A 230,686-nucleotide genomic window follows, 5' to 3' on the forward strand; every position below is an offset into this window, starting at 1 on the left:
CTGCTGCGCCGGTTGCCTGGCGGGGGGCCAGTTCAAAGATCGCAGTTGGGTGTTCGTGGAAGTCTTTGCCTTCGGTGGTGGAGACGAGGGTGAGGCCAGCCTGGCGGGCGGCGATTTCCATGGAGTCGGTCAGGGCGGTCTTTAGGGTGGTCATGGGTTCCTGTCGTGACGGGTGTCCGTCTATGTGTGGATCTGCTCTTATATTTTAGCTGGTGGGATGCTAATGTGGTGAACCTGAAGTTCGTATCAGAATTAAGCTAGATCCTTTCAGCCATAAGGAGTTGAAAAGCAGATCCTTCGCTTCGCTCAGGATGAGAAAAATTATGTGGCAAATTTCTGACTCAGGACACTAGTTTTCCGAGGGCATCTCGGCGTGATCGATGACTAGAACCTGAACCGGGCCCTTGGTGGATTCGAGTTTTAGTCCGAGTTGCTCCTGGATCGCGGTGAAGATCGAAATACTTGAGTCCTGCGCGCTGCCGTCGGGAGCTGTGGAGGTATCGTGAGTCCAATTGAGCGAGACATCATACTTGCCCGCGATTCCAGTCTTGTCGATCACCTCGCGTCCCAGGTCACGAGCCGCTTCCGATGTCAGGGCCTGAGTCAGTTGCGCGAGGGTCACGGCGGTTGCGGTGAACTTCATACTTGAACCGTTACCATTCGTGGATGTGCCGCTATTGCCTGAGGTGTCCTTCGTCGGTTGGAGTTTGGCGCCGTTCTTCGTGGCGACGAGCGCGTAGACGGGCAGCTCGCGTGTCTCCCAGTGGACCCTCAACTGAAAGCGGTCGGCGAGAAACTGCTGGAACATGGCTCTGGTCTGGAGGCGATTTTGCTCGTGATCCAGCTTTTGCAGGCGGTCGGTGACGGTCTCGTCGGTTTTGGCTTGGATGTCGAACCTGGCCGAATCGAGCCATTTGGGTCCGCCCAGTATGCGCGACGGAGGGATGTCATAGGCCTCGTACTGCATGAGACCTTTCAAGGAAACGTTGGTCGCCGTGAAGAGCCCTTTGTCTGTATCGGAGTTTGAGTTCCCGCTGCCGGAATGATTCGGCTTGATGGCCGCTACTTCGAAGACCGGAGTGGCGGAGGATGGCGTAGTGGCGGATGGAGCGGCGGCCGGAGCGGGCTGAGATGCGGAGCTTTGTGCAAGAGACGCCGTGGCCAGCGATACGGCCAGAAGAGGAGTGAGCCCAAGGAGAAAGGGCCGTTTTTGCGTGGGGCGCGTGCTCATCCAAAACCATGCTATCGCTCTTGTGCGCAGTTGTCTTCCCCGATGACTGGATTGCGGAAATCATGAACCAGCACGCCGGGGCATCAGCCCCGGCGTGCTGGTTCATGATTTCGGAGAGCGGTTCTAGTGGGTGAACTCCACGGAGACTGCTGTGCGTGGGGTGTCGGGGCGGCCGTTTTCCGGGCGGGTGCCGTTTTCTTCCAGGCGGCCGAAGATCATTTTGCCGCTGGCTGTCTGGAGGACGGAGGTCACGGTGATTTCTACGGAGCGGCCGATTACGCGGCGGGCGTGGTCGACGACGACCATTGTGCCGTCATCGAGGTAGCCGACGCCCTGGTTGTACTCCTTGCCCTCTTTGAGGATGAGGATGTTCATCTTTTCGCCGGGCAGGACTACGGGTTTGAGGGCGTTGGCGAGGTCGTTGACGTTGAGGACTTCTACGCGGTGGAGCTGGGCGACCTTGTTGAGATTGAAGTCGTTGGTGACGACTTTGGCGTCCCATTTTTTGGCCAGTTCGAGAAGCTTCAGGTCGACCTCTTTGATGGACGGGAAGTCATCGGGAACGATCTGAATCTGCAGATTGGTGTTGGACTGCATGCGTTGGAGCATGTCGAGGCCGCGGCGGCCGCGCTGGCGTTTGGAGCTGTCGGTGGAGTCGGCTACGACCTGGAGTTCGCGCAGGACGAACTCGGGGATGACGTAGATGCCGTCCATGAATCCGGTCTCGGCTACGTCGGCGATGCGGCCGTCGATGATGACGGAGGTATCGAGGACTTTGAAGCTCTTCTTGGTGATTTTTTCGCCGGTGAAGACGGTGCCGAGGGCGGTGGGGCTGAGCAGTTCTCCTTTGCTGGTGCCGACTAACAAGCCGACATAGGTCATGAGCAGGAGAACGAAAACCTGGATGGCTGCGGAGGTGGGTCCGGCGGGCAGGGCTGAGCGAAGGACGAGGCAGAAGAGCGAGGCTCCGAAGATGCCGAGGACGCTGCCTGCCACGGCTCCGATGAGCCGGCGCAGGTTGAGTGCGCGGACACGAAGCTCAAAAACGATGACCGCGGCTGACGCCACGGCACCACAACCAGCCGCGAGAGGGCTGGAGACTCCGAAGGGTTGTAGAAAATAGCAAACGACCGCGATCAGAGTGACGAAGAGAACCCGCAACAAAATGAGATCCATAGTAATGCAGCTCCTGCCGGGGAGGGAGAAAAGCCCTGGCAATCACAAAGTGGGAGTATGCATACGGGAATAGATGGTCGTCAAGAACGGAAGTTGTAGATTTTGGAAATTCCTTTTGGAAGGGTAAACATGGTCTGAAGTGGGAAGGGTTTCTTTTTTGTTTTGGGATGGGTTGCGGATGGATGGGAAGGAAGAAGCAGATTCCCTTCGGGAATGACAGACAGAAAGGCAAGGGCAACTGCAAAGGCAGCAGCAACTGCAAAGGCAAGGACAGCAACTGCAAGGGCAGCAACGGATGTGAAGGGGATTTTTAATTCCCATCCTTCGTGGGTTTGCGAAGGATGGGAATCTTGGGCTGGATTTATTTCTGGCTGTACTTCTGGGCTGGTACTTCTGGGTTAGTACTTCTGTACTGTGGTGTCGATTTCGTCGGCCCAGGCCAGGATGCCGCCGGCTACGTTGCTGACTTTCTGGAAGCCGTTGGCTTGGAGGAATTCTGCGATCTTCTGGCTGCGGGCTCCGGAGCGGCAGTGGACGAAGATTTCCTGCTGGGGGTTGAGCTCGTTCAGGCGATTGGGAACGTCGTTCTGAGGGATGAGCTTGCCGCCGATCTGGGCGATCTGGAATTCGTAGGGCTCGCGTACGTCGAGGAGAAGGAAGTTGTCGTTGCGGGCCTCTTTGCCGTCGAGGCGGGCTTTGAGTTCTTTGACTGAGATTTGAGGGATGCCGTTTTTCACTGTAGCCGCCTGTGCTGGTTCGGGTGCGATTCCGCAGAACTGGTTGTAGTCGATGAGGGCTGTGACCGTCGGGTTGGTGCCGCAGACGGGGCAGTCGGGATTTTTGCGTAGCTTGAGCTCGCGGAAGCGCATGGTGAGCGCATCGACGAGAAGCAGACGGCCGATGAGCGGCTCGCCTTTGCCGAGGATGAGCTTGATGACTTCGGTGGCCTGGATGGTGCCGATCATGCCGGGGAGGATGCCGAGGACGCCGCCTTCGGCGCAGCTTGGGACGAGGCCGGGTGGTGGTGGCTCCGGATAGAGGCAGCGGTAGCAGGGGCCATCTTTGGTGGCGAAGACGCTGGCCTGGCCTTCGAAGCGGAATATGCTGCCGTAGGCATTGGGTTTGTTGAGCAGGACGCAGGCGTCGTTGACCAGGTAGCGGGTCTGGAAGTTGTCTGTGCCGTCGGCGATGATGTCGTACTGGGCGAAGATTTCGAGGGCGTTGGCGCTGGTGAGCATGGTGTCGTGCTTGACGACGTTGAGCGCGGGATTGAGCGCGTTCAGCTTTTCCTGGGCGGAATCGACCTTTTTGCGGCCAACGTCTTTGGTGCTGTGGATGATCTGGCGCTGGAGGTTGCTGTAGTCCACGACATCGAAATCAATTACACCGAGGGTTCCGATACCGGCTGCGGCGAGATAGAGAGCGAGCGGCGAGCCGAGGCCTCCGGTGCCGACGCAGAGCACTTTGGCGGCTTTGAGACGCTGCTGGCCTTCCATGCCGACCTCGGGAAGGATGAGGTGGCGGGAGTAGCGGCCCAGTTCGTCGTTGGTTAGCTCGGGTAAGGGTTCGGCGGTGGCGGTGGTCATGTCTGGTTCCTTTGGATGATTCGGATGATCCGATTTGGCTTTAGATGCCGGTGGGTCCGGGGAAATCTTCAATATTCATTTTAGAGGTAATTGTGGGATAGCGGATTTCCTTCGGGAATTACGGGGAGAAGGGCAAGGGCAAACTGCTAACAGCAGATTCCCTGCGGGAATGACAGACAGAACTGCAAGAGCAACGGCAAAGGCAAACGCAAGGGCAAGGGCAAGGGCAGAGGCGACGGCTGGGGGTGGCGGTGGTTAGGGATGTGGCTTTGTTTGTTTGAGGTGGGTTTGCAGGAAGGACTGGATTGTGGGTTCGTCTTCGAAGGTGATGCGGAGGGGTGTGGTTTGGAGGGGGAGTGCGAAGTTCGGATTGGGTAGGCGGATCTGGTCTTTTTCTGTGGTGATGAGGGCTGTGGCTTTGGATGTTTTGGCCAGGTCGTTCAGGTGCTGCAGGTCTTGCGGGGTGTAGCTGTGGTGGTCGCTGAAGGCGTGGCGGGCGGCGAGCTGGAGGCCGGATTGTTCCAATCCCCGGAAGAACTGGCTGGGGCGGGCTATGCCGCAGAAGGCTACTACTGGGCCAGCGATTTTGGGGACTTGCATTTCGCGGCGGTAGCGCCAGATGGGTTGTGTCAGTTGCAGGGCGCGGAGGCGGGTTGCGGCTGGTTCATCTGCTGAATCAATCGCGAATATGTTGGCTCGCTTGAGGGCGGAGCGGCTTTCTCGGAGATTGCCTGCGGGGAGAAGTGAGTCGGCGAGGTCTTCGGAGTTGATGAGGACGATGTCTATGTCGCGGGCCAGTTGACGGTGCTGGAAGCCGTCGTCGAGGAGATGAAGCTTACTCTGGGGTGTTGCGGCTTCGGCTAGTTGGCCTGCTTCGAAGCGTTTGGCGGCGACGTAAACGGGAAGGTCGGTCTGGCGGGCTATGAGAAGCGGTTCGTCGCCGAATTGGGCGGCGCTGCCGTTGGGGTTTACGCGCTCTGCATGTGCGGTGTTGCGACCGTAGCCGCGTGACAGTATGTCCCCCGGGATGCCTTGCCGGTGCAGCAGTTGGGCGAGGGCTATGACGAAGGGAGTCTTGCCGGTGCCTCCTGCGGAGATGTTTCCGATGCTGATGACGGGCGCGGTTAGATGGTTTATTTTTTCCCAGCCTTGGCGCAGTGCCAGTGAGCGCAGGGCTGTGCCTGCTGCGTAGAGCGGGACTAGAGGCAAGGCCCAGGGTCTTTTCACCGGGGGCCTCGGGCGTGCTGGATTTTGTTCAGTATCTGGTGGATTGCGGCTACGGTGCGGGCTGTGGCGCCGGACTGGGTTTCGAAGACGTGGTGGGCTTGTTTGCCCATTGCGGAGGCTTCTGCCGGGTTTGTGAGAAGGCTGATGAGCGTGGTGGCTAGAGTGGATTTGTCGGCTATCGTCAGGGCTTGCCGGGTACGCAGTTGATCGACGATGCCGCGGAAGTTGGCGTAGTGCGGGCCCATGACGATGGGGATGCTGAACTGGGCGGGTTCGAGTGGATTGTGGCCGCCTGCCTCTACGAGGCTACCTCCTACAAAGGCGATGGTGGCCAGGGAGTAGACGGAGGCTAGTTCGCCTATGGAATCGAGCAGGATGATTTCGCCGGGGGCTAGTTTTTCTGGGGCTAATTTTTTTGGGGATTGCCCGATGTCGATTGCACTGCGGCGACGCCAGGGAAAGCTGGTTTGCTGCAGCAGGCTTGCTACTTGCGGGAAGCGTTCGGGATGGCGCGGGGCGAGGATGAGGGCTAATTCTACGCCGGGTGTGGTGTTTCCGGTTTTGGCTTGTAGCTGCGTCCAGGCGGCGAGGAGGATTTCTTCTTCGCCATCGAGGGTGCTTCCGGCGACGATCAGGCGGTGGTTGCCGGAGAGTGTGCGAAGCAGGGTTGTGGCTGCTGATTCTTGAGTGGAGCGGATATCGAATTTGAGGTTGCCGCTGACGGATACGCGGTCTGGCTGGCAGCCGATGGCGCGGAGGCGGTCGGCATCGATTGCTGTCTGCGCGAGTACGGCGGTGAGTTTGCTTAGGAACGGTCGCCAGAGTGCGCGCAGGCGTCGATAGCGGGGCCAGGAGCGGTCTGAGATGCGTGCGTTGACTACTACGACGGGAATTGCTCGATGGAAGCAGGCGGAGAGCAGGTTGGGCCAGAATTCAGTCTCGGCGAGGATCAGCATTCGGGGCTTGAGTTCATCGAGATAGGCGTTGACGGCCCAGGGGAGATCGAGCGGGCAGTAGAAGACTCGGGATGCGCCGAAGCGTTCGCGGGCGAGGGCCTGGCCGGTGCGGGTGGTGGTGGAGAGGACGAGTCGATAGGTGGGAAGTTCGGATTCCAGTTCGGAGATGAGGCGGCTTACGGCGAGGACTTCGCCGACGGAGACGGCGTGCAGCCAGAGGACGGGCTGGCTAGAGGGCTGGATAACGGGTTTGCTGCCTGTCGCGTCCAATATCCGCCTGGGAACTTTACCGAGGCGCTCGCGCAATCCTTCGCGGTATTTGTGCGTGGTCGTCATCTTCCATATCCACCAGGGCGCGCTTAGGATCAGCCCGAGCAGCAGGAGTATGTTGTAGAGGAAAAGAATCATGCATCCTTTAAAGTTGGCACGGCTGAATTCGTATGGCGATTTCGATAGCGCTGCGCTGGAGGATCGCGATTCTGGTTCCGGGCGCGGTGTTCGTTCGATTGTAGGAACGAGTACCCCCCAAATGATACAGTCGTGCCAAATGCGCCTCGGAATTTTGCTATTGAAACGAGTGCTGGCGAGCTGCTTTATCGCGGCAGGTCTGGCTGGTGTTTCGGCGCTGGCACTCGATCATCTTCCGCCGAAGGTGCAGCCGGCGACGGAGTTTGCTGCTGTTGAGATTCATGCCGACGAGAAGCTGGCTATTGCCGCAGAGCCGTACGATACCAAGGAGAAGATGATTCTCTTTCGCGTGGATTATGTTTCTCACGGGGTGTTGCCGGTGCGCTTGATTGTGACCAACAACAGCGACCGGCCTATCTCTTTACGCGATGCGCGGATTATTTATGTGACGGCGACGGGCGATCGCATCCAGGCTGCGGAGCCGGAGGATGTTGAGCGGCTGATGACGATGCGGGAGAAGCAGGGCGGGAAGATTCCTATGCCGGGGCCGATACCGGCTATTCACCTGAAGCCCAAGGCGAGCGATAAGGCGATTGAGCAGGATTTCAATACGTTTGAATTTCAAGCGCTGGTGGTGGAGCCGCATACGACGCGGGCGGGATTTCTCTTCTACGATGTCAGCGGTCTCGATCATCCGCTGAAGGGCGCGTTGCTGAATCTGCACACGATCAAGAATGCGGATGGGCAGGAGCTGTTTTATTTTGAGATTCCGTTCGATAAATATTTGAAGAGCAAGTCTCCGCAGATGAATTGAAGTGCCTGACCAATCAGCTGGACGGCTAACCTCCGAGTCGATCTTTCGTTTTTGTTCATCCAACATTGGAAGGCGATACAGGAGGGATTATGGATCTGCAACTCAAGGGGAAGACTGCACTGGTAACTGGCGGCAGCGCCGGGATAGGTTTGGCAATCGTTGAATTGCTGGCAAAAGAGGGTGTGACGGTTTTTGTGCCTGGCAGAAGTCAGAAGAAGCTGGATGAGGCTTTTGCGAAGAGTGAGTTCCCTGTTCACAAGATTGTTGCCGATCCGGGCACGGCTGAGGGTGCGGATGCGGTGATTGCGCAGGTGCCGGAGATCGATATTCTGGTGAACAACCTGGGCATCTATGAGGCGAAATCTTTTGCCGAAATTACCGATGCGGATTGGCTAAAGATCTTCGAGGTGAATGTGTTGAGCGGGGTGCGGCTCTCTCGTCATTATTTTCCGCAGATGTTGAAGAGAAACAGTGGGCGGGTGATTTTTATCTCCAGTGAATCGGCGGTGATGACGCCTGCGGAGATGATTCATTACGGGATGACGAAGTCTTCGCAACTGGCGATTTCTCGCGGATTGGCGGAGCTTACCAAGGGCACTGCGGTGACGGTGAACACGGTGCTGCCGGGGCCGACGCGTTCGGAGGGGATTGTTGGATTTTTGCAGCAGATTGCTTCAACGCCGAATCCTACTGCGGAGCAGGCGGAGAAGGAATTCTTTGAAAAGCATCGGTCGAATTCGTTATTGCAGCGGTTGATTGAGGCGGATGAGATTGCCAGCCTGGTTGCTTACCTGGCGAGTCCGTTGTCTTCTGCTACCAATGGCGCAGCGCTGCGGGCTGAGGGTGGGTTGCTTCGCTCGATTGTGTAATGCGAAATGCAATCCCGGGACTAGACAGCTAGAGTCCGGTTACGACTACGGAATACAGGCTCAGTGCGGCATCGCCCTGGGCTAGTGTGCGGATGCGAGTAAGGTTTCCGTACTGCTCTGCCAAGGGCTGCTTTTTGCGATGCTCGGCGATGACGATCGCGTCTGCGGCCAGGAGGTGGGCGCCGTCGCCGCCGAGCAGGTTGAGCGTGTTCGAGTATTCGTCGGCTTTATCGTAGGGCGGGTCGAGGAAGATGGCGTTGTAGGTGCGTGTTTCGCGCTTGAGAAATGCCGCGACGCTGCGCTTTTCGACGGAGAAGCCGGTGCGGATGTTGAGGGTGTCGAGGTTTTTTTTCAAGATGGCGAGCGCGGGTGGGCCGGACTCAACGAAAGTTACGTGCGTGGCACCGCGGCTTAGGGCTTCAATCCCTACGGCGCCGGAGCCTGCGTAGAGATCGAGGAAGGCTTTGCTTTGTACGTGATCGGTCGCGCCCTGGGTGAGGATGTTAAACAGGGTTTCGCGGAGGCGGTCGGCTGTGGGGCGCGTGTCCTGTCCGACGGGGGCGGCAAGGGGGCGGGATCGGAGATTTCCGGCTATTACTCGCATACGTTCTGTTTTAACGTTAGCTGATTTTGGTGGGTGGGGGAGTCTATGGGGGTTGAAGGACGGAGATGCACATTCGAAGAACGTTATGGCGCGATCGGAGATTTTGATACCGAACAGTCAGAACTTTCCATATGCTCGATAAGTGAATTGGCGATTTTGCATAAAATGCTTGCTTGAAGTACTGTCAGCGAACATGCTTTCGGTGAGTCGTCGCGTCAGTAGAGCTCATCGGCGGGAATCTTCATTTGCGCCAAGTCGATGGCAAGTGCCAACCCGAGTTCTCTGACAGCCTGTTTGGAGGAGGATTTAGAGTCTGGCGACCATCTAGCCGCAACGTGATACTTGCCTCCGCGCACGGCTTCGATAACCCAATCGGAACCATCGGTTCCCGTTTGGTCTCCCGCCATGTAGCTTGGAAATTGCCAGAATTTCACCTTTTCAACTTTGGTCAGAAACTCATCAACCTGCATGGTAGTGAGTGTCCGCGACGTGTTCTCGATGAGCACATGGTCCTTTTGTTGAAAGCCAGCTCTCCCACTTCCAATTTTCGTTGTAAGGACTCCGGTGTCATCTGCCTGTATATCGAGACGCACCATGACGGGTTGGTTGAATGATCTCAGCCAAAGAAATCTGTACGAGTGCGATGCGGGCTTTTGAGATAGTTCGAGGAAAGAAGCTTCATCTAGAAGTTTCAGCTCCCAGGTGTAGTAATCAGCCTGGAGCTTGTCGTTGCGGATCTTCTGATCAAAAGACCGCTGTGGGAAATATGAATTCTGGGCCATCGAGGGCACAGAGAAAAGTACGAACAGTGCGAGCGCGATGAAATGGCAATTTAAGCGCATGGTTATTTAGACACCGGAGAACCTCCTTTCCGCTGCCTTGAGTCGAGGAGCAGCGCAGGTGCGGCTTTGGTCGTAATTTAATTGAGGAGCGCGTGCTTTAGCAGGAGTTGGTTTGTCTGGCTGTTTATTGGTGGATTGATGCGTGTTTTCGAGGTCGGCGTTTGGTTTGGGTTGGTTTAGGGGATTGTTCTTCTAGTGAAGGGTGGGTGAAGCAGATTCCCTTCGGGAATGACAGACAGAAGGGCAAGCGCTAAGGCGAGGCAACGGCAAGAGCTAAAGACAGAAGCAGATTCCCTTCGGGAATGACAGCTAGAAAAGCAAGGGCAACAGCAAGGGCAAGGGCAACTGCAACGGCTGGGGCTATGGCTATCTGTCCGTGGCTTATTTGGGGTTTATTTGATTTCTATTTAATGATGATTTGGTGCTTTGATTGATTTTTGGGTATGGCTGGCTGGTTTAGATTGCTGTCTTGATTGAGAATCAGGTGGCACCCTCTACAATCGATGTGTATGCGTGGCTGGTCAATCCCGTTAGGCCGGTGGATGGGCGTCGAATTTCGCATCCACACTTTTTTTGTGCTGCTTGCTGTGATCTGCGTTCTGTTTGCTAACGCGGTGAACCTGGGTGCGGCGGCTGGTCTTGGGCTGTGGCTGCTGATTTTTGGGGCGGTGGCGGTGCGGGAGACTGCGCGTCTTGTTGTGGCCGCGTGGCTGGGGCTGCGGTTGCGGACGGTGCTGCTGCTGCCGATTGGCGGGCTGTTTGCTTATGCCACTCCGGAGAGCCAGGAGGCTGCTATCGGGTCGGCGCAGTATCCGCTGGCGATTGCGGGGCCGCTTGCCAACATTCTGACTGCGCTGGTGCTGGCGGCGATTGCTACGGGGACTTCGGGTAGCTTTCCGTTGATGGGGATGCCGTTTGTGACTCCTGCGGCGCTGCTACGGAGCATGATCTGGCTGCAGGCGTTTTTAGGAGTGCTGCATTTTCTGCCGGCGTATCCGCTGGATGCGGGGCGGTTGTTGCGGAGTGGTTTGAGCGGCCTGCATGGCAAGGCTCCGGCGGCGCGGGCGTTGACCGGGCTGGGGCAACTGGTGGCGCTTTGCACGATTTTTGGCGGATTTTTTCTACACGATCCGATCTTGCCTGCTGCGGGATTTTTCATCTTTATCGGGGCGCAGCTTGAGGACCAGGGCGTGTTCTTTCAATCCGTGGTGGATACGGTGCAGATGCGCGAGGTGATGCTGACGGACTTTGCCACGCTGTCGCCTTCAGATACGCTGGCGGATGCGCTCATTCGCTGTGTGCATTCGTTGCAGGAGGACTTTCCTGTGGTGCGCGGATCGCAGTTGGTGGGCATTGTGAATCGGCAACGAATTGTGGAGACGCTGCGTGCCGATGGGAATGGTTATATCCAGGGCGTGATGTCGCGGAGTTTTCAGGTGGCCAAGCCGGAGGATACGCTGGGCGCGATTATTCGCCGTATTACTGCGGGGCGGGGGTTGACGCTGATCCCGGTGGCCGAGGGCGAAAAGATTGTGGGCATGGTGAGTGTGCAGAATTTGATGACTTCCATGTCGCTGCTTGCGGAGCAGCGCAAGATTGAACGAAACGAGATGTGAGCTGGATCTCGGCAGTGTCTCGGTATGAAATCTACTGGCGGCTGAGGCCGCGCCCTTTTTAAAAACGAAAGTCTCTCATCAGCATGGTTGATTTGCCTGTTCCTGAAAACGAGGAGTTTGATGAGGAACTGCCCTCGCATGGGGGGGCGGAGCGACCGCTTGCGCCGGGGCTTTACCTGGTGGGCACTCCGATAGGCAATCTGGAAGACATTACGTTGCGTGCGATTCGCGTATTGAAGTCTGCGGATCGCATTGCCTGTGAGGATACGCGGCAGACGCAAAAGCTGCTGAACCACTTTGGCATTGCGACGCCGACGGTGAGCCTGCATCTGCATAACGAGCGGGAGCGGGCTGGGGAGCTTGTTGCGGAGTTGAAGGCGGGGCGGCGGATTGCGTTGGTTTCGGATGCGGGGATGCCGGGGATCAGCGACCCGGGCGGCTACTTTACGCATGCGGCGATTGAGGCGGGGGTTACGGTATATCCCATTCCGGGGGCGAATGCGGCGGTGAGTGCGCTGGTGGCTTCGGGGCTGTCTACGGCGGCTTTTCAGTTTCTCGGGTTTTTGCCGGAGAAGGCTGGGGCGCGGCGCACGGTGCTGGAGGGATTGGCCAAGGCGGTGAGTTCGGAGTCGCAGAGTACGTTAATTTTTTACGAGGCTCCGCATCGCATTCTGGAGACGCTGGCGGATCTGGAATCCGTGTGGGGGCCGGGCCTGCGGGTGGTGGTGGCGCGCGAGGTCACCAAGTTGCATGAGGAGTTTTTGCGTGGCGGTGTGGCCGAGGTAAAGGCGAATCTTGCGGCTCGGGATCGAGTTCGCGGAGAGATTACTTTGCTGGTGGATGCGGTGCCGCTTACGGAAACGCAGCAGGATGGGAGCCTGAGCCTGCTGAACCGGTTGCAGCAGTTGGAGTCGAGTGAGGGGCTGAGCGAGAAGGACGCGCTGAAGCGGATTGCTCGCGAGATGGGACAGGGAAAGAGCGATCTCTATCGCGAATTGCAGCGGGAGCGGGCGAAGGCCCAGGGGCCGGGCGCGGCGAAGAAGCGCGGTTCTTAAGAGATTCCTGCGGATGTTGTGATTGCTTTGGCTGCGGCGAGTTCGGCAATCAGTTCGGAGAGTTGTTCGTGGCGGCGGGTGCTGAAGTCGAGAAAGCGAATTCCGATGGTGTTCTGATCGAGAACGGTCTGGCTTACGCCGCCGAGCCGCAGCGGAAGGCCATTCAGGAAAAACTCCAGCTCGATGCGGATGAAGATTCCGAGATCGAAGCGGGTATCCAATTGCAGACGGCAGCCGCTGAGGCTTAGATCGAGGATCTGTCCGGGGAGGATGGTTCCGGTCTTGACGAGGATGAGGTTTACGCCGGTTTCGATGGCGTGGCGGGAATGGGAACGGCGATCTTTGGCTGGAGCTGCTTTTGAAGCTGTTCCAGGGTCTGATGAATTAGTGGCCATTCCCGCTTCCCTATTCGTTTCGGGGTTAGTGCCCCTCGGTTAGCTCCCAGGGACGTGCCGGGGCAGGTTGCAGGGCTTCGCGGCCTTTGACCCGGTCGTACTGGTAGACGTCGCTGGTGGTTCCCAGGGCTTCGTTGTAGAGGCTGATGCCGCCTGAAACCTGGGTTAGTTCTTCGGTAAACCGGTGAATTGCTGCGAGTTGCGGCGCGGTTGCGGGCAGCTCGTATTTGCTGGTTTTCAGAAATTTCTGGTAGCCGCGATCGAGCAGACGTGCGATTTCACCGGCGACGAAGGCACCTGGACGCTCGTGGTAGGCGACTACTGTTCCGGCGGTGTCGATGGCCGAACCGCGCAGGGCAGCCGGGCTGTTGTTGGGCACGAGGATTGCGGCGCAGCCATATTTTGCGACGCGGAAGCCGCCGGTTACTCCGGGAGCGGTTGCCACTTCAAAGCCGTGCGCCTTCAGTGCATCCTGAATCTGCCCTACGGTGAGAGTTTTCGCTTTACCTGCCATGTCGAACGATCCAGTCCCCGATAGCCTGTCCGCTGATGGAATTGCGCACTGGTTTCAGGTGTTGAAATAGGTATCGGCAATACTGCCGATATCTTCAACTCTCGCACACCGTGTTCGGCAATCGCAATGTTGGGGGTGGTTGGGGGTTTTTCTTGGGGGTGGGGTGAAGCAGATTCCCTTCGGGAATGACAGCCAGAACTGCAAAGGCAAGGGCAACTGCAACGGCAAGGGCTACGGCCTTTGGGCGGAAGAAATTGTGGATTGGGTTCAATGGTGACGGATCTGGAGAGATAATTCTGCTAAGTGAAGTCAAACGAAGCGGAGAGAATTCATGGAAAAGTTCTCAACCTTCCTTGAACGCTACAAGGCCTCGCAGGCGCTGATTGCGGAACTTATGTTTCTGAAGGGGCGCACCCATATTGTGTGGGTGCACGGCGTCTCTTATTTTGGCGGGCTGCTTTTTCTGGGCATGACGGTGATGGATATCGACCGGCATCGCCACCAGTACACGGGGTGGCGGGAGATTGCGTGGCTGCTGGGCTCGCTGGCCGTGTATTGCGGTATTGGGTATCTCTATGGCATTTGGCGATGGCGACAGCTTAAGCGGCAGGTGGGCGAGCGCTGACTGGTCCGGGCGAGTGGGATGGCCGGTGGATGCCGATCGCGATGCGTGTGAGGTGCGCGGCTGTGAAGGGATTTAGCTAAAGGGTTTGGCTGGCAAAATTTAGCCAAAGGGTTTGGCCAACAGGGTTTAGCTGCCGGGCATTTGGGGCTGTGAGAAAATTGGACTTTGCGAAGACAGGTACAGTTCCGATTGCTGGTGGTGCGGCTGGGGGCCATGGGGGATATTCTCCATGCACTGCCGGCGATTACGGCGCTGCGCATGGCTCATCCTGCGTGGAAGATTGGCTGGGCTGTTGAGCCGAAGTGGCGAGGGCTGCTGGAGGCGGAGGTTGAAGCTGCGCCAATCGCTGCGGGCTATGCCGGTTCTGGTGGAGAGATCGCTGTTGCCTCGACAGGCTTTTCCAAGGGTAGCGTGGTGGAGATTGCGGGGAGCGGTTTGCGGCCCATGCTGGTGGAGCGTCCGCATCCGCTGCTGCCGATTCAGGGGCGCAGGTGGGAGCAGCCGGTTGTCGACAAACTGCATTTCGTTCCTGCCAAGGCGTGGGGACGCAAGCCGCTGAGTGGAGAGACGCTGGCGGGTATTCGAGCGCTGCGGGCGGAGCTAAGGGCTGAGAAGTACGATGCGGTGCTGGATCTGCAGGGGGCGATTCGATCTTCTGTGGTGTCGCGGCTGGCCGGCTGCGGGCGGGTGATTGGTAGTTCAAAGCCGTGGGAGTGGCCGGCGCGGTTTTTGTATAGCGAGCCGGTCGAAACCAGGGGCGAGCATGTGATTGAGCAGGGTGTGGAACTGGCGAGTGCGGTGGCGGGTGATCTGCTGCAGCCGATGCAGCCGTGGCTGCCGGTCAGTGAGGATGCCGAGACCTGGTGCGACACGGTTCTGGACGGTATGCCGGAAGGCAAAGAGATTGTTTTGATTCATCCGGGTGCGGGGTGGGGTGCGAAGCGCTGGCCTGCGGACAGGTATGGCGTGGTGGCTGCGGCGCTGGCGGATCGTGGGGCGATTGTGCTGATTCATGCTGCGCCGGGCGAGGAAGCGCTGGCTGAGGCGGCGGTGAGTGCTTCGGATGACAGTGCTTTTGTGGTGAGGCCGACGTTGGAACAGTTGATTGCGTTGACGCGGCGGATTTCGCTGGCGGTTGGCGGCGATACCGGGCCGGTACACCTGGCGTGTGCGCTGGGCAAGCCGGTCGTGGGCATTTATGGGCCGACGGATCCGGCGCGGAATGGGCCGTATGGGAAGCGGGTGCGGGTGTTGCGAAATCCTGAGAGCAGACGCGATCATCGGCGTGGTTCAGAGCCGGAAGCGGGATTATTGACGATTCAGCCAGCTCTGGTGATTACGGCGGCGCTTGATTTGCTGGGGCCGGAACGGACGGAGCGGGGATGATGGAGACTGGTTCCCTTACCTTTATGGAATCTTTTATGGCCCGATGGCAGAAGATTGCGCGGCGGATTCGTGTGCCGCTGGGATTTGTGGCGGCTGGCGTTTATATCTGGCAGCTTTACCGGCATGGGGTTGAGCTGCGGTGGATTGCGTGGAGCCTGGCGCTGGTGCTGCCGGGGCTGTGGCTGCGCAGCTATGCGTCGGGGTATGTGAAGAAGAACAGCGAGCTGACGATTACGGGGCCGTATGCTCATACGCGGAATCCGCTCTACCTGGGCTCGATGCTGATGGCGGCGGGGTTTGCCGTGGCGCTGATGAGCTGGCCCTTCGCGGCGGTGCTGGTGGTGGGATTCACGTTGATTTATGTGCCGGTGATTGCTTCGGAAGAGGCTTTTCTCAACCGGACGTTTGAGCAGTTCGAGTGGTATTGCGCTCGGGTTCCGCGATTGATTCCGAGGATTACGCCTGCGAGGTCGCCGGTGCCGACTCCGGGTGAGGCGGGGCAATTTTCTTTCGCGCTGTACCGCAAGCATCGCGAGTACAATTCAGCGATAGGGGCTGCTTTGCTGTACCTGAGCCTGTTCCTTGGGATGTATCTGCATTCACGACATTAAAACGAGATGGTGCGGCAGTGTTGTCGATGCAACTCCCTTATGAGCGGGATTCGTCTAAAAGACTGGACACTTAAAGCTGGACAATGCGTCCTGGCAGGACGGTAGAGCCGGGCGGGGTCTGGACACATCCGCGGCGTTGAGCGTTGCATACGTTGGGCGTCGCATTTAGTCGTTGCAATACAGGAGCTGGCCCTGATTCCGAATTTTCGTACTACTTTTCTTTTGCTATTGGCTGGCCTGTCGCTGGCTACGGTTGCCGTTGGGCAGCAGATTCCTCCTTTACCGGTACCCCGCCCGGGGTTTAGTTTTCCGGCCAAGCAGACTTTGACATATACGGTGGACTGGCGGGTGTTTACGGCTGGGACGGCGGTTATTCATTTTGAGTCGGATGGGACGAATGAGCACCTGTCGGCGAATGCGGACACGATTGGGGCGATCAACCTGTTGTTTCATGTGAGCGACAAGTTTCAATCGACGTTTGATCGCGAGAAGGGCTGCACTTCGGAGTTTGACAAGCAGACGGTGGAGGGACGGCGGCAGATTTCGTCGACGCTGAAACTGGACTATCAGCAGGGCAAGTCAGTGATGGATGAGAAGAACCTGGTGAATGGGCAGGCAAAGCATCTGGAGTCCGGGATACCGGGATGTCTGACGGATCTGCTGACCGGGGTGTTTTATGCTTCGTCGCAACCGATGGAGGTGGGCAAGAGCTTCCAGATGCCGGTCGTGGATCCGCTGAAGACGGTGGTGGTGACGATGAAGGTCGAGGCCAGGGAAGAGGTCAAGACTGCTGCCGGGACGTTCAAGACGGTGAAGGTGGAGCCGACGGCTGAGGCGGGTATTGTGAAGAATCGCGGAAATATCTGGATCTGGTATACGGACGACGAGCGGCATTTGCCGGTGCAGATGCGGGCGCGGTTGTTCTGGGGGACGATTACTTTTCGGTTGGCTAGTGTGGAGAATAAATAGTTTTTTTTGGTGTCCCTGGCGGCGAAGGGGATTCTCTTTTCGGGGTTGATAGATAGAGGGGGAAGGGATAACAGCAGATTCCCTTCGGGAATGACAGCCAGAAAAGCAAGGGCAAATGCAAGGGCAAGGGCAACTGCAACGGCAAATGCTAACAGCAGATTCCCTTCGGGAATGACAGCCAGAAAAGCAACAGCAACTGCAACGGCAAGGGCAAGGGCAAAGCAAGGGCAACGGTAACCTAGGGTTTGTTGCTCTGGAGCTGATGTTTTGTTTGGGTTATTGCATGCGGTAGCGTTCGCGCATGGTGCGTTGCAGGCGGGACCAGTAGATGAGGTCGAAGGCTAGTTCTTTGCCGGGGAACATGGCCAGGGCTGCGCGGCGGGCGTTGGCGACCATGGCGGAGGCTTGTTCGACGGGCAGGTTGCGATCCTGTTGGATTACCTGGATGACCATGTTCATCATGAGCTGGAGACGCCGGATGCGGCGGGACTCTTCGGCTTTTTCTTCGGGGGTCTGGAGTGATTCGGGCTTATACGTGGGCTGATTTTCCGTTTGGGCGGCTAGCTGGCTCATGCTTGTGGATGCCTCCGTTTCGATGCAAATGCTGGTGCGGATGCCTGCCTGATTCTGTGGATGGTACACCCGATTCCAAATGGAAATCACGGAATTTTTGCAGGTAGACCAGAGCTGGTTACCTGGTTTGGCACATGGGCTGGGGAGTGATGGAGTCGCTTCCGGGGTTGCCGTCCAATTCAAAGCAGGTGGTGCCGTCGATGTCGGTGCGGTAGGTGCGGATGTGCGCGGACTGGAGTTCGGCGAGGATTTCGGGACGGGGATGGTTGAAGCGATTGTGGCGTCCGCAGGAGATGACGGCCCAGGCTGGGGCTACCTGGGCGAGAAATGCCGGATGGGTGGACGTGATGCTGCCGTGGTGGCCGACTTTGAGGAGGATGCTTTGCAGGCCTGATTCTTGTGCGGCTTGTTCCTGCATGGAGCTTTCTTGCAAGGCTCTTTCCTGCATGGCTCTTTCTTCGGGCTCTTCGGCATCTCCGGCGAGGAGGATGCTGTTGGATCGATAGGTGGCTTTCAGGACGAGCGAGTCGTTGTTGCCGGGTTGGGTTTTGGGCTGGTAGCTGCGTCCGGGGGCCAGAACGCGGAAGCTTGCCTGGCCGAGGGGGATGTTGTCTCCGGCGCGGAAGGAGCGGACTTGTGTGCCTGCGGCAAGGGCTTGCCGCAGCAGGGCGGTGTAGGCGGGGATGGGTGGGTTGCTGCCGACCCAGAGTTCGCGGGGACGGAAGTTGCGCAGGATGGCGGGCAGACCGCCCATGTGGTCCTGGTGGGCGTGGGTGAGGGCTACGGCGTCGAGGCGGCGGATGCCACGGGACCAGAGAGTTGCGGAGACTACGTCTTCTCCAATGTCGAAATTTGCCTGGGCGGTGGTGGGGAGAAAGCCGATGCCTCCGGCGTCGACGAGGAGGGTTTTGCCGTCGGGGGTGATGAGAAGGAGAGAATCGCCCTGGCCTACGTCGATGGCTTGGAAGAGGAGCGCGTTCGCGGGGTGGTCGATGGGGCGTGGGTAGAGCGTGGCGACGGCGGCAAGGAGGATCGCGGCCAGGGCGAGACTGCGCTGGCGTGTGCTGCCGCGGGCGAGTTGCAGGGACAGGACGAAGAGCGCGACGGCCAGGGCGATCTGCAGGGAGGTGGGTTGAGGGATGCGAAGATCGCCGAGAGTGAGTGCTCCCAGTGTGCGGACGATAGCCACGCTTAGATGGAGGATAACCGCGCAGATTACTGCCGGGATGAGGGCTGCGGCGGGCCAGATGGCTACGAGCGTCAGGACCAGCAGAAGCAGCATGGCGGCGGGGACGAGCAGGCCGAGCAGGGGCAGGATGAGCAGGTTGACGGGCAGGGCGTAGAGAGTGATGCGGTGGAAGTAAATGGCCATCGGCAGAGACAGGGCCAGTTCGACGATGCAGGTGATGAAGATGAGTTCGGCGAGCTGGATGGCGATGCGAATGAGCCAGGGAAAAAACCGGCGTGCGATCGGGCGGGAGATGGCTTGTTCGAGACGGCGGGTGAGGATGCGCAGGGTTACGCGGAATTGCGCGATTTGGGGTGGCAGGCTGGGGTCGATAGAGATGAGCGGGAGGTCGTGCGTGGCTTCGCGATAGGGCCGGAGGGTGCGGTCGAGCAGCGGTAGAGCGATGCCTGCGATGGCTGTTACGGAGAGCAGGGTCATTTGCAGGCTGGCGTCGAAGAGGCTGCGTGGGCTGACGGCAAGCAGGCAGAGGGTGGCGAATCCGATGACGTTAAGCGGGCTGCGGGTGCGATAGAAAAGGCGGCCGATGAGGTAGAGGGTGATCATCCAGAAACCGCGCTGGGCGGGCAGCGCGAACCCGGTAAAGAGGGCGTAGGCGAGCGTGAGGCCGATGGTGAGTGCGGTGGTGGGGAGTGGTGGGATTCGGAGGCGACGGGCGAGGGCGAAGACGAAGGCCGAGAGTATGGCCAAGTGCAGGCCGGAGACGACGACGAGATGGAAGGAGCCGGTGCGTTCGAAGCCGATGCGGAGGGTGCGGGTGAGGTAGGTGCGGTCCCCGGCGATGAGGGCGGCGAGCATGGCGGCGTCTTCTGGCGTGACGCGCAGGGTCCGAGGTAGCGCGTGGGTGAGGGCTGGGAGCGATGCGAGGCGGGTGCTGGCGGATTGCTGCAGGCTGTTGAGTTGGCAGGCGATGGAGGTTGCAGATGCGTGGTTGAGGATGGTGAGGCGTGGTTGGTTGCCGTCCTGTTTGCTGGAGTCAAGGGAACTGGTGGCGGCGATGCTTTGGGATTGGAGATAGTCGGTCTGGCTCCATACGCCGGGGTCGTGGTAGGTGTCTGGCGAGAGCATGCGGACGACTGCCTGGAGATGGTCGCCGCAGCTGATGGGGGTTGAGGAGTCGGGATTGGCATGGGGCCAATGGATTGTCAGGCGGAGTTTGGCGGTTTGAGATTTGGGGATTGCGGTGAGGATGTCGGCCTGGTCGGTGACTGTTTCGGCGGAGGTTAGTTCAAGGTCTACCTGCTGGAGTTGATGGGGGGATGAGATTGCGGGTACGTCTTGAGTTTCGGGTTCATTTTGGGCTTCGGGGGCGGTCTGGGCTTCGGGGATGTCTTCGGCTTCTGGTGCGGCGTTGCGTAGCGGACCGGCGGCGGTGACGGTGCCTTCCACTGTGCGCAAGAGGCCGTTGTTGAGGGCGGTGATGGTTGGCGAGGGAGCGGGTTGGCGTTCGGATTCGGCGGACCATGTGCCGAGAGTGATCCAGATGAGGGCGATTGGGAGCCAGCTCAGGCGGGGTGCTTTGAAGATTGCGCAGCCTGCTATGAGGGTGAGCGGAGCTAGTCCGGCGAGGAGAATGCCGGGGCGCAGGTATTGAAAGCGGGCGATGAGGATGCCTGCGATGAAGAGCAACGCGGCATAGAAGAGCGGGATGAGGATGGCGGGGTTGTAGGGCAGAGCGGGATTCCAGCGCGAAGTGGCGTGGCGTTGTTTGGAGGCGGGAGAAAGGGCTGGGGTGGACAGGGGTTTCTCCTTGCTCGGGGCTCGGGCGCGGGCCGGGTGCTTGCCGGGCGTGATTCGGGGCACGCGGGAATGTGGCGCTGCGAGAGCGGCGTTTCTGAAAATTGAGCTGGATAGCTGGGAGCAAGCGTAGCAGATCGGGCAGGGTGAGGAATGCGGATCGGCGGGATTATTTGCGGCGGAGCCGGGCTACCGTTTCGAGGTGAAATGTTTGGGGAAACATGTCTACCAGGGTGAGGCTGTGGAGCGTGTAGCGCTCCTGCGTGAGGGCGCGGAGGTCACGGGCGAGGGTGGATGGGTCGCAGGAGACATAGACCATTTCGGGGGCGTGGATGGCGTTGAGGAGGGTGGTGACTTCTTCGCCGAGGCCTGCGCGGGGTGGGTCGAGGACGATGAGGTCGGGGCGGGGTTCGCGGTTTTCGCGATTGAGGTGGAGGTAGTCGAGCGTGGTGCTGTTGATGGCGTGGCTGGTGGTGTTGGCGAGATTTTGCTGGAGCGCGGGATAGGCGGATGGGGCTATTTCTACGGCGTGTACTTCGGCGAAGGATTGGGTGAGGTGGCGGCTGAAGAGACCTGCTCCGGCGTAGAGATCCCAGGCGGATTTTCCCGCTAGATTGCCGGTTACGAGGGTGGTGAAGTCGTCCAGAATATAGCGGTTGATCTGAAAGAACGATCCGTGAGGTACCTGGTAGTTGAAGCCGGCGGTGGCGTAGGTGAGCGAGGGAGTGCCGATGGCGGCGAGGGTTTTGGGGTTGAGTGCGCCTTCGGATTGCTGTATGCGGATGCTGGTGGTCTCGGGTGGAAGTGCGGACAGGAGAGCGGATAGCCATGAAGTCGGATCGATGGTCGATGTGGCGGCGGTGAAGAGGGTCAGCAGGAGTTCGGATTCATTTTGGTTCGTGAATAGTTCCATCTCCCGTATTGGTACTGCGTTCGCATTTTCAGCTAAAAACTTGCCCGTGATTTTCGCCGCGCGGAGCAATATGGGGGAAGCAACCGAGCATTCGCTGATGGGAACGATGTCGTGGGAGCGTCGGCTGCGATAGCCGAAGCTGCCGTCGGGCAGGATGGCCAGGCGGATGCGGTTGCGATAGGCCCACGGGATGGCGGTGAGGGTGGCGATTTCCTGCGATGTGGAGACTCCGGCGCGGTGGAGGGTTTCGCGGAGGATTTGTTCTTTCAGCGCTAATTGGGTGGGGTAGTTGGCGTGCTGGTAGTGGCATCCGCCGCATGATCCGAAGTATGGGCATGGGGGGGGGATGCGACTGGGCGATGGGGTGAGGACCTCGTCCAGTTCGGCTTTGATGTAGTTGCGCTTCTCTTCGATTGGATGGGCGTTGACGATTTCGCCGGGGAGGGTGAGAGGGATGAAGACTGATTTTCCTGCTTTGCCGTCTTTGCCTGCGAGGTGAGCCAGGCAGTCGCCGCCGTAGATTGGCTTTTCGAGTGCGAGGGGTTGCGTGAAGGGCGGATTCACGCTTGCCTCATGTAGAAGAGGCTGAGGCGTGGGAGGCTGTAGTGCTCCAATAGGCGCTTGTGCACGAACTGCTGCTCGATCTGGCGGAGCTGGACGGCGGACATGCGGGCGCGGTAGGCGGCGAGTTCGCGGGCTGCTTCTGCCTTGAGGCGAATCAGGAGGTCTTCGGGCACGCAGGTGGTGAGTGAGGCAAAGAGCTTTTCTTCGAGGACAGTGAGCTGGCGTTCGAGGTCTTCGAGATTGGGTAGCTGGACGAGGATTTCATCGGCAATGGTTTGAAGGCGGAAAGCGAGTGATTCGCAGGCTTCGGGGGCGATGGTGGCAGCGCTCAGGGCCTGGGCGGCGGTGCGGAGATGGTCGGCGATACGCTGGGATTCGAAGCCGGGGTCGGGTTCCGATTTTGCGGCAGGCGCGATGCCGATGGCGGCTTCTTTTTGCTGCTCAGCGGCTTCCATGATGGCCTGGGCGCACCAGGCGAGGCCGTTGACCTGGCGGACGCGACGGGAGCTGGTGCGCTGGCGGGCGTCGTATTTGTCGAAGGCTTCGTCGATGCCGCGGAGGACGATTTCGAGGGGGATTCCGGCTTCGCGCCAGGTCTCGATGAGCGCCCAGTCGAGGGTGCTGAGCAGCAGTAGCGATCCGCGGCGGCGCTGGAAGTGTTCTTCGATTTCGGTGAAGTAGTTGAAGTAGTTCTGATACCGTGTCATGAAATCGGCTTACTTTTTCCCGTGCTTGCTGGGGCGGGCGGGTTTACCGGACTTGTCGGGTTCGATCTGGTTGCGTTCGAAGACGATGCGGAGACCGTCGAGGGTGAGCATGTCGTCGATCTCGGAGATATAGCGGGAGTCTGCGGCGATGAGCGAGGCGAGTCCTCCGGTGGCGACGATTTTGAGTGTGCTTTTGCTGCTGCGTGTGCGTAGGGCTGATTTTTGGGAGGCTGCCTCGGAGTTTTGCGCCATCTCGGCGATCATGCGTTCGAGGATGCCGTCGACGAGGCCGATGTAGCCGTAGTAAAGGCCGCTCTGGATGTGGGTGACGGTGGTGGTGCCGATGACTTTGGCCGGGCGCTTGATGTCGACGCGGCCAAGGCGTGCGGCACGGGAGAACAGGGCGTCGGCGCTGATGCCGAGTCCGGGGGAGATGATGCCGCCGAGGTATTCGCCTTTGGCGGAGATGACGTCGAAGGTGGTGGCGGTGCCAAAGTCCACGACGATGAGGGGAGAGCCCTCTTTTTGAGCCGTTGCCCCGCCGTATTTTTCGTAGGCGGCTATGGCGTTGACAAGTCGGTCCGCGCCTAGTTCGGCGGGGTTATCTACGAGGACGGGCATGCCGGTCTTGATGCCGGGTTCGACGAAGAGCGGCTTGACGTGGAAGTAGCTTTCGCAGACCCGGAGCAGCGTGCTCTCAACGGGCGGTACGACCGAGGAAATAATGATGTGCTTGACCTGGCTGGTGGCGAGGCCGTGGAGATTGAAGAGGTTGACGAAGAGAACTCCGTACTCGTCGGCAGTCTGGGTACGGTGCGTGGAGACACGCCAGTGGGCTACGAGGCTTTCGGGGCCGTTGCCAGAATCGAGACGGTAGAGGCCTAGGACGGTGTTGGTGTTGCCTACGTCGAGTGCGAGGAGCATACGAGAAGCAGGTTAACAGATTGCTGGCTCGGACATCGCTGGACGTTCGTGCAATTGGGTCGGAGGAGAGCCGGTTGCTATTCGGGATTTGCGCCCCGTTGGGTGCATCGATCAGCGAGATCCCATCGAATCGAATCACCCTGTTTATAAATGGCATCATTGAGGCGGCCAAGTTGTGTGCGAGACTTGGTGTCTCCGATACTAACGATATGACGACTTCTGAGCGATGGATCAAGGCGATTGAAGAGGCATGTGCTGAACCGGACATGTCCTATTCCAACCAATTGATTACGAGGTTGCATTACTTGCTCTCTGAAGCGTTGGCTGACCGCCTCGGCCGCGCAGGAGGGCCGAACTTCCATTCATGGGCTGTTTGGGGCTCGCGGAAGGCAGGTGCGACTATTCGACAGGAGGATTTAGAGAGTGCAATCACTAATGCGACATTGACAGCGGGTGCAGTGGGCAGTGTGGTGGGTGTTTTAACAGCAGTGATTGCTGGCAATAGCGAGATTGTCTACCACGAACATATTCGGCTTGAGCCTTATATTCATGGTGCTATGCCGTTTATCGTACGACGCTGCGTGACCCAGAGAATGATGGCGTACGAAATCGGTGAGCAGTCTCTGGCTGTCGGAGACGACCTTCCAGGTGCCCCGGCGACCGCGGCAAGAAACTGGGCAAATATCGAGGAACGCATGCCTTACGTCTTTGCCTTGTTCCGGAAGTTTCACACTGCCCCGGAGGTTTTCTCGATGCCCTGCCGCGAGATGGAAATCATGGGGCTGGACAAGTCGGTGCACTTTTCAGACTGAAGATCATGGATCATGTCTGGCCGATTTTGTGGCGGAGCTGAGGAACTTCTTTTCGTGGAAATTGGGATTTAGTTTGCTGCTGCGCGGATGCCGCCGGTGGTGATGGTGATCAGGCCTGTTGCAGTGCGGACTTTCAGGAAGCCTTGTGGGTCCAGGCCGGCGGTGATGCCGGTGCAGGGTTGGGGGCCGTGAACTTCTACGCGGCGGTTGTTGACCCAGGTGCTGATGGCCTCTATGCGGCTGGGGATTTGCGACAGGGCTGTGTGGCGGTTTTGGGAGTGGAAGATTTTCAGTTCTGTATCGAGGGATTGGAGGATGGCTATCAGGAGTTGCTGACGGCTGGTGATGCGGCCTGTTTCGAGGTCAAGCGAGGTGGGTTCGGTGGAGAAGGCTTGTCCAGCGAGGCTGAGGGGGAATTGCTGCTGGTGGAGATTGATGCCGATGCCGATGACTACGCCTGTTACTTTGCCTGAATCGGTCTGGGCTTCGACGAGGATGCCGCCGGTTTTGCGGGGGCCGATGAGGAGGTCGTTGGGCCAGCGGAGGTCGGCGGTGAGGCCGGTGGCTTCAGTGATGGCGCTGTGAGCGGCGAGGCCAGCTAAAAGAGGTATCCAGACTAGTTCGGGGGCGGTTATTGCGGGTCGGAGAAGGACGCTTAAGTAGAGGCCCTGGCTCAGGGCAGAGTGCCATTGATGATCGCTGCGGCCGCGGCCCGCGGTTTGTTCATCGGCAATGTAGAAGCTGCCGTGCGGGGCGGCTTGTTTGATCTGAGCTAATGCGTGGGTGTTGGTGGATTCGATGGTGGCGAGGTGATGCATCTTGCCGCTGAAGGGGGTTCCGACGAGGGCGGTGTTGATCGTGTTGGGGTTTAGTTGGTCGGTTGGCATGGTTGGGTTCGGGCGGAGGGAGGTTTCCTTTGGATGGCTGATGGAAGGGCAAGGGCTAACAGCAGATTCCCTTCGGGAATGACAGCCAGAAAGGCAACTGCAAAGGCAAGGGCGACTGCAACAACTGTAAGGGCAACGGCAACTGTGGGTACGGCTGGTTAGCGTTTTTCTGCGGTGATGCGCATGCTGATGTCGGCGGCTTTGGCGGAGTGGGTTAGTGCTCCGACGGAGATGAAGTCTACGCCGGCGAGGGCGTAGGCGCGGATGTTTTCCAGGACGATGCCGCCGGAGGCCTCGGTGGGGATCCAGCTACCGGGTTTGTCGTTGGGCTTGTTGTTAGACTTGTCGCCGGATTTGTCGTTACTGGTGCTGGAGGCTTCGCGTTCTGCTACGAATTGCTTGATTCGTGAGACGGCGTCTTTTACTTCTTCGGGGGTCATGTTGTCGAGGAGCAGGGCTTCGGCGCCGTATTTCAGGGCGTCTTCGAGTTCCCTGGTGGAGCGGACTTCGATCTGGACGCGCATGCCGGGTTTGCGGTCGGCGAGGGCGCGGGTGAGGACTTGCTGGACTCCGCCGCCGAGGGAAATGTGGTTGTTTTTGATGAGGATTCCGTCGGAGAGGTCGAGGCGGTGATTGGTGCCTCCGCCGCAGAGGACGGCGTATTTATCCAATGCCCGTAGACCGGGGACGGTCTTGCGAGTGTCGAGAACGTGGGCCTTGGTACCCTGCAATTCGTCGGCGTATCGGCGCGTCAGGGTGGCGATGCCGCTGAGGTGCTGCATGAGGTTGAGGATGACTCGTTCGCAGCTCAGGAGGGCTCGGGCGTTGTGGCGAATGACGGCGAGGGATTGGCCGTCGCGGACGCGGACCCCGTCGAAGATCTCGGGGTGGCTGACTACTTCATAGCGGGTTTGCGCGGGCTGGCGCGGGTCGAGCTTGGCGAAGATTTCAAAGATGCGCGGGACGCAGCCGAGGCCTGCGACGATCATGTCCTGACGAGCGAGGATGGTGGCGGTGGCGCGCAGGTCGGGGTCGATGGTGAGGTTGGTGGTGGCGTCGCTGGCGGCTTTGTCTTCGATGAGCGCCTGTTCTAGCAGGGCTTCGATGCGGCGATTTTTCCAGTCCATGTTTGGAAACCTCTTCAGTCAGCTTTCAGCTTCTTGCTTTCAGCCCCTAGCTTATTGGTGGTGGACTTCGGTTTGCTTCATTGTGCAGGTAGTGCTTCGAGTGCTGCCTGGGCTTTGGTTAGTAGCTGGCGATTTTCGGATTCCTGCTTTTTGAGGCCTTCGACGATGTTGGCTGGGGCTTTGGCGAGGAAGGCTTCGTTGCCTAGCTGACGTTCTGCGGAGGCCAGGCCTTTTTCCAGTTTGGCGATTTCTTTGGTCAGGCGTTCGCGTTCTGCCGGGATGTCGATTTCGCGTTCGTAGATGACGCTTAGATCGAAGTGCGGAGTTGAGCGTTTGCCTGTGCTGTCGGGGATTTCTGAGACGAAGCTGAGTTCGCTCACCCTGGCCAGGCGCTCTACGATTGTGCTGTTCGCTGCGAAGGTTTGGTGCGTTCTGTCATCGGCGCGGATGAGGACAGGCGTACTGATCTTTTCTTCAACGCCGACCTCTTTGCGCAGGGCGCGTATTTCGACGATCAGGCTTTGAATCAGAACCATCTGAGAAATTGCGTCCTCGTTTTGAGCGCTGCCGATAGCTGTGGGATAGCTCGTCAAAGCGATGGACGTTGTTGGCGGATTTTCGTCGTAGATGGCGTGCCAAATCTCTTCTGTGAGGAAGGGCATGAAGGGCGATAGCAGGCGCAGGGATGCTTCGAAGACGCTTAGCAGTGTTGTCAGCGCGGATTTGGTTGCGGCTTTATCTGCTGTCTCGCTGAAGTCGAGACGGAGCTTGACGATTTCGAGATACCAGTCGCAGAAGCTACCCCAGAAGAATTGATAGATGGTGTTGGCTGCGTCGTCGTAGCGGTAGTTCGCTAGAGAGGCGTTTACTTCTGCTGCGGTCTTGTGGAGCTCGGCTACGATCCAGCGGGCTTCGAGTGGGGCGTCGTTGGCAGCGGTGGGCATGGAGCCGAGGGCTGCAGGATCGACGGTGATGCCGATCTCTGCGGCTCGGTCTACGTTCATGAAGAGGAAGCGGGCGGCGTTCCAGATCTTGTTGGCGAAGGCGCGGTAGCCTTCTGTTCTGGCTATGTTGAAGGCGATGTCGGTGCCGGGAGACGCCATCGAAGCGAGTGTGAAACGTACGGCATCTGTGCCGTATTGCTTGACGATTTCGATGGGGTCGATGACGTTGCCCTTGGTTTTGGACATCTTTTCGCGGTTGGCGTCGCGGACGAGGGCGTGGATGTAGACGTCTTTGAAGGGGACGCTACGAGCGAGGGTGCGTTCGCTGCCGTCGGCTTCGGGAACGTCTTTTGCGAACCAGCAGCCGAGCATGATCATGCGGGCTACCCAGAAGAAAAGGATGTCGAAGCCGGTGACTAACAGGCTGGTGGGATAGAAGGTCTGGAAGTCGATGCTGGGCTGGTTGTTTTTGAAGGGCCAGCCGAAGACTGAGATTGGGAGCAGTCCAGATGAGAACCAGGTGTCGAGGACGTCGGTTTCCTGGGTTAGTTCGGATTGGCCGCAGTGGGAACAGGCGGATGGGTCGGGCTGGCCGGATTTGGGAACGGTGATCTTGTGACAGGCGGCGCAGTGCCAGGCGGGGATGCGATGGCCCCACCAGAGCTGGCGGCTGATGCACCAGTCGTGGATGTTGGTCATCCAGTTGAGATAGGTCTTTTTGTACTGCTCGGGTGTGAACTTGACGTGGCCTTGCTCGACTACTTCGATAGCTCGGTCGGCGAGGGGTTGGATCTTGATGAACCACTGTGTGGAGAGACGCGGCTCGATGACGTCTTTGCTGCGGTCGCAACGGCCTATGGAGAGCTTGTGGTCGTGGATGGTTCCGAGGAGGCCTTCGGCGGCGAGGTCGTCGATGATGCGTTTGCGGGCTTCGTAGCGGTCGAGACCGGCGTATGCTCCGCCCTGCGCGTTGATGTGCGCGGTGTCGTCCATGATGTTGATGGACGGCAGCTGATGGCGCTGGCCCATGGCGAAGTCGTTGGGGTCGTGGGCGGGGGTGATCTTGACGGCTCCGGTGCCGAAGTCGCGGCTGACCCACTCGTCGAGGACGATGGGGATTTCGCGGCCTACCAACGGCAGCAAGAGCTTTTTACCGTGGAGGTGCAGGTAGCGCTCGTCCTCCGGGTGAATGGCTACGGCTACGTCGCCGAGCATGGTTTCGGGGCGGGTGGTGGCGACTGTTAAGTATTCTCCCTGGCTGCCGACGATGGGGTAGCGGATCTCCCAGAGTTTTCCCAGCGTTTCTTCGTGGACTACTTCGAGATCGCTGACGGCGGTCTGGCAGCCGGGGCACCAGTTGACGACGTAGGCTCCGCGATAGATGAGGTCTTGTTCGTAGAGGCGGACGAAGGCTTCGCGGACGGCTACGGAGAGATTTTCGTCCATGGTGAAGTATTCGCGCTGCCAGTCCACGGAGGCGCCGAGGCGCTTCATCTGGTCGAGGATGGCTCCGCCGTAGAGTTTTTTCCAGTCCCAGACGCGGGTCAGGAAGGCTTCGCGGCCCAGGGCTGTTCTTGAGGTGCCTTCGCTGGCGACTTGCTTTTCGACCATCATTTGCGTTGCGATACCGGCGTGGTCGGTGCCGGGAACCCAGAGGGTCGGGTCGCCCTTCATGCGGTGCCAGCGGGTGAGGATGTCCATCTCCGTCTGGTTGAGCATGTGGCCCATGTGGAGGCGGCCGGTTACGTTGGGCGGCGGCAGCAGGATGGTAAAGGGGGACCTATCGTCCAGGGAGCCGCCTTCGGCGCTGTCCGAGCCGGTAGTGGCTGGGGCCGGTTGGGCGAAGAGGTTTTCTTTGACCCAGTATTCGGCCCATTTATCTTCAATGGCGGTTGGGTCGTAGGCTTTGGGAAGGTCGTGTGGCATGGGTTCCGATTCAGGCCAGGGACGTCACTGACCCAACTTGTCAGAGTAACTGTTTGGCGGGGTGGGATCAAACTACTCTTGCGTTTTGGTGGGGGATTGGGTGGGGGTAATTGTGCTTTTTCTGGGGGTGGGAAGCAGATTCGCTTTGGGAATGACAGCCAGAAGGGCAAGGGATAAGGCAACGGCAAGTGCAACGGCTAACAGCAGATTCCCTTCGGGAATGACAGCCAGAAGGGCAAGTGCAACTACAACGGCGACTGCAACGGCAAGGGCAACTGCAATGGCTAAGGGCGAGAACGGCGTTCGGGGCTTCGGTTGGAACGTTATAGCGGTTGGAGGGCTGCTTTAAGGGTTTGCTGGTGAGGGTGTGGTGTTTGGGTTGAGCAGGGTTTGGATGTCGGTGACCAGGAGCTTGACTGAGTCGGTGAAGGCGGTGTCGCGGTTCTTCTTGCGGAATTTGAAGTCTACCTGCTCGACGAAGCCCCAGAGGGTGATGTGTGTCCTGGCATCGGCGACGCCGATGCGGATTTGGGGGACGGTGTTTGGCGGGTCTACGAAGCGGACGGCGAAGACGACATCGGCGTCGTTGGGATCGGCGACGAGTTCGTAGCGATTCCAGGCCTTCATGGCGGAGTAGAACTCTCCGTAAGCGCGCTCCGGGCCTCCGCTGTAAGCGTCGGGAAAGGCGGTGACGTCGCCGAGTTCGTAGGAGATGAAGGCTTTTTTGCCGTTGAGCAGCGGGGTCGGGATGGGAGCCTGGACGTTGTTAACTCCGGCGACGGCGGAGCTCTTCTTCGGCGTGGTGAACCGGATGGCCTGGGCCTGGGCGGTGAGACCGGCGATGAGCAAGAGGCTGGCGAGGAATTTCGAGAAGTGGGTAGGCATGTTTCTCTCCTGAACCGGAAACGGATGGGACCGCAAAGACTGTGGCCAGAAAGACTGTGGCCAGAGAGACTGGGACCGTAGAGACTGGCCGCGAACGGCTGTGTTGCTGGGCTATAGACGTGCCGGATCTTTGCTGGGACGCAGAGATGTTGTTCTGCACCCCATGTCTCGGAATCCAGACATGGGGTGCTCGGTGTTTTTAGTGGAAACGGCGGGGAATTATTTAGCTATAGTTACCAGCTTTTCTGCTGGGATGGATTTGGTTTCTGTGCTGTCCAAGTGCAGGTGGTCCTGGATCATGTTGGGTGGCAGGCGGCGAATCCACTGGTTGAGGGAGAAGTCGGCGTAGTAGCTGCTCTTGAAGAGTTCGAGGAAGATGAGGTCTTCGGTGCCGGTGTTTTCGATGTAATGGCCGGCTACGGCGGGGATGAAGCCTACGTCGTTGGCGTTGAAGGTCATAGTGCGGGCTTTGCCTGCGGAGGCGAAGACGGTCATGCGGCCGCTGCCTTGAATGTAGTACTGCCATTCGGAGGCCTGGGGGTGCCAGTGGAGTTCGCGAACGGCTCCGGGCTTGAGGGTGACGAGGGCGGAGGCGATGTTTTTGGAGGCTGGAAAGACGGAGGCATCGACGATGCGGGCGTCTCCGCCGGAGTTGGTTTCGGTGGGCTGCATGGCTTCCATGCGGAAGGTGTAGGAGACTTTGGATTCGACGGCTGAGCCACCGACGGCGCGTTTGTCGTCTTCAAGCGAGCCGGGGATGTGGCCGGGGAAGATGTATTCTTCGTCGTCGGGGAGCTTGGCGACTTGAGCGTCGGTGAGGTGCATGTTTTTGCGGATGATCTCTTTGGGCGTGTGTATGAGCCAGTCAGAAAGCAGGAAGGTCTGGTATTCGGAGAAGCTGCCTTCGTCGAAGACGAGGAGGAATTCGCAGCCGTCGGGGCCGAGGCCTTGAATCGAGTGCGGAAAGCCTGCGGGGAAGTACCAGAGATCGCCTTTGGCTACGTCGCCGATGAAGATGGTGCCGTCGGGGTTGAGGACGGTGACGCGGGCTGAGCCGTAGAGCATGAAGGCCCATTCGTTGGCGGTGTGCCAGTGGAGTTCGCGATAGCTGCCTGCGGTGAGGCGCATGTTGACGCCAGCGAGATCTTTGGAGATGGGCAGATCTTTTTCGGTGACCTGGCGGGTCCAGCCGCCGTCTTGTACGCGGCGATGCGAGAGGTCGAAGGAGTACCAGAAGGGTGAGACGTCGCCGTGATCTTCTTCGGGCGGGAGTTCGCTGCTGGGGTTCTGGTTGGCGATGGATTTGTTGATGGGGCCGGGGTTGCTGGCGGAGTGATTTTGTTCGCCTTTGCTGATCACGGTTTTGCTCTGGGCCATTGCGAATGGGGCGGCGAAGGCTCCGGCGCTTATGGCTGCGGCGGCTGCTCCGAGAAAGGAGCGGCGATTGAGTGGGTCATGGGTTGTTTCGGATGCCATTGAATTCTCCTTGCGCTTTTAATTCTATGAGCGCGTCTTAAGCTTTCCTTCATGATTAGAGGCTGCGCGATGTTATTTGTCCAAGCGTATGTTTGGAAGTCAGTGATTGGTTTTGGTTATAAGTGGATTTGGTTGTTTTTGTTGAGCGGTGGTGCGGGTTAGATTTGTTTTGGTTGGTGGGAGAAGCAGATTCCCTTCGGGAATGACAGACAGAACTGCAAGGGCAACTACAACTGCAAGGGCAGCGGCAAGGGCAACGGAGGAACCTGGGATTTTGTTATTTGGATTTGGCTTTTTTGCCTTCTTTTTTTGCTAAGGATAGGAGGTTGTTGAGGGCTGGGTTGTCGGCTGTGGTGCGCATGGCTATGGCGATCTGGGATTGGGCGGAGTTGGTGGGGAGGGCTTTGATTTTGAGTTCGCGGCGACGGCGGCGGGCAAGGGCCTGGGGGACGATGGCTACTCCGACACCGGCGGCGACGAGGGCAAGGGCGGTGTCCATTTCGGCGGTTTCCTGGACTACGTTGGGGCGGAATCCGGCGGTGGTGCAGATGCTGGTCCATGCGTCGTAGAACTCGGGGGCCCAGCGGCGTCCGTAGGCGACGAAGGGCTGGTCGTGGAAGTTGGCCAGTGCGATGGGTTTGACGCGGGCTAACGGGTGGGTGCGGGCCATGACGAGGACGAAGGGTTCGGTGTGGACGGGGGTCAGGGTTAGGCCGGGAATTTCGTTGGGCAGGCGGATGAAACCGGCGTCGAGAGTACCTTCCTGGAGCTCGCGAATCTGGTCGACGGTGCGGACGTTACGCAGGTCGAAGCTGACGGCGGGGTAGGTTTTGCGGAAGGCGGTGATGATGGCGGGGACGAGTTCGAGGGCGGCGGAGGCGACGAAACCGATGCGGAGATGACCGGCGTTTCCCTGGGCGATGCGCTGGGCGCGGGTGATGGCTTCGGAGGCGTTGCGCAGGAGGAGTTCGGCGTCGGAGAGGAAGGCTTCGCCTGCGGTGGTGAGGCTGACGGTGCGGCGGTTGCGATGGAGCAGGAGGACGTCCAGGTCGGCTTCTAGGGCCTGGATCTGTGCGCTCAGGGCGGGTTGGGAGAGATGGAGTTCGATTGCGGCCCGGCTGAAGCTGAGGGCGTGGGCCACGGCTACGAAGGATCGAAGTTGTTTTAGCTCCATTTCGATTGCTCCATTTAGGGCCACATCCCGGGCTCTCGGACGGGTTTACGGGGTGATCAGGCGGACTGTGGGGAAATAGGCCTGGTAGCGGCGGGCGTCGCGGGTGAGCAGGGATGCGGCCCGGAATGCTGCATGGGCTCCGATGAAAAAATCCGGTAGGACATTGGTTCTGGTGCCACCGTTGCGCCGGTATTGAAGAAAGGCCTTACCTGCCAGGAAAGCGACTTCGCGGGGAGTTTCTTCCATCGCCAGCCCCATGTCAGCAATGCTCTGCTCAACTTCCGCTATCGACTCGAATGAGATGGAGAGTTCTGCGTAGATGATGGGGTTAATGATAAGGGCGTGGATTTTGCCAAGATCAATCATTTGCGCGGCGGACCAGTTGAGCCAAGCGGAGTTGGCGTTCACCACGTCGAGCAGGACGTTGGTATCTACGACTACCATCAGTCGTTGCCACGCAGCAGCGCCATCAACTCATCTGTGTCCCACTTGATGCTGGCGGAGCCAATGGCAGATTGGAAGCGCCGCTCCCTGGGAGTCATGGCTTCGCCTTCTTTCACAAGTTCAATGCGGCCCCGATCGTTGACTTCGAATTCAACTTTGGAACCTGGCGTCATGGCTACAGAGTCACGGATGTGTTTCGGGATGGTGACTTGGCCTTTGCTGGTGATCGTTGTGCTCATGGTGCGGTCTCCGGTATTACTGTCTTTTTAATTGTAATACCGCGGATTTTCAATTGCGAATGGCGCGAATAATGAGTGCGATCAACAAAGCTAGAGCGCAGATTTCTGAAATAGCGGTATAGAGCAAAAACGCGGGAAGAGAGATGCCATGTACGTTGGGTTCTTTGTGAATGAGCGTAAGAACAACACCTAATGCGATGGGAAGAGCCGCTATAAAAAAGAGGTTTGCGATATTTGCCGGGCTCTCTTCGCGGTGGAAGTTCCGAAATGCGAGGACACATGCAACAACAATGCTGATCAGTCCGGCTAGAGCGATAAAGCTGGCTGTGCTCATGAACTTATAACTGATGTATTCAAGGGGCGAGACGGTCAGCATTAGCAAGGAGGCTATCGCAAGTGCAAGATAGAGCCGTCCTTGTCTACTCATAAGCCAGGATTTTACTGTAAGCGTTCGTTTGGGGATCGAAAGCGCTGCCTGCTTGCGAGGGTTGTTGCTCGGGATGTGAAGAGGAGGGAGTTGTTTGTCCCATCTGAACCGAGCGATGAGACTGCTCGGCGCAGATGGGGCACCCACTTTGGGTGATTCTAGTGGAAAGGCTTTAGTTGTTGGTGGCTAGTTGGCGGAGGACGTATTGGAGGATGCCGCCGTTTTCGAAGTAGGCGATTTCCTGGGGGGTGTCGATGCGGACTTTTGTGGAAATTGCTTTTACTGTGCCGTCTGGTCTTGTGGCTAGAACTGTCAGGGTTTTGCCGCTTTCGAACTTGGTGTCGAGCATGGCTTTTAGGCCGGGGAAGCTGTAGATTTCTTCGCCGGTTAGGCCGAGGGATTCTACGGTTTCGCCGGGTTCGAATTGCAGGGGGAGAATGCCCATGCCGACGAGGTTGGAGCGGTGGATGCGTTCGAAGGACTCGGCGATTACGGCGCGGACGCCCAGCAGTTTCGGCCCCTTGGCTGCCCAGTCGCGGGAGCTGCCTGAGCCATATTCCTTGCCTGCGAGGATGACGAGCGGGATGTTGCGTTCGGCGTAGGCGACGCTGGCGTCGTAGATCGAGGTTACGGTGCCTTCGGGGAGTAGACGGGTTACGCCGCCTTCGGTACCGGGGGCAAGGCGATTGCGAAGCCTAACGTTCGCGAACGTTCCACGGACCATGACTTCGTGATTACCGCGGCGGGAGCCGTAGCTGTTGAAGTCAGCCGGTTTAACGCCGTGATCTGTGAGGTATTTGCCGGCTGGTCCGTTGGCTTTGATGCTGCCTGCGGGCGAGATGTGGTCGGTGGTGACGGAGTCGCCGAGGATGGCCAGGACACGGGCTCCCTGGATGTCTTCGACGGGCGCGGGCGTTGGTGTGATGCCTTCAAAGTAGGGAGCTTTGCGGATGTAGGTGGAGTCGGGCTCCCATTCGTAGGTGTCGCCGTCGGGGAAGCGCAGTCCCTGCCAGTTATTGTCGCCGAGGGTGACGGTGGAGTATTCGCGGGTGAAGCCTTCGCTGGTGACGCCGAGGGTGATGGATTCTGAGACTTCCTGCTGGGAGGGCCAGATGTCTTTGAGGAAGACGGGCTGGCCGTTGGAGTCTGCGCCGAGTGGATCTTTGTCGAAGTTGTGGTCGATGCGTCCGGCGATGGCGTAGGCGACGACCAGCGGCGGGGACATGAGGTAGTTGGCGCGGACATCTACGTTGACGCGGCCCTCGAAGTTACGGTTGCCGCTGAGGACGCTGACGGCTACGAGGCCGTGTTCATTGATGCTGTCGGAGACGTCGGCAGGAAGTGGGCCGGAATTACCGATGCAGGTGGTGCAGCCGTAGCCGACGACGTTGAAGCGGAGCTTTTCGAGGTAGGGGAGCAGGCCGGACTTCTGGTAGTAGTCGGTGACTACGCGGGAGCCGGGGGCGAGCGATGTTTTGACCCACGGTGGGACGGTGAGGCCTTTTTCTACTGCCTTTTTGGCTAACAGTCCGGCGGCGATCATGACCGAGGGATTTGAGGTGTTGGTGCAACTGGTGATGGCGGCGATGACGATGGAGCCGTGGTCGAGGTAGTCGTCGGGGTTGATGCCGAATCTTCCTTTAACCGTGTTGCCTTCGCTCTGGCTGACGGATTGCGGGAATCCGCGATCGAGGCCTTCGTTGGCTCCGGCGGCTAATTGAGGGACTAGTTCCCTGTCCTGAACGGCGGTGGCGGCGGACCAGCGAAGAGCAGCGCGTTCGCCGAGAGGCTTGGCCGAGTTGCCGAGCAGGGATGGCAGTTGCTGGAGGAAGCTGGAACCGGCGTCGGAGAGCAGGAGTCGATCCTGGGGACGCTTGGGCCCGGCGATGCTGGGCTGGACGGTGGCGAGATCGAGGGATAGGGTCTGGGTGTATTCGGCTTCCGGGGAGTCGGCGGTGTGGAAGAGCCCTTGCGCCTTGTAGTAGTCGGCGACGAGGGCGATTTGCTCTGCGTTGCGGCCGGTGAGGCGGAGGTAGCGGAGGGTTTCTTCATCGACGGGGAAGATGCCGCAGGTGGCGCCGTATTCGGGGGCCATGTTGCTGATGGTGGCGCGGTCGGCGAGGGGCAGTTCGGCGATGCCGGGGCCGTAGAACTCGACGAATTTGCCGACGACGCCGAGCTTGCGCAGGGCTTCGGTGACGGTGAGGACCAGGTCGGTGGCGGTGGCTCCTTCGCGGAGCTTGCCGGTTAGTTTGTAGCCGACAACCTGGGGGATCAACATGCTGACGGGCTGGCCGAGCATGGCTGCTTCGGCTTCGATGCCGCCTACTCCCCAGCCGAGGACGCCGAGGCCGTTGATCATGGTGGTGTGAGAGTCGGTGCCGACGAGGGTATCCGGGTACGCGACGGTTTCACTGGTGCCGTCATTCGTGAAGACTACGCGGGCGAGGTATTCGAGGTTGACCTGGTGGCAGATGCCCATACCGGGAGGTACGGCAGAGAAGTTGCGAAAGGCGGTCTGTCCCCATTTCAGGAAGGCGTAGCGCTCGCGGTTGCGCTGGAATTCGAGCAGCGCGTTGGCGTCGTAGGCGCCGGGCGAGCCAAATTCATCGACCTGGACGGAGTGGTCGATGACCAGTTCGGCGGGCTGGAGGGGATTGATTTTTTCGGGGTCGCCGCCGAGGGTCTTCATGGCGTCGCGCATGGCGGCGAGATCGACGATGGCGGGGACGCCGGTGAAGTCCTGCATGAGGACGCGAGCGGGCATGTAGGCGATTTCGCGGCTGGGCTCGGCTTCGGCCTTCCAGGTGGCGAGGAAGCAGATGTCTGCGGCGGTGACGTTGACTCCATCTTCGCGGCGGACGAGGTTTTCGAGCAGGATTTTGAGGCTGAAGGGCAGACGGGCGAGGTTGAAGCCCTGTTCCTGGAGCGCGGGTAGGCGGTAGTAGACGTATTCGCGGTTGCCGGAGGTTAGTTTTGACCGGCTATTGAACGTGTTCATCGGAATCTGGCCTTTCTGGCTTGGGTGCGGATGATCAGGGCCGCGCAAGCTACCTCGATCGATGCCGGGGTCTTCACGGTCTGGATCGGGGAAAGCTCTTTGCGAGATAAAGATACGCAGGCGAAGTGCTATCAGTAAAGGCGGGTGCCGCCACGGTCGGCGCGGCCGTAGATGAATCGCTTCGGACGACGGGTGGGGGACGGTGAGGAGCGAGGATTCGGGATGAAGATCGGCGCGGTCATGGCGTTTAATTTCGAACGCTACGATTTTAAGGCATTTTGCGGAGGGTTGGGGGCGCTCTTTTGGATGGATGGGGTGCTTGGCTTGGGGGATTTGTTATTTTTTGCTGGGCGGTGGAGGGAAGGGTCGGGCAACGGCAAGGGCTAGCAGCAGATTCCCTGCGGGAATGACAGACAGAAAGGCAAGGGCAACTGCAACTGCAACAGAAAGGCAAGTGCAGCAACAAGGGCTGCTGCACTTGCTTAGGTGAGTTTTGTTTTGATTTAGCGGGTGTTGTATTGGAAGCGGAAGCGGAGTTGGAGGTAGGGGCCGTGGAATTCTCGGGGGAGTGGGGGGAAGTCGGCACCTTCGAGTGCTCCCCAGGCGGCGCGATCGAGTGCTACGTCGCCGGAGCGGCCGGTGAGCAGCATGGCGTGGGGCTGGAGGCGTCCGTTGGGAAGGATGGTGAAGACGATCTCTACTTCGCCGCGTTTGTTGATGGGAGGATTGACTTCTTCGGGGATGAGCGGGTCCCAGGTGCGATAGGTTTCGCGAATGACGCGCTGCATGTAGGGGCCGAAATTGACGCCTTGTGTGTCGGAGAGGATTTCCGCGCCGCCGTCTGCTCCGGAGTGCTGGTTGAGCGATCCGCCTTGCATGCCGGTGCCGCTGGAGCCGGCGTTGGCGGAGTTGCGCATGGCCTGGCGGAGCTGGTCGGCGGGGTTTTGTGAGCCGAGATTGAAGTTAGGCCTGGCGGGTACCGGCGATGGGCGCGGAGTATCGAGCGCGATCTGCGGGTTCGGCGTGGGGGCGGCGGCTGAGGGCGGCAGCGGTGCTGGCTGCTGCTGCTGGGGAACCTGGGCGACCTGAGGCTGCGGCGGGGCCTGCGTCTGAGACTCGGCTGGCCTGGGGGCAGGCGGCGTGATTTTGGGGCGCGCGTTTTCAGCGGCTTTCAGAGCGTCGAGGGTCTTTTTGTCGACTATTTTTTCGCTTTGTTTCAGTGGCGGAAGCTTGGGTTTGGACTTCTGCAACTGTTTCAGAGCGTCGGGCATTTCGTCGAGGTAGGTGAGGTCTTTGCGCTGTTTGATGGCGTCAAAGGGATCGAGTACCTGCGGCTGATGGAAGACGTAGCGGGGAATCCAGGTGAGGGCCGAGAAAAAAAGAATATGGGCGATGATGGAGAGCCAGATGCCTTCGCGGATGCGTTGCCAGCGCCGTTCATCTTCGTATTGCGAGATTTTCTCTAAAAGTTCATGACTGTCGTAGTCGATGTAGCGGGAGGTGGAGCGTCCGCGCATGGTCGGCTGCTCGGAAGCGCCCTCGGTTTCCGTTGCTTCCCGGGTTTCCGGAGAAAATACGGGGGTAACGCTTGATTCATCAGGCGTAGGGGTGTTCGGATTGATTGGCGTTTGGCTGGCTGGCATTGGGTAAGGTTTGGCGGCTGGATTCGCGGGCCGTCCGTCTCTGCTTAGGCTCTCGGATATGAGTTGCTTTTTATTCTCTCATTCTCTTGGTTAGACGGCCATACCGATACCGGTCGTAATATGCCGTGGCAAAAGAGCTGCGCGTCATAAAATAGAGCCTGAACTCGATCGAACCTGTGGTGTCGCGCACACCCCTTCCTCTCTTAGACGTATCCAATGCAATGAAGTTGCTCTGGGCAAGAAGTTCCCTGCTCGGGTGGTTGGTTCTCGGAGCCAGATAGGAATTTGATTTGAAACATTTTTTTGTAACGTTGATGGCCAAGTGGCATTTGCTGATCATGCCGGCCCTGTTGAAGCTGGGTTTTTGGGGCGTGGGGCTGGTGGCCATTATCGACACGTCGAGCCTGCCGGTGCCGATGGATGCACTGCTGGCGTTGCTGGTGTGGCAGGACAAAGGCCATTTTTGGATCTACTGCCTGGTGGCTTCGGTAGGGTCGGCGATTGGCGGCCTGGTGCCGTATGGGCTGGGGCGGGCGGGCGGAGAGATTTTTCTGCTGAAGCGGGTGAACCGGGAGCGGTTTGAGGCGATGCGGAAGCGGTTTGAGAAGCAGGAGTTTCTCGCGGTGATGGTGCCGAGCATGTTGCCTCCGCCTACGCCGTGGAAGGCTTTTGTGTTTGCCGCGGGCGTGTTCGAGATGCGGATCGTGCCGTTTATGGCTGCGGTGTTTGCGGGGCGGCTGGTGCGGTGGCTGGTGCTTTCCTGGCTGGTGATGAAGCTGGGACCGACTGCTGTAGATTCCGTGGCGAATGTGGTGAAGGAGCATCTTGCGCTGTTTCTGGGGGCGTTGGTGCTGGTTTTTGTGGGGATTGGGGTTTGGGTGGTGCTTCGGCGGCGGAGGAGTGGGGAGTTGGTGGGGTAGGTTTCTTGGGGATGCTTTGGGGGGATGGGCTGCCAGGGTACGGGCAACGGCGGAAGAAGAAGCAGATTCCCTTCGGGAATGACAGACAGAACTGCAAGGGCAACTGCAACAGCCAGGGCAAGGGCCTGCAACTGCAAAGACAAGGGCAACTGCAACTGCAACAGCTTAGTTTTTAGATTATGGGAGCAGGATTTGGATTGGGGAGCCGTCTTCCAGGGTGGTGACTTGGTTGGGGATTACTGCGTAGCAGTTGGAGCGGGCGAAGGCTGCTATGTCTCCGGAGCCTTGCCAGGGGATTAGGCGGACTTGCGGGGCTGATGCCGATTGGTTCAATAAAAAATCACAATTTGCCGGAAGGAAACGGGTTAGGCCTGGTTTCCCTTTCCAGTTGCCTGCCAGTTGAGCGAGGGCGAAGCGGGGTTGTGGGCTGACGTCGTTCGACAGGGCTGCCAGCAGAGGTGTGGCGAAGAGTTGGAAGGTGGCGGCGCTGGAGATGGGGTTACCGGGCAGGGCGAAGAATGGGAGCGGTTCGCGGCCGTGGCGGGGGAGCTGGCCGAAGGCTATGGGTTTGCCGGGTTGAATGGCTACTCCGCGGAAGAAAAAACGGGCTCGGGCGCGGGTGAGCGCTCCTTCTACGAGGTCGAAGCGGCCTGCGGAGATGCCTCCGGTGATGAGGAAGAGATCGGCGTCGATTTTTGAGGAGAGTGCCTGCGCGACGGCTACGTCGGTGGCGGATTCCTGGTCGGGCGCGGTGGGCAAGACGATGGGCTCGGCTCCGGCGGCGGTGACGAGGGCGGCAAGCATGGGGGAGTTGGAGTTGCGGATCTGGCTGGGGCCGGGAATGGATGCGATGGGGACTAATTCGTCGCCGGTGGAGAGGATGACGACGCGGGGGCGAGGAACGACGGCTAGTCTGGCGTAGCCGCATTGGGCGGCCATAGCGATATGCGGCGCGCCGATGCGGATGCCGGGCGGGATGAGCATGTCTCCGGCGCGGGCTTCGGCGGCCTGGGGAACGATGTTTTCTCCGGGCTGGAGGGTGCGGGGTGCGGCCAGGCGGACGAGATTTGACGCGGGTTCGGGAGAGCGCTCGGCGTACTCGACCATGAAGACGGCGTCTGCTCCGGCGGGGACGGGTGCGCCGGTCATGATTTCCCAGAGTTCACCGGGGGCGATGGCTTTGGTCGGGGCTTCACCGGCACGGATCTGGCCTGCGAGATATAAGAACTGGTTGGCGCTGGCTTCGGCGGCACGGCAGGCGAAGCCGTCCCTGGTGGAGCGGGGAAAAGGAGGCTGATCGCGGTCGGCTCGGATTTCCTGGGCGAGGACGCGGCCGGGTGCGGCGTCGAGGGGGACGAGTTCTGGCGGGCGGGAGAGTTTTTTGGTGGAGTTGGCGCGGGTCTGGATGAAGCGCTGTACCTGCTCGGCTGCTTCCTGGTAGGTGAGGAGCGGGGTCGGCATGGATTCGATTGTAGTGCGTGGGTGAGGGGTGTGGGTGAAGCAGATTCCCTTCGGGAATGGCAGGCAGAACTGCAAGGGCAAAAGCAACTGCAACGGCTAACAGCAGATTCCCTGCGGGAATGACAGACAGAAAAGCGAGGGCAACTACAACTGCAAGGGCACAATCAGAGGGTGGGTGGGCGACCGGTGGTTTATCGAAACAACCGGTCGCTGTTGGTTTACTTCTTTGGGGCTTTGTAGGTGGATTTTACTTTGGTGTTGGTTTCCTGGAGGATTGCCTTGGCTTCGGCGGCAAATTGTCCATTGGGGGCTAGGTCGAGGTATTTCTGGTAGGCCTCGAGGCAGCCTGGGGGTGCGATATAGGCGCCGGACTTGGCGTCTACGGTGATTTTTCCGGCGAGAGCCTGGCCCTTGAGGTAGTAGAGGATCGGGTTGTTGGGATCGACTGCGATTGCCTTGTCGGCTGCGGCGGCCTGGCCGTCGGCGTTGCCGGTCTGCGAGAAGACTACGGCTTCGTTAGTGAGGTAGAAGCCGGCCTTGGGAGGATTGATCTTGGCGGCCTGATCGTATTCGCTGGTGGCGTCGTCAGGCTTGTTGTTGCGGGCGTAGACTTCGCCGAGCGCGGAGTGAGCGCCGCCCTGGAGTTCGGGGCTGGGCTTTTTGGAGGCGGTGTCGAGCTCGATGACTTTCTTGAGAGAGGTGGTGGCGTCGTCCCACTTCTTGAGGCCGATCTGAGCGAGACCCAGTTCATACCAGAGCAGGGTCGCGTCGGGCTTGGCTGCGACGTCTTTGGCCATGAGCTCTTCGGCGACATCGTATTTCTTGTCGTGATTGGCGGTGCGGGCAGCGGTGAGATCGGCGTTGAGGTTCTTGATGACGGCGTTGGCGCTCATCACTTCAGAGTTCTTTTTGCGGAACTCTTCAACCTGCTTGCGCTGCTCGGGGGTCATTTTGTCGAGATATTCCTTGCGGGACATGTCGTCGTCCAGGGCGAGGTCCTGTCCGGCGACGATCTTGACGTTGGTAATTTCATCGACGAATTTGTCGGCGGGAGTCTCGGGAAGGCGCAGGATGAGGGAGTAAGAGCCGGGGGCGATGCCGGTGCCGGTAAAGGTGCCGTCCGCGCCGACGGGGAAGGTGTATTTCGCGGTTTTACCGCCGTCCTGCGAGAGGCTTACGTTGCCGGCTGTTTTCACGATGCCGGTGGGGTCGGTGACTTTGCCGTGGATCTTGCCGGTGGTGTCCTGGGCGACGGCGGCCATTGAAATTGAGAGCAGGGCGGCTGCACCGAGCGAAAGTAGCGAATTGAGCTTCATCTTTTTCTCCTTGAAGAGCCGGACGGCGGGGTGGAGTGCTGGTTGCTGTGCGTGAAGACCGCCGCTGGTCACTTCGATTTCTAGTTGTTCAAACTTCGTGATTCGTTCCCGGAAGATACGCATGCTGCGCGTAGGGGATGGGATCGGGTACGCCGACTGCGGCAAATGCGCGCAGGCGCAAGACGCAACTTTCACAGGTACCGCAAGCATTCTGCTCTTCCCTGTAGCAGGACCACGTTAAATCCAAAGGCGCATTGCGTTCAAGGCCAAGGCGGATAATCTCGGCTTTGCTGCTGGCGATGAGGGGTGTGAGTACCTGAATTCCCTCGTCAGTATTGCCATCGCGGGTGCCGGTGTTGATGAGCTGCTGGAAGGCTGCGTAGTAGGCCGGGCGGCAGTCGGGATAGCCGGAGCTGTCCTGCTCGACGGCGCCGATGTAGATGCGGGTGGCTCCGATGACCTCGGCCCAGCTTACTGCGGCGGATAGGAAATGGGCGTTGCGGAATGGGACGTAGGTGACGGGAATGTGTTCTCCGATAGCTTCGGAGGGACCGGCGTCGGGAACGGCTATGTCTGTGTCGGTGAGGGCGGAGCCGCCGATCTGGCGGAAAAGATCGATTTTGAGGTGGAGGAAGTCGCGGAGTTTGAGGCGATGGGCGACGGCGCGGGCGGCTTCAAATTCGCGAGCCTCGGTGCGCTGGCCGTAGCTGAAATGGACGGCGTAGGCTTCGGTCTCGCGTGAGGCGATGGCGGCGGTGACGCAGCTATCCATGCCGCCGGAGAGGCAGATTACGGATTTGCGACGATGTTCTAACTGGCTCATATCGTTCACGAAGTTCTATGGTAGCGCGTGTGTGTGGGGCTGGGTGTATCGGGTTGGGCAGTCGTCGCAGAGTGTGGAACTGTTGTTGGGGGTGGATTCTCTTTGGTTGGGGGGAGAAGCAGATTCCCTTCGGGAATGACAGACAGAACGGCAAGGGCAACAGCAAGGGCAGCGGCAACAGCAAGGGCAACTGCAAATGCTAACAGCAGATTCCCTTCGGGAATGACAGACAGAAAGGCAAGGGCAACTGCAAAGGCAAGGGCAACAGCAAAAGCTAGGGCAACTACAACTACAACTGCAACGGTGTATGGTGCCTGGGGATCGTTCAGGGGTTGTGCTCTTGACGTTGTACTATGAGGAAACGCTGGCTGTATGGGTGTTTGCGAATGTGTCGCGTGGATTGCATCTTCTAATTCCGGCGAGTTACTTCCCTTCTTATGCTTGAAGACAATCAGAAAAATACGATTATTCGTGCGGCTGTCTCTGAGGATGTGCCGTTGATCCTGGAGTTTATTCGGGCGCTGGCGGTGTATGAGCGTGAGCCGGATGCTGTTACTGCGACTGAGGCAGATTTGCTGCGCGATGGGTTTGGTGCTGAGCCTTACTTTCACTGCCTGATTGCGGAGCGGGATGGCAGGGCGGCGGGGTTTGCGTTTTACTTTTTCAACTACTCGACGTGGACGGGACGGCCTGGGTTGTATCTCGAGGATTTGTTTGTGAATCCGGAGTTTCGCGGGATGGGGATCGGCAAGGCTTTACTGGCGCGGGTGGCGGCGATTGCGGTGGAGAAGAATTGTCCGCGATTGCAGTGGGAAGTGTTGGATTGGAATACTTCAGCGGTGGATTTTTATGCTTCGCTGGGAGCGGGTTTTCTGGATGAGTGGCGGAATGTTCGCATGACGGGTGAAGCCCTGGCCAAGCTGGCTGCGATGGATGTTTTCAAGGAGCAGGATTGAGTTTGGGATTGAAGAAGATTCGAGTTATTGGCGGCGGCCTGGCTGGGCCTGAGGCTGCGCTTACGGCTGCTGCGCTGGGTTGCGAGGTTGAGCTGTACGAGATGCGGCGGATGGTGGATGGCAGGCCGCTGCTGACTCCGGCACACCAGACTACGGAGTTTGGCGAGTTAGTGTGTTCTAACTCGCTGAAGAGTGAGTCGCCGAATACTGCTCCGTGGCTGTTGAAGCAGGAGATGCGTCGAGCCGGATCGAAGTTGATTGCGCTGGCGGATGCTACGGCGGTGCCAGCGGGTCATGCGCTGGCGGTAGATCGGGTGGAGTTTTCGCGCTTGATTGCTGAGGCTATCGATGCGGAGCCGCGAATCAAAGTTATTCGCGAGGAAGTTACCGAGTTAGGCGAAGACCCGGATGTATTGACGATTGTGGCTTCAGGGCCACTTACTTCGGATGCTTTGAGCAAGGATATTGCGCGGCTTACAGGTGCAGAGCATCTGGCGTTTTATGATTCGATTTCGCCGATTGTGGATGCGGAAACGATTGATATGGATCGCGTGTACTTCGCTGCCCGATGGGACAAGGGGACGGCGGATTACATCAACTGCCCGATGACGCGCGAGGAGTATGACGTCTTTCTGAATGCGCTTGTTACCGCTGAGGCCGCGGAGGCTAAAGAGTGGGAAAAGGCTGAGTATTTTGAAGGGTGCTTGCCGATAGAAATACTTGCGCGAAGGGGGCCGGATACGTTGCGATTTGGGCCGATGAAACCGGTGGGTCTGCGCGATCCGCGTACGGGGAAGACTCCGTGGGCGGTGGTGCAGTTACGCAAGGAAAATCTGCGTGCGGATAGTTATAACTTAGTTGGATTTCAGAATCACTTGAAGTATGGCGAGCAGGCCAAGGTGTTGCGGCTGATTCCGGGGTTAGAGAATGCGAAGTTTCTGCGCTATGGGCAGATTCATCGCAACACGTATATCTCATCGCCGCAGGTGCTGGATGACAGGCTGCGCATGAAGACGCGGCCCGACCTATTTTTTGCGGGGCAGATTTCGGGTGTTGAGGGATATACGGAATCGATCGCTTCGGGGCTGCTGGCGGGGTTATATGCGGCGGCGATTGCGCATGGGCAGGAGCCGGTGGCTACTCCGCGACAGACGGCACTGGGGTCGCTGGTGAATTACATTACGAGGGCAGATTCAAAGCAGTTTCAACCGGCCAATATTACGTTTGACCTACTGGTGCCGCTGGAAGAAGAGACGCGCAAGAAGGTGCGGGACAAGAAGGAACGGCACCGGATGGTGTGTGAGCGGGCGCTGGAGGCTTTTGATGGCTGGTGGGCTGAGTTCAAGACCCAGGAGTCCTTATGGAGAATTCTCTTGCAGGAACGCTGATTGCCGAGCTGTGTGATGGGCGAACGGATCGAGTGATCGATCTGATTGGCCTTGGGATCGGTGCGGATGCGGTGGATGCGGATGGTGTTCCGCTGATGCGGCGATGCGCTTACTTTGGGGATGTGAGCGCTGTTCGATACCTGGTGGAGCATGGCGCTTCGCCGGAGTTGCTTGGGGATAATTTCGATCTGGATAGCGCTGCTTTTCATGGGCATTGGCAGCTTTGCCGATTTTTGATTGAGTGCGGTGCGGATGTGAATAAGCGACAAGCGGAGTCGGATGAGACTCCGCTGCATGCGGCGCTTTGTACGACGGAGCGGGAGGCGCATGACCGGGTGTTGAGCGTGTTGCTAGCTGCGGGAGCTGATCCGAATTGTAAGACGAAGCCAGATGCGGAGACGGGCGGTTTTATGCGGGATTGCCGGACTAAGGGTGAGACTCCGCTGCACAGGGCTGCGGCGTTTGGGACTGAAGGAACGATCCAGATGTTGCTGGATGCCGGAGCGCAGATCGATGCGAAGGACATGCATGGGGATTCTCCGTTGAGCTGGGGTAGCTGGTATTTGCGGCCGACGCCGATTTTGCGGATGCTTTGTTATGGGCCTTATCGGATTCATCCGCGGAACGGGTCGATGCGGGAGAATTTGTTGGGGGATCCGCATCGTTGAGGTTTTGGGGTGGGGTGCCCAGTGAAGCAGATTCCCTTCGGGAATGACAGACAGAACGGCAACTACAGATTTGTTTGGGCTGGGATGATGTTGGAGTACTGGGATTATTTGGGTTTGTGTTAGGCTGGCGGCGAGAAACTTATGAGTGCTTACACTGCAATCGACGCGATTAGTCCTGCTATTCAGAGGACCAGGGACTTTATGTTCCGGCCTTTCAAGCTGGGTCGGTTTTTGAAGTTAGCGCTGGTGGCTACGCTGACGGAGGGCGCGTTTGCGAGCGTCAGTTCTCCGGGCTTTCCTGGTTCGCCTGGAGGCAAGATACCGGAGTTTCCTGCGCCACATTTGTCTTTGCCCTCAATGTTCATGGTGCTTTGCGTGGTGGCGGCTGTGCTGCTGGTCGTCGTTCCTATCTTGATTTTTGTGAGTTATCTGCTGTTGCGGCTGCGCTTTGCGTTCTTTGATTGCGTGCTGTTTGAGCAGGACCAGATTGGACCGGCGTGGGGGCGATATCATGAGCAGGCTTTGCGCTATCTTTGGCTGTCGCTGGGCATTGCGGTGGGGTTCTGGGTTGTGATGGTGTTGGGTGCCGGGGCTGCGTTGTGGAAGTATCGGGCGCTGTTGCAATCGCTGTTTCATGGTGGGACGAAGCAGTGGGCGGATTTTCTGCCGCTCTTCGGGATAGCTTTGCTGCTCTTCTTTTTCGTGGCCTTGTTTGGGTTGGTTGTGGACTCGACACTCAACTATTTTGTTTTGCCGCATATGGCGCTGGAGGATGCTACGGCGTGGCAGGCAATTCATGATGTGTGGTCGGAAATGAAGGCAGAGCCGTTGCAGTTTGCGCTCTTTTTGATCATGCGACTTATATTGCCGCTGGTTGCCGGGGTCATCGGCGCAATTGCGGTGTTCATCCCCATACTGCTTGTCGCGGGGATTCTTGTGGTGATCGGCTTTGCGCTGCATGCGGTTTCGCAGGCGGTGATGATCGGGTACATTATCGTTGCGGGGGCGGCTTTTCTTGCGCTGCTTGTATGCGCAATGATTGGCGTAGGCGGGACGATTGGGACGTTTATGCGGAACTATGCGTTGCTGTTTTATGGTGGCCGCTATCCTGAATTGGCGCGGGTTTTGTGGCCTTTGCCTTCGTTGCCTTCTGCGCCGATGATGCCAGGCGCAGGGTACCCGACTGGGTCTTTTTAGCGCATGGCCAGTTTCAAACGCAGTGTGCTGGTCTCTGTTCTGTTTACTTTGTTTGGTGGGCCGGGAATCATCCTGGTGTATCTGCCGTGGGTGATTACTCGCTTTCGTGTGCCTGCTTTACTTACGGAATGGCAGCGGGTTGTTGCGGCTGCGCTTATTGTCGCGGGATTACTTCCGCTGCTGGACTCCATTGTGCGGTTTGTGCGGGTGGGACGTGGAACGCTGATGCCTAATGTTCCCACGGAGCGCCTTGTCGTTACGGGGCTCTATCGCTATGTGCGGAACCCTATGTATGTTGGGGATCTGATGGTGCTGGCGGGTGAGGCTTTATTGTTTCAGAGCTTGTGGATGGTGGGGTATGCGGTGTTTGTGTGGGCAGTGCTGGAGGTGTTTATCCGGCGGTACGAGGAGCCTACTTTGCGGCGGCGGCATGGGGCGGAATATGTCGATTATTGTGGGCGGGTGCGGCGTTGGTGGCCGCGGATGAGTGCCGATTCTATTTAGAGATATTCAAGAGGGCTTGTCGGTGCGGAGCCCAGGTCTCAGGGGCGAGACCTGGACTCAGGGGCGAGACTTGGACTCCGCATTGGTTGTTTGGTGAAGCTATTTTTTCTTGGGTTTTCTGGCGCGGATTTTGAACCAGATTGGGGTGCCTTCAAAGCCGAAGGCGGCGCGGATCTGGTTTTCTAAGAAGCGTTCGAAGGCGAAGTGAAGTTTGATGTTGCGGTCGGTGAAGAGGACGAAGGTCGGTGGGGCTACCGCGGCCTGGGTCATGTAGAAGATGCGGATGCGCTTGTTCATCGGAACCGGGGCGCGCTGGAAGTCGACCTTATCGAGGAAGCGGTTCATCTGGCCGGTGGTGACGCGCTTGCGGCGCAGGGCGGCAATACGCTTGATTTCCTTGAGGACTTTGTCGAGGTTGGTGCCCTGGGATGCGGACAGGAAAAGTATCGGCGCGTAGTCGAGATACTTGAGGGCGTGACGTACCTGCTCTTCGTAGGCGAGCTTGTCGGCGGGGGCTTTGCCGTCGGTGCGGTGGGTGGTGACGAGATCCCACTTGTTGATGAGGATGATGACGGAGCGGCCGCTTTCGTGGGCGTATCCGCCAATGTGCGCGTCGCTGGCGGTGACGCCTTCGGTCGCGTCGATCATGAGCAGGGCTACGTCGCAGGATTCGAGATGGCGGCGGGCCATGACGACGGAGAGCTTCTCGGCCATCAGATGGGTTTTGCCCTTGCGGCGGATTCCGGCGGTGTCGATGAGGCGCAGGCGTTCGCCGTTGACTTCAATGACTTCATCGACGGCATCGCGGGTGGTTCCGGCGATGGGCGAAACGATGGCGCGGTCGCTGCCGGTGAGAGCATTCAACAGGGTGGATTTGCCGACGTTGGGGCGTCCGATGATGGCGACGGAGGTTTCGTGCTGTTCGAACTCGCCGTGGGTGCGATGGAGTGAGGCATGCTTTTCGCCGTCGTGGCCGGTTTCGTCGTCTACGTCCTGTTCGGGGCCGAAATCGGAGAGGTCGGGCTTCTCATCCTGCAGGGCTTTGAAGTCGACGGGATTATCCGATTCCTCGGATTCTGGACCCATGTCTTCGGCTAGTTCGTCTTCCTGATCTTCGTCGAAGACTACTTCGTCTTCGATGTCGGCTTCATCGGCATTCAGCGGCTCGGCGTATGGATCGTCCTTGGTGACGAGGCCCTGCGCGGCTGGTGCGGGGAGCAGATCGAACATCGCGTCGAGAAGATCGCCGATACCGAGGCCGTGTTCGGAGCTGATGAGGAAGAGCTCGGGCAGTCCGAGCTGGCGGAAGTTCTCTGCGGATGCGGCTACGGTGGGGTTCTCGACTTTGTTGGCGACGAGGAAGACGGGTTTGCCGCCACGGATGAGCATACGCGCGAGGTTGATGTCGGGCGAGGCCAGCTCGGTGCGCGCGTCGACGACCATGATGAGCAGATCGGCTTCTTCGAGTGCGGTTTTGGCCTGGCGATAGATTTCGCTGGGGATGTACTCGGCGTCATCGGGCACGATGCCGCCGGTGTCTACCAGGCGGATGATGCGGCCATCCCACTCGACGTCGCCGTAGATGCGGTCGCGGGTGATGCCGGGCTCGTCGCCGACGATGGAGCGGCGTGAGTGGGTGAGGCGATTGAAGAGCGTGGATTTGCCCACATTGGGGCGGCCGACGATGGCCACGAGCGGCAGATGCGAGCTGGCGGGCGTGGAGGGTACGACGGATTTGTGGTACTTGGACACGATGTGCTCCGGACCCAGGGATTGCTGGGGCGACTTACTAGATCATACTTGCCGGCAGATTTCCTGATTTTCAGGGCTGGCCTGGGAGACTTCTGCTGATTAGAACCAAGGCTCGCAGGGCTGTGAGCCGGGTTCGAAGCTACAGGGCTTCAAAAAAACAGAGGTCGAACTATCAAGTATGGGCGGGTCGTGAAGTGAAGTCAATTTTGGGAGGCTATGATTGAGGGCAGATTCAGGGGCAAACTGCCATTTAAGCTGTGGTGGGAACTTATCGTTCTTTTTTTATAACGTGTTATTTGAGCCGCTATTTTCGGCCATTACTTCAGTCAGGATGAGGAGAATCTCGTATGGATCGCATTGAAGAATCCGGTTCCGCTGTATCGTCCAGAGCTATAGAGGGAAAGCCTTCGACTCCGGAAGAGTATGACATCGTCGTTCTCGGGAGTGGGGAAGGATCGAAATATCTCGCATGGACAGAGGCGAAGCAGGGCAAGCGAGTTGCGGTGATTGAGGGTCGCTATATTGGCGGATCCTGCCCTAACATTGCCTGTCTGCCGAGCAAGAATATTATTCATAGCGCCAAGGTTGCGTCTTACTTTCAAAGAAGCGAAGAGTTTGGCATCAGCAAGGAAAATGTCAGGATCGATATGTCCGTGGTGCGTGACCGCAAGCGGCGGATGGTCGATGGGCTGGTGCAGATGCATCTGGATAACTTCAAAGCGAGCGGCGCTGAACTGGTGATTGGATGGGGGCGATTTATTGCTCCGCGCACGATTGAGGTCGCGCTTGGGGATGGTGGAACCCGGGTGCTTCGCGGAAGCAAGGTGGTTATCGGCACGGGGACTCACGCGACGGTGGAACCGATTCCCGGTCTTCGCGAGGCTGGTCCGCTTACACATATCGAAGCGCTTGAGCTGGACTATCTTCCGAAGCATCTTCTTGTGCTTGGCGGCGGCTATGTCGGGCTGGAACTGGCACAGGCGATGCGCCGATTTGGCAGCCGCGTGACGATCATCGATCGCAATGAGCGGCTGGTACATCGAGAAGATGAGGACGTTATTGCGGGCTTGCATAGTCTTTTTGAGAGTGAAGAGATTGAGCTCGTATTGGGTGCCAAGGTGCAGCGTGTCGAGGGCAAGTCCGGGGTATCTGTGAAGCTTCATGTTTTGCGCGATGGAGTGGAAACGATTCTTGAAGGCACGGATCTGCTGGTTGCGACGGGACGCACTCCGAACACGGCAAACATCGGGCTGGAGTTAGCCGGAGTGGCATTGACGGAGCGTGGGTATATCCAAGTCAGTGAGCGGCTGGAGACGACAGCGCAGGATACGTGGGCTATCGGAGATTGTGCGGGCAGTCCGCAGTTTACGCATATCGGGTTTGATGATTTTCGGATTGTTCGAGATGACTTTGCGGGCGGCCATCGAGTAACGACGGGCAGGCAGGTGCCTTCGTGCATGTTTACCGATCCTGAATTGGCGCGTGTCGGTCTGAGTGAAAAAGAGGCGAGTGCGCAAGGGATTGAATATCGACTGGCCAAGATCCCTGCTGCGGCGGCTCTGCGGACGCGGACGCTATCTGAGACGCGCGGTTTTTGGAAGGCGCTGATCGATACGAAGAGCGATCGCATTCTTGGGTTCACGGCGTTTGGAGTGGAGGCGGGCGAGATTATGGCGACCGTCCAGATAGCGATGATTGCGGGACTGCCTTATACGGGGTTGCGGGATGCGATCCTGACGCATCCAACTTTGTCGGAGGGGCTGGTTGCGTTGTTTTCTTCTGTGCCTGCAATCAAGCAATAAACGTTGCATCGTCTGCTGATCGTATGGCCGGGATAAATTGCGGCGAGGGAGATTTTTCTATGGAAAAAGTTGCTGGAGATATTCATGGGTACACCTTTGGAACAACCGAGGTTGCCGCGTCGCCGGTGTCGTTGCAGGAGTTAGAAAATCTGAAGATCACCGTGGGGTTTACGGAGGAAGATCAGCGTTCTCTTCTGCTGGCGGGTGAGGTGCTTGGCGATCAGACCAGGCAGATTGTGGAACATTGGCGTAGCGGAATTATTGCAGGCATTCCGAACCTGGCCAGGCATTCTCGCACTCCGGAGGGAGAGGCGAATCCGGAGTATCTGGCGAAGAGCAATCTTCGTTTTCAGCAATGGATTCTCGATACGTGCCTGCGGCCATATGACCAGGATTGGCTTAATTATCAGCAGGAAATTGCTTTGCGGCACACCAGCTTAAAGAAGAATCAGACGGATGGCGTGCGGTCGACGCCTTATGTGCCGTTGCATGACATTCTCGGGTTCATTGCAGTCATCAACGAGACGATCAAACCTTATCTGGCAGCAAAGAATCATTCGGCTGAAGATGTGGATAGAATGCACCGGGCATGGTGTAAATCAATGCAACTGCAGATGGCGCTTTGGACAAAGCCATACGCGGATTCCCGAATGGCGCCGAACGAGTGGTAAAGATGTCGTTCATGCGCCATTTGGATAATGTCTCTGTGGGGATCGATCTCCTTTGGCCGCAACTTTGGGCACCGGCTAATTGCTGCGAAGGGCGATCATGGGATCGATCCTGGAGGCGCGACGGGCTGGGATCCACGCGGCGATGAGGGCAACTATGCCGAGCATGACGATCATGGCGGCGAAGGCTGCAGGATCGGTCGATTCGGTGCCGTAGAGGAGTGAGGCGATGCCCTTGGCTGCTAGATAAGAGGCGACTGTACCGATTGCGATTCCTATTGCGGCGAGGCGCATGGCTTTGGAGATGACGCTGCGTTGGACGTTGCCGATGGTTGCGCCGAGGGCCATGCGAATGCCGATCTCCTGGGTCTGGCGAGTCACGGAATATGAGATGACGCCGTAGATGCCGAGTGCGGCGAGAAGCAGTCCCAGAGCGGCGAAACCGATGACCAGCAGGGCAAAGAATCGGCGCGGCGAGGTGGCGTGGCTGACGGCCTGTTGCAGCGGCACGAATTCGCTGGCGGGCTGGGATGGGTTCATGGTGCGGAGGGTCTGGAGGACGCTGGAGGCGAGCGAGGCTGGGGGCAGTTTGGTGCGGATGACGAGCTGCGCGCCTTCGGGATCGTTCTGAGTGATGGGGAGATAGATTTCGGGGCCGACGGAGGCTTCGACGCTGTTTTCGCGCACGTCGTTGAGCACGCCTACGATGCGGGTGTCGTTGTCGTCTACGACGGATAGGCGGCCTACGGGATCTTCGCCGGGGAAGAAGCGGCGGGCTGCGGCCTGGTTGATGATGACGACGCGCTCGGTCTTTGGGCCGTCGTTCCAACTGAGGTCACGGCCTTCGCGTAAGTGCATTCCCATGGCGTTGAGATAGCCGGGGGAGACGATGCGAACGATAGCGGCTGTGATGTCTCCTTTGAGCGGGGGACGTGCCTTGTTGAAGAAGAGCCAGCTCCGGTTGCGGCCAAGGGGCAGCATGTCGGCGATGCCAGTGGAATCTACGCCAGGAATGGTGCCGATCTGGCGGGTAATTTCGCTGAGGACAACGGCGCGGCGAGCGGGATCATTGCCGTCTTCGTAGGTGATGTTGATGCTGGCGGCGCGCTCGGGATGGAAGCCGAGGTCGGTGTTCATGACGTTGACGAAGCTGCGGAGGAGCAGGCCTGCGCAGACGAGCAGGACACAGGCGAGAGCCATTTCAGAGATGACCATGACGGCGCGGAGACGCTCGTGTTTGCTGCTGGTGGTGCGGCCTTGTCCGCCGTCTTTCAGCGCTTCCTGCGGATTGCCGCTGGAGAGGCGCAGGCCGGGGATGAGGCCGAAGAGAAGCGCGGTGGCGGTGGTGACGAGGAGCGTCCAAAGGAGGGCGCTGCCGTCAACGCGGACATTGCTGAGCAGGGGCAGGGCGAGGGATGCCTGATGAGCGAGCCAACTGGTGAGGGCGAAGGCCAGGGCTACTCCGAGGATGGCTCCAGAGCTGGCGAGGACGAGGCTTTCGGTGAGGAGTTGGCGCAGGAGACGGCCACGGCCTGCGCCGAGGGCGGTGCGCAGGGCAAACTCTTTACTGCGGACGGCGCCACGGGCGAGCAGGAGATTGGTGAGGTTGACGCAGACGATGAGCTGGATGAGCCCGACGGCGCACCAGAGGGTTATCAGAGAGCGGCGAAGCTTGCCGCTGACGTAGTCCTTGAGGCTGCTGACGGTGGGGATGTCGATGCCGGTGGCGGGACCGGGGTGGAGGATTTCAAATTGCCTGCCGATAAGGCTTGCTTCGGCCTGGGCCTGTTGTACGGACACGCCGGGTTTGAGCCTGCCTACGATGGAGAGGGTGTTGCCCCAACTGCGCATGTTGTCCATGATGGCGGGGATGTAGACGTCCATGCGGAGACCGGGTGAGAAGACGGAGCCGAAGTCGAAGCTGGCGGGAAGGATGCCGACGACGGTTACGGGCTGCTTGCTGAGGGTGATGGTCTGGCCGAGGATGGCAGGGTCGGAGTTGAACTGGCGACGCCAGAAGTTATTGCTGAGCAGCACGGCGGGGCGGCCGCCTTTGTGTGTCTCTTCAGGTGAGAAGAGTCGGCCGATGACGGGTTGCACGCCGAGCGTCTGGAAGAAGTTGCCTGCGATCATGACGCCGGAGACGGGCTGGGGTTCTCCGCGACCGGTCAAAGCGTAGTCGCTGCTGCCGAGGAAAGGATTGTAGGCGGTGAGGCTTTGAAAGGACTGGTTGTGGCGCTGAAAATCTTCAAAGGCGTCGACGGTGAAGGTGGTGCCGGATAGGCCGATGGCTTCGCGTAGTGCGGGACTGAGGCCGCTGCCTCCTTCAAACCAGGTGAGCTGCTGGGCTTGTGGGAACGGCAACTGGCGCAGGAGCAACGTGTTGACGACGCTGAAGACGGCTATGTTGGCACCGATGCCGAGGGCGAGAATGAGGATGGAGACGGCGGCGAAGTTGCGATCGCGACCCAGGGTGCGAAGGGTGTAGCGAAGGTCCTGGCGGGCTTCGATCCAGTAGTCCTTGAGTTGGCGGCGACGCTCCATTTTTTCTCCTATCCGATTGCCGATTTTTTGTATGTCCAGCAGGCTGCCGAACTGGCGCTCGGCTTCTCGGCGGGCATGTTCGCGGGGCCAGCCGTGGGCGACCAGGTCATCGGTTTTGGTCTCGATGTGGAAGTACAATTCATCGCGCACGTCGGCTTTGGGATCGGGGCCGAGCAGGCGCGCGTAGCGTCTCCACATGGGCAGGGGCGTCATACTGCCTCATCAACGATTGGCGGCTGGGTCGCGTTGAGAACCTTGGCGACGGCGAGGGCGTAGGCTTCCCATGTTTTGGTTTCCTGGCGTAATTGGCGGCGACCACTGGTTGTGAGGCGATAGAACTTGGCTTTGCGATTGTTCTCGGATAGTCCCCACTCGGCGGCGAGAAGAGCTTTGCTTTCGAGACGCCAGAGTGCGGGGTAGAGTGTGCCTTCTTCGACTAAGAGGGCTTCGTCGCTCTGGCGGAGGATGAGGCTGGTGATGGCGTAGCCGTGGAGCGGTCCCCAGGCGAGAGCTTTGAGGATAAGAACGTCGAGGGTGCCGCGAACCAGATCGAGTTTAGCCTTGTCCAATTTAGCCTTATCCATTGCTGCTTTCCTGCATCGGTTTTTTTCTCCCCTTTGGTTGCAAGGGAAGTGTTGCATGGTTCCCCTGTGATTGCAAGGGGAGTCACGCGATTTTTTTTAGGGAGTTACGGAGCAGGCTGGGTGCAACCTCCTCATGGAATTTATTTATGGCGAGGTAAATCATTTAATTACAGTTTTGAAGCAACAAACCATTGCAGCCTGTGTCTGAGCGGGTAGAGGAGATCTTATGAAGCTCAGAACTGGTGCACTGCTTTGCTCATTATGCTTTCTGGTCTTGGTTCATGCGCATGCTGCAACTCTGCCGGATTCCTGCGGTAGCGACAGTACTCAATTCAAAGTTGCTACGAAAAAAGGACAGCCTCTGCCGCCTGCAGATGGAACGGCGCAGGTCGTGGTAATCGAGACTTCTGGATATATCGCGATTGGGCAGAAGGTCACAGCCCGCGTGGGTCTGGATGGAGCCTGGGTAGGTGCTGACAATGGTAACTCCTATCTCGCTTTTCCAGTAGCTCCGGGTGAGCATCATCTATGCGCAAACTGGCAGTCAAGCCTTGGACGATGGGACAAGATGGTGGGCCTATCTTCCTTCACGGCAGAAGCGGGAAAGACTTATTACTACCAGGTGAAGGTTACGTTGGATCGGGACTTTCAGGATTTCAGCCTGGTAGCCCTCAATGACGATCAGGGTAAATACATGGTCCAGAGCTCGAAACGCAGTATCTCAACTGCGGGAAAGTAGACTTTCCTAAACTGCATTCGAGTCTTCGTTAGACTTTAGCCCTGTTGTGGCGTTAATAAGACATAGACGACCGAACCAGTTCGACAAAGCTTTGCCGAACTGGTTCGGCCGTTCTAAATAAAATCTCTTTCCATTTTTGAGATGTCAAAGTATGTTTCGGCTTCTGCGCTGACGGGAACTTATCGGGTATATAAACTGTCTTTCATGACAGGGTCTTTGGTTCTGCTTACCGGAGCTTCCGGAGTTGGAAAGACGACGATCGCTTCAGAGATTGAGAAGCTGCATCCGGAAATCGTGGTGTTCCGGTCTGACGCGCTTATTGGCGTTCCAACAGCAGAGGAAATGACGGCGCGGTATGGCGCTGGACCCGAAGCTGGAAGCGCTTGGCAGCGAGAAGTTACTCAACAATGGCTTGATCGAATAGTGCCAATACTTGCATCGGGGCAATCTGTCTTACTGGATTTACAGACGCGAATCGCTTTTCTTCTGGAAGCAATTGCGGCTCACGACATTTCACATGCCCGAATTATTCTTGTGGAGTGTGATGACGAAACTCGCAATTCCCGTCTCATCCATGATCGAAAGCAGCCAGAGTTAGCGAATGAAAACATGGCTGGTTGGGCGCGATATCTGCATCAAGAGGCACTGGCTGCTGAGTGCGAAATCATTGATACCGGAGCGCTCTCGATAGATGAAGGCGTTGAGCGAATTGTCTCTTATCTGTTGCTGTAGAGTGGCTTGCCTGCTGTGAGGCTGGGCGCTGAAAATAGCTCTTTAGAAATGAGTGGCTCTGCTTCTCAGGGGCTCTGCCCGGCATGCTCTGTGTCTGCCATGCGATGACGGACCCTGAAGAATTTGTTTCAGCCTTTCGAGACAAACAGCGGTAATTGGGCTGTTCCGGAACTTACCCTTTTCGAGATTCCTGGTTACGGTTTGGAAATGAAAAATGCATCTAAATTGTTTGGGAGGAGATAGGTTATGGGTTCGGCAGATACTTACGACTTATACGATTTGGAGCGGTTTTTGGAGGGGCAGAGCCGGGTGATTGAGCAGGTGCGGGCGGAGTTGCGCGGCGGGGTGAAGCGTGGGCATTGGATGTGGTTTGTGTTTCCGCAGATCAAGGGATTGGGGTTTAGTGCTGCGGCTGTTGAGTATGCGATTGGGTCGCGGGAAGAGGCTGTGGCTTATTTGAAGCATCCAGTGTTGGGGCCGCGGCTGGTGGAGTGTACTCGGCTGGTGATGGGGGTAAAAGGGCGGACGGCGGAGCAGATTTTTGGTGGGACCGATAGCTTGAAGCTTCGATCTTCGATGACGCTGTTTGCGCAGGTGACGTTGAAGGAGACGGTGTTTCAGGAGGCGCTGGATAAGTATTTCGATGGTGAGGCGGATGGGTTGACGCTGGAGGTTTTGGAGTGAGTGTCAGCTGGATGGCTACTCCCAGATGCGTTGAACTTCGTAGAGATCGAAGGCTATGTCGCTGCTGATAATCGGAAGCCTGAGGTCGATAGCCTGGGCAATCAGTAATAGATCGAAGGGGTCGCGATGATGACGAGGAAGAAGGCCGGAGAGGATTGCTTGCGTTGTCGTCGGCGGAGCGAAGATAAATCCAGCGGCTGTTTCTCTGGCTTCAAAATTCGTGAGGAGGGCGGTCGCTTCCAGCTTTCCTGTTCCGGACTTGATGGCGATCTCCCAGGGTGTGACGATCGAGATATATCCCTGATGCGACGTGTCGGTGAGAATATCCAGCACGTTGGCCGGCAACAGCCCTGGAGCGGCTCGGAACCATAGGTAGGTGTGAGTGTCGAGCAGGTATCTCATTCGGCTGGTTCGGGTGAAGGTGATTTTGCTTCCGCGAGTTTCTTGAAGAGTTCGTCCTTGGCCGGGTTGTCGAATCCGTATTCGATCATCTGTTCGTCGGTGAGCGGATTGAATGCGCTGTTCTCAAAGTGGATAAGGCCTTCGTAACCGCCTGCGAGGCGGCGCCTGTCCTGGGGTGGATCGACGATTGGCACGAGCTTCGCAACCGGCTTGCTGCCGCGCATGACGATGACCTCTTTACCTTCCTCGACTTCTTTGAGGAGGCGAGAGAAGTGGGTCTTCGCCTGATGAACGGTGTAGGCCATGGACTAAGTGTGCTTAGTCCACTTGGGGAAGTCAACGCGAATATCTCCCTGATCGAGGAGATATTTGCGTTTGATGGTGGCGAATGTGCGGCGAAGACCTTTTCCTCGCTAGTATGGTGATAGCCCCTTCCTGCGGCTCTCTTGAGGTTTCATCTGTTGGCTGAGAATTCCATGCAAAATTCAACTACTGCTTCGGTTGAGGGCGCGGCTTTGCCGTCGTTGTATGGATTTTTTGCGCCTGGGGGAATTTTGGCGAATTCGCCGCTGCCTTATGAGTATCGGCCGGGGCAGTTGGAGATGGCCAAGGCGGTGGAGCGGGCGCTGGAGGAGAAGCGGCACCTGATTGTGGAGGCTGGGACGGGTACGGGGAAGACGCTGGCTTACCTGTTGCCTGCGCTGAGGACCGGGCGCCGGGTGATTATCTCGACGGGAACGAAGGCGCTGCAGGATCAGCTTTATTTTCGCGATATTCCTTTTTTGGAGTCGTTGCTGGGGCCGCTGCGCGTTTGTTACATGAAGGGGCGGGCGAACTACCTCTGCAGGCACAAGCTGGTGACGCTGCGTTCGCAGCCGTTGCTGTCGGGGCTGGAGGAAATAGACCAGTTTCACCAGATTTCGGAATGGGAAAAGAAGACGGAGACAGGGGACCGGGCGGAGTTGGGCGGATTACCGGAGTTCAGCCCGCTGTGGGCGCGGCTGGATGCGCGGAGTGAGGCCTGCCTGGGATCGACTTGTCCGGATTACCAGCGGTGTTTTGTGACGGAGATGCGGCGTAAGGCGCAGGAGAGCGACGTGATTATTGTGAATCACCATCTCTTTTTTGCGGACCTGGCGGTGAAGCAGCAGGCGGGCGGCGCTCCGGATGCGGGGGTGTTGCCGGAGGCTGCGGCGGTAATCTTCGATGAGGCGCATGAGCTGGAGGACATTGCCAGCAGCTACTTTGGGCTTTCGGTGAGCAATCTGCGCTTTGAGGACCTGGCGCGGGATACGGAAGCGATGCTGAAGACGAAGGACAGCTTTGCTACGGGCGTACATTTTTCGGTGCAGCAGCTGCGGGATCGGGCGCGTCTGTTCTTTGCGCAATTGCCGATGAATTCCGATGGACGGCAGCCGTTTGATGGGCGTGAGGAGTTTCTGGAGACCAGTGGCGATCTTTACCTGAGCGTGCGCAACACGCTGACGCGGCTGGAGGCGGAGCTGGACCAGTTGCGCGGGGTGGATGAGGCTCCGGGTCTGCGGAAGCGCGTGGCGAATCTGCGGAGCGAGCTGGAGTTTCTGCTGGAGTCGACTTCGGGAAACATGGTGTATTGGCTGGAGCGGCGGGTTTCGGGTGGCTTGCAGAAGCAGTCGCGAACGACATTTTTGCAGGCTACGCCGATCGATGTTTCGGGATTGCTGGATGACCAGTTGTTTCAGAGTTTTCCGACGGTGGTGCTGACTTCGGCGACGCTTACGGTGCAGGGGAGTTTTGAGCACATTCGCAAGCGGCTGGGGATGGGGCTTGAGCAGGGTGCGGCGCGGGAGTTGGTGGTGCCTTCGCATTTCCGGTATCCCGAGCAGGCTTTGCTGTATCTGCCGCCGGAGATGCCGGATCCGCGTGCGCCGGAGTTTCAGGAGGTGGCGGCGCGGTGTATTCAGCAGGTACTGGGGATCACGAAGGGCCGGGCATTTTGCCTGTTTACGAGCTACAGCCAGATGCGCGACTTGTACGAGCGGCTGCTGCCGGTGCTGGATTATCCGATATTGCTGCATGGAACGGCTCCGCGGAATACGCTGCTGGAGCAGTTTCGGACTACTCCGAATGCGGTGCTGTTTGGGACGGCGAGTTTCTGGCAGGGGGTGGATGTGCAGGGCGAGGCGCTGAGCTGCGTGATCATCGACAAGCTGCCGTTCGCGGTGCCGAACGATCCGGTGGTGGCGGCGCGGATGCGGGCGATTGAGGATGCGGGCGGGAAGCCGTTTTTCGAATACCAGGTGCCGAGCGCGGTGATTACGCTGAAGCAGGGGTTTGGGCGGCTGATTCGTTCGCTGGAGGATCGGGGAGTGCTGGTGCTGCTGGACCCGAGGATTCGGCAGAAGCGGTATGGGCAGGCGTTTCTGGAGAGTTTGCCGCCTTATCGTGTCACTACTTCGATTACGGATGTTGGGCTGTTTTTTGAGTAGAAATTTGCAGTAGTTCTCAATATGGCATACGCAAAATTGATTATAATAACGCTTGAAAAATAAACAAAATTGCTTATTATTAAAGAATGAAGAGTACGGAGTTCAAGCGCTGGCTGGCAGATCAAGGCGCAACCTTTAAGACCGCGAAAGGTTCGCATTTGAAGGTTTTACTCAACGGTAAAGTCTCCATTCTGCCAATGCACAATAAGGAACTCGGTACAGGCCTGGTACAGGCAATCAAAAAGCAGCTCGGTTTGAAATAGGAGATATCATATGCGCTATCCGATAACGATTCAGCCCGATGGAAGATTCTTTCTGGTGACTTTTCCTGATATTCCGGAGGCTATTACTCAGGGAGAAACCGAAGAAGAGGCTCTTTTGGCAGCGAAAGACGCGCTTGAGTCTGCGCTGGATTTCTATTTTGAAGATAATCGTGCGGTTCCAGTTCCATCCAAGGTGAAGCGTGGGCAGCGCTATGTTGATCTTCCAACCAGTGTCGGCGCCAAGGTTCTCCTGCTGAATGAAATGATCACGCAGAAGGTGCGGCCTGCGGAGTTAGCTCGACGTTTGAGTGTTACGCCGCAGGAGGTGACTCGCCTGATCGATGTTAATCACACATCGAAGATCGATGGAATCGCGAATGCCCTGAGCGCACTCGGCAAAACGATGGAAATTCGAGTCGTATAGCAAGAGCGTAATTCGATGCGCCACTTGAGGAATAAGGGAATCAAGGATGTAATTCCTCCCAGCGGCTAAGGCTGAAGATGATTGATGCTGCTTAAAACCTTTTGCGCTCTGGAACCGGAGGGGGTCTGGTGAACGGTAGAATCAAAGTTGTTCTGTTTCGATCCTCCTATGTCTAAGAACTTTTATGTTTTGGCTGGAACGCTGGGGCTGCTTGCACTCATCTCGGGTGCGATGACGTTTGTGCCTTCCAGTTTTCAGCCGGGATTGCCTGCAAATGCTTCGTTGTGGAAGACGCTGGCGATGTTTTTGCTGCTGGCCGGGCTGGTTTCTACGTTGATTGGGTCGATGTCGCATTTGTTTGAGCAGGTGGATCGGCGGACGGAAGAACGGCGGCGGGCGGCGCGGAAGCGGCGGAAGAATCTCTAAGTTGGGGAGATTTTAGAGGATGCGGATGCCTGCTTTGCTGGTGGTGGGTTTGGTTGGATAATTTGTCTTTTCTGTTGGGTGGAGAAGCAGATTCCCTTTGGGAATGACAGACAGAACGGCAAGGGCAACTGCAACTGCTTAGAGCGGCCTGGCTGGGAGTGGGGACTACGTTCTGAAGTTCGATACTTTGTGCGGACTTACTTGCTGCCTATCTTGCTTATGGATTCCGCTGGGTTGGTTGAAGCAACTAAGATAAAGATGGGTCTGATCTCTCCTACAGAAAGCATTGAATTCTATGTATGAAGTAACGGTGGATGCGGGTTTTTCTTCGGGGCATTATCTACGGAATTATCGCGGGAAGTGCGAGAATCCGCATGGGCATAACTACAAGGTGCGTGTGACGCTGATTGGGCAGGAGCTGGATGCAACGGGGCTGCTGTTGGATTTCAAGCTGTTGAAGCAGGTGTTGCGGCCGGTGATTGACCGGATCGATCACCAGATGTTGAACGACCTGGAGCCGTTTATCGAGCTGAATCCTTCAGCGGAGAATCTGGCGCGGTACTTTTACGATGAAACTCGCAGCCAGTTGCATGAGATGACGGGTGGGCGGGTTCGCGTGAAGGATTGCACGATCTGGGAGACGGATACGACTACGGCTACTTATTTCGAGTAGGGCTGTGTGTTTGAGGACAAACTTGTTTGGGGGAGCATTTCCTGAGGCCTGAAGGCCTCTGCTCCTTCCAGGGCTTTTGCCTGGACTTTTACTTCTCATCCTTCGCTTCGCCGTTTTGCGAAGGATGAGAAGCAACGACTTCTACGGTTGTTTGGCTATGGCGAGCATCTTGCGCATGAAGTCGTCCTGCGGGAAATCTTCTAAATACTTTTCCATTTGCGCCTGGGCTTCTTCGTATTGCCTGGCGTTGATCAGGCGCAGAACCAGAGCCTTGCGCGGAGTGGCGTTGAAGGGATCGAGGGCTACGGCTTTTCTGGCGAGCGAGACGGCTTCTTCGGGTTGGTTTTTCTGGTCGGATATGTCGGATAAATCGGCGTAGACGGCAGGCTGGGCGGGGTCGAGTTGCAGGGACCGCTGCAGGTGTTCGCTGGCCTGGTCGAGCTTGCCGCCCTGTAGATCCTGATGGCCGAGCGAGGCTTGAACGATGGCGTTTTCCGGGGCCGTTTTTTCGAGTGCGCGCAGGGTTCGGAGCCAGGATGCGGCGTATTCGGGCTTTTGATCTTTGAGCTGATCGTAGGCCTGCAGGAGCGTGATCGCGGGTGGTGGAGCGGTGTTGCCCGGAGAGTGATTGAGATAAATTACATCGGGCAGGGCGGCGGTTGTCTGCTCAAAGACGGCGTCTGGGTAGGGCTCGTCGATGGTGGTGACGATGCGGTGGTTGGTGATGCTGCTATGGCTGAGCGCGGGGTTTTCGTGCTGGGGCATGTGGCAGCCGATGCAGTTGTCTGCCGCGGTGGTGGCTTGTCGCGCGGCCTTTGGCGCTTTGCAGCTTTGCTCGGTGTGGCAGCTCAGGCATTTGCCGTTGAAGAAGGCTGGAGCCTCTTCTTTGGCGGGCTCGATGTGGGGATCATGGCAGGTGATGCAGCGCATTTGCTGTGCCTGCGGCTTGGTGATGCTGGCGCGGTAGCACTTGCTCATGATCATGGAGTAGTAGTGCTGGGCGTGGTCGGGGCTGGGCGGATCCTGGCGTGTGGGCGGAATCATGAGGATGGCCATGATGCGGTCGAGCGGTTGACCGGGCCGGAAATCCTGATAGGTTTTGCCGGACTGGAAAACACGTGCATCCCCGGTCTGATGGCAGGACATGCAGATGTCGTCTGACAGAGCGGTGGCGAGGTGTGCAGGGTTCACGATTGTCGGGTCTTTGCCTTTTTCGTAGGAGTCTCCCTGGCCCATGGCTTCGACGTGTGCGGCTCCGGGGCCGTGGCAGTTTTCGCAGCCGATTGCGGTCTGGGTAAATGGTGGAGATTGGTATTTGCCCATGGATTGCGGGATGGGCTGAGAGCGGCCTGCGTGGCAGAAGATGCAGCCGGGGGCGATCAGCCGGCTGAAGCCGTAGTCCCCTTGCTGATAACCGGGCGAAAGGTTCCAGAGTCTGGTGCGCGGGTAGTAGGAGAGCGGCGCCTGGAAGAGATATCCGTCGTGGGTGATGAGGCCGCCGAGGCCGTTGGTGTTGGTGCCGATGATCCACTCGATGGAGTGGGTGTTGCGAAAGACTTCCTTACCTGCGTCGGGACCGGTGGTCTGGAGCTGGTATTCGCTTTGATAGAGCTTGCCGTCTTTGGCGAAGGATTGATACCAGCGGTCGAGGGCCTGGTTATAGACGGGCTGCGAGGTTGGAAGAGTGCGGATGAAATCCGGGGTGACCGGGGTCAGAGAACGGCCCATGGTGGTGTGGGTGAAGTGGTTGTAAATCTCGGCATGGCAGCGGGAGCAGGCGAGCGCGCCGACATAGCCATCCGATTTGGCAGGCGTGCTTTTGTCTGGTGTGCTTTGCGCGGTGGCTTGTGGGGCGGGAAACAGCGCTGCGATTGCTGCGAGGACGAGCATTCTGATTGCCAGTACGCGCACTCTGGCGGCCAGCCCGCGGCGGGTTGTGGGTGTCGAGAAGAGGCATTTTCTGACAGGCGCAAGGCGGGCGGCGAGGGCTGAGTTCATAGTGGCTTTGAATGGAATTTCATGGTCGGATTTCGTGAGCAATTGGAATAATCATTGAAAAAATCAGATTAGACGCAGCGGGAAATCTATTCTCTGGCCATGGCGAGCATCTTACGCATGAAGTCGTCTTCGGGGAAGAGCTGGAGGTACTTCTCCATTGCTGCCTGGGCCTCTTCGTAGTGTTTGCCGTTGATGAGGCGGAAGACGAGAGTCTTTTGCAGGGCGGGTACGAAGGGATCAAGGAGGATGGCTTTCTTCTGGGCGGCGATGGCTTCTTCGGGCTGATTGGCCTGGTCGTATGCTTCGGAGAGATCGACGCAGGCTTCGGTCTGGGTGGGGTCGAGTTGCAGGGATTGCTGCAGGTGAGAGATGGCTTGCGGCAGGTTGTGGTCCTGGAGGTCGCGGTGGCCCAGCGCGGCCTGTACTAGCGCGTTGCGGGTGGTGGTGGTTTCCAGTTCCGAGAGAGTTTTGAGCCAGGATGCGGTGTAGGTGGCGGCGTACTGCGGCTTCTGCTTGAGGATGTCGGCGTAGGCTTGCAGGCGGGTCAATGCTGAGGCTGTTGCTGAGGGGGGTTGAGCAGAATCGCTGGCTCGATTGAGATGAATCAGGTCGGGCATGGCTGCTGAGGTTTGCTGGAAGGCTGCGTCTGGAAATGGTTCGTCGGGGCGGGCGAGGATGCGGTGGTTGGTGATGCTGCTGTGAGAGATCACGACGACATCGCGTTTGGGCATGTGGCAGCCGATGCAATTGTCCGCGGGGGATGTGGCCTGGCGCACGGCTTTGGGGGCTTTGCAGCTTTGCGCGGTGTGGCAGGTGAGGCATCGGCTGTTGAAGTATGCGGGGGCCTCGGCGGTGGTTGGTTCAATGTGCGGATCGTGGCAGGTGATGCAGCGCATCCGCTTGTCTTCAGGCTTCGAGAGGCTTGCACGGAAGCACTTGCTGAGAGACATGGAGTAGTAGTGCTCGACGTGATCGTCCTGGGGGGGATTTTCGCGGGTGGGCGGGATCTGAAAGATGGAGACGGTCTTGTCCAGAGGCTGGCCGGGGCGGAAGTCCTGGTAGGTTTTGCCGGGTTGCAGGACGCGGGTATCGCCGGTCTGATGGCAGGACATGCAGATGTCGTCGGATAGTTTCGCGGTGAGGCGGGCGGGGTTGACGATGGTGGGATCTTTACCTTTGGCGTAGGAGTCGCCCTGACCCATGGATTCGACGTGGGCGGAGCCGGGGCCGTGGCAGTTTTCGCAGCCTACGGATGCCTGGGTGAAGGGCTGAGCCGCATATTGGCCGGGATGGTTGGCTATGGGAACGGGGCGTCCGCTGTGGCAGTAGAGGCAGCCGGGCAGGAGGATGCGGTTGAAGCTGAGCGCTTCGTTCTGGTAGCCGGGGGAGAGTTGCCAGTGGGCCGCTTTGGAGTAGTAGGAGAGCGGCGCCTGGAAGAGATAGTCGTCGCGGCGCAGGAGTGCTCCAAAGCCGTTTTCGCCGGTACCGATGATCCATTGGAGTTGGTGGGTGTTACGGAAGAGCTGCTTGCCGGCTGCGTCGGTTTCGGATTCGGATTGGTAGAGTTTGCCGTTCTCGATCTGAACGGTGAATTGATGACCGGTTTTGGGGTCGGTGAAGCTGGCTGGGGCCTGGATGGTTTTCAGGTACTCCGGCGTGATCTGGGTGAGGGAGTGGCCCATGCTGGCTTGGGCGAAGTGATTGGCGATTTCGAGGTGGCAGCGGGAGCAGGCCTGGGTGTCTACGTAGGTTGGGGGTTTCTGGGCCGGTTTCTGAGCAGGTTTCTGGGCTGAGGATGGGATGAGTGCGAGGAGGCTTAGGAGAGCGATGGTTGCGGATTGGAGGCGGTTGGCCATCGATAGAACACAATCGCAGGTTGGTGTTGGGGATGTCCAGAGGGTTGGTTTTTGGGGTTGGTGGAGAGGGAGATTTTCTTTGGGAATGACAGATGCAAAGGCAAAGGTAACGGCAGAGGCTAAATGCTAACAGCAAATTCCCTGCGGGAATGACAGACAGAACTGCAAGTGCAAAGGCAAGTGCAAAGGCAAGTGCAACTGCAAGGGCAAAGGCAACTGCGATGGCTGAGGTTGATTCTGTTTGTTGAGCTACTTCATTCCGTCGAGGATGCTGCCTACTATGCCACCCATGACTCCGCCTTGCACTGTTTCTCGTTCGCCGGAGGGTAGGTAGGGGGCTAGTGCATGGGCCAGGCGCGGCAGGGGCAGGGATTGCAGCCAGACTCGGCCGGGGCCGGTCAGGGCGGCGAGGAAGAGGCCGTCGCCGCCGAAGATCATGTTCTTGATGCCGGGGACGCGGGTGATCTGGAAGGAGACGCTGCTTTGAAATGCTCCGACGTGGCCGGGGTGGACGCGGAGGGTTTCGCCGGGGGCGAGATCTTTGGTGATGACTTCGCCGGAGAGTTCGAGCCAGGCGGTGCCTACGCCACTGACTTTCTGGAGCAGGAAGCCGTCTCCGCCGAAGATACCTGCGCCGAGAGATTGCTGGAAGCCGACGCCTAGCTGGATCTGCGGGGTGGCGCATAGGAAGCCGTGGCGATGGATGAGGTAATCGTGGCCGGGCTGCACTTCAACGGGCAGGATGTGGCCGGGGACTTTGGCGGCGAAGGCGATTTCGCCGGGTGCTCCCCAGGCGCGGTACTCGGTCATGAAGAGGCTGCCGCCGCCTGCGACGCGCTTGAGGGCGCCGAAGAAGCCTCCGCCGCCGGCCATCTGGGTGTGGGTGGTCATCTGGATGGAGCTGGTCATCCAGGAGAGCTCGCCTGCCTCGGAGATGATGGTGTCGTTGGGTTGGAGGAGAAATTCCAGGACGGGCATGGTGGTGCCGAGGATGCGGGATTGCATGGGTAACTCCTGACCCGGACGGGCGTATTCAGGGGAAGTATACATCTGGGCTGTTTGGGATTGGGTGGGATTTGCTTTGGGAGGGAGGGTCGGGATGGCTTGGGGTACGGCAGGTTTCCTTCGGGAATGACAGACAGAAGGGCAAGGGCAACTACAACGGCAAAAGCAAGGGCAACGGCGAGGGCTAGGGCAACTGGTTTTTTCTATCTGGACCGCGCGATTGGTTGCGCGGTCCAGATGTGTTCACTTTTGTTTCGTTCTTTACTTTTGGGATTTGAAGGACTTGTCTGGGTAGGGTGGGGGGTTGGGAACTGGGCGCGGGTCTTGCTGGATCTCTTGTTTGAGCAGGTCCAGGGCGGATTGCAGTTGGGCGTCGGAGCCGGTGAAGCCGGCGTGGGGCAGATTTTCGACGGTTATGTCGGGTTCGACGCCGCGGCCCTCGATCAGCCACTTCCCTTCCGGGCCGTAGACGCCGATTTCGGGTGCCGTGGCGATGCCGTTGTCGGCCTGCTGGTTATCGAAACCGAGCCAGACTTCGCCGCCCCAGGTGCGGGTGCCGATAACCTTGCCGAGTTTCAGGCGCTTGATGCCTTCGGTGAAGGCTTCGCCGTCTGAACCGGTATTCTCGTCGCAAAGCACGACAATATGTCCGCGGAAGGCACCTTGCATGTTCCACGACGGTGCACCAACGCGCGGCTGCCAGTACATCCAGGCCTGACGGAGGAGCTTGCCGAGGAGCCATGAATCAATGTTTCCGCCGCCGTTGTGACGGACGTCGATGATGAGGCCCTGGCGGTTGAATATGGGGTAGTAGTCGCGAGCCCACTGGTCAATGTCTCCCGAACCCATGGCGCGGAGATGGACGTAACCGATTTGCTCGTTGGAGCTTTTTTCGACCTCGATGCGACGGGAATACTCCCACTCGCTGTAGCGCAGGTTAGACTCCTGGCCGGTAGAGATGGGGGTGACGAGGAGTTGCCGTTCGGTGCCTGTGGCTGACTTGACGCCGAGAAGCACGGGTGAGCCCGCTTTGCCGCGGAGCAGTACGCGCTCGTCGGGCACGGAGAGCGTGGGCTGGCCATTGATGGAGACAATGATTTCTCCGTCGGCTACGTGCGAATCGGGGCGGGCGAAGGGTGGCGCTTCGTTGGGAAGGTCTGGATCGTGGAGATAGACGTGCTCGACAACGTAGCCGCCTGCTTTTTCATCGCGACGTAGCTGCGCGCCGAAACCGGCGAGATCGATATCGTCCTCGGGCTGGCGCTGGTCGCCGCCGAAGACGAAGGTGTGCAGTACGGAGAGTTCGCCGACCATCTGGTCGATGACGTTGTTGAGTTCGTCCCGGTTTGAGACGCGATCGACGAGCGGCAGGTAGCGGTCACGCATTGCGGGCCAGTCGACACCGTGCATGTGGCGATCGTAGAAGTAGTCGCGGTGCATACGCCAGGCGTCGAGAAAGAGGCCGCGGAATTCCTGGCGGGTGTCTGTGGAGAAGCTCCAGCGTGCGAAGTTGATGGCAGCTTTGCCCATCATCTTGGAGTCGCTGGTGGATTTTGTGTCGGAGTCCAAGATATAGAACTCCTGATCCTTTTGCACCAGCATTTTTTTGTGGTCGGCGGAGATTTCATAGCCGCCAACGCCGCTCATGACGGTGTCGGGCTCATCGCCTTTATTGGCGATGTCGAGGCACTCAAGGGAGGACTTGTCTGGAGCTCCTTCGGGTATGTCGAGCCAGCAGAGACGCTTCTCAGCGGTCTGGAGAGAGTTGTAGTTGCCGGCGGGCACGGGGACTTCGCTGAGGCGCGAGGCTAAGTCGGTGAAGTCGATCTTGACCTCTGCGGGCTTCTTTTTATCGTCGGCGGAGTCTTTGTCTTTATCCGCCTTATCCTTGTCCGCTTTTTCGGCGTCTTTCTTTGCGGCATCAGTGGATTTGCCGTCGGTTTTCTTTGCGTCTTCGGCTTTCTTTTCTTCCTTCTTCTCTTCTTTTTTGTCTTCTTCTTTCTTTTCTGCGTCCTCGGGGTGCAGCTCGTCATAGGGCAGGAAGGGTGAGCGCAAGCCGGTGTTCAAAGCCAGTTGATAGATTTTGACGGTGTGGTCGAAATGCGGATCGGGCTGACGCGCTCCCCACGGCGAGGGAACGGTTGTCTTGAGCGAGCGATCGGAGAGGTAGTAGAGCCATTTGCCGTCGGGCGTCCAGGTCGGATTGCCACTGTTGTAGCGATCGGAGGTAACGGCCTGGATGGCTCCGGTCTCGACGTTGAGGATTTTGATCTGCTGAAACTGGTTGGCAGCGGTTTCTCCATAGGACAGCCAGCGGCTGTCGGGAGACCAGGAGAGATCGCCGAAGTCGCCGTACATGGATTGACCGATGCGCTTTTCGGTCTTGTTTTTGATGTCGTAGATCCAAAGCTGCTGGTCGCGGTCGTGGTGGGCGAGCCATTTGCCGTCGGGCGACGGAACACCTTCGGTGCGCTGGACCTTGGAATCATTGGTCCATTGCTCGGCTTTGCCGATGCCGTTGGCTGGATACTGCCAGAATTCGGTTTCGCCGCTCTCGGTGGAGATGGCGAGGATGCTTTTGCCGTCGGGAAGGAAGCGCGCATCGCGATAGCGTACGGCGGAGCCGTCTGCGATCTTGATGGTGCGGCCGGTTTTGGCGGCGGGCAGGGTGAAGACCTCACCCCGAGCTGTGAAGACTGCACTCGATCCATCGGGCGAGATATGGAAGCCGGTGAGGTAGTCGAGCGGCTTTTTGGTCCAGTGCTCGCGAAGCTGGTCGTAGTCGGAGCTGATCCGGATGGGGACGATCTCTTCGTGGCTGGTCTTGAGGTCGAGGAGCCAGATGTCGGCACCGCTCGAATAAGCGACGCGGCCATCGGAGATGGAGGCGGTCTGGACGTCGAAGATCTTCTGGTGGCTTTCCTGCTTGAGTTCTTTGCCCTCGGGGTTCATCGACCATACGTTCATGATGCCGTCGCGGTCGGAGAGGAAGTAGACGCGGCCATTCCAGAACATGGGGTTGTGCGAGGTGCCTTCGTAGTCCGCAGTGAGAGGAGTGGCTTCGCCCTGGCCGTTGAAGCGCCACAGGTTCTCAGCAGTACCGCCTTTGTAGCGCTTGGTCGAGCTGGACTGCTTGTTCCAGCGGGTGAAGAAAAGCGTGTGGCCGTCAGACGAATAGGCTCCTTCGGCGGCGGTGGAGAGAGGAAGAATCTCGATCTGGCCTTTGTTGCCGATGAGAACAATCTTCGAGCCGGGCAGAGTGGAGTAGCGTCCTGTGCCGACGATGAGACGGCCGTCGGGCGTCCAGCCCTGGGGGTGGGCATCGCCGTCCCAGGTGCGCCGCTCGGGGACGCCGCCGTTGAGCGGCATGGTGTAGACCTCGCGCGGGCCTTCGTATTGGGCGGCAAAGGCGAGAGTCTGGCCGTCGGGCGAGATGGCGGGCATGGATTCGAGGCCGCTGTTGGAGGTAAGGCGTCGGGCAAGGCCTCCCTGGACGGGGACGGACCAAAGATCGCCTTCCGATCCGAAAACGATTGTGTCGCCGTGAATGGCTGGGGAACGATAGTAGCCGGGCTGTGTTTTCGACGAATTGGACGGGGTATGCGGCGAGTTGTCAGGAGAGCCATTGGTGGCGGCGAATGCAGAAGCGATGCTTATAAGGCCAAGTGCGATGGCCGGGGCGGCATGGCGGAGAGCTTTTGAGGTGAGCATAGGTAAGGGGTAGCTCCAATTCAGTCGAGTCAGTATTTTTCGGGTGCTGCGGGCGCAGGAATATTCGAAAACATAAGGGGTCGAGCCCCTGGCCACGAATGCACAGGCATAGCTTCGTTCTTGAGAGGAAGGATAGCACTCCGGTTGGCTTGCCCCGGATTGAAATTCGTCAGCGCAGGATTTCGTTGAGGGGTGGTTCCTTTGCGTCGGGGAGAGCTACGCCGAGAATTTTAGCGATGGTGGGAGCGACGCGGAGGTTATCGATATTGCCGAGGGCGATGCCGGGTTTGACGGCTGCTCCGGAGGCGATGAAAAGCGATTGCATGTCAGGCATGGAGTTGAGATAGCCGTGCGTTCCACGTGCGGGATTATCGCTGACGACCGGCCCGGAGGTGTTGTCGTCGAAGGCGTAGTTGGGAGCTGCGGCGAGATAGAGTTGCGGGGCCTGGTTGGTGTCGGCTTCGGCGGGGATGCCGAGGGCGCGGGCTTCTTCATTGGTGTAGACGTGTGCGATGCCGGGGATGCCGGCGAAGTAGGTCTTGAGTTTTGGGAGGAGCTCGGCGCGGCGGTTTGGATCGCGGATGAAGAGTTCGGCTACTCCGCCCTCGGCCTTGACCCAGACATCGCCGTGGAAGGTGCTTCCTTCTTTGCGGATCAGGCCTTGTTCTATAAGAGCGACGTTGGGATTGATGCTGTGGGTGTAGGTTGCGAAGCCATGATCGGAGACGATGATGAAGGTGGTGCGGTCGAGGATACCGGCTTTGCGGGCGGCCTCGACGACGCGGCCCAGGCAGTGATCGGCGTAGGCATAAGCAGCGTAGGCGGCGTTGGTCAGCGGGGCGTATTCATGCTGCACCGTGTCGGTCTGGAGCAGGTGAAGGAGCAGCAGGTCGGGCCGATGTTTTTCGATGATGTCGATGGCGGCGTCGGTCCAGATCTGGTCGCGCCATGCGGGGGTACTGTCATCGCCGAAGTGTTCAACCTGATCGGGAGTGACGAGGCCCTGGGCGATGAGTTCCTGCGGGATCTGGGAGTGGATGTCGGGCTTTTCGGCGAAGGACCAGCGGACGCCTTTGGCTCCGTAGATGGCGACCCAATCCACCTGGCCGGTGGTCAGACCTTTTTCTGCGGCTGCTTCGTAGAGGGTGCGGGCGTGGACGAGTTTGTCCTTATCGACCCAGGGCTCGACTGTTGGTGCGCTGCCGTCGGCGGGCTGGACGATGAGTCCGTTGGCCATGACGAAGTGATGGCTGGCGTCGACGCCGGTGATCATGGCGGTGTGGTTCGGCCAGGTGACGGTGGGGTTGATGGGGCGCATCTCGGTCGCGGCAGAGCCGGAGGCGGCGAGCGAGCGCAGAACGGGCATGGGAAGGCGTGGGTCCTTGAGAGCGCGGGCGGGAAAGCCGTCAATGCTGACTACGATCACGATTGGTTTGGCTGCTGGAGTTTGCGACCAGCTTACGGTGCCGGCTAGTAGAGCAGTGAGGACGGATGCGCGGAACGTGTGGAGGATCAAGGCGCGGTTCCCTTCAATCGAACTGCTTCTGATTCTAGATTGTCGGGGTGGTGTTGAATCTGGGGTTAGTAGCGGATGTCTTTGTAGAAGATGATGTGTGTTTCGAGATACCAGGCGGCGAGGAATAGAACGAGCATGGTGCCGGTGCTCCAAAAGAAGATCTGGACGGGGAATGTAGAGGCCAGACTCTCTGAAGTGTTGCTGTGAAGGGACCCGGCGGTGGGTGTGCTTTTGCGGAAGATTTCGCCGCTCAGGAAAGAGATAACAGCGGCCAGGGCGAGGATGCCGATGATGTTCCATAGGCGGGCTTCGAGGTTGGTTTCTGTGCCGAGGAAGGCGGCGTGGAAGACGGCGCAGAGGGAGACGATGCTGGCGAGGAGGGATGCGGGTTTGGCTAGCTCAAGGAGCATGGGGCTTGCCTCATTTTGCAATTATTTTAGCGCTGAATTTGGCCAGATGATTATAATAAATATTGTATAAACCAAGGGCGTCGACTAAGCAGGGTTCAAATGCGATCCCGTAAAGGCTCAACAGGTTCTGGGGAAATCCACTTTGAAGGGGATTCTCTGGAAGTGCTTTCGGCGTTTCCTTCAGGAGTGAAACAGGCGCTGGGGTTTTCGCTTCGCCAGCTTCAAATTGGGAGAGAACCGACGTGCCAGACACTCAGCATGAGTTTTATCGGAACTGGTGTTTACAAATTGAAAGAAGCTGATGAGCGGACGTGGTACCGAGCTATCTACCTCTCGAAAGTAGACAACGTTATTTACGTGCTGCATTGCTTTTAGAAAGACAGCCGTAAGACGGATCGACGGGATATTACGATTGCCAGTCCGCGATTGAAGTTAGTGAGGCAGCGCATTCAGGAGCAGAAGGTATATGAAAAGCGAAGCGAAAAATAAGCCGACTCGCGTCGTGAAGGGGAATGTCTTCGATGCGCTGGGGTTTTCTGCTTCGGAGGCGAGTGCGCTGAGAGTCAAGGCAGAGATACTTTCTGCCATTCTTGAACATGTGCAAGTAGAGGGTTACACGCAGGCGCAACTGGCGAGTTTGCTGGATGAGTATCAGCCATCGGTGAGCAATTTGTTAAAGGGGCGGATTGCTCAGGTGAGTATTGAGAAGCTGTTGCGGTATGCGGATCGGTTGCAGCTTGAGACGAGCATTACTGTGCGATCTGGGCGAACAAAGACTACTAGGGCAAGAACTAAGCTACCTTCAAGGAAAATAGGGTCTGGGAGTCGTCAGCTAGCTGCACTCTAACTTTCTCAGATGGTTTGATCATCGCCCATTCCAGATTGCGTCCTTAATCGAGTCGGGGTCGGCAGAGCTTCCCAGAAGGATAAACTCGCGAGATCTTCTCGTATTCGTAGTGATGGTGACTCGACCGCTGTGCAGAATGCCGCCCATACCCCATTTGGATTTGTAACTGCTCTCGACGGAGACGATGCTCGAACGGGCTATGCAAAATCCGCCGCTTAACTCAGAGAGTTTTCGGATCGCGGCCAGATCTTGCGTCAACTCCCTATCCAAGGTCATTTCGACCAAAGGCTGAAAGTAATCTCGATCAGCATTGCTAACCGGTCCCGAAGCTTTCCATCCATAGAGAGCGTTGGGGGTTGAGAAGACAACGAAAGTGCGGTTCAGGATGAGCCAGAAGTACTCCATTGCAACAAAGCTGGAGGCTGGCAACGGAAGCCGATCCGCATCGGAGGCCTCGTTGGAGAGGATATCCAGAGCTGGAGCGCGACGGGTCAGGGTCCAAAAGCTATATAGAAAGAATCCAAAGAAGCTAATGGCGGCGACTAAAACGGTAAATTCGACTGTTCGGGGCAAGTTTAGAGTGCCTGCCCGGTGCGACAAGCTCTTCACGTAGGCGAGACATGGCCCGACTATGATGGCACCAACAGTGAAGATGGCTGAAAGACGTAATGCAAGAATTGCGCTTTGTCGAACACGATTTTCAATGCCTGGCATATTGAATTTAGTTTGACTTGATCGGATGGGAGTTGTCTATTTCAGGCGGCTGGGATACTGGCGATTGCCTCCTCTTTATTGCTCAATTCTGCAGCGAAATCGTTAAATCCGTAGAATAGGAGTGTTATGGGTTTTACGGAACGGTTTGATGTGGCGGTGGTGGGGGCTGGGCATGCTGGGTGCGAGGCGGCTATGGCGGCGGCGCGCATGGGTTTGAAGACGGCCATTATCACCATGAATCTGGATTTGATTGCGCAGATGTCGTGCAATCCGGCGATTGGCGGCATTGCCAAGGGGCACCTGGTGCGCGAGGTGGATGCGCTGGGTGGCGTGATGGGCGAGGTGGCGGATGCTGTGGGTATCCAGTTTCGGCTGCTGAATACTTCGCGGGGGCCTGCGGTCTGGAGTCCTCGGGCGCAGTGCGACAAGGCGCTGTATCGCGTGAAGATGCGCGAGGTTTTGGAGAATCAGCCGAACCTGTTTATCAAGCAGGCTGAGGCTGTTGACTTAGTCCTGGAAGAAATTGATGGCGCAGATTTGTTATCCCACCCTGGGATTTCTTCGGACGTGGAATATTCAAAGCCCAAGCAGCGGGTGCTTGGGTTGAAGTTGCGGGACGGGCGGCAGCTTTTGGCTGGGGCTACGATCATCACCACCGGCACGTTTTTAAATGGGCTGATTCATTGTGGTGAGGAACGGTATCCGGCGGGGCGGAGCGGCGAGCCTGCGAGTGTTTTGCTGGGCGAGGCGTTGCGGAGGCTGGGGTTGCGGACTACGCGGTTGAAGACTGGGACTCCGCCGAGGCTGGATGGGCGGACGATTCGCTGGGAGGCTTTTGAGGAGCAGCCGGGCGATGTTGATCCGACGCCGTTCAGCTTTCGCACGACAAAGATTGTGCAGCGGCAGATCAGTTGCCACATTGCGTATACGACTCCGCAGACGCTGGAGATTATTCGCGCAAATGTGAGCCGGTCGGCGATGTATTCAGGGGCGATTGAGGGGATTGGGCCGCGTTATTGTCCTTCAATCGAGGACAAGATTGTGAAGTTTCCTGAGAAGACGCAGCACCAGTTTTTCCTGGAGCCGGAGGGGTTGAACACGCACGAGGTATATGTGAACGGCATGTCTACTTCGCTGCCGATGGAAGTGCAGCAGGAGATTGTGCGTTCGATACCGGGGCTGGAGAATGCGGAGATGCTGCGGCCGGGATATGCGATCGAGTATGACTCGGTGGATGCTACGGAGCTGGATCGGGCCTTAAAGGTCAAGAGCATGGAAGGCCTTTATCTTGCCGGGCAGATCAACGGGACGAGCGGCTATGAAGAGGCGGCTTGCCAGGGCATTATGGCGGGCATCAATGCCGCGCTGAAGCTGAAGGGCGAGAAGCCATTTACGCTGGATCGCACTGAGGGTTATACGGGGATTTTGATTGACGATCTGATCTCGAAGGGGACGAACGAGCCTTACCGGATGTTCACTTCGCGGGCGGAGTTCCGGCTGCATTTGCGGATCGATAATGCGGACCGAAGGCTTACTCCGTATGGGCGGAAGCTGGGGCTGATTGGCGATGAGGCGTGGGCTGCATATGAGCAGAAGCAGGCGCGGATGGCGGCGTTGACGCAGTTGCTTACGACGAAGAAGGTGGATGCCGCGGGGCTGGCTGTTGCTGCTGCGGAGATTGATTTTGCGGCGGTGCCGGGGCAGACCTGGGCGCAGTTGTTGAAGCGGCCCGAGGTGCAGATTGAGTCGGTGCTGAAGGCTCTTGCGGCGGAGCTTTCGAGTGATGATTTGTTGCGTGATTATGTGGCGGATGCGGACGGGACGCGTTTGACTGCGGTGCCTCGCAATGAGGCTCGTGCGGTGGAGACGGAGATCAAGTTTGCCGGGTATCTTGAGCAGCAGAAAAAGGCCATCCAGAAGCTGAAGGAAGCTGAGGGCGTGACGATTCCAGAATGGCTGAATTACACGACGATCAGTGGGCTTTCGCGGGAGATGCAGGAGACGCTGGGACGGGTGAGGCCGCAGACGATTGGGCAGGCGAGCCGGATTCCAGGGGTGACTCCGGCGGCGCTGGGGCTGGTGCATGTGAGTATTCGCGTGCAGGGCAAGGTCCAGGGCAAGGCTGGCCAGCTAGCGGGTTAATGCCCTGTTTGCTGGATTGGCTGGGGTGGTTTGGGTCGAGTGCTGGTTTGAGTTCAAGGATGATTTTTCTTCGATAGATTTTGTTGGGCTGGGCGGGTAGGCTGGTGGGACTATGAGTTCCTCTTCTTCGCTTTCCAGACGTACATTTTGTGTTTTGCTGGCTGGGGCTGGTGCGCAGCTCTGTGTGCCTTCTCGGCTTTCGGCTGAGGAGTTCTGGGGTACGCCTGGACAGCGGTCCTTTCCGAAGTTGCCGGATTCGGCGCGGCCTTATGTGCTTTGGATGTGGATGGGGCACAACGTGAGTGCGGCGGGGATTACGCGCGATCTTGAGGCGATGCACGAGGCGGGGATTGGCGGGGCGACGATCTTCAGCTTGTCGGACACGGTGACACCGACGGCGGGGGCGATTCGGAAGAGTCCTACGCCGGAGATTGTTACGTTTACGGAGCCGTGGTGGGCGCTGGTGCGTCATGCGGCGGAGGAGTGCAGGCGGCTGGGGCTGGAGCTGATTCTGCATAACTGCGCGGGGTATGAGAGCAGCGGCGGTAAGTGGATTACTCCGGAGCTCTCGATGCAGGAGGTTGTGTGGTCGGAGCAGAGGGTTGCGGGTGGTTCGCGGGTGCATCTGACGCTGGAAAAGCCGAAGGTCGATCCGCATCCGCATGACCAGTTTCCTGCGACTTACATTCCCTCGGAGGACAAGGTTGCGCCGCCGTTGGTGGAGGCGCGGCAGAGTTACTTTCGAGAGATTGCGGTGCTGGCGATTGCGGCCGATGGGGTGGTTGGCAGGGAACGGATTGTCGATCTTTCAAAACAGATGAATGCGGCGGGTGAGGTCGATTGGGATGCGCCTGCCGGAGCTTGGTCGGTTTATCGATTTGGGCATACGACTACGGGTGGGATGATTCAACCGGCGCAGTGGGAGGCGATAGGGCTGGAGTGCGACAAGATGAGCCGCGAGGCGGTGACGTTCCACATTGAGCATGTGCTGGGGGAGATTCGGAAGCACCTGGGTGAGCTGATGGGATCGACGCTGACTACCCTTTACTTCGACAGCTATGAGGCGGGAAACGCGACGTGGACGCCGAAGATGCGGGAGGAGTTTCGTGCGCGGCGTGGCTATGAGATGACGCAGTGGCTGCCGGTGCTGGCGGGGCGCGTGGTGGAAAGCGCGGCGGAGACTGCGAAGTTCAAAGAGGATTTTCAGCGGACGATTGAGGATCTGTATCGCGACTGCTATTGGGGCACGCCGGGGCCGCTTATTCGCGAGGCGGGGATGAAGTTTGTGGCGGAGCCATATGAGGGTCCGTGGGAGATTGGCGAGGTGGTGAAGTCGCTGGATATCCCGGCGGTGGAGTTCTGGACGGATAACGGGCGCTATTCGCCGTGGGATCTGGAGCCGGTGGTGAAGGCGGCGCGGAAGGCTGGCGACACATTGATTGTGGCGGAGGCTTTTTCAACGCAGCCGGAGTTTGCGCGGTGGACGGAGCATCCGGCGTGGCTGAAGCCGGTGGGGGATGGGGCGTTTTGCGCGGGGGTGAACCGGGTGAATGTTCACCATTTTGTGCAGCAGGCGTGGGATGCGAAGTATCAGCCGGGCAACGTGATGGGGCAGTGGGGCATGCACCTGGGACGCTACCAGACCTGGTGGAAGCCGGGACGGGCGTGGCTGAACTATCTGTGGCGCTGCCAGGCGCTTTTGCAGCGCGGGGAGTATGTGGCTCCCTCGGCGGAGACGAGTTTGGTGGTGGCTACGGACGATCCTGGAGTCGGGCCAGGGTTGCATAGCATTCATCGGCGGGATCGACAGGATGGTGGAACAGAGATTTATTTTGTTGCGAATCAGGAGTGGCGGGCTGGGCAGGTGGAGTGCACGTTTCCGGTGAAGGGGATGCAGCCGGAGCTTTGGGATCCGGTGGCGAATACGGTGCGGGATCTGACGGAGTTTCGGCAGACGGCGAATGGGACGAGTTTTGGGCTGGAGTTTGCGGAGACGCAGAGCTATTTCGTGGTATTTCGGCGGACGATTGCGGCGGGTTTTGCGGGGAAAGGCAAGCCGGGTACGGACTTCCCTGCTCTGAATTCCGGCCCGGAGTTGGCGGGACCGTGGCAGGTGAGCTTCGATCCGAGGTGGGGTGGTCCGGCAGCGGTGCAGTTTGATTCGCTGATGGATTGGACGACGCACAAGGATGCGGGCATTCAGTATTACTCGGGGATGGCGGTTTATTCGAAGGAGATTGAACTGGAAGCGGCACCGGCGGGGCGCAAGGTTTACCTGGATCTTGGGGTGGTGAAGCATATCGCCGAGGTGACGTTGAATGGGAAGAATCTCGGCGTGGTTTGGACGGCCCCGTGGAGAGTGGATGTCACGGACGCGATGCGGCCCGGGAAGAATCGGCTGGAGATTGCGGTGACGAATGTCTGGGCAAATCGACTGATCGGGGATGAGCAGCATCCGTCGGATGCGGAGTGGAGGATGGGTGATCCGGATGCGAAGAGCGGGGCTTTTATGCGCGAATTTCCAGACTGGTTCCTGAAGGATGAGCCGCGCCCGGTGAAGGAGCGGCTGACGTTTACGACCTGGAACTACTTTACGAAGGATTCCCCGTTGGAGACTTCGGGATTGATGGGGCCGGTGACGGTGATGGTCGAGGCAGAGTAGTCCAAATCGTAACGAGAGCGAAGGATACTCAGGCAATCTGGGCAGGGCTTTCGCGCAATTTGCGGCGTGCCCTACGGATTGGTCTGAGGGGACTTGTCGCCTTTTGAGAAGAGTGGGATGTGGAAGGGAAGTTCGGCCTGAGATTTGGTTTTGGGAGCTTTGGTCCTGGCGTTCGGGACTTCCTGACGGATGAGTGTGCGCTGCGCGTTGAGGCAGACCCAGTTGCCGTGCTGGCGCTGGAAGACGTGGGTGAAGACGCCTCTATCCTCGACCGCGCCATTGACCGTCTTGTGTTTGTACGAGTAGGTGCCGTTGGCTACGGCTATGTCTCCCAGTACGCGGACGGTAATGACGTGCAGGTCTGTGGTGGCGGTCTTGTCTTCCTGGTTGATGACGGCGACTACCTGCTGGTTGCGGCTGGTGATGTCTCCGTAGGCAGAGATGTCGACGAAGAGTGGGGAGAGCACGAGTTCGAGACCGTACTGATCACGCTGATTCAGGGCGGTGCTCCATTTGTCTTCGACTTGCTGTAGTTCGCGGATTTCTGGGCTTTCGGCGGACGCGGCGAGGGATTGGCCAGGTTGGTTTGCCGATACCTCTGGAACGGAAGTCTGAGCGAATACGGAGCTTGCTCCAAGAGCCAAAAGAACAGGTGCTACATACAGGAAATGCTTCATAAGCGGGTACTCCTATAGACGATCTTACTGCTCAAGGGTTAGAGGACGGTGAGCGGGCCTGTATCTATTTGGAGGAAATGGACGTTTGGTGACCTGTTTTGCGAATTCTTCACAGGTACGCTCGCGCCGCGATTTTTCGTACACTGACTGGGATGGCTTCGACTCCCAGCTTTTCTATCGACAATGGCCTGCCCTCTAACATTGATGCTGAGAGGACGATTCTCGGCGCAATTTTGCTGGAGAATCATGCGCTTTCCGAGGCGGAAGAGAGGCTGACTCCGGATGATTTTTCGCTGGATTCGCATCGGCGTATCTACCAGCGGATGACCGAGCTGGGCGGCGAAGGTCATGCGATCGACCTGGTTACGGTGGCGCATGAGCTATCGAAATATAAAGAGCTTGAGTCGGTTGGGGGTGTGGCCTATCTGGCCTCGCTGACGGAGGGGTTGCCGCGCCGGCCAATCATCGACGAGTACATTCGTATCGTCAAGGATAAGAGTCTCTTACGGCAGTTGATGCTGATTTGCTCGGCGGCGATTGCGCGGGCCGCGGATCAGAGCGAGACGGCGCTGGATGTTTTAAATGCCGCTGAATCGCAGTTGCTGGAGGTTGGCGAGAAGAGTATTTCGAAGGGGCTGGCGAGCCTTGAGGATATTGTCGCCGGGTCATTCGGGTCGATTGACAATCTTTACCAGCAGGCGCGTGAGGTTACCGGACTTGAGACGTACTTCACCGAGTTCGACAAGATGACCAGCGGGCTGCAAAAGGGTGAGTTGATCATTATTGCGGCGCGGCCCTCAATGGGCAAGACGGCGTGGGCGATCAACATTGCGCAGAATGCGGCGGTGCGGGGCAAGGCGGTGGTCGCTGTCTTCTCGCTGGAAATGTCGAAAGAAGCGCTGTTGCGTCGTATGCTGGCGAGCCAGGCGTGGGTTGACCAGCGCAAGTTGCAGACGGGCTTTTTAGGGCGCGACGATCAGGACAAGCTGCGCACGGCGCTTGAAGACCTGGTGGAGTCGAAGATGTTTATCGACGATACGCCGGGAATTTCGCTGGCCGAGATGCGGGCCAAGGCGCGGCGGTTGAAGCAGACATCGGGTGGCGCGCTGGATCTGATCGTGGTGGATTACCTGCAACTGATGACGGCTTCGCTGCCTTCGCAGGGTGGGAAGCGGTTTGAGAGCCGGACGCAGGAAGTTTCGGCGATTTCGCGCGGGTTGAAGGCTCTGGCGAAAGAGATGGATGTACCGGTGATTGCGCTTTCGCAGCTTTCGCGTGCGAGTGAGCGCCGTGGGGATGACAAGAAGCCGTTGCTGAGCGATCTGCGCGAGTCGGGTTCGATTGAGCAGGACGCGGACGTGGTGGCGTTTATTCACCGCGAGAGCTATTACAACCGCGACAAGGAAGAAGACCCCGACAAGAACAAGGCGGAGATCATTATTGCCAAGCAGAGAAACGGGCCGACGGGGTCGGTAGATCTGGCGTTTCTATCGCAGTTTACGCGGTTTGAGAATCTGGATACTGTGCACGACGGGCAGTAAGAAGATTCGCAACGATTCCTGAACCGGTGGGTGGAGAGGGACTTGAATGGACGCGATTCAGAAACTTATCCAGGCTATTTCTTCGCTGCTCTGGCCTTTGATTACGATCGGGCTGCTGCTCAGCTTCAGACCTGCAATTGCTGCCATCATTGAATCCGCCAAGTCGCGAAAGTTTACGCTGAAGATTGGCGGGCAGGAACTGACGATGGAAGAGGCGAACCAGGTTCAGCAGAATCTAATTGCGGATCTCCAGGCCAGGGTTACTGAGATTCAAAAGGAACTGGCAGGCTCGGGAAACCCGGTTTTCTCGGAAAGCCCGGTTTTGCCGGGTCTGGTTGCGCCTGCTGCTTCTTCTAATGTGGAGCGGATCGCGAGTGAAACTGCCGCGGAGCCGCGCAGGATTTCGAGGATTCTGTGGGTGGACGATAACCCTAAAAATAATAGTTATTTTATTCAGCGGCTGACGGACAGGGGCGTTCATGTGGATCTTGCCGAGTCGACTTCTGCGGGTATAAAGCTTTTCAGCTCGGAGAGCTATGACTACATCATTTCCGATATGGGCCGCCGGGATGGCCTGAACTATCGCTCTACGGCGGGGATCGAGCTTTTGAGGCTGATCCGGGATAAGAGCAAGACTGTTCCTTTTGTGTTCTTCAGCAGCGCGAGCGCGATGCAGGCTCATGGCGCGGAAGCTCTTAGTCTGGGCGCGACGGCGTTTACGTCTTCGCCGACGGAGTTGTTTGGGATGCTGGATGCTGCGACTACTACGACGACTGCTACATCCAAGGGGCAGGCTTAGGGCAGAACATTTCTTTTGATTCTTGAGTTGATGCTTTCTATTGCTGCAGGTGGTGGGCGAAGAAGGCTGTTTCTGCTGCGTAGGCTTTTAGCCAGTCGCGGTGGAGGAGGAAGTCGTGAATTTCGTCGGGGAAGATGAGTTCATCGACGGAGACCTGCTGCTTGCGAAGGGCGGCTGCGAGTTTGGGCGTTTGCGAAAACTGCACGTTGCGGTCGTCGTCGCCGTGGATGAGCAGGACGGGCGAGCGCCAGGTGGAGACGGATGAGATTGGCGAGGATTCATAGGCGATGCGGGAGCGATTGGGGTCGGCTGTGGGGTCGTAGCTGGTGTTCCAGTTGCCGAGCTCGATGTTCCAGTCGTGGACGCCGTGGAAGTCGACTCCGGCGCTAAAGAGGTCGGAGGCGCGGGCTAATGCGAGCGCGGTGAGGTAGCCGCCGTAGCTGCCTCCCCAGGAGCCGATGTGGGCTGGATCAACATCGGGCCGGTTGCGGAGATAGAGGCCTGCGCCGAGGACGTCGTTGAATTCGCTGGCACCGTCTGCGCCATAGTTGAGGGCTTCGCGGAAGTTGAGGCCGTAACCGATGCCGCTGCGGTAGTTGACGCTGAGCACAACATAGCCCTGGCTGGCGAGGTATTGGTTCATGCCATAGGCGTTGTTGTAGTACTGCATGTAATGCCAGCCGAGAAGCATCTGCCGGCGCGAGCCTCCGTGGAAGAAGACGAGTGCCGGATGGCGGGTGGTGCTGGAGGCTGGCGGCAGGAAGAGCTGGCCGTGAATCTGCATGCCGTCCGCGGAGCTGAGGATGACTTGTTGCGGGACGACGAGACTGGCGGCGGGAAAGTCTTTAGGGATGGCTTCAGGGTTGAGGTCAACTAACTGATTGCCGGTTACGATGGCGGGCCGCATTGGCAGGCGCGCATCGGAACGGAGAACGGCTACGGTCCGATTGTCGCTGACGAGGATGGGTGTGACTTCGATGCCTTCGCCGCGGGTGATGGCTTTTGGTTTGCCGATTGTTTGCGATGAGACGGCGAGTTTCCAGATGTGGCGGCGGTCGATATCTTTAGAGTCTGCGGCAGAATCTCCGGTGCCTTGATTTGAGGAATAGACGAGTTCGGTGCGGTCTTTGCTGAGATTGGTGTGCTCAACTTCGAAGTCGCCGGGGGTGAGCAGGGTTGCTGTTCCGCCGGAGGTTGGCACGGCGTAGAGATGGAGCCAGCCGTCGAGTTCGCTGGGGAAAACGATCTGGCTGGCTGCGGTCCAGAGGAGTTGGTTGTCGGAGGCCAATGCGCGGAAGACGCTGCCCTGGCCTGCGGCGGCTTTCCATATTTCGTGACTTTGTATCTCATTGCTCGGGATGTCATGGTTTTGGCCAGTACCCATGTCGGCTATGCGAATGGACCACGGGGTGATGGCGGTGCGGCTGGGGGCGAACAGATAGTCGTCGTCCGTGGTGGCGGTGCGAATGAAGGCTATTTGCCTGCTATCTGGTGACCATGCGGGTTCCATGTCGCTGTCTGCGCTGGGGCTCAGGTAGGTGAGCGATTTTGCCCCGAGGTCGTAGACGCCGATGAAGCCGTCGTTATCGCGGGTGCTGACGAAGGCCAGTTTGCTGCCGTCGGGCGAGAGGCGCAGGCTGCCGATGCTGCCTCGGGTGTGGAGGAGCTGTTCCGGCTTGGGCTGCGGAGCTTTGCCTGCAGCCAGTTTGACCATCCAGAGCTGATTGTTGCTGATGTAGATAAGGGCGTCGCCGCTGCTGGTGAAGAGTGGGGCGCGGCCTTCGGCGACCTTTGTCGATTGGCCGGATTTTATGTCAACCAGGAAGATTTCGGGGCTTACTCCGCCGGGGAGCAGGGCGGGATTGGCGGCGGGTTTGTTGGGGGCTTCGAAGTCGGTGCCTCGGGCGTAGGCGATCTGCTGTGCGTCGGGGGACCAGGCTACGTTGCCGAGTTCGATGCCGTCGTCTTCGGTGTACTTCGTCAATTGGCGGGCGGTGTATTTGCCGTTGGCTGGGTCAGCGATCCAGAGATTACGCCGGCCTTCGGCGTCGGCGATCCAACTGATGCGATTGAGGGCGGGTGCGGCCTGGAGTTCAGAGGGGAATGGGGCGCTGAGGACTTGCGGAAGGGTGAATGGAGCCTGCGCGCTGGCCGCGATGGCGAGGAGGATCGGGGCAGCAAAGGATGCAATGCGGAATGAGTTGGGCAAGTCCGGACTCCTTGATGCTATGTCGGGATGCTTTCATTCGGGTGGGGAAATGTCTAGAAGGGAATTTGGGGGGGGTGCAAGGGCAACGCAACAGCAGATTTCTTTTCGAGAATGATGGCTGGGAAGGCAAGGGCAACTGCAAAGGCAAGGCAACAGCAAAGGCAAGGGCAACAGCAGATTCCCTTCGGGAATGACAGCCAGAAAGGCAACAGCAACGGCAAAGGCAAGGGCAACAGCAACGGCAACTGCAAAGGTAACGGTTGGGACGGTGGGATTTGTTTATTTCGCCTGAGCTGGGCAAAGTTTGCCCAGCTCGGGTTGGTGTCTATTTTGGGGAGGGTTTAGGCGCGGCCGGCGAATTCGTGGGTTTCGGTGGAAACTTTGATTTTTTCGCCTTGTTTGATGAAGAAGGGGACTTTGATCTCGATGCCGGTTTCGAGCTTGGCGGGTTTGGTGACGGCTCCGCTGGCGGTGTCGCCGCGGACGCCGGGCTCGGTGTAGGTGACTTCGAGCTCGACCTGGGCGGGAAGTTGGAGGCCGATGGGGTTGCCGTTGAACTTGTGGATCTGGAGGATGGAACCTTCGAGCAGGAAGTCGAGGGCGTCTCCGACCATATCGCGGTTCAGGGTGAGGGTTTCGAAGCTGGCCTGATCGAGGAAGTAGGAGCCGTCGCCATCGGTGTACAGGTAGGAGGCTTCGTCGAGTTCGAGATCGGGTTCTTTGAATTTGTCCTGCGCCTTGAAGGTTTTGTCGAAGACGGCGCGGGTGATGAGGTTGCGCATCTTGAGGCGAACGAGAGTCTGGCCTCCGCGTGCTGTGGGGGTGGAGATTTCCGACTCCAGGCAGTAGAACGGAGCGTTTTCGAATTCGAAATACATCTTGCGCTTGATATTGATGGCTTCGAGCAGGGCGGCCATGATTTACCTCAGATTTGTCCGGTGCAACTGATGTGCAGGGGAATGATGCAGCCCTGTCAGGATATCAGGCTACTGCTGCAGGAGGAGTTGCAGGGCCTCGCGGGCGTTTTGCAGGCAGGTGCGGGATTCGTCTTCGGAGAGCAGTCCCTGGTGGACGGCTTTTCTGCCGATGTCGTTGACCTGGTTGGCGAGCCTGGGGAAGGCTGGGTCGATACCGGTGGCGATGAGGTTGTTGTTCACCTCGTGGAGCAGGTTGCCGAGGGTGGCGGCGTTCCGATAGCGGGCGTGGATGAGCTTGCTGAGAGCGTCGGGGAGCTTTTGCTTGATGGCTTCTTCGAGGACGCTGCGGCACATGACGGCGCAGGCAGTGAAGAGAGCGAAGAAGTAACAGCGTGTGGCTTCGTCTAGGTAGCGGTCGGCTTCTTCAGAGGATGGAGATGCGACGACGCATTCGCGCAGGTGGGTGGCGCGTGCCACGGCTGGTTCTACAAGATCGAGAAACTCGGCGGCTACGGCGGCGCGGAGCAGGTCGTTCTGGCTGCTGTCGAGTGCGCGCTGGATGGATTTCCAGGCTGGTGTGTGGATGTCGCTGCCTGCGTGTTGCAGGTGGGTGAGCGAGGTGAGGCGTTGGCGCGCGTGCTGAATGAAACCGTACTGCATCTCGTGGGCGAGGTGCTGCCATTCTTCGATGAAGGCAGTGGGGCTGGATTGATAGCGGTGCCAGAGTTCTTCATAGACAACGGCGGGAAGGACGTCCTGAAGCTGGGCAAAGCGTCCGGTGCGGGCCAGCTCTGCGATGGCGGAGGAGAATTCACGGCCGGGAGCGCTTTTGTCAGCCATTTTGAGGAGCAGGTTGCTGAGCTGGTCGATTTCGATAGCCATGTACCGCTCCCAGTTCGCAGTTTAGAGGCGGGAGGGTTGTGGCGGGGCTTATGAGCAGGAAGAATTGTCGAGTGATTGCCGGAGTGGGAATCGGAGATTCGAGCAGGAATAATAGGGATTTTCTGTTTGCGGGCGTTGCTGGCCGAAGATCCCTGTGTTGCTTAGCTGGCTACCAAAGCTACCAGGTCGATCTCCACGAGAACGTCTTTGGGCAGGCGTGAGACTTCGACGGTGGTGCGGGCGGGCGGCTGGGTTCCAGCGGCGGCGAGATGGGTGGCGTAGATGGCATTCACGGCGGCGAAGTCGTCGAAGTTTTTGAGGAAGACGGTGGCTTTGACGACCTGGGCGAAGCTGCTGCCGCCTGCTTCGAGAATGGCTTTGAGATTGGCGAAGACCTGGGTGGTCTGTTCCTTGATGCCGCCAGCGACAACTGCCTGCGACTCCGGATCGAGAGCGATCTGGCCCGAGGTGAAGAGCAGGTTTCCGGCACGGATGCCCTGGGAATAGGGGCCGATGGCTTTGGGGGCGCTGTTGGTGGCGATAACGTTGCGGGGTTCGAGGCTCAGTTCTTCGCTCATGCGGTTAATTGTAGCTGGCGGCCTGCGGGGCGGCTAGCCGGTCTACTTGTGAGTCTGCTAGCGCGTGGACCAGCCACCGGCCAGTCTGCGGCACAGGATGACACAAAGCCAGGAGGCTGCGAGGGCGAGGATTACCGGGGCGGCCTGGGTGCGCAGCATTACGGCTGGCTCGGATGAGGAGAATAGCCATGCCTGGTAGTCCGTGGAGGTATTTTGTTTCGGGCTGTTAATCGTCAGGATGGCTAGCCGGATGAGGATGGCTATCCCTGCCAGCAATGCGGCGATGCCGGGGATGGCTAGCTTCCAGGGAAACGGTATGGAGGTGGGAGCGGTGGCTTGTTCTGCTTCCTGCTGGATGATTTCCATGACGGACGCGGCGAAGCCTGAGGATGGCAACAGGGTGTCCTGTGCGAGCAGGATCTGGTCCAACTCGTCGGGTTGCGCGTTGTTGAATGCCTGGCTCCTGTTGCTTGTTTTGGGCTGGTTCATCGCGGGTCTTCTTTCCTGGAATTCTGGTTTGATTCTGAACTGCGTTGTGGCAGCGATTTCTCAGGATCGGTTGCGTGCTCTGGCAATTGTTCGCGGAGTTGCGGGAATCTTTGCTTGAGAAGTGCGCGACCGCGAGACAGCCGGGCCTTCATCGTCCCTGTGGGGATGCGCATGGTGGCTGCTGCGGCTACGAGGTCCATTTCATGAAAGTAGAACAGGATCAGGGGTTCGCGGTATTTTTCCGGGAGAGCGAAGACGGCGCGGCGGACGGCTTCATCGCGGGCCGCGCCATCGAGTTCCGCATCGTGGACGAAGGGGATTGAAGGCTGCGACGATTCGGAAACCTGGTCGAATGAGATAGCAGGCGATGGGATGTGTTTTAACTCGGTGCGATAGATGTTGGCGGCTACGGAAAAGAGCCATGTGGAGAAGCTGCTTTCGCGCCGCCATTGGGCGAGTCCTCGCCAGACTCGCAGTAGGGCTTCCTGCGCCATGTCTTCGGCCCGGTGACGATCGTGGCAGTAACGCCATGCCATGTTGATGAGCGGACGTTGCCAGCGCTCCACGAGGGCCGCGAATGCCTGGAGTTCGCCGCTCAGGACGCGGTCTACGAGGATGCTGTCGGTATCGGTTTGAGTCGTGTGGGAGGTTGGAGCCCCGATTGAAAGAGGAACTGGCTCGTGCCCGGCGGAAATCGGATTCATGTTCATGCCGGGCTACTCCTTTGGAGAATCTTTCCGATGGCAGATTGCCTGCGGTAGGACAGTGAGCGGTAAGACAGGGAAGTCTGCTGGCAGGTTGCATTTTGTAGGGGAGGCGATGGTCTTCGCAAGAAAATTTCATTATCGAGAGAAAATGCAACCGCGTTTGCGGGTGCGATGTCGTACAGGCTGCATGGGGAAAATATCCCCTGTTGGAGGGATTTATGGGAGATATAGGAATGCCGCTGTTTTTTTGCGTAGCGTCTGTCTCGGTGTTCACCTTTGTTTCAATTGCGGTATGGACTGAGGCCCGGAGGAAAGAACGAGAGACCTACTACAAGGCGGAGTCGCTGCGACGTATTGCGGAAATGCCGGGCGAAGGCGCGCGCCAGGTGATCGAGATGCTGCAGGGGGAAGAACGCACTCGCCGGGCCAGCGCGATGGGCAAAGAGATCAAGAGGCTTGAGGGGATGAAACTGGGCGGACTGATCAATGTCGCTGTAGGTGTGGCGCTCCTGTTTTTCCTGTACGGGATGCATCCGGAGCGGCCGGTTTATCTCGTTGGGCTGATTCCAGGGCTGATTGGGGTCGCGTTGCTGGTGTACGCGATGGTGCTGGCGCCGAAACCATCGGCTGCATCGGCCGAGCCAATGGATTGATAATCGGGAGGTCGCTGTCAGAAAACGGGTGGGCATAAATGGAATTCCGGCATTTCGCGGGGAACCATCGGTAGGATAGTGGCGTAAGTCATTACAGAAGGTGGTAACCATGAATTCCCAAAAGATGTGGAAGTTTCGTAGAGTGGCGGTGGTACTTGGAGTTGCGGCGACGCTGGGCGTCTCCGGTTGCCGGGTGCATGTGGATAAGGACTCGAACGGCAAGGAGAAGAATGTACAGGTCGATACGCCATTCGGTGGGGTGCATGTGAATACCGACAAGACCTCGGCGGCGGACCTGGGACTGCCGGTGTATCCGGGCGCAACGATGGTGAACGAGGAAGATCACAAGTCGGCGGATGTGCACCTGGGGTTCGGAGAGTGGCAGCTCCGGGTGAAGGTTGTTTCGTATGCGACGACGGATAGCCAGGAGAAGGTTGCGGCCTTCTACAAGAAAGCCCTGTCGCGGTATGGGGATGTGATTACCTGCAGGGACAATGCCCCGGTCGGGACTCCGGCGGTAACGCATGAGGGGCTGAGCTGTGCGGATGACAATAGCAGCGCCAAGGTCAAGATTGACGAGTTCAAAACGGATTACAAGGACAATCTCGAACTGAAGGCTGGTTCAAAACGGCACCAGCATATTGTGGGGTTTGAGAGCTCCAAAGGCGACCAGATCCGGTTTGCACTGGTGGCATTGGATTTGCCGGCGAATATCGGTAGCGATGAGGGGAAGAGTAATTAGCTGGTTGTGACGGGGTGGCGATACTGCGTGGCTTTGTTTGGTGTTTGCGGGTGAAGCAGATTCCCTGCGGGAATGACAGACGGAACGGCAAAGGCAAGGGCTAACAGCAGATTCCCTTCGGGAATGACAGACAGAACGGCAAAGGCAACTGCAAGGGCAAAGGCGGCAAGGGCAAAAGCTGGGGTAAGGGCTTTTGTTTCTTGGATAGATTGCTAAGTTGATTGCGGTTGGTTGGTGTGAGGGTATAGCTTCAGGGGTGGGACGGATCGACCGACGAATGGAAGCTACCTGTCAGCGTTGCCATGAAATACTTCGCGGAGCCGACCGGTATTGTCCGGCATGCGGGCTGCCGCAGCTTGTGTACATTGCCGAGGAGCCGCCGCCTTTGCCGTTGGGCGATGTTGCGGACGCTGCGGGCGAAAATGCGCAGGCTTTGTCCGGTTCTGCTACGGGTATTGCGTGGCGGCCGGCGCTCAAGGCTGCGGGAATCCTGGCGATTCCTGCGGGATTGCTGTGTTCGGCGCTGACTCCGATCGGCTCGTCGCTGGCCCTGATCTGGATGATGGGTGCGGCGGTCTGGGCTGTACGGCTCTATCTGAAGGGCGCGCGGATTAGTTGGCTGTCGATGGGAAATGGGGCCCGGATAGGGCTGGTGACTGGGTTGTTTGCGAGCTGGCTGACTCTCAGCGTGAATGGCGCGAAGGTCTGGGCGGACAGGTTTGTGATGCACCAGGGCAGCCAGATGGATTCTGAATGGCTGGGCGTGGTGGAGAAGAGTCTTTCTCTGGATCAGCAGATGGCGACCCAGATGGGTATGACTGCGGCCCAGGCGGAGCAAATCGTACAGGTTTCCCGCGCTTGGATGACCTCTGCCGAGGGACGTGCGGGACTCGCGCTGGCGACATTCCTGATTGGATCGGTCTTTCTGATCTTGTTTTCGACGATCGGCGGCGTTGTGGGAGCTCGTTTTATGGGGCAGTCGTCGCGGCGATCCGCGTAGAATAGAACGAAATCGACCCGATTTAGATCGTCTTCAAGACCTGACACAAGCGAGATTGCGAGCGAGATTATGAGCGAAACAGCAGAGGCAAACAAGCCGGCACTCCGTGAGAAGGGCAGACTGATGTCGGCCTCGGAGATTGAGCGGACACTGGTCCGGCTGGCCCACCAGATTGTGGAGAAGACCAATGCCAGCGAGAGCGTTGTGCTGGTTGGTATCAAGCGCCGGGGTGTTCCGCTGGCAGAGCGGCTGGCGGTGTTGATCGGCGGCATTATGAAGCGCACGGTCGAGACCGGGGTGCTGGATATCCAGTTTTACCGCGATGATTTGACTACGCATGGGACTCGTCCGGTGGTGAACGTGGGCGATCTGGGCGTGGATGTGAATGGCCGCCACGTGATTTTGTGCGACGACGTGCTGTATACGGGACGGACGATTCGCGCTGCGCTGGATGCTTTGTTCGACCATGGGCGCGCGCAATGTGTGCAACTGGCGGTGCTGATCGATCGCGGTCATCGCGAACTGCCGATCGAGGCAACGTATGTCGGCAAGCATGTTCCGACGAGCAGCCGGGAGATTATCGAGGTGAAATTCCGCGAGGTCGATAACGATGAGCAGGTGCTGCTGGTGGAGAAGAACGACTAAGCCGGGGTGGCGTAATTTGACGTATCGATTTTCTGTAATTAAATCTTAGACCGGACGGGACTGTTCGTACGCGAGTGTTCCTCTTGCGCCCGTCTCAGGTGTTCGTGAGTTGTGTGTCTCTTATGACTGAAAAAGTTACTTCCATCCCTCGCGTGCATACGCTTCCTGCGATGCCGGTTTCGCGACTTCCCTTTCCTGTTGGATCTTCTCTGGACCGCTCGGTCACTTCGGTGACTTTGCTGAGCCTGGAGACGATCCATGAGATTCTTGCGCTGGCTACCGTGCTTGAGGAAGAAGATCCGTTGAAGCGGGCGGAGCGCTTGGCGAAGCGGCGGATTGCGCTGCTCTTCTATGAGTCCTCGACGCGGACACGCACCAGCTTTGAGCTGGCGGCGAAGGGGTTAGGCGCGGATACGACGCTGGTTTCGAGTTTGTCGTCGAGCATTGAAAAAGGCGAGACGCTGAAGGATACGGGTTTGACGCTGCGGGCATTGGGTGCGGAGGCGATTATTCTGCGGCATCCTAACTCGGGCGCGCCGTGGCTGCTGGAGCGCGAGACGCAGTTGCCAATCCTGAATGCGGGCGATGGAATGCATGAGCATCCTTCGCAGGCATTGCTGGATTTGCGGACGATGCTGGCGCATTTGCGGCCGGGTGTGGAGGCGATTACGGCGGAGACTCTGGCTGGCGTTACGGTGACGATTGTTGGAGACATTTTGCATAGCCGGGTGGCGCGAAGCAATATGCTGCTGCTGCCGAAGCTGGGTGCGCGAGTGATTTTGTGCGGGCCTTCGCAGTTGTTGCCGGATATGGCGGCGCAGGCTGGGCCGGGTGTGACGATTGAGCGCGATTTTGAGAAGGCGCTGGCGCAGTCGCAGGTGGTGATGATGCTGCGTATCCAGGCGGAGCGGCTGGCGGGTGTGCAGCTTGATCTGGAAGAGTACAAGGCCAAATATCAACTGACTGCGGAGCGGTTGGCGGCTCATGCTCCGAAGGCGCTGGTGATGCATCCGGGGCCGATTATTCGGGGGCTGGAGTTGACGAGCGAGGTAGCGGATGGGCCGCAGTCGCTGATTTTGGAGCAGGTGCGGCATGGTGTGGCGATTCGCATGGCGTTGGTGGCGCGAGCGCTTGCCGGGAATAAGGTGGGCGCATGAGTGTTAGCGAGATTGTGATTCGTGGTGGACATCTGATCGATCCGGCGGCTGGTATCGACGGGCTGAAGGATGTGGTTTTACGCGATGGGCGCGTGGCGGAGATTGCTGCTTCGGGTAAGGCTAAAGCGGCGAAGGACGCGCAGATTATCGACGCGAAGGGGCTGACGGTTGCGCCGGGGCTGGTGGATATTCATGTGCATCTGCGTGAGCCGGGACAGGGGTACAAGGAGACGATCGCGACGGGAACGGCGGCTGCGGCTGCGGGTGGATTTACCTCGGTAGCGGCGATGCCGAATACGGTGCCGACGAACGATTCGCCGGAGATTACGCGGTGGATGCAGGCTCCTGAGCGCGGGGCTTCGGTGCGGGTGTTTCCGATTGGGGCTGCGACGCGGGCGCTGAAGGGCGAGGTGCTGAACGACTATGCCGCGCTGAAGGCTGCCGGGGTGGTTGCGGTGACGGATGATGGTCATCCGATTTTGAAGGACAACATCATGCGCGAGGTGCTGATCAATGCAACGCGCAATGGATTGTCGGTCATTCAACATGCGGAAGACACGCGGTTGACGGGCGGATGCAGCATGAATGCCGGGGCGATGGCTTTTCGGCTTGGGCTGCGCGGGATGCCTCCCGAGGCGGAGTATGGGCTGGTTGAGCGGGATATCCGGCTGGTGAGTGAGTTGGCGAAGGACGCGAAGCTGGCCCATGCGCACTTGCATGTGGCGCATACTTCGACGGCGCAGGCGGTAGCGGCGGTGCGTCAGGCTCGCCGCAACGGGCTGCGGGTGACGTGCGAGGTTGCTCCGCATCACTTTTTGATGACCGAGGAGCATGTGGGCGACTATGACACGCATGCCAAGATGAATCCGCCACTGCGTTCGGCGGCGGATCGGGACGCGATGATTGAGGGGCTTTTGGATGGGGTGGTGGATGCGATTGCCACGGACCATGCTCCTCATGCGGCGCATGAAAAGGAAGTGGAGTTTGAGCGCGCGCCGAATGGTATTACCGGGCTGGAGTCCGCGCTGGGACTGAGCCTGCGCTGGCTGCACCACGAGTGGAAGATGCCATTGGGCCGCGTGCTGAGCCTGTTGAGCGCGCAGCCTGCAGCTCTGCTGGGGCTGAAGGGTCGCGGGACGCTGACGGTCGGAAGCTATGCCGATGTGATGATCTTCGACCCGAAGCAGGAGTGGGTTTTCCGAGCCAGGGATTCAAAGTCGAAGTCGAAGAACACTCCGTTTGACGGCTGGACGATGCAGGGCAAGGTTCACTGGACGATCAGCGAGGGACGGGTTGTTTATAAGGCTGGGGTCTGATTCCCTGATACATGGGGATTATGGGATCAGGCCCTCTTTGCGCAGGCGGGTGAAGAGGTCGAAGAAGCTCTCGTCTGTAGCCTGGTAATCGAGGAAGCCGAGTTTGCGGCTCTTGCTCATGTCGGTGACTACTTCGATGGGGCGTCCGAGGTCGGCGTCGGTGTGCCAGGGCGAGACGAGACGCCGCAGGTCTGGTTCGACCAGCTCGTATTTGTCGGCGATATTGGTCCAGATGGGGGCGGCATCTGCCAGTTGCAGTTCGAGTGGCGTTGGGTGGTCGGGATAGGGCTCAGCGCGTAGTCCAAACCACTCGGCCAGCTCGCTCCACATCCAGCTCCAGCGGAAAACGTCGCCGTTGACTACATTGAATGCCTGGTTGCGCGCGGCGTGGGTGGTGGCTGCCCATTGCAAATGGCTGGCAAGCTGGCGAGCGTCGGTCATGTCGGTGAGTCCGTTCCACTGCGCGGAGGAACCGGGAAATACGAATGGGCGCCCGGTCTCGCGGCAGATGGAGGCGTAGACGGCGAGGGTTACGCCCATGTTCATGGCATTGCCGACGGCGAAACCTATGACGGTGTGCGGACGATGAATGCTCCAACTGAAGCCGTCACGCGCCGCGGCGGCGTACACCTCATCCTCTTGCGCGTAGTAGAAGTTTTCCACGTCGAGTCGGCCTTGCTTTTCGCGGAAGGGCGTAGCGGGCAGCGTGCCTTTACCGTAGTTTTCGAAGGGGCCGAGGTAGTGTTTGAGGCCGGTCACGAGTGCTACATGCTCAACCGAACCGGAGGCAGAAACGGCATTGAGCAGATTGCGGACCATGGCGCTGTTGACACGGATATTTTCGGCTTCGGTGGAATTGCGCAGCCAGGAGGTCAGGAAAATATGGGTTGGCTTGATGCCATTCAGTGCTGACTGAAGCTGGCCGGTGTTCAGCAGATCTGCGGCGATGGGCTGGATATCAGTTGACGCAGATGGGTTGCGGGCGAGGCCGAAAACATTCCAATCCTCCTGACTGATGAGCCGGTTGGCGAGGGTGAGGCCGACGATGCCAGTGGAGCCAACGACGAGAGCTGTCTTTTTTGCCACAAGAACTCCTGATACACGCGATGCCGGACGCGACTGTGCGCACTTCTCAGATGCTTTTCAGTACCCGAGGATTCAGCCCTTGCGGCGGTAGAGGATTTGAAATTCGTAAGTTTCGTTGGCTGGGAAGAGCGAGGCTACGTGGCGCAGGCGTTCGGCCAGAGCTGGTGCGGCCAGGAGTGGGTACTCGCGTTCGCGGAGGTCGTGGTAGTCGAAGTCGAGCGACAGGGAGAGCATGTAGATGGCCAGCGCGTCGGAGAAGGCGGATTCTTCGAAGTTCTTGCGGGCTCGCTCGTCGGTAGGCATGGCGACGCCCTCAGCATTGGTGATGGGGTCGAGAGCGCGGCGGCGGGTTTCCCATGCGTCCTGGCTGGTTTCTCCACGGACAGCGGCCTGGGCCTGTGACCATGCGAGTGAGGCAAAACTTTCGGGAACTCCGACGGCATCGACGAAGTTGTGGGCGACGTTGATGAAGAACTCAAAGGAGAGGCCGAAACGGTCGTCTACCAGGCGGGTGGAGAGGAAAACGCCTTCGAGGGGGCCGGTTGTCAGCGGGAGAGTCACGTTGCGATGGCAGATGGCGCGGTCGCCCAGGTCAATGGTGTAGGAGGGGGCTACGACGGTTTGTTCGGCGTCGCCATTTCCTTCATGAATGACCAGCGGGACGAAGTAGTAGCAGCGCTTTTCCAGGGCCGGGACGAGGCCACGTGGAACCGCGGCTACGAGGCGCTCCAGTTCCGGCTGGGCGATGCGAGTCTCACCCCAGGCAGCATAGCGAAGGCCGTTGACGGCGGTGGCGATGGGGGCCTGGCTGGCGACGAGTTCGGCGGACTGAGGTCCGGTTGGCCGGGACTCGGTCGGGGCAGAGGTAGCGGACGCGGGGACCGCAGGCTGCATTTCTTCGGGCTGGTTTTCTTCTGTTTGCACGGGTATGGACACGACTCCTTATACTAAAACGTGCGGGCGGTTCCTGCACGGATTGGTTCCGAGACACTGGGTTTTAGAGGCAGGCGAGAGCTGGCCGGATTCACTGGAGGCGGAGAAAATGAGCAACTACACGAGTGGTTCGCAGCGCGTTGGTGGGTCGTTTCTGGGCTTTCCGCTGGAGGGGTTTGGGCTGTTTACGAGCCTGTTGCTGACGGTGGCTTCGGGGTTTCTGGCGTTCTTCCTGGTGACGGCGCTTTCGATCTTCGGTCTGCTGGGATGGAATTTGATCGGGCACCATTCGGTCAATTACGCCAATAGCTATTTATTTTTCGGTTTTCCGACGGCGGTGGCGGTGTGGACGGTGGCGCTGCTGGTGTTTGGATCGTTGTGGATCCGGGCGAAGATCACCGCGAAGTAATCCCGTCCTGTCGAGTGTCTGCTGCTACACTCCGGGACATGCTTCGAAGATCGGGGCGCTTTGCCCTTTCTGCTACTTCCCTTTTCCTCTTCTGCCTGCCGATGGCCGGTCCGGCATTTGGGGCTGTTACGCCGCACAGGCAGGTTTCTGCTGCTGCCAAGGCTGCGCCTAAACAGGCTGGACGGCAACAGGATGCACGGCTGGCGGCGCGCATTCATGCGTTGCTTGCCGATCCGGCGCTGGGCCATGCGCATTTTGGAATCAGTGTGACGACGCTGGCCGGGGAGCGGCTGTTTGGCCTGGATGATGGACAGTTGTTTGTGCCTGCTTCGAATGCCAAATTGTTGACGACGGCGGCGGCGTTTGCGCTGTTGCCGGTGGATACGATGACCTGGACTACCAACGTGGTGAGTGATGGGGCAGTGGATGCGAATGGCGAATTGCATGGCAACCTGGTGCTGCTGGGGACGGGCGATCCGACGATGAGCGGGCAGGCCTATCCGTACAGAAGCAGGGCGGAACAGGCCAAGGCTGAGGCTGAGGAGGCGGGGACTTCTACTCCACCCGATCCGCTGAAGGCATTGGAGGCGATGGCCGACCAGGTGGTTAAGTCTGGTGTTCGCAGTGTGCAGGGCGATGTGGTGGGCGATGACAGTTTTTTTGTGAGTGAGCCGTATGGATCGGGATGGAGTTGGGATGATCTGGACTGGAGCTACGGTGCTCCGGCGTCGGCGCTTACGGTAAATGACAATACCGTCACGTTGCATTTGTTGCCGGAGAGTACTGGCGCGGCTGCGCCTTCAGCGGGAGATGCGGCGCCTTCGCCGCCGACGGGTCTGGCAACGGCTTCGAAGACGGGAAAGCTGGTGGCATCGTGGGTTCCGGATACGGCTTACTACACGGTGGATGGAGCGATGACGGTAGCTGCGGGGATCAGGGACGAACCGGGATTGGACCGGCGTCCGGGGTCGCTCGCTGTGCGGGTATGGGGCACTGGTCCGGCGACGGGTTTTCATGCGTCGCTGGCCATTGAGGATCCGGCAGAGTATGCTGCGCGGTCGTTGCAGGCGATGCTGGCGGCGAGGGGTGTTTCGGTGACGGGGCATGCTCGTGCACAACATCGGCTATCGACGGTTACGGAGGATTACGGCGATCAGCAGGATGAGGCTATGTCGCTGAATCCGATCACATCCGGGACTGTGGCTGCGCCTTTGATGGGGCGGAGGGTGCTGGCTTCGCATGTTTCTGTGCCGATGGCGGAGGACCTGTTGCTGACCAACAAGGTGAGTCAGAATCTGCATGCCGAGTTGATGTTGCGGCTGCTGGGGCGCGAAGTTGGAACGGATGGCAGCATTGCGCAGGGGGCTCGCGTGGTGCGGCAGTTTTTACGTGGAGCGGGCGTGACGCCGGAGGATTTTTTCTTCTATGACGGGTCGGGCATGAGCGCGAATGACCTGATCGCTCCGCGAGCCTATACGACGCTGCTTGCCTATGCGGCCGGGCAGCCGTGGGGTGAGGCATGGAAATCGACGTTCCCGATTGCGGGTGTGGACGGGACGCTGGCGCGGCGATTTACAGGGACTCCGCTGCAGGGAAAATTGTTCGCCAAGACGGGCACGCTGAACGAGGTGAATGCGCTTTCGGGATATCTGACGGCCAAGAGCGGAAGGACGATTGTTTTTTCGATCCTGGTGAATGGGCATCTGCCGGGGAGCAATGTTGAAACTCACGCGATGGATAAGGTCTGCGCGGCGATTGCGGCGGTGGAGTAGCGGCGGTGTGATGGGTTGTGGGGCGTGGTGTCAAATTCTCAAAGTGTCAAAATATCAAACTGCCAAAGTATCATTGCGCTAGATGTTCTTTCGTTCTCGAATTGCTTATGCCTCTTCTCCGTGCCTGATTGTGCTGGCTCTCGTGCTGGTCTCGGGGCTGGCGCTTACCGGGTGCAAACCGCTGCCTCCATCGAAGCCTGCCGCGGAGTTTACGCCGGATGAGGCGCGGGGGGCGCAGGTATTTCACGCGTATTGCGCGCGGTGCCATTATCCGACGACGACCAGGGGGCTGAAAGGCCCGGGTTTGCAGGCGCTGACCAAGCTGAAGGAGATGCCTTCGGGTACTCCGCCGACGGATGAGCGGATCATGCAGACGATTCGGCATGGGCATGGGATGATGCAACCTGTTCCAGTGGAGGATGAGGATATGCAATATCTGCTGGCATACCTGCATACGCTATGAGCGACGAAATCAAGAATACAAATCTGGATGACAGCGAGCTGAATAATACGGGGCCGGATGAGTTGACGGCGAAGGTCAGTCTCGATCCTGCCGCGGACCCGGTTGCCGGTAAGGGAAAGTTTGTGTTGCTACCGGGGCTGGTGGCGATTGGCCTCTACATGCTGGTGCTGGCGACGGTGGTGGCTTTCCGGGTGGTGGGAGGGACGTTTTCGCCACTGTTTCTGATTGTCGCGGCGCTGTTTGTGGCGGCCAGCTTTGGGCTGCTGCGGTTGTTTCGCTGGGCGTGGGCGCTGACGCTATCGGCAGTGTTTTTGCTGATGAGCTACAACCTGTGGTTGTTTGCTTCAGAGAAGCAGGCACCGGGCGCGGTGCAGGGGTTGTTGAATCTTGTGTTCTTTCTTTACCTGATTCGCGTGGATGTTCGCTCGCGGTTGAGGTAGGGCCTGATTTTAGAGCGAAGGATGCTTTTAGTACTGATACTTCAGAACTTCGGGCGCGGGGAAGACTGACGTGGAGCGGTGAACGTTACCCGCGGTGCCGATGCCGGAGAGAGTGAATCCGTAGAGCCATTCTGTTTCATCGCGCAGCGAGCCCAGGGCGAAACGACGATAGCCAAGAATCAGGCCGCAGCAGTTCCAGTTGTAGATGGTCTCGATGCCGCCGTACTGGAGAGCGCCGTGGGTGAAGTCGTAGCTGGAGTTGAGGGCGACGCTCAGGCCTACGTCCGATGGCTTGCCGAAGTAGAGAAACGGTGAAATCTCGTGGCTCTGGATGAGCGACGCCTGGCTCCCGGTTTCATCTGCAGCGTTTAACAGGGCGTGCCCAAGGCCGATGGTGGTGCGGCCGAAGCTGTAACCGGCGAAGAGATTGTTGGCGCCGAGGCGGCCAGCCTTGGTGTCGTAATCCAGATCCCACTCGATGCGCAGGTTATCGATGGCTTCAAAACGCATGCGCGAGACGATGGGCGCGATGTTGCGTGACGAGGTCAGATAGGCAACGCCGGTCATGTCGAGCGTGGTGTCGAAGACGTTGCGGCGGTTGGGAATGAGGGCTCCGCCGAAGTCTGAATCGATGAAGTATTTCTGGGAGATCTGCCAACTGGCCCATTCGCGCGCGGGTGGTTCGCAGGGCGCTTCGGTCTCGCAGGGCCTGGGGTTGAGCGGCTTCACATAAAAGCGCTGGGTGAGGGAGAAGCCGGCCTCGTTGGTGTTGGTGGCGATGTCGGTGGTGTCGAAGTGCAGAATATCGCGCGCGTTGTTGATGCCGGTGACGTAGCGATAGAAGACTTCGGGTTCAATGACGTGACGTAGCTGCCGGTTCAGATGGCTCAGGGTGAAGTCTCGTTCGACGGCAGGCGGACGGATGTCGAGAGAGACCTCAAGGTCAGAGCGGTTGAGGGGATTGTGCTGTACGAGTGGTACTCCATTGTTGGCGCCAGTGAGGTCGGGAATCTGACTGCCGGAGTATTGCGTAGTGCGCAGGCCGAGTTGGGGCAGGATGTTCCAATCGCCGACGTGAATGGGCCACTCGATATGCGGATAGAGATCGAGCCTGCCAACATTTCTGGCATGGAAGGTCGGTTCGGCGCGTTCCAGGTCGCCGATGGAGGATCCGACGCCCCAGAGAACCGGGGTATTGGCAAAGGGGCGATCGATGGCGTCGAAACGGACGTTGGGGAGATGCAGAATTCGCGCTTCGGGAACGCTGGTGACTGGTTCGCCATTGGCATTGGTGCCTGCGAAGCTCTGGAAGCGGTCGAATGAGATGGATGGAATGAAGCCGCGATGGGCGTGGGTCAGGGCCAGGTCGCTCTGTACTTCCGAACTGGTGGCTTGTGCCAGATTTTCATCGAAGGCCAGGCGGTAAATGTAGCTGGAGAGGTATTCGATGCTGCCTGCAACGCGGGTATGGGGAGTCAGGTCCTTGCGCCCAAAAGCGAGTATGTCGGCTCCGCCTTGATTTTGCAGAGTTGGCGTTTTGGCCCCAGCGAGAGTTTCTTCGATGCCGCGATCCAACAGGGCGCTCCAGCGAACGGTCAGGGCATCGATGCCAGGGCCGCGATAGCGAAAGTCACCGTTCGGAGCAAAGCCGCGTTTGCTCCAGTATTGCGCGCCGACGGTGATGTCCATGCTGCGGTTGATTACCCAGTAAACCTGCTCGCCGATGACGAAGCCTTTGACTCCGGAGTTTTCAAAGCCGTCGAGCAGGATGCCCGATTCTCTGCCGTTTTCATCAAGATTGTGTTGGATGAACGGCAGGTAGAAGAGCGGGACGCGGAGAAACTCGAAGATGCTGTTGCGGGTGGTGGCTTTGCCGTTGGCGACGTCGATAGAGCGGGAGATCAACTCCCAGTCGGGCTTTGGCAGACGGCAGGAGGTCATGGAGCCGTCGACGATGTGGTAGTTGTTTTCGCCGGTCTGGATGAGCACGCGCCCGGTGAAGATGAAGGGGTCAGGTGTGCTGTAGATCTGGGAGTGGCCGACGCGGCGCACGCCGAAGGATCCGGCTACGTCGTAGAAGCGGGCGGTGTGCTGGTCGAGATTCATCTCGCCGTGCGAGGCGGTGAGGATGGTGTCGTTGGGGCCGCCTTCTAGCTGGAGATGGCCGGTCGCTTCGACTGCCGAAGTGGGCTGGTGGTAGACGATCTTATCGGCGTGCAGGATGTAGTTCCTGTAGTAGAGGACGACCTCGCCGCTGAGGGTCCAGTCGTCACCGATGCGTTCCTGACGCAGGGCTTCCCAATGCATGGGGACGCCGGTTACCGGCACCGGTTCAAGGGTAGCCTGGGGCAGAATCTGCTGGCTGGGATCATCGGGAACTTCGGGCTGAGCTGTTGCGGACGAGGCTGGCCTGGGGGTATCAGCCACAGGTAACGCATTAGTCAACAGCTGTGCCCGCATCTGCACATGACACAGCAGAAGCAGCGTGATACACAAAATATAGCGGGAACGAATCACTTAAGTCTTTGCCAGCATAACAAAGCTGTCACATGTAATGAGTGAGACGTGGAAACCGCTGCTCTGGCTGCAAAGAAAAGTCGATCTCGCACCTGGCACATCGGCCGTCGTCGATGCGCACGGACTTTTCAATGCAATCACGCGCTCTGCGAACTCTTCTCTTCGAATGCCAGGGATGTCCGGACGCTATTGAATACAGAGGCCTCCGGCCCGCAACCGCAGCCACTACGGTGCGCCAGAAGGGAATCAGATTTTGAGCAATTCGGCGAGTCTCCCCGCAGAAAACTTTGAACCATTTGAATTACGATCCTACGACCCACAGGCGCGCACGGATTCTCATCCGCATGCTGCGGGTACCCCTGCGTGGAAGCAGGAGGTAAATCAGCGACTGGCGGCGCATCGCACGCGTCGCGGCGGGGCGCAGAATGCGGCCAGCAATGATGCGGCGGAGAGCCCGCGCGCGGCCAGTTCCCGGGCAGCGCAGGCGGCGGCTCGAGTTGCGGAACGCTACGCCAAGGCGCCCAGCTACAGCCAGTTGCTTGCCGGAGAGGCGCGGGCGGTTGTCCGTGCGGCCGGTGCGGCGGCCGAAGCGGCGCGGAATGCGCAGGCTGCGGCCCAGGCCGTGCTTTTTGGACTTGAAGCGGGTTTGGAGTCCGAACATCTGAATGCAGGAGTCTGGGAGCCGACGCCGCAGATTTCTGAAAGCAATATCGTGCAAAACGAGCACGTTCCGCCGGTGCGCTGGGAAGATACTGTTCCTGAGCCGGTGTACGTTGCCCAGGCGCAGCAAGTTGCCGAAGCGCCCAAAAAGGTGCAGCAGAATGCCTGGGCTGGTGCGCAGCCGCGCTGGGAAGAGGCGTTGCCTGCCCCAGGGGCAGGCCGCGATGCGTGGTCGGAGATGCGTGTGCATCCGACGGCGGAGTCTCATCCACGGTATGGAGGGCACGTTTCCGGACATGTGCAGGCGCAGGAGATGGACGAAGCCGATCCGTATCCGCACGATCTGATGGCCAGCGCCATGGTGGAACCGGTGCAGCATATTCCGGCGAACCTGATTGAGTTTCCGCGGGAGCTGGTGGCTACACGCAAGGCGCGTCCACGGCTGGCCGAGGGACCGTTTTACGATGCTTCGCACGAGAACTCGCAGTTAAGTATTTTTGAAGTGGATCCTGAGTTGCTGGCTCCGCCGGTTGCGATCAGCGATTCTCCGGCTGGGGCTGTCGCTCCGCCGGAGTGGGCGAGCATTGAGCTTGATCGTGCTCCGCATGTGGGTTACGGCGAGCATGAACATGCTGAGCAGTACTCTACTGAGCAGTACCCTGCTGAGTACCACACTGCTGAGCACTATCCTGTTGATCCGTACTATGGCGGGGAGCGGTATACGGCTCACGAGACGAATCGTGGGTATGCAGATGCATATTCCGAGGCTGGCGTAGTCGAGAGCTATCCCGAAACGGCGTATGCCGAGGCGGCGGTGGCTGAGGCTCGTTCGGCACAGGCAGCTTCAGCGGCTCGGGTGAGACCTGTCGCGGCGGCGGCTCTCACTCCAGTCGAGTTGCAGGTAGCTCCCATGGGCGACCGGCTGCTGGCTGGGGTGGTGGATGCTGCTCTGGTGACGCTGGCGTTCCTGGCGGCGGCGGTGGTGGTGGTGGCGTCTACGGATCATCCACCGGCGGGACGGATTGCGCTGATTGCTACAGGCTGCGGACTGGCGCTCTTTGGGCTGCTGTACCAGTTTCTCTTTCTGAGCTACGCGGAGGAGGGTACTCCGGGGATGCGTTATGCGCGGATTGCGCTGTGCAGCTTTAACGATGACAATCCATCGCGTGAGCAGATGCGGACGCGGATTCCGGCGATGTTGTTGTCGGGCTTGCCGCTGGGCATCGGCCTGCTGTGGGCGCTGATCGATAAAGATCACCTGTGCTGGCATGACCGGCTGACGAAGACTTATCAGCGGAAGTACTAGAGTCTCTGGAACGGTAGAAATTCAGAAATAAAATTGATTGGGGTGCGGCCAAGGCCGTGCCCCTTTTATTTTTTGGCGAATTCAGAGGTTAGAACAGGCGGCCGAGGCTGAAGAAGATTTTGCGGCGGCCTGCGTCGCCGATGGAAGTGCCGAAGGTGAGCATCCCCAGTGGAGTGGCTGCGCCAAGGCTGAGGAAGCCATCCTGACGAAGGATAGCGCTGCGTTCGGGACTCCAGATTTCGCCGCCTTCGTATCCGGTGGCGATGTAGAGTCCCTGTCCCAGGCCTGAGGGCAGGGCTGCGAGGCGGCGGAGGTAAGCTGCCCGCACGAGATAGTCATCGGTTCCGCGATATTCGTCCATCGATGAGGCGGAGAGATGCAATGGGCCGCCGAGCGTGAAGCGAAGCGGATCGGCTACGTTGCGCCGAAAATAGCTGTTGCCTTCTACGAGTACGCCGAGAATGTTTTTATCTGAGAGAGCGAAACTCCGGTTGGCGTGCAGTTGCAGGAGCGGCGCATTCTGGCTGGCGAAGGTCTGGAAGAGCGCGCCGGCGGTGAGATTGACTCGGAATCCGCTGGGAGAGAGGGTTTCCGAGTCGGTGGAGTCGTAGGTGAAGCGAACATCGGCGGTCTGGGAGGTTCCCGAGAGATTGGTGTCGGCGTCGAGGCCTTCCCGCAATGTCCAGCGAACGTCCTGGGCTCGCCATTCGGCTGCGAGTTGCATGTACCGGTCGAAGGTACGGCCAATCTCAAGGCCGCCTCCGAACTGTTGCTCCAGGCGCTCGGAGATGCGTCTCTGGTTGTTCCATAGGTAGACGGGTTTGCGAATCAGGCCGAGGTTGGGCTGAAAGAAATATCCCCTGGGCGAGAGCAGCCGATAGTACTCGCTGGAGATCTGCGTGAAGTAGCCGAGACGCAGGTCGGTGCGCAGTTCGGAGCCGTAGCCGCCGAGGTTATCGTTCAGCAGGCGCACGTCGAAGGTGGTACGGGTTACGTTGGAGGTTTGCGCTGTGACTTCTGCACCGAGGATGAGGAAGGGTGGGCCGCCTCGCACTTTGTTGAGACGGATCAGAACTCCGGTGTCGGGCGCTGCGGCTTGCACTCCGCTGGGAACCTGATTGGAAACCTGGTCTGTGCTGGGGCCTTTGTCGATGCTGGGGCCCTGGGAGGTTGGCTTCGCTGGCTGCGCGGGATTGAAGGTCTGAATTCCTGTCGTGTAGAGGCCGCTTCCCTGCACATTGCCGAGTGCGGTTACGATTTTCTGGGCGTCGATGGGCTTGTTCTTGAGTGGGGCAATGTCCTGCTGTAATTCCGCGCGTGCTTCGGGTAGTCCGCCTTCGATTTTGACGGCCTGGAGCAGGCCGGGTGCGGGTCGAATCCGGGCCTGGCGTGCGGCGAGATAGGCGGCCCAGTCGTGGTCGTTCAGCGCATATTTCAGCAGACTTGCTTTCTGCTTTTCGGCGGCGGCGTAGCCGACTTGTTCGAGCTGTGCTCCCTTGGTGTAGTCGGTGACGGTGAACTTGCCGGTATCGGCAACGACGACGATGTCGGCTTGCTCCAGGCTTAGCCGTACGTTGCGGGCTGTTCCTGCGGAGAAGGCGCTGCTCATGACGCCGATGATGGAGTTGACGTCGCCTTCGGTGAAGGGCGTGTCCAGCAGATGGATGGCGATGACCACGTCGGAGTGCAGATCATTGCGCGCGACATCCGTAGGCAGGTTGTCGACGATGGCTCCGTCGATCAGGTAGTGGCCGTGATACTGCACGGGGGAAAAGATTGCGGGGATGGAGATGGAGGCGCGAATGGATTGGTTCAGCGGGCCGCCGCGAAAGACGACCGGCCGTTGCTCATTGAGATCGGTGGCGACGCAACGGAAGGGGATGGCCATCTGGTTGTAGTCCTGATCGTTGTCTTCATAGGCGATGAAGGTCGCGGTCAGGAAGTTGTTGAGCCCGTTGTCGGTGAGCAGGGCGTTGCGAAGGTTGAGGCCACCTTCCAGACCAAATTTGACTCCCTGGGGCAACTCGCGCCGGTTTTCGCGGCTTCGATAATCCAGTTTGGAGTAGGGAGCCTCAAGCTGGAATACATCTTCAAACTTTGTACCGGAGGCGGTCTTGAGCATGGCTTCGGGCGAGATGCCGGAGGCGTAAAGGCCGCCAACCAGGGAGCCCATGCTGGTGCCCGCGAGGCGATCTACGGGGATGTGATGTTCTTCAAACCAGCGGATCACGCCGATATGGGCGATGCCCAGGGCTCCGCCACCTTCGAGTGCCAGGCCGATGACGGGGCGGCCAGCGGGAACGGTGGGCGGAAAGATTGAACTTGCGGGCGAATTCTGATCGGTTTCGGAGCGCGCGGCATCGACGCTGCTACTGGCGTGTCCAGTGCTGGGGTGTGGGTGATTCTGAGATGGCGTTTTCGGTTTTGCTTCGGGGTCGGGCAACGGTACGGGCAGTTGGGGCAGAATCGGCGTGGAGGTGATCGACTGCGCTGCCTCGGGTGAGGAGGACTGCTGAGCGTGCAGTGCCGACATGCTCAAAGCGAAGGACATCGCCACGGCGGCGGTCTTTTGAAGTCGCCTCATATAGTTTTTCAGCACGTCGCTTTTCAGCACATTTTTATTGTCAATACGAGGCAGAGGAAATAGAACTCCGCTCGTTTTCAAATATTGCAGTGACGCAGGTTTCCAGATGCTGGGGAGATGCTCCGTTACCAGCTCTGGGCGCGCATGGCGGAGACGCCAGCTCCCAGAATGCTGATGCCGTCATCTGCGGGAAGCAATTCGAGTGAGTAGCTTTGCAGCGGACTCATTTTGACCATTACGTCCAGGTAGCCGCGGAGAACCGGCAGTTCGAGAAAGCTGGTGTTGTGGCCGGTAAAGTAGAAGCGTCCGGGTCCGCCGAGGTGAATCATCGATGCGGTTCCAGCAGCAAGGGCGCGGTGCCACAAATCGACAAAGTCACGGCAGCGCTGGTCGCCCTTTTTGGCGTTGGCAAAGATTTCATCGGGTTCGAGATCGAGGAAGCGAAGGCGCATTGCCCGATGGCCCATGATGCCTTCGATGTGGCCAACGCCACCGCAGCCGCAATAGCGTTCTTTGGGGTCGAGCGTGACGACGGTATGGCCACCTTCCCAGACGCCGTCCGATTGTGGCCAGCGACCGTAGCCGATGCCATTGCCGAGAGTCCATACGCGGATGAGGCGATCGAGGTGGCCTCCCGTGGCTGCGATGCCGGCGGCTACTGCGTCGGCATCGTTCAGAACATGGACAGGGGTGTTGATTCCCTTGCTTTCGAGTACTTCGCCGAGTTTTTCGGCCAGGCGAATGCCTTTGATCTGGGCGAGGTTGGGCGAGTCCTCGACGACGCCATTGCGGACGATGCCTGGAACAGCGACCCCGATGGCGGCCACCGGGCCCTCGCTGGAATCTATCAGCGGGGTGATCTGGCTGGCGAGAATTTCGTAGAGTTCGCTGGACGGTACACCGATGAGGGCTTCGGTTTCGTCAGCGTCAACGGGATAGCGAAGACGCTCGCCCTCCAGCTTCTGCTGACCCAGCGGGCCGGTCATGCGTCCAGCCACAATGTGCTCTGTCATCACTACGCCAATTGAGGTCGTCATCGAGGTCTCCAGTACAGTGCTGACGATAGTAACGCTTTTGCCGGTGCAATCGGCAAATCACCCTGATCTGATGCCCTTGTTCCGTACGGCTTTACTGGTATCTGTGCATGCGTCCTACGCCGTTAAATGCAGCGATCTTGTAACACTCTGCAAGGGTGGGATAGTTGAATACGGTCTCGATGAAGTAGTCGACGGAGCCACCAAAGGTCATTACTGCCTGACCGATATGGACCAGTTCACTGGCGCTTTCGCCGATGATGTGAACGCCCAGCACTTTGCGTGTTTCGCGATGGAAGATGAGCTTGAGACGCCCGGTGGTATCGCCGCGAATCTGTCCGCGGGCAACCTCGCGGTAGTACGCCATGCCCACTTCGTACGGCACATCTTCCTCGGTGAGCTGCTCTTCGGTTTTGCCGATAAAGCTGATCTCGGGGATGGTGTAGATGCCGTAGGGGTAGAAGCTGGGGTTGGAAATGGTGCTCATATCGTTGAAGGCGCGGGCGACAGCGATGCGGCCCTGTTCCATGGAGACGGATGCCAGGGATGGGAATCCAATGACGTCGCCAACGGCGTAAACCGTGGGTGCGGCGGTCTGGAAGTTCTCATCGACGGGGATGCGACCGCGAGAGTCGGCTTTGAGGCCGGCATTCTCGAGTTGCAGTTCGTCTACGCTGCCCTGGCGGCCAACGGCGTAGAGAAGCGCATCGCCGGAGACTTTTTTGTGGCTCTGAAGATTGGCGATAACGGTGCCATCCTGCAGCTCTTCCACGTTGTCCAGCTCTTCTCCAAGGCGCATGGTGACGCGGCTGTCACGGAGGTGATAGCTGAGGGCTTCGACAATCTCCTGGTCTGCGAATTCAAGCAGGCGGTTGCGTTTTTCGATCAGCGTAACGCGTACACCGAGGATGGCGAACATGCAGGCATATTCGACGCCGATGACGCCGCCGCCGACCACGATCAGTGTTCGCGGGAGCTTGGGCAGATCCATGATCTGGTCGCTGTTGATGATGGTGCGACCGTTGATCGGCACGCGGTCCGAGGTTGCCGGTTTCGTGCCTACGGCGATGATGATTCGCTCGGCTTCGAGCGTTGCATTCATCTCCGGACCCTCGATTTTGAGGGTGTTGGGGTTTACGAAATGTGCAACACCGTGGATGACATCGATGCCGTTGCGTGAGAGCTGGGCTTCGGTGACATCGATCTCGGTTTTAATGACGCCCTGGACACGGAAAGCCAGGTCGGCCATGGTGATTTTTTCTTTGACGCGGTAGTTCATCCCATAGACAGTGCGGTAGTTATAGCCAGATAGGTGGAGCACGGCCTCACGCATTGTTTTGGAAGGAATGGTGCCGGTGTTAATGCAGACTCCCCCGACAACGGAGCGGGATTCAATGATGGCTACGCGCTTCTTGAGCTTCGAGGCGGCGACTGCTGCACGCTGCCCGGAAGGCCCGGAGCCGATAATAATCAGGTCATACTTGGCGGCGCTCATGCGCTGGTCCCCCAGTGGAGGAAGAGCTGGTATTCAAGGTCAACCTCCTAAATCGGAGGCTAACACAATGGGCAGGCTGGGATGACGTAAGGAGTGTAAGGATTTCAACAGGATTCGCGAAGTGGGACAGGATGTTTCGTTATCTGGGAGGGCCGGGAAGGCTTGTGGAATTGACGCAGCGAGTCGGGAGCCCTAGGCTCATATTCAGAGGCTTGGCCGTAGGATAGGCCGGTCATCGGAGGGAAGATCACATGTTGTTCACCGTCGTTGATCTGGAACGCGATCCGATTAATTTTTCCGTGGCGCTGCCGCCTGCGGCCATTGACTTTGGCGTCGAGGCTGAGCAGTTGGGCAATTTGGCCAGTGAAGGCCGCGCTGAAGTGCTGCATGAGCATCGCGGACCAAAGGAAATTGTGGCCGATATCCGGCTGAAGGGCAGCTTCAAGGGGATGTTCCAGGTGCCGTGCGCCCGTTGCGTGGACCCGGTGGAGCAGATACTTGCGGAGGACTTCGACCTGCTGTTTCGGCCTGCCGAGGTGGACGCAAATGGTGCGGAGCATGCTATTTCCACACCGGAGACGGAAATCGGGTATTATGAGAACGGTGGCATTGCGCTTGAAGACGTGCTTCGGGAACAGGTTTTATTGTCCCTGCCCGCACGAACTCTTTGCAAGCCAGATTGTAAAGGACTTTGCCCGCGCTGCGGCCTGAACCGCAATGAGACAGCCTGCTCCTGTGAACAGGGTCCAAGTGACCCGCGTTGGGAAGCGTTGGCTGGCTTGAGCAGCCGGATCAAACCCTAATTTATTGCTGGGCTTTACGATAAGCCCAACTGTTTCAGGCGGGTAGCCGCGCGGGAAATCTCTGCGGCCAATGTCAGTCTGAGGCAGAGATTTGAAAGGATCAGTACCATGCCTAATCCGAAACGGCGTCATTCCAAGCGCCGCACTGCACTTCGTCGCTCTCACGACTTTCTGACCGCAGGCTCGTTGTCGATCTGCCCGAACTGCCAGGAAAAGAAGCTTCCCCACCGGGCTTGCGCCAAGTGCGGTGAGTACAAGGGCCGTGCGGTTCTTGAAACCAAGGAAGCTGTCAGCTAATCTTCTACACTCCCATGGCCCCTTCGATGTTGATAGATATCGCGCTGGACGCTGTTGGCTCGGACAAAGCTCCTGAGCCGGAGATCCGAGGGGCTATTGAGGCGTGCAGGGCTCTTCCGGTACGGGTGCATCTCATTGGACCCGAGCCGGAGTTGCGTGACCTGCTCGATGAGCATCTCGAAGACGAAGATTTACCCATAGTGATCCACCATGCCTCCGAGAGGATCGGCATGGATGAGAAAGCTGCGCACGCTGTCCGAACGAAAAAAGACAGCTCGATGCGGGTTGGTCTGAAGCTGGTTCGCGAAAAAAAGGTGGCCGGATTTGTTACTGCCGGCAACACCGGCGCGGCAATGGCCACGGCCAAGATGGTGCTGGGTGCTCTGCCTGGCGTTGATCGGCCTGCGCTGACCGCGCGGATGCCTACGGCTACCGGTTCTCCGTGTGTGCTGCTGGATGTGGGTGCCAATGTGGATTGCAAGCCTTACAACCTGGAGCAGTTTGCGGTGATGGGTGAGATGTTTGCCCGTTCCGTGCTCAAGATTTCCCGCCCTCGGGTTGGGCTGCTTTCGATTGGCGAAGAAGAGACCAAGGGCAATGACCTGACGCGCGAGGCATTTCCGCTGCTGAAGGCGCTGCCGATTAACTTCATCGGCAATGTAGAAGGCCGCGATATTTTCAACGGCAGCGCGGACGTGATTGTCTGCGATGGATTTGTGGGCAATGTTGCGCTCAAGACCGGCGAGGGCATTGGCCGGTTGTTTCGCGATCTGCTGCGTGAGTCGTTGACCCGCACGGTTACGGCGCAGGTGGGAGCGATGCTTTCACGCAAGGCGTTCAATGACTTTCGCCGCCGGTTGGATTACAACGAATACGGTGGCGCGCCGCTGCTGGGTGTGCGCGGAGTCTGCATTATCGGCCACGGTTCGTCGAACGAAGTGGCTATTTTCAACGGTATTCGCGTGGCGATGGAGTTTGCCAATGCCGGGATCAATACCAGCATTGAGCAGGAGCTGGCGAATCGTCCGACGCGGACAGATGCCAGTCCTAAGGCTGCGAATCCACCCAACGCATCGGACACGGCTGTCCAGTAGCTGCGGCTACGCTGTTTTATGTCTGCCAATTTCCCACAATTCGACGCACATATTCTGGAGCAATTGGCTTGCCCGGTCTGCTTTGGAGTGCTGCGGCTGGATGCGGCGAGTGGAGTTCAGTGCACTGGTTGCGGCCGTGTGTATCCGCTCATGGACGGCATCCCGGTGTTGATTCCGAACCGCGCGGTGCTTGGCCGGTAGCTCAATCTGAGCTCTACCGGGCAGCTCTATTTGAAAAGACTACCGAGATTGTCGGCGCAATTATCGGCGCACGTAGAACGGCCAGACGATCATCGCAGCGAACGCAATTGCCGCCAATAATGCCAGAGCCAGCAAGCTGTACAGGATGATCAGGTTCGGTCCGGAGTCTTCTTCGGAATCGATTTTGGCCTGAGACTCCAGGTCGTTGAGTTCCCTCTTGTTCGGGATCCTGCTACTCATACTTCAGGGACTCCACGGGGTCCATCTGGGCGGCCCGGGTGGCGGGAACCGTGCCGAAGATGACTCCTACGACCAGGGATACTCCCAGCGCCGCAACGATTGACCACGGCGAAATGGGGATAGAGTAGCTGGTGAAGAGCCGCACAGAAAGCGGCAACGAAAGGCCGAGCAGTGTGCCTGCAAGGCCGCCAGCCAGCGAGATCATAACTGCTTCGGTGAGGAACTGCAGTCGAATCTCCCGAGAAGTGGCGCCGAGGGCTTTTCGGATGCCGATTTCGCGGATGCGGGCGCGGACGTTGGCCAGCATGATGTTCATGATGCCGATGCCGCCGACGGCGAGTGTGACCATCGCAACTGCGATCAGAACGGCGGTGAGACCGCTGGCGATAAGACCGGCCGTGGTCAGTACTGCTTGCATGTCCGTTGTTTTGTATACGGAGTTGGCCTTATGCCGCGCCTTCACTATGCGCAGGATCGCGGCTGTGGCGTCCGGGACATCGTCCATGCTGCGCAACGAGAAGTAAATCTGTTTCACGTTATCGGTGCCGGTGAAATAGCGGCCGACGGAGTATGGAATGAGGATGGTGTTATCGGTGATCTCCGAAAATCCCATGTCATCCACGGTTTCTTTGAAGGTGCCGATGATGGTGAAAGGGATTCCGCTGATGCTAAAGTTCTGACCAACTGCGCGATCGGCGCTGCCGAACATCTGTGTTGCGAAGGGGATACTTACGACGGCGCATTTGATGTGGGCGCTCTCGTCCTGGTCGTCCATAAAGCGGCCGTCGGTGACGATCAGGTTGCGCACCTGTTGGTATTCGGGAACGACGCCGAGGACCAGGGTGTCTTTGACCACGCCGCCGCCGAAGCTGATGCGATCGTGCATTTCAAGCACCGGCGATGAGTACTGAACGGAGGGTAACTGGGCCAGTACGGCACGCTCGTCTTCGCGGGTCAGGTAGTCGTTATAGGTGGAGTTGGCCGTACCGGTCGAGCCGCCTCCGGAATATTCCAGTTCGACGAAGTTGGTGCCGATTTTTTCGAGCAGGCCCAGGGCGTAGCTACGGCCAGTGAGGCCGATGGTGACGACAAGGATGACAGAGGCCGATCCAATGACCATGCCCAGCGCGGTGAGCGCGAAGCGGGCTTTGCTTGACCGGAAGCTATCGATGGCCAGCCGGATGGTTTCACTGAACGCGATGGTGCGATGCGCATTCAAAATTGTGCGGCGGAAGGATTCCTGACGGGCTTCTTCGATCTGATTCATAGCGTCACTTACTGGCTTTACAGATGTTAGATGCTGAGACGGGGTGTGGGCTTCTCAATACTGCCTGAGCCTTTGAGATTCCCACTACCCTGCCTAATAGCTTACCTGTCCGGGCCCCCGGATGCGGATTTAGCTAGTTACTGACGTATTTATCCAGCCATTTGAGTTCTTCGCGGACCTTGATGTAGCCGTGCCAGGGGTTGCGGGCGAGAGAATGGCCTTCGCCGGGGAAAACGAGAAAGCTGTGCGGGATGCCGAGTTGTTGCAGGGCGCGTTCGAGAGTGACGCCCTCCAGATAGCTGACGCGAACATCGCTGTTGCCCTGGACGATGTGGGTGGGCGTTTTGACGCGGTTCATGCGGAAGAGCGCTGCTTCACCCTGGTAGAGTTCCGGCGACTCCCAGGGACGACCGTTGAGATACCAGGCGTCATCCCAGGTGACATCGTCGTTGCCCCCGTTGGCTGCGTGTTCAACGGCTCCGGCTCCGGTAACGGCGACTTTGAAGCGGGTGGTTTCCGTGATGAGCCAGTTGGTCATATAGCCACCGTAGCTGTAGCCGCCGATGGCCAGTTTATCGGGATCGGCGTAGCCGTCTTTGACGAGAGCGTCTACGCCAGCGAGGATGTCTTCTCCGGGCTTTGAGACGAGATGGGGAGCGATCTGGAGCATGAAATCGTCGCCGTAGCCGGAAGAGCCGCGATAATTGGGCCGGAAGACCAGCCAGCCATGTGCGGCGGCCAGAGCAGCCCAGTCGTACCAGTCCGCTTCGAACTTGTTTCCATCCGCGTCCGCAGGTCCGCCGTGGATGAAGGTGAGCATGCGCAGGTGCTTCTCGCCTTTTTTGCCGGGGGGAAAGATCAGGACGCCTTCGACGCTGGTGCCGTCCGGGGACTTCCAGGTGTAAGGCTGCCATTCGGGCTGGGCGCGTTCGGCAAATACGGGGTTGAGATTGGTCAGAGGAGTTAGCTGATCGAGGTGCCTGGCGTCCTCCGCGAGGTAGACCTGGGCGGGGTGGTTGAAGGTGGAAAAGCGCACGAGCAGAGCGTTGCCGGTTTGGGGTACAGAGATACCGGCGTAGGTGCCAGGCTTGCCCGGGAGCTTGGTGGCTTTCTCGCCGGAGATGAGGTAAAGCTGCTGCTCGATTCCCTTCAAACCGACGGCTATCAGGTCGCCGTTCGGGAGGAGATCGAAGTCTTCAAGTGAGCCGGTGAAGTCTGTACCCAGCCGCTCGATGCCAGGCCGCTCGATCTTGCCCGCTTCATCGGTGAGGTTCATGCGATAAAGGCGGCCCTGCACATCCTGATACTTGCCTTCGGCGGAGCCTGCGGCTGCGTGGACAGCGAAATGCAGCCAGTGGCCATCGTGCGACCAGCGCAGGCCTGATTCCAAACCTAGATTCTTAGTGATCTGCCGGGCCTGGCTGTTGGCGACAGCGGGGACGAGAAAGATTTCAGTGTCGGCGGGATTTTCCATGCGATGGCTGATGGATGTGGTCAGGAAGGCGATGGATTTTCCGTCGGGCGATGGTGCGATCTGATCGATATCGAGGGTGCTGGTGGTCAGAGTCAGTGCGCCGGTGGTCAGAGGCAGCGCTGCCGTGTCGGATTTGGCGGGGTGTGCCGGAGGGTAAGCGGCGGTGTTGGCCAGGGATTCCGCGACGGGCAGGGAGAGCAACAGATCGCCACGCTCCTGCTCACGCCAGCGGATGACATCTTTCCAATCCACTTTCTTTGCATCTTCCTGCTTTTGGGTGAGCGGTGTGGTCACGGAGAAGTAGATGTTTTTGCCATCTGCGGACCAGGCGAAGGTATGAACATCCAGCTTTTCGCGATAGAGAGGACGGGCTTCGCCGCCGGAAAGGGAGATTAGCCACAGGCGAGAGGTCTGGTCATCTGCGTCGCCTGCTTTTGCCGAGCGAGCTTTGGCGTCACCGCTGTCGCCGTCCCTGGTGTTAGCGTCGCTGCTGCCCGAGTCTGAAACTGGGCGGTCCGAGAGAAAAGCAACCCATTTGCCGTCGGGGCTCCACTGGGCATCTTCATCGGTGCCGGATTGCGTGAGTGGGCGCAAGCCTTCTTTGGCCGTCCAGAGCGAGAGGGTATGGCGGAAGGTGTTGGCCTTCCAGTCGGGACTTTCCGTGCCGATGATGGCCGAGGTGCCGTCGGGAGAGATGCGCGCGCCGGCAATATCAGTGGTGTTGAGGTACTCGTCGAGCGTGATTGGCGGCAGCGTGGCGGCTTTGGGGGCCGACTGGGCAAAGGTGAGACTGGTAGAGAGAGCAGCGGCCAGTGATACAAGAATTCTGCTTGCGGAGTGTTTCATGTCGGCGGTACATCCTGTTGATGAGAATTGAGATCGGCTTGGTGAGCGGCGAAAAGACTGCATTAACTGTATCGCGTGAAAATGAAAAGCGCCGAAGGAGGAGAACTCCTTCGGCGCTTTTGTTGATGGAATGGATCAGCCTGGTTTAAAAGTCGAGACGCAGACCAAATTGCATACGGCGGTAGGTTGTAAGTACACCGCTGTAGGCACCGAGCGTTCCGCTGGTCAGGACGCCGTTAAGGTTGAGCGGGCTGGCGTCGAAGCGGACATTATTGCCGACGTTATAGACTTCGGCGGCAAACTTCAGAGTGGCCCTTTCAGGCAGATTCCAAACCTTGGAAAGAGCTGAATCCACATCGAAGTAGCCGTCGCCGCGGAAGAAATTGCGCTCGCCTGCCTCGCCGGGATAGGGCAAGCGGACAGGGTTGCCAGAGGTGATTCCGTTGTTGATCGCTTCGGCACCGTTGCCTGCAAAGACCTGCGGTATGCCACTGGCCAGGTTTTTGTGAACCTTGACCGGGGCGGTAACTACGCCGGATGCTTCCTGGTTCCAGTTGGTCTGCCAGCCGGGCGAACTCAGGGAAAACGGTAATCCGCTTGCCCAACGAGATAGTCCGGAGAACTGCCAGCCACCGAGGAATGCGTCGGTGAGACGGCTCGAAGCACCAAGGAGCATTTTCCCGCGTCCCACGGGCAATTGGTATACCCAATCAAAGGTAACCAGATGATGGGTGTCGAAATCCGACACGGCTTTATTGAGTTTGGGATTCCAGCTGTTCTGGATTCCGCTGGAGCTGCTGTAGGCATCAGTGGTCTCTTGATTCGCGCGTTCGGCAGCCGAACCCATGTCCAAAGACTTTGAGAAGGTATAGTTCACATCCACCGTGAGACCGTGGCTGGTTGGATGGCGCAGCGAAAGCTGCAGGGCGTTATAAGAACTGGTGCCGATTGAGGACCAGGCATACAGCGATGAAAACTGCTGATTCCAGTACCGTCCCGATGTTGGAGCGCCGTCAAAGAAATCAAGATCTTCCAATGCCTGAGTCTCGCCGGCACCGTATCGCGTTGGCGCCCATTCATCCGAGTAGACGGCCTGGGTTGCGCTTTCTCCCACGTAGTCTACGTTGGCCATATACGGGAACATGTCTTCGAAGTACTGGATCGGTTGCACGGTGCTGTTTGCATTTCCGTTATGCATATCGGCAATACGGGATAGCTTTGCCGCGGCGGTGAAGTAGTCGCCGCCGCCCTGCTTGTCGACCAGGTTGACGGGCTCTGCGAGGTCAAGCTGTTGCAGTAGGTGGCGTCCGAGACGACCGACATAGTTCTCTTCAAAAGTGAAACCGCCGGGCAGTTCACGCTGGAAAGACGCATCAATTGCATAGGAGTAGGGAGTCTTCAGGTGGTTGTCTACACCCCATGCGATAGCAAAGCCGCAGTTGATGTTGTTCTGAGGCGTATATGGATAGGTGATGGTGCTGGGGTTGGCGCATGGGTTTCCGGCTGCGGAGGGAATGTTGTGAGGGCCGGTGAAGCGTGGCGCGTTCTCGAAACCGTATGTGGAGGCCGGGGTGCTGATGGTCGTAGTCAGACCAAATGACCCTTCCTGATCGAAGGAGTTTGCGATGCCCTCGCCAAAATGGTCATAGAACATGCCACCGCCAACGCGGATTGTTGTCTTTGGGTTAGGTGAGTAGACTGCGGCCAGACGCGGTGCGATATTCAGCTTCTGCTTGGCCCAGTAACCGGGGCGGCCATTGGCTTTGCCGCTGGGCGCGAAACTAAGTGCTGGCTCGAATACATTGCCTTTGCTCGCGGCGTAACCACGCTCCAAGAACCATTCCTGGGTGTCGATGGTAGGAGCAACCTGCTGTCCCTTGGTCTCATACGGCGCCTGCAGGATCGAATGCCGGAAGCCGAAGGTGAGCGTCAGGTTCGGCTTTACGCGCCATGAGTCCTGGACATAGTATTCAAACTCGTTTGCCTTGAAATGCCGGTTGATGATTGCTCCATCCGGAAACAGGGAGCCCGTAGCTCCGCCTTTTGCCACAGCATAGTTGAATTGCTGATCGGTTTCCGGTACTGTGCCGACTAGGGTTGCATAGGCAATCTCGTAGGAGTTGCCGAAAGATTGTGCCAGGTCCGCGGGCGCGCTTGGAGAATCACCCATCCAGTAGGCATTGGTACTGCCGTCGGAATACGAGTTCAGGTCCGAGGCGCGGTTGTTTTCGATACCGCGCCAGTTGCCGCCGAAGTTGATCGTATGGTTGCCCTTGCTCCAGGTCAGGTTGTCGGTAATGTTGTTGACCGGCACGTTGACAATGGTTGAGCGGGTCTGTGATTCGGGCTGCGTAAGAAAGCGAAAATTGACCCAGTCGCCTGTTCCGGAACCGATGCCGCGGGTCGAATATCCCTGCCGGATGTAGGCATAGCGGGCGTCATTCACCAGGTTGGCGGTAGGCGTCCATGTATGGCCAAAGGCCAGGCCCTTGGTGTTGTCCTCGGTAAGGCTCTGGGCGGGTTGGCCGGGCAGATTTTCTACCGAAGAGGAAACGTCCTTCTGCAGGTTGGCACGGAAGAATACGCGCTGTGTCGCGCTCAGGCTGTAATCCAGTTTGGCAATGCTGGTGTTTTGCGTCAGCGGAGCAGGAGACGCAAAGAAATAGCTGCCGTTATTCACGCCATCGCCGGTTGTAGAGCCAGTCGTGCTGCCGAGAATACCGGCTGCCGCCAGAGGTGCATAATAGGCCTGCACGTTGGGGTTTACACCGCAGGCAATGTTAGTCATGCACCCTGAATCCAGAATCGCCACGTCAGATGGGCTGAGGTACGTGGTCGCTCCGGCGGTATTCTGGTAGCCCAGTTGGCCCTGGTAGAACTGCGCGGTTGGCACGGTCGCGTCCACAATTGTGTCGACTGCCTGCCGCTTGCCCTCGTAGTTGAAGAAGAAAAACAGCTTGTCCTTCTTGATGGGGCCGCCCACTGCGCCGCCGAAGGTGTTCATTACGTATTTTTCCGGCGTATTCGGCTCACCGAGGCTGAGTTGCTGATTCTTGTTGAACCACTCGTTGGCTACCGTGTTGGTAGGCCGGTAATACTCATACAGGGCGCCATGATACTTGTTGGTTCCGCTCTTGGTGATCAGGGAAACCTGTGCACCGGAGCTGCGGCCGGAGTCAGCGTTGCCATTGGCTGTAGTTACGCGAAACTCTTCTGTCGAATCGAGCGTGGAACGCAGTACGCCGGTAAAGGATGTTCCGGCGATCTGGTCGTTATCGTCCATGCCGTCGAGCGTGATGTTGCCCTGATCGGAGCGTCCGCCGTTCACCGAGCCGGAACGCGTGTCGTTCGTGTCGTTTTCAGAGGGATTGCCGAGGTACAGCACGCCCGGTTGCAGGGTCAAGAGCGAGACAGGGTCGCGGCCTTCCATCGGCAGCGCCTGGATGGTTTCGTTTCCTACGGAGTTGCCGAGCGTCGCGTCGCTAGTATTCAGGGTCTGCGCACTGGCCGATACATCTACCGTCTCGGAACTGGCTTGTATCGAGAGCTTGAAGTCGATCGTTGCAGGCTGATTCACTAAAAGTTCGGCGGTCTTGGACTGGGGGCTCAGGCCCTGGGCGGTGACCGTGATGAGATAAGTAGCCGGGGGAATCTGGGAGAACTGATAAGACCCGGTGGAGGTGGTCATTGTTGAAAGGGTCTTGTCGACGCTTTTATCTGTGATAGCTACGGTGGCTCCGGGGATCACTGCACCGCTGGGATCTTTAATAACGCCGCGTAAAGAAGTTGTGGCCGACTGACCGAAAGCGAAGCTGCTTGAGATGAGGATGCACAAAAGCATCGCTCCCCAGTGGGATCGTTTCACGTCTATTCCTCCAAAGTTTTGAAGTGCAATAAAAAGGTGCAAGTGCCTGGAAGGCAGATTGTAAGGTGGTCTTACTGGCTGGGTCCTGGGGAGTCATGTTTCAGACCTGTCCACTGTATTGGTTACATTATCTTGCAGGATTTTCCCCAGGTATTCAACAGATTTTCTCAAACGAACGAGCGTAGGGAAACAAATTAGTGGTTGAAATATGCTTAGCAAGTAACGCTTGCCTTACTCATATTGCACCTCCATTGGGGCATTCGCAGGGTAGCGATCTCTACTGTTGTTGCTGCATTTGCTGGATTTCCAGGTTTGAAATCATGCGCTCCGGGGGCTGCTGAGCGCGTTCTACGAGAACTGTCCAGTCGTCGGGAATGGGGAGTTTGCGATCCAGAGGCGGTGCTTCGTTGCTGGCCTCAACTTGAACAGCCACATAGAGTTCGCTCTCTGTCTTGCCACGGAAAACGCCGTGCGTCGGTGGCACGTCGGCATAGTCGCGCCCGACTGCGGTGCGGATGTGACGGTTGTAGGCGAGGAGATCGTTGGTGGGGTCGAGACCGACCCAATTCAAATGAGGCAATAAAACCTCAACCCAGGCGTGTGTGGCCTCCGGAGTGGATCTGTCATTGTCTCCACTGCCGCGATAAAGGTAGCCGCTGACGTAGCGGGCCGGGATGCCGATATTTCTCAGCAGAGCGATCATGGTGTGGGCAAAGTCCTGGCAGACACCCTGGTGGTTGGAGATGGCTTCGTCGATGGGCGAATCGACGCGGGTGGAGCGGGGAACATATTCGAAGTACTCGAAGATTTGCCTGTTTAACTCACGAACGACCATCAGGGGGTCATCACGGCGGACGACGTTGAGCTTTTTGGCGAGTTCGAGTAGAGACGGGGTGGGTTGGGCAAAGGTGCTGGGCAGCAGCATTTCGCCATAATCCCCCATGTGGATGAGTGCATCGAGAGCGCCCCAGGCGTCGGGCGCGAGAAAGGCGGGAATATCAATCTGCGCCTGCTGCTCGACGAGAGACTCGGCCACGATGACCAGTTGATGATGGTCGCCGGGGATGTCGAAGTGCTGCACATGATTGCCGTGGTGATCGCGGTAGCTGAAGACGCGGCAGCGCGGACTTACCGAGAGCGAAAACGAGAGGCAGTGCTGGTTGTAGTCGGAGCGCGGATGCATCCGGGTTTCCATGATGCTTTCGCTGACCGCCTGTTTATAGCGGAAGCGGGTGAGATGCCGGATGGAATAAAAGTTCATGCTCGCTCCCAAAAGATGTTTCTGAAATCCCGGTACGTGCGGCAATTGAGCGTCAGTGGATCGTCAACGAATCAGCGTGGATTATCCCTGGACGGAAAGCGCAGATTGAATGGAATATTGCACGTAGTAGCGATACAGGAGTTCATGGATCTGCTGGCATTGCTCGCGAATGGAGTGCAGGAATGCTCCGAGATCGCCGTTGAGAATTTCGCTGATGGTGGTGTAGCGCAGCATTGAATGCAATCGACCGGCTGTGGCCATCAGTTCGTCGGGTGGACGGCGTCCACCGTTCAATTGGATGGCCTCGATAGCCTGGCGTACCCCGTCGATGGAATAGCGCAGGGCGTGAGGAAAATCGCGATTGAGGAGGAGGAATTCGAGAATGCGGTCGGCGGAAAGATCGGCGGTGTAGACCTGGCAATAGGCCTCAAAGGAGGTGCAACAGCGCAGGAGCCCAACCAGCTCAAGATATTGGTAGCCGGAGTGAGCCTGCTCCTGCAGGTCGAGCAAGCTCTCCTGGTAGACCTCAAGCAGAGTGGCGGTGGCGTAGGCACGCTCCAGATAGCGCCCGAGGCGGATGAACTGCCAGCCCTCGCCGTGAATCATGGTGGTATCGCTGACTCCCTTGAAGAGATGAATGCCATCGATGATGGAGGCCAGGAAGTCGTTCAGATTGGAGCCGTACTGGGCCTGCGCATGTGGCGAATGCATCTGGTGATAGAGACGATTGAGCCTTTGCCATTGCTCGGTGCTGATTTCCTCGCGAACCTGGCGTGCGTTTTCCCGGGCGGCATCGAGACAGGTGGTCACGGAGGCCGAGTTGGCGCCATCGAAGATGAGCATTCGCGTCATGGCGTCCATGTCGCCATTCCACTCCACGCCGGCTGGGTTGCCGAGTGAGGTCAGCAGGCGTTGCCAGCGGGTCTCGGCGGTGGTCTCAGAGGAGTCGAGGAGCAGGCTCATGGTGACATCGAGCTGGCGCACGGTGTTTTCGGCCCGCTCCAGGTAGCGGCTCATCCAATAAAGGCTGTCTGCAACACGTGAAAGCATTCGGGTTTACTCCAATAGCTGTTCTTGCTTAAAAAACCCGCAAGGCTTATTCCAGAATCCAGGTATCTTTACTGCCGCCGCCCTGCGACGAATTCACGACCAGCGAGCCTTTTTCCAGGGCAACACGGGTCAGGCCGCCGGGCACGATGTTTACCTTGTCGCCAAAGAGGATGTAGGGTCGCAGGTCGACATGGCGCGGCTCCAATTGGCTGCCGAAGAGACAGGGTGCGCGAGAGAAATCCAGTGTGGGCTGGGCGATGTAATTGCGCGGATTGGCCTCGATGGCGCGGGCAAACTCCTCGCGCTGGGCGGCCGTGGATTGCGGCCCGATCAACATGCCGTAGCCGCCGCTTTCGCCAACGGCCTTGACGACCAGCTTGTCGAGATTCTGAAGGACATGCTGGCGTGAAGCCGGATCCGTCAGCAGGTAGGTCTTGACGTTGTTGAGGATGGGGTCTTCATCGAGGTAGTACTTGATGATGTCGGGGACATAGGCGTACATCGCCTTGTCATCGGCCAGGCCGGTGCCGAAGGCGTTGGTTACCGTGACGTTTCCGGCGCGGTAGGCGTTGAAGAGGCCAGCACAACCCAGCCCGGAGTCAGCGCGGAAGATGAGCGGATCGCTGAAGTCATCGTCCACACGGCGATAGATTACGTCCACGCGCTTGAGTCCATCGGTGGTGCGCATGTAGACGATATTGTCGTGGGTGACGAGGTCGCGCCCTTCGACAAGCTCGATGCCCATCTGGCGGGCGAGATAGGTGTGCTCGAAGTAGGCGGAGTTATACACGCCGGGGGTGAGCAGGACGATATTGGGTTCGGGACGACCTTCGGGTGCGAGCGAGCGCAAGGTGTTCAGCAGCAGTTGCGGATAATGCTCGATGGGGCGCACGCCGTAACTATGAAAGAGCTTGGGAAAGGTGCGCTTCATGACGCGCCGGTTGGTGAGCATATAGCTCACGCCGGAGGGGACGCGCAGGTTGTCTTCCAGCACGACGAACTCGCCGGTGCGCAGGCGCAGCAGATCGGAGCCGACGACCGCTATATAGACATTGCGCGGAACCTGGAGGCCGCACATCTGGCGGCGGTAATGCTTGCAGCTATAAACGATGTCGCGGGGGATGACTTTGTCTGCGAGGATTTTGGCCTCACCGTAGATGTCACGCAGAAAGTGATTGAGCGCGGTGATGCGTTGGGTGAGGCCGCGTTCGATTCGCTCCCACTCGTTGCCGGAGATGAGGCGGGGCAACAGGTCATAGGGGAAGATGCGTTCGGTGCCTTCGTCCTGGCCGTAGACGGTGAATGTGATGCCCTGGGTCAGGAAGGAGAGATCGGCGGATTGCTTGCGGCGCATCAGTTCGTCGTGGGGCAGGCTGGCGAGGACTTCGACGAGCGCCTGGTAGTGAGGGCGAATGCCTCCATCGGGCGTGCGCATCTCGTCAAAGGCTCCGTCGATCAGGTAGTCGCGGAAGAGCTTCTCGATTGCATCGGGCTTGCTTGCGTGTTCGGCAGGCTGGCTAGCACTCATGTGTGATGACTGGTCCTTTTGATTAAATTAAGGAGAAATCCGCATCACGGTTCCAACTAGAGTACACCGAGTGAAGGAAAATGCCAGCCGGGCAAAATGGGAACGAAAGATGAGTTGCGTTGCTTGTGATTTATGACACGCCGTATTTTTTGAACTGCTCCGCGATCTTTGGGTCTATTTTTTGGGCTGCGTGGATGTCGGCTTCGGAGCCCTGGACGTCGTTTTTGGCGCGCCTTGCGAGGCCGCGTCCGTAGAGCCACGCCGCATCGTTTGTGCTCTGGGCGATTGCGGCGTCGTAGTCGGCGATGGCCAGGTCGTACTTTTTCATCTTGAGGTAAGTGAAGGCGCGGCTATCGAGAGTTGCTCCCACTCCTGGCTTGAGTTGCAGGGATTGATCGCAATCGGCCAGCGCGTCTTTGAGTTGCCCTGCGATAGCACGGTAATAACAGCGATTGTTCCAGGCAACGGCGTTTTTAGGTTGGAGCTTGATGACCTGGCTGAAGTTCTCAATGGCGTGCGGATAGTCGCCTTTGAGGTTATAGGCCTCCCCGCGATTGAACCAGGCAAGTGCGAACTCCGGGAATATCTTTATGGCCTGGTTGTAGTCGGTCATGGCTTGATCGAGGTCGCCTTTGCGCTGATAAACAAAGCCTCGGTTGTTATAGGCCATAGCCTCTTTGGGGTTTTGCAGGATGACCTGGGTGTCGTCCTGAATAGCGCGATCAAAGTCGCCCTTGCGCTCATAGGCCACTGCTCGCCGATAGTATGCGGTGAGCCGGAAGTCTTTTCCTGCATCCCCGGCCTGGAGAATCGTAGAGCAGCCGCGGATGCTGATGTCGGGATCGGCGCTGTTGCATTGGTGGACGCTTTCCTGCAAGGTCATGGACTGGAAGATTTCGAATGCGCCGTAGCCTCCTCCGCCTATACCAATGAGGCAGAAGATGGCGACGACTACGATGCCGACTATTTTCCAGTTCATGGCCAACCCCAGCGAGACTGATTTTCAAAAAGGATATCAGCCACGCAGGGCTGCAAAAGAGTTGTCAGCCGGAATTCAAAACGGTACGCAAGAGATTTGCTGATTCAAGCTGCGTTATCTGTGCCGGATCGGACATCGGGCCAAATTTTGTCAGGCTATAATCTGAATTCAATTTCCGCCGAAACGCGGAAATACGGGCTATTCGGGTATGCCCATTCATCCATCAATCCATTGATTCCGATTATTCCAGCGGATTCTTGAATCGCATTTTTTGAAGGCTAATTCAATCGAGGATCTCACTTGGAAAACAAAATCTCGCGGTTTGATCAACCGCCTCGTCATATTCTGGCGCTCGATGGTGTTCGTGGTTTTGCCGCAGCAAGTGTGTTCATTTTCCATTATGGAGGAGGGGCAAAATCTTCGATTCTACCTATACGGATCCTCGGTTCCATCATTCATTTCGGATGGGCTGGGGTTAGCCTTTTCTTTGTTCTATCTGGATTTCTCATCAGCGGGATTCTTTGGGATTCATTTCAACGGCCAAATTGGTGGAGACGTTTTTATGCTCGAAGGTCTCTGCGAATTTTTCCGTTGTATTACCTGGCGATACTGATCACGGCCATCACGGGGCTGGTTTTGGGGGCGTCTCTCAAGGATCTCAGCACCATTTGGGTTCCAGCGCTCTATCTCGGCAATGTTCCGTTTGTTACATCGCACTTTACTTATGCGCCGCCAGGCATACACCTGGAGCATTTCTGGAGCCTTGCGGTTGAAGAGCAGTTTTATCTGATCTGGCCGTTCCTGCTGGCTCTTTTCGCTTCACATCGTCTTCGAGCCAAAAAGTTGATCCTGATATTGTGGACGCTTTCCCTGGTGTTTCGCCTGTCGGTAATCGGTCTGCCCCATGATGACAGTTGGCAGACTGGATTTATCTTTGGCCGCGCAGGAGAGCTGTTGGCGGGGGCATATCTGGCAATGGTGGTTCGCGGGGAGTCACTGGAACGGGAGCAGCTCTTTCGCTGGTCGCCGATGATTACGTGCTGCTCTTTGGTGGTACTGGTTCTGATCTGCATCTATTCGGGCGGCCCGGAGCTTGGCGCTCCCTTGATGGCAACGGTCGGGTTAGCTGCCTGCAGCACATTTTTTGCGGGAATAGTTGGGTGGGCTTTAAGGCCGGGGTTGTGTCAATCTTTCTTCCAGGCGCCGTTTCTTAGGTGGTTGGGCAAGATCAGTTACGGGATCTATATCTATCATCTCTTATTTCGTACTGGCTACATCTGGGTTGCAGATCGCATTGGAGGGGGACTTGGATACAACGCGCGGGCGATATTGCAGTTTGTAGTCGCTGCTATAGCTACTCTGGCGATTGCATCGCTTTCCTTCTATACCTTCGAGAGCTTCTTTCTTCGCTCAAAGGATCGGCTCACTTGATTGGTTCGTGAGCCGGTCTTTGGTTTGGTCGATTTGCAGAACGGGCGAAGAAGCGTGACGATCCTGCCAGGGTTTGTATAACAAAACGGCACACCCCGAAGGATGTGCCGCTTTTTGTTTCAAGTTCAAACTACGGCCAGATTGACTCTGCCTTGATGGCAGATCGTTAGAACTGCGACCAGAGGGCCTGGTTGTAGACCTCGTGGTGGTATTGCACTTCGGAGCCTTTGACAAAGGTGCCGAGTGCGCGTGGCGAACGATCTGCTGCGGCGCGCTTCAGGTCTGCAAAACGGCTTTGAACGTCTGCGCCGAGAATCTTGCCAATCCACTCGGAGCCACTGAAATCGTCAATGGCGGAGTAGATGTTGTCGGGCAGGTAGCGCTGTGCCTGGCGAAGATTGTCAATGCTGCCGATGGAGCCGTCGAGGCCGGTCTTGAAGAGCGAGTAGAGGACCAGATATGGATTTGCGTCTGGGCCTACGGAGCGCACTTCGACGCGCATGGATTTGGAGTTGCCGATGGGAACGCGAATCATGGAGCCGCGATCCGTGGCAGAAGCCTTGATCTGATTTGGTGCTTCAAAGTGGGGATCGAGGCGGCGATAGGCGTTGACGCTGGGGTTGAGGATCAGGCAAACGTCGAGCGCATGGGTCAGGACGCGATCGATAAAGTCCCAGCCAAAGCCAGAGAGCTGTTCCTGGCCATTGGCGTCCCAGAAGAGATTGGTCTTGTCCTTGGTGATGGACATATTGGTGTGCATGCCGCTGCCGTTTACGCCAACGACGGGCTTCGGCAGGAAGCTGGCGGTGTAGCCCATGTTATTGGCTACCTGGCGGCAGAGCAGCTTGTAGAGCTGGATCTGATCGGCGGCTGCCACAACTTCGCCATAGGTATAGTTGATTTCGAATTGGCTTGGCGCGACTTCCGGGTGATCCTTTTCGTTTTGGAAGCCCATGGCGCGCTGTACTTCGGCAGCGGTGTCGATGAACTTGCGCAGAGGATCGAGCGGGAGCGAGTGATAGTATCCGCCGGTGTTGACGAATTCGAAACGGCCCGTTTCGTTGAATCGCCGCTCGGCATCTGTACCGGCGAAGAGGAAGCCCTCGATCTCATTGGCTGCGTTGACGGTGTAGCCTTTTTCCGCATAGAGAGTGTCGGAGTAGTGCTTGAGCACGCCGCGCAGGTCGCCGGAGTAGGCTGTGCCGTCCTTGGCGATCACTGTGCCGAAAACCAGAACCTTACCGGTGCCGAAGACATCCGCGGGCACCCAGTAAAAGGCGCTCCAATCAATGCCGAGGCGCAGATCGCTCTCCTTTTGAGCGGTAAAGCCACGGATCGAGGAGCCGTCGAAGGTGAGGTTGTCGTAGCTGGAAATCAGAAACTTCTTGTCATAATCCAGTAGGTGCAGGCGCCCTTCGAGGTCGCTGAAGAGCACGGTGACGGCCTTGATGCGTTTCTCGTCGGTGAGATATTTAAGCCGTTCTTCGCGGATTTTATCGGCGTTGACGCGGTTGAGGCGGTCCTGCTTGGCCTTGAGATTCAGCTCTTCCAACTCGTCGTAGCTGAGTGCAAGAAAATTGCGGTAATTGTCAGACACGTGGTTCTCCTCTGGCGATTTCAATATACACAGCAACGCAAGTGCGAGCGTGGGCTGCTCATGGATTGTGAATTTAGGTTAACTTGCCCTGCACCGGTGCGCATAAAGAAAATATATCAATAAAAAATATAGCGCAGGCGGAGGGCTGAAATTCCGCTGGTTCCTGCAGTCTGCGAGGCAGTCCGCCTGATAGCATCGGCTAAACGCCGTGTTCGACAGCTCTTCCCTTCGGCATTCCCTCAAGGAGATTTACCCTGCCCATGTCTTTTCGCCTATTCCAATCAAATTTGAGGCCAATTCCGGCCATTTTTTCTGTTGCCGCGCTTGTTTTGCCCCTTGGCCTGGCTGTAACCCCGGCTGCGGCGGAGTCGGCCAAGACGCCGATCCAGATCACGGCAGACCTTACAGACGCGTCGCGAAAGATTTATCACGCTGAGGTTGAGCTGCCGGTAAAAGAAGGCGATGTTGTGCTGACGACTCCAAAGTGGATTCCCGGCAACCATCGTCCGACGGGCCCGGTAGACGACATTACCGGCGTGGTTTTTACCGCGAACGGCAAGACCCTGACATGGCGGCGTGATGACTCTGACCTCTACCAGTTCCACGTTACGGTGCCAAAGGGCGTGACGATGTTGCACGCGCACCTGGACTGCATTGCAACCGAACGCATCTCGCAGAAGATGGCGGTGCTGGAGTGGGAGAAGCTGCTGCTTTATCCGGCCAATACTCCGGTACGCGATATTGCCATTCAGCCATCGCTGAAGGTTCCCAATGGCTGGGGTGTCGGTACGGCGCTGGCACCGGTTGCCGGCGGATCGTATCCGGTTCCGGCGGCTGGTGCGACGACGAAGTTTGAAGTGACGAATGTGGAGCAGCTTGAGGATTCGCCTATCATCACGGGCGAATATTTCCACGAATTCGCGCTGGCTCCGGAGGTTTCGCCGAAGCATTACATCGATGTTGTATCCGATGCGCCAGAAGACTCCAATCTGCGCCCCTCGGTACTGGCGGAGTTGAACAATCTCGTTCGTGAGGCCAGCACGGTCTATGCCTCGCACCACTATCGCGTCTACCACTTTCTACTGACGCTCTCGGATGTGGCTGGCGGCGAAGGGCTGGAGCATGGGCAGTCCTCGGATAACGGCGTTGGCGAAAAGGGATTTGCCGATGATGCACATCAGTTAGCCGAGTCGGATCTGCTGGCGCACGAATTCACGCATAGCTGGAACGGAAAGTACCGCCGTCCATTCAACCTTTATCAGACGGATTTTAATGCGATAGAGCAGGGTTCGCTGCTGTGGGTTTACGAAGGCATGACGCAGTACCTGGGCAATGTGCTGGCGGCACGCAGCGGGCTCAAGTCGCAGGCTCAGTATCGCGACATCCTGGCCATGTCGGCTGCCCAACTGGACTACAAGCCAGGTCGCGAATGGCGCACGACGGAAGATACGGCGATCGCGGCCAGCATTCTTCGCGGAGGCAATCCCGCGTGGTCCAACTGGAAGCGTGGGCAGGATTACTACCAGGAAGGCGAATTGCTCTGGCTGGATGCGGATACGCTGATTCGCAAGCAGACGGAGAACAAGAAGTCGCTGGATGATTTCCAGAAGATTTTCCTGGCCAAGGGCGGTGAGACCGGTCCAGATATCGTGACCTATAACCGCGAGGAATTGATCAAGGATCTGAACGAAGTTACGCCTTACGATTGGGCGAAGTTCCTGCACGAACGCATCGACCTAATCAATCCACGCGCGGATCTGGACGGAATCGAGCGGGGCGGATATCGCCTGGTTTACCACGATAAGCCGAGCAAGTCGGAGCGTACGATGGCTTCGGCTGGTGGACGTCGCGGCGGACTGAACGTCTGGTACTCGCTCGGCGTGCGTGTCTCTGGAGAAGGCATGATCAGTGACGTGCGCTGGAATGGCCCCGCGGATAAAGCTCGTCTCGCGCCGGGCTATAAGATCATCGCTGTCAACGGAAACGTATTTTCAGGCGATGCGCTTAAGGCCGCAATCAAGGCCGCAAAAGGGACCAGCGCTCCAATTCAGTTGATTGTGCAGGCGGATACATTCGTGTCCTCATTCAACATCGACTATCACGATGGCGAGCGCTATCCAGTGCTGGAGCGGATCGATGGAACTCCCACGTATCTGGATGACATTACGGCACCCAGGACTACGCCAGAAAAGGCACCAGTGGAGAAGGATAAGAAGGACGATGAATAGCTCCGAATCCAACTTCAAAAATCTAATATCTAACAGGAAAATTTAACCAGAAGGGCGCGCATTGGTGGGCGAAGTTAGCCACCAATGCGCGCCCTTTTATTGGGTCGAATCAGAGCTAAATCCTATTCCTATTTGCCTGAACGAGATTTCTGCGGGGATGTGAGACACTTTCTCTCTGCATGACAGGGCGTGGAGATCTGTCGCATGAGCCTGGAGTCAGATAACTGGGATTTGCTGCAGAAGCTCTTTCACCTGGCGGAGCAAACGCCGGTAGAAGATCGAAAGCGAGTGCTGGCCGAGGCTTGTCCCGATGCGGAGTTGTGCCGCAAGGCCCTGGAGATTGTCGACGCCGGCGATGTTGTTTATGAAGATAAATCGCACGTTGAGCCGCCTATTCTGACAGGAAAGATTGGGCCGTACACGTTGGGGCGGCTGCTTGGAACGGGCGGCATCGGCTCTGTTTACCTGGTCGAGCGCGTGGTTAACGGTACGCGGTTGCGATCTGCATTGAAGGTGCTGGGGCCTCACGCTGCGGGGCCGTCTTTTGTCGATCGGTTTTTGCGCGAACAAAAAATCCTGGCATCGCTGGAACATCCGAATATTACTCGCATGTTGGATGCCGGAGTGACAGAGAGCGGTCAGCCTTACCTGGTTATGGAGTATGTGGAAGGCGAGTTGCTGGATGTGTATTGCGATGCGCATCGGTTGAATGTTTCGGAGCGGTTGAGGCTCTTTCTGCACGTATGCGATGCCGTAGCGTATGCTCACCGCAACCTGGTGGTGCATCTCGATCTCAAGCCTTCCAATATTCTGGTCACCGGGGATGGCACGGTTAAGCTGCTGGACTTTGGCACTTCGAAGTTAATGCAGCAGAATAGCTTGTTAACGAGCACTATCCTGGCGACGCCTGCTTACGCCAGTCCGGAGCAGTTACGCAACAATCCGCTGACTACGGCCAGCGATATCTATTCGCTCGGCGTGATCTTGTTTGAGTTGCTGTCGGGGCGCAGGCCGGGCGGCAGAGCTTCGATGGCGGTGATGCTGGAGCGAGCCATTCTGGAGCAGGAGCCCGAGCGTCTGTCGAAAGCCCTGACGGAGCACGCGGCTGAAGTACGTGGTGTTCCTGAGGCGCAGTTGCGCCAATTAGTGAAGGGCGACCTGGAGACGATAGTTGCGAAGTGCCTGAGTCCTCGTCCTGAGGATCGCTATGCGTCGCTTGATTTTCTTGCCGAGGACATTCAGCGATATCTCAATGGCTGGCCGGTGTTGGCTCGCCCTCAGACGACGCTGTATCTTGTGAGCAAATTTGTGCGTCGAAAGCGAAAGGTTGTGCTTGCCGCTCTGCTTGTATTACTGGCGCTGGTGGCCAGCCTGGCGTATGCGGGCTGGCGTCAGGAGCAGGCAGTGCTTGAGGGGCAGCGAGCGGAGCGCATGCAGACGTTTTTGTATCGGCTGCTCTATATGGCGAACTCCAATTACACGGGCAAGCCGACGTTTACTGTGCAGGATTTTCTGGAGCTGGGCGTGAAGCTGTTGCCCAACTACATCAAAGATCCAACCGATCTGCGTAAGGCACAGATGAGTCTGGCTGAGTCCATGTATGAGAACAACGATTTGGAGGCCGCGCAAAAAGCATTTGCGCCGGTAATCGCAAGCGCTAAAGCGGCGAAGGACTACGACACAGAAGCCGAGTCCGAAGCAACGGCGGGAGATACTGCTTACCTGCTGGGAGAAACGGCGCTTGGGTTGCAACTGACCACGCATGCACTGGATATATCGCGTCATCAGGGTGTTTCGCCGTCAGTGCGGGTGTGGAGCAAGGTCTATTACGCGACGAATCGCGAGCGGTTAGGTTTTCGCACAGACGAGAATCTGGAGATGTTGCAATCTGCAGCGAAGGAAGCCCAGGGGCATAATGTTTTGCCGCCGCATGAGACTGCGGATGTTCTCTATGCATTGGGGTGGGACCTCAAGATGCGAGAACGTTTTGCGGAATCTGAAGGGGTGTTCAACCAGACACTGCATATCTATTTGCAGGATGCAGAGGCAAAGTGCGATCAGTCGGCTGTGTATGGCGAGCTGGCGGCGGTGAAAGATCGTGGTGGCGATCCGCAGGCAAGTTTGCCGCTCTATCAACGGGCCTACGACGGGCTGAAGGCATGTGAAGGCGCCGATAGCCGAGGAGCGCTGGAGCAGCAGGATCGCATGGCCGGTGCGTTGATCAGGGTTGGCCGCGCGAAGGATGGGTTGTCGATGATTGAGAGCGCAATGCCTGGGTGGAGAAAGATTGCCGGGGCGAGTCCCGATCTGGCTGAGCCGCTCGATGTGCTTTCTCTTGCGTATCTCGCGATGGGGCGTTTCCCTGAGGCGGAGAAGTCGGCAAAAGAATTATTCGAGGTGCAGGACGGGAAAGTCTCGGCTGCGGATCGACGTCTCGGAACTGCGCAACTGCTGTGGGCGCGAGCGCTTGTGGCGGAGCATCGTTATCCTGAGGCGCTTCCTCATGCGGAGTATGCGGCGAGGCTGCTTACGCATGGTGTTTCTGGAGAGGCGAAGCGGATGGACAGCCAGGCTGTGCAGGTACTTGGGGGAATTCAAGCTAAAGTCAGCCAGCCGTGACTTACGCATGTGGAGACTGTGCCGCGTAGCGTAATCTGTTGGCTCAGGAGATTCATGCCACCTATGCCAATTGCACCAAAGCTCTCTGGTTTTATGTTTCGCTGCCTTACTCTCACGTTGCTGGTTGCGTACGCATTCACTCTGCCGTTGATGAGCCAACAGACCGATACTCCGCAGGAAAGCTACGTCAAGGCGCACTACACCAAGTATGAATACCGAATTCCAATGCGAGATGGAAAGCGGTTGTTCACTGCCGTCTATGTGCCGAAAGATGCCAGTGAGACTCATCCTTTCCTGATGAATCGCACGCCTTACAGCGTTGGCCCATACGGGGAAGATCAGTATCCTGCGCGTCTAGGGCCTTCGGACGAGTTCGAGAAGTCGGGCTACATCTTTGTCTATCAGGATGTGCGCGGCCGCTGGATGAGTGAGGGCGAGTTTATCGAGATGCGTCCGCACATCGATGTGAAGAAGTCGCCACAGGATGTGGACGATGCGAGCGACACGTATGACACGATCGAGTTTCTGCTCAAGCATGTGCCGAACAACAATGGCAAAGCGGGCATCTGGGGCATTTCCTATCCGGGCTTCTACACCTCGGCGAGCATTATCGATTCCCATCCGGCGCTGGTAGCTGCGAGCCCCCAGGCTCCGATGACGGACTTATTCAAAGGGGATGACAGTTATCATGGCGGCGCATTCATGTTATCGGCGAATTTTGGCTTCTATGTGTATTTCATGCCTCAGAAGGAGCCGCAAATGCCCGCGCCCAGCGTCGGATTCGACTTTGGAACGCCCGATAGTTATCGCTTCTATCTGAATGCGGGCAACCTCAACGACCTCGATCAGACTTATCTCAAGGGTGGTAACTGGCTTTACAGCGATCAGGCCAAACACACCACTTACGACAGCTACTGGAAAGAGCGCGACCTTTCGCAGCACATGAAGAACGTGAAGTGCGCAGTGCTGGTGGTGGGCGGCTGGTATGACGCGGAAGATCTGTCAGGGCCGTACAAGACTTTCTACGCGATCAACAAGTTCAATCCAGAGACGCAGACGACGTTGGTTGAGGGGCCGTGGGTGCATGGTGGCTGGTCGCGTGGTGATGGAGATCATCTGGGCGATATCCAGTTCAATTCGAAGACGGCAGAGCATTTCCGCACGGATGTACAGTTCCCATTCTTTGAGCATTACCTCAAGGGCAAGGGCGAGACGCAGCCCAAGGCGGTGGTCTTTGAGACGGGTACGAATGTGTGGCGCAGTTTTCCAAGCTGGCCTCCGCAGGCTGCTACGGCGAAGACGCTTTACTTCCACGCGAATGGCAAGCTGAGCTTTGACCCGCCAACGGAAGCGAATAGCGTGGATGAGTACACGAGTGATCCGGCGCATCCAGTTCCCTTCGTTGGTTACACCACCGATGATGTGCCGCAGCGCTACATGGTGGACGATCAGCGGTTCGCGAGTTATCGCCCAGATGTGCTGGTCTACGAGTCGGATGTGCTGCAGGAAGACGTTACGATCGCGGGGCCGATTTCGCCGAAGCTGAAGGTTGCCAGCAGCGGAACCGATTCCGACTTTGATGTGAAGCTGATTGATGTATATCCGGACAATGCGCCCGATGCTGCAGGGGGTGGCCGCACCAACAAGCGTGTGCTGGATGCGCCGCCGATCCGCATGGGCAGCTACCAGGAGCTACTGCGCGGCGAGCCGATGCGGGCAAAGTTTCGCAATAGCTGGGAGAAGCCGGAACCGCTGACTCCAGGCAAGATGACGGATGTGGATTTCACCATGCCCGATCTCTTCCACACCTTCCGCGCCGGCCACCGCATCATGGTGCAGGTGCAGTCGAGCTGGTTTCCGCTGACGGATCGCAATCCGCAGACGTTCACCGATATTCCCAGCGCCAAGCCGGAGCAGTTTGTGAAGGCAACCGAGCAGATCTTTCACCAGAAGGATGCTGCATCGGGAGTAGAAGTGCTGGTGCTGCCGAAGCCGTAGTTAATAAGTTGCCGCAGTTAGAAGTTATAGATGCTTTGCAGTATGCGCAGAAAAAGTCCACCTCCGCGAATAAAAGCGGAAGTGGACTTTTTCTTGAGTTTCACCGAATTGGTCTACTCCCCATGATTAGAGCAGAGGTGTGTTGGTGAGAATGAGCTGTAATACATGTAAAGCTGGCCGTTATTCGGGGAGCCTGTCAGGTTATTAACTTGAAGTAAGATTGGCGGTCCATTAACTTGCCAATGAGGATTAATGGCCGTTGAAAAGTTCACGCCGTCCGTTGAATACTTATAGAGAAATGCGATACTACCGTCATTCTCTCGGAAGCCAAGATACAGAATATTGTTATGAACAGCCATGGATGGTGCACGCGATGTTTGGTCGCTAGAAGCGCCGGTGTTTAGCTCGAACGTAGAACCATCCGCAGACGTATAGAGATATATCGTGTGGCTGTCGTCATTGCTTTCTGTTGCGACATAGAGCAGGTTATTGAAAACCGCGAAGGTGGGATTGAAGTTGAGTGTAACGTTGGCGTGCTCCTCAACTGTAGTCTGGTTGTTCGCCGCAACTTGGCAAATTACCATGGCCTGCGTAGTGTGGTCGCGAATGCCAAGGTACAAGAAACCTTTATAAACTGCCAGTGAGGGTGAGCCATCAACCTCGAAACCTGGATCACATCCTGGATTGGCTGAGCTCCAGTGAATTCCGTCTGAGGAATACTGGAATTCAAGACGCGTCGCGCCCGTAAGTTGAGTGACATAGGCTACATAGAGCAGATTATTGAAGACAGCAATTCCCGGGAGTACATTGGTGGCAGAGGATGCGATCGTGGATTTATTTGGATAAGTCACGCCTCCGTCGGTATTGTACGCAAGGTCTACGTCCGCGTTGCCAGCTGAATTGACAGTTGCTCCAGCGTAAACCGCGTATAGCTTATTATTGAAAACCGCTGCCGCTGCCCCGTCTGCTCCATCTGCTCCGCCGATTGGAGTCGTGGTGTCCTGCTGTGGTGTTCCCCAGCTTATAGCTTGCGAAAAACCTGTCTGTGTGGAACAAAGAACCAACAGGAATATAGCCACTAAGACTAGAGTGTTCCTGAATTTATGTTTGTTGAAAACGTTGGACAAGGCAATAATAGATCTCATTTGTAGGTTCTCCTATTTTTGGGGGTTAGATGGAGAAATTACGGATTGAGCTTTCGAGGAACCTCAACGCAACAGAAGCGCGGCGCGCTCCGAAAGAAATATAGCGCGCAATTCCATATAGATACAAGGATTTTAGCTACTTTGGATTGTGTTTTTTTCTTAACTATTTAAGCTTCAAGTTACCGTATATCAAAATGACAATACGCCATTTTGGGTGGAGACCAAGTAGCAATTATAGTTAGCCGATATTTGAAGTCATTAACGAAAGAGATGATTGTTGAATCATCTCTTTCGTTTCGGCCAGAGTTATACGAATAAGGGATTACTTAAGATAACTCAAAGCTACTTGACGGTCAGAGCCAGAGTCTGGGAATGTTCGGTTGCGTTCACACCGTCGCTGGTTTGTGCCGTAACGGTAATAGTGAATGTGCCGGGGCCTGTTCCGAGAGTCTGCGGCCCGTGATTCAGGTAGTCATAACGTGCGGAGCAGGCTGTTGTGCCGAGTATGCTGATTACGCCAATCAGCGCCAGAAGCGCTACGCGTCCCAACAGCTTGCGCTTGCGGCCGAGCAGGCCAAGTCCGAGAACTCCCGGCAGCATGACAGCTAAAACCAGGGGGCTTGCCGTGCTGCGATTTTGTGCAAGCGTACCGCCATTTCCGGTGGTCTGCAGGCTCATGCTTGAGGTAAGCGATGGAGTCTTGGAAGTAATCTGCAGATTTGCCGGGCTAAAGGTGCAAGCCGTATAGGCCGGCAGTCCTGAGCAGGAGAGGCTGATGAATCCGGTGAATCCAGTGCCTGTGACCGGGGCAACTGTGGCTATCACGGTACCGGATGCGCCGGCGGTCAGAGACAGTGTCGCTGGGTTGATGCCCAACGAAAAGTCCGGCGCAGGAGCGGTGGCTTCTGGATGCACAACCACATTTTCTGACTCGGACGCAGCGTGCAGGTTGTCGCCGTTATAGGCTGCGGTCAGAGTGTGCTCGCCGGGGGTCAGTGAGTCCAGCTTAAGTACGGTTTTGCCTTCGGAATTAAGGGCCGCGCCAGAAACGGGCTTACCCTGATCCATCAACGTTACCGCGCCAGTGGCCGGGGCATTGTCCTCACCGAGGACAGTTGCAGTAAAGGTCGCAACGGTATGTCCTGCGACTTGACTCGTCTCTACGGTCAGCGAGGTACGGCTACCGGTTTGGGCTGCTGCCGTTTGAGCGGCTGCAACTGATCCGCCTATTGCGGCAAACCCGACGGGCAATACGATCAGGCCCATTATTAAGCCCGGCGCCAACGCTATTCCTGCTCGCGCCATCCGACGCATCCAAATTTCTTTGCTCACCCGCAATTAACCTCTACCCAAGAATCTCGTAATACCGCACCAGACTGTCATCTGAGCCCGAATCCTAATTGTATCCGGCCTGCCCCGCTCAGGCGAACGATATAGCCATAACCGGCCAGATGGGCGAACTGAGGGCGCCCAATCCGCCATTTTTCAGAGAACTATTGTTTGTACCCAATGAAGGATGCAAGCGAACGATTCCAGTGAGCGATTCTAGCGAACGGTGCCAGTAAACGGCGAACGATCAACAGGATCAACCGGAAGGGTTCATCTAAAAGACGGCTTCGGAGGTCTGAGGTAAGCTGCCGCCAGAGAAAAGGGGATGCTCCTGCTGTCGGGATGCGGGGTAAGGCCGTATGATCCTGTTGAGAGCAGGACAGGAACAGGTATAAACGATGATCGCTCACCTGCGCGGCAAACTCATTCATAAGCAACCGGGCCAGGCCATTGTTGAGGCTGCAGGCGTGGGTTACGACGTGACCATCTCCGTGCCGACATTTACGGCGTTACCTGCGGTGGGCGGCGAGGCTGCTCTGCACATTCACACCCAGGTGCGCGAGGATCAGATTGCGCTTTTCGGCTTTCTGGAGCGCGACGAAAAGCGGCTCTTCGAGCGGCTGATTTCGGTGACCGGCGTTGGACCCAAGTTGGCGATTACGCTGTTGAGCGGGCTCTCGGCAGAACGCGCCGTTTCCGCGATTCGCGCCCAGGACCACGCTTCCCTGACCCGCATTCCGGGCGTGGGCAAAAAGCTGGCCGAGCGGCTGGTGCTGGAGCTGAAAGACAAGCTGGACGATTTCGCTGCGGCTCCAGTTCCCTCCAGCGTGCATGGAGCGGCAGTCGAGGACGTGCTTTCGGCGCTGACGAATCTTGGTTACCAGAGGCCAGCGGCGGAAAAGGCAATCCAGCATGCGGTGGATAAAGAGGCTGCATTGGCTGGCGATTTCGATGGACTCTTCCGTGCGGCTTTGAAAATTATTCGGTAGTCTCACCATCTGCATAAAGCATCGTCAGCATGAACGCAGTGAAGGATCTGCTTTTGTCTCTGCGGGTACTTCGTTAACGTACCTGCGCGAGAAATCGCGCATAATTCCAACATGGTTGGGACTTTCCTTCGCCGTTTTCTCACAAGCCTTCAATCGCCGCAGATCGAACTGACTCTGCTGCATCTGGAAATGGCTCGACCTCTAACAGAGATGTTCCCTGAGGTTCCTCCTCCCGATTCGCCGCTCACCCTGATCCTGCTTGCTGCCCGGTGGTTAAGCCATGACTTGCATGGCGAAGAAATGCCTCGCATCGCAGCAGATCTTCTGGAAGCTGGTTTCGATACTCCGGCTCTCGTTCGTCTTGCAGGCGAGACCGAAATCCATTCCACCGCCGATGCCAAGCCTCTTGTTACGCAAGTCTTTCGTGAACTTGGAATTCCCGACACGTTTTCAGAAACACATGCCAAGCTAATCGCTACTCGCCAAATAGCACGCGAGGTAATCGCTGGCACACGTGATCCATATCGCGCAGCACGCCATCTTGAATTCATTCTGTGGAGCAGGAAACCGGCAACAGACGATTTGGTCCGTCTTTTTGATATCAGAGATGAATTCAAGTGGGATGCGGAAGAACGGCGTTCTCTGCCTGCACTCCTGGCCGATCAACTTCAAACATTTGCGCGGCTGGCCACTTTAACAGACGAACAAATTGCATCGGAATCGTAGGGTCGCGATTCGTCTCCCGAATAAGAGTTCGGCGCACAAATCCTCATTTCTACATCGCAACCTGCATCTGGCCAAGGCTGCTAGACTCCGTCCGTATGCCTAAATCTGTGAAAACCCCTTCAGCCCCAACCACCTACCTTCGCAAAGAAGGCCTGGCGTTTCTGCGTGCGCTGGTTCGTGCTAATAAGAAAGATCCAGTCGAGGCGCGAGATTGGTTCAATACGAATAAAGCCGTCTTCCAATCGGAGTTGAAGGAGCCGATGCTGGCCATCATTCGCCAGGTGACGGATGCCATGCTGGATTTTGCACCGGAGCATGTGCGGCCTGCGGAAAAGTCGCTGTTTCGCATTTATCGCGACACGCGTTTTGCCAATGACAAGCGGCCCTACAAGGATCATGTTGCCGCGTGGTGGACGCACACCGGCCTCGATAAGACATCTGGCGCGGGCTACTACTTTCACATTGCTGCCAAAGAGGTCACTATCGCCGCTGGCGTCTATATGCCGGAAAAAGAGCAACTGGCAGCCGTTCGCCACTGGCTGCTGGATCACCACGCGGAGTTTCGCGGGTTGCTCAACAAGCCTGCCGTGCGCAAGGCGTTTCGCGAGTTTGAGGGCAGCGCGCTTACCCGGCCGCCAAAGGGTTTTCCGGCAGATCATCCTGCGATCGATTTGATCCAGTGCAGGCAGTGGGGGCTGGCGGCGACGCTGCCTGTGGAGGCTGCTCTGAGCCCAAAGTTCACAGCAGAACTGGTGCGTCATTTCAGGCTCGCCGCGCCGATGGTAGCTGCTTTAAATGCGCCGATTGCAGCGAGTGTGGAACCTCGCAAACCAGTCTTCTTTGCGCTGTCGGATCGGCCAAAAACGGCTAAAACCCGTTAAAAACCGACTATTTCGGAACAAAACCCGCAAATTCTTGTGGAAATGTGGCTTTTCCGGTTGACTTTTCTGTGCCAAAAGACGCAAGGTAACGAACGATAGGTTTCTCCGGACCCGCGTCAACATTGACGATTTGCAACTTTCAATCGGGGCTTTGCGCACACGTTGCCGGGGCGCAATTCTCAGGCGGGCAGCACCAAACCGGCGTCACCAGGCAACGGAAGAAATTTCAAAAAATGCGCTAGCCGCAAACATCGGAGGAAAGAACACAATGGCAACAGGATTGACCAAGACAGCCCTTATTCGTCTCCTTGCTGAAAAGCTGGAGCTCACCAACAAGCAGGTTGGAGCCTTCCTTGAGACCCTGGCCGAGACTGCAGTTAAAGAGACCAAGAAGAACGGGGTATTCATCATCCCGGGTATCGGTCGTCTTGTAAAGGCAGAGCGCAAGGCCCGCGTTGGCCGCAACCCCCAGACCGGCGCCGCGATCAAGATCAAGGCAAAGACCGTGGTCAAGTTCCGCGTGGCCAAGGCTGCCAAGGACGTAATCGCACCAGTCAAGAAGTAACATTGTTCTTGTACGGCAAACGGGCAGGCCATGACGGCTTGCCCGTTTGTTTTTCCGAACGAAAACAAAAGATCTGAGAAGATGAACAGAGATGACTATGCAGGAGAACACCCCACGCTCTACCGCTATTGCTTCACCGCTGATATGGCTTTTGCGGTTGGAAGGCCTGGCTGTCACCGTGATCAGCGTGCTGCTGTATGCACAGGTTCATGCCCGAACGGGAGCGAGCTGGATGCTTTTCGGTGTCCTTTGGCTGGCGCCGGATCTGAGCGCTCTTGCCTACCTGGCAGGTCCACGGTGGGGAGCGCGTGGCTATAACGCGATTCACTCCTACCTGCTGCCGTCAGCGATGGTCGTGCTCGCCCTGGCGCTGCCGCGAGCGGCACTGCTTCCCTATGCGCTCATCTGGTTCAACCACATCGGTGTGGATCGATTCCTGGGATTTGGTTTGAAGTATTCAACGGGGTTTGGCATGACGCATTTGACGCGTCTCGGGAAATAGCCAGAGTACTGGTATAGCTACCCAATGGCCTGCTGCGTTCCGGAGTTATTTTGCAGCAGGGCTCGTGTGACCAGTGAGATTCCAAAGCTCACCAGCACCGCCTGATCCAATAGCTGGGCGTTGTATTGCCAACTCAAAGCAGCAAAGCTCACGAATATTCCCAGAGCGCTGATCTCGCTCAGCAAGGCAAAGCTCCAGCGTGGCGACCGGCCGCCACGAGCAACGCGCGCCCGCAGAGAGGGCAGCAGCCGCGGCACAGACTTTTTGTAGGCCAGGTACGATTCTCCGAGTTGCCTGGCCAGAAATGCCTCTTCTCCCAGAATGAGCCTGAAAAGAAAAATAGCCAGCAATACCAGGGTGACCGCTGCTCCCGATGGGGACATGAGAGTGGAGATGGCCGCGATCATCAGCCATGTCCCCAGATAGAGCGGATTGCGCACGTAGCGGTATGGGCCGTCGGCCATGACTTGCCCGGCCTTCATCTCCGCGTTGTTCACCGTGGAGGTGCCGAGATAAGCTGTGCCCCAGACGCGCAGCGCTGCAGCCAAGGCGGCGACGGCAATCGTCAGTCCGGTCGCGATTTGAATTCCCGCTGTCGACGTGAGACCCAGGCCTCCCAATTGAAAGCCTAGCCAGAGCCATGTTGTGGTCAAGCGGCCAAGGTGCAGGTAGCGGCCCCAGGGCGCTAAAAAGCCCAGGAGAACGATCAACAAAATAATCAACATGCGAAACCGGAACTCTAACGCGCTCGCCTTCATGCTTCCTCTTCTTCGTCCTGCACCAGAGTAAATGCCAGGCGGCGGACTGCTTTGTCTTACGCCGCGTCAGGAAAAAAGGTTCCTTCGCGCGAATCCTGAAGGAAGCTTGTAAAGCGGAGGTTTACAAGGCAGCGAATGAGATTCCCTACAATGGTTAGGTGCCTACTGAAGTTTCCAGCCACGACACCATCGCAGCCATCTCCACTCCGCCGGGACGTGGCGGCATCGGCATTGTTCGCCTGAGTGGCTCCGAGGCTGTTTCGATTGCCACGCAACTAGTGCGTTTACGCGGTCCGCTTGAGCATGGGAGAGCGCGTCTTGCCGATGTGTTGGATTCCGACTCTGAAGTCGAGTCTGAAATTGAGTCGGAAGTCGAAGCCAGGATTGACGGCAGAATTGACGAATCACTGGTGACTTACTTTGCCGGGCCGAATTCTTATACGGCAGAAGATCTGGTTGAGATTGCAGCGCATGGTTCGCCGATTGTGCTCAACATTCTTTTGCGGAAAGCGTTGCATCTGGGCGCACGGCTGGCCGAACCGGGCGAGTTCACGCAAAGAGCGTTTCTCTCCGGACGCATCGATCTCACACAGGCAGAGGCAGTACGCGACTTGATCGAGGCCCAGACGCTTACCCAGGCGCGGCTGGCAGCAAGCCAGATGGGCGGCGCGCTCAGCCGGCGCGTCACGCCTGCGAAACACGCGCTGCTCGAACTGATCGCACTGCTTGAGGCAGGAATCGACTTTGCCGAGGATGATCTGGCGGTCGCTCCGGAGACGGAAATCCTCAGGAGAATCAACGAGATTATTCCTCCGCTGCAGGCGTTGGAGGCAACATTCGCGCACGGCCGCATCCTGCACGATGGGCTGACGCTGGCGATTGTGGGCCGTCCCAATGCGGGTAAGAGTTCGCTGTTCAATGCGCTGGTTGAGCGGGAACGCGCGATTGTCACCCCCATCCCCGGTACGACGCGGGACACTGTGACCGAGCGGATTGCACTCGGTGGAATTCCGCTGGAACTGGTCGACACAGCTGGATTGCGGGAAGCGACAGATGAGGCGGAGCGGCAGGGGATTGTGCGTAGCCGCGAAGCGCTGGCCGATGCAGCCATCGTGCTGATTGTGCTGGATGCAACGCAGCCTTTGCATGAAGAAGATCTGCGGCTGTTTGCCTCGGTGACAGGTCGTCCAGTGTTGATTGCGAGGAATAAGAGCGATCTCATCGCAAGCACTGGAGAAGTCGCTGAACTGGCGATGGGGCAGGCTGGAATTCCAGTGCTGACGACATCGGCTGTAACGGGAACGGGGATCGCCGAGTTACGGGAAGCAATCCTCGCTCTGGCAACGGGCGGAGCCGCCTCTGAACCTGGAATGCTGACCAGCCTGCGGCATCACAAGTCGATTACAACTGCACTGGAAGGCCTGCAGGATGCGGCTCGCGCTATCGCACAGAGCATTCCCCATGAAATGGTCCTGCTCGATCTTTACCGGACGCTCTGGGTCCTCGACTCACTCACAGGCCAGACAACTCCTGATGATGTTTTGAACCTTATCTTCAGCACCTTCTGCATCGGCAAATAGAAACGGTACCGCGTAAAACGATGCAAATGGATGACATTCTAATGACATCCCTGCGGGCACTCCGCTCTTACACTTGTTTCGTTACGATGGCCGTTATCAGGGGCATACGATGAAGCATATTTTGAGTTGTCTGTCGGTGCTCGTGTTGAGCGCCATACTGTCTTCCTCCTTCATTCATGCCCAGGCAACGGATTCGACGATAGGCAGCGGAGGACCCGGCGTCGCCGCAGCTACCGGCCCTGCTGGGCAGTCTGCTATCAGCGTCGTCAGTTACGGAGCTATCGGAGATGGGCATGCTGACGACACGGCGGCCATCAACTCTGCGATGTCGGCGTGCGTCACGCGCGCTCTTCCGCACAACGGATGCGTTCTCTATTTTCCGGCGGGTGTTTATATCACCACAGGAATCACACTTCGATCCTATGTGCATATGAAGGGCGATGGATGGGGCACCTCTGTCCTGATGCTCAAGCCGCATACCGCGTCCGATGTTCTGACTGTGCCTGCCGATGCATTCAACTTCAGCATCTCCGGCCTGACACTGGACGGGAACTCTGGAAGAGGTGGCATTGGCAACTGTTTTTTCGTTGCTCCAACAGCCACTGGACCGGCAGAGTGGAACACCGCGAATAAGCAAACCGCCCCCGTCAACGCCCAAAAATGGGGCCATGTCGAAGAGGTCATGTTTTCGCATTGCTCTGTTGATGGCATTCACATCAATGCCTTCAATTACATGCTGTTCTTCGATAACTTCTATGCGTTCGATAACGGCGTCAACGGCTTGTACACAGAGGGAACGAACAGCGGATTCACGAATTTTCAGATCGAGCGGAACGGTAAAGCCGGCATACATCTTGCTGGTGCGAACAACCGGTTCACCTCCGGCGAAGTCATCTGGAATGGCGGGGCCGTCGGGACAGTTGGGACTGTCGGAAACACCGGGGTCGCCGCGACGGAGGCTGCGGTATATGTATCGGGTTCGCGGAACATCCTAACGGCTGTTCAAACGGAAGATAGTTATACCAACGGGTTCTTCGACAACGGCGCCGACAACGTGTTCATGGGGTGCGTCTCCGATTCCAATGGCTATGTTCAAAAGAACACGAATGCGTCCTCCAGGACCGCGAGTGGGTTCGTCATTGCCGGGGCAGGCGGCGTTTATATCGGCGATAAGGTAACAAGCTATCGTGGCCGTCTGCCGGATGGGAATTTCACTACGGAGTGGCCCTACAGCCTTAATACCCGCCGCGACAATGGGAAGATCGACATTACCTACGACAGCACCAATGGGCCGCCCCTCATACAGTAAGTCCGGCTTCTGGATCGTCTATCAGGACTGCCTATCTGAACTGACTGTCTTGGTTGCGAAGGTTGACTTATTTCGGGACTGAGTGGTATTTCTTAGAGGACGACCGCGTTATGACGATCTTTTCCTCACGTCCGGTTATGGCTGGCGCTTCGCACCTCATGCGAATGTGCCGCTTTACCTGTTGTTGTTGTTAACGCTCCCCTGTCGCTCATTTCCTATCATTCAATCCATTTAGCCTTTCGCTCCAGCGTCGCATGTTGCTGATTCCTTTGCCAGATATATCTGTTCCGGCATGAATCTGTGAACGTTGAGTCAGCGTCAAGGGCTCCCACCGCGGCCGAGGGTCGCTTCTGGGAAGGTCTCAGTAAATGCCTCATTCTCTACAGCCCCTTGCTGGAAATGGTGAAAGCAGTACGCTAAAGCTGCGCCCGGCAACCGTGAGCCGAATTGCCGCGGTTGGTGCCGTTGTCGCGATGGCTGTAGCTGCAACGCATCTTTCAGCGCAAGCTGCAGCAAAAAATCTGAAAGCGAATCCGGTAGCTGTTGCGCACTCTATAGATGGCGCAAACGAACTGGTGGAAGACTATTGCGCGGGCTGCCATAACGATGACATCCATCGTGGCGGGTTGTCGTTGAAGACGCTGGATCTCGCGCATCCCGATAAAAATCCTGTTGTTGCAGAGAAGGTGATTCGTAAGCTGCGTGCGGGCATGATGCCTCCGCCAAAGGCTCCGAGACCACCGGAGGCAGAGCTGGCGGGCTTTACATCGGGGATTGAGAATCGGCTGGATCGGGTTGCGCTTGCGCATCCCTATGCCGGTTTTACTGCGCTGCACCGGTTGAATCGCGTGGAGTATGCGAATTCAATCAAGGCTCTACTGGACCTGGACATCGACGCTGCTTCGCTGCTGCCTCCGGACGATCTTAGTCACGGCTTCAACAACATGGCAGATGTGCTGACGGTTTCGCCCGCGCTGTTTGAGGCTTATATCTCGGCTGCGGGAAAGATCAGCCGGCTTGCGGTTGGTGATCCTACGGCCTCTGCACAGATGGCGACGTATATTGTTCCACGCGTGATCTCGCAGACGAGCCAGGTTGATGGAGCACCGCTGGGGACGCGCGGTGGCATCAGCATGATTCATAACTTCCCTGCGGATGGAGAGTATGTCTTCAAGGTGGCGTTTTATACGCATCAACAGGGTTATCTCTTTGGGCAGAATCAGGGTAAGGGACAGCAGCTTGAAATCTCGGTAAACGGTACGCGTGTCGCGTTAATTGATGTGGACGTGAAGTACAAGGACACGGACGATCTGCGCACGCCTCCTATCAAGATTGCAGCGGGCCCGCAGCGGATTTCCGCAGCGTTCGTGAAGAAATTTGATGGGCCTATTCAGGATGAGGTGCAGCCCTATGAGCAGAGCCTCATCGATGTAAATGTAGCCAATCTGCCGGGACTGACGACATTGCCGCATTTGCGCAGTCTTGGCATCCTCGGCCCCTCGAAAGTAACAGGCGTTTCGCCCACGCCCAGTCGTGAGCGTATCTTCGTGGCCTATCCATCCGCTCCCACGCAGGAGACTGCCGCAGCGCGAAAGATCGTTGCGAGCCTGGTGCGGCGCGCGTATCGCAAGCCCGCAAAGGCGGCAGATGTAGACGGCGCGCTGAAGTATTACACGCAGCAGCGACAGGCGGGAGCCAGCTTTGATGAAGGCATTCGCGCGTCATTGCAGGCCATCCTTTCCAATCCGCAATTTTTATTTCGCTTTGAACAGCAGCCACCCAGGGCTGCGCCCGGAACGAGCTATCGCGTAAGCGACATCGAGCTGGCCTCGCGGCTCTCGTATTTCTTGTGGAGCGCACCACCGGACGAGCAACTGCTGCGAGTTGCAGTTGCAGGACAGTTGCACGACCGTGCAGTATTGGCGCGTGAAGTAAGGCGGATGTTGAAAGACAAACATTCCGATCCCCTCGAAACGAACTTTGCTGTCGAGTGGTTGAGCCTCAAGAATCTGAACGATGTTTTGCCGGATGTCTATCTCTTCCCAAATTTCGATCAGAATCTTGCCCAGTCCATGTTGCGTGAGACGGAACTATTCTTCGGCTCGATTGTTCACGAAGATCGCAGCGTTCTGGATTTGCTTGGGGCGAATTACACCTTCGTGGATGAGCGATTGGCGCGGCATTACGGCATAGCAAATGTATCTGGAAGCCGTTTTCGGCGGATCACTATCACGGACGAGAATCGCAAGGGATTGCTGGGGCAGGCGAGTATTCTCACGCTTACTTCGACCGCCAATCGGACAGCTCCCGTCACGCGTGGCAAATGGGTGATGCAGGTATTATTCGGATCAGCTCCGCCGCCGCCACCGCCGAATGTGCCTGCGTTGACCGAGGCAGGCGACGATGCAAGCGTGCGCACAGTTCGGGCACGAATGGAGCAGCATCGTAAAAATCCCAACTGCGCGGGCTGCCATCGCTTCCTGGATCCCATTGGATTTTCGTTGGAGAATTACGATCCGACAGGTGCATGGCGTTCCAGCGATAACGGCGAAAAGATCGATGCAACCGGAGTGCTGTTTGACGGAACTCCGCTGGATTCCCCTGCCAGCTTGCGGCGCGCAGTGTTGAAGCGGCCGGAAGCATTTTTAAGAGCCTTGACCGAGAACCTGTATGCGTATGGACTGGGACGGATTCCAGAGACGGAAGACCTGCCTGAGATACGCGCGATTGTTGCCGGGGCATCTGCGAACAACTATCGCTTTTCTGATCTTGTGCTGGGGATTGTTACCAGCCCGGCATTCCAGCGGCGTACGGTGCCTGCTGTCAATGTTCAGCCTGATACGCATGGAAAGCCCAGAAAAGACAGTGTGCTGAAGGCATCCGGTTCTAGCCAGCAGCATGGGGTAGAAGCATTTCTTGCAGCAAGGCCGATTGAGGTAGAGCGTTCTTCATCGGATGCATCAGAGCAGGTTCGGACAGCGCAGTAGAAGCCAACAGAGACAGGCCATCTGTTCGGCGATCGAGATGGCAGAAGGTATAGAAAATGTTTATTCAAGGAAAGCATCTATCACGGCGCTCGGTGTTGAGGGGTCTCGGAGCGGCAGTAAGTTTGCCGCTGCTGGACGCCATGGTTCCGTCACTGAATCCAATCGTTGCGGCTGCGGTGACTACCAAAGCGAAGACGCGCTTTGCGGCTATTGAGATCGTGCATGGCGCAGCGGGCAGCACGATGGATGGAACCAACAAGCACTACTGGTCTCCCGCGAAAGAAGGTGCGGACTTTGAGATAACTCCGTCGCTTGAGCCTTTGAAGGACCTGCGCAAATATCTCACCGTTGTGACCGGCACGGACTTGAAAGCGGCAGGCTCGTTCGCCCCCAGCGAAGAGGGCGGTGACCATTTCCGTTCGAGCGCGGCATATCTTACGGCGGCGCATCCGAAGATGACTGAGGGCTCGGACATCTCTGCGGGCATTTCGATTGATCAGCTTTATGCCAAGCGATTTGGGCAGGGTACTCCTCTCGAAAGTTTGCAGCTTTGCATCGAAGATGTGGACGCAACGGGAGCTTGCGCATACGGCTATGCATGCGTGTATTCCGACACGATCAGTTGGGCTTCGCCGACTCAGCCACTGCCCATGCTGCGCGATCCGCGTGTGGCCTTTGAGCGCTTGTTTGGCGATGGCGCAACGGCTGAAGAGCGTGCTGCACGACGCAGTCTTGATCAAAGCATTCTGGATGGAATTGTCGGCGATGTTAAGCGCTTGAATGGAACGCTTGCCGGTCCGGACAAAGCGCGTCTTGAGGAATATCTGACCGACGTTCGCGGTCTTGAGACGCGTATTCAGAACATTGAGCGCTATAACGCAACGGCGCGTGAGGCGGGCGCAAACGCTCAATTGCCGACTGCTCCCGTAGGCATTCCGGAAAACTATGACGAGCATGTGAAGCTGATGTTTGATCTGCAGGTGCTGGCGTTTGCGGCAGATGTGACACGCGTCTCTGCATTCAAGCTAAGCCGCGATGTAAGTCAGCGGGTGTTTCCTGGAGTCGGAGTTTCCACGCCTTTTCATTCTGCTTCGCATCATGGTGAGAGCCCGGCGAAGATTGCCGAGTTCGCCAAGGTGAATCGCTATCACGTCTCGTTGCTCGCGTACTTCCTCGACAAGCTGGAGAAGACTCCAGACGGCGATGGCAATTTGCTGGAGCATTCGGCCATTTTGTATGGAAGCCCGATGGGAGATTCGAACGTGCATAACCACAAGCGCGTTCCAATGCTTGTAGCCGGTCATGCGAATGGAGCGATCAAGGGCAATTTTCACTTGAAGACAGCAGAGGAAACGCCGACTGCAAATCTGTATCTCACGTTGATGCGCAGGCTTGGTATGGATTTGCCTTCGATTGGTGATAGCACGGGTGAGTTGGCGATCTAAGTAGTGGTGATGCGTGGAGTTTGATATGAAGAAATTAATCAGCGCGGGTCTTTTGTTGAGCACGTTCGCCGGAGCCAGTGTGCATGCCGAGGTGGCAGGCTCCGCTGCGCAAAAAGCTCGTGAACACTGGGGAAGCGTGTTGCTTAGCGCAGCGCACGCTGATGATCTTCAAGCCGCAAGTGAGGCGCTGCATCACCACGCCGCACTGGATGCTGCGGAGGGCGACGGAACCACGGCGCTCCACTGGGCCGTGTATTCCGATGATGTTCAATTGACGAAACTCCTACTGGCTGCGGGTGCGAAGACCGATGTTCGCACGCGGATCGAGGGGCTTACGCCTCTGCATTTAGCCGCGCAGGACGGGGATGTTCGTCTGGTTGAGCTGCTGCTACATGCCGGCGCTCGGGTTGATGAAACCAACGAGGTTGGAACGACTCCTCTGATGCTGGCATCTGCTTCCGGCAATGTTGAATCGGTGCGTACGTTGTTGTCTGCCGGTGCACAGATCAATGCGAAGGAGAAGACGTATGGCCAGACTGCGCTGTTCTTCGCAGCGGCCAAGGACCGTGCTGAAGTTGTGCAGCTTCTGCTGAGTAAAGGCGCGGACTGGAAGATAAAGACGCAGGTTGCAAAGTTGACGCGCGTAAGCCTCGGTGTGAACGGCGACCCACTTGTTTCACCAGCTGAAAAGACAGGAAAAGGCAAGCCTGAATCAACTCCTACCGGCGCTGCGGCGGGAGATCAACATGCACCAGCGACTGAAACGGCGTCGACTGTAACAGCAAAGCCTGAAAAAACGGTCACTGAAAAAACGGCGCCTGAAGCAGCCAAACCGGTTCTCACAAAAGCAGAAGAAGAGATCGCCGAGCGTAGAAAAAATGCTGTTTATGGAGCCACTACCATCGGCGGTTTGAGCGCCCTGCTGGTAGCTGCGCGCGATGGTCACGAGGCTGCGGTACGCGAGTTGATTCGCGGCGGCGTGGACCTCGATGAAACCAGCGATACGGACCATGCAACACCGGTGATTCTGGCTGCGATCAACGGGCACTATGACCTGGCGAAGCTTTTGATCGAGAGTGGAGCCAACGTTAAGTTGGCAACGGTCGATGGAGTTACTCCGTTGTTTGCTGTCGTGGATGTACAGTGGGCTCCGCATACGTGGTATCCGCAACCGCTTACGACGGCGGAGAAGATCAGCTACCTCGATTTGACCCAGCTAATACTGGAGCATGGGGCAGATCCAAACGCGGTGATTGCCAAGAAATTGTGGTTCCGCAGTTTTGCGAACGACGAGTTATGGGTTGATCCCGCAGGGGCTTCAACGTTCTGGAGAGCCGCGCAGGCCGGGGACCTGGGAGCTATGAAGCTGCTGGTGGAGCATGGCGCTGATCCGCAGTTGGCGACCAAGGGCGGCGACACTCCGCTGATGCTTGCCGCGGGTCTTGGATGGGCGGCTTACTGGACCGCGAACGCGCCTTATCCGCGAATCGATGCAGTGAAATATTGCCTGGAGCATGGCGGCGACGTGAAGGCCAAGGATGCCAAGGGATACACCGTATTACACGGCGCCTCCTATCGTGGTGACAACGAGATGGTGAAGTATCTTGTCAGCCTTGGAGCGGATGTAAAAGTAAAGAGCAAGGCTGGCGACACGGTGGCGGATATGTCTAACGGGCTGTTCGAACATTCGATTCCACATCTCGACACGGTGGCGTTGCTGGAGAGCATGGGATCGGAAAATTCGCATAACTGCCGCTCCAATCAGTGCGTAGTTCCTCCCAAAGAAGACAAACTTGTAGCGGAGAAAAAGCCAACCGCTTCGGCAGATACGGATAAGACTTCCGAGCCGACAAAGGCTGAAGAACTATCGAAAGAAGGAAAAAAGATACCAGTGACTGTGACGATAGGAAAGAGCAAGCTATGAATACTCGATCGACCCTTCTGTTGATTCCCCATTCTCTCCCCGCGATGCGAATGCCTCTCGGCATGCATTGTTGTTGCCGCTAGAGAGTAAAGCCAAAGACTTATATGCAGCTGGAGACGTACAGACACGAATGTGCGCCTTAAGAGCTATTTGGTAAGGGAATTCATTGCATCTCTGCGTTACGGAGAGCCAACAGAAAGGTCGGTTTTGCTATGTACAAACGTATTGTCTTCATTCTTGTATTGTTACTTTTAATTTCATCTCGAGGTGCGCTGGCACAGGGCATTTCAGCAACCCTGCGTGGAACTGTGCGCGACAGTTCGGGAGCTGCTTTGCGCGGCGCCAAGGTCATTGCCAGGAACACGGATAAGGGTATCGAGCGGACAACCGTTACCAACGAATCGGGAGACTATGTGCTCCCTGAGCTGCCAGCTCAGACATACGCCATTACCGTGAGTGCGGATGGATTTCAACCGCGTGTTTACAAGGGATTCGTATTACAGGTAGATCAGGAAGCACGACTTGATGCGAATCTCACCGTGGGCAGCGTGGCAGAGGAAGTGACGGTGACGACGACCGCACCGCTGATTCAATCAGAAGACTCTTCCAACGGCGCTGTTATCGACGAGCAGAAGATCAAGGATCTTCCTCTGAATGGGCGAAACTTCTGGCAGCTTGCACAACTGAATCCGAATGTCTCGAACCCGGTGAGCGGTTCAAGCCTGAGTGCGCGAGGTGGATTCAACATCGCAGGTAATCGCGAAGAAGTGAACAACTATCTTCTCGATGGCGTGGATAACAATGATTGGACAACGGGACAGCCCACTGTGCGGCCCTCAGTGGATGCGATTCGCGAGTTCAGAATTCTCACCGGTGTATATGAAGCGGAGTATGGGCAAAAGGCCGGTGGCCAGGTAATCCTGACTACCAAGTCTGGAACGAACCACATCCACGGTACGTTGTTCGAGTTTTATGCAGAGCCGAATCTGGCTGCGGAGAATTACTTCAATGGAGGCAATCCGCCGCAACGCAATCAATTCGGTGGTTCGCTCGGCGGGCCTGTGCGAAAAGATAAGACGTTCTATTTCGCCGCCTATGAAGGTACGCGTAGCAAGTCGCTGCAGCCTGGCCTGGAGCAGATTCCTTATGCGGCAGAACGCGCTCCAGATGCGGCAGGATTCTATGAAATCTATTCCTCCGCAGTCGTTGCTGCACCGGGTACCGGCACACCTTATAGCCAGAACACAGCAGGAGCATATCTGATTCCATCCAGCCAGGTTGCCACGCAGAGCGTGTACCTGTTGAATGGTGGTTTCTGGCCCGGCACTACGTCCGCGGCGACGACACCGGTAAATGTCACCAACCCCCGAGCCAACATTTCGAATGCAGATCAGGGCACGGTTCGGGTCGATCAAGTTATATCCAGCAAGAACACGTTTGGAGTTGCATACACGCTCTACAGCGGTTTGGATTCAGGCGCCGCACTAACAGGGTCCAGCCCATACCTGCCGGGATATGGTGTGGATCAGCCGCAGCTCTACCAGCATGTCGCTATCAACGATGATCATGCTTTTTCTCCTACGTTATATAACGAGGCGCGCGTAGGCTTCAATCGCATGGCGGCTAACTATCAGAACCAGGATCGCGGTCTAGGCAATCAAGTAGCTGCGCTTGGCTTGCCGCAGGGCGGAGCTTATGATTTCCAATCTTCGGCACGCGGCAATACTGGCCTGCCGGGCATCGCAATCACTGGTTATACGAGCATCGGTCTTACCGGTGATCCACAGTGGCGTGGCGACAATGTGATCAACGTAACCGATGCGGTAACGCTGATTCGCGGCAGCCACACGTTGAAGTTTGGTGGAAGCTATCTGGACTTCTTCAAGCATTCGTTCTATGTCACAACGGGACGCGGAGCCTTTGGTTTCACGGGCCAATATACAGGAAATGCATTTGCCGATTTTCTGCTGGGTAACATCGCAACTCTTTCCTATGGCAATGGCAATCTGGATCAGTATCCATTGCAAAAGAGCGGAGCGTTTTACGCACAGGATGAGTGGAGAATTCGACCTTCGCTCACTCTGAACTATGGTCTGCGCTACGATCTGGATGGCCAGCAAAAAGAGAAAAACAACAAGATCGATTATTTCGATTCAACTGCGGCTACATTGAACACGGGCAATGGGCAGGAGTACTCCGTCGATCCTTCAACAGGTCATCTCGTGCAGATAGGAACGGTTCCGGTAACGCATACGAATTCCAACATGCCCTGGACCAATTTCGCGCCACGCGTCGGCTTTGCGTATCGACCGGGATCGAGCGCAGATACTGTGATCCGCGGTGGGTACGGACTCTACTACAGCCAAAATATCGTGAGCGATGGAAACCTGTTTGCGGCCTTCGGACTGGGCTCCCCGTTTGTGATTCAGGAGAGCTACTCGGGAACGACATGGGCCAATCCAATTCCTACTGGAATCAAGGCTGGAGCCATCTCCATCACTACTGTGCCCCGTAACCTGGCTACGCCCTACAACCAGGAATGGAGCCTCGGTGTACAGCATGAGTTCAATCACAAGACGCTGGTTGAGATCACGTACCAGGGCAGCAAGGGCACGCACTTCATCCTTCCTTACAACATCAATCAACCCCTGGTTGCGGCGAATGCTTCAGCGAGCATTCAATCGCGCCGGCCCTGGAATCAATGGTCGTCGATTACCAATTATGCAGGTGCTTCTTCATCGAGCTATAACAGCCTCGTTCTGCGTGCGGAACAGCGTTTTTCAGGTGGGCTGACTTTCCTATCGAGCTTCGTGTATAGCAAGTCCCTCGACCTTGGTGGAACGAATGGCGATAACTCGCCACAGAATCCATTGAACCTAAGTTCAGAGTGGGGACCTTCTCTCTTTGATCAGAAGTTTCGCGTCATTACAAACGGAATTTACGATCTGCCATTTGGCAACGGAAAGCAGTGGCTGGCGGGATCTCCACTCTTAGTTCGTTCGCTTGTAAGTGGATGGAGAGCGACGGGTATCCTTACACTGCAGAGTGGCAGGCCCTTCTCTCCTGTAACTACGGATGGTCTGGCGTCTGACACTGGCGCTACCGATCGTGCGTTTGTCGTAGGAGATCCGAACCTGTCCCACAAGTCGGTGAAGGAGTGGTTTAATACTGCAGCCTACCGTCCTAATGATCCTGCCAACGGGGAGAACCTCAGCAACAACAAGGCTGCCGGATATGTATTCAATTACGGCAACGCTGCTCGCAACAGCCTGCGCGGGCCTGGCATTCAAAACTTCGACGCCGGACTCTTCAGGGATGTTGAGGTACGTGAAGGGCAGATATTGCAGGTGCGCGCCGAGGCCTTCAACGCATTTAATCACCCTAACTTTTCAGCTCCAGGGAGCAACGCAGCGTCCGGTACGTTTGGCGAGATTACTTCCACTGCTTTGGCTAATCGGCAACTTCAATTTGGATTGAAGTACATCTTCTGATCTGTGCTCAAGATACTGTGCTTCAGGTGCTGCAATAACAGTAGCCAATGCATTCATTGAATCGCCAAAAGAGAATCGAGGATTAAGATGCAAACGGGATTAAGTCGAAATCATTTTCTGACGGGATTGGCAGCGTCGCTTCTGCTTGTAAGTGGTGTTGCCGCAGGCGCCAGGCCCCTCGCAAATACAGCGGCTTCTGCTACGAAGAAACACGCCGCAGAGGTTGTAGATATCGAACTGCTGACCTGGCCTGAGATCTATAAGGCCATTCACGAGGAAGGCAAGACGACAGCGCTTCTATTCAATGGCGGCACGGAGCAGCGCGGGCCACAGGGCGTTACAGGTGCACATAACTTCATTGCGCATGCAACTGCCGATGCGATCGCGAGAAAGCTGGGGAATGCGCTGGTCGCTCCCGTGTTGCCTTTTTCCGTGAACAGGGCGAGCGCAGATTTGCCGGGAACCATTGGGATCAACGGGCAGGTATTTGCCGAGATTAATGAACAGGTAGCTGAGCAGTTGATTATCAATGGTTTCAAGAACGTAATTCTGCTGGGGGATCATGGCGGTGGCCAGAAGGAGCTGAAGGACGTTGCATCAAAACTGGATGCAAAGTACGCTCCGCAAGGAGTGCATGTCTTCTACTCCGATGGACCGTACACAAAAGCCAACGATGCATTCTTCGCATGGTTGGATAAGAATGGATATCCGCCGAGCACGCACGCAGGCATTCCCGATACTTCAGAAATGCTGTACCTGGAAGGCGATCAGCCCTGGATTCGCAAGGAGTTGCTCCCGACGGCGCTGGGGGATGCTCCAAGAAAGCCGGGCTCTACTCCCGACCCCAATGTAAAACTGATTCATAATGGAATCAGTGGAGATGCTCGGCGGAGTTCGTTCGAACTGGGAAAGCGGTTTATCGATCTGAAGGTTGATTACGGAGTGCAGCAGATTCAGGAGTTGGTTGCACATGGGAGTGATGCACAGGCAAAGCCCGATGCCTCTGCGGGAACGCGCTAGAGGGAATGATTCGTCAGTTACGAATGGGTAGGGATTTCACAGGAAAAGGATGATTGCGATGAGTGCAACGACTGCAACAGTGGACGTGGAACTGGATACAAAACACAGCGAATTAAGCAACGCGCCGCTTGCGTTTTTTTATGAACACCCGCAGTGGTTTCAGCCTACCTTTGCGGAGCTGGATAAGCGTGGTGAAAGCTACAGCAAGATCTTCGCGCCGGAGCATTTTTATACGCCGGGTGGAGAGCGTCCCGGGTTCCGCGTGCTGTTTAATCGCATGAGCCCATCGGCAGATCGGCGTGGGCATGGATCGGCGATTTTGCATACGCTGAGCTGGCTGGGGCAGTTGGAGTTGCAGGGTGTACGTGTGATCAACGGGACCAAGGCTTTCCGGTATGAGATATCGAAGGCGCTGCAATTGTCGTTGCTTGCTGAGCTTGGCATTCGCTTTCCCAAGTCACGCGTGATTCATGATCCTCGTCACGCAGTTGCGGCCAGCGAAGGGCTGCGCTATCCCGTGGTGGTTAAGCCAAATGTCGGAGGCAGCGGCGCCGGCATTGTGCGCTTCGATTCCCCTGCGGAATTGCAGGCTGCAATTGATGCGGGCACCCTGGAACTGGGCTTCGATCATATCGGACTGGTGCAGGAGTTTGTGCCGGCACGAGGCGGCCATATCACTCGCGTTGAGACGTTGGGCGGGAAGTATCTGTATGCAATCCAGGTGCACCTGACCGGGGAGACATTTGATCTTTGTCCCGCGGATATTTGCCAGAGTACACGTGGAGAAGCGCTGACGAATACCGGCGGCGGGGCCTGCGTGATTGAGGCAGCGAAGGCCGGGCTCAAGGTGGAGGGATATACGCCTCCCGCAGATGTGATCGCGAATGTTGAAAAGATTGTGCAGGCAGCGGGTATCGACGTCGGTGGCATCGAGTATGTCGTGGATGATCGCGACGGCGAGGTCTACTATTACGACGTAAATGCGCTTTCCAACTTTGTTGCGGACGCCACGCGCGTGGTCGGTTTCAATCCCTTCGAGAACCTTGCGGATTATCTGCAGGCAGTCGTTGAAGCAGAGGTGAACCGTGGCTAGCTCCGGGATTCGCTTCGGGTTTTGGACGCCTACATTTGGCGGCTGGCTGCGTAATGTTGAAGATGAACAGATGCCAACGACGTGGGAGTATGTGCGTCGATTGGTGCAGCGCAGTGAAGAGCTTGGCTATGCTCTCACGCTGATTCCAGAACTGAACCTGAATGACATCAAGGGCATTGAAGCGCCCAGCCTGGATGCGTGGTCCACAACCGCAGCGCTGGCTGCGGTGACAAAGAGCATCGAGCTAATGGTGGCTGTGCGGCCAACGTTTCATACGCCTGCACTTGCAGCCAAGCAGGCATCGAACATCGACCATATCAGCGGCGGTCGCCTGTCGTTGAATGTCGTCTCGTCCTGGTGGGAACAAGAGGCGCGCATGTACGGAGTGCAGTTCGACAAGCATGACGATCGCTATGCGCGCACCTCGGAGTGGCTGGATATTGTGGACGGCGTATGGAGCCAGCCGCGCTTTAGTTTTAGCGGCAAATTCTATTCCGTCGAAGACACGGTGCTTGAGCCGAAGCCGGTGAGGAAGCCTCGAATTCCGCTCTATGCCGGTGGTGAATCGGATACGGCAAAGGATCTGATCGCGCGCAAGTGCGATGCCTATCTCATGCATGGAGACTCGCCTGAAGTGGTGGGCAGCAAGATTGCAGACATGCGTGAACGCCGTGAAAAGCTGGGGCTGCCGCCGATGCAGTATGGCGTGGCAGGCTACGCAATTGTGCGTGAAACAGAGGCTGAGGCCAAGCGTGAGTTAGAGCGCATAACCGACGTGAAGCAGAATGCATCCGGCTTCGCGAACTACCAGCAATGGCTGGCGGGAACGCAACTGGAGCGCAGAATGTCGATCGAGGAATACTCGGTTTCAAATCGAGGTTTGAGAACCGGCCTTGTCGGCTCCGTGAACCAGGTTCAGGATCGGCTTGGTGAGTTTGAGCGCGTTGGCGTGGATCTCACGCTGCTTCAGTTCAGCCCTCAATACGAGGAAATGGAGCGCTTTGGCGAATTGGTAATTCGCGAGTTAGCTACCGCATGAAGATCGCCGCGAGTTACACAACTACTCTGCGACGAGTAGCCGTGCTTGCTGGATTTTCCGTTCTGTTGACCTTGGCGGGTTGCCGTCAAAACAGCAGCAGCGATCTGCGTGTTGGCGTAACGCCAGGACCAGCGGAAGAGATTCTCGACGCAATCAAGCCCGATCTTGAGAAGCAGGGCATACATCTCAAGATCGTTCCGTTCACAGATTACGTGCAACCGGACATGGCTCTTGCGAGCGGCGATCTGGATGCGAATCTCTATCAGAACACTGCATTCCTCGCGCTCTTCAATCGCGATCATGGTGCGCATTTTGTTTCGCTGGGCAAGGTGTATCTGCCTCCCATGGCGATCTATGCAGGGAAGACAAAAAGCCTTGCTGCATTGCAGAGCGGCGCGCGGATTGCGCTGCCAAATGATCCAGTGAACGAAGGACGCGGTCTGCACTTGCTGGAGACAGCAGGCCTGATAAAGCTGGCCGCAGGAAACGATGCGAAGATAGCCGATAATCCAAAGCATCTCGTATTGCAGCCTATTGACGCGGCGCAGCTTCCACGCAGTCTTGAAGATGTAGATCTGGCCGTGATCAATGCCAACTTCGCATTGGACGCCGGACTAAATCCCAGGACTGGCTCACTGCTGAGTGAGACTGCGGATTCTCCCTATGCCAACGTACTGGCGGTAAACAGCGATAAGCAGAATGTGCCTCAATTACTGGCGTTGGCTGCACTGTTGACTGGCGAACACGCAAGAACTTTTGTGACGGAACATTATCATGGGGCAATCTATCCAGCGAAATAATGGAGTGAGGCAGAGCGAAGAGTTGAGTGCCGGACTGGCAATTGAGGCACGAGAACTCACCAAGCGATATGGTGGGGGCGGAGGCGTGTCTGATGCCTCTGGGCCCTCTGTCGCTACGGTCGCGCTCGATCATGTAAATCTCGCAGTGCCTGCTGGAGCGATTCATGGAGTGTTAGGCGCAAGCGGCGCGGGCAAGACAACGCTGCTGCGCATTCTTGCAGGATTGGAGCAACCGGATTCTGGACAGGTTGCTATTGCCGGGCGCATCTGGAGTGGGCTCAACGAACGCAAGTTGCGTGAGGAGCGGCAGCAGATTGGTGTCGTGTTTCAGCATCTGCATCTGATGCTCTCCCGGACGGTTGCAGCCAACGTCGCTCTGCCGCTTGAGTTTGTAGGCACATCGAGGAGCGTGATTCGAGAACGCGTGCAAGAGTTGCTGGGATGGTTCGACATCGCGGAGAAGGCAGATGCGTATCCAGCGCGTCTTAGTGGAGGGCAGAGGCAGCGCGTTGCCCTAGCGCGTGCTTTGGCTACCAGTCCTGCAGTGCTGCTTGCGGATGAGCCAACGTCGGCGCTCGATCCCGAGACAAAGTCCTCGGTCATCGAAGTGTTGCGCCGTATTCGCGACGAACTCGGTGTGACAATTCTTGTGATCACGCACGACATAACTGCGGCGGCAGATCTGTGCGACAGCGTGACCGTGCTGGACAAAGGTCGCGTTGCGGAGACGGGCTCCGTGCGCCAGGTGCTGGAGCGGCCGCAAAGCGCAGCAACTCGCCGGCTTCTGACTCATCGCGTTTCTCCTGCGTTGTCAGTCGAAAGCTCATGGAGACCGGGGCACGCCTGGCATCCTGAACTGGAGCAGGCATGATCGATTTAGGCCTTGGCTCCAACGTCGGTTCTCTCATGGACGTGCTGCTCCCTGCCGCGTGGGAGACGTTGTGCATGGTGGCTGTCTCGGCACCTCTATGCGCCTTATCGGGTCTGGCAATCGGTGCGCTTCTGGTGGCGACTAGTCGCGATGGGATTAGCCCCACGCCCTCTGTTTATCAGGGGCTGGCGGCCATCACGAACCTGACGCGAAGCATCCCATTTTTGATTTTGATTGTGCTTCTGTTGCCGCTGACAAGGTTGCTGGTTGGTAGTTCGATAGGCACAGTGGCGGCAATGGTGCCACTGGTCTTTGGTGGAACGCCTTACGCTGCGAGACTCGCCGAAGCGGCACTGCTTGAGGTTGATCCGGGCCTTGTGCAGGCGGCGATTACGATGGGGGCGACACCCTGGCAGGCAATGTGGAAAGTGTATATTCCTGAGGCCGTTCCTGGATTGATTCGCGCAGGCACAGTGCTTGGAATCACCATGATCAACTTCTCTGCGATGGCTGGCGCGGTAGGCGGTGGTGGCCTGGGCGACCTGGCTATCCGTTATGGTTATCAGCGCTTCCGCATGGATGTCCTGCTTGCCGCTGTCGTCGTGCTGCTGGCATTAGTGCAGGGCATGCAATGGGCAGGCAACACTGCAGCCAGGCAGCTCGATCGACGATAGATTTTCGGCGCGCGATTATTTCAGCGGAAGCGCGTACATCAGGCCGCCCTTGTCCCAAAGCTCGTTTTGCCCGCGAGGTATTTTCAACTGGGAGTTTGGGCCAAGATCACGAGCGAAGATCTCACCATAGTTGCCGACGGCTTGAATCGTATGCGCGGCCCAGTTCTCGTCAAGGCCAAGAGGTCTTCCAACCTCATGGGATTTGCCCAGCAATCGTGCAATTGCTGGATCGTGACTTGACTGCATCGATTCAACATTAGAAGCTGTAACGCCGCTCTCCTCTGCCTGGATCAGAGCATTGATCGTCCATTCAAGAACTCGCCCCCACTGCGCATCTGAACTGCGATAAGCAAGTGCCAGCGGGTCTTTGGAGAGGATCTCAGGAAGCAGCTTGTATTTGTTTGCCTGTGCACCAAAGCTGACCCGGGAGGTGGCAAGCCGTGTGATGTCTCCAGCAAGACCGGTGCAGTTGCCGGTCACATATGCGGCCTCCATTTCGCCCTCTTCCTGAAACGGAAAAGGAATGAAATCGAGATGCCGCTTTTCAAACCATGTACGCAGCATTACTTCCACTTCCGTCTCTGCCAGGAAGCAGATTTTGTGTCCACTGAGATCGGATGGAGTCGCGATATTGGATACAGTCGGCACCATGACTCCAACGCTGTCGTAGAGAACAGGGCGCGTTAGCTGAATGGATGCATCTGTGCTGTGTGTGAAGTCCGCGCTGATAGATGCCACAACATCAATCTCGCCCGAACGAAGCGCAGCGAGGCTGGTCTGGTCGTCAGGGTAGCCCTTGATAACGACTTTGGCGTCGCGCCCAATTACAGCGACAGCGGCTGCCTTGCAGAGCTCCCGATCAAAATCAACGATGGAGCCATGATCGTCCGTAGTCGAGAACTCTGCTTCATTCTGGTCGATGCCGCAGACAAGCGTGCTGGTCTTATGCAGCCGGTCGAGCGTGGCATCCGTTGGCTGCGTCGCAAAGGCACACTTGAAGGAACATAACGCAAGCAGCAACAATGTACCAGGCAGGGCGCGACGCATTATGGAACCCATGTTCCGGAAGTCGGGATGCCGGGCGACGTGTCGGGCCGTGGATTGAAGTCGGCAGGCACTGGATTGGGCTTGCCAAAATCAGTCGGAGTAATACCAAGCACATGGCAGCCCTGGCCCTGCATGTGGGGAAAGCTTTCGATCATCGGCTCAGGAATAATCGCGTACTCGGCGGGAAGAGGTTTGCGTTTGCCGAGCAGGCGTAAGTTATCGAAACCAGTCAGCAGGTCGCCTACTCCCTCGACCTTGTCATCGGCAGGGCCGAGATCTTTCTGGCCGAATTTTTCTACGCCAATCTGGCGGCCTTTTTCTTCATCGGGTAAGTCTGCGAGTGGAATCAGGTTGAATAGCTCATCGACAAATTTGATGATGGAGCTGTGCTCCGCAGGCTGATGCGAAACAGCGTGTGCAACGCCATACGGTGAGATGAGAACGAAGGGAATACGCGGACCTTGGTCCAGCGGAACTCCAGCCGCGTCATGCGAACGAACTCGTGGCTGAGCATGATCGTAGAGGCCGTCTGACTCGTCATAAGCGATCAGGATCGCGCTCTCATTCCAATAAGGGCTGCGCGCGATAGCATTGATTTCCTTGGCTAGAAACGCTTCACTGATGCCAGAGTCGGAGTAGCCGGGATGGTCGTCATTTCCATTGAAGACCGTCGCTAATTTTGGATTAGGGTCGGCAGGTGGAAGACCCGCGATATTGCCATAACCGCCGCGTACATAGAACACTCCGGAAGCAGGCAGCGAACGGGCTGCGATGTCAGAAAAAAACTCACCCATGCCATGCATATGCGCGCTGGCGAGCGGGTTATCCGAGACATAGCCGAAGTACTGCGGCCCATTGTGATGGATCACATAGTCGTTGTGCGTCGCCACTCCGGCCGGGTCGGTAGGTTCGTGGTCATAGCCCTGTTGATACCAGCCCCAGTTAATAGCCGGAACGCCGTGCCCTGCGATCTTCTTGATATCGTCCTGCACATCAAGCAGGTCAAAGGCTGGGTCGTAATCCGCTGCGGTGGTCTTCTCAATCTCATTGCCCATGAAGGAAAGCGGCAGCGTGGCGAATGTGAGATTCGGAGCAGGATCTTTGTCCGTCGTAGGGTGCGGCTGTTTGGGATTGCCTGCCGCATCCTGCGCCAATCCCCAATAGGGATGGGCATTCGCAACCATCGGTAAGGCTGTACCGTGCTTGCCCTCGGCGAGTTGTGGATGAAGCATCCATTCCGTCTCGCCCGATTGCCCAGCGATCATGGCAATTGCGTTTGGTCCGGATGGCCCAATCACCGTATCAAAGAAATGATCGAACAGAGTGAAGCGGTCGGCGTAATTCCACAAGAAGGGTGCGGTGTCGCAGTCGACGTGCGACATAACCAGTTCGCCGAACTGCTTGCGTTCAAGCGAAGGAAACCTGGATGGTTTGCCATCGACAAGAGTAACGCCCTCTTCCGTAAGCGCGTAGCGATCATTTTGTGCAACGGAGTTGGCATCCAGATCCAGCTTGTGGGCAATGCTGAGATGGCTGTGATTGACCGAGGCGATGTCCGTTGGGTAGAGCGGCACAGTCTTGCCATTCGCATCAACAACAGACGATGGAATCTTGAAAGGAGAGATCGTACTTACAGTGCCGTCAACGTTGACGATCGGCTGCGTAAAACCGGCAATCTGCGAAGCCGGCCGAGAGTAGAGACCATCGGCTCCAGGATAGGTGCTGAAGTAAAAATCGAAGGCACGATTTTCCTGGAACAAAATAAACACATATTTAATGTGCTGACGAAGCAGCTTGATCTTCTGTTCTTGAGAAAGCGAAGGTTCCTTTGCAACATCGATGACCGCCTGCTGCACTGTCTTACTGGATTCAGGCGCGATTTCTATAGTGTTCTGAGGCGTCTGCGCCCGTGCTGAAGCGGCGCAGACGGCCAGTAATAGTGCGATGACTCTTCGGGTAGCCATGATGTAAATATCCCGCGGGTTCGGTGTAGACCAAACCTTCTCCTGAGAAATGGCAGTCATGGCAAAGACGGAAAGCTCTGCATCACACTGCGCTATTCAAAGGATAACGCGAGCATTCGTAGTGATGACAATCGCGCTGCGGACCGAGGTTATTTGGCCGCGAGGATTTCCGGCTTGTCGATCTGAGGCGTCGATGCGAGCAACTCTTCTGCTTTGGCAAAGAGCGCTTTGGCGATGTCTCCGGTAAGGTGGGCATTGCGGCCTGCTTCATCGGCGAACGTATCGAAAATTCCGAACTTGGAGTCGCTGATCTTGATCGCGTACCAGGACACAGTACCGGCTTCCTGTTGGGCCAGCGGCAGCGCTGATTTCAGAAATGCTTCGAGTTCCGCTTCTTTGCCTGGCTTGGCATCCAGAATGGCCAAAAGTGCGAGCTTTTCCACGAGTTTCTCCTTATGTATTTGCTGTGAAATGAGGTGCAGAGATCGAGGTGAGATCCGGGTGATCGTTCAAGGCCTGTACATGTTCATGTACAGGCCTGATTTGTTTTACCGCTTGCCTTTGTAGTCGAAAAAGTACTCAGGAAACTCAGCCTTGAGTGCTTCGATCTTCGGCTTGTCGCAGACAAGGATATACGGGTTGCCGGGATTATGCATGGCATAGTCCTGATGATAAGACTCGGCAGTATAGAAGCCCTTGAGTGGCGTGACCTCCGTAACAATAGCTCGGTGAAATACCTTTGCTGCGTCGAGTTGCGCAATGTATGCCGTAGCGATTCGCTTCTGCTGATCATTCGCATAGAAGATAACCGAGCGGTATGAGGTACCTACATCGGGCCCCTGCCGGTTGAGTTGGGTCGGGTCATGGGCGACCGAGAAGAAGATGCGCAGAAGCTGCCCATACGTGATACGCGAAGGATCGTAGACAACCTTGACAGACTCAGCATGGCCGGTGGTTTCAGTTGTGACCTGATCGTACGTTGCTGTTGCGCCTGCGCCGCCGGAGTATCCAGCCATGGTATCGGTTACCCCTTTAACGCGCTCGAAAACAGACTGCGTACCCCAGAAACATCCGCCAGCGAATACCGCAACTGCCTTGCCAGGGGTGGCAGTAAGTGCATCATCGACCGTTGCAACGGGAACGGGAGACTTCGGCTGGGCGTTGGTAGAGCAGGCAGCCAGCGAGAGTAGAAAACCAAACGCCAGCGTGAAACGAAAGATGCGATGTGAATGAGAAAACATAACGGACACCTCGATACTCCTGCACTTCAGATGTTTGCCGGAGAAGATTGGTTACATGCTAAATCGAAAACGTCGTTCTGATTCGATTACAAACCACCGGCATTCCTCAACATCCCGCCGTCAATAAAATGCGTGCTGCCTGTCACATACGAGGCATCGTCGCTGGCCAGGTAGAGCGCCAGCTTCGCTACTTCTTCCGGCTGTCCCCAGCGCCGCAGGGGAATCTCGGAGAGTAACTGCGCGTTCAATGCCGGATCGTTCTGGACATCAAAATCAATCGGGGTATAGATTGCGCCCGGGCCGATGTTATTGACCGTAATGTTATGCGGAGCCAGTTCGACCGCGATGGTCCGCATTAACATGCGCAGACCGCCCTTGCTGGCACAGTAGGGAGCGTTCGTGAGCAACGGCAGATCCTCATGAATCGATGAGATATTGATGATGCGGCCGCCGTTTCCCTGGAGGATCATCTGCCGGGCTGCCGCCTGAGAGCATAGAAAAGGCCCGGTAAGATTGACTGCGATAATCTTCAGCCACTCCTCCAGCGGATAGTCAACAAAGGCAAACTTTTTTTCGATCCCAGCATTGTTGACAAAAATATCCAATCGTCCAAAGGTCGTGACTGTTTTCTGAACAAGCTCGTTCACCGCATCAGGATTGGAGATATCCGCAGCCACTGCAATGGCTTTTCCCTGCACCGCGGCGATCCTGCTGAGCGTCTCAGTCGGGACTGCCGGGCCGCCGACATAATCCACTACGACAGATGCGCCTGCTTCAGCGAAGGCGACTGCAATGGCCTGTCCAATGCCTGTACCTGCGCCGGTCACTACAGCTACTTTTCCGCTGAGATTCATTCTGCACTTCTCCTTAGGATTGGATATACATGCGGGGTTGGATGTACCTGTGAGGTTGGATGTATGTGCGGTGCGTCGAAATTAAACGCACCGTGAATTTTCATTTACGCTTGAGCGCTTCAAGCTCGTCCAGTGTACGAGGCCAATCGGATTTGAGCAGCCTCGACAGGCTTCGATCCGCGAGAACTTTCCCCTCCGTCTGGCAGCGAGCACAGTAATCCGTCTCGTTATCCGCGTAACGGATCCGCTGAATTTTCTCTCCACACACAGGGCAGGGCTCTCCAAAACGGCCGTGGACCGCCATCTCCGGGCGAAAGGCGGTCACCTTCTCCGGAAAGGAGTTCTGAGCTTCGCTGCCGAGCCGATCGATCCATCTCTGGAGCGTCGCCAGCGTTGCGGAGTGAAGCCGCATCCATTGCTCGGCCGTAAGCTTGTGAGTCTGCGTGATGGGTGAGAGCTGAGCCGCGTGCAAAATTTCATCCGAATAGGAGTTGCCGATACCGCTGATGATTCGTGGATCGGTGAGCGCGCGCTTGAGCGTACGATTTTCAACGGTAAGAGCGGCGCGAAAGGCATCCAGGCTGGCGGTCATCGGTTCAATACCACCAGGGTCCATCGCCCGCAATGCAGCCTCGCCGCTGACTACGTGCAGCGATGCTCGGCGTTTTGACCCTGCTTCGGTCAGCACTAGTGATCCGTCAGGAAAATCGAATGCCGCCAGTGCGTTGCGCCCGGCCAGCTTTGCCGCCGCAGGTCTCCAGTGGAGACGTCCGGCAATCATGAGGTGCAGCACCAGCCACAGGTCGTTCTCCAGACCGATAGCGATTCGCTTGCCGACACGCCTCAGTTCGCGGACATTTCGGCCTTCCGCATCCCTGACCGGTGGCAGCGCTGTGCGGAGCAGAAAAGCGCTGGCGATGCGTACATGTTCGAGCGGCTGGCCAACAATGCGCGGTTCCAGAGCAACGATATAGGCGGCGATATCGGGCAGTTCCGGCATGGATAACAGCTTGCAGCTTTCCCGGCTGAATTTGCAAGCATTCTGTACTTTTCCAAAAAACGCGCCGCACATCGAAGGTTGTACATTGGTAGGCGAGGATTTCATCTCCAATGAAAGCTCTTCTTCTCTCCGAATACAGCAATTTACAAGTTGCAGACGTGCCTCGTCCCGTGATTGCGTCCGACGAAGTGCTGGTCGAAGTAGCGGCCTGCGGCATCTGCGGCAGCGACGTGCATGGATACGACGGCTCCTCGGGACGCCGCATTCCACCGCTGGTAATGGGGCATGAGGCTGCGGGAGTAGTCGCCGCCATAGGTGCTGAGGTTAGCCGCTTCGCTGTTGGCGATCGGGTCACATTCGATTCAACCGTCTATTGCGGAGTTTGCGAATTCTGCCTGAGCGGCGCGATCAATCTCTGCAATGATCGGCAGGTCGTAGGCGTGTCCTGCGCGGAGTTCCGCCGTGCGGGCGCTTTTGCCGAATATGTCTCAGTACCCGAACGCATCGTCTATCGCTTGCCGGATGCGCTTTCCTTCGCGGAAGCCGCCATGCTTGAGGCTGTGGCGGTCGCTATCCACGCAGTTGCGGTTACGGAGTTGGCAGGCGGCGAGACGGCGCTGGTTATCGGCGCGGGAATGATCGGATTGCTGATCCTTCAGGCTGCAAAGGCAGCGGGATGCAAGCGAGTCTTTGTAGCCGATGTAGATGCGACCCGGTTGAGGCTTGCTGCCGAGTTAGGCGCGGATGCAACTGTTCTGGCATCCGGTGCGGAGATGGTGCGGGAAGCACTGCGACTGACCGATGGCCGGGGTATGGACGTCGTGCTTGAAGCGGTTGGCCGCGATGAAACCGTCGCCGCGGCTGTTGACGCAGTGCGCAAAGGCGGCACCGTTACGTTGATTGGCAACATTACTCCGCAGGTCACATTGCCATTGCAGAAGGTGGTTTCGCGGCAGATTCGACTCCAGGGATCGTGCGCTTCCTGCGGCGAATATCCGCAGGCTATGGAACTCGTGTCGAGCGGGCAGATCAAAGTTGCTCCGCTCATCACCGCCGTAGCTCCGCTGGCCGATGGAGCAAGCTGGTTTAACCGGCTTCATGCGCGTGAACCAAACCTGATGAAGATTGTTCTCGATCCTCGAATTGGCAGCGAGCGTGAGGAGCGTGTTGCAAGATGAAATCCTTATTCGATCTGAGTGGACAGACTGCATTAATTACCGGCGCAAGCCGCGGGTTGGGCCAGTATTTTGGGCGCGCACTGGCGGGCGCAGGTGCGGATCTGATCGTGACCAGCCGGCGGTGCGAAGACCTGGCACCCTTTGTTTCCGAGATAGAAGCGATGGGGCGCAAGGTGATTCCGCTTGAGCTGGACGTTCGCGATCACGGCAGTATTCTGCGCATGGCTGAAGTAGTGGAGGCAGCCTGCGATCAGGTGCATATTCTTGTGAACAACGCAGGCTGCAATGTGCGCAAGCCCGCGTTCGACGTAAGTTGGGACGATTGGAATCTTGTGCTGGACACAAACCTGCGCGGTAGTTTTTTTGTGGCGCAGCAGATTGCACGCGGCATGGTTCGTCATGGATACGGGCGGATCATCAACATCGGTTCGGTCACCAGCGTTTCCGGCTTTGCGGGGCTTGGTCCATACGGCGCGAGTCGTGGTGGCATCAAGCAGCTTACGATGAGCCTCGCCGATGATTGGGGTAAGTATGGAATCACCGTGAATTGCCTTGCCCCTGGCTGGTTCAGGACGGAGCAGAATAAAGTTTTGTATGAAGATCGAGCGTGGGTCGAGTACATCACGGATCGCATCCCGTTGAAGCGCACAGGCGAGCCACATGATCTGGATGGGGCCGTCGTTTTTCTGGCATCCGAATCCAGTCGCTATGTCACCGGGCAAACTCTGCTGGTGGATGGAGGCGTTTCTACAGGAGCAACGCGGGCGACGAGTCGTCCAGCCGTACCAATCGAAAAGGATGACGAGAAATGAGCATGTTCAAAATAAAGCCTGGTCGTAAATTTCTGAACGCGTGTATGGCAGTTGCTTTTGTTGGAGCTCTCGCATCGGCGCAAGCTCAAAGTCAGGGCAACGCCAAACCCGATGCTCACAAACTTCGCATCTACTTTATGGATGTTGAGGGTGGTCAATCCACGCTGTTTATTACTCCTGCGGGACAGTCATTACTGGTGGATACAGGCTGGCCCGGCAGCAATGGCCGCGATGCAGACCGCATTGTTGCAGCAGCGAAGCAGGCAGGCATCAGCAAGATAGATTACGTCATGTTTACGCACTATCACGTCGATCATGTCGGTGGACTGCCTCAACTTGCTGAGCGCATTCCCATCGGTACGTTCATTGATCACGGCCCCAATCGCGAGATGGATAAGGGCGTGACGGAGGCGGGGTACGCGGCATATCAGAAGATCCTTGCCACTGGAAAATATAAGAACATTCATCTGAAGCCGGGCGATGTGCTTCCAGTCAAAGGAATCACTGCGACAGTCATCAGCTCAGATGGGAATCTCATTGCCAATCCTCTGCCTGGTGCGGGCGAAGCAAACAGCTATTGCCAGCAATCTGAGGTGAGGCCGGCGGATCAGACAGAAAACGCGCGCTCTCTCGGCATTGAGATCAACTTTGGCAAGTTGAAGCTGATCGATCTCGGCGATCTAACCTGGGATAAAGAGATGCAGTTGATGTGCCCGGCAAACAAGCTGGGACACATTGATGTGTATATCGTTTCTCATCATGGATGGAATCAAAGCTCCAGCCCAGCCCTTGTGGACGCGATTCATTCACGCGTTGCAATTATGGATAACGGAGCGGATAAAGGCGGCTCGACACCCACACTGCAAACGATTCGCAGTGCTCCTGGGCTTGAGACTCTGTGGCAGATTCATTATTCCAACGAGGGCGGAGAAGCAAATAACACAGACGCCGAATATATCGCTAATCCTAAGGGGCCGGATGCAGGCTACGGTCTTGAACTCGTAGCCAGTCCTGACGGAAGCTTTGACGTGATCAACGCGCGAACCCAGAAGACGAAACACTATGAGGCGAAGAGCAATTAGGCGAAGAATTAGTTTGCCTGGTTTGCTTCCAGTTGCATAGGTTCTATTCGACCGAGCAGGAAGATGTAAGCTGCAATACCAATGAGCAGGTAAATGGCGGAGACGCCAAAGGCCCAGGCGAAGGAGTGCAGCGCCGCGAACACGTATCCAGTGATGATCGGCGCTGCGATTCCAGATAGTTGATTGGAAAAATTGACGATTCCACCCACGCTTCCAACACTGCTGCGCGGCGCGATTAGAGATGGGATAGACCAGCCGATTGGCGCTGCCGCAGACAGTCCTCCGATCGAGATGCTGATCCATATAAGTGCGCGTACCGGTGTATGAGCATTGGCCGCACCGAGAATGCCCAGTCCGCAGGTCATGCCGCAAATCAGAATTGTTTTTCGTACGCGGTTCGCATCCCATCCATGTTGAATGAGCGAGTCTGCAAGCCACCCGCCTACAATCAAGTCCGCGCATGTAGCCACGAGCCAGGGCACACCCGTGTAAAGAAAAGAGTGCAGCAGATCGATGTGCAGGGCACTCGATAGATAGCTGGGCAGCCACGTCAGCAGTAAATAGAAAACATAGTTATAAGAGCCGAAGCCCAACGCCAGCCCGAGGACTTTTTTCTGAAGCAGAAGAATGGCGAGCGGCGCAGGCTTGCCGTTCGCCTCGGAGACAGCGGGCAGATGATTGTCCTGCTCAATATAGGCTCGCTCTGAGTCACTGAGCTCTGGATCGTCCTGCGGGTCACGGTAGATTCGCCAGAAAAAAAGAAAATAGAGGATGCTGATAATGCCGGTAACTGCGAAGCTCCAGCGCCACCCAATCCTGATCAGCACTATGCCGAGAAGAGGAACGCCAATGGCGGATGAAAATTTTGCTGCGGAGTCGAAGATCGCAGTGGCGAAGCTGCGCTCCTTTTGCGGAAACCAGTAGCCGATGGCCTTGGCATTTGCAGGGAAAGTAGGCGCTTCGCCTACTCCGAGCAGCAACCGGGCACCGAAGAGACTCCCAATACCGGGGCTGACGGACGCAGCGAAGGAAGCGATGCTCCACAGGAAGATGCTGACGCGGCCTACACGTTTAACGCCAAATTTATCGAGGATCACTCCGATAGGTAACTGGCACATCGCGTAGGTCCAGTTATAGGCACCCGAGAGATAGCCAAACGTAACGCTTGAGATGCTGAAGGTTGTAAATAGCGCGGCCTGCGAAACGGAGAGATTGACGCGGTCAAAATAATTGACGAGCACGCCGAACCCAAGCAGCCACGCAATACGCCATCGTCGTCGCGAGATGTGGCCGTTGTCGGTAGAGAGCATGAAGAAGGTGGTTGCGCAGGCATATCAACAGGCTAGCGCGACCACCTCATAGTACATGAGCTTCACACGCTATTGCGCCCCACACGCGGCCAGCGCACATTCAGGAAGGAATCAGGCCGTTCCGAGAGCCTGCCGCATCGGGCGCAGCAGCGATGCAAGCTGCGCACGGCCGCGGTTGGTGCGGGACTTCACCGTGCCCTCTGGAATACGCAGGCGATGAGCGATCTCCTGGTTATCGAGCTCATGGACGAATCGCATGGTGACGACTTCGCGCATCTCTGGAGAGATCTTCTTCACTGCGCTGGTGACGATAGCCTTGACCTGGCTCGTAACAGCGGAGTCATGCGGAGTGGGCCTCGTGTCGGCCAGCTTCTGCGAGAGGGGCAGCGATCCAGCCTGTTCGCGGCTGGCATCAATCGAGTCAAGAGAATCTGTGCGACGCTGCTGTCCGCTGCGGCGATAGCGGTCTACTCGCTGGTTACGCGTAACGGTAGCAATCCATCCCCTGAGCTCACCACGGGAAGGATCGTAGCTGGCAAGATTCGTCCAGATTTTGAGAAATGTATCCTGCATCAGATCTTCCGCGTCCTGTGTCGAACCGCAGAAGAGGTAGCAAATGCCGTAGACGAGGCCGCGATACTCTTCGACAAGGCGAGCCCAGGCTGTGTTGTCTCCGTCGAGACATAGCTGTACGAGTTCTGTGCGTTCCCTTGGCATGTAAATCTCCTGGGCTTTCTGCGACCCGAATAAAATTAGGGGAGTTGCCGTTTACATGAGACTCGCGATCATCCGTATCTGGTGTTGACACATCCAGCCGGCAATACTCCCCCGCAGGACGCGCAGCTAGTGCCAAATATGTGCGTTCTGCCTTCTATAGAACACCACTCCAGCTAACCGCGTGCAGTCATAAAGCGTCACGATTCGTAACAATGTATGTCGGTCGTGTTACAAATTGTTACGCATAATGCCCGCATTCAGGAGTAGAACGGAAATTAGGGCTTATATTTCTGAGGATCTCTGTGGAACCTGTACTGCTGATCGATGACGACATCGAATTATGTTCCATGCTCCAGGACTATCTCATGCGTCATGGATTTGAGATAACTACGGAGCACAACGGGGAACTCGGATTACACCGCGCGCTGACCGGAAATTATTCAATCGTACTGCTGGACGTGATGTTGCCGGGGCTGGATGGATTTGAGGTGCTGCGGCGCCTGCGATCGAGCTCGCAAGTCAGCGTGCTATTACTCACAGCGCGCGGCGAAGATATCGATCGCATCGTTGGCCTGGAGATAGGCGCCGATGACTACCTGCCTAAGCCCTTCAATCCTCGCGAGCTTCTGGCGCGAATCAGGGCGATCCTGAGGCGCAGCGCTGCGAACCGGCAATCGGACGAAAAGCGGTCCGTCATCAAGCATCTTTCCGTCGCAGGAATTGAACTCGATGCCGGAGCGCGAACCGTAGTCTGCAACCAGGTGGAGTTGGATTTGACCAATGTAGAGTTCGCGCTGCTGGGGGCGCTTATGGAGTCGCCCGGGCAGATACTCACGCGTGAGCATCTGACGGAGATCGTTCTCGATCGCCGTTTCAATCCATTCGACCGCAGCCTCGATATGCATGTGAGCCGCCTTCGCCGAAAGCTCGACGATGCAGCCAATCTCGGAGATCAGATCAAAACAATTCGTTCCGTAGGCTATCAACTCGCTGTTCCCGTAGCTCATCCGCCGCATTCAACCGGTTCCCAGCATCGTACCGGTCGGGAGATCTGACAGGAATGCGAAGCACATTTACAAAAATATTTCTTTCCTTCTGGCTCACCGAATTTCTGATCATTATTTGCACTATCTTCATCCTTGCGCATCAGTTCGAATCGAACGAAGTGGCCTATACCTCATTGTTCGCGATGATGCAGACAAACGCGCAGCGTTCGCTGGACGCATACCAATCCGGTGGCTGCAAAGCAATGCTGACGATTCCGAATGTCTTTCCATTGGATGGACCGAGTCCCGCAGATCAGCCTGCTCTTCTCTTTGACCCGTCGGGCAAGGCGCTCTGCCAGGACGTAGACGAGAAGATATATGCAGCGGTGATAAAAAATATCTTCAAAGACGGCTATCTGCTTGGGGAGCGACACGGGCCCGGCTATCTGGAAGGTATACGCGTAAAGGATGCGCACGGCCAGGAATTCGCCTATCTGGTGCGTGGCACATATCCCAAGGAAGTCTATATTCCCTATCGCGAAGAACTGCCGCGACTGGTGATTAGTCTCATCGTATCGGTGCTGGTCACCTTTGGCATCACCATGGTGATCACGCGTCCTATCGGTTCACTGCGAGAGGCAGCCAGGCAGCTCGCTGCTGGAAATTTGCGTGCTCGCGCCAAGTGGCCAAAAGGTAAAAAGAACTCGGAGAGCAGCGATGAACTGTGGGGCCTCGTCTATGACTTCAATCACATGGCCGATCGTTTGGAGTCCGTCGTGGATGCGCAAATGCTGCTGCTTCGAGATGTCTCTCATGAGCTGCGATCGCCGCTGGCGCGGTTAAGTGTAGCTCTGGAGTTAGCGCGTGAAGAAGCTCAGCCCGGCATGGATGAGCAGTTGGATCGCATCGAGCGCGAGGCTGGCAGATTGAATGCACTGATCGGTCAGTTGCTAAGCCTGTCGCACCTGGAATCGACCAAGCGTTTACCCGATGGCCAGAGCGTAAATCTGAGTGATATGGTCAGCGAACTTCTGCCGGATATGGAGTATGAGGCACAGGGACGGAACTGCCACGTGAGCTTTGTTGCTGCGATGAGCCTTGAGGTGCATGGAAGTCGCGAACTGCTTGGCCGCGCGGTAGAGAATGTGATTCGCAACGCGATTGCCTACACCGCTGAAGGAACATCGGTTGAGATCGAGTTGATGCGCGAAGAGTTCGGTGGACAACCGACTGCTCTACTCGCTGTGCAGGATCATGGTCCCGGCGTGCCTGAAGAGGGATTGAAGTCGATCTTCCGCCCGTTCTATCGCCTAGATCTATCCAGGCAGAGATCTACGGGAGGCTATGGCGTAGGCCTTGCAATCGCAGAACGCGCAATTCGGCTGCATGGCGGCGAAGTTCTCGCTCGCAATGCAGCCGGTGGAGGTTTGATTGTGGAGATGCGTCTTCCACTGTTCGCTACCGTGGTGGAAGCAGATCAGCCAACATCGCAAAGATCGACGGCCTGACGCAGGGATGTGAGTGGATCTCCGGTGGGTACGAACTCGTGAGCAACATAGCCGGTATAACCGGTGTCAGCAATGCCGCTCATAACACCGCGCCAGTTCACCTCCTGGGTATCGTTCAGTTCGTGTCTGCCGGGAACTCCGCCGGTATGAAAATGCCCCAGCCACTTACTGTTAGCACGGATCGTCGCTATCAAGTCACCTTCCATAATCTGCATGTGGTAGATGTCATACAGTAACTTGATGTTCGGCGAGTTTACCTCTTCCAGGACGCGCACTCCCCACGCAGTGTGGTCGCACATGTAGTCATGGTGATCTTTTTTGCTGTTAAGCAATTCCATGCAAAGATTAATGCCGTGATCTTCAACGATGCTGCGCACTCTGCGCAGACCGATTACGGTATTGCGTGCGCCTTCTTCATCGGAAAGCCCGGCGCGAAGGCCGGAAAAGGTGATGACATTCGGCACCCCGGCCTTGGCTGCGAGTGGCACGTTCTTACGTAAACCAGCCTCGATCGCATCGTGGTTTTCCACGCGATTCAGAGCTTTTCCGATCGTGCCTGCGTCAACGTAACCCATCGTGCAGATGAGGCCGTAACGACGCGGGATTTCGAATTCATCGGGTTCTAATAAGTCAATGCCCTTGAGGCCCATTGCCGCTGCCGCCACGCAAAGCTGATCCAACGGAATCTTCTCGTAGCACCAGCGCGACACGGATTGATGGATTCGATTTTTGCGTGGAACAGGCGTTTCTTTTTCTTCCGCAGACATAAAACTCCCAGGGGCGATTAAGGCCGTAGCCGTGGTGGCGATCGCAGAGCTGACCAGTGTGCGGCGATTGAGGAATGTCATGAGTTTGGTGTACCTGTAGACAGGCTTTCACTTTATCAGAGCAATCCAACAGCCTTCAACCATCTGAAATGCCCTTGGTTCATCGCAGCCCGACACGATGCGGACTTCGCTTGAATCGAGCCCAAAACCATTTTGGAATTTTATTTTCCGCTTCATGCAAAAAAGGTGAGGGGATTCTCAGCGCGAGTACGCAGATCAGGATAAGAACGTTTCTGGTCAGCCGTCAGGTTGGTTGGCGGCGATCCTCCCCCGCATCTGCCCCGACGTCGAAATCAATCGAATATCAATCGAAATCAATGATTTTCCGCGATTTTGCCGCCGCATCGAGAGGAAGAAACTGCTATGCATAGCCTACATGCGGCACGAATTGTTGCCGGTTTCGTGTTGGGGGTCTGCACCTGGATTCCCACCTTTGCCCAGAACGTTGCTTCAGAAAATGCGGCCCTCACCGAGTTCCCTGTCGTTGCTTCACGCGTAGTCGAACACGTCGACGATGCCAGGCTGACCAGGCTGTCAGGTAACACGCATCCAATGGCCCGGCCTGAATTCGATAAAGGTCCAGTCGACTCAGGCAAACTTCTCGAGCGCATCGTCCTCGTGCTGAAACGCAGTCCGGAGCAGGAAGCGGCGCTGGCCGCATTCAACGAGCGCCAGTATGATCCCAAATCGCCCGACTTCCATCACTGGCTGCATGCCGATGAGTTCGGCAAGCTCTACGGTCCGTCGGATGCGGATGTAGCAGCAGTCACGAGCTGGCTCCAGAATCATGGCTTCCAGATTTATGAAGTAGGCAAAGGCCGTGTCTGGATTCAGTTCACCGGCACCGTTGGGCAAGTAGAGGAAGCATTCCACATCGAGATGCGCAACTATCTCGTCGGTGGAAAAATGCATATTGCCAACGATCGCGATCCCCAGATTCCCGAGGCGCTTTCGCCTGTGATTACAGGTATCGCTTCGCTGCACGATTTTATGCCCAGGCACTATTCGCATCCGGGCGACTATGTGAAGCGCGACCTCAAGACGGGAAAATATACCGTGGTGAAGTCGAGCCTCTTCACCGGCGGCAGCCTGGAATCGAATCCTGAATCGGGGGCTCATTCCATTGAAACCAGCTCACTCGCCGGTAGGAGTTCTTCGAGTGGTGTCCAACCGGAATTCGGCTACGTAGACCCAAGTACCGGCTACCAGCGCGAAGAACTAAGCCCGTACGACGTAGCCACCATCTACAACATCCTGCCATTGTGGAACGCGAGCGCACCGATTACTGGAAAAGGTGTAAAGGTGGCGATCGTGGCTCTCAGTGATGTCGAGACCGCAGACTTCAACACCTATCGCAGTTCTTTTGGATTGCCGACTGGCACACTCGTCACGCTCCATAGCGGTGCCGATCCCGGCATCACAGACAGCCAGGGAGAAAACACGGAAGACACCGAGATGGTTTCGGCTACCGCTCCCGGCGCAGAGGTCGTGCTCGTTGCCGATGTGGACAACGCAACCACCAATGGCCTGGTGACCGCAATTACATACATTGTCGACAACGAAGTTGCCCCGATTCTTACCATGAGTTATGGCGAGTGCGAACTGGAGAACGGCACCTCCGGCAATAGCCTGTTCAACCAGACCTTTCAGCAGGCAGCAACAGCAGGCATCAGCTCATTTGTAGCGGCGGGGGATTCCGGATCGGCAGTCTGCACCAGCCAGAATGGAACGCCTCCCTACGCGGATACTTTTGGTCTGCAAGTCAGTGGCATGGCCTCAACCCCGTATGTGACCGCTGTCGGTGGCACGGATCTGCAATGGCCCTTTGTTGAGGCCACCAATGCACCCTCTACATATTGGAACGCGACCAATGATTCGCATGGAGCGAGCGCCAAAGGCTACATGCCCGAGATGTCCTGGAACGACACCTGCTCCAATCCTCTTCTTTTGAATGTGTACACCAGCTACAGCAGCCCTGAGGCGTTGTGCAATGCTGCGATTGATGGATCTCCCGGCCTGGTCGAGATGGCCTCCGGCAGCGGTGGCGCCAGCGCCTGCATAGCACCAACCGGTACCACTCCTGCGACCTGCGCTGCCAAGGGCGGATACGCCAAGCCGAGCTGGCAAACCGGCGTCTCCGGCATACCTGCGGACGGTAAGCGCGACCTGCCCGATGTGTCCATGTTTGCCGCTTATGGTTTCCAGCAAAGCACAGGCATTCCGGGCAGCGCCCTGCTGATCTGCCAGGCCACAGCCTCGCCGGAAACATCCTGCGACTACACCAATCCGGGCTTCATCATCTATCAGGAAAACGGAGGTACTTCAGCCGCTTCTCCGATGACGGCCGGAGTGATGGCTCTCGTAGTTCAAAAGACAGGAAAGTCGCAAGGCCTCGCGAATCCAGTCTTCTATAGCCTCGCTGCAAAAGAGAATTACGCAGCGTGCAATTCGAACACGGTCAAGGCAGGAAACTCCTGCATCTTCTACGACACGACTTCCGGCTCCAATGCGGCAGTCTGTATCACCGGCGATCCAAACTGCGTGACGAAAACATCCGGCGACCAGGTAGGCATTCTGAGCGGTTATTCCGCGACATCAGGCTATGACCTGACTACAGGGCTGGGCACATTCAACGTGGCGAACCTGGTGAATGCATGGCCAACATCCGCTGCCACCACTCCGACAGTTTCAATTTCCCCAACCAGCCTGACCTTCGCTTCCACGCTCGTGGGTGCAACTACCGCAGCGCAGGTTGTCACGATTAAGAACACCGGAACAACAGCAGCAACGCTGACATCCGAGACTCTGACGGGTACGAACGCAACCTCGTTTGTGAAGTCCGCAACGACCTGCACGACGTCGCTTGCAGCAGCCGCAAGCTGCACCGTGTCTGTTGAATTCAAGCCAACAGTTGCCGGCTCGTTAACCGCGTCGCTCTCCGTCGCAGACAATGCCACCGGCTCACCGCAGACGATAGCCATCAAGGGAACAGCGACCGCCGCGCCGCTCACCATTACGCTGTCTCCCACCACCCTGACATTCGCATCCACAAAGGTTGGGACGGCAACAGCAGCACAAGTTGTCACCATCAAGAACACAAGTGCTACGGCTGTCACGATAACCTCAGAAACACTGACAGGCACGAATGCAACCTCGTTCGTAAAATCAGCGACGACCTGCACGACATCGCTGGCAGCGAGCGCAAGCTGCACCGTATCCATAGAATTCAAGCCAACCGTAGCAGGCTCGCTGACCGCCTCGCTTTCAGTAGCGGATAACGCAACCGGTACACCACAGATAGTCGCCCTCAAGGGAACAGCAACCGCAGTCCCTCTCACGGTCACGCTTTCACCAACTACTCTGACATTTGCGTCCACAAATGTTGGGACGGCAACAGCAGCGCAAGTAGTCACCATCAAGAACACAAGTGCTACCGCTGTGACGATAACCTCAGAAACGCTGACAGGCACGAATGCAACCTCGTTCGTGAAGGCAGCGACAACCTGCACGACATCGCTGGCCGCGAGCGCGAGCTGCACCGTGTCTGTTGAGTTCAAGCCGACAGTCGCTGGTTCGCTGATCACATCCTTATCCGTGGCAGACAATGCAACGGGCTCGCCGCAGACAGTAGCGTTAAAAGGAACAGCCGTCGCATCTGTAACTCCATCTGTAACCCTGACGCCGACAACCATCGCGTTCCCCAGCACCATCATCGGAGTTACAACAGATGCACAGATCGTCATCCTGAAGAACACCAGCTCTGCGGCCGTTACGATCAGCTCAATCGTGTTGGGTGGAACCAATCCTGCAGACTTTGTAGAGTTGAGTAGCTGCGGCACATCTCTGGCTGCATCTGCGACATGCAACATCTACATCGCGTTTAAACCAGTAGCTGCCGCAGCTTATTCCGCAACAGTGAGCGTGACTGACAATGCTACAGGCTCGCCGCAAAAGATAACGCTAACCGGTACAGGAACCGCAGCACCATCGGTCACGCTCAGCACCAAGAGCCTGGCCTTTGCCTCAACCACACATGGCACTACTTCGGCGGCGCAAACTGTGACCCTGAAGAATGCAGGAACAGCCACTGTCAACCTGAATTCGATTACGCTGAGCGGAACAAATGCAACCTCGTACGAACTGCTGGATACATGCGGACCAACCCTCGCAGGTGGGGCAAGCTGCATGGTCTACGTTGCATTCAAGCCAGCAACAACAGGCACTCTCACGGCAACATTGAGCGTTGCCGATAACGGAAGCGCATCTCCTCAGGCGGTGTCGCTGACTGGAACGGGCAAGTAGGCCAGTCTAGTACGGTGGGCGCCAACAGAAAGCCCGTCGGCCACTCTCACGAGGAGGCCGACGGGCATTTTTGTTTTTGAAGCATCTTCGGAAGAATGCCGATGCGTTGTGTCTACGGAATCAGCGCAACATCGACGCGCTTGCTTGCTGCATCAAGCTGTGTAATGCGGAAGCTGCGAACCTGGCCAGCTTTCACGGACTCTGATTTCGCTGCCTGATCCTTCGTTGTAGCCGAACTGCTGCCAGTCTTCCACTTGGTCTTCAACATGGAGCTGAACGCCGACAGATCAACTTTCCCCGCTGCTGGCGCGGGTGTTTCCACAGGGGCTGGTGCCTCAGGCGGCAGCTTGCACAGGCAAACAATGCCCTCACCCAACTCCACCTGGGCAATGCCTTCATTGATTGAGACAACTCTTCCCGTGACCTGATCCCCAACGGAGTGCTCCGCAACAAACTCATCCAGGCTGGTAGGAATAAGCTGTTTGATACTCAACCGAAGCTGGCGCTTTTCCTTGTCGATTTCCAGCACCTGTGCTTTGACAATTTCGCCAACGCGCAGCACGTCAGAGGGATGATTCAATCGCCGGTCCGCGACGATTTCGCTGATATGTACCAGGCCTTCGACACCTTCAGCGACCTGTACGAATGCGCCAAATTTGGTGATGCTCGCCACGGGGCCTTCGACAACGGAGCCCGCCATGAGACGAGTTGCCGCCTCTACCCACGGATCGCCCAGAGCCTGCTTCAATCCCAGCGAAATACGCCGTTCTGTCACGCCGATGTTGAGGATCACCGCTTCGACAACGTCGCCGGCTTTGACCACTTCGGTCGCCTTCAGAATGCGCTTCGTCCACGACATCTCTGATAGATGAACAAGGCCCTCGACACCGGGCTCGATCTCTACAAAAGCACCAAAGTCTGTCGTACGCGTAACAACTCCACGAACGCGATCGCCAGCATGATACTTCTCTGGAACCGCATCCCAGGGCTGCGCCTGCAACTGCTTCAGTCCGAGCGAAATCCGGCGGCTCTCTGCATCGATTTTGAGCACCTTGACTTCAATCTGCTGTCCGACAGATAAAACATCCGAAGACTTCGCTACCCTGGTCCACGCAATGTCGCTGATATGCAGCAGCCCATCGACGCCACCCAGATCCACAAAAGCGCCGTAGTCCGTAAGGCTGCGGACGGTGCCATCGACAACCGCGCCTTCTTCGACTTCCGCATAGCGTTTGGCTTGTGTTTGCAGTGCTTCTTCTTCGCTCACGATGCGGCGATCAATGACAACATCTTCGTCCTGGACGTCGAGCTTCGTGATGCGGCAGCGAATCTCCTGCCCGACCAGCTTCTCCAACTCAGAGGCATCGCGTGTGCCGCTACGGGATGCAGGCAAAAAAGCGCGCACGCCAACATCCACATGCAGGCCGCCCTTGATGACACCGGTCACCGTACCCACAATGGTTGACTTCTCCTCGAAAGCCCGCTCCAGACTGCTCCAGTCCTTGGGCTGCGCGGTCTTGAAAAGACTGAGCTCGTAGTAGCCGTCAGAGTCGCGTCCCTTGACCGAGACGATTAAGGTATCTCCTACCTGTGCCGCCGCGCGGTTGGCTGGGAAAGCCGTCAGAGGCAAAATTCCCTCGGACTTGAAGCCAATATCGATCAGCACGGAATCAGCCGTAATCGACACAACCGTTCCGCGAATCTGGCGGCTGTCGGTGGCTTCGCGGCGCGAATGTGTGCGCTGGAACTCAGAGAAGATATCAGCGAAAGACTCTTCAGGCTCGTTCGGTTCCAGCGATGCCTCAGGTTCAGCAACAGGTGCTGGCGCGGAGGCCTCCTTGGGAGTAATAGGCGCGGCAACGGGCGCGGCAACTGGCGCAACGGCGGGGGCAAGGATGGGGGCAACGACCGGTTCCGGCGCTTCAGGCTTGGTTTCCGCAGCAGGTTCTGGCGCAGATTTCGTTTCGCTCACTTCGGACCCTGAGTTTTCAGCAGCAACTGTCTCAGGAGCGCTTTCATCGGAAACAGGCACTTCGGGGACCGCAACGGTCTCAGTAGAGAGGTCGGAAATCGAAGATTCAGTAGGGGTTGGGACGCTGGATTCAGTCCCTGGTGTGCTGGTATCAGACATGAAAGGAAGAGGCCTCTTGGATTGAAACGCCCCGGCGTAGCCGAGGAATTGTTTCCGGTCAAGAATACCATTTTCGATGCTCATGAGCCGTTCGGGGAGCAGCCCGGCAAACCTGTGGAGAAAAAACGTGCGTGGATGAGAGGATGATGCATGCCGCATTCCCGCCTGATTCCTCTAGCGATCCTTTGCCTTGCTATCCCTGCATTCGCAGCAGTAAATAAAATTGACAATGGCATTGCCGCGACGGCTCCCACGGCATCGGCCGAGATGGACAAAGACCTGCTCGAAGTGACGATTCCCCAACTGGAGCAGCTTTACGCCAGCCATAAGTACACCGTCACGCAAGTAGTTCAGTGGTACTTCGCTCGGATTCGGCGATACAACGGAATCTACATGGCGGTACAAAATCTCGATGAGGCAGGAGCACTGGCTACCGCTGCGCAGGAAGATGCGGCGGCGGCATCCGGCAACACACAGCGCGGCCCTATGTGGGGTGTGCCAATTGTGACCAAGGCCAACACCAGCATTCGCGGCCTGATCACGACCGACGGCTGGGAGGGATACAAGATTCCCGGCCACGAACTGGTGGCGCCAAAAGACGCAACCATTGTCGTCCGCCTCAAAGCCGCTGGAGCAATCATTCTCGGGCAAACGAACATGCCGGACTTCGCCGCCAGCGACACCAATCGCAGCACCGCCTTTGGAAGAACCGGCAACGCCTACGATGTTCGCTTCAGTCCGGGCGGTTCGTCAGGGGGCACAGTAACCGCAGTCACCTCAAACTACGCGTTGCTGGGCAATGGAACCGATACGGGCAATTCCATACGCATGCCCTCAGCCACCAGCGCGGTCATCGGAGTTCTACCCACGCGCGGTCTCATCAGCATTGCAGGCATCGCGCCGCTCGACTGGCTGCTGGATAATACCGGTCCCATTGCACGCGATGTCACAGACGCCGCAATCGCCTTGAGCGTAATGGCCGGCGAAGATCCACTCGACCAGCGCACGGTTGGCTCCGCAGCCAAGGCGCAACCCGGTCCCTACACGCAGTATCTGAAGCTGGATGCGCTCAAGGGCAAGCGGTTCGGCGTGCCGGCGTTCATCATGCAGGGTGCAGGAATTCCATTTCAAGGCATACACGCAGCCGTCTCCGACAAGACCACAGCCGCACAGCAAACCAGTTCGCGCGAGCCGCTGCAGCCATCGACTCGCACCGCCTTTCTCAAAGCGATTGAAGGACTGCGCGCAGCAGGCGCGACCATCGTTTTCGACGACGCGATTCTGCCCGATAGCTTCGCACAAACTGTCAGCCGCGTCGGCACATTGCCCTACGTGCGCGAAGGCACAGAGAACTTTCTCAAGACCTTCGGCCCATCTCAATATCATTCGTCCGCCGAGTATGAAAAAGCCGTCGGCTCAGCCCTGCCAGCAACTATCATCGGCGGCTGGACGGGAACAGGGCGTCGTGGCGACGCGCTCATTTCGCAAAGGAAGATCGAGACTGACCCCAACGCTGAGGCCAACTACTTCGGCCCTCGCCGCAAAGCTGTTGAGATCTACAACGCAACGCTGGATCGCCTGCACCTCGACGGATATGTCTATCCCGCTACGCAGATGCCTCCGCCAGATGAAACCATGCCTCAAAACGGAGAGATCAGCGGCGGCCCGCACAGCGATACCGGCTGGGTCAACATGATTGGAGTGCCCGCAGTCGTTGTCGTTGGCGGCTTCTATCCCGACGGCCTGCCATTCGGACTGGAGATATCCGCCAGGCAATGGAAGGACGGCGATCTGCTCGGCTACGCATACGCATACGAGCAAGCGACCCACCACCGTCATCCACCCTTATTGGTAGAGAGCGGACTTTTACCCATCGCACGATAGCTGCTGCGGTCTGCATCATGTTAGAAAGAACACAGCTTAGAAAGACACAGCTAGTACCGGCCGTACCTACGGCCGTATGTCGTCCTCAACGCGTCCTACCCTATTCCCGTCTTATAAGGAGACGAACGATGTATTACCACATCTTTGGATTTAAATGGAAAGCGAAAGCCACCGAAACAGACAAAGCAAATGCCGCCACAGATATCCTCGCATTTCAGGGCGCTATCCCTGGCTTGATCGAGACGCACTTCGGGCCCAATACCTCAGCCCACACGCAGGGATACACCGTTGCCGGTGTCATGAAATTTCAGGACAAAGCCAGCCTGGATGCCTATCAGCGTCACCCGTCCCATCTTGCGCTTCTCGACTGGCTCGTTCCACTGATTGATGCAGTGGAGTTGGATATCGAGGTCTAATATATCGGGGTGTAAAGGATCATGGCGGTCTCATGCAAGCGGGACCGCCAGTCTTCATCCAAACTGCGCCATGTTCATCCCAAGCTGGTAAGTCTCGCCGTGTGCCAGCAGCTCTTCCCATGTCACTTCGCGTTTCTGGTATCCAGCCATGCGGCCCAGCATGCAGCTCAGCGCTGTCTCCACTCCGGATGCGATCTGATTATGCGATTTGCCTGAAGTTATGCTGTCAATGAATGTGCGTTCCTTGTCGCGATCTGCAAATTCCAGATTGTCCAAGAAGCTGCCATTCGCCGCAAACTTTCCTGGATTGGCAGATGCCGTATTCGATGATTGCCATTGCCACGGCTGCGCGCCCTGAATCTGCATTGCCCCGGAGTAAGGAACGTTCGCCCAGCCATTTGCGCCAAAGAACTTGAGCCCCGCTTCAAACCCACCGTAGTCCCCAAACTGCGTTGAAGCAAAGGAAAGATGCACATCTCCCGGATAGGTGAAATCGACCTGGTAGTTATCCCAGCAATCGCCCGCATGCGTCAGGATATTACGTCCACCGGAAGCCGTTGCCTTTAATGGATGAGCACCCAGAATCCAGTTGCACAAGTCGATGATGTGGATATTTTGCTCGACGAGAATATCTCCTGAAATAGCGCGATCCCACAGCCAGTTGCGCAAGCGATGCTCATCCGCTGAAGCTCCCTGCCGCACCTTTTCCGTCGAAGCGGGCGCGTTATAGTAGCCGGTCACCGAGGCAATTTTGCCCAGAGCATTGGCCTTGATCCGTTCTTCAATTGCGGCGATGGGCGGAGCGCTACGACACTGAAATCCCACATCGACACTCTGCGTCGGCTTCACACGCTTTGCGATCTCAAGCGCCTGTCGCGCCTGCTTCACGTCGATGCCCATCGGCTTCTCGCAGTAGACATGCTTGCCCGATGCAACAGCAGCTTCCAAATGTTGCACATGAAAAAAAGGAGGTGTTGAAATCTGAATGAGGTCTACATCCGGTGAGGCAACGAGCTGTTCGAAGGCATGGGGACCATGAAACAACAGCTTGTCTTGAACCGGTGCGCGTCCAAGGCTCGCATTGAGTTGGTTGAAGTGTCCATGACCAGCAGTAAGTTGATCTGGAAACAAATCCGCGAGAGCAACTACCTGTGCCGATGTGCTCTTGGAAAACGACGTAGACACAGATGTCCCGCGGTTTCCGCATCCAAGCAAACCAAGCCGTACGGCGGAGTTGGCCTGGTATCCAAAAACAGTCTCAGGCTTCAGTAAAAGCAATCCTGAAGCAGCGCCAACCGCACTCTGAACAAATTTGCGACGGTCCATTTGCCCTCATTCCTGTTAGTTAATTCGTATCGTTCGATGTGGCACTCAGTATTCAAGCCGTTGCGCATTCAAGGTATTGAGGGCTGAAATAGATCAGGCCATCACTTCGTGAAGAACGCGCTCAAGATAATGCTTCTCCTGCCGCACATCTTCAATCTGTTGCGGCCCGGATGTCTCGCGTTCAATCGTCACCGATCCTGTGTATCCCACGCGATGCAGCCTGGTGAATACCTCGCGGAAGTTAACCAGCCCCTTGCCGATCAATACTTCTTCCCCGAGATTGCTGGGATCGGTCGGCCACTTGCCATCCTTGGCATGGATGCTGCGAATATGCGGTCCCAGAATATCCACCGCGTCCACAGGATTCGCTTTCCCGTACAGGATCAAATTCGCAGTATCCAGCCCTACCGCCAGATTTGGCATAGCCACATCGCGAATCATCCGCGACATTGTCGTCGGCGTCTCCTGCCCCGTCTCCATCAGGAAGTACTGCCCATTTCCATGGCAATGCTCCGCTACCGTGCGAATGGCCTCAACGGCTCCTGGATAGAGAGGATCGGCGGGGTCTTCAGGCATGAATCCGCAGTGCGTCTGCACCTGTTCTACGCTTAACTCTTTGGCAAAATCCGATACCTGGCGTAGAGCGTCAATACGCGCAGTCCGAGTCTTCAAGGGGATCACACCAATTGTCGAAGGTCCGCGATTGAAGTTCCATTCCAGAGGCCCTGGTCCAACCACTTCGACGGTCGTAACCGTGACGTTATACTTCGCCAGCAGCTCGCGATATTGCGTCACAACATCCGGCGTGAACTTTCCAATATAACCATCTAAAGATAAAAAGCAGTTGGAAAATCCAAGATCGCGCAACACGCGAAAGTGTTGTTCTGGATCACTGAAAGGAGCGATCAGCAGGCCAAGCTCCATAGGCTTTAAACGAGTGGCAGGAGTGGCGGCAAAGCCGCTTACGGATTGCAGTCCGTCTGCAGCCAAAGCAGCCGCTCCCATGCCAAGAAACATTCTCCGGTCCATAAACACCCCTTATGTGATTGCACTATTAGAGCATCAATAGGGGTGTTTATGACTAGTCCCATGCCGAACGTTAAGGCTTTTCGCGAAAGTGCAGATAGCCCCAGCGATCTGGAATATGCATGTTGACAACGCCCTGCGGCGACCACACCCAGTTATCTTCCTTCGGCTGGCCAGCCTTCCATTCGACACGGCTGAAATTTGCGCGCCACTCATCACCCACCTGCGGTTTGGTCACCGGCAGTCGCGATGCAAAAGCACTCCACGGAATCGCAATCTCCACCGTCCATCCGTGGTCTTTATCACTTGATTTATTGAGTGTTCCATTCACCGCAACCGCTGTCTTCAGGCCAGGAATATCCCAGGAGTTATCCGGCTTACCGCCCTCGCGATATGGCTTGTTCAGGTAGAGATCCCAGCTTGTATTGAGTGCATTGATTTCAAACTCAAAGTACCCCGCAGCTCCTGCCAGAGGCTTGAGAAACAGTTCGAAATCATTGTCTTGATAGATGATGGAATCGTGCTTCGTCAGCGTACCTTTAACATCCGGCTCTTCCATCTCAGTCGCGATATAAAGATACGTATCATCCCATAACATTTTGGTGCGTGTCTTGAATCGAGGCTGAGGTTTCGCAGACCCTTCAATGTCGACGAAATCATTTGTCCACGCTGCTGCACGCCATGCGCGATCATCCAACTTTCCGTCAATGTGCAACGGGGCAGATGCGCGATAACATTCATAACTCTTTGGCGTCTCCTGGGCCTGCAGGACGGTAAATGTAAGAGCCGCAAATATAACCAGTTGCACAATCCTGATAAAACGAAACATAACTCACCTCTGACACTATCAATACGAATCGATTTGAAAATCAAACATTGAAACTTAGAAGTTTTTCTGAATTACCTTCAGCAGCGAATGTGGTGCGGGCGCATCGCTCAGCAGTTGCCAGATCATGATGCCGCCATACTGCTTCCCGAGTAGAGTTTCCTTAGCCATCGTATCTTCGCCGACATAGTTGAAAGCCTGGCCATCATCCATCAGCCCGCCTCCAACCATGTCCACTTTCCAGGCATTCGGATACGCAGCCAGAATCGTCGCGTAGTCTTCTTCCTTGGTGTCGCTGGTGTTCGATCCAAAAAAAGGAACGCCGAGCACAATCTCGTTCTTCGGCACCTTCTTGTTAATCGAATAGAACTCCATCTGCGTAAGCGCACCCGCGTACGAGGCGTAGTTCATTACGTTGATGAAGTCGAACTGATGCAGGGCTGAGTCCGGCATCGAATCCTGCATGTACTTCGCGACCGCCGCAGTAATGAGCAGTCCTCGTGGGCGAAATTTATCGACTACCGTTTTTACAAACACGCCAAACGGAGCACCCATGTTGCTCGGATCCTCAATGTCCACATCTACGCCATCCAGCTTATGCGCAATCACATATTTGTCGAGCGACGCAACCAGGGCATCCGACAGACCAGCGTTGTAGAACTGCAATATCAGTTGATCTCCGCCACCGCCGCCAATCGAGATCAGCACCTTTACACCCGCAGCATGTGCGGCTGTAACAAACGAATCTACGTCCGCATCGGACTCACCTTTAATCCCAAAATCCATGTTGCTCTTCGCAGTGCAAACCCCATCGCACTTCGGCGGATTTCCAAACGCCAGGTTCAGGTGCGTCATCTTTGTGAAATCCAACTTGCTGGAATAACTCGCAAAGTTTCCGCCCTCATAGCAGGGAAGATATCCAACAAGCATTGGGCCTGATCCAGTCGCAGGAGCTGCATATCCAGTTCCACTGGAAGTCAGAACAACACAAAATGCCATGGCAGCAGCGAACAAAGGCCGCCAGGACAAACGGCGCGCCCAATCATTGATACAAGAACCGTTATGCATCACTTATCTTCTCCTGTGGGTCGTAGAATGCGTCCGGAAATGCGTCTGAGAATGTATCTGCCTGCGAAGTGGAAAGTCCGGGTGTCGTCCCGCAAATTGCTATAGCCTGCTCCGGATAATTCCCTGTAAATCAGAGTACAACCCGCCCGGGCCATGTACCACTACAAATGCCCTAAGCGGCAGGCAAACTTAGACCGCGAAGAAGAAGCCACAGTCAATCTCATACAATAAAAATGGAGAGAGCATAGTTGGAGAGAGCAATGAGCGACGGTCGCGAAGAAAGAGAAGAACGGGAGAAGCGTCGAGAGCAGGAAGAGCGAGAGAACCGGGAAGACTGGATCGACCGCGACCACGCAAGTGAGTGGGAGTTGGAGCGGGTCGATTCCTGAAGTTCCGCCCCGGCAAGCCTCATCGCCACTCCGGACTCTGGCACGGCAGAATGGTAATACGCAAGCGTCTGCCTCGCCAACGCGCCTCTGACGGCGATGATTATTATTGCGGTGATTGTCATTGCAATGATCGCTATCGTGTGGCAGCTCAGACGCAAAAACACCCATGCTTGTCCAGTTCAAACACAGGTTTTCGCTGCGTTCGCACCCGACGGCCTGTACCTGTTAGATTCATGGCAAGTAAATCGCATACAAAACGCTGACGGTTATACCCATATACGACGGCAGCGATCCATATTCCTTCCAACAACGGAGATTATCAATTGAAACGAAAATGCGCAGTGCTCCTCAGTATGGTCATCACAAGTGTTCTTGCCAACGGACAGGCAAGCCGGCCCGTCTCTGCGTATTTGACGACAGAGGATCGGAGTGCGCTGCTGGAGCGCCAGCCAGATGCACAGCAATGGCAGAGCACCGCCGCTGCCAATCTTCCCGTGGTCACTGTCGATGATGCGGTATCCATGCAGACAATCGAAGGTTTCGGATTTGCACTTACAGGCGGCAGCGCACAACTGATTCATCGCATGAGCCCCACAGCCCGGCACAAGTTACTGGTAGAGCTCTTCGGCAACTCCGGAGACGGCATCGGGGTGAGCTATCTTCGATTGACCATTGGCTCCTCCGATATGAACGATCATGTTTACACTTACGACGACATGCCGTCCGGTGAGAAGGACAGCAAATTGAAGCACTTCAGCCTGCGCGAAGATGAAGCGGATGTTATCCCCGTGATGCAGGAAATTCTCCAGGTGAATCCGAAACTCAAGATACTTGCCTCGCCGTGGTCCGCTCCCTCCTGGATGAAAGACAACGACAATTCCAAAGGTGGCAGCCTCCTGCCGGAGTTTTACCCCGCGTATGCAAAGTATTTTGTGCGCTATATCAAGGGCATGCAGCGGCATGGAATCACAATTGCCGAGCTGACGATTCAGAACGAGCCGCTGAACCCCAAAAACACGCCCAGCATGGTGATGGAATCGAAGGATGAAGCCACCTTTATTCGCGAAGCATTGGGCCCCGCGTTACATGGCTCGCATCTGAATACCAAGATTTTGGCATGGGACCATAACTGCAATCATCCCGAGTATCCGCTGACCGTTCTCAATGATCCGCAGGCAGGTCCTTATGTTGCTGGCAGCGCCTTTCATCTATATGAAGGAGAGATTTCAGCGCTGTCGGAAGTGCATGACGCGCATCCCGACAAGGACATCTACTTCACCGAACAGATGGTAATTGAAAATCGCAAAGGACCAACGCTGCCTGTCGCCAATCCTGTAGAGCGAATCGTAATTGCAGCAACACGTAACTGGAGCCGCACCGTTCTGCTCTGGAACCTGGCTGCGGATACGACGTTCGGGCCGCATACATCCAACGGTGGCTGCCCCGTTTGCCAGGGCGCTATAACTCTGGATGGAGATCAGGTGCAGAGAAACATCGCTTTCTACGCTATCGCTCAGGTCTCGAAGTTTGTGCCCCCAGCCTCTGTGCGCGTGGCGAGCACCGGCGGCGACGATCTGGGAAACGTGGCCTTCCGCACACCTAACGGACAAATTGCCCTCTTGGTGACGAACAACAGCAAAGTCGATCGAACTTTTGTGATCGCGTGGCACCAGCAGAGCATCACGGCAAAACTGGCCGCTGGCAGTGTTGCTACGTACCTTTGGTGAGCCGTATCTTGAATGATCTCGCGATTGAATGATCTCGTGATTGGAGATCAGGAAGATTCACTTATGAAACACACGATTAGCAGCCTGATATCTTGACCAATCAGCTCTCTGTTACGGCATTCACATCAACGCCTATCTTCAGCGCCAGGTTGCAATCGCAGCCTGGCGCTGAAGCTATTTTGCGGTGCATCTAGGCAATCGCAAAGTGTATCTGTCCTGAACACGAAAAGGAGCATGACTAAGTAGATCGGAGCTACGATAACAATCGTGCTACCGAATCACCCGGTCATGCTCATCCGCTCTTTCCGCTCACGCCAATGCGTCCTTTAGACGCGCTTGTCAGATCCGACGCGAAAAAGCGAAGTCTTTTCCTGCTTTATCCCCTTTTGTTCTTTTAACCATGCGCTATGTTCCATGCGGCTGATCTTCTCCGCTATGGCGAGGCTGATGAAGTGATTCAGGGAGATACCTTCCTGGTGCGCGAGATCGTTGGCTTCGTGCCGCATGGAAGGAGATAGACGTAGTGGAAAGCACTGGCGTCTTTGATATTCCTCAGGCATACACCATTCCCTCAAACGTTCGCCTGCTTTGTTGCGTGTAGTCAGTCCGTGTAACTCGGCTGTCCACGAAGTAAATCCGCGAATTAGCCGATTCCATACGCATCTCTGAGCAAATTACTATGGTAACTGTGCTCTTCATCTTTTTCCGGCTACCTCTTTGAAGATAGGCTCAAATATAACTCAGATGCGCAGTGCATATGCAAGGGCATTTTCGTTTTCGGTAATACTTTATTTTTGAACTAGTCCCATTAGTAACCTAAAGCCATTTAGCTCGACTGGATAGCTACACTTCTTATCGTCATTCACCCAAGAGATGCTCTACCGATTCGCGCCGCGGTGTTGAAAACGACAAATGGCTAATCGATGCGCAAATTCAGCACCGGCACGTATGTATCTATAAATCAATAGATTAGAGGGTTTTAATAGTCTACAAAGCCCACTGGCCCTGGTCGTGCAAAACATCCGGACTTGAATCCAGGTTGAAATTTCCTTCCGCTATCCACAGACGAGCGAAATAGCTTTCCGCTTTTTCGTTGAAAGGTAGAGAAAAGGTAACGTGACATCACTAGTGATATCAATCTGAGACATTTTCTATCTGCACCTACTAACAAAACAGATAGATCCACCCTACTATGGGTAAGCCGTACAGGTTACTTTGCGGAGTTACTTCTGAGTCACTGTCTGATCCTTTTTTGTTGAAACATTGCTTCTGATCGGTCTGCGAAATCCCGGCCTCCACTAACTACGACAGACCGTCATGCCATGACACTTGATTGCTGCATCGGATCTGCAAAAAACAAGAATTTGCCTGATTTCCAAGGAGCCATGAATGTTTATGACGTCGCTATCTCACCTTCTCAGTCACAACAGTCTGGATAGAGCAAACAAAGACAGGGCAAGCAAAAATGTGCGCCGAGTGCAGTCTCCTGCATCTCGCAAAAGCGGTCGCGCAGGAATAGTGGCTTCTCTCTTTGTTATGGCTCTCTGCGTTGTGCTTGCCGGTTGCGGTGGCGGCGGTTATGCAGGAGGCGGAATCACGGGAGTGTCAGCATCGTCAGTCGTTCTCGACGCTGGGCAATCCTACGAGGTGACGGCAAATATTTCGGAACCTCTTCCCGTCGCATGGTCGCTTTCAGGAGCGAGCTGTTCGGGGAGCACGTGCGGTACGCTTTCTACGACAACAGGCGCGGCAACGACCTATACGGCTCCCACGGGCGTTACTGCGCAGATGAAACTCACGCTCCTGGCCGCTGTGAATGGCACGAAGAGCCAGCAGTCAGTAAGCGTAACCGTGAATCCCGATCCGACGATCAGTGGAACTCCCTCCGGCGGAGTGATCGGCTCGGCATATACGGCGACGCTGGTAACGGCAGGTGGAACGGGCCCTCTGACGCTGAGCTTATCGAACGGAGCTTTGCCTCCAGGCCTTGCATTCGATGCTTCGACGGGTGTGATTTCCGGCACGCCGACAACGCTGGGCACATACACATTTACCGCAAAGCTGACTGACTCCAGCACCGTTCCATACACGGTCAAAGTTCCTGAGACGATCACCATCTCCCCGACAAACCTGACCCTGACAACGACCAACCTTCCGAATGGCACGGTGAACGTGCCCTATACCGGGACGATCATAGCCACCGGCGGAGTACCGCCCTACATGTGCGCAATCACCGGCGGCACGCTGCCAACGGGTTTGACGCTGAACGGTTGCACAGTGAGTGGCATACCGACAGGGCCCGGTTCTTCAACGGTAATCGTGAAGGTGACAGACACTGCAAATCCTGTGGACACGACGTCAGGACCTGAAACGATCACCATCTCTCCATCCGCATTAATACTGACGGCAACCACGCTGCCCAACGGCACGGTGAATGTGCCCTACACGTCACTCATTGGAGTAAGCGGCGGCGTATCACCCTACTCGTGCGCCATCACCAGCGGCACACTGCCAACGGGCTTGAAGCTGACCGGTTGCACGGTAAGCGGTACTCCAACAACGGCTGGGACATCGACCGTAACAGTCAAGGCAACGGACACGGCGAATCCTGTAGACACGACGACCGGACCTGAAACGATCGTCATCTCCCCATCCGCGCTAACGCTGACGGCAACTACGCTGCCCAACGGCACAGTGAATGTACCCTACACGTCACTCATTGGAGTAAGCGGCGGCGTCTCACCCTACTCGTGCGCCATCACCAGCGGCACACTGCCTGCCGGACTTTCGCTTAGCGGTTGCACAGTAAGCGGTACTCCAACGACAGCCGGCACATCGACGGTAACAGTGAAGACGACTGATTCAGCGAATCCTGTAGACACGACGACCGGACCTGAGACGATCACCATCTCCCCATCCGCATTAACACTGACGGCAACCACGCTGCCCAATGGCACAGTGAGTGTTCCCTACACGTCACTCATCGGAGTGAGCGGCGGCGTCTCGCCTTACATGTGCGCCATCACCAGCGGCACACTGCCTGCCGGACTTTCGCTCAGCGGCTGCACGGTGAGCGGCACTCCAACGACAGCCGGCACATCGACCGTAACGGTGAGGGCGACAGACTCGGCAAGTCCTGCGGATACGGTGGCAGGACCAGAGACCATCATCATCGCTCCTGCTCCCATGCTGACCATCTCAACGCTTCCGAACGGCACAGTCCAGGTGCCATACAGTTCTGCGATCACAGCCAGCGGTGGAACCTCGCCCTACTCGTGCTCGATCTCGAGTGGCACACTCCCCGCAGGGCTGACTCTGGCAGGTTGCACGGTAAGCGGTACGCCGACGACTGCTGGCGCTTCCAATGTAAGCGTGAAGGTGACGGACTCCGCCAGTCCTGCAAAAGCAACAACCAAGGCGGAGACGATCGTCATCGCTCCAGCGCCTCTTACCTTGACATCCACAACGCTTCCGAACGGCACAGTGAGCGTGCCTTACTCGGCGACAATCGGCACGAGTGGCGGCGTCGGGCCTTACATATGCACAATCACGAGCGGCACACTGCCCGCAGGCTTGACTCTGGGCGCGGGTTGCGTAGTGAGTGGCACGCCGACCACGGCTGGTACATCGGCCGTAACGGTAAGGGTGACAGATTCGGCAACGCCCGCTAACACGGTTGCTGGGCCGGAGACGATCATCATCGCTCCAGCACCTCTGACACTCACTTCAACCAAGCTTCCGAACGGCACAGTGAGCGTTCCTTACTCGGCGACAATCGGCACGAGTGGCGGCGTCGGGCCTTACATATGCGCAATCACGAGCGGCACATTACCCGCAGGCTTGACGCTTGGCGCGGGTTGCGTGGTGAGCGGCACTCCGACCACCCCAGGCACATCGAACGTAACGGTGAGGGTGACAGATTCGGCAACGCCCGCTAACACAGTGGTTGGGCCGGAGGCGATCATCATCGCTCCAGCGCCTCTGATTCTCACTTCGAGCACTCTTCCGAATGGCACAGTGAATGTACCCTACTTGTCACTCATTGGAGTAAGTGGCGGAGTCGGGCCATACTCCTGCACGGTCACAAGCGGTACATTGCCCGCAGGTTTGACACTGGGCGCGGGATGCGTGGTGAGCGGTACTCCGACCACTCCTGGCACATCGACCGTAACGGTGAGGGTGACGGATTCAGCAACGCCCGCTAACACGGTTGCTGGACCGGAGACGATCATCATCGCTCCAGCGCCTCTGATTCTCACTTCGAGCACGCTTCCGAACGGCACCGTGGGTGTAGCTTACTCGTCACTCATAGGGGTAAGCGGCGGAGTTTCGCCATACTCCTGCGTAATCACGAGCGGCACATTGCCCGCAGGCTTGACGCTGGGGGCGGGATGCGTGGTGAGCGGTATTCCGACCACCCCAGGCACATCGACCGTAACGGTGAGGGTGACAGATTCAGCAACGCCCGCTAACACAGTGGTTGGGCCGGAGACGATCATCATCGCTCCAGCGCCTCTGATCCTGACCGCAGCAACGCTTCCAAACGGCACCGTGGGTGTAGCTTACTCGTCACTCATAGGAGTAAGCGGCGGTGTCGGGCCATATTCCTGCACGGTCATAAGCGGTACATTGCCAACAGGCTTGACGCTGGGCGCCGGTTGCGTAGTGAGCGGCACTCCGACCACGGCTGGCACATCGGCCGTAACGGTGAGGGTGACGGATTCGGCAACGCCCGCTAACACAGTGGTTGGGCCGGAGACGATCATCATCGCTCCAGCGCCTCTGATCCTCACTTCGGGCACGCTTCCCAACGGCACAGTGAATGTGCCCTACTCATCGATCATTGGAGTGAGCGGCGGAGTTTCTCCTTACTCCTGCAGCATCGCCTCAGGCACATTACCAAATGGCCTGATCCTCAATAACTGCACGGTAACGGGAACTCCGACGATTGCCGGAACCAGCACCATCATCGTGAATGTTTCCGACTCCGCCGCTCCTGCGGATAAGACCAGCGGTCAAGAAACGATCCTCATTAACCCAGCGCCCCTGGTTCTAACGAATTCGACTCTGCCCAATGGCACAGTCGGTGTGCCATACACCACAATCATCGGCGTGAACGGCGGCGTCTCGCCTTACATGTGCGCAGTCACCAGCGGCACGCTTCCCGCGGGTCTATCACTGACCGGTTGCACGGTGAGCGGAACTCCAACCACGGCCGGGCCATCGACGGTAACAGTAAAGGTGACGGATTCGGCAAGTCCTGCGGATACGTTGTCCGGACCTGAGACGATCACCATCAACCCGGCTCCAGTGCTGGTCATCTCGACTCTGCCGAATGGCACGGTTGGGGTTGTATACAGCGCGACGATCGGAGCCTCCGGTGGAATATCACCCTACTCCTGCTCGATCACGAGTGGCACACTTCCGACGGGTCTATCACTGACCGGTTGCATCGTGAGCGGAACTCCAATCACGGCCGGGCCATCGACAGTAACCGTAAAGGTGACGGACTCGAGCAAGCCTGCGATCTCCTTTATCGGATCAGAAACCATCACAATCGAACCGGCAGCGGCACTAAGCCTGACAGCAACACTGCCAGGTGCAACTCAGAACACGCCTTACACTTACCAGTTCCAGGCCACTGGTGGCACACCGCAGTACAGCTACACCCAGCCGATGGGCGCTCTGCCTCCCGGTATCACACTCACTTCTACCGGACTGCTCAGCGGTACTCCGACCCAGGTGGGAGCCTACAGCTTCAGCGTAACGGTAACGGACAACTCTTTACCTCAGCAGACTGTGACCGTGCCACTGATTCTCCTGGTAAGTTATCCTTCGAGCCCAAATAACGGGGAGTTGAAAGGACCATACGCCTATCTGTTCCAGGGATACGACGATGTGGTGGCGGGAGTGCTGGCTTATCAGACCGCGTCTGTCGGAAGCTTTACAGCCGATGGCATGGGCGGAATAAGCGCAGGCGAGATCGACCAGAATCATCAATCATCCACGCCGGCTGGAACCACGATAAGCTCCGAACCTTTCCTGGGTACCTATGAGATCGACGCGAACAACGATAACCGTGGGCTCGTGACGATTACTACTCTGAAGCCTGATGGCACAGTCGATCAGACCATCACGTATGCCATCTCGTTGAAGGCTCCAGTCGCACCCGCAACGGCGTCTCCAGAGGGCAGCCTGATTGAATATGACGATAATCAGCTTGTCGGCACACGTGGCTCCGGGTCGCTGCTTGCACAAGTGCCTTCGGCCTTTCCGAACGGACTCGTTGGAAACTACGCTTTCGGTCTATCAGGTGACACCCCCTGCCTGATTTCATGCACGGTGGGTATCGCTACAGGCCCCGTGGCCACGGTGGGTCAGTTCACCGCGGACACTGGCAACATTACCTCGGGCATGGCCGATGCGAATATCGCCAGTGCAAACTTCAGCAGCGCACAACTGAACGGAACGTATGAACCGGCCGACACAAACGGTCGTGTACAGATGACGCTGATAAATGGCGGTATCAACGACGGCCTGTATCCAGCGGACTACGCAGTCTACATGGTCAATGCCAACGAAGCATTTGTGATGTCTACCGACAAGCACTCCGCCTATTCCCTACTGGCCGGTACTGCTCAGCAGCAAACGCAGAGCACGTTCAGTAATGCTTCGATGGACGGCCCGTTTGTCGGGTATGAGAATGCCCAGACAGACCCCGGCCTGGTCGGACAGGTACTGCAGAGTGTGCTGAACTTCTCGTCGGCTACCGTTTTCCGCGCTGTAGGAGATGGCGCCGGTAACTGCGATACAACCAACGTGGACAGCGGCGGCCTGACAGCGCTGGTCAATAGCCTGACCGGCATCGGAAATAAGGATCTGCTGTTGGAGGCCCTGTTGGGAACAACTTCAACAACAGGCGAAACAACATGCAATGGAGTAAGTAGCATTGGTCGTGGAGAGCTGCAGTACCCAACCCCGCCAAGTCTGATTTCGGCGCTGCTTGGCTTGCTCGGTCTACCGACCGGCGCACCGCCACCACGCGTCTTCTACCTCGTATCGCCTAACCAGGGATACTTTCTCGAAACGGGTTACGCGGGGCTTGGCCAATTCGAAGCGCAGACCGGCGGGCCCTTCACCCTGTCGTCCGTCAGTGGAAACTATGTTGAGGGCAGCATCCCTGCAAGCTCTCTGGCAAGTATCAACTCCACTGGCTATCTGACTGCGGATGGTGCGGGAAACATCAACTCTACATACGCGGAGAACATTGGCGTCGGCACGATCAATGTGCTTCAAATCACAACGTCTACACCCGAGACCTACAGTCTCTCTGACCCGACGCCCGACTCGACGACGACAGCGGCAGATGCAGGCCGTTACGCCCTCAGCGATGGAACAACCATTATTTACGCGATTTCGCCAAACAGGTTCGTGTTTATCGATACGAATCCGCTTACGACTTCGCCCGGAATATCCCTCGCGTATTGAGCAACGTAACTGCTGTTCCAACACGGGACCATCTTGGCCCATAGGAGAATGTAAACGCGATGCGCTTTCTGAATATGGCAATCGTAGTAGCAATTTTCGGAGCTTCTGCTGCCCTCGCGCAGCAGAAGGCTTCGGATCCTTCCCTTATCACTCCACGCTTCGACCTCGGAATTGGATACAACTACACCGGAGCGAATGCACCGCCGGGAGGGTGCCCATGTTTCAGCATGCAGGGCGCCTTTATCTCCGGCAATGTTCAGGTGAACCATTGGATCGGCTTCACCGGAAAAGTCACAGGCGGTCATGCGACTGACATCAGCGCCCTGGGGCAGAACCTTACCCTGACGACTTTCCTGGGCGGCCCGAAGGTATCTTTGCAGCGGCATCGCATTGTTCCCTTCGGAGAGTTTCTCGTTGGAGGAGCGCGAGGAACCGGCTCCTACTTCCCAACCGCTACGTCCAGTACTTCGAGCGCATCGAGTTTTGCCTTCTCTGCGGGTGGCGGCCTCGACATTAATCTCACGCGTCATCTTGCCATCCGCGCGATCGATGCGGAGTACCTGCATACGGGCTTTCCCAACGCGGTGCAGGGAACGCAAAACCAGATTGAAATTGGAACCGGCGTAGTCTTCAAATTCGGTGGGCATGAGAAGCCTCAGGAAATTGCGAAACCAAAGCCGCTGCAACCCATGTCCGAATTCAGCCTGACCTGCAGCGCGTCCCAGCCAAGAGTGGACCAGGGGCGCCCAGTGGACATCGTAGGGCGAGCCTTTACGGTGCCTGACCTGCTGGATGTTCGCTACAGTTGGACGACGACCGGTGGAGTCATCCACGGAGAGGGCCGCCTGATCACAATCGACACGGCAGGCCTGTCTCCTGGCGACTACCAGGTCTCCGGACATGCAGCTCTCGTATCCGACGCAGAGGCCGTTGCAAACTGCGTAGCCACGTTCCATATCGAGAAGGGCGTCGAACAGGCTCCTCCAGCCCAGGAAATCAACATCGCGCCACCGGCATCCGAAGCGGATGAGCAAGCCTTCCGCGAGCATGTGAAGGATGCATTCTTCAACTACGACACGTATGATCTGCGCCCAGATGCAAAAGCCTCACTCGCGGCGGATGCACAGTATCTGAATGCCCATCCGGCAATGAACATCACGATTGGCGGATATTCAGATGAGCGTGGATCGACAGAATATAACCTGGCTCTCAGTCTGAAACGTGCCACCTCGGCACGCGATGCACTGGAGGCTGCTGGTGTGTCGTCATCCCGCATGCAGGTCATCAGCTACGGCAAGGAGAAGCCGTTCTGCACGGAACAGAACGAAAGCTGCTTCCAACAGAATCGCCGTGCGCAACTCACGTTGAACAAATAGCCCGAGTATTGACGATTGATGCAGTAAAACATTCAGGGTTATTCCTATGTTGGCAGGCGACCTATAGAGTCGCCTGCCAACAACTGTTTTACAGGGCCTGTAGCTCTCCGCGAATAAATCCCATGCCAGAACCGCAGGCACGATAAACCGCAGGCACCAGGTGGCAGCGATGATCCGGCATGATCCCGGTCATCGCGTCCAGGGAATAGGAGACAGCACTCATTCGTCTGTTCAGGTATCGCCCCTGCACATGTCCAGTTTCACAATGTCGACAGGGATGTGAATTTGTTTCACGTACGTCGTCAATCCAGTGCGTGAAGCAGGCGGATATTTATTCCGTTATCCCTGGTTTGCCGGGGTGTACCGCAATGCCTCTGCCTGCGGAAGGCGGATGCCCCACTTCATCAAATCTAAAAGTGCATCCATCGGTATCGGCCGGCTGAAGAGATAGCCCTGCGCGAAATAACATCCGAGAGACATCAAGGACTCAGCATGCTCTATATCTTCGACGCCCTCTGCAATCACCCTCATACCCGCGCCGTGGGCCAGATCTATAAGCAACTGCACGATGCTGCGATTGAATGATCCCTTACGCATATCGCGCACGAACGATTGGTCTATCTTCAGCGTATCGACAGGATATCTCTGCAGATAACTGAGCGAAGAGTATCCTGTACCAAAATCATCCAAAGCTACCTTCACTCCCATCGCTCGAACCTCGCGAAAGAGAGCGCCAGCTTTCTCCGGATCTTTTAGAAACACGCTTTCTGTGATTTCGAGCTGAAGGAGCCCTGGATTTGCATCGCTACTCTGAATGTGAGCCATCAACTTGGATATAAAGGCCGGATCATCCAGCTGTCTGCTGGATACGTTCAAGCTCAACAGCAGATCCTTTTTGAACGCCTGCCGCATGACTCGGATATCCTGGCATGCCTGTCGCAGAGTCCACGCACCCATCGGCACAATGTATCCCGTCTCCTCAGCAAGCTGGATAAACGAACCGGGAAACAATAAACCTCGTTTGGGATGGTTCCATCGTATGAGGGATTCCACTCCGTTGATCGACATGTCCCGCATGTCAATCAATGGCTGGTGATAGAGCACAAACTCATTATTATCAATCGCAGATCGAAGCTGCAGCGTCGTTTGAATTACAGACAACGCCTCATCATGCATCGCGCTGTCATACACCACGTAGCGGTTTCCGCCGCTTCGTTTTGCACGATGCATGGCAGTATCCGCGTCGCGCAATACATCTTCCCCCTCTGCATATCGCGCTTCGATTTTGCATATTCCGATACTCGCAGTCAGAGGTAGATAAGTGAAATCGAGCGGCAGCGGTTCCTCTATGGACCCCAATATTCTCTCCGCAATATGCTTTGCCTGATCAATGCCATGCAGCCTCTCGAAAAGAATGCAGAACTCATCTCCTCCGATGCGTGCCACGATATCCTCAGCGCGGGTAAATTTTTGGAGGCGGCGTGCTATTTCCTGCAAAAGCAGATCGCCATCGCGGTGCCCAAGCATTTCGTTTACTGCCTTAAATTGATCCAGATCGAGATAAATCAAAAACGTTTCAACCTTGAACCTGCCCTGGGGTGACTTCAGGGCCTTCTCGATGGACTCCAGCAGGTAAGTACGGTTGCCAAGGCCGGTGAGGTTGTCATGGAAGGCAAGGTGGCGCACCTGGGCTTCCATCCGCTTGCGTTCCTGAATCTCTTCTCTCAATGTTTCATTCTGCAGCCTGGTGACATGCCGCTCATTCAGTACCGAGGTGAGGCGATCGCGATCCTCGTCCAGCCTGGATTGAAGTCTGTATAAGGTAATTCGACGCTGCAATAAGATGGCCATCGCTACAGACAATGCGGCGAACGCTACGGTGAACATAAGCCACCAAACAGAGAATGCCGAAAAATGAAGCTGCGGCACGAGATGCGGTTGCGCGACGCCAGGCAGTATCGGGAAGATTCCGCAGGCAAAGACTCGTCCTGTTGCCATTGCTGAGACTTTGCGTGGAATCCCCTCCAGCACACACCGCGACATCATTCTTCTCATACAACCGCTCCCATTGCTCGTGGTAGCCCCTAGCAAAGGCCAAAACTTGAATTGACTAGTCTCTCTGAATAACTAAGTTGGCCCTCGACTTATCAGGTGGTAATACGAATGGTAATCGTAATTTACCCAAGAATCAGAGGGTTTTCCGAGGTTATAAATCACGTGATATCACCACTGATATCAAACCGTTGCCAAATGTTTTCAGGGTACTTACTCTTCAAAACTTTTGTGCTCTAATGAGAATCATTCACAGCCACTTTAGTAACTCACTAGCGTACTGACAAGCAAGACGGGGGGACTCGGGTCTGCTAGTTCGGTTAACAATGTGACATCGAAAAACCCAAGAACGCATAACCATCAAGGAGATTGACATGAACAACCTGAAAGTTGCATTGAAAAGACTGATGGCGGATGAATCAGGCCAGGACCTGATTGAATATGCCCTCATTGCGGCCCTGGTTGGGCTGGCTTCCGTAACGGCTCTCAGCGGTTTGGCTACCGCAATTACAACCGAGTTCGGAACCATTTCGACAGCCATCACCGGCGCCAAGGCCTAGACGTAACCGTGAGCCGGAGCGGACCTCACCTCCGTTCCGGCTTAGCCCAAATCTGTTTCGAGTAACAGGAAAACGCAGAGTTAAAAGTAAGCCCTGGCTGAGTAGGTTATGTCCTATCTCAATCATGCGCAAAGTCGTCTTATAACTCTGATGCACGACATTGCTTTCGGCGACATATCAACCGGCCCTGAGGATTCAACCGTGCATATCGGCAATCAGTTCGTCTATTGCGCCGCAGGTTTTATATGTGCAGTGATCGCTGCCATCTATGACCTGGCAGTTCGCAGGATACCCAACTATCTAACGGGGGCCGGGCTGGTTGTAGGTTTGATCATCCACTTCAGTCTCGATGGGTGGAGGGGAGCGCTTACATCGGGTTCAGCTGCACTGATTGCAGGGGTGATCTTTTTCATATTCTTCATGGCAGGTGGAATGGGCGGAGGCGATGTAAAGCTCATGGCCGCGGTTGCCTGTCTCAGCGGGCTGCAGAATCTCGCATACCTCTTGATCCTCACCTCCCTTGCAGGCGGAGTCATGGCAGTCCTGATGGCGCTCATGCATGGATCGTTAAAACACACGATAGGCAATGTGTTTTCGTTAGCGAATCATCACCTGCACAAAGGTCTGGCGCCTCATCCCAATCTGAACGTCGATAACAACTCGACGTTACGGCTCCCATATGGAGTTGCCATTGCTGTAGGCAGCTTCCTGACGTTTTACCTACAGAGAGTTCAGAACTGACAATATGACTACACGCCGTCTGATGGTTGCTCTGATTATTGCAGTCGTAGTGTCTGGATTCTTCACGCTGTGGTTCGGCAAAAGAATAGCCAGTACGCATACGAATGGACCAGCCCGCCTGTCGTATATGGCCACTGCGCATGAAGTAGAAGCAGGACAAACTCTTCGCGCCGAAGACCTGAAACCAATTGACTGGCCAAGCGCTATTCCCCTGGTCGGCACCTTTACCAAACCTCAGGATGTGGTGGGCCGCACCGTGCTCTACCCACTGGCTTCCGGCGAGCCCATTCTGGATAAGCAGCTCGCAGCACCGGGCTCAGGCGCTGGCCTGTCGAGAAAAGTTCCCGACGGCATGCGCGCTCTTTCGCTCAAGTCAGATCAGGTCGTCGGTGTCGCAGGCTTCCTGTTTCCGGGAACGCATGTCGACGTCCTCGTAACTTATGTAGTGCCAGCTTCAAATTCGCCGATAACTTCCACAGTGTTGCAGAATGCGGAAATATTGGCGGCCGGTCTCAAGATGGAGCCCGATCCGAAGGGGCAACCCGCGCCTGTCGACGTTGTGACTCTTCTCGTATCTCCCGAAGATGCGCAGAGAGTCGTTCTCGCCAGTACGCAGGGTCGCGTGCACTTCGTGCTGAGAAATGGCCGAGACAATGAACAGGTGAAAGAGCAGCCGGTGCAAATGTCCGCACTAGGTCAGGTCGCGGATGCCAGGTCTCCTGTAAAAGCAAAGCCCGTTAAAAAATCCAGCGAAGCGCAAGCTCCCGCCAAATACAGTGTGCAGGTCTTAAACGGAGATAAATCGACGATGGAGAGTTTCTAATGATCATCAGACCTCGCACAAGCGTTTGTATTTTCATTCGGCTCTCATCGGTTCTCGCGTTAACCATCGCACTGTCCGCAGCCTCTGGGCAAAGCGTTGCAAGTAAGCAGGTAACTCCAGCCATAGCAGAAGTTGTTAGCGATGTCTCTAACTTCTCCAGCGTCGCTCCCTCTGAAAAACCACTTCACGTCGTCGTCGGCAGATCTGTGTTTATCTACACAAAACATAGACTCACGCGTGTGTACGTTACGAACCCAGCTATCCTCTCAGCGTATGTGGCCAGTCCAAATCAACTGTTGGTAACATCGAAAACCGCCGGACTCAGCTCACTGGTCGTATGGGATGAGACCGGAGAATCGCAGCCATATCTTGTTTCATCCGATCTGGATCTCGACAAGCTTCGCTCCTCGATCAGCGAGTCCATGCATGGCGAAGATATTCACGTGGAAGGCGACGGAAATCGAATCATCTTATCTGGAGTGGCCAGTGGAAGCGGAGTTTCAGACGCGGCCATAAAGTTGGCTGGTCTATATTCCAAAGATATTTCCGATGCCATGGTCATCAATTCAGCCCATGTCCCGCAGGTAAAGCTAAAAGTGCGCATTGTCGAAGTCGACCGTGCCAAGCTCACCCAGTTTGGGTTTAACTTTTTCAGCGCCGGCGGCAATAACCTAGCTCAGACTACGACGACGCAATTTCCATCGACGCTGACTGCCTCAACATCGGGGACAGGAAGCAGCACATCAAGTAACTCATCGAGCGTAGGGAACAAGACAGTATCAATTTCCAACCCGCTAAACTTCCTGCTCTATAACTCATCCCTCAACGTCGGCGCGATGCTGCAGGATCTACAGAATATGTCCATTCTGCAAATCCTCGCCGAGCCGACACTGACGACACTTAGCGGTAAAGAAGCAAGTTTTCTTTCAGGTGGTGAGTTTCCGTTCCCTGTCGTTCAGGGTATTGCGGGTGGTCTTACCTCAATCAGTATTCAATTTCGTCCGTACGGAGTTAAGCTCGATTTCACTCCTGAGGTTAACGTGGATGGAACGATCCAGCTAAAGATAGCGCCTGAAGTTAGCGCTCTCGATTACACCAATGCCGTCACGATCGATGGATACCAAATTCCAGCGATCTCTACGCGCAGGGCTGACACCGAGGTCGTACTCAAAAGCGGGCAGAGTTTTGCAATCTCCGGTCTCCTGGATAGAAGAACAACAGATGCCTATGGCCGGACTCCCGGCTTCTCGAGCATTCCTATTCTCGGTCAGCTATTCAAATCTAAATCACTCAATCATTCAACAACAGAACTGATCGTGATCGTCACTCCGGAAGTTGTCAATCCTATGGAAGAGGGCGGTCCAATCAAGGAGCCAGTGCTCCCTGTACCGACAATGGATCCAACAGCTTTTGACACTGGACTTCCAAAAACCAAGAAAGACAACTAGGCACCATCTTTCAGATGAGGAAAGGATCAGTATTGTCATTCCCAAGTAACAAACTCGAAAGTCCTGAGCCAGTGCTGATCTCGGTCTGCGCGGACCAAAAGACCATCGACCAGCTTGAAGCAACGATGGTAAAGAGATTCTGGAAGAATGGATTGTCCATTTTTGATTCCTACATCTTCTCTGCCAAGCGGCCTTACTTCAGTCCACTGATCAAGTCTGCGGATGCATGCATCGCCTTTGTGGATTTCGATAAGTCAGAAGAGCTTGCTGTCGAAGCCACACAGTATCTCACGCAGATATTTGCAGGCAGAATCACCATCATCGCAATTGCCAAAAGTGACAGCCCCGACAAGATACTTGTCGCAATGAGAGCAGGCTGCACAGATTTTCTCACCACGCCACTGCAGGAGATCGATCTTACAACTATCTTCGATCGTCTGGAGCGGCAATGGCTTTCCACCCGCTGGTTCCCGCCTCAGACCGGTTCTGTGCTTTCTTTCTTTGGTGTTAAAGGCGGAGCAGGATCCACCACCCTAGCTGTACACGTGGCCGCCTATCTGGCCAAGTACCATAACAAGAAAACCCTGTTGATTGACCATCACCCTGAGCTTGGCCACGTGTGCGTTTATCTCGGCATGGATGGAACCAGGTATCAGTTTCAGGAATTAATCCGAAACGTAAATCGCCTTGATAGCGAGCTCCTGCATGGCTTCGTAATCAAGCACGCAAGCGGATTAGATGTGTTGTCTTCTCCCGATACATCTGTTGGGAAAAACTATCTGGACGAAGAAGCTGTAGCAAAGACATTGGATTTTCTTCGAAGCGAATATGACTACATCATCATTGACTGCAATATAGATTGCGAAGAGCACAATCTCCCTGTCATCTCCGCCTCGCAGCATATCTACATGGTGTCGACGCAAGAGGTCGGTTCTATCCGAAACCTATCGCGTTACATCGATCGATTCTCCCTGCTGGATGCGCCGCTTGAGAAGCTCCAAATCGTTCTCAATCACATTTCTTCATCTGACGCCATTCAGGTCGATCAGATTGAAAAGGCAATGAAATTGCCCATCGCAATACGCATTCCCAACAGCATTGAGTTTGTTCGAGCCGCCAATCTCGGCGAACCTCTCTTCGTCGATGGAAAGTCTTCCCTTACTGGCAAGCTGGTCAAATGGGTTGAGGCCATCGCAGGTTCGCCACCACCACTGGAAGCAGCCTCAGTCAAAAAAAGCAAGACGCTCATGTCCATGTGGAAGTAATTGTGTGTCGCTGCATTTGAGATGGCAGAGAAGAGGGTTAGTAACATGAAGACGAATAGCATCGAAGCCGTAACAGAAAAACCCCAGTCTCCAGTAGGCCGCTCTGTGCGAGGCGTACCGGAGGCGCTTCAGCAGCAGATTAAATCAGCAGTACACAAAGAACTCATCAAACGTCTTGATCTCGACAAGCTGAGCGAGTTCAATCAAACACGCGCAGGACAGCAGCAATTGTTTACGCTGATTCAACGCCTGCTCACCGAACATGGCGTTCCTCTGAGCAGCGCAGAACGCGACAAACTTGCACAGGAAGTAGTAGACGAAGTGTTCGGACTGGGGCCTATCGAGCCACTCCTGCACGATCCCACTGTCAGCGACATCCTGGTGAATACGCATAACTCAATTTATGTCGAGCGGCGTGGGCTTCTCGAAAAGACCAATATTGTTTTCAAAGACAATCGACATCTGATGCACATCATCGACAAGATTGTTTCGGCGGTAGGCCGCAGGGTCGATGAATCCTCACCGATGGTGGATGCGCGCCTGGCGGATGGTTCGCGCGTGAACGTAATCATTCCACCACTTGCTATCGATGGTCCTGTTCTTTCAATACGGCGTTTCGGTAACTCGCCACTAACTGCCGACGACCTTCTTCGTTCACATACGCTGACGATACCCATGCTTGATCTGTTGCAGGGGGCAGTCGAAGCTCGTGTCAGCATTGTCATCTCCGGTGGCACAGGCTCAGGAAAGACCACGCTCCTCAACGTACTGTCGTCATTTATTTCAGCCTCCGAACGCATCGTCACCATTGAAGATTCCGCTGAGTTGTTGATGCGGCAGGAGCATGTTGTCCGGTTGGAGACGCGCCCGCCGAACGTCGAAGGACACGGCGCCGTACGTCAGCGAGAGCTGATGATCAATGCTCTTAGAATGCGGCCTGATCGCATTGTGCTCGGTGAGGTACGTGGTGAAGAAGCGCTCGACATGCTTCAAGCGATGAATACAGGCCACGACGGATCACTCACAACCATCCACTCCAACTCCCCGCGCGATGCGCTATCGCGTATGGAAACAATGTCGATGATGGGCGACATTCGACTGCCCGAACGTGCGATCAAGGCCCAGATCGCCTCTGCTATTCAACTGATTGTGCAGATCGCGCGCATGAGTGACGGTAGCCGCCGCATAACTCACATCACCGAGCTGACCGGTGCGTTCAACGAAACCATCAGCATGAACGATCTCTTCCTGTTCGAGAAAAAAGGACTAACTCCGGCCGGAAAAATCAAAGGCCGCTTTTACTCGACAGGCATTATTCCGCGATTCCACGAGAAGCTCATCGCCGCAGGTTTCTCTTTGCCGCAGGGCCTCATCAACCACTCGGTAGAAGTGTAGGGAGAGAGTATCTATGCTTCTGATCGGTGTAGTTTTCACCTTTGGCTTGATCGTCATCTTCGCCATCGTCGCTCTAATGACGCGACCGACGGCCCAGCAGAACGCCGCCGATCGTCGACTGACAGAGATCCTCGGATCGAATTCCGCCTTTGACAAAACTGCTTCTCGAACAAGTTCAGGCCTCCTTGTTGCGGAGCAAAAAGACACTGGAAAATTCGCCCTTGTCGTTTTGAAGACAAGAATAGGGCGCTACCTTGAGAAGCTGATCCTCCAGAGCCAGGTACAAATTTCTGTCCCGAGAATTCTGCAGGCTACTGCAGCGCTTGTTATCTGTGTCGGTACAGCCGTCTGGTTTCTTACTGCAATGCTTTTCGTTGCGATTGTGGCGGCTCTTCTCGCAGGCTATATACCGATAGCCTATTTACGCTTTCAGAAAGAGAAGCGCCTTACCGCCTTCAGCCAGGCTCTTCCCGACTGTATCGAGACTTGTGCACGCTCACTCCGGGCCGGGCACTCCGTCGTGGCATCCCTGGATATCGTTGCGGGTCAAGCTCAGGAACCAGCTAAAACGGAGTTCGCTGAAGTCTTCAAAAAGCAGAATTACGGACTCCCGTTACGCGACGCTCTACTGCAGATGCTTGACCGCGTTCCATCCGCGGATCTCCATGTCATGGTCACCGCATTTCTCGTGCAAAGAGATACCGGTGGCAACCTCGTAGATATACTCGATCGCCTTGTTTCTGTCATCCGGGATCGTCTTCGTATTCAACGCGAGGTCAGGATACAGACAGCGCAAGGGCGCATGACCGGGTGGATACTCTGTCTTCTTCCCGTCTTCCTGCTGATAGTAATCAACTTCTTGAATCCCGGATATTCAACAATACTTTTCCACGAACCAGCCGGCAGAAAAATGCTCTATGTCGGAATAGCTCTTCTGCTCTGTGGGGGATGGATCATTCGTCACATCATCAACGGGATTGAGGTCTAGCATCCTATGCTTCAAATTTTATTTATCGCCGCACTAGGAATAACCGCTTTCTGTGTCGCCGGGCTCGTGGTCATTCCCGTCCTGTTGCGGCCCGGCAAAGAAGCACAACGCGCAATGGAGATCGTGAAAAGCGATCGCCCAGACAGTCGCGTTATCAGTGCCAAAGAGCGCTTTGAAGATGGATTGCTCAACATCGCGCACGATGTACGCACTCGTCTTGGTCTTACCATAAGTGCCAAATCCATTGAACGTCTCGCAGCCGCAGGTTATCGCAACGCATCTGCTCCGGATTTCTTCTTTGCCGCACAGTGCCTCACGCCTCTTGCAGCCTTGTTTGGCGGCAGCTTCATGCCGCATGACACCCTCTTCTGGGTATTCATCTTTGGAGCCCTGGGTTATCTGGCGCCGGGTATCTGGCTATCGGAGAAAGCAAAGCGCAGGCGCGAGAGAATACGCCGCAGTCTTCCCGACACTATCGATCTGCTCGTGATCTGCGTCGATGCAGGGCTCGGGCTGGATCAGGCGTTGCTCCGCACTACGGAAGAGATCGTTCGCAATCATCCCGACCTTCAGGAAGAGTTGACCCGCGTGCATCTTGAGCAGCGCGCCGGGCGTCCACGATTGGAGACATGGCAGAACCTGTCCGACCGCGCCAAGGTTCCCGAACTCTCCGCCTTCGTCAGCATGCTCACCCAGGCAGACAGGTTCGGAACACCAATCGCCAAGACCCTGAGCACTTTCGCCGACGACATCCGCATGAAGCGTCGTCAGCGCATAGAAGAGATAGCGGCCAAGACAAAAGTCAAGATCATCTTTCCGCTTGTCTTCTTCATCTTTCCCTGCTTGTTTATCGTTTTGCTCGGCCCCGCGTATCTCACAATCTTGGGCGGACTCAAGGGTCTCGCCAAATAACCACAAGCACTGGCGACGCAAACAAATCGTCATAGCTACCAATCTGAATCAGGAGAAAACAAATCATGGATACGACACTTATCATTCGCCTCGCCGCAGGAGTTCTCGCTGTCATGGTTCTGGGCATCATCATCTATCGCAGAAGCCGTAAAGCGGCATAGCGGAAACTGGTCGAAATATGCGCACCGTACAGGTATGGAACACCACAACCGGCGGCATGCTTGCGGCCTCAGTAAAAATTGCTGAGACCACATGGAGCCGCATGCGTGGGCTACTCGGCAGAAACAGTCTCGGCAATGGAGAGGGCCTATGGATCTGGCCATCCTCCGGCGTCCACACCATAGGCATGTCTTTCGCCATCGATGTCATCGGCCTCGATCGCAACAAGCAAGTGATCAAGTTATGGAGTCACCTCGTCCCCGGCCGCATAACTTCCGTAAGTTGGAAGCTACGCAGCGTAATCGAACTCCCCGCAGGCATCATCGCGGAAAGCGGCATCAAGATTGGCGATGCCCTTCACATGGATCAGGCTCCTCATGATTAACAGCAATGACTCGCGCCATAAAAAGATGAATATCCTTCGCCGCCTCTCCGACGAACGAGGGCAGACTCTGGTCGTTGGCGCTCTATGTATGACTGTGATCCTCTGCTCTATCGGCTTTGCCATCGACATCGGGCATGTCCGCTATGTAAAGCGCACCCTGCAAACTGCCGCCGATGCAGCAGCAATAGCTGCCGCCGCAGAGATTCGTGTCTGTGGCACCACTCCAGACTGCGGAGCGATGACGACAGCCGCAGAAAAGGCTCTGGGCGAGAACAACTACACAGTGACTACGGTCGCTCTCAACAACTGCTCACCTGCCCCCGGTTCCGCTCTTACATTAACCATCAACAGTCCCGCCTGTTCCGTTTCGACCGATCCCAACAAAGGGCTTAAAAACTACGCGGAAGCGATCGTCTCCGATCCTGTGCCGACGTATTTCGCGAAGATATTCGGCGTGAGTACCATTCCTGTAACAGCGCGCGCCGAGGCAGGTCGCGGACTCGGTGGCCCCTGCATCTACGCATTGGATCCAACTGCACCTGGGGCGATTACTCTCGCCGTTGGTCTGGGCTTTCGCTCTAACTGCGGCATCGTAGATGAATCCAACAGCAATGCGGCAGCCACATGCCTTCTGACGCTAGGCACAGTATCGATACCTCAGTTTTACGTAGTCGGTCATACAGGCTCTGGGCTCCTGGATGGGTTGCTGTGCGGTGTAGCGCCGCCCGCGAGAGTAGGTATGCCCGTACCTAGTCCAGCCGATCCATTGGCATATTTACCCTCACCCACCCCGCCAACTCCAGGCCAGGGCTGCGGAAGTGGCGCTCCAAACTTTCTCGGTGGTGGTGGTACCTGGAACGGTTCATCGAGCCCCATTACGATCCTCATCGGCGGTCTCGGTACATCGCCATTTGTCTTTAATCCTGGAATATATTGCGGTGCAATTACAGAGGCCCTTGGTCTTGGAGCGACACTTCATTTTTATCCGGGGACGTATGAAGGTGGAATCAACATCGTCGCTGGAGTCGGCACAACCGTGATATTTGAGCCGGGTACTTACATCCTCGAACAGGGGCCAGGTCCCTTGGGAGCATCCGGCGGTCTGAATATTACGATCTCTGCATTGTCATCGATCACAGGAAATGGCGTTACTTTTTATAACGCAGGCAATGTAACCAATCCCGGTAACTCAATCGGAAGCATCAGTATCACCGCGCCTGCGACTTTGGGGTTATCCAGCTTTAATCTATCGGCGCCTGCCAGCGGAGAATATGGTGGAATACTTTTCTTTCAGGGGCATGGTGTTAACGCCACAGGTACAGTGGTAGCCAGCCTGTTACAAGGCAGCAGCATGAACGGGGCCTTTTACCTGCCCAATGCGCAATTTACGTATGCTGTAGGCGCGATTGCGAATAACTACAACATTATTGTGGCAGACACAATAAACTTCGGCGTAGCCCAGGTACTAACAACCGTCGGCAATAACTATGCCACACTCCAAAGTGGATCGCCTTTAAATGGGAACGACGTAACCCTTGTTCAATGAAAGGTGTAATCGTTGAGGAGTTATCCAATGAGTTATATGTGTGGCTCGCTCTCAAAGCTACTCCGCAGGCGAGATGGCTCAAGCCTCATTGAAACAGCATTTCTAATGCCGATGTTACTTCTGATTCTTGCAGGGGCGGTGGACTTTGGCCGAGCCTATTATCTGTCCAACGAGATATCCTCAGCCGCTCATGCTGGCGCCGTTTACGGAACAGTCTATCTCCCCGATGACGCAGGAGTGCAAACCGCCGCACAACTCGACGCACCCGATATCGCTGGATTAACAGTGACAGCCACGCATGGATGCGAGTGCTTCGACGGAAGCTCCGTTATAGTGAACTGCGCCACCCCGCCCTCGGTTTCGACCTGTAGCGGCAATAACTATGTCAACTATGTGCAGGTAACAACATCGACAACCTACACGCCACTTTTCCCCTATCCCGGAATACCCAGCTCCTTTACTCTCCAGGGGAACGCATATCTACGATCAGGAGGCGATTAGTGAAATATCCAGCCTCAAGTATTCAACAGAAATCCACATGGGATCACAAATCCCACGCCCGATCCATCCGAAAAGATGAAAGAGGCAGCAGTCTTCTCGAATTCACCCTTACCATCAGCATCGTACTCGTGACTGTCTTCAGCATCATGGGCTTTTCTCTTCTGCTTTACGCCGATCATTTTGTGGCCAGCGCTGCAAACGATGCCGTTCGATACGCCATCGTGCGCGGCTCCACCTGGGACGCAGCGAGCATCGCCACCGGAGGAAAAGCAGTCCCATGCGCGACTCCCACCACGGCGAGTTGCACCGCTACAGTCGCCAACATACAGAGTTTCGTAGTCAGCATTATTCCTCCAGGTATCACTGCGGGCAATGTAATTGCGACGCCTGCCTGGACTGGAGCGAGTCCCACGGGAGCAGCCTGCGACACGTTTAACTCCGGCAGCAGCACAGATGGCAGCAACAATCCAGGCTGCACCGTAACGGTGACAGTGAATTATTCCTTTAGTTCTATTTTCGTGTTTCTCCCGCTCATACCGAAAACATTTAGCCTGTCCTACAAAGCCTCAGCCGCCATCGTGATGTAAACCAGTCTTACTGGATAAATCACGATGACGCATATAAGTGCATCCATAATATCTCCTGAATAGTTACGATAAAACCGCATATCTAATCATCTAAACTAGAAGCTGGAGACACATAATCTATAAGTGTTTTCAGGAGAGAATCACAATGGATCGGAGAGATTTTCTCAAGACAGGAAGCCTCTGTCTCGCTGGCACAGCACTTCCCCATGTAGCAATCGCAGACACGTCCCATTCAAGCCGTTTCGCATCGTCGGGACGAGTCATACTTCCTATCAATCATGATTGGCTCTTTACCAATTCCGTTCCTCCCCATGGTGAGCTGGAAGGCTATTCCGAGTCAGGAATGGAGCATGTCACTCTCCCTCACTCCAACGTAAAATTTTCATGGCATAACTTCGACGAGAAGAGCTTTCAGACCGTCTCACTCTATCGGCATCACTTCCGCCTTCCTGAATCTGCGCGCGAATCCCGCGTCTTTCTTGATTTTGAAGGAGCCATGGCATCTTCACGCGTATGGCTGAACGGCGTAGCGATTGGCGAATACCAAGGTGGCTATACACCGTTCTCCTTTGAGATAACGCAGGCAGTACGCAGAGATGCAGACAACGTCATAGCTCTCGAACTCGACAGCCGTGAAACGCCGGAGATTCCGCCCTTTGGCTATGAAATCGACTACCTCACCTTCGGGGGCATCTATCGCGAAGTCTCGCTGCGTATAGTAGGTACGACCTACATCGATAACATCTTCGCTCGTCCTGCCGATGTTCTCTCCTCTCACCCATATCTCGATGTCGATGTATTTCTCGATTCTGCAGCGCAGCAATCGCATAAGTTGGCAGTTGAAATAACGTTGCTCGAAGGCGAGCGTACGATCCGCACTCTTGTCCAGGATCTACAGACTGAGCGAGGAAAATCAAAACATACAGTCAAGCTGGACAACTTGACCGGCATTCATTTGTGGACACTGGAGCAACCGCAACTCTACGAAGTACGTGTTCGCCTGTTGCAAGGCTCTGCCCTGATCGATCAGGATTCGCAGAGAGTAGGCTTTCGCACCGCGACCTTCACCGATCATGGATTTGAACTCAATGGAAAACCACTGAAGTTACGCGGCTTGAATCGTCATCAGGCTTTTCCGTATGTGGGTAACGCAATGCCGAGACGTGTGCAGCGCCGCGATGCACAGATCCTCAAACACGAACTCAAATGCAATATCGTTCGCACCTCGCATTACCCGCCATCGCGTCATTTTATGGATGCCTGTGATGAGTTAGGTTTGCTGGTTCTGGAAGAGATTCCCGGCTGGCAACATGTAGGAGAGAATGCGTGGCAGGACTTAGCCGTAGACAATGTCCGCCGCATGATCGAGCGTGATTGGAACAGGCCATCCGTGATTCTGTGGAGCATCCGCATCAACGAGTCACGCGACTTCCACGATTTCTACGTTCGCACAAATGCATTGGCAAGAAGTCTCGATCCAACGCGACAAACGTGCGGAGTACGCTATTTTCAGGAGTCTGAATTTCTCGAAGATGTGTTCTGCATGAACGACTTTAGCTTTCCACTCAAAGCTCCCAATCACTCGCGCTATCTGAATACAGAGTTCGTGGGCGCGGAATGGTCCGTTCGTTCGTGGGACAACAACGATGTGCATAAGGAACATATCGTCCGCTACGCAAAGATCTACGACCAGTTACAAACAGACGCGCGCTACTCTGGCGGACTAGGCTGGTGTGCCTTTGATTATCCGACTCACAGGGACTTCGGTTCAGGCGATCACATCTGCTATCACGGAGTTATGGATATCTTCCGCGTGCCTAAGCCTGCGGCCGGTTTCTATAAGTCGCAATGCTCTCCTGCAGAAGAAGTTGTACTTGAGGCAGGCTTTCATTGGGCAATGAACGATGGTGCCGCAGGCTTCCCCGCGTCTCCGATAAACTCCAACTGCGATACGATCAAGTGCTCCATCGGACAAGATGGAAAGTGGCACGAGATCATCCAACTGCAGCCGGATCGAAAGCAGTTCCCGCATCTTGCGTATCCACCTTTCTTTCTCACGCTGCCCAATGGAAATGATGACTGGGGCGACCTGCGTCTCGATGGTTACATCCAGGGCGAGCTGAAAATAAGCAGGAGTTATTCGGGCAAGGGCATTGATCAGGATTTTCACGTGCAAGCCGATGATCTGGAGTTAGTCGCCGATGGTTCAGACGCGACGCGCGTTGTATTGCGCGCAACGGACGAATACGGAAATGTGCGAACCCTGTCGAATGCTCCAGTAACTCTGGAGATCGAAGGCCCGGCACATCTCATCGGTCCTTCACTACTAAGTCTTGTCGGCGGCGTGGCCGCGGTATGGATCCAAGTCAACGACAAGCCAGGCAACGTGAAACTAACTGCAAGGCACGCAGAACTGGGCACGCGAAGCATCGAGCTTACGGTGCAACCAGCCAGGATTTAATATGCGGAGTGATGTTGCTCTTGAATATAAAGTCCAGCGATATATTGCAATAGATGAATTAAGAACGATATATAGGAATGCATATCTTATCCTCCGATTGGCAGGAGCAATCCCGCCAATCGGAGAGTAAGAGTGATCGTTAGAAGGTGAACTTGAGAGCACCCTGCATAACACGTGGAGGAATGTTACCAATACCGGTAATCTGGCCGTAGTTAGAGGATCCAGGGCTCGAACCAGGCTGTCCGAAGCTGGGATGATTCAGCGCGTTAAATGCTTCCCAACGGAACTGCACCTTGTAACCCTCGCCAAAGTTCCAGTTCTTCAGTACCGCCAGATCCGCTGTCTGGATCGGAGCTTCCTGGAGCAGATACTTCTTGGAGTTACCCGGAGTCCCGAGAGCGTTGTTAGTAAAGGCCGCTGTGTTGAAGTATTGGTTGATCCAGTGGCTCTTGCCGCCCCTGCGAACGCCAAAGGTCTGCCCCGGAACAAGGTCAGCTCTATCCTGTCCTACATCGAAGCTGGAGTTATTGTTTCCCTCGCCGCCGCTTATGGTGAAGGGTGGACCAGACATAGCCGTATACAATCCGGAAACTTCCCAGCCACCGACCGTATTCCGCATCAGAGAAGATGAGGTCTTGAACTGCGGCAGTTCATAGACAAAGTTAGAGACCGAGACGGTTGGATAGTTCAGGCTCGATGGGCCGTGGTCGTGATCGATGTTATATGGATCGCTCACGCTCGACTCGAAGGATGGATCGCCGGATCCGCCGACATCTGTGGCGCGTGACCAGGTGAAGTTGGAATGAAACTGCAGGTGCTGCGAAAGGTGCTTATCGATGCTCACCTGTAGTGCATGATAGGTTCCGGTTCCGCCATCCTGTACCTGAATAATGGAGCCGAAATTGGTGTAGGTAGAACGGGTGCCGTTGTTAGGATCGTTCACCTTGAAGAAGTGACCGGGGTTCTGCTCAACGGTTGTGGCAATGTGATAAGAGAAGCTACCCACGTAGCCGATATGCAGTGCAAAGTTCTTACCTAACTGTTGATCGACCGAGAGGTTCCAGCTTTCCGTCAGACCAATCTTGTAGTTTGGTGCAAAGACCGCACCAAGCGAAGCAGGCAGGAATGTCGCAAACGAAACGCTGCTCGCAGGCAATTGCGACGGTGAGGCAAAGGGCGGGAAAGGACTTTTGCCGCCGGTTGACGCAAAGCCATTCCATGGGTTGTCAAAAGAGAGCGGAACCGTACCAGTGCCGTTCAGGTTGTAACTGGGAGCAAAGGGCGCTGCGTCCCAAACGTGGTTATAAAAGGCATCTTCAAGCGGAGTGGTAAACATGCCAAAGCCCGAACGAACAACAGTCGCGGGATGAGCCTGCCAGACAATCCCAATGCGGGGCTCGAAGTAACCGTATGTGGTCGGCATCAATCCATCCGTAACACCCTTATCGCCAGGGAATACCAATCCCAGCGGTGCATTCGGATAGCGCGTGCTCTGCTGGCCCGGTATAAAGGCCGCGCCGCGGCCATTCTTTACTGCGAGGGGAAAGTTAGGATCCCAGCGCAGGCCTGCAGTCAGGGTTACGTTTGGCAGCGGCTTGAACTGGTCTTGCGCATAAAAGCCCGTCATCCATCCAGACTCGCTGCCGCTTTCACCCGCGCCCTGGCCGAAGCTTGATGTATAACCCAGCAAAAAGTCAGACAGCGGAAATCCAGTGTACTGTCCGTTGAAAGTTACCGCTGGATTCTGGCTGCCACCGTATAACTCATAACCATAACGATGCATGATATCGGCGCCCGCAGTGATCGTGTGCTTGCCTATCACTTTGGTCACAGTGTCGGTGAACCACCAATAGCGGCGGCGCGTATCATTCGGACTACCGTTGAAGGCATTGAAGCCCAGACCGCCTCCATAGAGCGAGTTACCGCCAAATGCGGTGAGGCCAGAGATAAAGCAGGAGTTAGCAGGATCAGTTACGTTGATAAATTCCGAGAGACAGATAGGATTGCCGCTCGCGTCCTTCTCAACCGTGCCCGTGGTAAAGTTCAGCTCTGCCCATGAGAGCGTAGCACTATTAAGCAACGTAGGCGATACCGTCCAGGTATGACCTACTACCAGGTTGAGATAAGTACCGTTCTGTCCATTGACGCCCGCGAGGATGTTCCCCGGCGTTGTAGCGCCTGGCTGGTTGTAGTTATACAAAAAGCTACGCAGAAAGAGGCGCTGATTGGGATTGATGTCATAATCCAGGCGCGAGGTATTTTCGTCATAGGTGAGTTTTTGCGCAGGACTTAGAAAGTTGGTAAGACCGCTTGCCGCAACTTGACCTACCGGAAGCGACTTCGCGAGGGCGACAGCTCCCGGGCTGAACAGGCTCGGATCAACCTGATTTGGCTTGCCGTTGACCGTGTGGAATACACCCACCAGCGGGCCGCTCAGATCGCAGGGAGTAGGCGGATTGGTCTGTGGATTGGGGCAAGTCGTAAGCGCGCTGAAGTCTCCATTGAGCATCGCCTGCGTCGGTGTATTGGTGGTGTTCGTACCCGCCGTATAACTTGACCGGGTTCCCTGGTAATTCGTGAAGAAGAATAACTTGTCATGCAGAATAGGGCCGCCGACGTAGCCGCCAAACTGGCTTCGCTTCAGTTGGTCCACATTGCCTGAGAACCAATTAGCCGCGTTCAGATCGTTGTTGCGGAGGAACTCAAAAAGACCGCCATGAAATTTGTTCGTGCCCGACTTGGTCTGAATACTAACGACTGCACTGGGAGCGAAACCGTAGCGAGCGTCGAAGTTATTCGAGATAACACGAAACTCTTCCGTCGCATCGGCATTCGGAAACGGCGCTGCCAGCAATGCAAAGGTGTCCATGTTTGCGACGCCATCGAGCAGGTACCATGTGCTGCCCTGTCTGCCGCCTCCGGCTGATGCGCCAGACTCGGTCGGAAAAGAGTTACTGCCCGGCAGAGTCGAGGCCTGGCTGAATAACTCATTCGTTACGCCTGCAGAAAGGTTAACCAGGCTTGAAGGATCACGCCCATTCAACGGCAGATCCTTGATCTCATCTTCGCCGATAACCTGGCTTATATCTGCCGTGCTGGCATTGATAAGTTCCGCACCGGCTTCTACTGTCGCAGTTTCACTGGTATCGCCAATCTTGAGCGTGATGTCCAGGGTTGCGCTTTGTCCAATAGTAAGAGTGATTCCCGTCTGTACCACCGACGCAAAGCCCGTGGCTGAAGTGGCAACTTGATACGTTCCCGGCTGCAATGTCGGGATAGCATAAGTGCCGTGCTCATTTGTCACAACGTTGAAGACCTGGTTTGTACCTGAATTGGTAACAACAACTTTGGCTTGTGCAATTGTGGCACCTGTGGGATCAACGACTGTGCCTTGCAGTCGTGCCCCTGTGACTTGAGCCTGAGTGATACCGCCAAAACATAGCGCGATAAGTGTAACTAGAAATAGCGTACGAATCATCTGGTTCATGAGATGCTCCTTTCTGATTGTTAAAAGTTTGGCCTCGAAAAAGCTAAAGCTTGATTACGATATGGCGTCGGTACAGCAGCCATGCTGGAATCCAGCAAACCGCTGTGAAGAGGATGGAGTAGATCAGCGACCCCAGTGCTGGCGTACCGATGCCCTGGAAGAAGCGTTGATATAAAAACTGTTGAATGGACTGTTGTGCGTTCAGGTGAAAGACCGCAACTGCCGAAGACAATAACTCCGATAACACATAAACCACGATGGCGTTGGTCCCAAATATCAACCAGGGATTCATCCAGCGCCCTCGCCATTGCTTCATCTCAACCACGAAGTAACATGCTGCAAGGATCAAAATGCTCCAGCCTCCCGCGTAGAGCACGTAGGAACTGGTCCACAGTTTTTTATTGATGGGGAAGCTTTGTGACCACAACATGCCTGCAAGCAAAAGCAGGACACCACTCGCCAGCATTCCATTCAGCTTGACTGCGGCACTCCTGCTACCGGTAAGCCATCGCCCCGCGATCATGCCGAGCAGCGTTGTAGCAAAAGATGGAATATCGCTAAGCAATCCTTCCGGATCGCGTGTGCCTTCAAACAGCCGATGCGGAAAGATTTGCCGGTCGAGATACGCGGTAAGATTGATATCGCGATCAAGAAGAGGAAAGTTACTTACCGGCATTCCATACCCTGGCACAGTTACCCAGCGCAGCAGAATCCAATACGCCACGACGCAGATAACGAACAGCGTGACATAGCGCGAAACCTTCGGCGTGATAAGTTGCAGCAGGCTCGCAAGCAGATAGCAAACGGCAAACCGTTGTAACACTCCATAGATACGCAAGGTACCGAGTTGAAAATAAGGGAAGCCGTTGACCACAAGTCCCAGCAGAAAAAGAAAAATCGTACGGCGCAGAATATGGCCCAGAAGAACCGTTCTTGGAGTCTTCCGCAATGCATGTGCACCAAGCGAGAGCACCAGCGAGATACCCATGATGAATAGGAAGGTTGGAAACACCAGGTCTGTTGGAGTGAATCCATTCCATGGCGAGTGATTCATCCAGCGATAGGCCAACTCGTTCTGCCCGTTGTTATTCACCATAATCATGAAAGCGATCGTAAGTCCGCGCATAACATCGATCGATGTAAGTCGAGACGATGGTTTCATCGTGGTTGAAGCTGCTTCGACTTGGCGTGGCATAACTATCTCCTTCACTTCCCCTGGCTCACCGAACGTTGCGTTTTGCGAGTTAGGCAAAGTTATGGCACTCTTCCAGAAGTTTTTTTGCTTCACCGATCAGATTCGTAACTTGCAGCGGCTTGCTCGCGCGATACGGCGATGACAGCCACGTTTGTTGCCAGAGGTCGAGAGAAAAGGCGTGTCCCGTCTGTTGAGCCTCAAAGTAGGCAGACCATCGTGCCGCGTAATAATCCCGCGTTAGTCCCGACCATGCTCGCGATGCGTAATCGGAGAGCTCCGGCCATCCCCATGTAGTGATCAACCTGCGGGCATTTTCGTCGTAATACGCTGCCTCATCCTCCGACCGCGCCCATGAGCGAGCAGCTTGCGTCCAGGATTCAAGCCGGCGATCCGCCCGCAGGTTCATCAGTGCATCCATGCGACGCATCCACCCGATGGCACGCTCGGCACTCTGCTTTGCCTCAGCTTTCTGGGCCTGCGTTTTCTGAATCTGATTCTGCTGTTTCGCTCCGCCAGTCTCAACGGCACGTTGCAGCATTCGGTCAACCTGACCTCCCACAGCCTGCACCACCAGCTCAATGAGGTCATTGCGATAGAGCGCATTATCGGAAAGCTTGTCAGCGCAGGAGAGAAAGAGCTCGACCGCCGCTACAAATGTCGCGCCGGAGTCAACCGCCGCAGCCTCAGGGTGCGTACTTGGCTCGCCCTGCCATGCCTGCTTGGTCATCCAGATATGCGCGCTATAAGCGCTTTCCAGCAGCAGCTTCCACGCCTGCTGCATCGCCGGAGGGCACGCCCCATAGCGCGAAGTGCAGTATGCCGGAATCCACGTGGTCAGATCGATCGGCTCGCGAAGCCAGCCCGCATCGGTCATCAGCTCGTAAACAACCTCGTTGTTTTCAATCCCCTCGGGACACATGCCCCAGCCCACGAGATTACCCCGATCTTCGCTATGCAGCACCGCGGCAGGCTCACTCGCCATCAGTGCAAGGTTGCCCTTGATGTTGTTATTCCCGCCAAAGGTGTGGGCCATGCCGTTGATCCACTGCTTGCCAAAGAATGCCTTCTGCACCTTCCACTGCCCCGGCGCATATTTGCCGCGCAGCTTCGGAGTCAGATCGTTGGCATAGTCGATGATCAGCATCCGGTCGTTTGGAACACCGCGTAACAGTGCCTGCACCGAGGCGTTGTCCCAGAACTCCGAGGCGTAGACAAACAGCCATCCCTGCATCACCCAGGTTCCATTCGGGTCACCGGCTTGAATGCCCTCGTATACCGTGCGCCCAAAGCGCTCCAGGTCCTCGTAGCGATGGTCCTGGCTCACCGGAACGGCAAGTTCATTGAAGGTATCGGCCAGGTAATACTCCACTTCGCCGTATTCCGCCTTGTACTCCTCGATGAACTTCTTCCCGATCTGCCGGTACAGGGCGTTCTCGCCTGGATGCAGAATGAAAGTGCGCGTACTGCGTGGGATGGTCTTGAACTCATCCGCAAGCCACAGCAGCGTGAAGGTCTCTGCCTCAGGATGCAGCCGCTTGAAACCCTGTGGAACAAATCCTGCAAAGGCTGGAGCCACCGGCTTCATTCCCAGCTCGCGCATCCGGTCGAGTATCTTGCCCTGTAGAACGCGCTTGCCTTCAATCCAGTTCTGGGGCAGGGGACCGTCAAAATTGTTGATGTTGCCCATGCGATGCCAGGGTAGATGGCCCGGACCAGTGGAGAAATCATCGATCTCCCGCTGCGTCAGGCCCATCGACAGCCACACCCTCTGCCAGATCGCCTCCTGCCCATCCATCGCGAGAGGCATCGTGATGCCGTGGAGAGCCATCCAGTCCAGCTCGCGTTCCCACCGCTCCCAGTCCCAGAAGGCCATTGTGTAGCCGTAGGTGCAGGGGTTGAGGTACTGGACAAATTTGTAGGGGCAAACCACCCGCTGGCTGGCATAGTCAGGCAACGTCGCAGGAAGGTTCACGTTGCGGCCGCCCCAGGTGATCATGGCGTTGCAGGCACTTCTCAGGTAGCTGTAAATGCCTCGGCAGAGGGCGACTCCGCTACTCCCGGAGACCTCAACCTGGCCGCCAGTCGCCTTGATCTCGTAAACCTCATACCCGCCCTCAGAGGGAATCGAGTGCAAATGAAACTCCGAGGCACGGCTCCCGAGCTGGCGAAGCAAAACGGCTTCTGCGGAGGCAACCGCTGTCTCCGACGCACCCGCTCGTCCCCGGGCGCGCCGCAACCGAGCCGCTACTTCTTGATTGCTGTCTTGATCCGCGGAATTGGGATTGCCAGTAATGGGAGCGTCCGAAACAGCGCTCAGAGTAGAGCCAGACGAATCGATGGCAGCCAATGCTGTGCCAACGCTAATACATGACGTGCCGAGAAATTTGCGCCTGGTCCACATGGTCGAGAGAGCCCTTTTTGATCCCCGAAGTATGGCCTCCTGGCGCAACTTCGCGAAAGCGTATTCACCGTTAGAAGTAGAGGTTTCACCGTGAATTCAATGTTTAACTTTATTAAGTATTTGAAAATAATAAAGATAGCTTCATCGTGGCGAGGTCTCCAATGGGCAGATCCGTCGCCGGATGCTCAGGATTAAGCCCTATTTGGAGAGAGATTTTCGCGGAAAATGGCTTGGGAGACGGTTCACACGGCTCACGGTTTGATTCGGTGATAGGTCAGCACGTGTACCTCAGGAGCATTACCGCCCACGCTGGTCGTCTCCAGGAGAGCCTCGAAATAAGGCATCTGATTCCCGGCTGCGCCAATCTGCTGGGCAAAAGTAGTAAACGCACTGGAGTTAAAAGGAAAGTCCGACGCCGACTCCGTACCCGCCATGCCGGTGCCCTCAAAGAGCAGTGATTCCCCCTCGTCCTCAATGCCGGGGAGAAATGCCAGCACGCCATAACTATGCCGCGTACCGTCGATCACCTTGTCGTAGTAGACCGAGGCCTCGCCCTTCGCCGGATGCTTATTGAGCACATACCCCTCGGCAGTCTTCCAGTCGTAATTCACCTCAAAATTCAGGCGATTCGAAAAAAGACCCACCCACGGGTTCGCCGCTTTTCCTCCAATGAGGATCACGTTACGGCTCTTCAGATCGTCGATCCGCAGCACCCGCGCGTTCCGCGTCTCAACCGTAGTATTTCGCCCCGCCGGTAGCCGCCCCAGCCGCAAAGCAAGATTGAGATCGGCCGTACTCGTATATTGATGAGCCGCAAACCAGTCAGAAGTCAGCGCAAGCGGGCTGGAAGCAGGCAGATCTTTCCTGTCCAGGTAGCTTCCACTCAAATACTGATCCAGCGGAACAGGAGTCTTCGTCACTTCTTCAAACAAGACCAGAGCGTCATCCGATGGCACAATCACCACAGGCCGCCCCTCTTTGAAGATTTTCGCCCAAAGCACGTCCGAGGCCGAACGGCTCTGGTGGTTCGTCAAACTAATCCCTGCAACAACTGCCAGCACGAGCAGAACGGCCATCGCAGAAATAACCCACACGCGCCGGAATCTCCGAGACGGAGCCGCCGCCGCTGGTTCCTCGCTTTTCTCGCTGGCGCCAGCCGATTCCAGAACGCCACCCTCTCGCGCTGGTGACAACTCCGGCCGCTGCGGCGCAGCAGCATTCCGAAGTTCAAAGACCGGAACATAGCCGCCCTTGGGAATGGTAATAATCAGCGAACTGGAGGGAGCCTCATGCTCGAAATACTCTTCCAGCCGTTGGCGCAGCAACCGGGCCTGGGTCCGGACAATGCTGTCGTCGGAAGCAATATACGCAGGTGACCGCGCAAATACGTGAACGCCAATCTGCTGCTCGTTGATTTCTTTGGCATTTCCAGCAATGGTTTGCGTGCAGATGAACTTGAGAAACTGAGCCAGTCGAGAAGATTTCGCAAAGGTTCGCGACGCCAAAACAGATCCCAACAACGCCAGTCGTTCATCTGTGCCTGGTTGCGAGGGGTCTATGGATGGCGGGAAGCCCTTAAGCGGTTTTGGATTGATCTCAATCACGCCCATATTTCAGTTAGACAGTCGGAATGCGATAACTACTCTAAGGATAAACGAAGCAGGTCTGACGCGCTGTACACACGCAGCGCATCAGGCTTCCAGCGCTAAGCCGTATTGAAGATGCACTACCCGGTAACTAGCAGATTCTATATAGGATGGCCGGAAGAGAAGAATTCAGGCTCTGGATGCGGCTTTTGGCCCCATAATCGTGCAGCAAATCTTTTTCATCCACCTATCGAACGCACCCTCATACACTTACAGCCGCCTGCCCAGTCGGATGAAAATGATCTTGGCATCTCCGCTGGAGAATAAGAGGTTAGTTCCAACCATCCAGAATCATGATGCTGGTGTTTGTATTCGATCTCCGTGCAAATAAAACAGATCGCCCATCGGCGGAGATGGAGATGCTATCGTTCACCGCCTGCGCTGTCTGCCCCAGAACCTGTACCTTGCCCGATTTCAGATCAAGCCGGGAAAGAGTCGTCGAAGCCGAGGAGGGAAGTCGCGTCAGATAAAACAGCCCGCCCTGGGATATCGTCCACGAATGCCACATTCCCTGCCCAAGAGATGCCAGGGGAAGATCCTCATGAGCGGAGTGGAGCGATAGCCGCCGAATCTCGGTGCGCCCCATATCCGACACATAAATAAAAGACTTACCATCCGAAGTTTCCATTGCGTTAAAGCCGCCGTTGCTGGTGATCTGCGCCTCAACCCCGGTGTCGAGAGCGTGCCGCCAGATCTGCCAATCTCCCGTCCGGTTTGAACTGAAATAGATCGCGCTTCCGTCATGAGACCAGCTCGGGACGAGATTGTCGGAATTGGTCGCAGCCGAGTCCGTGATGCGTGCTGATTCGCCGCTATCCAGATTCACCACAAAGATATTCGCGCGCCCTCCGCCTCGCGAATCAAAGGCGAGAGAACGGCCGTCGGGCGACCAGCGCGGAGAGCCCGTCATGGGTCCATCGAAGTGCGTGATCTTCTTCGGCTCGCTTCCATCGCTCTTGCAGATCCAGATCTCGTTCGCGCCCGACCGGTCGCTGCGGAACGCGACATGCGTCCCATCCGGAGAGTAAACCGCACTGGCATCAAAGAAGTTAGACGTAATGAACGGTTCCGCATCGCTATGCGGATCAATCGAAAGACGCCATACCGACACGTTGTTGGGCGAGTCGACATAAGCCATGCGATGCCCGACCGCCGAAACCGTAGGAGTTGAAGTATGGGTAAGCGGCGTCGTCACAGCCGTAGGAGAACCTCCGGTTAGAGGAAGGCTCCAAATGCTGCCCAGACTGGTTGCCCTGCCCGACGAAAAGAGAATGCTTCTCCCGTCGGAACTCCACGCCAGCCCATCGACTGGATTGGCGCGGGAAGTGAGCTTTCGCTCCAATCCGCCTGTCGCCGGTACAAGATAAATCTCGTCCGAGGAGTCACCCTGGGAACGGCGAAACGCGATCAGTGTGCCATCCGGCGAGAACGCTGCCTGGTCGTCCACCGTACGCGGAGGAGCATGGGTAAGCCTGCGCTTCTGTCCCGTATCAACGGAGATCAGCACAAGGGACGGACTCTCGTTTTTACCGCCGCAGTCTGTCGTCACCAATGTCCGGGCATCCGGAGACCACGAGAGCGTCGGAGTATTGCGGAAAGCATCGTCCGCACCGCAGATCGTCGCGACCTGCCTCCGAAGCGCAGGATTCTGCTTCTTCACGATCAGCACCTCAAGAGGCTGATCGTCTCCCACCGAGTGGAGAAATGCGATCTCCGACCCCCGGGGCGACCAGGACGGCGAGTAGTCGTCGTGACCTGTGTCTATCAATATGTGTCGGTCGTCACTCGAAACGTGCTGCAGATAGATGCTCTGGTGAGAGTCCGTACCGGAGCGCCACGTATAAGCAAGTTCCTGCCCGTCCGAGGAAAATGAGGGCTGCAGAAAGAGTCCAGGCGTACTCGTCAGTGGCCGCGTACTGGTCACGTTTTCAGGCGGCCGCTCTCGCCGTGTAGCCCAGAGCCGAATAACGAGGACGCCAAGGAGACATGCGACCACGAGCAGGAGTGGCAGCAGAAAAACGCGAAGATTGCGATCGTCTCCCCTGTATGTTTGCGGAGATTTCGGTATCTGCGGAGATGAGATCACCGCCGGAGCGGCCAGGTAGTCCACGATTGGCGGCAGTTGCTCTATCGCCGGAGCAGGCCCGGACGCGCTATCCGCCAGTTCCGGCCCGGTCAGGCTTCCAGTCTGGCTTTCGGTAAGGCTCTCAGCATAAGGAAGACGAGAGACCGGCACGACGAAACGGTAGCCAACTTTCGGCACAGTCTCGATAAATTGCTCCGCATCCGAGGTCTTTCCCAAAATCTTGCGGAGGCTCGCGATATGGACGCTCAGGTTCGCATCCTGCACATAGCTATCCGGCCACACTGAGCGTATCAGGTAGTCCTTGTCCAGGAGCCGCCCAGCCCCCTGAAGCATGATTACCAGCAGATCGAATGTCTTTGGTGACAGGGATATAAGCGTATCTCCTCGCCATACCCTGTGCTCCCGCGCGTCTAAACGGTACTCGCCGAACACGAAGATTTCGTCTTTGGTCACCACAGCGCAGATATTCAGAGCCTCACTGTTTGAACATAACAACTCCGACTCTCTGGAGTCGATGAGGCCGCTCCATCTCAGCATAAGAACCCACTGTAAATGCCCTGTTAAAAAACACAGGTTGAGCCCCTTGGAGGCCCTATTATCGGGCCTTTTGGATTTTTTTTGGATGTCCTTTGCGCTCGCTTTGTGTGCCGCAGGCAGTGCTTCCCATACAGTCACTTCGGGGCCAGACAACTTTTCCGCAAGCCAAGGCAAAGCGGTGGGTTTCAAGGTTCCCAATCCAAAGAACTCCGAGGCTGTTTCATGCTCCGACGTGCTTTTCTGCAGAACTCGCTGGCGCTGACCCTGGCGCCTGCTGGCAAAATCCTGGCCGCCCCGGCAGGCTATCTGGATCAAAAGCTGTTACCCAAAGCGAATCCAGAACGAGACTTCGACTTCGTATTTTTCACAGATGCTCATATGCAGCCCGAGCTCGGGGCCGCCGCAGCCTGCGCCAAATGTTTTAACCAGATCAACGAGTCCAGGCCCGACTTCTGCATCGCCGGCGGCGACCAGGTATTCGACGTTTGCGAACAGGGTCTGGACCGGGCTCACTTGCTCTTCAAGCAATACCGTCAGGCCGAGGCGGAGCTGGCATGCAAGGTCTACCACACCGTCGGTAATCACGATGTCACCGGCATCAATCAGAAAAGCCCGTTTGAACCCGGCGATCCGGAGTACGGCAAGAAGCTCTACCAGGAGAACTTCGGAAAACTCTACTACTCCTACGACTACAAGGGATGGCACTTCATCGTTCTCGACTCCATCGGGATCCAGTACTACAAAATTTTCAGTCCCCACTTCGACGGAGCCCAGTTGAACTGGCTGGAGGCTGATCTGGCCGCTGTCGGGCCAACCACTCCCGTCGTGGTCGTAACGCATGTTCCCATCACATCCATGCTCGGATCGTTCTCAACAGATCAGCGTGGACCGATCGTCGCCAACTCCTATGCGGTACATGCGCTCCTGGCCAAGTCGAACGTGAAACTGGTGCTCCAGGGCCATCTGCATGTGTGGGAAAAATCGCAGTACCACGGAACCGAATACCTGATCGGCGGCGCCGTCTCCGGAGCCTGGTGGAAAGGCAAGATGGAGGACGGCAGTTCCGAAGGCTACACACTTTGCCAGGTGCGCGGAGATGAGATCGTGACGTCCTACGTGACTTATCCCTGGGTAGCCGCCAATCACCTTACCTAAGTTTTTTTTGCCATACCTGTGCGTCCACGGTCTCTTCATCGCAGACTCAATCTTCATCCGTAGATGCACAGTCATCCTCCTCACATAACAAACGGCTTCACCACTGCTCGGAAAGGCAAATCGATGCATTTCGTCCGTTTCACTCGCTGTATGCAATCCTTGTGGCACTCTCGAACGGTCAGATTGGCGCTCTTCGCACTGTGCTTCTGTCTTCTTTCTCTCTCGGCACGTGCGCAAACTATCAGCAACATTACCGGCACGGTAACCGATGCATCCGGAGCCATTGTTCCCGGTGCGAATATCACCATTGAAAACACGGCAACGCACGTGGTTTCAAAAACAGTTACAAATGCCGCTGGCTCTTACGTCGTTGCGGATATGCTCCCCGGAGCCTATGTCATCACGATCGAAAGAGAAGGCTTTCAAAAGCGCGTTATATCGAACGTCCATGTGGACGTGAGCGAGCAGACGCGTGCCGATGCACAATTGAGCGCGGGATCGGTAACCGAGACCGTTGAAGTCGCAGCTCCTGCCATCTCTCTCGAAACCACGCAGCCTCAACTCGGAACAGTCATCGAGAACAAGATCACCGAGGAGATCCCGGTGCTCATCGGCGGCGGTCCCGGCAATCAAGGACCGCGCGACCGGCAGATTGACGACTATCTCTTTCTCGCACCAGGAGTCACTGGCGGCGAATGGAGCCATCGAATCAACGGCGGCACAGACTACGCCAACACCGTGATGTTCAATGGCGTCGTCGCCGTACAGGCCGAGACGCAGGGCTATCAGTCCAACATCAATCCGCCCTTCGAGATGGTCAACGAAGTTCGAATCCTGACAAACAGCTTCAGCGCACAGTATGGCCTCGGCCAGGGAGTAGCGTCCTACCAGTTCGCTTCAGGCACCGACACCCTCCACGGCGATGGATTCGAAGTATTGCGGAATACGATGTTCAACGCAGCCGGCGCCAATCCTGGCTTTAACGCCGATGGCACCAAAGAATCCGCTCCATCCATTCACGAGCATAACTTCGGCTTCTCCGTCGGCGGGCCGGTTGTGTTGCCCAAGCTCTATAACGGGCAGAAGAAGACGTTCTTCCACGTAAGTTCGGACTGGTTCCGGTTGGATCAAAAAGATACCGGCACCATGACCGTTCCCACGGTCGCAGAAGTCAACGGAGATTTCAGCAATCTTCTCTCCCTCGCCACACCGCAGCCAATCTTCGTTCCCCAGGGCTTTGTCGCTCCACAGGGTTGCGATGCCCCGGCTCCCGGACAGCAATGGCAGGGCAACGTTATCCCCAAGGGCTGCTTCAGTGCTTCGTCAGCAAGCCTGCTCTCATTCATTCCCGCGCCAAGTCAGCCCGGCCTGTCCAACAACGCCAGCTCTTCGATCGGCACTCTTCCGACTCGGCAGACGAACTGGGGTCTTTCCGTTGACCACAATCTCACCGAGGTACAGAAGCTGCACGTGAGCTTCTGGCGTGACAAATATCACTACGTCTTCTGCTGCAGCAACAACGCCCACTTCGGCAACGAGCTGGGAGGCGCAACAGACGAACCGCGTCTCGGCACCGGACTCTTCGTTACCTATTCAACCGTTCTCTCACCACGCCTGATCATGAGCGCCGGTTTCGGTGGCATGGGCGAAATTAACAACGGCTTCAACGCCTTCATGGGCGTCAGCCTGGGTTCGGTTGCGGACGAAAGCGTTCTGCCAACCATCAGCTTCAATCAAAATGGTCTTCCGAACGCGCCCACTACCTGGGGCAACAGCACCGCCGGCAGCACCATCGCTGTCAATCGCAAACTCGGTCTGAGCTTCGATAACAACTGGCTTTGGACAATGGGTCGTCATACGTTCAATATCGGTTGGGAGCTGCGGCGTGCGGCACAGGACGATAACGAGTGCCCCACCTGCGGCGGCTCCTTCGCCTTCAGCAACCGTACAACCTCCGATCCAAACGACATCGGCAACACCGGCAACGCCTTCGCCAGCTTCCTTCTCGGAGACGCGGACTCCAGCTATCGCCGCCTTACCCAGGAGAACAAGCTACGTAACTTCTATGTCGGTTCTTACATTCAGGACGACATCAAGGTCACGCCAAAACTCACCGTTAACGCAGGTCTTCGCTGGGACGTCATGGTTCCCTTCCACGAATTGAGCAACAACGTTGTTTACTTCGACGCGAACGCCACCAACGCAGCAGCAGTCACGCCCGGAGGAGCTCCATTGCTCGGCGCAGCGAACAAGCTGGGCGTCTCCGGCTACGATCGCGCCGACATCATCTTCACGCACTTTGATCCCCGGTTCGGTGTAGCTTACGGCATCAACCGCAAGACTGTGATCTCCGCTGGATTCTCCATCAACCACCTCAATGGCGGCCCATACGACTTCGGGAACAACAAGCTCAGCCTTCAATACGGGACGCTGCTCGCCGGTATCGCCAATGTCAATTCCAACGGATCGAACATCCCCGGCAACGGGCAGTGGGATCTGCATCCTCTGCCGATTCCCGGTAATACTCCCTTCACTCCGACCGAGTTCAACGGACTCGGCGTGCTGCACGCTTTCTCCAAAAATCCCGGCTCCTATCCGTACGGGGAATACTGGAACATCGGTGTCCAAAGGGAACTGCCCTACAACCTGCTCCTCTCCGTCGCATACGTCGGCAACAGAGGCGTACATCTTCCCTCGATGGTGAACCCCATCAACCAGACCGATCCGAAGAACATAGCGCGGTTCTGCCCCAGCGGAAACGTCAATGACCCCAACTGCGTAATGTCGCCCAACTCACCCAATTACGCATGGACCAGCGCAGTAGCTCAGGCGGACCTCAGGCAAGCGGGCTTTGCACCATGCCCGGGCGGCACAACCAGCGCAGGCTTCTACGCCCCCTATTGCAACTTCATGAAAGACTATGGAGCGAATGCCGGACTCGCACAGGCTCTGCTTCCCTATCCTCAATACAACCCGTCAGAATCATGCGGCGGCCTTTGCAATCCATTCGATATGAACGGATCGTCAACGTACAACGGCGTACAAACGCAACTTCTGAAGCGCTACGCAGATGGACTCTCCATCCTCGCGAACTACACCTATGCCCGCAGCCTCTCCAACACGGATAGCGGTTTCGCCTACCAGAACTATGGGTCGTTGAACAAGTTCAATCAGAAAGCAGAATGGACCGTTGCAGGCGCCGATCAAACCCACATGGTCAACCTGGCGCTCGTATATGAACTGCCATTCGGCCCCGGCAAGACATTCTTCAACACCGGCGGCTATCTCGGAAAGAACCTCTGGGGCGGCTGGCAGGTAAGCGGCGCATTCCAATACGCCAGCGGAACTCCCCTGACCGTCTACAGCAACAGCAGCGATCCGCTGTTGAACGGCTTCAACCGCGCCAACTTCAACGCGAGCACCCCGCTCCACGTGAACTACAACAACTATTACAAGGGCCTGCCGGTCTACAACACGGCGGCATTCTCAGACCCAGGTTTTGGACCTGGAAACTCACCCCGCAACCTCGAACAATTGCGTACCTCCTTCGGATCCAATGAAAATCTCGCCCTGGCAAAGCGCTTCTATGGCGGGGAACGGATCAACATGGAATTGCGCATCGAGTTCTTCAACGTGCTGAACCGCATGCAGGTCTGCTCACCAGACGACACCGTGACCGATGGAGCCAACAACTTTGGCCTCGTCCAGCCCAACGGCGGCGGCGGAAGCAGCCCTTGCCAGGCCAACACTCCACGACAAGGGCAGGCATACTTCAAGGTGTCCTTCTAATACGCAGATGCACCAGTAAGGGAGCAGGATTTTCCTGCTCCCTTTTCCTGCTCCTTATTGCCTTTGCCTTTCTGTCTGTCATTCCCGAAGGGAATCTGCTTCTGCCTTTCTCTCAGAAGAGCAATTGTCCCAATACCAAAGAACGCCCTCTCCTGATTTCCCCCGAGCACCCGGAGATTGCCTCGACCGATACTCCTTGACAAGCATCGCCCCAATGCCCAATCCTTCGTGGATTGAAGAGGAACGCTTCGACCCGTCGAGCGATACGCTTAGCATCCACAACCATTCTTGAAAGGAAACGTGATGAAGGCCAGAAACCTGCTCTTTATTCTTTGCCTTGGCTTCTCTTCGCTGAGTGCTGTTGCAGCGGACAACGCAAGCTTGAATGAACGAATCAACGACGCAAGAAACGTGATACGGCAAATCATGATGACGCCCGACAAGGGTATTCCCAACGGCATCGCGCGCCAGGCGACTTGCGTTGGCGTCATTCCCAGCGTGAAGAAAGCGGCCTTCATCGTAGGTGCTTCGTATGGGCAGGGCGTTGTTACCTGTCGCACAAAGAAAGGCTGGAGCGCGCCAGTATTCATCCGTCTCGCCGGCGGCAGTGTTGGATTCCAGATTGGTGGTCAGGCCACAGATCTTGTACTGGTAGCAGTGAACGACAAGGGGTTTCAGGATCTGCTCAAGTCCAAGTTCAAGATTGGCGCGGATGCCGCCGCCGCCGCTGGTCCCGTCGGTAGAAATGCCGCCGCCGGAACCGATCTGAGGCTGAACGCCGAACTACTGACCTATTCACGATCCAAAGGTCTCTTTGCCGGGATCGATCTGAATGGCGCCGTAGTCTCGCAGAACACAGATGACACGAACGCGTTCTACGGAGGCAATGCACCGCACTTCGAACGTATCCTGCACGGCGGAGTGCCTGTTCCCCCTGCAGCACGATCTTTTGTGCAGGCCGTAGGCCGTTATTTCGCCGCAGCTAACGTCGATAAATAAACTCTCTGCTGCACCTTTTTTGTCACCGATGTGAAGATTGGCCAGCCCGTTGTAATGGCCGCCAATCTTCACATATTTGCAATCCCTTCGCGCCAAACATCACAACAAATATCACAAAATGGTCAATGATCTGAGAAGATCAGGACATCCGCATGGCGGGCAGGAATGTCGAACGCGAGATACTGCCGAAATGTCATCATAGAGATGCCATCATGGAGGTGCCATCATGATCGAATCTTCTGATTTTAGGCTTAAGAAAATGCCGCTCAATCACGGAGCAGGTCACATGCCCGCACTCGGCTTTGGAACCCTCATTCCAGATGCAGCCGTAACACTGAGTGCCACCAGAGATGCACTCAATGTTGGATTTCGTCACTTCGATTGCGCCGAACGATACCGGAATGAGCGTGAAGTAGGCGAGGCCCTGCAGGCAGGACTTGCCGCCGACAAAATCGCGCGCGAAGACATCTTCGTCACCACTAAATTGTGGAATACCAATCATCGACCCGAGCGCGTCGAACCGGCTTTCGATGCAAGTCTGGAAAGACTGAGGATCAACTATCTGGATCTCTATCTCATCCACACTCCATTCGCGTTTCAGCCGGGCGAGGAGCAGGATCCGCGGGATCAAAACGGCGATGTCGTCTACGACCGCGATGTGACATTGCTCGACACCTGGAGGGCAATGGAAAGTCTCGTAGACCACGGCAAATGCCGGGCTATCGGACTGTCCGACGTCACCCTGAACATACTGTCGCCCATCTATGAATCGGCGAGAATCAAACCGGCCGTGGTCCAGGTCGAGTCGCATCCGTATCTGCCGGAAACAGAGCTACTGCAGTTCTGCAAAGAGAAGGGCATCGTCTTTTTGGCCTTTGCGCCTTTGGGGCATGGAATAAGGCCGGGACCGCTCGAAGATCCAGTGATCCTCGCAATCGCTGCACGAGTTGGCAAGACGCCGGCACAGGTTCTGCTGGCCTGGGCCGTGCAACGCGGCACTGCTTTACTTACCACGCCCAGAACTGCGGATCGCGCAAAAGAAAACTTCGACATCTCCGCCCTTCCGGATGATGCGATCGATGAGATCAATCGCATTCAAACCCGTCAAAGACTCAATGACGTGGTGAACACCGGTAGCCCGGGATTCATTCCACGGGCAAAATCAGTGTGAAAGCTCAACAGCACCTGGAGCGGCCCATGCAAGAGGAGCAAATACGAGAAGCCCTGAACGCGCACTGGCAGGCGTCCGCAGCAGGCGATGCAAACGCGGAGCATGATATTTACGATGACGATGCCATCTGTGATTATCCCCAGTCAGGCGAACGAATCATCGGGCGAAGCAATTTGCAGGCTTTGCGGAGCCATCATCCGGGCAAGC

186 protein-coding genes (2 of these 186 only partly in view) are annotated in these 230,686 nt (G+C 56.7%); 98 read left to right on the top strand and 88 right to left on the bottom strand.

What is annotated here, in order from left to right; translation table 11 throughout:
- The 6 genes from OHL19_RS01995 to OHL19_RS02020 form a co-directional block, all read right to left on the bottom strand.
- A protein-coding gene (locus tag OHL19_RS01995) for a hypothetical protein (protein WP_263355908.1) crosses the window boundary here: on the bottom strand, nucleotides 1–154 show its 5' end (the start). It extends 782 nt beyond the left edge of the window; only the first 154 of its 936 coding nucleotides appear in the window; its start codon is at nucleotides 152–154; the stop codon falls past the left edge of the window.
- A gap of 195 nt (nucleotides 155–349) precedes the next feature.
- Entirely contained in the window at nucleotides 350–1,231 is an 882-nt protein-coding gene (locus OHL19_RS02000; RefSeq protein ID WP_263355909.1) for a TIGR03435 family protein, read from the bottom strand.
- A 123-nt stretch (nucleotides 1,232–1,354) separates the two neighbouring features.
- Entirely contained in the window at nucleotides 1,355–2,407 is a 1,053-nt protein-coding gene (locus OHL19_RS02005) for a PIN/TRAM domain-containing protein (protein WP_263355910.1), read from the bottom strand.
- A 398-nt stretch (nucleotides 2,408–2,805) separates the two neighbouring features.
- Nucleotides 2,806–3,993, bottom strand: a complete 1,188-nt coding sequence (gene moeB, locus OHL19_RS02010) for a molybdopterin-synthase adenylyltransferase MoeB (RefSeq protein ID WP_263355911.1) — start codon at nucleotides 3,991–3,993, stop codon at nucleotides 2,806–2,808.
- A 255-nt stretch (nucleotides 3,994–4,248) separates the two neighbouring features.
- A complete protein-coding gene (gene lpxK, locus OHL19_RS02015) occupies nucleotides 4,249–5,220 on the bottom strand; it encodes a tetraacyldisaccharide 4'-kinase (RefSeq protein ID WP_263355912.1) in 972 nt (323 codons plus the stop codon).
- Complete coding sequence (locus OHL19_RS02020) at nucleotides 5,217–6,584, bottom strand: 3-deoxy-D-manno-octulosonic acid transferase (RefSeq protein ID WP_263355913.1); 1,368 nt, start codon at nucleotides 6,582–6,584, stop codon at nucleotides 5,217–5,219. Before OHL19_RS02020 ends, lpxK begins: the two co-directional genes overlap by 4 nt.
- 139 nt (nucleotides 6,585–6,723) lie before the next feature.
- Here OHL19_RS02020 and OHL19_RS02025 point away from each other — a divergent pair, with 139 nt between their 5' ends.
- The gene (locus tag OHL19_RS02025) at nucleotides 6,724–7,398 is read left to right on the top strand and encodes a hypothetical protein (RefSeq protein ID WP_263355914.1); all 675 of its coding nucleotides are present in this window, start codon (nucleotides 6,724–6,726) and stop codon (nucleotides 7,396–7,398) included.
- 89 nt (nucleotides 7,399–7,487) lie between these two features.
- Entirely contained in the window at nucleotides 7,488–8,267 is a 780-nt protein-coding gene (locus OHL19_RS02030) for an SDR family NAD(P)-dependent oxidoreductase (RefSeq protein ID WP_263355915.1), read from the top strand.
- A gap of 28 nt (nucleotides 8,268–8,295) precedes the next feature.
- On the opposite strand, the gene rsmD is transcribed toward OHL19_RS02030, so the two are convergent.
- Nucleotides 8,296–8,871, bottom strand: coding sequence for a 16S rRNA (guanine(966)-N(2))-methyltransferase RsmD (gene rsmD / locus OHL19_RS02035; RefSeq protein ID WP_263355916.1), 576 nt, complete (start codon nucleotides 8,869–8,871; stop codon nucleotides 8,296–8,298).
- 215 nt (nucleotides 8,872–9,086) lie between these two features.
- On the bottom strand, nucleotides 9,087–9,653 hold the full coding sequence (locus OHL19_RS02040) for a hypothetical protein (RefSeq protein ID WP_263355917.1): 567 nt from the start codon (nucleotides 9,651–9,653) through the stop codon (nucleotides 9,087–9,089).
- A gap of 569 nt (nucleotides 9,654–10,222) precedes the next feature.
- On the opposite strand from OHL19_RS02040, the gene OHL19_RS02045 reads away from it, so the two are divergent.
- Together OHL19_RS02045 and rsmI are read left to right on the top strand one after the other, a co-directional pair.
- Entirely contained in the window at nucleotides 10,223–11,329 is a 1,107-nt protein-coding gene (locus tag OHL19_RS02045; RefSeq protein WP_263355918.1) for a CBS domain-containing protein, read from the top strand.
- 83 nt (nucleotides 11,330–11,412) lie between these two features.
- Nucleotides 11,413–12,384 (top strand): 16S rRNA (cytidine(1402)-2'-O)-methyltransferase, encoded by a 972-nt coding sequence (gene rsmI / locus OHL19_RS02050; protein ID WP_263355919.1) that lies wholly within the window; start codon nucleotides 11,413–11,415, stop codon nucleotides 12,382–12,384.
- On the opposite strand, the gene OHL19_RS02055 is transcribed toward rsmI, so the two are convergent.
- Together OHL19_RS02055 and OHL19_RS02060 are read right to left on the bottom strand one after the other, a co-directional pair.
- Entirely contained in the window at nucleotides 12,381–12,779 is a 399-nt protein-coding gene (locus tag OHL19_RS02055) for a PilZ domain-containing protein (RefSeq protein WP_263355920.1), read from the bottom strand. The two genes, rsmI and OHL19_RS02055, sit on opposite strands and share 4 nt — an antisense overlap.
- A 25-nt stretch (nucleotides 12,780–12,804) precedes the next feature.
- A complete protein-coding gene (locus OHL19_RS02060; protein WP_263355921.1) occupies nucleotides 12,805–13,293 on the bottom strand; it encodes a hypothetical protein in 489 nt (162 codons plus the stop codon).
- Between the two features lie 331 nt (nucleotides 13,294–13,624).
- On the opposite strand from OHL19_RS02060, the gene OHL19_RS02065 reads away from it, so the two are divergent.
- The 4 genes from OHL19_RS02065 to OHL19_RS02080 all read left to right on the top strand — a co-directional run bounded on the left by OHL19_RS02065 (nucleotide 13,625) and on the right by OHL19_RS02080 (nucleotide 16,884).
- Nucleotides 13,625–13,918, top strand: coding sequence for a hypothetical protein (locus OHL19_RS02065; RefSeq protein ID WP_263355922.1), 294 nt, complete (start codon nucleotides 13,625–13,627; stop codon nucleotides 13,916–13,918).
- A gap of 165 nt (nucleotides 13,919–14,083) precedes the next feature.
- On the top strand, nucleotides 14,084–15,304 hold the full coding sequence (locus OHL19_RS02070; RefSeq protein WP_263355923.1) for a glycosyltransferase family 9 protein: 1,221 nt from the start codon (nucleotides 14,084–14,086) through the stop codon (nucleotides 15,302–15,304).
- A gap of 35 nt (nucleotides 15,305–15,339) precedes the next feature.
- Entirely contained in the window at nucleotides 15,340–15,915 is a 576-nt protein-coding gene (locus OHL19_RS02075; protein WP_263355924.1) for a methyltransferase family protein, read from the top strand.
- Nucleotides 15,916–16,239: 324 nt separating this feature from the next.
- Complete coding sequence (locus OHL19_RS02080) at nucleotides 16,240–16,884, top strand: DUF3108 domain-containing protein (RefSeq protein ID WP_449701824.1); 645 nt, start codon at nucleotides 16,240–16,242, stop codon at nucleotides 16,882–16,884.
- Nucleotides 16,885–17,160: 276 nt separating this feature from the next.
- Here OHL19_RS02080 and OHL19_RS02085 read toward each other — a convergent pair whose 3' ends face one another.
- From OHL19_RS02085 to OHL19_RS02105, 5 genes are all read right to left on the bottom strand, one after another.
- Nucleotides 17,161–17,457, bottom strand: a complete 297-nt coding sequence (locus tag OHL19_RS02085; RefSeq protein ID WP_263355925.1) for a hypothetical protein — start codon at nucleotides 17,455–17,457, stop codon at nucleotides 17,161–17,163.
- Nucleotides 17,458–17,575: 118 nt separating this feature from the next.
- A complete protein-coding gene (locus tag OHL19_RS02090; RefSeq protein WP_263355926.1) occupies nucleotides 17,576–20,506 on the bottom strand; it encodes a ComEC/Rec2 family competence protein in 2,931 nt (976 codons plus the stop codon).
- A gap of 103 nt (nucleotides 20,507–20,609) precedes the next feature.
- Nucleotides 20,610–21,917: a 23S rRNA (uracil(1939)-C(5))-methyltransferase RlmD gene (gene rlmD, locus OHL19_RS02095; RefSeq protein ID WP_263355927.1), complete on the bottom strand. Its 1,308-nt coding sequence runs from the start codon at nucleotides 21,915–21,917 to the stop codon at nucleotides 20,610–20,612.
- On the bottom strand, nucleotides 21,914–22,624 hold the full coding sequence (locus OHL19_RS02100; protein WP_263355928.1) for a hypothetical protein: 711 nt from the start codon (nucleotides 22,622–22,624) through the stop codon (nucleotides 21,914–21,916). The genes rlmD and OHL19_RS02100 overlap by 4 nt, the downstream gene beginning before the upstream one ends.
- Before the next feature lie 9 nt (nucleotides 22,625–22,633).
- The gene (locus OHL19_RS02105; protein WP_263355929.1) at nucleotides 22,634–23,548 is read right to left on the bottom strand and encodes a type III pantothenate kinase; all 915 of its coding nucleotides are present in this window, start codon (nucleotides 23,546–23,548) and stop codon (nucleotides 22,634–22,636) included.
- Nucleotides 23,549–23,622: 74 nt separating this feature from the next.
- Between OHL19_RS02105 and OHL19_RS02110 the strand changes: the two genes are divergently transcribed.
- A complete protein-coding gene (locus tag OHL19_RS02110) occupies nucleotides 23,623–24,360 on the top strand; it encodes a hypothetical protein (protein WP_263355930.1) in 738 nt (245 codons plus the stop codon).
- A 68-nt stretch (nucleotides 24,361–24,428) separates the two neighbouring features.
- Here the strand turns inward: OHL19_RS02110 and OHL19_RS02115 are convergent, their stop codons facing one another.
- From OHL19_RS02115 to acnA, 10 genes are all read right to left on the bottom strand, one after another.
- Nucleotides 24,429–25,247: a biotin--[acetyl-CoA-carboxylase] ligase gene (locus OHL19_RS02115; RefSeq protein ID WP_263355931.1), complete on the bottom strand. Its 819-nt coding sequence runs from the start codon at nucleotides 25,245–25,247 to the stop codon at nucleotides 24,429–24,431.
- 158 nt (nucleotides 25,248–25,405) lie between these two features.
- Nucleotides 25,406–26,374: a carboxylating nicotinate-nucleotide diphosphorylase gene (gene nadC / locus OHL19_RS02120; RefSeq protein WP_263355932.1), complete on the bottom strand. Its 969-nt coding sequence runs from the start codon at nucleotides 26,372–26,374 to the stop codon at nucleotides 25,406–25,408.
- Between the two features lie 77 nt (nucleotides 26,375–26,451).
- On the bottom strand, nucleotides 26,452–29,244 hold the full coding sequence (locus OHL19_RS02125) for a valine--tRNA ligase (protein ID WP_263355933.1): 2,793 nt from the start codon (nucleotides 29,242–29,244) through the stop codon (nucleotides 26,452–26,454).
- A gap of 345 nt (nucleotides 29,245–29,589) precedes the next feature.
- Complete coding sequence (locus OHL19_RS02130; protein WP_263355934.1) at nucleotides 29,590–30,129, bottom strand: hypothetical protein; 540 nt, start codon at nucleotides 30,127–30,129, stop codon at nucleotides 29,590–29,592.
- 219 nt (nucleotides 30,130–30,348) lie between these two features.
- Nucleotides 30,349–31,605 (bottom strand): cupin domain-containing protein, encoded by a 1,257-nt coding sequence (locus OHL19_RS02135; RefSeq protein ID WP_263355935.1) that lies wholly within the window; start codon nucleotides 31,603–31,605, stop codon nucleotides 30,349–30,351.
- 277 nt (nucleotides 31,606–31,882) lie between these two features.
- The gene (locus OHL19_RS02140) at nucleotides 31,883–32,779 is read right to left on the bottom strand and encodes a LysR family transcriptional regulator (protein WP_263355936.1); all 897 of its coding nucleotides are present in this window, start codon (nucleotides 32,777–32,779) and stop codon (nucleotides 31,883–31,885) included.
- 45 nt (nucleotides 32,780–32,824) lie between these two features.
- Nucleotides 32,825–33,223, bottom strand: a complete 399-nt coding sequence (locus OHL19_RS02145) for a type II toxin-antitoxin system VapC family toxin (RefSeq protein ID WP_263355937.1) — start codon at nucleotides 33,221–33,223, stop codon at nucleotides 32,825–32,827.
- Nucleotides 33,223–33,462: an AbrB/MazE/SpoVT family DNA-binding domain-containing protein gene (locus OHL19_RS02150; RefSeq protein WP_263355938.1), complete on the bottom strand. Its 240-nt coding sequence runs from the start codon at nucleotides 33,460–33,462 to the stop codon at nucleotides 33,223–33,225. The genes OHL19_RS02145 and OHL19_RS02150 overlap by 1 nt, the downstream gene beginning before the upstream one ends.
- Before the next feature lie 49 nt (nucleotides 33,463–33,511).
- On the bottom strand, nucleotides 33,512–33,889 hold the full coding sequence (locus tag OHL19_RS02155) for a hypothetical protein (protein ID WP_263355939.1): 378 nt from the start codon (nucleotides 33,887–33,889) through the stop codon (nucleotides 33,512–33,514).
- Nucleotides 33,890–34,061: 172 nt separating this feature from the next.
- On the bottom strand, nucleotides 34,062–36,890 hold the full coding sequence (gene acnA / locus OHL19_RS02160; RefSeq protein WP_263355940.1) for an aconitate hydratase: 2,829 nt from the start codon (nucleotides 36,888–36,890) through the stop codon (nucleotides 34,062–34,064).
- 222 nt (nucleotides 36,891–37,112) lie between these two features.
- Here acnA and OHL19_RS02165 point away from each other — a divergent pair, with 222 nt between their 5' ends.
- Entirely contained in the window at nucleotides 37,113–37,277 is a 165-nt protein-coding gene (locus OHL19_RS02165; protein ID WP_263355941.1) for a hypothetical protein, read from the top strand.
- A 116-nt stretch (nucleotides 37,278–37,393) separates the two neighbouring features.
- Here OHL19_RS02165 and OHL19_RS02170 read toward each other — a convergent pair whose 3' ends face one another.
- Nucleotides 37,394–38,533: an energy transducer TonB family protein gene (locus OHL19_RS02170; RefSeq protein ID WP_263355942.1), complete on the bottom strand. Its 1,140-nt coding sequence runs from the start codon at nucleotides 38,531–38,533 to the stop codon at nucleotides 37,394–37,396.
- A 290-nt stretch (nucleotides 38,534–38,823) separates the two neighbouring features.
- On the opposite strand from OHL19_RS02170, the gene OHL19_RS02175 reads away from it, so the two are divergent.
- Complete coding sequence (locus tag OHL19_RS02175) at nucleotides 38,824–39,453, top strand: YqaA family protein (RefSeq protein ID WP_263355943.1); 630 nt, start codon at nucleotides 38,824–38,826, stop codon at nucleotides 39,451–39,453.
- 177 nt (nucleotides 39,454–39,630) lie between these two features.
- Here OHL19_RS02175 and OHL19_RS02180 read toward each other — a convergent pair whose 3' ends face one another.
- The 3 genes from OHL19_RS02180 to queC all read right to left on the bottom strand — a co-directional run bounded on the left by OHL19_RS02180 (nucleotide 39,631) and on the right by queC (nucleotide 43,053).
- Nucleotides 39,631–40,914 carry a molybdopterin molybdotransferase MoeA gene (locus OHL19_RS02180; protein WP_263355944.1) on the bottom strand — a complete coding sequence of 428 codons (1,284 nt, stop codon included), beginning with the start codon at nucleotides 40,912–40,914 and terminating at the stop codon, nucleotides 39,631–39,633.
- A 218-nt stretch (nucleotides 40,915–41,132) separates the two neighbouring features.
- Nucleotides 41,133–42,353, bottom strand: a complete 1,221-nt coding sequence (locus OHL19_RS02185) for a carboxypeptidase regulatory-like domain-containing protein (RefSeq protein ID WP_263355945.1) — start codon at nucleotides 42,351–42,353, stop codon at nucleotides 41,133–41,135.
- Entirely contained in the window at nucleotides 42,319–43,053 is a 735-nt protein-coding gene (gene queC / locus OHL19_RS02190; protein WP_263355946.1) for a 7-cyano-7-deazaguanine synthase QueC, read from the bottom strand. The genes OHL19_RS02185 and queC overlap by 35 nt, the downstream gene beginning before the upstream one ends.
- Nucleotides 43,054–43,490: 437 nt before the next feature.
- Here queC and OHL19_RS02195 point away from each other — a divergent pair, with 437 nt between their 5' ends.
- The 5 genes from OHL19_RS02195 to OHL19_RS02215 all read left to right on the top strand — a co-directional run bounded on the left by OHL19_RS02195 (nucleotide 43,491) and on the right by OHL19_RS02215 (nucleotide 47,766).
- On the top strand, nucleotides 43,491–44,009 hold the full coding sequence (locus OHL19_RS02195) for a GNAT family N-acetyltransferase (protein ID WP_263355947.1): 519 nt from the start codon (nucleotides 43,491–43,493) through the stop codon (nucleotides 44,007–44,009).
- Between the two features lie 8 nt (nucleotides 44,010–44,017).
- Entirely contained in the window at nucleotides 44,018–45,397 is a 1,380-nt protein-coding gene (trmFO, locus tag OHL19_RS02200; protein ID WP_263356793.1) for a methylenetetrahydrofolate--tRNA-(uracil(54)-C(5))-methyltransferase (FADH(2)-oxidizing) TrmFO, read from the top strand.
- A complete protein-coding gene (locus OHL19_RS02205; protein WP_263355948.1) occupies nucleotides 45,370–46,065 on the top strand; it encodes an ankyrin repeat domain-containing protein in 696 nt (231 codons plus the stop codon). The genes trmFO and OHL19_RS02205 overlap by 28 nt, the downstream gene beginning before the upstream one ends.
- 141 nt (nucleotides 46,066–46,206) lie before the next feature.
- Complete coding sequence (locus tag OHL19_RS02210) at nucleotides 46,207–47,262, top strand: DUF7544 domain-containing protein (protein WP_263355949.1); 1,056 nt, start codon at nucleotides 46,207–46,209, stop codon at nucleotides 47,260–47,262.
- Between the two features lie 3 nt (nucleotides 47,263–47,265).
- Nucleotides 47,266–47,766 (top strand): methyltransferase family protein, encoded by a 501-nt coding sequence (locus OHL19_RS02215; protein ID WP_263355950.1) that lies wholly within the window; start codon nucleotides 47,266–47,268, stop codon nucleotides 47,764–47,766.
- Nucleotides 47,767–47,865: 99 nt separating this feature from the next.
- On the opposite strand, the gene der is transcribed toward OHL19_RS02215, so the two are convergent.
- Nucleotides 47,866–49,518, bottom strand: coding sequence for a ribosome biogenesis GTPase Der (gene der / locus OHL19_RS02220; protein ID WP_263355951.1), 1,653 nt, complete (start codon nucleotides 49,516–49,518; stop codon nucleotides 47,866–47,868).
- A gap of 347 nt (nucleotides 49,519–49,865) precedes the next feature.
- Between der and OHL19_RS02225 the strand changes: the two genes are divergently transcribed.
- Nucleotides 49,866–51,320 carry a dihydrolipoyl dehydrogenase family protein gene (locus OHL19_RS02225; protein ID WP_263355952.1) on the top strand — a complete coding sequence of 485 codons (1,455 nt, stop codon included), beginning with the start codon at nucleotides 49,866–49,868 and terminating at the stop codon, nucleotides 51,318–51,320.
- A 59-nt stretch (nucleotides 51,321–51,379) separates the two neighbouring features.
- Nucleotides 51,380–51,991 (top strand): protoglobin domain-containing protein, encoded by a 612-nt coding sequence (locus OHL19_RS02230; RefSeq protein ID WP_263355953.1) that lies wholly within the window; start codon nucleotides 51,380–51,382, stop codon nucleotides 51,989–51,991.
- A 75-nt stretch (nucleotides 51,992–52,066) separates the two neighbouring features.
- On the opposite strand, the gene OHL19_RS02235 is transcribed toward OHL19_RS02230, so the two are convergent.
- Both OHL19_RS02235 and OHL19_RS02240 read right to left on the bottom strand, forming a co-directional pair.
- The gene (locus tag OHL19_RS02235; RefSeq protein WP_263355954.1) at nucleotides 52,067–54,745 is read right to left on the bottom strand and encodes an ABC transporter permease; all 2,679 of its coding nucleotides are present in this window, start codon (nucleotides 54,743–54,745) and stop codon (nucleotides 52,067–52,069) included.
- Nucleotides 54,742–55,116 (bottom strand): PadR family transcriptional regulator, encoded by a 375-nt coding sequence (locus tag OHL19_RS02240; protein WP_263355955.1) that lies wholly within the window; start codon nucleotides 55,114–55,116, stop codon nucleotides 54,742–54,744. The genes OHL19_RS02235 and OHL19_RS02240 overlap by 4 nt, the downstream gene beginning before the upstream one ends.
- Nucleotides 55,117–55,342: 226 nt before the next feature.
- Between OHL19_RS02240 and OHL19_RS02245 the strand changes: the two genes are divergently transcribed.
- The 3 genes from OHL19_RS02245 to OHL19_RS02255 all read left to right on the top strand — a co-directional run bounded on the left by OHL19_RS02245 (nucleotide 55,343) and on the right by OHL19_RS02255 (nucleotide 57,271).
- Entirely contained in the window at nucleotides 55,343–55,855 is a 513-nt protein-coding gene (locus tag OHL19_RS02245) for a hypothetical protein (protein WP_263355956.1), read from the top strand.
- A gap of 204 nt (nucleotides 55,856–56,059) precedes the next feature.
- Complete coding sequence (locus tag OHL19_RS02250; protein WP_263355957.1) at nucleotides 56,060–56,587, top strand: AAA family ATPase; 528 nt, start codon at nucleotides 56,060–56,062, stop codon at nucleotides 56,585–56,587.
- A gap of 246 nt (nucleotides 56,588–56,833) precedes the next feature.
- Nucleotides 56,834–57,271 carry a DUF1810 domain-containing protein gene (locus OHL19_RS02255; protein ID WP_263355958.1) on the top strand — a complete coding sequence of 146 codons (438 nt, stop codon included), beginning with the start codon at nucleotides 56,834–56,836 and terminating at the stop codon, nucleotides 57,269–57,271.
- Nucleotides 57,272–57,286: 15 nt separating this feature from the next.
- Here the strand turns inward: OHL19_RS02255 and OHL19_RS02260 are convergent, their stop codons facing one another.
- Entirely contained in the window at nucleotides 57,287–57,673 is a 387-nt protein-coding gene (locus OHL19_RS02260; protein WP_263355959.1) for a type II toxin-antitoxin system VapC family toxin, read from the bottom strand.
- Nucleotides 57,670–57,978 (bottom strand): type II toxin-antitoxin system Phd/YefM family antitoxin, encoded by a 309-nt coding sequence (locus OHL19_RS02265; RefSeq protein ID WP_263355960.1) that lies wholly within the window; start codon nucleotides 57,976–57,978, stop codon nucleotides 57,670–57,672. Before OHL19_RS02265 ends, OHL19_RS02260 begins: the two co-directional genes overlap by 4 nt.
- Nucleotides 57,979–58,149: 171 nt before the next feature.
- Here OHL19_RS02265 and OHL19_RS02270 point away from each other — a divergent pair, with 171 nt between their 5' ends.
- From OHL19_RS02270 to queD, 5 genes are all read left to right on the top strand, one after another.
- Nucleotides 58,150–60,141, top strand: coding sequence for an ATP-dependent DNA helicase (locus OHL19_RS02270; protein WP_263355961.1), 1,992 nt, complete (start codon nucleotides 58,150–58,152; stop codon nucleotides 60,139–60,141).
- 86 nt (nucleotides 60,142–60,227) lie between these two features.
- Nucleotides 60,228–60,404, top strand: coding sequence for a type II toxin-antitoxin system HicA family toxin (locus OHL19_RS22980; protein WP_263355962.1), 177 nt, complete (start codon nucleotides 60,228–60,230; stop codon nucleotides 60,402–60,404).
- Between the two features lie 10 nt (nucleotides 60,405–60,414).
- Complete coding sequence (locus OHL19_RS02280) at nucleotides 60,415–60,828, top strand: type II toxin-antitoxin system HicB family antitoxin (protein WP_263355963.1); 414 nt, start codon at nucleotides 60,415–60,417, stop codon at nucleotides 60,826–60,828.
- Between the two features lie 168 nt (nucleotides 60,829–60,996).
- Nucleotides 60,997–61,254, top strand: coding sequence for a hypothetical protein (locus tag OHL19_RS02285; protein WP_263355964.1), 258 nt, complete (start codon nucleotides 60,997–60,999; stop codon nucleotides 61,252–61,254).
- Between the two features lie 295 nt (nucleotides 61,255–61,549).
- On the top strand, nucleotides 61,550–61,927 hold the full coding sequence (queD, locus tag OHL19_RS02290) for a 6-carboxytetrahydropterin synthase QueD (RefSeq protein ID WP_263355965.1): 378 nt from the start codon (nucleotides 61,550–61,552) through the stop codon (nucleotides 61,925–61,927).
- A 141-nt stretch (nucleotides 61,928–62,068) separates the two neighbouring features.
- On the opposite strand, the gene OHL19_RS02295 is transcribed toward queD, so the two are convergent.
- The 6 genes from OHL19_RS02295 to OHL19_RS02320 form a co-directional block, all read right to left on the bottom strand.
- Entirely contained in the window at nucleotides 62,069–63,925 is a 1,857-nt protein-coding gene (locus OHL19_RS02295; protein WP_263355966.1) for a hypothetical protein, read from the bottom strand.
- An 86-nt stretch (nucleotides 63,926–64,011) separates the two neighbouring features.
- Nucleotides 64,012–65,781 carry a tetratricopeptide repeat protein gene (locus OHL19_RS02300; RefSeq protein WP_263355967.1) on the bottom strand — a complete coding sequence of 590 codons (1,770 nt, stop codon included), beginning with the start codon at nucleotides 65,779–65,781 and terminating at the stop codon, nucleotides 64,012–64,014.
- Nucleotides 65,782–66,030: 249 nt separating this feature from the next.
- Nucleotides 66,031–66,786 (bottom strand): TIGR00266 family protein, encoded by a 756-nt coding sequence (locus tag OHL19_RS02305; protein WP_263355968.1) that lies wholly within the window; start codon nucleotides 66,784–66,786, stop codon nucleotides 66,031–66,033.
- A gap of 261 nt (nucleotides 66,787–67,047) precedes the next feature.
- On the bottom strand, nucleotides 67,048–70,497 hold the full coding sequence (locus OHL19_RS02310) for a S41 family peptidase (RefSeq protein ID WP_263355969.1): 3,450 nt from the start codon (nucleotides 70,495–70,497) through the stop codon (nucleotides 67,048–67,050).
- A 169-nt stretch (nucleotides 70,498–70,666) separates the two neighbouring features.
- On the bottom strand, nucleotides 70,667–72,013 hold the full coding sequence (locus OHL19_RS02315) for an alkaline phosphatase family protein (RefSeq protein ID WP_263355970.1): 1,347 nt from the start codon (nucleotides 72,011–72,013) through the stop codon (nucleotides 70,667–70,669).
- Nucleotides 72,014–72,078: 65 nt separating this feature from the next.
- Entirely contained in the window at nucleotides 72,079–72,423 is a 345-nt protein-coding gene (locus tag OHL19_RS02320; protein WP_263355971.1) for a hypothetical protein, read from the bottom strand.
- A 99-nt stretch (nucleotides 72,424–72,522) separates the two neighbouring features.
- Between OHL19_RS02320 and OHL19_RS02325 the strand changes: the two genes are divergently transcribed.
- Nucleotides 72,523–72,798 (top strand): type II toxin-antitoxin system RelE/ParE family toxin, encoded by a 276-nt coding sequence (locus OHL19_RS02325; protein ID WP_263355972.1) that lies wholly within the window; start codon nucleotides 72,523–72,525, stop codon nucleotides 72,796–72,798.
- A gap of 91 nt (nucleotides 72,799–72,889) precedes the next feature.
- Nucleotides 72,890–73,270: a helix-turn-helix domain-containing protein gene (locus OHL19_RS02330; RefSeq protein WP_263355973.1), complete on the top strand. Its 381-nt coding sequence runs from the start codon at nucleotides 72,890–72,892 to the stop codon at nucleotides 73,268–73,270.
- An 18-nt stretch (nucleotides 73,271–73,288) separates the two neighbouring features.
- Here the strand turns inward: OHL19_RS02330 and OHL19_RS02335 are convergent, their stop codons facing one another.
- Nucleotides 73,289–73,843 carry a hypothetical protein gene (locus OHL19_RS02335; RefSeq protein ID WP_263355974.1) on the bottom strand — a complete coding sequence of 185 codons (555 nt, stop codon included), beginning with the start codon at nucleotides 73,841–73,843 and terminating at the stop codon, nucleotides 73,289–73,291.
- A gap of 267 nt (nucleotides 73,844–74,110) precedes the next feature.
- Between OHL19_RS02335 and mnmG the strand changes: the two genes are divergently transcribed.
- Nucleotides 74,111–76,126, top strand: coding sequence for a tRNA uridine-5-carboxymethylaminomethyl(34) synthesis enzyme MnmG (gene mnmG / locus OHL19_RS02340; RefSeq protein ID WP_263355975.1), 2,016 nt, complete (start codon nucleotides 74,111–74,113; stop codon nucleotides 76,124–76,126).
- Nucleotides 76,127–76,238: 112 nt separating this feature from the next.
- Entirely contained in the window at nucleotides 76,239–78,788 is a 2,550-nt protein-coding gene (locus OHL19_RS02345) for a glycosyl hydrolase (RefSeq protein ID WP_263355976.1), read from the top strand.
- A 71-nt stretch (nucleotides 78,789–78,859) separates the two neighbouring features.
- Here OHL19_RS02345 and OHL19_RS02350 read toward each other — a convergent pair whose 3' ends face one another.
- On the bottom strand, nucleotides 78,860–79,465 hold the full coding sequence (locus tag OHL19_RS02350; protein WP_263355977.1) for a nuclear transport factor 2 family protein: 606 nt from the start codon (nucleotides 79,463–79,465) through the stop codon (nucleotides 78,860–78,862).
- A 152-nt stretch (nucleotides 79,466–79,617) separates the two neighbouring features.
- Here OHL19_RS02350 and dnaB point away from each other — a divergent pair, with 152 nt between their 5' ends.
- Both dnaB and OHL19_RS02360 read left to right on the top strand, forming a co-directional pair.
- Nucleotides 79,618–81,006, top strand: coding sequence for a replicative DNA helicase (gene dnaB, locus OHL19_RS02355; protein WP_263356794.1), 1,389 nt, complete (start codon nucleotides 79,618–79,620; stop codon nucleotides 81,004–81,006).
- Between the two features lie 46 nt (nucleotides 81,007–81,052).
- Nucleotides 81,053–81,805 (top strand): response regulator, encoded by a 753-nt coding sequence (locus OHL19_RS02360; RefSeq protein ID WP_263355978.1) that lies wholly within the window; start codon nucleotides 81,053–81,055, stop codon nucleotides 81,803–81,805.
- Nucleotides 81,806–81,842: 37 nt separating this feature from the next.
- On the opposite strand, the gene OHL19_RS02365 is transcribed toward OHL19_RS02360, so the two are convergent.
- The 6 genes from OHL19_RS02365 to OHL19_RS02390 form a co-directional block, all read right to left on the bottom strand.
- Entirely contained in the window at nucleotides 81,843–84,014 is a 2,172-nt protein-coding gene (locus tag OHL19_RS02365) for a S9 family peptidase (protein WP_263355979.1), read from the bottom strand.
- Between the two features lie 341 nt (nucleotides 84,015–84,355).
- Entirely contained in the window at nucleotides 84,356–84,931 is a 576-nt protein-coding gene (gene efp / locus OHL19_RS02370; protein ID WP_263355980.1) for an elongation factor P, read from the bottom strand.
- 69 nt (nucleotides 84,932–85,000) lie between these two features.
- Nucleotides 85,001–85,813, bottom strand: a complete 813-nt coding sequence (locus tag OHL19_RS02375; RefSeq protein WP_263355981.1) for a DUF4145 domain-containing protein — start codon at nucleotides 85,811–85,813, stop codon at nucleotides 85,001–85,003.
- Nucleotides 85,814–85,974: 161 nt separating this feature from the next.
- Nucleotides 85,975–86,391, bottom strand: coding sequence for a RidA family protein (locus OHL19_RS02380; RefSeq protein WP_263355982.1), 417 nt, complete (start codon nucleotides 86,389–86,391; stop codon nucleotides 85,975–85,977).
- A gap of 57 nt (nucleotides 86,392–86,448) precedes the next feature.
- On the bottom strand, nucleotides 86,449–86,880 hold the full coding sequence (locus tag OHL19_RS02385) for a hypothetical protein (protein WP_263355983.1): 432 nt from the start codon (nucleotides 86,878–86,880) through the stop codon (nucleotides 86,449–86,451).
- Entirely contained in the window at nucleotides 86,877–87,590 is a 714-nt protein-coding gene (locus OHL19_RS02390) for an RNA polymerase sigma factor (RefSeq protein ID WP_263355984.1), read from the bottom strand. Before OHL19_RS02390 ends, OHL19_RS02385 begins: the two co-directional genes overlap by 4 nt.
- A 230-nt stretch (nucleotides 87,591–87,820) precedes the next feature.
- Between OHL19_RS02390 and OHL19_RS02395 the strand changes: the two genes are divergently transcribed.
- The 6 genes from OHL19_RS02395 (at nucleotide 87,821) to OHL19_RS02420 (ending at nucleotide 93,100) form a co-directional block, all read left to right on the top strand.
- Entirely contained in the window at nucleotides 87,821–88,240 is a 420-nt protein-coding gene (locus tag OHL19_RS02395) for a hypothetical protein (RefSeq protein ID WP_263355985.1), read from the top strand.
- Nucleotides 88,241–88,349: 109 nt separating this feature from the next.
- Nucleotides 88,350–88,982, top strand: coding sequence for a hypothetical protein (locus tag OHL19_RS02400; protein WP_263355986.1), 633 nt, complete (start codon nucleotides 88,350–88,352; stop codon nucleotides 88,980–88,982).
- Nucleotides 88,983–89,259: 277 nt separating this feature from the next.
- Nucleotides 89,260–89,982, top strand: a complete 723-nt coding sequence (locus OHL19_RS02405; protein ID WP_263355987.1) for a hypothetical protein — start codon at nucleotides 89,260–89,262, stop codon at nucleotides 89,980–89,982.
- Between the two features lie 69 nt (nucleotides 89,983–90,051).
- Complete coding sequence (pyrR, locus tag OHL19_RS02410; protein WP_263355988.1) at nucleotides 90,052–90,627, top strand: bifunctional pyr operon transcriptional regulator/uracil phosphoribosyltransferase PyrR; 576 nt, start codon at nucleotides 90,052–90,054, stop codon at nucleotides 90,625–90,627.
- Between the two features lie 170 nt (nucleotides 90,628–90,797).
- Nucleotides 90,798–91,784, top strand: coding sequence for an aspartate carbamoyltransferase catalytic subunit (locus tag OHL19_RS02415; RefSeq protein ID WP_396126654.1), 987 nt, complete (start codon nucleotides 90,798–90,800; stop codon nucleotides 91,782–91,784).
- Entirely contained in the window at nucleotides 91,781–93,100 is a 1,320-nt protein-coding gene (locus tag OHL19_RS02420) for a dihydroorotase (protein ID WP_263355990.1), read from the top strand. The genes OHL19_RS02415 and OHL19_RS02420 overlap by 4 nt, the downstream gene beginning before the upstream one ends.
- An 18-nt stretch (nucleotides 93,101–93,118) precedes the next feature.
- On the opposite strand, the gene OHL19_RS02425 is transcribed toward OHL19_RS02420, so the two are convergent.
- Both OHL19_RS02425 and OHL19_RS02430 read right to left on the bottom strand, forming a co-directional pair.
- Nucleotides 93,119–94,186, bottom strand: a complete 1,068-nt coding sequence (locus OHL19_RS02425; protein WP_263355991.1) for an SDR family oxidoreductase — start codon at nucleotides 94,184–94,186, stop codon at nucleotides 93,119–93,121.
- 72 nt (nucleotides 94,187–94,258) lie between these two features.
- Nucleotides 94,259–95,110, bottom strand: a complete 852-nt coding sequence (locus tag OHL19_RS02430) for a hypothetical protein (RefSeq protein ID WP_263355992.1) — start codon at nucleotides 95,108–95,110, stop codon at nucleotides 94,259–94,261.
- Nucleotides 95,111–95,228: 118 nt separating this feature from the next.
- Here OHL19_RS02430 and OHL19_RS02435 point away from each other — a divergent pair, with 118 nt between their 5' ends.
- The 4 genes from OHL19_RS02435 to OHL19_RS02450 all read left to right on the top strand — a co-directional run bounded on the left by OHL19_RS02435 (nucleotide 95,229) and on the right by OHL19_RS02450 (nucleotide 98,203).
- Nucleotides 95,229–95,528 carry a hypothetical protein gene (locus OHL19_RS02435; RefSeq protein ID WP_263355993.1) on the top strand — a complete coding sequence of 100 codons (300 nt, stop codon included), beginning with the start codon at nucleotides 95,229–95,231 and terminating at the stop codon, nucleotides 95,526–95,528.
- 38 nt (nucleotides 95,529–95,566) lie between these two features.
- The gene (dacB, locus tag OHL19_RS02440; protein WP_263355994.1) at nucleotides 95,567–97,300 is read left to right on the top strand and encodes a D-alanyl-D-alanine carboxypeptidase/D-alanyl-D-alanine endopeptidase; all 1,734 of its coding nucleotides are present in this window, start codon (nucleotides 95,567–95,569) and stop codon (nucleotides 97,298–97,300) included.
- Between the two features lie 82 nt (nucleotides 97,301–97,382).
- A complete protein-coding gene (locus OHL19_RS02445) occupies nucleotides 97,383–97,763 on the top strand; it encodes a c-type cytochrome (protein ID WP_263355995.1) in 381 nt (126 codons plus the stop codon).
- Entirely contained in the window at nucleotides 97,760–98,203 is a 444-nt protein-coding gene (locus OHL19_RS02450; RefSeq protein ID WP_263355996.1) for a hypothetical protein, read from the top strand. Before OHL19_RS02445 ends, OHL19_RS02450 begins: the two co-directional genes overlap by 4 nt.
- A 27-nt stretch (nucleotides 98,204–98,230) precedes the next feature.
- Here OHL19_RS02450 and OHL19_RS02455 read toward each other — a convergent pair whose 3' ends face one another.
- Nucleotides 98,231–100,630, bottom strand: a complete 2,400-nt coding sequence (locus tag OHL19_RS02455) for an LPS-assembly protein LptD (protein ID WP_263355997.1) — start codon at nucleotides 100,628–100,630, stop codon at nucleotides 98,231–98,233.
- A gap of 343 nt (nucleotides 100,631–100,973) precedes the next feature.
- Here OHL19_RS02455 and OHL19_RS02460 point away from each other — a divergent pair, with 343 nt between their 5' ends.
- A complete protein-coding gene (locus tag OHL19_RS02460) occupies nucleotides 100,974–102,686 on the top strand; it encodes an RDD family protein (RefSeq protein ID WP_263355998.1) in 1,713 nt (570 codons plus the stop codon).
- An 88-nt stretch (nucleotides 102,687–102,774) separates the two neighbouring features.
- On the opposite strand, the gene OHL19_RS02465 is transcribed toward OHL19_RS02460, so the two are convergent.
- From OHL19_RS02465 to sthA, 3 genes are all read right to left on the bottom strand, one after another.
- Entirely contained in the window at nucleotides 102,775–105,270 is a 2,496-nt protein-coding gene (locus tag OHL19_RS02465; RefSeq protein WP_263355999.1) for a patatin-like phospholipase family protein, read from the bottom strand.
- A gap of 125 nt (nucleotides 105,271–105,395) precedes the next feature.
- Entirely contained in the window at nucleotides 105,396–106,307 is a 912-nt protein-coding gene (locus OHL19_RS02470) for an ROK family protein (RefSeq protein ID WP_263356000.1), read from the bottom strand.
- A 91-nt stretch (nucleotides 106,308–106,398) separates the two neighbouring features.
- The gene (sthA, locus tag OHL19_RS02475; RefSeq protein ID WP_263356001.1) at nucleotides 106,399–107,799 is read right to left on the bottom strand and encodes a Si-specific NAD(P)(+) transhydrogenase; all 1,401 of its coding nucleotides are present in this window, start codon (nucleotides 107,797–107,799) and stop codon (nucleotides 106,399–106,401) included.
- 251 nt (nucleotides 107,800–108,050) lie between these two features.
- Between sthA and OHL19_RS02480 the strand changes: the two genes are divergently transcribed.
- The 4 genes from OHL19_RS02480 (at nucleotide 108,051) to OHL19_RS02495 (ending at nucleotide 110,194) form a co-directional block, all read left to right on the top strand.
- Complete coding sequence (locus tag OHL19_RS02480; protein ID WP_263356002.1) at nucleotides 108,051–108,602, top strand: YceD family protein; 552 nt, start codon at nucleotides 108,051–108,053, stop codon at nucleotides 108,600–108,602.
- 108 nt (nucleotides 108,603–108,710) lie between these two features.
- On the top strand, nucleotides 108,711–108,899 hold the full coding sequence (gene rpmF, locus OHL19_RS02485; RefSeq protein ID WP_263356003.1) for a 50S ribosomal protein L32: 189 nt from the start codon (nucleotides 108,711–108,713) through the stop codon (nucleotides 108,897–108,899).
- A gap of 26 nt (nucleotides 108,900–108,925) precedes the next feature.
- Nucleotides 108,926–109,993, top strand: a complete 1,068-nt coding sequence (gene plsX, locus OHL19_RS02490) for a phosphate acyltransferase PlsX (RefSeq protein ID WP_263356004.1) — start codon at nucleotides 108,926–108,928, stop codon at nucleotides 109,991–109,993.
- Nucleotides 109,994–110,011: 18 nt separating this feature from the next.
- Nucleotides 110,012–110,194: a Trm112 family protein gene (locus OHL19_RS02495; RefSeq protein ID WP_263356005.1), complete on the top strand. Its 183-nt coding sequence runs from the start codon at nucleotides 110,012–110,014 to the stop codon at nucleotides 110,192–110,194.
- A gap of 60 nt (nucleotides 110,195–110,254) precedes the next feature.
- On the opposite strand, the gene OHL19_RS02500 is transcribed toward OHL19_RS02495, so the two are convergent.
- From OHL19_RS02500 to OHL19_RS02535, 8 genes are all read right to left on the bottom strand, one after another.
- Entirely contained in the window at nucleotides 110,255–110,434 is a 180-nt protein-coding gene (locus OHL19_RS02500) for a hypothetical protein (protein WP_263356006.1), read from the bottom strand.
- On the bottom strand, nucleotides 110,427–111,701 hold the full coding sequence (locus OHL19_RS02505; RefSeq protein WP_263356007.1) for an ABC transporter permease: 1,275 nt from the start codon (nucleotides 111,699–111,701) through the stop codon (nucleotides 110,427–110,429). Before OHL19_RS02505 ends, OHL19_RS02500 begins: the two co-directional genes overlap by 8 nt.
- A gap of 133 nt (nucleotides 111,702–111,834) precedes the next feature.
- Entirely contained in the window at nucleotides 111,835–114,021 is a 2,187-nt protein-coding gene (locus OHL19_RS02510) for a S9 family peptidase (RefSeq protein WP_263356008.1), read from the bottom strand.
- 145 nt (nucleotides 114,022–114,166) lie between these two features.
- Nucleotides 114,167–117,886: a TonB-dependent receptor gene (locus OHL19_RS02515; RefSeq protein ID WP_263356009.1), complete on the bottom strand. Its 3,720-nt coding sequence runs from the start codon at nucleotides 117,884–117,886 to the stop codon at nucleotides 114,167–114,169.
- Between the two features lie 277 nt (nucleotides 117,887–118,163).
- The gene (locus OHL19_RS02520; RefSeq protein ID WP_263356010.1) at nucleotides 118,164–119,147 is read right to left on the bottom strand and encodes a transglutaminase family protein; all 984 of its coding nucleotides are present in this window, start codon (nucleotides 119,145–119,147) and stop codon (nucleotides 118,164–118,166) included.
- A gap of 81 nt (nucleotides 119,148–119,228) precedes the next feature.
- Entirely contained in the window at nucleotides 119,229–120,197 is a 969-nt protein-coding gene (locus OHL19_RS02525; protein WP_263356011.1) for an alpha-E domain-containing protein, read from the bottom strand.
- Between the two features lie 46 nt (nucleotides 120,198–120,243).
- Nucleotides 120,244–121,632, bottom strand: coding sequence for a circularly permuted type 2 ATP-grasp protein (locus tag OHL19_RS02530; RefSeq protein WP_263356795.1), 1,389 nt, complete (start codon nucleotides 121,630–121,632; stop codon nucleotides 120,244–120,246).
- A gap of 223 nt (nucleotides 121,633–121,855) precedes the next feature.
- The gene (locus tag OHL19_RS02535; RefSeq protein WP_263356012.1) at nucleotides 121,856–122,704 is read right to left on the bottom strand and encodes a tetratricopeptide repeat protein; all 849 of its coding nucleotides are present in this window, start codon (nucleotides 122,702–122,704) and stop codon (nucleotides 121,856–121,858) included.
- 300 nt (nucleotides 122,705–123,004) lie between these two features.
- Between OHL19_RS02535 and OHL19_RS02540 the strand changes: the two genes are divergently transcribed.
- Nucleotides 123,005–124,135 carry an acyltransferase family protein gene (locus OHL19_RS02540; RefSeq protein WP_263356013.1) on the top strand — a complete coding sequence of 377 codons (1,131 nt, stop codon included), beginning with the start codon at nucleotides 123,005–123,007 and terminating at the stop codon, nucleotides 124,133–124,135.
- 166 nt (nucleotides 124,136–124,301) lie between these two features.
- Here the strand turns inward: OHL19_RS02540 and OHL19_RS02545 are convergent, their stop codons facing one another.
- A complete protein-coding gene (locus OHL19_RS02545) occupies nucleotides 124,302–125,732 on the bottom strand; it encodes a glutamine synthetase family protein (RefSeq protein WP_263356014.1) in 1,431 nt (476 codons plus the stop codon).
- Between the two features lie 260 nt (nucleotides 125,733–125,992).
- Between OHL19_RS02545 and OHL19_RS02550 the strand changes: the two genes are divergently transcribed.
- The 3 genes from OHL19_RS02550 (at nucleotide 125,993) to OHL19_RS02560 (ending at nucleotide 132,577) form a co-directional block, all read left to right on the top strand.
- On the top strand, nucleotides 125,993–127,960 hold the full coding sequence (locus tag OHL19_RS02550; RefSeq protein ID WP_263356015.1) for a M61 family metallopeptidase: 1,968 nt from the start codon (nucleotides 125,993–125,995) through the stop codon (nucleotides 127,958–127,960).
- Between the two features lie 204 nt (nucleotides 127,961–128,164).
- Nucleotides 128,165–130,579 carry a serine/threonine-protein kinase gene (locus OHL19_RS02555; RefSeq protein WP_263356016.1) on the top strand — a complete coding sequence of 805 codons (2,415 nt, stop codon included), beginning with the start codon at nucleotides 128,165–128,167 and terminating at the stop codon, nucleotides 130,577–130,579.
- Nucleotides 130,580–130,642: 63 nt separating this feature from the next.
- Nucleotides 130,643–132,577, top strand: a complete 1,935-nt coding sequence (locus tag OHL19_RS02560) for a CocE/NonD family hydrolase (protein ID WP_263356017.1) — start codon at nucleotides 130,643–130,645, stop codon at nucleotides 132,575–132,577.
- A 113-nt stretch (nucleotides 132,578–132,690) separates the two neighbouring features.
- Here the strand turns inward: OHL19_RS02560 and OHL19_RS02565 are convergent, their stop codons facing one another.
- Complete coding sequence (locus OHL19_RS02565) at nucleotides 132,691–133,722, bottom strand: hypothetical protein (protein WP_263356018.1); 1,032 nt, start codon at nucleotides 133,720–133,722, stop codon at nucleotides 132,691–132,693.
- A 342-nt stretch (nucleotides 133,723–134,064) separates the two neighbouring features.
- Nucleotides 134,065–135,027 (bottom strand): Ig-like domain-containing protein, encoded by a 963-nt coding sequence (locus OHL19_RS02570; protein WP_263356019.1) that lies wholly within the window; start codon nucleotides 135,025–135,027, stop codon nucleotides 134,065–134,067.
- A 422-nt stretch (nucleotides 135,028–135,449) separates the two neighbouring features.
- Here OHL19_RS02570 and ruvA point away from each other — a divergent pair, with 422 nt between their 5' ends.
- The 5 genes from ruvA to OHL19_RS02595 all read left to right on the top strand — a co-directional run bounded on the left by ruvA (nucleotide 135,450) and on the right by OHL19_RS02595 (nucleotide 138,714).
- Entirely contained in the window at nucleotides 135,450–136,040 is a 591-nt protein-coding gene (gene ruvA, locus OHL19_RS02575) for a Holliday junction branch migration protein RuvA (protein WP_263356020.1), read from the top strand.
- Between the two features lie 111 nt (nucleotides 136,041–136,151).
- Entirely contained in the window at nucleotides 136,152–136,766 is a 615-nt protein-coding gene (locus OHL19_RS02580; protein ID WP_263356021.1) for a hypothetical protein, read from the top strand.
- A 107-nt stretch (nucleotides 136,767–136,873) separates the two neighbouring features.
- Entirely contained in the window at nucleotides 136,874–137,647 is a 774-nt protein-coding gene (locus OHL19_RS02585) for a DUF2461 domain-containing protein (RefSeq protein ID WP_263356022.1), read from the top strand.
- Nucleotides 137,648–137,915: 268 nt separating this feature from the next.
- On the top strand, nucleotides 137,916–138,212 hold the full coding sequence (locus tag OHL19_RS02590; protein ID WP_263356023.1) for an HU family DNA-binding protein: 297 nt from the start codon (nucleotides 137,916–137,918) through the stop codon (nucleotides 138,210–138,212).
- 91 nt (nucleotides 138,213–138,303) lie between these two features.
- Nucleotides 138,304–138,714, top strand: a complete 411-nt coding sequence (locus OHL19_RS02595; RefSeq protein WP_263356024.1) for a DUF4260 domain-containing protein — start codon at nucleotides 138,304–138,306, stop codon at nucleotides 138,712–138,714.
- Nucleotides 138,715–138,731: 17 nt separating this feature from the next.
- On the opposite strand, the gene OHL19_RS02600 is transcribed toward OHL19_RS02595, so the two are convergent.
- Nucleotides 138,732–139,472, bottom strand: coding sequence for a methyltransferase family protein (locus tag OHL19_RS02600; RefSeq protein ID WP_263356025.1), 741 nt, complete (start codon nucleotides 139,470–139,472; stop codon nucleotides 138,732–138,734).
- Nucleotides 139,473–139,630: 158 nt separating this feature from the next.
- Between OHL19_RS02600 and mnmE the strand changes: the two genes are divergently transcribed.
- The 12 genes from mnmE to OHL19_RS02660 all read left to right on the top strand — a co-directional run bounded on the left by mnmE (nucleotide 139,631) and on the right by OHL19_RS02660 (nucleotide 157,705).
- Nucleotides 139,631–141,052, top strand: coding sequence for a tRNA uridine-5-carboxymethylaminomethyl(34) synthesis GTPase MnmE (gene mnmE, locus OHL19_RS02605; protein ID WP_263356026.1), 1,422 nt, complete (start codon nucleotides 139,631–139,633; stop codon nucleotides 141,050–141,052).
- 109 nt (nucleotides 141,053–141,161) lie between these two features.
- Nucleotides 141,162–142,361, top strand: a complete 1,200-nt coding sequence (locus OHL19_RS02610) for a glycoside hydrolase family 55 protein (RefSeq protein ID WP_263356027.1) — start codon at nucleotides 141,162–141,164, stop codon at nucleotides 142,359–142,361.
- Nucleotides 142,362–142,729: 368 nt separating this feature from the next.
- A complete protein-coding gene (locus OHL19_RS02615; protein ID WP_263356028.1) occupies nucleotides 142,730–145,348 on the top strand; it encodes a DUF1592 domain-containing protein in 2,619 nt (872 codons plus the stop codon).
- A gap of 56 nt (nucleotides 145,349–145,404) precedes the next feature.
- Nucleotides 145,405–146,793, top strand: coding sequence for a DUF1552 domain-containing protein (locus OHL19_RS02620; protein ID WP_263356029.1), 1,389 nt, complete (start codon nucleotides 145,405–145,407; stop codon nucleotides 146,791–146,793).
- A 25-nt stretch (nucleotides 146,794–146,818) separates the two neighbouring features.
- Entirely contained in the window at nucleotides 146,819–148,717 is a 1,899-nt protein-coding gene (locus OHL19_RS02625; protein WP_263356030.1) for an ankyrin repeat domain-containing protein, read from the top strand.
- Nucleotides 148,718–148,929: 212 nt separating this feature from the next.
- The gene (locus OHL19_RS02630) at nucleotides 148,930–152,208 is read left to right on the top strand and encodes a TonB-dependent receptor (protein ID WP_263356031.1); all 3,279 of its coding nucleotides are present in this window, start codon (nucleotides 148,930–148,932) and stop codon (nucleotides 152,206–152,208) included.
- Between the two features lie 87 nt (nucleotides 152,209–152,295).
- A complete protein-coding gene (locus OHL19_RS02635; RefSeq protein ID WP_263356032.1) occupies nucleotides 152,296–153,228 on the top strand; it encodes a creatininase family protein in 933 nt (310 codons plus the stop codon).
- 58 nt (nucleotides 153,229–153,286) lie between these two features.
- On the top strand, nucleotides 153,287–154,321 hold the full coding sequence (locus tag OHL19_RS02640) for an ATP-grasp domain-containing protein (RefSeq protein WP_263356033.1): 1,035 nt from the start codon (nucleotides 153,287–153,289) through the stop codon (nucleotides 154,319–154,321).
- Nucleotides 154,314–155,360, top strand: a complete 1,047-nt coding sequence (locus tag OHL19_RS02645) for an LLM class flavin-dependent oxidoreductase (protein ID WP_263356034.1) — start codon at nucleotides 154,314–154,316, stop codon at nucleotides 155,358–155,360. The genes OHL19_RS02640 and OHL19_RS02645 overlap by 8 nt, the downstream gene beginning before the upstream one ends.
- Nucleotides 155,357–156,160: a MetQ/NlpA family ABC transporter substrate-binding protein gene (locus OHL19_RS02650; protein ID WP_263356035.1), complete on the top strand. Its 804-nt coding sequence runs from the start codon at nucleotides 155,357–155,359 to the stop codon at nucleotides 156,158–156,160. The genes OHL19_RS02645 and OHL19_RS02650 overlap by 4 nt, the downstream gene beginning before the upstream one ends.
- Nucleotides 156,135–157,031, top strand: coding sequence for a methionine ABC transporter ATP-binding protein (locus tag OHL19_RS02655; protein ID WP_263356036.1), 897 nt, complete (start codon nucleotides 156,135–156,137; stop codon nucleotides 157,029–157,031). Before OHL19_RS02650 ends, OHL19_RS02655 begins: the two co-directional genes overlap by 26 nt.
- Nucleotides 157,028–157,705 carry an ABC transporter permease subunit gene (locus tag OHL19_RS02660; RefSeq protein ID WP_263356037.1) on the top strand — a complete coding sequence of 226 codons (678 nt, stop codon included), beginning with the start codon at nucleotides 157,028–157,030 and terminating at the stop codon, nucleotides 157,703–157,705. Before OHL19_RS02655 ends, OHL19_RS02660 begins: the two co-directional genes overlap by 4 nt.
- Before the next feature lie 15 nt (nucleotides 157,706–157,720).
- On the opposite strand, the gene OHL19_RS02665 is transcribed toward OHL19_RS02660, so the two are convergent.
- The 6 genes from OHL19_RS02665 to OHL19_RS02690 all read right to left on the bottom strand — a co-directional run bounded on the left by OHL19_RS02665 (nucleotide 157,721) and on the right by OHL19_RS02690 (nucleotide 163,811).
- Nucleotides 157,721–158,752: a type 2 periplasmic-binding domain-containing protein gene (locus OHL19_RS02665; protein ID WP_263356038.1), complete on the bottom strand. Its 1,032-nt coding sequence runs from the start codon at nucleotides 158,750–158,752 to the stop codon at nucleotides 157,721–157,723.
- On the bottom strand, nucleotides 158,752–160,716 hold the full coding sequence (locus OHL19_RS02670) for a phospholipase C (RefSeq protein WP_263356039.1): 1,965 nt from the start codon (nucleotides 160,714–160,716) through the stop codon (nucleotides 158,752–158,754). Before OHL19_RS02670 ends, OHL19_RS02665 begins: the two co-directional genes overlap by 1 nt.
- 149 nt (nucleotides 160,717–160,865) lie before the next feature.
- Nucleotides 160,866–161,159 carry a putative quinol monooxygenase gene (locus tag OHL19_RS02675; protein ID WP_263356040.1) on the bottom strand — a complete coding sequence of 98 codons (294 nt, stop codon included), beginning with the start codon at nucleotides 161,157–161,159 and terminating at the stop codon, nucleotides 160,866–160,868.
- Between the two features lie 105 nt (nucleotides 161,160–161,264).
- The gene (gene msrA / locus OHL19_RS02680; protein ID WP_263356041.1) at nucleotides 161,265–161,957 is read right to left on the bottom strand and encodes a peptide-methionine (S)-S-oxide reductase MsrA; all 693 of its coding nucleotides are present in this window, start codon (nucleotides 161,955–161,957) and stop codon (nucleotides 161,265–161,267) included.
- An 86-nt stretch (nucleotides 161,958–162,043) separates the two neighbouring features.
- On the bottom strand, nucleotides 162,044–162,811 hold the full coding sequence (locus OHL19_RS02685; protein ID WP_263356042.1) for a glucose 1-dehydrogenase: 768 nt from the start codon (nucleotides 162,809–162,811) through the stop codon (nucleotides 162,044–162,046).
- Nucleotides 162,812–162,911: 100 nt separating this feature from the next.
- Nucleotides 162,912–163,811 (bottom strand): Fpg/Nei family DNA glycosylase, encoded by a 900-nt coding sequence (locus OHL19_RS02690; protein WP_263356043.1) that lies wholly within the window; start codon nucleotides 163,809–163,811, stop codon nucleotides 162,912–162,914.
- Between the two features lie 110 nt (nucleotides 163,812–163,921).
- Between OHL19_RS02690 and OHL19_RS02695 the strand changes: the two genes are divergently transcribed.
- The 3 genes from OHL19_RS02695 to OHL19_RS02705 are packed head-to-tail and all read left to right on the top strand — an operon-like array spanning nucleotide 163,922 to nucleotide 166,883.
- Nucleotides 163,922–164,989 (top strand): galactitol-1-phosphate 5-dehydrogenase, encoded by a 1,068-nt coding sequence (locus OHL19_RS02695; RefSeq protein WP_263356044.1) that lies wholly within the window; start codon nucleotides 163,922–163,924, stop codon nucleotides 164,987–164,989.
- Nucleotides 164,986–165,801 (top strand): SDR family NAD(P)-dependent oxidoreductase, encoded by an 816-nt coding sequence (locus tag OHL19_RS02700; protein ID WP_263356045.1) that lies wholly within the window; start codon nucleotides 164,986–164,988, stop codon nucleotides 165,799–165,801. The genes OHL19_RS02695 and OHL19_RS02700 overlap by 4 nt, the downstream gene beginning before the upstream one ends.
- Nucleotides 165,802–165,845: 44 nt before the next feature.
- The gene (locus OHL19_RS02705) at nucleotides 165,846–166,883 is read left to right on the top strand and encodes a ComEC/Rec2 family competence protein (protein ID WP_263356046.1); all 1,038 of its coding nucleotides are present in this window, start codon (nucleotides 165,846–165,848) and stop codon (nucleotides 166,881–166,883) included.
- An 8-nt stretch (nucleotides 166,884–166,891) separates the two neighbouring features.
- Here OHL19_RS02705 and OHL19_RS02710 read toward each other — a convergent pair whose 3' ends face one another.
- Both OHL19_RS02710 and OHL19_RS02715 read right to left on the bottom strand, forming a co-directional pair.
- Nucleotides 166,892–168,193, bottom strand: coding sequence for an MFS transporter (locus tag OHL19_RS02710; RefSeq protein WP_263356047.1), 1,302 nt, complete (start codon nucleotides 168,191–168,193; stop codon nucleotides 166,892–166,894).
- A gap of 111 nt (nucleotides 168,194–168,304) precedes the next feature.
- Nucleotides 168,305–168,910: an RNA polymerase sigma factor gene (locus OHL19_RS02715; RefSeq protein WP_263356048.1), complete on the bottom strand. Its 606-nt coding sequence runs from the start codon at nucleotides 168,908–168,910 to the stop codon at nucleotides 168,305–168,307.
- Nucleotides 168,911–169,212: 302 nt separating this feature from the next.
- Between OHL19_RS02715 and OHL19_RS02720 the strand changes: the two genes are divergently transcribed.
- Entirely contained in the window at nucleotides 169,213–169,965 is a 753-nt protein-coding gene (locus OHL19_RS02720; protein WP_263356049.1) for a response regulator transcription factor, read from the top strand.
- Nucleotides 169,966–169,970: 5 nt separating this feature from the next.
- Nucleotides 169,971–171,404 (top strand): ATP-binding protein, encoded by a 1,434-nt coding sequence (locus OHL19_RS02725; protein ID WP_263356050.1) that lies wholly within the window; start codon nucleotides 169,971–169,973, stop codon nucleotides 171,402–171,404.
- On the opposite strand, the gene OHL19_RS02730 is transcribed toward OHL19_RS02725, so the two are convergent.
- Nucleotides 171,374–172,252, bottom strand: coding sequence for a hydroxypyruvate isomerase family protein (locus OHL19_RS02730; RefSeq protein WP_263356051.1), 879 nt, complete (start codon nucleotides 172,250–172,252; stop codon nucleotides 171,374–171,376). The two genes, OHL19_RS02725 and OHL19_RS02730, sit on opposite strands and share 31 nt — an antisense overlap.
- 342 nt (nucleotides 172,253–172,594) lie before the next feature.
- Between OHL19_RS02730 and OHL19_RS02735 the strand changes: the two genes are divergently transcribed.
- Nucleotides 172,595–176,533, top strand: coding sequence for a choice-of-anchor D domain-containing protein (locus OHL19_RS02735; RefSeq protein WP_263356052.1), 3,939 nt, complete (start codon nucleotides 172,595–172,597; stop codon nucleotides 176,531–176,533).
- Between the two features lie 112 nt (nucleotides 176,534–176,645).
- On the opposite strand, the gene OHL19_RS02740 is transcribed toward OHL19_RS02735, so the two are convergent.
- A complete protein-coding gene (locus OHL19_RS02740) occupies nucleotides 176,646–178,664 on the bottom strand; it encodes a 30S ribosomal protein S1 (RefSeq protein ID WP_263356053.1) in 2,019 nt (672 codons plus the stop codon).
- Nucleotides 178,665–178,814: 150 nt separating this feature from the next.
- Between OHL19_RS02740 and OHL19_RS02745 the strand changes: the two genes are divergently transcribed.
- Both OHL19_RS02745 and OHL19_RS02750 read left to right on the top strand, forming a co-directional pair.
- On the top strand, nucleotides 178,815–180,548 hold the full coding sequence (locus OHL19_RS02745) for an amidase (RefSeq protein ID WP_263356054.1): 1,734 nt from the start codon (nucleotides 178,815–178,817) through the stop codon (nucleotides 180,546–180,548).
- 128 nt (nucleotides 180,549–180,676) lie between these two features.
- Nucleotides 180,677–180,964: a Dabb family protein gene (locus tag OHL19_RS02750; RefSeq protein ID WP_263356055.1), complete on the top strand. Its 288-nt coding sequence runs from the start codon at nucleotides 180,677–180,679 to the stop codon at nucleotides 180,962–180,964.
- 54 nt (nucleotides 180,965–181,018) lie between these two features.
- On the opposite strand, the gene OHL19_RS02755 is transcribed toward OHL19_RS02750, so the two are convergent.
- From OHL19_RS02755 to OHL19_RS02770, 4 genes are all read right to left on the bottom strand, one after another.
- Nucleotides 181,019–182,290 carry a Gfo/Idh/MocA family protein gene (locus OHL19_RS02755; protein ID WP_263356056.1) on the bottom strand — a complete coding sequence of 424 codons (1,272 nt, stop codon included), beginning with the start codon at nucleotides 182,288–182,290 and terminating at the stop codon, nucleotides 181,019–181,021.
- Nucleotides 182,291–182,383: 93 nt separating this feature from the next.
- Nucleotides 182,384–183,319: a sugar phosphate isomerase/epimerase family protein gene (locus tag OHL19_RS02760; RefSeq protein WP_263356057.1), complete on the bottom strand. Its 936-nt coding sequence runs from the start codon at nucleotides 183,317–183,319 to the stop codon at nucleotides 182,384–182,386.
- Between the two features lie 70 nt (nucleotides 183,320–183,389).
- Nucleotides 183,390–184,145: a carbohydrate-binding family 9-like protein gene (locus OHL19_RS02765; protein ID WP_263356058.1), complete on the bottom strand. Its 756-nt coding sequence runs from the start codon at nucleotides 184,143–184,145 to the stop codon at nucleotides 183,390–183,392.
- A gap of 54 nt (nucleotides 184,146–184,199) precedes the next feature.
- Nucleotides 184,200–185,072: a glycosyl hydrolase family 18 protein gene (locus OHL19_RS02770; protein ID WP_263356059.1), complete on the bottom strand. Its 873-nt coding sequence runs from the start codon at nucleotides 185,070–185,072 to the stop codon at nucleotides 184,200–184,202.
- Nucleotides 185,073–185,470: 398 nt separating this feature from the next.
- Here OHL19_RS02770 and OHL19_RS02775 point away from each other — a divergent pair, with 398 nt between their 5' ends.
- Entirely contained in the window at nucleotides 185,471–185,599 is a 129-nt protein-coding gene (locus OHL19_RS02775; RefSeq protein WP_263356060.1) for a hypothetical protein, read from the top strand.
- A 323-nt stretch (nucleotides 185,600–185,922) separates the two neighbouring features.
- Nucleotides 185,923–187,326, top strand: a complete 1,404-nt coding sequence (locus OHL19_RS02780) for a glycoside hydrolase family 30 protein (protein ID WP_263356061.1) — start codon at nucleotides 185,923–185,925, stop codon at nucleotides 187,324–187,326.
- 326 nt (nucleotides 187,327–187,652) lie between these two features.
- Here OHL19_RS02780 and OHL19_RS02785 read toward each other — a convergent pair whose 3' ends face one another.
- The gene (locus OHL19_RS02785; RefSeq protein ID WP_263356062.1) at nucleotides 187,653–187,886 is read right to left on the bottom strand and encodes a toxin-antitoxin system HicB family antitoxin; all 234 of its coding nucleotides are present in this window, start codon (nucleotides 187,884–187,886) and stop codon (nucleotides 187,653–187,655) included.
- A 958-nt stretch (nucleotides 187,887–188,844) separates the two neighbouring features.
- Here OHL19_RS02785 and OHL19_RS02790 point away from each other — a divergent pair.
- Nucleotides 188,845–194,814, top strand: coding sequence for a beta strand repeat-containing protein (locus OHL19_RS02790; protein WP_263356063.1), 5,970 nt, complete (start codon nucleotides 188,845–188,847; stop codon nucleotides 194,812–194,814).
- Between the two features lie 59 nt (nucleotides 194,815–194,873).
- Nucleotides 194,874–196,190, top strand: a complete 1,317-nt coding sequence (locus tag OHL19_RS02795; protein ID WP_263356064.1) for an OmpA family protein — start codon at nucleotides 194,874–194,876, stop codon at nucleotides 196,188–196,190.
- An 88-nt stretch (nucleotides 196,191–196,278) separates the two neighbouring features.
- Here the strand turns inward: OHL19_RS02795 and OHL19_RS02800 are convergent, their stop codons facing one another.
- Both OHL19_RS02800 and OHL19_RS02805 read right to left on the bottom strand, forming a co-directional pair.
- Complete coding sequence (locus OHL19_RS02800) at nucleotides 196,279–196,413, bottom strand: hypothetical protein (protein WP_263356065.1); 135 nt, start codon at nucleotides 196,411–196,413, stop codon at nucleotides 196,279–196,281.
- A 116-nt stretch (nucleotides 196,414–196,529) separates the two neighbouring features.
- Nucleotides 196,530–198,245, bottom strand: coding sequence for a putative bifunctional diguanylate cyclase/phosphodiesterase (locus tag OHL19_RS02805; protein WP_263356066.1), 1,716 nt, complete (start codon nucleotides 198,243–198,245; stop codon nucleotides 196,530–196,532).
- 371 nt (nucleotides 198,246–198,616) lie between these two features.
- Between OHL19_RS02805 and OHL19_RS02810 the strand changes: the two genes are divergently transcribed.
- The 13 genes from OHL19_RS02810 to OHL19_RS02870 all read left to right on the top strand — a co-directional run bounded on the left by OHL19_RS02810 (nucleotide 198,617) and on the right by OHL19_RS02870 (nucleotide 212,013).
- Nucleotides 198,617–198,802 (top strand): Flp family type IVb pilin, encoded by a 186-nt coding sequence (locus tag OHL19_RS02810; RefSeq protein ID WP_263356067.1) that lies wholly within the window; start codon nucleotides 198,617–198,619, stop codon nucleotides 198,800–198,802.
- A 108-nt stretch (nucleotides 198,803–198,910) separates the two neighbouring features.
- A complete protein-coding gene (locus tag OHL19_RS02815; RefSeq protein WP_263356068.1) occupies nucleotides 198,911–199,543 on the top strand; it encodes an A24 family peptidase in 633 nt (210 codons plus the stop codon).
- Between the two features lie 4 nt (nucleotides 199,544–199,547).
- On the top strand, nucleotides 199,548–200,366 hold the full coding sequence (gene cpaB, locus OHL19_RS02820) for a Flp pilus assembly protein CpaB (RefSeq protein ID WP_263356069.1): 819 nt from the start codon (nucleotides 199,548–199,550) through the stop codon (nucleotides 200,364–200,366).
- Nucleotides 200,366–201,814: a type II and III secretion system protein family protein gene (locus OHL19_RS02825; RefSeq protein WP_263356070.1), complete on the top strand. Its 1,449-nt coding sequence runs from the start codon at nucleotides 200,366–200,368 to the stop codon at nucleotides 201,812–201,814. The genes cpaB and OHL19_RS02825 overlap by 1 nt, the downstream gene beginning before the upstream one ends.
- 32 nt (nucleotides 201,815–201,846) lie before the next feature.
- The gene (locus OHL19_RS02830) at nucleotides 201,847–203,079 is read left to right on the top strand and encodes an AAA family ATPase (protein WP_263356071.1); all 1,233 of its coding nucleotides are present in this window, start codon (nucleotides 201,847–201,849) and stop codon (nucleotides 203,077–203,079) included.
- Between the two features lie 45 nt (nucleotides 203,080–203,124).
- Entirely contained in the window at nucleotides 203,125–204,474 is a 1,350-nt protein-coding gene (locus OHL19_RS02835; protein ID WP_263356072.1) for a CpaF family protein, read from the top strand.
- Nucleotides 204,475–204,487: 13 nt separating this feature from the next.
- On the top strand, nucleotides 204,488–205,462 hold the full coding sequence (locus OHL19_RS02840) for a type II secretion system F family protein (protein WP_263356073.1): 975 nt from the start codon (nucleotides 204,488–204,490) through the stop codon (nucleotides 205,460–205,462).
- Nucleotides 205,463–205,468: 6 nt separating this feature from the next.
- Nucleotides 205,469–206,374 (top strand): type II secretion system F family protein, encoded by a 906-nt coding sequence (locus OHL19_RS02845; RefSeq protein ID WP_263356074.1) that lies wholly within the window; start codon nucleotides 205,469–205,471, stop codon nucleotides 206,372–206,374.
- Between the two features lie 178 nt (nucleotides 206,375–206,552).
- Nucleotides 206,553–206,918 carry a DUF192 domain-containing protein gene (locus tag OHL19_RS02850; RefSeq protein WP_263356075.1) on the top strand — a complete coding sequence of 122 codons (366 nt, stop codon included), beginning with the start codon at nucleotides 206,553–206,555 and terminating at the stop codon, nucleotides 206,916–206,918.
- Entirely contained in the window at nucleotides 206,911–208,464 is a 1,554-nt protein-coding gene (locus OHL19_RS02855) for a pilus assembly protein TadG-related protein (protein ID WP_263356076.1), read from the top strand. Before OHL19_RS02850 ends, OHL19_RS02855 begins: the two co-directional genes overlap by 8 nt.
- A gap of 27 nt (nucleotides 208,465–208,491) precedes the next feature.
- On the top strand, nucleotides 208,492–208,965 hold the full coding sequence (locus tag OHL19_RS02860; RefSeq protein WP_263356077.1) for a TadE/TadG family type IV pilus assembly protein: 474 nt from the start codon (nucleotides 208,492–208,494) through the stop codon (nucleotides 208,963–208,965).
- Nucleotides 208,965–209,552 (top strand): TadE/TadG family type IV pilus assembly protein, encoded by a 588-nt coding sequence (locus tag OHL19_RS02865; RefSeq protein ID WP_263356078.1) that lies wholly within the window; start codon nucleotides 208,965–208,967, stop codon nucleotides 209,550–209,552. The genes OHL19_RS02860 and OHL19_RS02865 overlap by 1 nt, the downstream gene beginning before the upstream one ends.
- 145 nt (nucleotides 209,553–209,697) lie before the next feature.
- On the top strand, nucleotides 209,698–212,013 hold the full coding sequence (locus OHL19_RS02870; protein WP_263356079.1) for a glycoside hydrolase family 2 protein: 2,316 nt from the start codon (nucleotides 209,698–209,700) through the stop codon (nucleotides 212,011–212,013).
- A gap of 139 nt (nucleotides 212,014–212,152) precedes the next feature.
- Here OHL19_RS02870 and OHL19_RS02875 read toward each other — a convergent pair whose 3' ends face one another.
- The 5 genes from OHL19_RS02875 to OHL19_RS02895 all read right to left on the bottom strand — a co-directional run bounded on the left by OHL19_RS02875 (nucleotide 212,153) and on the right by OHL19_RS02895 (nucleotide 223,365).
- The gene (locus OHL19_RS02875; RefSeq protein WP_263356080.1) at nucleotides 212,153–215,500 is read right to left on the bottom strand and encodes a TonB-dependent receptor; all 3,348 of its coding nucleotides are present in this window, start codon (nucleotides 215,498–215,500) and stop codon (nucleotides 212,153–212,155) included.
- Nucleotides 215,501–215,543: 43 nt separating this feature from the next.
- A complete protein-coding gene (locus tag OHL19_RS02880) occupies nucleotides 215,544–216,695 on the bottom strand; it encodes an acyltransferase family protein (protein ID WP_263356081.1) in 1,152 nt (383 codons plus the stop codon).
- A 49-nt stretch (nucleotides 216,696–216,744) separates the two neighbouring features.
- Entirely contained in the window at nucleotides 216,745–219,096 is a 2,352-nt protein-coding gene (locus OHL19_RS02885; RefSeq protein ID WP_263356082.1) for an alpha-N-acetylglucosaminidase, read from the bottom strand.
- A gap of 251 nt (nucleotides 219,097–219,347) precedes the next feature.
- Nucleotides 219,348–220,700, bottom strand: coding sequence for a hypothetical protein (locus tag OHL19_RS02890; protein ID WP_263356083.1), 1,353 nt, complete (start codon nucleotides 220,698–220,700; stop codon nucleotides 219,348–219,350).
- Nucleotides 220,701–221,013: 313 nt separating this feature from the next.
- The gene (locus OHL19_RS02895) at nucleotides 221,014–223,365 is read right to left on the bottom strand and encodes a winged helix-turn-helix domain-containing protein (RefSeq protein WP_263356084.1); all 2,352 of its coding nucleotides are present in this window, start codon (nucleotides 223,363–223,365) and stop codon (nucleotides 221,014–221,016) included.
- A gap of 222 nt (nucleotides 223,366–223,587) precedes the next feature.
- Between OHL19_RS02895 and OHL19_RS02900 the strand changes: the two genes are divergently transcribed.
- The 5 genes from OHL19_RS02900 to OHL19_RS02920 all read left to right on the top strand — a co-directional run.
- Nucleotides 223,588–224,520: a metallophosphoesterase family protein gene (locus tag OHL19_RS02900; RefSeq protein ID WP_263356085.1), complete on the top strand. Its 933-nt coding sequence runs from the start codon at nucleotides 223,588–223,590 to the stop codon at nucleotides 224,518–224,520.
- 183 nt (nucleotides 224,521–224,703) lie between these two features.
- Nucleotides 224,704–228,309, top strand: a complete 3,606-nt coding sequence (locus tag OHL19_RS02905) for a carboxypeptidase-like regulatory domain-containing protein (RefSeq protein WP_263356086.1) — start codon at nucleotides 224,704–224,706, stop codon at nucleotides 228,307–228,309.
- Between the two features lie 303 nt (nucleotides 228,310–228,612).
- Nucleotides 228,613–229,308 (top strand): lipid-binding SYLF domain-containing protein, encoded by a 696-nt coding sequence (locus tag OHL19_RS02910; protein ID WP_263356087.1) that lies wholly within the window; start codon nucleotides 228,613–228,615, stop codon nucleotides 229,306–229,308.
- A 226-nt stretch (nucleotides 229,309–229,534) separates the two neighbouring features.
- On the top strand, nucleotides 229,535–230,479 hold the full coding sequence (locus OHL19_RS02915; RefSeq protein ID WP_263356088.1) for an aldo/keto reductase: 945 nt from the start codon (nucleotides 229,535–229,537) through the stop codon (nucleotides 230,477–230,479).
- Between the two features lie 26 nt (nucleotides 230,480–230,505).
- Nucleotides 230,506–230,686: the beginning of a nuclear transport factor 2 family protein gene (locus OHL19_RS02920; protein WP_263356089.1), read on the top strand. The gene runs 203 nt beyond the window's last position; the window shows 181 of its 384 coding nt (coding positions 1–181); its start codon is at nucleotides 230,506–230,508; its stop codon lies beyond the right edge, outside the window.

Source organism: Acidicapsa ligni (genome assembly GCF_025685655.1).
Classification (GTDB): domain Bacteria; phylum Acidobacteriota; class Terriglobia; order Terriglobales; family Acidobacteriaceae; genus Acidicapsa; species Acidicapsa ligni.

Coding starts and splice junctions, on each gene's coding strand:
- OHL19_RS02000 (WP_263355909.1), bottom strand. CDS start 1,231: ATGAGCACGCGCCCCACGCAAAAACGGCCCTTTCTCCTTGGGCTCACT.
- OHL19_RS02005 (WP_263355910.1), bottom strand. CDS start 2,407: ATGGATCTCATTTTGTTGCGGGTTCTCTTCGTCACTCTGATCGCGGTC.
- moeB (WP_263355911.1), bottom strand. CDS start 3,993: ATGACCACCGCCACCGCCGAACCCTTACCCGAGCTAACCAACGACGAA.
- OHL19_RS02020 (WP_263355913.1), bottom strand. CDS start 6,584: ATGATTCTTTTCCTCTACAACATACTCCTGCTGCTCGGGCTGATCCTA.
- OHL19_RS02025 (WP_263355914.1), top strand. CDS start 6,724: ATGCGCCTCGGAATTTTGCTATTGAAACGAGTGCTGGCGAGCTGCTTT.
- OHL19_RS02030 (WP_263355915.1), top strand. CDS start 7,488: ATGGATCTGCAACTCAAGGGGAAGACTGCACTGGTAACTGGCGGCAGC.
- rsmD (WP_263355916.1), bottom strand. CDS start 8,871: ATGCGAGTAATAGCCGGAAATCTCCGATCCCGCCCCCTTGCCGCCCCC.
- OHL19_RS02040 (WP_263355917.1), bottom strand. CDS start 9,653: ATGGCCCAGAATTCATATTTCCCACAGCGGTCTTTTGATCAGAAGATC.
- OHL19_RS02045 (WP_263355918.1), top strand. CDS start 10,223: ATGCGTGGCTGGTCAATCCCGTTAGGCCGGTGGATGGGCGTCGAATTT.
- rsmI (WP_263355919.1), top strand. CDS start 11,413: ATGGTTGATTTGCCTGTTCCTGAAAACGAGGAGTTTGATGAGGAACTG.
- OHL19_RS02055 (WP_263355920.1), bottom strand. CDS start 12,779: ATGGCCACTAATTCATCAGACCCTGGAACAGCTTCAAAAGCAGCTCCA.
- OHL19_RS02060 (WP_263355921.1), bottom strand. CDS start 13,293: ATGGCAGGTAAAGCGAAAACTCTCACCGTAGGGCAGATTCAGGATGCA.
- OHL19_RS02065 (WP_263355922.1), top strand. CDS start 13,625: ATGGAAAAGTTCTCAACCTTCCTTGAACGCTACAAGGCCTCGCAGGCG.
- OHL19_RS02075 (WP_263355924.1), top strand. CDS start 15,340: ATGGCCCGATGGCAGAAGATTGCGCGGCGGATTCGTGTGCCGCTGGGA.
- OHL19_RS02085 (WP_263355925.1), bottom strand. CDS start 17,457: ATGAGCCAGCTAGCCGCCCAAACGGAAAATCAGCCCACGTATAAGCCC.
- OHL19_RS02100 (WP_263355928.1), bottom strand. CDS start 22,624: ATGACACGGTATCAGAACTACTTCAACTACTTCACCGAAATCGAAGAA.
- OHL19_RS02105 (WP_263355929.1), bottom strand. CDS start 23,548: ATGCTCCTCGCACTCGACGTAGGCAACACCAACACCGTCCTAGGCCTC.
- OHL19_RS02115 (WP_263355931.1), bottom strand. CDS start 25,247: ATGCCAACCGACCAACTAAACCCCAACACGATCAACACCGCCCTCGTC.
- nadC (WP_263355932.1), bottom strand. CDS start 26,374: ATGGACTGGAAAAATCGCCGCATCGAAGCCCTGCTAGAACAGGCGCTC.
- OHL19_RS02125 (WP_263355933.1), bottom strand. CDS start 29,244: ATGCCACACGACCTTCCCAAAGCCTACGACCCAACCGCCATTGAAGAT.
- OHL19_RS02130 (WP_263355934.1), bottom strand. CDS start 30,129: ATGCCTACCCACTTCTCGAAATTCCTCGCCAGCCTCTTGCTCATCGCC.
- OHL19_RS02135 (WP_263355935.1), bottom strand. CDS start 31,605: ATGGCATCCGAAACAACCCATGACCCACTCAATCGCCGCTCCTTTCTC.
- OHL19_RS02140 (WP_263355936.1), bottom strand. CDS start 32,779: ATGGAGCTAAAACAACTTCGATCCTTCGTAGCCGTGGCCCACGCCCTC.
- OHL19_RS02145 (WP_263355937.1), bottom strand. CDS start 33,223: ATGGTAGTCGTAGATACCAACGTCCTGCTCGACGTGGTGAACGCCAAC.
- OHL19_RS02150 (WP_263355938.1), bottom strand. CDS start 33,462: ATGAGCACAACGATCACCAGCAAAGGCCAAGTCACCATCCCGAAACAC.
- OHL19_RS02155 (WP_263355939.1), bottom strand. CDS start 33,889: ATGAGTAGACAAGGACGGCTCTATCTTGCACTTGCGATAGCCTCCTTG.
- acnA (WP_263355940.1), bottom strand. CDS start 36,890: ATGAACACGTTCAATAGCCGGTCAAAACTAACCTCCGGCAACCGCGAA.
- OHL19_RS02165 (WP_263355941.1), top strand. CDS start 37,113: ATGAAGATCGGCGCGGTCATGGCGTTTAATTTCGAACGCTACGATTTT.
- OHL19_RS02170 (WP_263355942.1), bottom strand. CDS start 38,533: ATGCCAGCCAGCCAAACGCCAATCAATCCGAACACCCCTACGCCTGAT.
- OHL19_RS02180 (WP_263355944.1), bottom strand. CDS start 40,914: ATGCCGACCCCGCTCCTCACCTACCAGGAAGCAGCCGAGCAGGTACAG.
- OHL19_RS02185 (WP_263355945.1), bottom strand. CDS start 42,353: ATGCGTATCTTCCGGGAACGAATCACGAAGTTTGAACAACTAGAAATC.
- queC (WP_263355946.1), bottom strand. CDS start 43,053: ATGAGCCAGTTAGAACATCGTCGCAAATCCGTAATCTGCCTCTCCGGC.
- OHL19_RS02195 (WP_263355947.1), top strand. CDS start 43,491: ATGCTTGAAGACAATCAGAAAAATACGATTATTCGTGCGGCTGTCTCT.
- OHL19_RS02205 (WP_263355948.1), top strand. CDS start 45,370: ATGGAGAATTCTCTTGCAGGAACGCTGATTGCCGAGCTGTGTGATGGG.
- OHL19_RS02210 (WP_263355949.1), top strand. CDS start 46,207: ATGAGTGCTTACACTGCAATCGACGCGATTAGTCCTGCTATTCAGAGG.
- OHL19_RS02215 (WP_263355950.1), top strand. CDS start 47,266: ATGGCCAGTTTCAAACGCAGTGTGCTGGTCTCTGTTCTGTTTACTTTG.
- OHL19_RS02225 (WP_263355952.1), top strand. CDS start 49,866: ATGGATCGCATTGAAGAATCCGGTTCCGCTGTATCGTCCAGAGCTATA.
- OHL19_RS02230 (WP_263355953.1), top strand. CDS start 51,380: ATGGAAAAAGTTGCTGGAGATATTCATGGGTACACCTTTGGAACAACC.
- OHL19_RS02235 (WP_263355954.1), bottom strand. CDS start 54,745: ATGACGCCCCTGCCCATGTGGAGACGCTACGCGCGCCTGCTCGGCCCC.
- OHL19_RS02240 (WP_263355955.1), bottom strand. CDS start 55,116: ATGGATAAGGCTAAATTGGACAAGGCTAAACTCGATCTGGTTCGCGGC.
- OHL19_RS02245 (WP_263355956.1), top strand. CDS start 55,343: ATGAAGCTCAGAACTGGTGCACTGCTTTGCTCATTATGCTTTCTGGTC.
- OHL19_RS02250 (WP_263355957.1), top strand. CDS start 56,060: ATGACAGGGTCTTTGGTTCTGCTTACCGGAGCTTCCGGAGTTGGAAAG.
- OHL19_RS02255 (WP_263355958.1), top strand. CDS start 56,834: ATGGGTTCGGCAGATACTTACGACTTATACGATTTGGAGCGGTTTTTG.
- OHL19_RS02260 (WP_263355959.1), bottom strand. CDS start 57,673: ATGAGATACCTGCTCGACACTCACACCTACCTATGGTTCCGAGCCGCT.
- OHL19_RS02265 (WP_263355960.1), bottom strand. CDS start 57,978: ATGGCCTACACCGTTCATCAGGCGAAGACCCACTTCTCTCGCCTCCTC.
- OHL19_RS02270 (WP_263355961.1), top strand. CDS start 58,150: ATGCAAAATTCAACTACTGCTTCGGTTGAGGGCGCGGCTTTGCCGTCG.
- OHL19_RS22980 (WP_263355962.1), top strand. CDS start 60,228: ATGAAGAGTACGGAGTTCAAGCGCTGGCTGGCAGATCAAGGCGCAACC.
- OHL19_RS02280 (WP_263355963.1), top strand. CDS start 60,415: ATGCGCTATCCGATAACGATTCAGCCCGATGGAAGATTCTTTCTGGTG.
- OHL19_RS02285 (WP_263355964.1), top strand. CDS start 60,997: ATGTCTAAGAACTTTTATGTTTTGGCTGGAACGCTGGGGCTGCTTGCA.
- queD (WP_263355965.1), top strand. CDS start 61,550: ATGTATGAAGTAACGGTGGATGCGGGTTTTTCTTCGGGGCATTATCTA.
- OHL19_RS02295 (WP_263355966.1), bottom strand. CDS start 63,925: ATGAACTCAGCCCTCGCCGCCCGCCTTGCGCCTGTCAGAAAATGCCTC.
- OHL19_RS02300 (WP_263355967.1), bottom strand. CDS start 65,781: ATGGCCAACCGCCTCCAATCCGCAACCATCGCTCTCCTAAGCCTCCTC.
- OHL19_RS02305 (WP_263355968.1), bottom strand. CDS start 66,786: ATGCAATCCCGCATCCTCGGCACCACCATGCCCGTCCTGGAATTTCTC.
- OHL19_RS02310 (WP_263355969.1), bottom strand. CDS start 70,497: ATGCTCACCTCAAAAGCTCTCCGCCATGCCGCCCCGGCCATCGCACTT.
- OHL19_RS02320 (WP_263355971.1), bottom strand. CDS start 72,423: ATGCTCCTTGAGCTAGCCAAACCCGCATCCCTCCTCGCCAGCATCGTC.
- OHL19_RS02325 (WP_263355972.1), top strand. CDS start 72,523: ATGCGATCCCGTAAAGGCTCAACAGGTTCTGGGGAAATCCACTTTGAA.
- OHL19_RS02330 (WP_263355973.1), top strand. CDS start 72,890: ATGAAAAGCGAAGCGAAAAATAAGCCGACTCGCGTCGTGAAGGGGAAT.
- mnmG (WP_263355975.1), top strand. CDS start 74,111: ATGGGTTTTACGGAACGGTTTGATGTGGCGGTGGTGGGGGCTGGGCAT.
- OHL19_RS02345 (WP_263355976.1), top strand. CDS start 76,239: ATGAGTTCCTCTTCTTCGCTTTCCAGACGTACATTTTGTGTTTTGCTG.
- OHL19_RS02350 (WP_263355977.1), bottom strand. CDS start 79,465: ATGAAGCATTTCCTGTATGTAGCACCTGTTCTTTTGGCTCTTGGAGCA.
- dnaB (WP_263356794.1), top strand. CDS start 79,618: ATGGCTTCGACTCCCAGCTTTTCTATCGACAATGGCCTGCCCTCTAAC.
- OHL19_RS02360 (WP_263355978.1), top strand. CDS start 81,053: ATGGACGCGATTCAGAAACTTATCCAGGCTATTTCTTCGCTGCTCTGG.
- efp (WP_263355980.1), bottom strand. CDS start 84,931: ATGGCCGCCCTGCTCGAAGCCATCAATATCAAGCGCAAGATGTATTTC.
- OHL19_RS02375 (WP_263355981.1), bottom strand. CDS start 85,813: ATGGCTATCGAAATCGACCAGCTCAGCAACCTGCTCCTCAAAATGGCT.
- OHL19_RS02380 (WP_263355982.1), bottom strand. CDS start 86,391: ATGAGCGAAGAACTGAGCCTCGAACCCCGCAACGTTATCGCCACCAAC.
- OHL19_RS02385 (WP_263355983.1), bottom strand. CDS start 86,880: ATGAACCAGCCCAAAACAAGCAACAGGAGCCAGGCATTCAACAACGCG.
- OHL19_RS02390 (WP_263355984.1), bottom strand. CDS start 87,590: ATGAACATGAATCCGATTTCCGCCGGGCACGAGCCAGTTCCTCTTTCA.
- OHL19_RS02395 (WP_263355985.1), top strand. CDS start 87,821: ATGCCGCTGTTTTTTTGCGTAGCGTCTGTCTCGGTGTTCACCTTTGTT.
- OHL19_RS02400 (WP_263355986.1), top strand. CDS start 88,350: ATGAATTCCCAAAAGATGTGGAAGTTTCGTAGAGTGGCGGTGGTACTT.
- OHL19_RS02405 (WP_263355987.1), top strand. CDS start 89,260: ATGGAAGCTACCTGTCAGCGTTGCCATGAAATACTTCGCGGAGCCGAC.
- pyrR (WP_263355988.1), top strand. CDS start 90,052: ATGAGCGAAACAGCAGAGGCAAACAAGCCGGCACTCCGTGAGAAGGGC.
- OHL19_RS02415 (WP_396126654.1), top strand. CDS start 90,798: ATGCCGGTTTCGCGACTTCCCTTTCCTGTTGGATCTTCTCTGGACCGC.
- OHL19_RS02420 (WP_263355990.1), top strand. CDS start 91,781: ATGAGTGTTAGCGAGATTGTGATTCGTGGTGGACATCTGATCGATCCG.
- OHL19_RS02435 (WP_263355993.1), top strand. CDS start 95,229: ATGAGCAACTACACGAGTGGTTCGCAGCGCGTTGGTGGGTCGTTTCTG.
- dacB (WP_263355994.1), top strand. CDS start 95,567: ATGCTTCGAAGATCGGGGCGCTTTGCCCTTTCTGCTACTTCCCTTTTC.
- OHL19_RS02445 (WP_263355995.1), top strand. CDS start 97,383: ATGTTCTTTCGTTCTCGAATTGCTTATGCCTCTTCTCCGTGCCTGATT.
- OHL19_RS02450 (WP_263355996.1), top strand. CDS start 97,760: ATGAGCGACGAAATCAAGAATACAAATCTGGATGACAGCGAGCTGAAT.
- OHL19_RS02465 (WP_263355999.1), bottom strand. CDS start 105,270: ATGAGGCGACTTCAAAAGACCGCCGCCGTGGCGATGTCCTTCGCTTTG.
- OHL19_RS02470 (WP_263356000.1), bottom strand. CDS start 106,307: ATGACGACCTCAATTGGCGTAGTGATGACAGAGCACATTGTGGCTGGA.
- sthA (WP_263356001.1), bottom strand. CDS start 107,799: ATGAGCGCCGCCAAGTATGACCTGATTATTATCGGCTCCGGGCCTTCC.
- OHL19_RS02480 (WP_263356002.1), top strand. CDS start 108,051: ATGTTGTTCACCGTCGTTGATCTGGAACGCGATCCGATTAATTTTTCC.
- rpmF (WP_263356003.1), top strand. CDS start 108,711: ATGCCTAATCCGAAACGGCGTCATTCCAAGCGCCGCACTGCACTTCGT.
- plsX (WP_263356004.1), top strand. CDS start 108,926: ATGTTGATAGATATCGCGCTGGACGCTGTTGGCTCGGACAAAGCTCCT.
- OHL19_RS02495 (WP_263356005.1), top strand. CDS start 110,012: ATGTCTGCCAATTTCCCACAATTCGACGCACATATTCTGGAGCAATTG.
- OHL19_RS02500 (WP_263356006.1), bottom strand. CDS start 110,434: ATGAGTAGCAGGATCCCGAACAAGAGGGAACTCAACGACCTGGAGTCT.
- OHL19_RS02505 (WP_263356007.1), bottom strand. CDS start 111,701: ATGAATCAGATCGAAGAAGCCCGTCAGGAATCCTTCCGCCGCACAATT.
- OHL19_RS02510 (WP_263356008.1), bottom strand. CDS start 114,021: ATGAAACACTCCGCAAGCAGAATTCTTGTATCACTGGCCGCTGCTCTC.
- OHL19_RS02520 (WP_263356010.1), bottom strand. CDS start 119,147: ATGAACTTTTATTCCATCCGGCATCTCACCCGCTTCCGCTATAAACAG.
- OHL19_RS02525 (WP_263356011.1), bottom strand. CDS start 120,197: ATGCTTTCACGTGTTGCAGACAGCCTTTATTGGATGAGCCGCTACCTG.
- OHL19_RS02530 (WP_263356795.1), bottom strand. CDS start 121,632: ATGCGCACGCCCGATGGAGGCATTCGCCCTCACTACCAGGCGCTCGTC.
- OHL19_RS02535 (WP_263356012.1), bottom strand. CDS start 122,704: ATGAACTGGAAAATAGTCGGCATCGTAGTCGTCGCCATCTTCTGCCTC.
- OHL19_RS02550 (WP_263356015.1), top strand. CDS start 125,993: ATGTCTTTTCGCCTATTCCAATCAAATTTGAGGCCAATTCCGGCCATT.
- OHL19_RS02555 (WP_263356016.1), top strand. CDS start 128,165: ATGAGCCTGGAGTCAGATAACTGGGATTTGCTGCAGAAGCTCTTTCAC.
- OHL19_RS02560 (WP_263356017.1), top strand. CDS start 130,643: ATGCCAATTGCACCAAAGCTCTCTGGTTTTATGTTTCGCTGCCTTACT.
- OHL19_RS02565 (WP_263356018.1), bottom strand. CDS start 133,722: ATGAGATCTATTATTGCCTTGTCCAACGTTTTCAACAAACATAAATTC.
- OHL19_RS02570 (WP_263356019.1), bottom strand. CDS start 135,027: ATGGCGCGAGCAGGAATAGCGTTGGCGCCGGGCTTAATAATGGGCCTG.
- ruvA (WP_263356020.1), top strand. CDS start 135,450: ATGATCGCTCACCTGCGCGGCAAACTCATTCATAAGCAACCGGGCCAG.
- OHL19_RS02580 (WP_263356021.1), top strand. CDS start 136,152: ATGGTTGGGACTTTCCTTCGCCGTTTTCTCACAAGCCTTCAATCGCCG.
- OHL19_RS02590 (WP_263356023.1), top strand. CDS start 137,916: ATGGCAACAGGATTGACCAAGACAGCCCTTATTCGTCTCCTTGCTGAA.
- OHL19_RS02595 (WP_263356024.1), top strand. CDS start 138,304: ATGACTATGCAGGAGAACACCCCACGCTCTACCGCTATTGCTTCACCG.
- OHL19_RS02600 (WP_263356025.1), bottom strand. CDS start 139,472: ATGAAGGCGAGCGCGTTAGAGTTCCGGTTTCGCATGTTGATTATTTTG.
- OHL19_RS02610 (WP_263356027.1), top strand. CDS start 141,162: ATGAAGCATATTTTGAGTTGTCTGTCGGTGCTCGTGTTGAGCGCCATA.
- OHL19_RS02615 (WP_263356028.1), top strand. CDS start 142,730: ATGCCTCATTCTCTACAGCCCCTTGCTGGAAATGGTGAAAGCAGTACG.
- OHL19_RS02620 (WP_263356029.1), top strand. CDS start 145,405: ATGTTTATTCAAGGAAAGCATCTATCACGGCGCTCGGTGTTGAGGGGT.
- OHL19_RS02625 (WP_263356030.1), top strand. CDS start 146,819: ATGAAGAAATTAATCAGCGCGGGTCTTTTGTTGAGCACGTTCGCCGGA.
- OHL19_RS02630 (WP_263356031.1), top strand. CDS start 148,930: ATGTACAAACGTATTGTCTTCATTCTTGTATTGTTACTTTTAATTTCA.
- OHL19_RS02635 (WP_263356032.1), top strand. CDS start 152,296: ATGCAAACGGGATTAAGTCGAAATCATTTTCTGACGGGATTGGCAGCG.
- OHL19_RS02640 (WP_263356033.1), top strand. CDS start 153,287: ATGAGTGCAACGACTGCAACAGTGGACGTGGAACTGGATACAAAACAC.
- OHL19_RS02650 (WP_263356035.1), top strand. CDS start 155,357: ATGAAGATCGCCGCGAGTTACACAACTACTCTGCGACGAGTAGCCGTG.
- OHL19_RS02655 (WP_263356036.1), top strand. CDS start 156,135: ATGGGGCAATCTATCCAGCGAAATAATGGAGTGAGGCAGAGCGAAGAG.
- OHL19_RS02660 (WP_263356037.1), top strand. CDS start 157,028: ATGATCGATTTAGGCCTTGGCTCCAACGTCGGTTCTCTCATGGACGTG.
- OHL19_RS02665 (WP_263356038.1), bottom strand. CDS start 158,752: ATGCGTCGCGCCCTGCCTGGTACATTGTTGCTGCTTGCGTTATGTTCC.
- OHL19_RS02670 (WP_263356039.1), bottom strand. CDS start 160,716: ATGGCTACCCGAAGAGTCATCGCACTATTACTGGCCGTCTGCGCCGCT.
- msrA (WP_263356041.1), bottom strand. CDS start 161,957: ATGTTTTCTCATTCACATCGCATCTTTCGTTTCACGCTGGCGTTTGGT.
- OHL19_RS02685 (WP_263356042.1), bottom strand. CDS start 162,811: ATGAATCTCAGCGGAAAAGTAGCTGTAGTGACCGGCGCAGGTACAGGC.
- OHL19_RS02690 (WP_263356043.1), bottom strand. CDS start 163,811: ATGCCGGAACTGCCCGATATCGCCGCCTATATCGTTGCTCTGGAACCG.
- OHL19_RS02695 (WP_263356044.1), top strand. CDS start 163,922: ATGAAAGCTCTTCTTCTCTCCGAATACAGCAATTTACAAGTTGCAGAC.
- OHL19_RS02700 (WP_263356045.1), top strand. CDS start 164,986: ATGAAATCCTTATTCGATCTGAGTGGACAGACTGCATTAATTACCGGC.
- OHL19_RS02705 (WP_263356046.1), top strand. CDS start 165,846: ATGGCAGTTGCTTTTGTTGGAGCTCTCGCATCGGCGCAAGCTCAAAGT.
- OHL19_RS02710 (WP_263356047.1), bottom strand. CDS start 168,193: ATGCTCTCTACCGACAACGGCCACATCTCGCGACGACGATGGCGTATT.
- OHL19_RS02715 (WP_263356048.1), bottom strand. CDS start 168,910: ATGCCAAGGGAACGCACAGAACTCGTACAGCTATGTCTCGACGGAGAC.
- OHL19_RS02725 (WP_263356050.1), top strand. CDS start 169,971: ATGCGAAGCACATTTACAAAAATATTTCTTTCCTTCTGGCTCACCGAA.
- OHL19_RS02730 (WP_263356051.1), bottom strand. CDS start 172,252: ATGACATTCCTCAATCGCCGCACACTGGTCAGCTCTGCGATCGCCACC.
- OHL19_RS02735 (WP_263356052.1), top strand. CDS start 172,595: ATGCATAGCCTACATGCGGCACGAATTGTTGCCGGTTTCGTGTTGGGG.
- OHL19_RS02740 (WP_263356053.1), bottom strand. CDS start 178,664: ATGTCTGATACCAGCACACCAGGGACTGAATCCAGCGTCCCAACCCCT.
- OHL19_RS02745 (WP_263356054.1), top strand. CDS start 178,815: ATGCCGCATTCCCGCCTGATTCCTCTAGCGATCCTTTGCCTTGCTATC.
- OHL19_RS02750 (WP_263356055.1), top strand. CDS start 180,677: ATGTATTACCACATCTTTGGATTTAAATGGAAAGCGAAAGCCACCGAA.
- OHL19_RS02755 (WP_263356056.1), bottom strand. CDS start 182,290: ATGGACCGTCGCAAATTTGTTCAGAGTGCGGTTGGCGCTGCTTCAGGA.
- OHL19_RS02760 (WP_263356057.1), bottom strand. CDS start 183,319: ATGGACCGGAGAATGTTTCTTGGCATGGGAGCGGCTGCTTTGGCTGCA.
- OHL19_RS02765 (WP_263356058.1), bottom strand. CDS start 184,145: ATGTTTCGTTTTATCAGGATTGTGCAACTGGTTATATTTGCGGCTCTT.
- OHL19_RS02770 (WP_263356059.1), bottom strand. CDS start 185,072: ATGCTTGTTGGATATCTTCCCTGCTATGAGGGCGGAAACTTTGCGAGT.
- OHL19_RS02775 (WP_263356060.1), top strand. CDS start 185,471: ATGAGCGACGGTCGCGAAGAAAGAGAAGAACGGGAGAAGCGTCGAGAG.
- OHL19_RS02785 (WP_263356062.1), bottom strand. CDS start 187,886: ATGCCTGAGGAATATCAAAGACGCCAGTGCTTTCCACTACGTCTATCT.
- OHL19_RS02795 (WP_263356064.1), top strand. CDS start 194,874: ATGCGCTTTCTGAATATGGCAATCGTAGTAGCAATTTTCGGAGCTTCT.
- OHL19_RS02800 (WP_263356065.1), bottom strand. CDS start 196,413: ATGAGTGCTGTCTCCTATTCCCTGGACGCGATGACCGGGATCATGCCG.
- OHL19_RS02805 (WP_263356066.1), bottom strand. CDS start 198,245: ATGAGAAGAATGATGTCGCGGTGTGTGCTGGAGGGGATTCCACGCAAA.
- OHL19_RS02810 (WP_263356067.1), top strand. CDS start 198,617: ATGAACAACCTGAAAGTTGCATTGAAAAGACTGATGGCGGATGAATCA.
- OHL19_RS02815 (WP_263356068.1), top strand. CDS start 198,911: ATGTCCTATCTCAATCATGCGCAAAGTCGTCTTATAACTCTGATGCAC.
- cpaB (WP_263356069.1), top strand. CDS start 199,548: ATGACTACACGCCGTCTGATGGTTGCTCTGATTATTGCAGTCGTAGTG.
- OHL19_RS02825 (WP_263356070.1), top strand. CDS start 200,366: ATGATCATCAGACCTCGCACAAGCGTTTGTATTTTCATTCGGCTCTCA.
- OHL19_RS02835 (WP_263356072.1), top strand. CDS start 203,125: ATGAAGACGAATAGCATCGAAGCCGTAACAGAAAAACCCCAGTCTCCA.
- OHL19_RS02840 (WP_263356073.1), top strand. CDS start 204,488: ATGCTTCTGATCGGTGTAGTTTTCACCTTTGGCTTGATCGTCATCTTC.
- OHL19_RS02845 (WP_263356074.1), top strand. CDS start 205,469: ATGCTTCAAATTTTATTTATCGCCGCACTAGGAATAACCGCTTTCTGT.
- OHL19_RS02850 (WP_263356075.1), top strand. CDS start 206,553: ATGCGCACCGTACAGGTATGGAACACCACAACCGGCGGCATGCTTGCG.
- OHL19_RS02855 (WP_263356076.1), top strand. CDS start 206,911: ATGATTAACAGCAATGACTCGCGCCATAAAAAGATGAATATCCTTCGC.
- OHL19_RS02860 (WP_263356077.1), top strand. CDS start 208,492: ATGAGTTATATGTGTGGCTCGCTCTCAAAGCTACTCCGCAGGCGAGAT.
- OHL19_RS02870 (WP_263356079.1), top strand. CDS start 209,698: ATGGATCGGAGAGATTTTCTCAAGACAGGAAGCCTCTGTCTCGCTGGC.
- OHL19_RS02875 (WP_263356080.1), bottom strand. CDS start 215,500: ATGAACCAGATGATTCGTACGCTATTTCTAGTTACACTTATCGCGCTA.
- OHL19_RS02880 (WP_263356081.1), bottom strand. CDS start 216,695: ATGCCACGCCAAGTCGAAGCAGCTTCAACCACGATGAAACCATCGTCT.
- OHL19_RS02885 (WP_263356082.1), bottom strand. CDS start 219,096: ATGTGGACCAGGCGCAAATTTCTCGGCACGTCATGTATTAGCGTTGGC.
- OHL19_RS02895 (WP_263356084.1), bottom strand. CDS start 223,365: ATGCTGAGATGGAGCGGCCTCATCGACTCCAGAGAGTCGGAGTTGTTA.
- OHL19_RS02900 (WP_263356085.1), top strand. CDS start 223,588: ATGCTCCGACGTGCTTTTCTGCAGAACTCGCTGGCGCTGACCCTGGCG.
- OHL19_RS02910 (WP_263356087.1), top strand. CDS start 228,613: ATGAAGGCCAGAAACCTGCTCTTTATTCTTTGCCTTGGCTTCTCTTCG.
- OHL19_RS02915 (WP_263356088.1), top strand. CDS start 229,535: ATGATCGAATCTTCTGATTTTAGGCTTAAGAAAATGCCGCTCAATCAC.